This window comes from Bacillus sp. MM09(2025), assembly GCF_050496725.1.
Lineage (GTDB): Bacteria > Bacillota > Bacilli > Bacillales > Bacillaceae > Bacillus > Bacillus pumilus.
The window spans coordinates 346030-576715 of sequence record NZ_JBNWEN010000001.1; the positions used below are offsets into that span (position 1 = coordinate 346030).

The 230686-nt window shown below is 40.5% G+C and carries 235 protein-coding genes, 8 pseudogenes and 1 riboswitch (2 of these 244 running past the window's edge); of the genes and pseudogenes, 188 read left to right on the plus strand and 55 right to left on the minus strand.

What is annotated here, in order from left to right; all coding sequences use genetic code 11:
* From ffh to mutL, 117 genes are all read left to right on the plus strand, one after another.
* Window positions 1-623 carry the final stretch of a signal recognition particle protein gene (ffh, locus tag ACQYAC_RS01805; RefSeq protein WP_058014005.1) on the plus strand. 718 nt of this gene lie to the left of the window's left edge, so the window shows 623 of its 1341 coding nt (coding positions 719-1341); its start codon lies beyond the left edge, outside the window; it ends in the stop codon at window positions 621-623.
* Between the two features lie 105 nt (window positions 624-728).
* Window positions 729-1001, plus strand: a complete 273-nt coding sequence (gene rpsP, locus ACQYAC_RS01810) for a 30S ribosomal protein S16 (RefSeq protein ID WP_003212139.1) — start codon at window positions 729-731, stop codon at window positions 999-1001.
* The gene (locus ACQYAC_RS01815) at window positions 1001-1246 is read left to right on the plus strand and encodes a KH domain-containing protein (RefSeq protein WP_012009937.1); all 246 of its coding nucleotides are present in this window, start codon (window positions 1001-1003) and stop codon (window positions 1244-1246) included. The genes rpsP and ACQYAC_RS01815 overlap by 1 nt, the downstream gene beginning before the upstream one ends.
* A 103-nt stretch (window positions 1247-1349) precedes the next feature.
* Window positions 1350-1736: a YlqD family protein gene (locus tag ACQYAC_RS01820; protein ID WP_050945054.1), complete on the plus strand. Its 387-nt coding sequence runs from the start codon at window positions 1350-1352 to the stop codon at window positions 1734-1736.
* An 8-nt stretch (window positions 1737-1744) separates the two neighbouring features.
* A complete protein-coding gene (gene rimM, locus ACQYAC_RS01825; protein WP_050945053.1) occupies window positions 1745-2269 on the plus strand; it encodes a ribosome maturation factor RimM in 525 nt (174 codons plus the stop codon).
* Window positions 2266-3000: a tRNA (guanosine(37)-N1)-methyltransferase TrmD gene (gene trmD / locus ACQYAC_RS01830; protein ID WP_058014004.1), complete on the plus strand. Its 735-nt coding sequence runs from the start codon at window positions 2266-2268 to the stop codon at window positions 2998-3000. The genes rimM and trmD overlap by 4 nt, the downstream gene beginning before the upstream one ends.
* 137 nt (window positions 3001-3137) lie before the next feature.
* A complete protein-coding gene (gene rplS / locus ACQYAC_RS01835; RefSeq protein WP_003212364.1) occupies window positions 3138-3485 on the plus strand; it encodes a 50S ribosomal protein L19 in 348 nt (115 codons plus the stop codon).
* Between the two features lie 88 nt (window positions 3486-3573).
* A complete protein-coding gene (ylqF, locus tag ACQYAC_RS01840) occupies window positions 3574-4422 on the plus strand; it encodes a ribosome biogenesis GTPase YlqF (RefSeq protein WP_065097268.1) in 849 nt (282 codons plus the stop codon).
* Window positions 4423-4498: 76 nt separating this feature from the next.
* Window positions 4499-5263 carry a ribonuclease HII gene (locus ACQYAC_RS01845; RefSeq protein WP_058014003.1) on the plus strand — a complete coding sequence of 255 codons (765 nt, stop codon included), beginning with the start codon at window positions 4499-4501 and terminating at the stop codon, window positions 5261-5263.
* Between the two features lie 27 nt (window positions 5264-5290).
* Window positions 5291-7027: a glycosyltransferase gene (locus ACQYAC_RS01850; RefSeq protein ID WP_429942613.1), complete on the plus strand. Its 1737-nt coding sequence runs from the start codon at window positions 5291-5293 to the stop codon at window positions 7025-7027.
* The gene (locus ACQYAC_RS01855) at window positions 7024-7299 is read left to right on the plus strand and encodes a FlhB-like flagellar biosynthesis protein (protein ID WP_003211418.1); all 276 of its coding nucleotides are present in this window, start codon (window positions 7024-7026) and stop codon (window positions 7297-7299) included. The genes ACQYAC_RS01850 and ACQYAC_RS01855 overlap by 4 nt, the downstream gene beginning before the upstream one ends.
* 176 nt (window positions 7300-7475) lie before the next feature.
* The gene (gene sucC, locus ACQYAC_RS01860) at window positions 7476-8636 is read left to right on the plus strand and encodes an ADP-forming succinate--CoA ligase subunit beta (RefSeq protein WP_012009945.1); all 1161 of its coding nucleotides are present in this window, start codon (window positions 7476-7478) and stop codon (window positions 8634-8636) included.
* 22 nt (window positions 8637-8658) lie between these two features.
* Window positions 8659-9561, plus strand: coding sequence for a succinate--CoA ligase subunit alpha (gene sucD, locus ACQYAC_RS01865; RefSeq protein ID WP_003212080.1), 903 nt, complete (start codon window positions 8659-8661; stop codon window positions 9559-9561).
* A gap of 63 nt (window positions 9562-9624) precedes the next feature.
* Window positions 9625-10527 carry a DNA-processing protein DprA gene (dprA, locus tag ACQYAC_RS01870; RefSeq protein ID WP_058014001.1) on the plus strand — a complete coding sequence of 301 codons (903 nt, stop codon included), beginning with the start codon at window positions 9625-9627 and terminating at the stop codon, window positions 10525-10527.
* Between the two features lie 193 nt (window positions 10528-10720).
* Window positions 10721-12796 carry a type I DNA topoisomerase gene (gene topA, locus ACQYAC_RS01875; protein WP_058014000.1) on the plus strand — a complete coding sequence of 692 codons (2076 nt, stop codon included), beginning with the start codon at window positions 10721-10723 and terminating at the stop codon, window positions 12794-12796.
* Window positions 12797-12866: 70 nt separating this feature from the next.
* Entirely contained in the window at window positions 12867-14171 is a 1305-nt protein-coding gene (trmFO, locus tag ACQYAC_RS01880) for an FADH(2)-oxidizing methylenetetrahydrofolate--tRNA-(uracil(54)-C(5))-methyltransferase TrmFO (protein ID WP_034662383.1), read from the plus strand.
* Between the two features lie 62 nt (window positions 14172-14233).
* Window positions 14234-15151, plus strand: coding sequence for a tyrosine recombinase XerC (gene xerC, locus ACQYAC_RS01885; protein WP_058013999.1), 918 nt, complete (start codon window positions 14234-14236; stop codon window positions 15149-15151).
* A 14-nt stretch (window positions 15152-15165) separates the two neighbouring features.
* Window positions 15166-15711 carry an ATP-dependent protease subunit HslV gene (hslV, locus tag ACQYAC_RS01890; RefSeq protein ID WP_003211247.1) on the plus strand — a complete coding sequence of 182 codons (546 nt, stop codon included), beginning with the start codon at window positions 15166-15168 and terminating at the stop codon, window positions 15709-15711.
* A 16-nt stretch (window positions 15712-15727) separates the two neighbouring features.
* Window positions 15728-17128: an HslU--HslV peptidase ATPase subunit gene (hslU, locus tag ACQYAC_RS01895; protein WP_003211907.1), complete on the plus strand. Its 1401-nt coding sequence runs from the start codon at window positions 15728-15730 to the stop codon at window positions 17126-17128.
* Between the two features lie 34 nt (window positions 17129-17162).
* On the plus strand, window positions 17163-17942 hold the full coding sequence (gene codY, locus ACQYAC_RS01900; RefSeq protein WP_003210838.1) for a GTP-sensing pleiotropic transcriptional regulator CodY: 780 nt from the start codon (window positions 17163-17165) through the stop codon (window positions 17940-17942).
* A gap of 286 nt (window positions 17943-18228) precedes the next feature.
* Window positions 18229-18618 carry a flagellar basal body rod protein FlgB gene (gene flgB, locus ACQYAC_RS01905; RefSeq protein ID WP_012009952.1) on the plus strand — a complete coding sequence of 130 codons (390 nt, stop codon included), beginning with the start codon at window positions 18229-18231 and terminating at the stop codon, window positions 18616-18618.
* The gene (flgC, locus tag ACQYAC_RS01910; RefSeq protein WP_058013998.1) at window positions 18618-19070 is read left to right on the plus strand and encodes a flagellar basal body rod protein FlgC; all 453 of its coding nucleotides are present in this window, start codon (window positions 18618-18620) and stop codon (window positions 19068-19070) included. The genes flgB and flgC overlap by 1 nt, the downstream gene beginning before the upstream one ends.
* Before the next feature lie 11 nt (window positions 19071-19081).
* Window positions 19082-19399: a flagellar hook-basal body complex protein FliE gene (gene fliE / locus ACQYAC_RS01915; protein WP_058013997.1), complete on the plus strand. Its 318-nt coding sequence runs from the start codon at window positions 19082-19084 to the stop codon at window positions 19397-19399.
* Window positions 19400-19448: 49 nt separating this feature from the next.
* Window positions 19449-21041 (plus strand): flagellar basal-body MS-ring/collar protein FliF, encoded by a 1593-nt coding sequence (gene fliF, locus ACQYAC_RS01920; protein ID WP_058013996.1) that lies wholly within the window; start codon window positions 19449-19451, stop codon window positions 21039-21041.
* Window positions 21042-21052: 11 nt separating this feature from the next.
* Window positions 21053-22069 carry a flagellar motor switch protein FliG gene (fliG, locus tag ACQYAC_RS01925; RefSeq protein ID WP_012009955.1) on the plus strand — a complete coding sequence of 339 codons (1017 nt, stop codon included), beginning with the start codon at window positions 21053-21055 and terminating at the stop codon, window positions 22067-22069.
* Window positions 22062-22826, plus strand: a complete 765-nt coding sequence (fliH, locus tag ACQYAC_RS01930) for a flagellar assembly protein FliH (protein WP_429942614.1) — start codon at window positions 22062-22064, stop codon at window positions 22824-22826. Before fliG ends, fliH begins: the two co-directional genes overlap by 8 nt.
* Window positions 22823-24139, plus strand: coding sequence for a flagellar protein export ATPase FliI (gene fliI, locus ACQYAC_RS01935; protein WP_058013994.1), 1317 nt, complete (start codon window positions 22823-22825; stop codon window positions 24137-24139). Before fliH ends, fliI begins: the two co-directional genes overlap by 4 nt.
* A gap of 8 nt (window positions 24140-24147) precedes the next feature.
* Window positions 24148-24591, plus strand: a complete 444-nt coding sequence (gene fliJ, locus ACQYAC_RS01940; RefSeq protein WP_034620036.1) for a flagellar export protein FliJ — start codon at window positions 24148-24150, stop codon at window positions 24589-24591.
* 12 nt (window positions 24592-24603) lie between these two features.
* A complete protein-coding gene (locus ACQYAC_RS01945) occupies window positions 24604-25302 on the plus strand; it encodes a MotE family protein (RefSeq protein ID WP_058013993.1) in 699 nt (232 codons plus the stop codon).
* Window positions 25303-26625: a flagellar hook-length control protein FliK gene (locus tag ACQYAC_RS01950; protein ID WP_429942615.1), complete on the plus strand. Its 1323-nt coding sequence runs from the start codon at window positions 25303-25305 to the stop codon at window positions 26623-26625. It begins immediately after the preceding gene.
* On the plus strand, window positions 26625-27074 hold the full coding sequence (gene flgD, locus ACQYAC_RS01955; RefSeq protein ID WP_144462052.1) for a flagellar hook assembly protein FlgD: 450 nt from the start codon (window positions 26625-26627) through the stop codon (window positions 27072-27074). Before ACQYAC_RS01950 ends, flgD begins: the two co-directional genes overlap by 1 nt.
* Window positions 27075-27095: 21 nt before the next feature.
* On the plus strand, window positions 27096-27887 hold the full coding sequence (gene flgG, locus ACQYAC_RS01960; RefSeq protein ID WP_429942616.1) for a flagellar basal body rod protein FlgG: 792 nt from the start codon (window positions 27096-27098) through the stop codon (window positions 27885-27887).
* Window positions 27888-27924: 37 nt separating this feature from the next.
* Window positions 27925-28140 carry a flagellar FlbD family protein gene (locus ACQYAC_RS01965; RefSeq protein WP_034620035.1) on the plus strand — a complete coding sequence of 72 codons (216 nt, stop codon included), beginning with the start codon at window positions 27925-27927 and terminating at the stop codon, window positions 28138-28140.
* Window positions 28137-28565, plus strand: coding sequence for a flagellar basal body-associated protein FliL (gene fliL / locus ACQYAC_RS01970; RefSeq protein WP_012009964.1), 429 nt, complete (start codon window positions 28137-28139; stop codon window positions 28563-28565). Before ACQYAC_RS01965 ends, fliL begins: the two co-directional genes overlap by 4 nt.
* A gap of 32 nt (window positions 28566-28597) precedes the next feature.
* Window positions 28598-29596 (plus strand): flagellar motor switch protein FliM, encoded by a 999-nt coding sequence (gene fliM, locus ACQYAC_RS01975; RefSeq protein ID WP_003212239.1) that lies wholly within the window; start codon window positions 28598-28600, stop codon window positions 29594-29596.
* The gene (gene fliY, locus ACQYAC_RS01980) at window positions 29586-30710 is read left to right on the plus strand and encodes a flagellar motor switch phosphatase FliY (protein WP_429942617.1); all 1125 of its coding nucleotides are present in this window, start codon (window positions 29586-29588) and stop codon (window positions 30708-30710) included. Before fliM ends, fliY begins: the two co-directional genes overlap by 11 nt.
* A 27-nt stretch (window positions 30711-30737) precedes the next feature.
* A complete protein-coding gene (locus tag ACQYAC_RS01985; RefSeq protein ID WP_007499584.1) occupies window positions 30738-31100 on the plus strand; it encodes a response regulator in 363 nt (120 codons plus the stop codon).
* 18 nt (window positions 31101-31118) lie between these two features.
* Entirely contained in the window at window positions 31119-31778 is a 660-nt protein-coding gene (gene fliZ / locus ACQYAC_RS01990; protein ID WP_180309011.1) for a flagella biosynthesis regulatory protein FliZ, read from the plus strand.
* Complete coding sequence (gene fliP / locus ACQYAC_RS01995) at window positions 31771-32436, plus strand: flagellar type III secretion system pore protein FliP (protein ID WP_007499580.1); 666 nt, start codon at window positions 31771-31773, stop codon at window positions 32434-32436. Before fliZ ends, fliP begins: the two co-directional genes overlap by 8 nt.
* 16 nt (window positions 32437-32452) lie before the next feature.
* Window positions 32453-32722 (plus strand): flagellar biosynthesis protein FliQ, encoded by a 270-nt coding sequence (fliQ, locus tag ACQYAC_RS02000; RefSeq protein ID WP_003211206.1) that lies wholly within the window; start codon window positions 32453-32455, stop codon window positions 32720-32722.
* A 6-nt stretch (window positions 32723-32728) separates the two neighbouring features.
* Window positions 32729-33508, plus strand: a complete 780-nt coding sequence (fliR, locus tag ACQYAC_RS02005) for a flagellar biosynthetic protein FliR (protein ID WP_012009967.1) — start codon at window positions 32729-32731, stop codon at window positions 33506-33508.
* Window positions 33505-34593, plus strand: coding sequence for a flagellar biosynthesis protein FlhB (gene flhB / locus ACQYAC_RS02010; RefSeq protein WP_058013986.1), 1089 nt, complete (start codon window positions 33505-33507; stop codon window positions 34591-34593). Before fliR ends, flhB begins: the two co-directional genes overlap by 4 nt.
* Window positions 34594-34622: 29 nt before the next feature.
* Entirely contained in the window at window positions 34623-36656 is a 2034-nt protein-coding gene (gene flhA / locus ACQYAC_RS02015; protein WP_429942618.1) for a flagellar biosynthesis protein FlhA, read from the plus strand.
* Complete coding sequence (gene flhF / locus ACQYAC_RS02020) at window positions 36656-37771, plus strand: flagellar biosynthesis protein FlhF (RefSeq protein WP_429942619.1); 1116 nt, start codon at window positions 36656-36658, stop codon at window positions 37769-37771. Before flhA ends, flhF begins: the two co-directional genes overlap by 1 nt.
* Complete coding sequence (locus tag ACQYAC_RS02025; protein WP_012009971.1) at window positions 37768-38673, plus strand: MinD/ParA family protein; 906 nt, start codon at window positions 37768-37770, stop codon at window positions 38671-38673. The genes flhF and ACQYAC_RS02025 overlap by 4 nt, the downstream gene beginning before the upstream one ends.
* Entirely contained in the window at window positions 38670-39743 is a 1074-nt protein-coding gene (locus ACQYAC_RS02030; protein WP_429942620.1) for a protein-glutamate methylesterase/protein-glutamine glutaminase, read from the plus strand. The genes ACQYAC_RS02025 and ACQYAC_RS02030 overlap by 4 nt, the downstream gene beginning before the upstream one ends.
* A gap of 5 nt (window positions 39744-39748) precedes the next feature.
* Window positions 39749-41776, plus strand: a complete 2028-nt coding sequence (locus ACQYAC_RS02035; RefSeq protein ID WP_429942621.1) for a chemotaxis protein CheW — start codon at window positions 39749-39751, stop codon at window positions 41774-41776.
* A 24-nt stretch (window positions 41777-41800) separates the two neighbouring features.
* Window positions 41801-42262: a chemotaxis protein CheW gene (locus ACQYAC_RS02040; protein ID WP_003211606.1), complete on the plus strand. Its 462-nt coding sequence runs from the start codon at window positions 41801-41803 to the stop codon at window positions 42260-42262.
* 12 nt (window positions 42263-42274) lie between these two features.
* Window positions 42275-42901 (plus strand): chemotaxis protein CheC, encoded by a 627-nt coding sequence (locus ACQYAC_RS02045; RefSeq protein WP_169056520.1) that lies wholly within the window; start codon window positions 42275-42277, stop codon window positions 42899-42901.
* The gene (locus ACQYAC_RS02050; RefSeq protein WP_003212153.1) at window positions 42901-43401 is read left to right on the plus strand and encodes a chemotaxis protein CheD; all 501 of its coding nucleotides are present in this window, start codon (window positions 42901-42903) and stop codon (window positions 43399-43401) included. Before ACQYAC_RS02045 ends, ACQYAC_RS02050 begins: the two co-directional genes overlap by 1 nt.
* A gap of 24 nt (window positions 43402-43425) precedes the next feature.
* Window positions 43426-44193 (plus strand): FliA/WhiG family RNA polymerase sigma factor, encoded by a 768-nt coding sequence (locus tag ACQYAC_RS02055; RefSeq protein ID WP_012009976.1) that lies wholly within the window; start codon window positions 43426-43428, stop codon window positions 44191-44193.
* 21 nt (window positions 44194-44214) lie between these two features.
* Window positions 44215-44754 (plus strand): hypothetical protein, encoded by a 540-nt coding sequence (locus tag ACQYAC_RS02060; protein WP_058013979.1) that lies wholly within the window; start codon window positions 44215-44217, stop codon window positions 44752-44754.
* Window positions 44755-44909: 155 nt separating this feature from the next.
* Window positions 44910-45644 (plus strand): 30S ribosomal protein S2, encoded by a 735-nt coding sequence (rpsB, locus tag ACQYAC_RS02065; protein ID WP_003212093.1) that lies wholly within the window; start codon window positions 44910-44912, stop codon window positions 45642-45644.
* Between the two features lie 90 nt (window positions 45645-45734).
* Window positions 45735-46616 (plus strand): translation elongation factor Ts, encoded by an 882-nt coding sequence (tsf, locus tag ACQYAC_RS02070; RefSeq protein WP_058013978.1) that lies wholly within the window; start codon window positions 45735-45737, stop codon window positions 46614-46616.
* Window positions 46617-46750: 134 nt separating this feature from the next.
* Window positions 46751-47473, plus strand: coding sequence for a UMP kinase (pyrH, locus tag ACQYAC_RS02075; RefSeq protein WP_003210919.1), 723 nt, complete (start codon window positions 46751-46753; stop codon window positions 47471-47473).
* 1 nt (window position 47474) lies between these two features.
* Window positions 47475-48032: a ribosome recycling factor gene (frr, locus tag ACQYAC_RS02080; protein WP_003212469.1), complete on the plus strand. Its 558-nt coding sequence runs from the start codon at window positions 47475-47477 to the stop codon at window positions 48030-48032.
* Between the two features lie 129 nt (window positions 48033-48161).
* A complete protein-coding gene (locus ACQYAC_RS02085; protein WP_034662319.1) occupies window positions 48162-48944 on the plus strand; it encodes an isoprenyl transferase in 783 nt (260 codons plus the stop codon).
* A gap of 12 nt (window positions 48945-48956) precedes the next feature.
* The gene (locus ACQYAC_RS02090) at window positions 48957-49751 is read left to right on the plus strand and encodes a phosphatidate cytidylyltransferase (protein ID WP_058013977.1); all 795 of its coding nucleotides are present in this window, start codon (window positions 48957-48959) and stop codon (window positions 49749-49751) included.
* 39 nt (window positions 49752-49790) lie between these two features.
* Window positions 49791-50942, plus strand: coding sequence for a 1-deoxy-D-xylulose-5-phosphate reductoisomerase (gene dxr / locus ACQYAC_RS02095; protein WP_429942622.1), 1152 nt, complete (start codon window positions 49791-49793; stop codon window positions 50940-50942).
* Window positions 50943-50948: 6 nt separating this feature from the next.
* Window positions 50949-52214, plus strand: a complete 1266-nt coding sequence (gene rseP / locus ACQYAC_RS02100; protein ID WP_106055909.1) for an RIP metalloprotease RseP — start codon at window positions 50949-50951, stop codon at window positions 52212-52214.
* A 79-nt stretch (window positions 52215-52293) separates the two neighbouring features.
* On the plus strand, window positions 52294-53991 hold the full coding sequence (locus ACQYAC_RS02105) for a proline--tRNA ligase (RefSeq protein ID WP_429942623.1): 1698 nt from the start codon (window positions 52294-52296) through the stop codon (window positions 53989-53991).
* Between the two features lie 135 nt (window positions 53992-54126).
* Window positions 54127-58380, plus strand: coding sequence for a PolC-type DNA polymerase III (locus tag ACQYAC_RS02110; RefSeq protein ID WP_234034891.1), 4254 nt, complete (start codon window positions 54127-54129; stop codon window positions 58378-58380).
* A 421-nt stretch (window positions 58381-58801) separates the two neighbouring features.
* Window positions 58802-60652 (plus strand): glycoside hydrolase family 9 protein, encoded by a 1851-nt coding sequence (locus tag ACQYAC_RS02115; protein WP_429942624.1) that lies wholly within the window; start codon window positions 58802-58804, stop codon window positions 60650-60652.
* Between the two features lie 30 nt (window positions 60653-60682).
* Window positions 60683-62788 carry a glycoside hydrolase family 48 protein gene (locus tag ACQYAC_RS02120; protein ID WP_429942625.1) on the plus strand — a complete coding sequence of 702 codons (2106 nt, stop codon included), beginning with the start codon at window positions 60683-60685 and terminating at the stop codon, window positions 62786-62788.
* Window positions 62789-62872: 84 nt separating this feature from the next.
* Window positions 62873-64102, plus strand: a complete 1230-nt coding sequence (locus ACQYAC_RS02125; protein ID WP_429942626.1) for an endo-1,4-beta-xylanase — start codon at window positions 62873-62875, stop codon at window positions 64100-64102.
* Window positions 64103-64120: 18 nt separating this feature from the next.
* A complete protein-coding gene (locus ACQYAC_RS02130) occupies window positions 64121-65254 on the plus strand; it encodes a glycoside hydrolase 5 family protein (RefSeq protein ID WP_429942627.1) in 1134 nt (377 codons plus the stop codon).
* 238 nt (window positions 65255-65492) lie between these two features.
* Complete coding sequence (gene rimP, locus ACQYAC_RS02135; RefSeq protein WP_003211398.1) at window positions 65493-65966, plus strand: ribosome maturation factor RimP; 474 nt, start codon at window positions 65493-65495, stop codon at window positions 65964-65966.
* Window positions 65967-65998: 32 nt separating this feature from the next.
* Window positions 65999-67114, plus strand: a complete 1116-nt coding sequence (nusA, locus tag ACQYAC_RS02140) for a transcription termination factor NusA (RefSeq protein ID WP_003211013.1) — start codon at window positions 65999-66001, stop codon at window positions 67112-67114.
* Between the two features lie 15 nt (window positions 67115-67129).
* Complete coding sequence (rnpM, locus tag ACQYAC_RS02145; RefSeq protein ID WP_058013969.1) at window positions 67130-67420, plus strand: RNase P modulator RnpM; 291 nt, start codon at window positions 67130-67132, stop codon at window positions 67418-67420.
* The gene (locus ACQYAC_RS02150; protein WP_034662287.1) at window positions 67407-67709 is read left to right on the plus strand and encodes a YlxQ family RNA-binding protein; all 303 of its coding nucleotides are present in this window, start codon (window positions 67407-67409) and stop codon (window positions 67707-67709) included. Before rnpM ends, ACQYAC_RS02150 begins: the two co-directional genes overlap by 14 nt.
* 19 nt (window positions 67710-67728) lie before the next feature.
* On the plus strand, window positions 67729-69849 hold the full coding sequence (infB, locus tag ACQYAC_RS02155; protein WP_169056529.1) for a translation initiation factor IF-2: 2121 nt from the start codon (window positions 67729-67731) through the stop codon (window positions 69847-69849).
* On the plus strand, window positions 69846-70124 hold the full coding sequence (locus ACQYAC_RS02160) for a DUF503 domain-containing protein (RefSeq protein WP_012009994.1): 279 nt from the start codon (window positions 69846-69848) through the stop codon (window positions 70122-70124). The genes infB and ACQYAC_RS02160 overlap by 4 nt, the downstream gene beginning before the upstream one ends.
* A gap of 17 nt (window positions 70125-70141) precedes the next feature.
* Window positions 70142-70492, plus strand: a complete 351-nt coding sequence (rbfA, locus tag ACQYAC_RS02165; RefSeq protein WP_007499525.1) for a 30S ribosome-binding factor RbfA — start codon at window positions 70142-70144, stop codon at window positions 70490-70492.
* Between the two features lie 68 nt (window positions 70493-70560).
* Window positions 70561-71490: a tRNA pseudouridine(55) synthase TruB gene (gene truB, locus ACQYAC_RS02170; protein WP_429942628.1), complete on the plus strand. Its 930-nt coding sequence runs from the start codon at window positions 70561-70563 to the stop codon at window positions 71488-71490.
* A gap of 18 nt (window positions 71491-71508) precedes the next feature.
* Window positions 71509-72474: a bifunctional riboflavin kinase/FAD synthetase gene (gene ribF, locus ACQYAC_RS02175; RefSeq protein ID WP_429942629.1), complete on the plus strand. Its 966-nt coding sequence runs from the start codon at window positions 71509-71511 to the stop codon at window positions 72472-72474.
* A gap of 140 nt (window positions 72475-72614) precedes the next feature.
* Window positions 72615-72884, plus strand: a complete 270-nt coding sequence (rpsO, locus tag ACQYAC_RS02180) for a 30S ribosomal protein S15 (protein WP_012009997.1) — start codon at window positions 72615-72617, stop codon at window positions 72882-72884.
* Between the two features lie 181 nt (window positions 72885-73065).
* Window positions 73066-75183 carry a polyribonucleotide nucleotidyltransferase gene (gene pnp / locus ACQYAC_RS02185; RefSeq protein WP_003211098.1) on the plus strand — a complete coding sequence of 706 codons (2118 nt, stop codon included), beginning with the start codon at window positions 73066-73068 and terminating at the stop codon, window positions 75181-75183.
* Between the two features lie 174 nt (window positions 75184-75357).
* On the plus strand, window positions 75358-76251 hold the full coding sequence (locus tag ACQYAC_RS02190) for a polysaccharide deacetylase family protein (protein WP_429942781.1): 894 nt from the start codon (window positions 75358-75360) through the stop codon (window positions 76249-76251).
* Window positions 76252-76284: 33 nt separating this feature from the next.
* Window positions 76285-77514 (plus strand): M16 family metallopeptidase, encoded by a 1230-nt coding sequence (locus tag ACQYAC_RS02195; protein WP_061407824.1) that lies wholly within the window; start codon window positions 76285-76287, stop codon window positions 77512-77514.
* A 73-nt stretch (window positions 77515-77587) separates the two neighbouring features.
* Window positions 77588-78511 (plus strand): aminoglycoside phosphotransferase family protein, encoded by a 924-nt coding sequence (locus tag ACQYAC_RS02200; protein ID WP_429942630.1) that lies wholly within the window; start codon window positions 77588-77590, stop codon window positions 78509-78511.
* A 70-nt stretch (window positions 78512-78581) separates the two neighbouring features.
* On the plus strand, window positions 78582-78854 hold the full coding sequence (locus ACQYAC_RS02205; RefSeq protein ID WP_012010001.1) for a YlmC/YmxH family sporulation protein: 273 nt from the start codon (window positions 78582-78584) through the stop codon (window positions 78852-78854).
* Window positions 78855-78977: 123 nt separating this feature from the next.
* Window positions 78978-79880, plus strand: a complete 903-nt coding sequence (gene dpaA, locus ACQYAC_RS02210; protein ID WP_061407829.1) for a dipicolinic acid synthetase subunit A — start codon at window positions 78978-78980, stop codon at window positions 79878-79880.
* The gene (dpaB, locus tag ACQYAC_RS02215; protein WP_058013961.1) at window positions 79877-80470 is read left to right on the plus strand and encodes a dipicolinate synthase subunit B; all 594 of its coding nucleotides are present in this window, start codon (window positions 79877-79879) and stop codon (window positions 80468-80470) included. Before dpaA ends, dpaB begins: the two co-directional genes overlap by 4 nt.
* Window positions 80471-80609: 139 nt before the next feature.
* Window positions 80610-81629 carry an aspartate-semialdehyde dehydrogenase gene (gene asd / locus ACQYAC_RS02220; protein ID WP_429942631.1) on the plus strand — a complete coding sequence of 340 codons (1020 nt, stop codon included), beginning with the start codon at window positions 80610-80612 and terminating at the stop codon, window positions 81627-81629.
* A 92-nt stretch (window positions 81630-81721) separates the two neighbouring features.
* On the plus strand, window positions 81722-82936 hold the full coding sequence (dapG, locus tag ACQYAC_RS02225) for an aspartate kinase (RefSeq protein WP_012010005.1): 1215 nt from the start codon (window positions 81722-81724) through the stop codon (window positions 82934-82936).
* A 30-nt stretch (window positions 82937-82966) separates the two neighbouring features.
* The gene (gene dapA / locus ACQYAC_RS02230; RefSeq protein ID WP_144462034.1) at window positions 82967-83833 is read left to right on the plus strand and encodes a 4-hydroxy-tetrahydrodipicolinate synthase; all 867 of its coding nucleotides are present in this window, start codon (window positions 82967-82969) and stop codon (window positions 83831-83833) included.
* A gap of 171 nt (window positions 83834-84004) precedes the next feature.
* A complete protein-coding gene (gene rnjB / locus ACQYAC_RS02235; RefSeq protein ID WP_169056537.1) occupies window positions 84005-85672 on the plus strand; it encodes a ribonuclease J2 in 1668 nt (555 codons plus the stop codon).
* Window positions 85673-85791: 119 nt separating this feature from the next.
* Window positions 85792-86520, plus strand: a complete 729-nt coding sequence (locus ACQYAC_RS02240; protein WP_058013958.1) for a ClpP family protease — start codon at window positions 85792-85794, stop codon at window positions 86518-86520.
* Window positions 86517-86753, plus strand: coding sequence for a YlzJ-like family protein (locus ACQYAC_RS02245; protein ID WP_058013957.1), 237 nt, complete (start codon window positions 86517-86519; stop codon window positions 86751-86753). Before ACQYAC_RS02240 ends, ACQYAC_RS02245 begins: the two co-directional genes overlap by 4 nt.
* Before the next feature lie 110 nt (window positions 86754-86863).
* Entirely contained in the window at window positions 86864-89236 is a 2373-nt protein-coding gene (locus ACQYAC_RS02250) for a DNA translocase FtsK (protein WP_429942632.1), read from the plus strand.
* Between the two features lie 163 nt (window positions 89237-89399).
* Window positions 89400-90125 carry a GntR family transcriptional regulator gene (locus ACQYAC_RS02255; protein ID WP_429942633.1) on the plus strand — a complete coding sequence of 242 codons (726 nt, stop codon included), beginning with the start codon at window positions 89400-89402 and terminating at the stop codon, window positions 90123-90125.
* A gap of 102 nt (window positions 90126-90227) precedes the next feature.
* Complete coding sequence (locus tag ACQYAC_RS02260) at window positions 90228-91457, plus strand: MFS transporter (RefSeq protein WP_234034893.1); 1230 nt, start codon at window positions 90228-90230, stop codon at window positions 91455-91457.
* Window positions 91458-91773: 316 nt separating this feature from the next.
* A complete protein-coding gene (locus tag ACQYAC_RS02265; RefSeq protein ID WP_429942634.1) occupies window positions 91774-94890 on the plus strand; it encodes an MMPL family transporter in 3117 nt (1038 codons plus the stop codon).
* 145 nt (window positions 94891-95035) lie between these two features.
* Window positions 95036-96316 carry an EF-P 5-aminopentanol modification-associated protein YfmF gene (gene yfmF, locus ACQYAC_RS02270; RefSeq protein ID WP_339165719.1) on the plus strand — a complete coding sequence of 427 codons (1281 nt, stop codon included), beginning with the start codon at window positions 95036-95038 and terminating at the stop codon, window positions 96314-96316.
* A complete protein-coding gene (gene yfmH / locus ACQYAC_RS02275; protein WP_106028935.1) occupies window positions 96313-97605 on the plus strand; it encodes an EF-P 5-aminopentanol modification-associated protein YfmH in 1293 nt (430 codons plus the stop codon). Before yfmF ends, yfmH begins: the two co-directional genes overlap by 4 nt.
* Before the next feature lie 150 nt (window positions 97606-97755).
* Window positions 97756-98232: a MarR family winged helix-turn-helix transcriptional regulator gene (locus ACQYAC_RS02280; RefSeq protein WP_012010014.1), complete on the plus strand. Its 477-nt coding sequence runs from the start codon at window positions 97756-97758 to the stop codon at window positions 98230-98232.
* Window positions 98210-101329: an MMPL family transporter gene (locus ACQYAC_RS02285; protein WP_429942635.1), complete on the plus strand. Its 3120-nt coding sequence runs from the start codon at window positions 98210-98212 to the stop codon at window positions 101327-101329. The genes ACQYAC_RS02280 and ACQYAC_RS02285 overlap by 23 nt, the downstream gene beginning before the upstream one ends.
* Before the next feature lie 31 nt (window positions 101330-101360).
* Window positions 101361-102089: an elongation factor P 5-aminopentanone reductase gene (gene ymfI, locus ACQYAC_RS02290; protein WP_429942636.1), complete on the plus strand. Its 729-nt coding sequence runs from the start codon at window positions 101361-101363 to the stop codon at window positions 102087-102089.
* 73 nt (window positions 102090-102162) lie between these two features.
* Window positions 102163-102420: a DUF3243 domain-containing protein gene (locus ACQYAC_RS02295; RefSeq protein WP_003211590.1), complete on the plus strand. Its 258-nt coding sequence runs from the start codon at window positions 102163-102165 to the stop codon at window positions 102418-102420.
* Window positions 102421-102551: 131 nt separating this feature from the next.
* On the plus strand, window positions 102552-103343 hold the full coding sequence (locus ACQYAC_RS02300) for a DUF3388 domain-containing protein (protein ID WP_003211480.1): 792 nt from the start codon (window positions 102552-102554) through the stop codon (window positions 103341-103343).
* Window positions 103344-103366: 23 nt separating this feature from the next.
* Complete coding sequence (locus tag ACQYAC_RS02305) at window positions 103367-104278, plus strand: helix-turn-helix domain-containing protein (RefSeq protein ID WP_429942637.1); 912 nt, start codon at window positions 103367-103369, stop codon at window positions 104276-104278.
* A gap of 75 nt (window positions 104279-104353) precedes the next feature.
* Window positions 104354-104935 (plus strand): CDP-diacylglycerol--glycerol-3-phosphate 3-phosphatidyltransferase, encoded by a 582-nt coding sequence (gene pgsA, locus ACQYAC_RS02310; RefSeq protein ID WP_012010018.1) that lies wholly within the window; start codon window positions 104354-104356, stop codon window positions 104933-104935.
* Between the two features lie 16 nt (window positions 104936-104951).
* Entirely contained in the window at window positions 104952-106202 is a 1251-nt protein-coding gene (locus tag ACQYAC_RS02315; RefSeq protein ID WP_058013945.1) for a competence/damage-inducible protein A, read from the plus strand.
* 176 nt (window positions 106203-106378) lie between these two features.
* The gene (gene recA, locus ACQYAC_RS02320) at window positions 106379-107419 is read left to right on the plus strand and encodes a recombinase RecA (RefSeq protein ID WP_034662211.1); all 1041 of its coding nucleotides are present in this window, start codon (window positions 106379-106381) and stop codon (window positions 107417-107419) included.
* Between the two features lie 306 nt (window positions 107420-107725).
* A complete protein-coding gene (rny, locus tag ACQYAC_RS02325) occupies window positions 107726-109288 on the plus strand; it encodes a ribonuclease Y (RefSeq protein WP_003211958.1) in 1563 nt (520 codons plus the stop codon).
* Between the two features lie 88 nt (window positions 109289-109376).
* Complete coding sequence (locus ACQYAC_RS02330) at window positions 109377-110171, plus strand: TIGR00282 family metallophosphoesterase (RefSeq protein ID WP_058013943.1); 795 nt, start codon at window positions 109377-109379, stop codon at window positions 110169-110171.
* A gap of 201 nt (window positions 110172-110372) precedes the next feature.
* Window positions 110373-110633 carry a stage V sporulation protein SpoVS gene (spoVS, locus tag ACQYAC_RS02335; protein WP_003211281.1) on the plus strand — a complete coding sequence of 87 codons (261 nt, stop codon included), beginning with the start codon at window positions 110373-110375 and terminating at the stop codon, window positions 110631-110633.
* Window positions 110634-110835: 202 nt separating this feature from the next.
* On the plus strand, window positions 110836-113880 hold the full coding sequence (locus tag ACQYAC_RS02340) for an efflux RND transporter permease subunit (RefSeq protein ID WP_429942638.1): 3045 nt from the start codon (window positions 110836-110838) through the stop codon (window positions 113878-113880).
* A gap of 195 nt (window positions 113881-114075) precedes the next feature.
* Complete coding sequence (locus tag ACQYAC_RS02345) at window positions 114076-114951, plus strand: alpha/beta fold hydrolase (RefSeq protein ID WP_169056548.1); 876 nt, start codon at window positions 114076-114078, stop codon at window positions 114949-114951.
* Between the two features lie 191 nt (window positions 114952-115142).
* Window positions 115143-116207 carry an L-threonine 3-dehydrogenase gene (tdh, locus tag ACQYAC_RS02350; RefSeq protein ID WP_429942639.1) on the plus strand — a complete coding sequence of 355 codons (1065 nt, stop codon included), beginning with the start codon at window positions 115143-115145 and terminating at the stop codon, window positions 116205-116207.
* Entirely contained in the window at window positions 116204-117385 is a 1182-nt protein-coding gene (locus ACQYAC_RS02355) for a glycine C-acetyltransferase (RefSeq protein ID WP_151282351.1), read from the plus strand. Before tdh ends, ACQYAC_RS02355 begins: the two co-directional genes overlap by 4 nt.
* Before the next feature lie 111 nt (window positions 117386-117496).
* The gene (locus ACQYAC_RS02360) at window positions 117497-118603 is read left to right on the plus strand and encodes an MrcB family domain-containing protein (protein WP_429942640.1); all 1107 of its coding nucleotides are present in this window, start codon (window positions 117497-117499) and stop codon (window positions 118601-118603) included.
* 90 nt (window positions 118604-118693) lie between these two features.
* A complete protein-coding gene (gene miaB / locus ACQYAC_RS02365) occupies window positions 118694-120220 on the plus strand; it encodes a tRNA (N6-isopentenyl adenosine(37)-C2)-methylthiotransferase MiaB (RefSeq protein ID WP_429942641.1) in 1527 nt (508 codons plus the stop codon).
* A 1-nt stretch (window position 120221) separates the two neighbouring features.
* Window positions 120222-120656 (plus strand): RicAFT regulatory complex protein RicA family protein, encoded by a 435-nt coding sequence (locus ACQYAC_RS02370; RefSeq protein ID WP_003211238.1) that lies wholly within the window; start codon window positions 120222-120224, stop codon window positions 120654-120656.
* Window positions 120657-120920: 264 nt separating this feature from the next.
* Window positions 120921-121466: an outer spore coat protein CotE gene (gene cotE / locus ACQYAC_RS02375; protein ID WP_041084785.1), complete on the plus strand. Its 546-nt coding sequence runs from the start codon at window positions 120921-120923 to the stop codon at window positions 121464-121466.
* 124 nt (window positions 121467-121590) lie between these two features.
* Window positions 121591-124167 carry a DNA mismatch repair protein MutS gene (gene mutS, locus ACQYAC_RS02380; protein ID WP_429942642.1) on the plus strand — a complete coding sequence of 859 codons (2577 nt, stop codon included), beginning with the start codon at window positions 121591-121593 and terminating at the stop codon, window positions 124165-124167.
* Window positions 124168-124187: 20 nt separating this feature from the next.
* Window positions 124188-126089 carry a DNA mismatch repair endonuclease MutL gene (gene mutL / locus ACQYAC_RS02385; protein ID WP_429942643.1) on the plus strand — a complete coding sequence of 634 codons (1902 nt, stop codon included), beginning with the start codon at window positions 124188-124190 and terminating at the stop codon, window positions 126087-126089.
* 77 nt (window positions 126090-126166) lie between these two features.
* On the opposite strand, the gene bslA is transcribed toward mutL, so the two are convergent.
* Both bslA and ACQYAC_RS02395 read right to left on the minus strand, forming a co-directional pair.
* Complete coding sequence (gene bslA, locus ACQYAC_RS02390; protein WP_426972922.1) at window positions 126167-126703, minus strand: biofilm surface layer hydrophobin BslA; 537 nt, start codon at window positions 126701-126703, stop codon at window positions 126167-126169.
* A 125-nt stretch (window positions 126704-126828) separates the two neighbouring features.
* Window positions 126829-127224: a hypothetical protein gene (locus tag ACQYAC_RS02395; RefSeq protein ID WP_058013933.1), complete on the minus strand. Its 396-nt coding sequence runs from the start codon at window positions 127222-127224 to the stop codon at window positions 126829-126831.
* A 574-nt stretch (window positions 127225-127798) separates the two neighbouring features.
* Between ACQYAC_RS02395 and ACQYAC_RS02400 the strand changes: the two genes are divergently transcribed.
* The 3 genes from ACQYAC_RS02400 to ACQYAC_RS02410 all read left to right on the plus strand — a co-directional run bounded on the left by ACQYAC_RS02400 (window position 127799) and on the right by ACQYAC_RS02410 (window position 130649).
* Complete coding sequence (locus tag ACQYAC_RS02400; RefSeq protein WP_058013931.1) at window positions 127799-128272, plus strand: CarD family transcriptional regulator; 474 nt, start codon at window positions 127799-127801, stop codon at window positions 128270-128272.
* A gap of 313 nt (window positions 128273-128585) precedes the next feature.
* Window positions 128586-129335, plus strand: coding sequence for a poly-gamma-glutamate hydrolase family protein (locus ACQYAC_RS02405; RefSeq protein ID WP_429942644.1), 750 nt, complete (start codon window positions 128586-128588; stop codon window positions 129333-129335).
* A gap of 165 nt (window positions 129336-129500) precedes the next feature.
* Window positions 129501-130649: a Rap family tetratricopeptide repeat protein gene (locus tag ACQYAC_RS02410; RefSeq protein WP_061407867.1), complete on the plus strand. Its 1149-nt coding sequence runs from the start codon at window positions 129501-129503 to the stop codon at window positions 130647-130649.
* Window positions 130650-130740: 91 nt separating this feature from the next.
* Here ACQYAC_RS02410 and ACQYAC_RS02415 read toward each other — a convergent pair whose 3' ends face one another.
* Window positions 130741-132066: a S8 family peptidase gene (locus ACQYAC_RS02415; protein ID WP_429942645.1), complete on the minus strand. Its 1326-nt coding sequence runs from the start codon at window positions 132064-132066 to the stop codon at window positions 130741-130743.
* A gap of 586 nt (window positions 132067-132652) precedes the next feature.
* Here ACQYAC_RS02415 and ACQYAC_RS02420 point away from each other — a divergent pair.
* Both ACQYAC_RS02420 and ACQYAC_RS02425 read left to right on the plus strand, forming a co-directional pair.
* Entirely contained in the window at window positions 132653-133387 is a 735-nt protein-coding gene (locus tag ACQYAC_RS02420) for a poly-gamma-glutamate hydrolase family protein (RefSeq protein ID WP_058013927.1), read from the plus strand.
* Window positions 133388-133464: 77 nt separating this feature from the next.
* Window positions 133465-133914 (plus strand): OsmC family protein, encoded by a 450-nt coding sequence (locus ACQYAC_RS02425; RefSeq protein ID WP_058013926.1) that lies wholly within the window; start codon window positions 133465-133467, stop codon window positions 133912-133914.
* Window positions 133915-133961: 47 nt separating this feature from the next.
* Here ACQYAC_RS02425 and ACQYAC_RS02430 read toward each other — a convergent pair whose 3' ends face one another.
* From ACQYAC_RS02430 to ACQYAC_RS02445, 4 genes are all read right to left on the minus strand, one after another.
* On the minus strand, window positions 133962-134330 hold the full coding sequence (locus ACQYAC_RS02430) for a DMT family transporter (RefSeq protein ID WP_058013925.1): 369 nt from the start codon (window positions 134328-134330) through the stop codon (window positions 133962-133964).
* A 15-nt stretch (window positions 134331-134345) separates the two neighbouring features.
* Window positions 134346-134663, minus strand: a complete 318-nt coding sequence (locus ACQYAC_RS02435; protein ID WP_003211368.1) for a DMT family transporter — start codon at window positions 134661-134663, stop codon at window positions 134346-134348.
* The gene (locus tag ACQYAC_RS02440) at window positions 134663-135208 is read right to left on the minus strand and encodes a TetR/AcrR family transcriptional regulator (RefSeq protein WP_429942646.1); all 546 of its coding nucleotides are present in this window, start codon (window positions 135206-135208) and stop codon (window positions 134663-134665) included. Before ACQYAC_RS02440 ends, ACQYAC_RS02435 begins: the two co-directional genes overlap by 1 nt.
* Window positions 135209-135319: 111 nt before the next feature.
* Window positions 135320-135592: a hypothetical protein gene (locus ACQYAC_RS02445; protein WP_058013922.1), complete on the minus strand. Its 273-nt coding sequence runs from the start codon at window positions 135590-135592 to the stop codon at window positions 135320-135322.
* A 104-nt stretch (window positions 135593-135696) separates the two neighbouring features.
* On the opposite strand from ACQYAC_RS02445, the gene ACQYAC_RS02450 reads away from it, so the two are divergent.
* From ACQYAC_RS02450 to ACQYAC_RS02490, 9 genes are all read left to right on the plus strand, one after another.
* Complete coding sequence (locus ACQYAC_RS02450) at window positions 135697-136098, plus strand: YmaF family protein (RefSeq protein WP_169056557.1); 402 nt, start codon at window positions 135697-135699, stop codon at window positions 136096-136098.
* Window positions 136099-136167: 69 nt separating this feature from the next.
* Window positions 136168-137124 (plus strand): tRNA (adenosine(37)-N6)-dimethylallyltransferase MiaA, encoded by a 957-nt coding sequence (gene miaA, locus ACQYAC_RS02455; protein ID WP_268497875.1) that lies wholly within the window; start codon window positions 136168-136170, stop codon window positions 137122-137124.
* A gap of 25 nt (window positions 137125-137149) precedes the next feature.
* Window positions 137150-137371, plus strand: a complete 222-nt coding sequence (gene hfq / locus ACQYAC_RS02460; protein WP_003211269.1) for an RNA chaperone Hfq — start codon at window positions 137150-137152, stop codon at window positions 137369-137371.
* A 160-nt stretch (window positions 137372-137531) separates the two neighbouring features.
* Window positions 137532-137861, plus strand: a complete 330-nt coding sequence (locus ACQYAC_RS02465; protein ID WP_058013919.1) for a YmzC family protein — start codon at window positions 137532-137534, stop codon at window positions 137859-137861.
* Window positions 137862-137940: 79 nt separating this feature from the next.
* Window positions 137941-138153 carry a hypothetical protein gene (locus ACQYAC_RS02470; protein WP_003212415.1) on the plus strand — a complete coding sequence of 71 codons (213 nt, stop codon included), beginning with the start codon at window positions 137941-137943 and terminating at the stop codon, window positions 138151-138153.
* A 265-nt stretch (window positions 138154-138418) separates the two neighbouring features.
* Complete coding sequence (nrdI, locus tag ACQYAC_RS02475; protein WP_429942647.1) at window positions 138419-138811, plus strand: class Ib ribonucleoside-diphosphate reductase assembly flavoprotein NrdI; 393 nt, start codon at window positions 138419-138421, stop codon at window positions 138809-138811.
* On the plus strand, window positions 138771-140873 hold the full coding sequence (gene nrdE, locus ACQYAC_RS02480; protein ID WP_169056559.1) for a class 1b ribonucleoside-diphosphate reductase subunit alpha: 2103 nt from the start codon (window positions 138771-138773) through the stop codon (window positions 140871-140873). The genes nrdI and nrdE overlap by 41 nt, the downstream gene beginning before the upstream one ends.
* A gap of 17 nt (window positions 140874-140890) precedes the next feature.
* Complete coding sequence (nrdF, locus tag ACQYAC_RS02485) at window positions 140891-141871, plus strand: class 1b ribonucleoside-diphosphate reductase subunit beta (protein ID WP_061407887.1); 981 nt, start codon at window positions 140891-140893, stop codon at window positions 141869-141871.
* A gap of 84 nt (window positions 141872-141955) precedes the next feature.
* Window positions 141956-142573: a hypothetical protein gene (locus ACQYAC_RS02490; RefSeq protein ID WP_180308969.1), complete on the plus strand. Its 618-nt coding sequence runs from the start codon at window positions 141956-141958 to the stop codon at window positions 142571-142573.
* A gap of 66 nt (window positions 142574-142639) precedes the next feature.
* On the opposite strand, the gene ACQYAC_RS02495 is transcribed toward ACQYAC_RS02490, so the two are convergent.
* Window positions 142640-143398: an N-acetylmuramoyl-L-alanine amidase gene (locus ACQYAC_RS02495; RefSeq protein ID WP_268497879.1), complete on the minus strand. Its 759-nt coding sequence runs from the start codon at window positions 143396-143398 to the stop codon at window positions 142640-142642.
* Between the two features lie 320 nt (window positions 143399-143718).
* Here ACQYAC_RS02495 and spoVK point away from each other — a divergent pair, with 320 nt between their 5' ends.
* From spoVK to ACQYAC_RS02545, 10 genes are all read left to right on the plus strand, one after another.
* Window positions 143719-144678, plus strand: coding sequence for a stage V sporulation protein K (spoVK, locus tag ACQYAC_RS02500; protein ID WP_003211912.1), 960 nt, complete (start codon window positions 143719-143721; stop codon window positions 144676-144678).
* 121 nt (window positions 144679-144799) lie between these two features.
* Window positions 144800-146062 (plus strand): GTPase HflX, encoded by a 1263-nt coding sequence (hflX, locus tag ACQYAC_RS02505; RefSeq protein WP_426972903.1) that lies wholly within the window; start codon window positions 144800-144802, stop codon window positions 146060-146062.
* Between the two features lie 18 nt (window positions 146063-146080).
* A complete protein-coding gene (locus ACQYAC_RS02510; protein ID WP_426972901.1) occupies window positions 146081-147361 on the plus strand; it encodes an aminotransferase class I/II-fold pyridoxal phosphate-dependent enzyme in 1281 nt (426 codons plus the stop codon).
* 90 nt (window positions 147362-147451) lie between these two features.
* Complete coding sequence (locus tag ACQYAC_RS02515; RefSeq protein ID WP_003211674.1) at window positions 147452-147862, plus strand: MerR family transcriptional regulator; 411 nt, start codon at window positions 147452-147454, stop codon at window positions 147860-147862.
* A gap of 59 nt (window positions 147863-147921) precedes the next feature.
* Window positions 147922-149256 carry a type I glutamate--ammonia ligase gene (glnA, locus tag ACQYAC_RS02520; RefSeq protein WP_058013910.1) on the plus strand — a complete coding sequence of 445 codons (1335 nt, stop codon included), beginning with the start codon at window positions 147922-147924 and terminating at the stop codon, window positions 149254-149256.
* Between the two features lie 50 nt (window positions 149257-149306).
* Complete coding sequence (locus ACQYAC_RS02525) at window positions 149307-149456, plus strand: peptidoglycan-binding domain-containing protein (protein ID WP_081042300.1); 150 nt, start codon at window positions 149307-149309, stop codon at window positions 149454-149456.
* Window positions 149457-149802: 346 nt separating this feature from the next.
* A complete protein-coding gene (locus tag ACQYAC_RS02530) occupies window positions 149803-151680 on the plus strand; it encodes a ribonuclease YeeF family protein (RefSeq protein WP_427128372.1) in 1878 nt (625 codons plus the stop codon).
* Between the two features lie 12 nt (window positions 151681-151692).
* Entirely contained in the window at window positions 151693-152067 is a 375-nt protein-coding gene (locus ACQYAC_RS02535) for an immunity 22 family protein (protein ID WP_061407899.1), read from the plus strand.
* Window positions 152068-152230: 163 nt separating this feature from the next.
* Window positions 152231-152788 carry a DNA/RNA non-specific endonuclease gene (locus ACQYAC_RS02540; protein WP_429942648.1) on the plus strand — a complete coding sequence of 186 codons (558 nt, stop codon included), beginning with the start codon at window positions 152231-152233 and terminating at the stop codon, window positions 152786-152788.
* Window positions 152788-153261, plus strand: coding sequence for an antitoxin YezG family protein (locus tag ACQYAC_RS02545; protein ID WP_429942649.1), 474 nt, complete (start codon window positions 152788-152790; stop codon window positions 153259-153261). Before ACQYAC_RS02540 ends, ACQYAC_RS02545 begins: the two co-directional genes overlap by 1 nt.
* Before the next feature lie 269 nt (window positions 153262-153530).
* On the opposite strand, the gene ACQYAC_RS02550 is transcribed toward ACQYAC_RS02545, so the two are convergent.
* Window positions 153531-153992, minus strand: coding sequence for a macro domain-containing protein (locus ACQYAC_RS02550; protein WP_061407906.1), 462 nt, complete (start codon window positions 153990-153992; stop codon window positions 153531-153533).
* A gap of 202 nt (window positions 153993-154194) precedes the next feature.
* On the opposite strand from ACQYAC_RS02550, the gene ACQYAC_RS02555 reads away from it, so the two are divergent.
* Both ACQYAC_RS02555 and ACQYAC_RS02560 read left to right on the plus strand, forming a co-directional pair.
* Window positions 154195-154737 (plus strand): GNAT family N-acetyltransferase, encoded by a 543-nt coding sequence (locus ACQYAC_RS02555; protein ID WP_427128369.1) that lies wholly within the window; start codon window positions 154195-154197, stop codon window positions 154735-154737.
* Between the two features lie 140 nt (window positions 154738-154877).
* Window positions 154878-155459, plus strand: a complete 582-nt coding sequence (locus ACQYAC_RS02560) for an undecaprenyl-diphosphatase (protein WP_429942650.1) — start codon at window positions 154878-154880, stop codon at window positions 155457-155459.
* A 52-nt stretch (window positions 155460-155511) separates the two neighbouring features.
* On the opposite strand, the gene ACQYAC_RS02565 is transcribed toward ACQYAC_RS02560, so the two are convergent.
* Both ACQYAC_RS02565 and ACQYAC_RS02570 read right to left on the minus strand, forming a co-directional pair.
* Window positions 155512-155883, minus strand: coding sequence for an iron chaperone (locus ACQYAC_RS02565; RefSeq protein ID WP_058015688.1), 372 nt, complete (start codon window positions 155881-155883; stop codon window positions 155512-155514).
* Window positions 155884-156367: 484 nt separating this feature from the next.
* Window positions 156368-156613 carry a hypothetical protein gene (locus ACQYAC_RS02570; protein ID WP_034660753.1) on the minus strand — a complete coding sequence of 82 codons (246 nt, stop codon included), beginning with the start codon at window positions 156611-156613 and terminating at the stop codon, window positions 156368-156370.
* A 652-nt stretch (window positions 156614-157265) separates the two neighbouring features.
* Here ACQYAC_RS02570 and ACQYAC_RS02575 point away from each other — a divergent pair.
* The 3 genes and pseudogenes from ACQYAC_RS02575 (at window position 157266) to ACQYAC_RS02585 (ending at window position 159647) form a co-directional block, all read left to right on the plus strand.
* A pseudogene (locus ACQYAC_RS02575) lies at window positions 157266-157595 on the plus strand (BclA C-terminal domain-containing protein).
* A 256-nt stretch (window positions 157596-157851) separates the two neighbouring features.
* A complete protein-coding gene (locus ACQYAC_RS02580; RefSeq protein ID WP_058015687.1) occupies window positions 157852-158964 on the plus strand; it encodes a tetratricopeptide repeat protein in 1113 nt (370 codons plus the stop codon).
* 443 nt (window positions 158965-159407) lie between these two features.
* The gene (locus ACQYAC_RS02585) at window positions 159408-159647 is read left to right on the plus strand and encodes a hypothetical protein (RefSeq protein WP_234034881.1); all 240 of its coding nucleotides are present in this window, start codon (window positions 159408-159410) and stop codon (window positions 159645-159647) included.
* A gap of 40 nt (window positions 159648-159687) precedes the next feature.
* Here ACQYAC_RS02585 and ACQYAC_RS02590 read toward each other — a convergent pair whose 3' ends face one another.
* Together ACQYAC_RS02590 and ACQYAC_RS02595 are read right to left on the minus strand one after the other, a co-directional pair.
* Window positions 159688-160383 (minus strand): YoaK family protein, encoded by a 696-nt coding sequence (locus ACQYAC_RS02590; RefSeq protein ID WP_427128367.1) that lies wholly within the window; start codon window positions 160381-160383, stop codon window positions 159688-159690.
* 34 nt (window positions 160384-160417) lie between these two features.
* Entirely contained in the window at window positions 160418-162283 is a 1866-nt protein-coding gene (locus tag ACQYAC_RS02595; protein WP_427128366.1) for a DNA ligase D, read from the minus strand.
* 116 nt (window positions 162284-162399) lie between these two features.
* Here ACQYAC_RS02595 and ACQYAC_RS02600 point away from each other — a divergent pair, with 116 nt between their 5' ends.
* Entirely contained in the window at window positions 162400-163248 is an 849-nt protein-coding gene (locus ACQYAC_RS02600) for a Ku protein (protein ID WP_426972872.1), read from the plus strand.
* A 23-nt stretch (window positions 163249-163271) separates the two neighbouring features.
* On the opposite strand, the gene ACQYAC_RS02605 is transcribed toward ACQYAC_RS02600, so the two are convergent.
* Window positions 163272-163715: a DUF2188 domain-containing protein gene (locus ACQYAC_RS02605; RefSeq protein ID WP_429942651.1), complete on the minus strand. Its 444-nt coding sequence runs from the start codon at window positions 163713-163715 to the stop codon at window positions 163272-163274.
* Window positions 163716-163875: 160 nt separating this feature from the next.
* On the opposite strand from ACQYAC_RS02605, the gene ACQYAC_RS02610 reads away from it, so the two are divergent.
* The 7 genes from ACQYAC_RS02610 to ACQYAC_RS02640 all read left to right on the plus strand — a co-directional run bounded on the left by ACQYAC_RS02610 (window position 163876) and on the right by ACQYAC_RS02640 (window position 169867).
* Window positions 163876-164349, plus strand: coding sequence for a VOC family protein (locus ACQYAC_RS02610; protein WP_268497902.1), 474 nt, complete (start codon window positions 163876-163878; stop codon window positions 164347-164349).
* Between the two features lie 48 nt (window positions 164350-164397).
* Window positions 164398-164811: an Rrf2 family transcriptional regulator gene (locus ACQYAC_RS02615; protein WP_061407918.1), complete on the plus strand. Its 414-nt coding sequence runs from the start codon at window positions 164398-164400 to the stop codon at window positions 164809-164811.
* A gap of 101 nt (window positions 164812-164912) precedes the next feature.
* Complete coding sequence (locus ACQYAC_RS02620; protein WP_268497905.1) at window positions 164913-165764, plus strand: SDR family oxidoreductase; 852 nt, start codon at window positions 164913-164915, stop codon at window positions 165762-165764.
* Window positions 165765-165931: 167 nt separating this feature from the next.
* Window positions 165932-166648: a (Fe-S)-binding protein gene (locus ACQYAC_RS02625; protein WP_268497934.1), complete on the plus strand. Its 717-nt coding sequence runs from the start codon at window positions 165932-165934 to the stop codon at window positions 166646-166648.
* A gap of 21 nt (window positions 166649-166669) precedes the next feature.
* Window positions 166670-168091, plus strand: a complete 1422-nt coding sequence (locus tag ACQYAC_RS02630; protein ID WP_429942652.1) for a LutB/LldF family L-lactate oxidation iron-sulfur protein — start codon at window positions 166670-166672, stop codon at window positions 168089-168091.
* Window positions 168091-168813, plus strand: a complete 723-nt coding sequence (locus tag ACQYAC_RS02635; protein ID WP_429942653.1) for a LutC/YkgG family protein — start codon at window positions 168091-168093, stop codon at window positions 168811-168813. Before ACQYAC_RS02630 ends, ACQYAC_RS02635 begins: the two co-directional genes overlap by 1 nt.
* A gap of 145 nt (window positions 168814-168958) precedes the next feature.
* Entirely contained in the window at window positions 168959-169867 is a 909-nt protein-coding gene (locus ACQYAC_RS02640; protein WP_169056575.1) for a DMT family transporter, read from the plus strand.
* An 11-nt stretch (window positions 169868-169878) separates the two neighbouring features.
* Here ACQYAC_RS02640 and ACQYAC_RS02645 read toward each other — a convergent pair whose 3' ends face one another.
* A complete protein-coding gene (locus ACQYAC_RS02645; RefSeq protein WP_137054585.1) occupies window positions 169879-170070 on the minus strand; it encodes a TIGR00366 family protein in 192 nt (63 codons plus the stop codon).
* A gap of 110 nt (window positions 170071-170180) precedes the next feature.
* On the opposite strand from ACQYAC_RS02645, the gene ACQYAC_RS02650 reads away from it, so the two are divergent.
* The 7 genes from ACQYAC_RS02650 (at window position 170181) to ACQYAC_RS02680 (ending at window position 179877) form a co-directional block, all read left to right on the plus strand.
* A complete protein-coding gene (locus tag ACQYAC_RS02650) occupies window positions 170181-172397 on the plus strand; it encodes an RNA ligase (protein ID WP_429942654.1) in 2217 nt (738 codons plus the stop codon).
* A 64-nt stretch (window positions 172398-172461) separates the two neighbouring features.
* Complete coding sequence (locus tag ACQYAC_RS02655) at window positions 172462-173172, plus strand: DUF421 domain-containing protein (RefSeq protein ID WP_323640589.1); 711 nt, start codon at window positions 172462-172464, stop codon at window positions 173170-173172.
* Window positions 173173-173400: 228 nt separating this feature from the next.
* Window positions 173401-173982, plus strand: a complete 582-nt coding sequence (locus ACQYAC_RS02660) for a TetR/AcrR family transcriptional regulator (RefSeq protein ID WP_180308907.1) — start codon at window positions 173401-173403, stop codon at window positions 173980-173982.
* Window positions 173983-174003: 21 nt separating this feature from the next.
* Window positions 174004-177147 carry a bifunctional cytochrome P450/NADPH--P450 reductase gene (locus tag ACQYAC_RS02665; protein WP_427365838.1) on the plus strand — a complete coding sequence of 1048 codons (3144 nt, stop codon included), beginning with the start codon at window positions 174004-174006 and terminating at the stop codon, window positions 177145-177147.
* Window positions 177148-177343: 196 nt separating this feature from the next.
* On the plus strand, window positions 177344-178252 hold the full coding sequence (locus ACQYAC_RS02670; protein ID WP_268497912.1) for a trypsin-like serine peptidase: 909 nt from the start codon (window positions 177344-177346) through the stop codon (window positions 178250-178252).
* A gap of 261 nt (window positions 178253-178513) precedes the next feature.
* Entirely contained in the window at window positions 178514-178894 is a 381-nt protein-coding gene (locus ACQYAC_RS02675) for a NucA/NucB deoxyribonuclease domain-containing protein (protein ID WP_244270805.1), read from the plus strand.
* A gap of 134 nt (window positions 178895-179028) precedes the next feature.
* Window positions 179029-179877, plus strand: coding sequence for an STAS domain-containing protein (locus ACQYAC_RS02680; protein WP_061407940.1), 849 nt, complete (start codon window positions 179029-179031; stop codon window positions 179875-179877).
* 33 nt (window positions 179878-179910) lie between these two features.
* Here the strand turns inward: ACQYAC_RS02680 and ACQYAC_RS02685 are convergent, their stop codons facing one another.
* On the minus strand, window positions 179911-180453 hold the full coding sequence (locus ACQYAC_RS02685; protein WP_058015669.1) for an IseA DL-endopeptidase inhibitor family protein: 543 nt from the start codon (window positions 180451-180453) through the stop codon (window positions 179911-179913).
* Between the two features lie 294 nt (window positions 180454-180747).
* Between ACQYAC_RS02685 and ACQYAC_RS02690 the strand changes: the two genes are divergently transcribed.
* Window positions 180748-181182 carry a hypothetical protein gene (locus ACQYAC_RS02690; RefSeq protein ID WP_429942655.1) on the plus strand — a complete coding sequence of 145 codons (435 nt, stop codon included), beginning with the start codon at window positions 180748-180750 and terminating at the stop codon, window positions 181180-181182.
* Between the two features lie 45 nt (window positions 181183-181227).
* Here the strand turns inward: ACQYAC_RS02690 and lexA are convergent, their stop codons facing one another.
* The gene (lexA, locus tag ACQYAC_RS02695) at window positions 181228-181848 is read right to left on the minus strand and encodes a transcriptional repressor LexA (protein WP_003212311.1); all 621 of its coding nucleotides are present in this window, start codon (window positions 181846-181848) and stop codon (window positions 181228-181230) included.
* A 159-nt stretch (window positions 181849-182007) separates the two neighbouring features.
* Between lexA and yneA the strand changes: the two genes are divergently transcribed.
* The 6 genes from yneA to ACQYAC_RS02725 all read left to right on the plus strand — a co-directional run bounded on the left by yneA (window position 182008) and on the right by ACQYAC_RS02725 (window position 186425).
* Window positions 182008-182319 (plus strand): cell division suppressor protein YneA, encoded by a 312-nt coding sequence (gene yneA, locus ACQYAC_RS02700; protein ID WP_003211955.1) that lies wholly within the window; start codon window positions 182008-182010, stop codon window positions 182317-182319.
* 17 nt (window positions 182320-182336) lie between these two features.
* The gene (locus ACQYAC_RS02705) at window positions 182337-182984 is read left to right on the plus strand and encodes a YneB family resolvase-like protein (protein WP_429942656.1); all 648 of its coding nucleotides are present in this window, start codon (window positions 182337-182339) and stop codon (window positions 182982-182984) included.
* 69 nt (window positions 182985-183053) lie between these two features.
* A complete protein-coding gene (locus ACQYAC_RS02710) occupies window positions 183054-183284 on the plus strand; it encodes a DUF896 domain-containing protein (protein WP_003211509.1) in 231 nt (76 codons plus the stop codon).
* Window positions 183285-183474: 190 nt separating this feature from the next.
* On the plus strand, window positions 183475-185478 hold the full coding sequence (gene tkt, locus ACQYAC_RS02715; protein ID WP_058015665.1) for a transketolase: 2004 nt from the start codon (window positions 183475-183477) through the stop codon (window positions 185476-185478).
* A 197-nt stretch (window positions 185479-185675) separates the two neighbouring features.
* On the plus strand, window positions 185676-186122 hold the full coding sequence (sirA, locus tag ACQYAC_RS02720) for a sporulation inhibitor of replication protein SirA (RefSeq protein WP_012010100.1): 447 nt from the start codon (window positions 185676-185678) through the stop codon (window positions 186120-186122).
* 84 nt (window positions 186123-186206) lie between these two features.
* Window positions 186207-186425, plus strand: coding sequence for a YneF family protein (locus ACQYAC_RS02725; protein ID WP_003212379.1), 219 nt, complete (start codon window positions 186207-186209; stop codon window positions 186423-186425).
* Window positions 186426-186687: 262 nt separating this feature from the next.
* Here ACQYAC_RS02725 and ACQYAC_RS02730 read toward each other — a convergent pair whose 3' ends face one another.
* On the minus strand, window positions 186688-186861 hold the full coding sequence (locus tag ACQYAC_RS02730) for an aspartyl-phosphate phosphatase Spo0E family protein (RefSeq protein ID WP_369810454.1): 174 nt from the start codon (window positions 186859-186861) through the stop codon (window positions 186688-186690).
* A gap of 208 nt (window positions 186862-187069) precedes the next feature.
* On the opposite strand from ACQYAC_RS02730, the gene ACQYAC_RS02735 reads away from it, so the two are divergent.
* A complete protein-coding gene (locus tag ACQYAC_RS02735; protein WP_058015664.1) occupies window positions 187070-187777 on the plus strand; it encodes a cytochrome c biogenesis CcdA family protein in 708 nt (235 codons plus the stop codon).
* Window positions 187778-187871: 94 nt separating this feature from the next.
* Window positions 187872-188354, plus strand: a complete 483-nt coding sequence (locus ACQYAC_RS02740; protein ID WP_061407947.1) for a CcdC family protein — start codon at window positions 187872-187874, stop codon at window positions 188352-188354.
* Window positions 188355-188373: 19 nt separating this feature from the next.
* Here the strand turns inward: ACQYAC_RS02740 and ACQYAC_RS02745 are convergent, their stop codons facing one another.
* From ACQYAC_RS02745 to sspO, 4 genes are all read right to left on the minus strand, one after another.
* Window positions 188374-188802, minus strand: a complete 429-nt coding sequence (locus ACQYAC_RS02745) for a DUF2621 domain-containing protein (protein ID WP_429942657.1) — start codon at window positions 188800-188802, stop codon at window positions 188374-188376.
* Between the two features lie 261 nt (window positions 188803-189063).
* Window positions 189064-189465 carry an Hsp20/alpha crystallin family protein gene (locus ACQYAC_RS02750; protein WP_180308901.1) on the minus strand — a complete coding sequence of 134 codons (402 nt, stop codon included), beginning with the start codon at window positions 189463-189465 and terminating at the stop codon, window positions 189064-189066.
* Between the two features lie 102 nt (window positions 189466-189567).
* A complete protein-coding gene (locus ACQYAC_RS02755; RefSeq protein WP_012010105.1) occupies window positions 189568-189714 on the minus strand; it encodes a small acid-soluble spore protein P in 147 nt (48 codons plus the stop codon).
* Window positions 189715-189730: 16 nt separating this feature from the next.
* Window positions 189731-189877 (minus strand): small acid-soluble spore protein O, encoded by a 147-nt coding sequence (gene sspO, locus ACQYAC_RS02760; RefSeq protein WP_058015660.1) that lies wholly within the window; start codon window positions 189875-189877, stop codon window positions 189731-189733.
* Between the two features lie 220 nt (window positions 189878-190097).
* On the opposite strand from sspO, the gene acnA reads away from it, so the two are divergent.
* From acnA to ACQYAC_RS02795, 7 genes are all read left to right on the plus strand, one after another.
* Window positions 190098-192827, plus strand: coding sequence for an aconitate hydratase AcnA (gene acnA, locus ACQYAC_RS02765; RefSeq protein ID WP_429942658.1), 2730 nt, complete (start codon window positions 190098-190100; stop codon window positions 192825-192827).
* A gap of 72 nt (window positions 192828-192899) precedes the next feature.
* On the plus strand, window positions 192900-193403 hold the full coding sequence (locus ACQYAC_RS02770) for a TlpA family protein disulfide reductase (RefSeq protein WP_058015659.1): 504 nt from the start codon (window positions 192900-192902) through the stop codon (window positions 193401-193403).
* 71 nt (window positions 193404-193474) lie between these two features.
* A complete protein-coding gene (locus ACQYAC_RS02775) occupies window positions 193475-193600 on the plus strand; it encodes an FbpB family small basic protein (protein WP_003211002.1) in 126 nt (41 codons plus the stop codon).
* 51 nt (window positions 193601-193651) lie between these two features.
* Window positions 193652-193795: an acid-soluble spore protein N gene (locus tag ACQYAC_RS02780; protein WP_008357830.1), complete on the plus strand. Its 144-nt coding sequence runs from the start codon at window positions 193652-193654 to the stop codon at window positions 193793-193795.
* Between the two features lie 13 nt (window positions 193796-193808).
* A complete protein-coding gene (tlp, locus tag ACQYAC_RS02785; RefSeq protein WP_012010110.1) occupies window positions 193809-194051 on the plus strand; it encodes a small acid-soluble spore protein Tlp in 243 nt (80 codons plus the stop codon).
* A gap of 103 nt (window positions 194052-194154) precedes the next feature.
* A complete protein-coding gene (locus ACQYAC_RS02790) occupies window positions 194155-194577 on the plus strand; it encodes an acyl-CoA thioesterase (protein WP_339165747.1) in 423 nt (140 codons plus the stop codon).
* A 3-nt stretch (window positions 194578-194580) separates the two neighbouring features.
* Window positions 194581-194892 carry a hypothetical protein gene (locus ACQYAC_RS02795; RefSeq protein ID WP_058015657.1) on the plus strand — a complete coding sequence of 104 codons (312 nt, stop codon included), beginning with the start codon at window positions 194581-194583 and terminating at the stop codon, window positions 194890-194892.
* 39 nt (window positions 194893-194931) lie between these two features.
* On the opposite strand, the gene ACQYAC_RS02800 is transcribed toward ACQYAC_RS02795, so the two are convergent.
* The gene (locus ACQYAC_RS02800; protein ID WP_003210876.1) at window positions 194932-195219 is read right to left on the minus strand and encodes a HesB/YadR/YfhF family protein; all 288 of its coding nucleotides are present in this window, start codon (window positions 195217-195219) and stop codon (window positions 194932-194934) included.
* A 101-nt stretch (window positions 195220-195320) separates the two neighbouring features.
* Window positions 195321-195902: a glycerol-3-phosphate 1-O-acyltransferase PlsY gene (gene plsY / locus ACQYAC_RS02805; RefSeq protein WP_058015656.1), complete on the minus strand. Its 582-nt coding sequence runs from the start codon at window positions 195900-195902 to the stop codon at window positions 195321-195323.
* Window positions 195903-196056: 154 nt separating this feature from the next.
* Here plsY and ACQYAC_RS02810 point away from each other — a divergent pair, with 154 nt between their 5' ends.
* The 3 genes from ACQYAC_RS02810 to parC all read left to right on the plus strand — a co-directional run bounded on the left by ACQYAC_RS02810 (window position 196057) and on the right by parC (window position 201294).
* Complete coding sequence (locus tag ACQYAC_RS02810; RefSeq protein ID WP_429942659.1) at window positions 196057-196470, plus strand: CoA-binding protein; 414 nt, start codon at window positions 196057-196059, stop codon at window positions 196468-196470.
* Between the two features lie 415 nt (window positions 196471-196885).
* On the plus strand, window positions 196886-198853 hold the full coding sequence (gene parE / locus ACQYAC_RS02815; RefSeq protein WP_012010116.1) for a DNA topoisomerase IV subunit B: 1968 nt from the start codon (window positions 196886-196888) through the stop codon (window positions 198851-198853).
* 2 nt (window positions 198854-198855) lie between these two features.
* On the plus strand, window positions 198856-201294 hold the full coding sequence (parC, locus tag ACQYAC_RS02820) for a DNA topoisomerase IV subunit A (RefSeq protein ID WP_429942660.1): 2439 nt from the start codon (window positions 198856-198858) through the stop codon (window positions 201292-201294).
* Window positions 201295-201345: 51 nt separating this feature from the next.
* Here the strand turns inward: parC and ACQYAC_RS02825 are convergent, their stop codons facing one another.
* From ACQYAC_RS02825 to ACQYAC_RS02835, 3 genes are all read right to left on the minus strand, one after another.
* Entirely contained in the window at window positions 201346-201471 is a 126-nt protein-coding gene (locus ACQYAC_RS02825) for a hypothetical protein (protein WP_008343787.1), read from the minus strand.
* 43 nt (window positions 201472-201514) lie between these two features.
* Complete coding sequence (locus ACQYAC_RS02830; RefSeq protein ID WP_003210975.1) at window positions 201515-201850, minus strand: hypothetical protein; 336 nt, start codon at window positions 201848-201850, stop codon at window positions 201515-201517.
* A 194-nt stretch (window positions 201851-202044) separates the two neighbouring features.
* Window positions 202045-203223, minus strand: a complete 1179-nt coding sequence (locus tag ACQYAC_RS02835) for an MFS transporter (protein WP_429942661.1) — start codon at window positions 203221-203223, stop codon at window positions 202045-202047.
* Window positions 203224-203429: 206 nt separating this feature from the next.
* Here ACQYAC_RS02835 and ACQYAC_RS02840 point away from each other — a divergent pair, with 206 nt between their 5' ends.
* Complete coding sequence (locus ACQYAC_RS02840) at window positions 203430-203573, plus strand: hypothetical protein (protein ID WP_429942662.1); 144 nt, start codon at window positions 203430-203432, stop codon at window positions 203571-203573.
* 353 nt (window positions 203574-203926) lie between these two features.
* Here ACQYAC_RS02840 and thsA read toward each other — a convergent pair.
* The 4 genes and pseudogenes from thsA to ACQYAC_RS02860 all read right to left on the minus strand — a co-directional run.
* A pseudogene (thsA, locus tag ACQYAC_RS02845) lies at window positions 203927-204198 on the minus strand (Thoeris anti-phage system NAD(+) hydrolase ThsA); the annotation flags it as partial.
* A gap of 178 nt (window positions 204199-204376) precedes the next feature.
* Window positions 204377-205195 (minus strand): aldo/keto reductase, encoded by an 819-nt coding sequence (locus tag ACQYAC_RS02850; RefSeq protein ID WP_429942663.1) that lies wholly within the window; start codon window positions 205193-205195, stop codon window positions 204377-204379.
* Between the two features lie 48 nt (window positions 205196-205243).
* Window positions 205244-205984 carry an SDR family NAD(P)-dependent oxidoreductase gene (locus ACQYAC_RS02855; protein ID WP_429942664.1) on the minus strand — a complete coding sequence of 247 codons (741 nt, stop codon included), beginning with the start codon at window positions 205982-205984 and terminating at the stop codon, window positions 205244-205246.
* Window positions 205985-206094: 110 nt separating this feature from the next.
* Entirely contained in the window at window positions 206095-206676 is a 582-nt protein-coding gene (locus ACQYAC_RS02860; protein ID WP_429942665.1) for a TetR/AcrR family transcriptional regulator, read from the minus strand.
* 586 nt (window positions 206677-207262) lie between these two features.
* On the opposite strand from ACQYAC_RS02860, the gene ACQYAC_RS02865 reads away from it, so the two are divergent.
* Both ACQYAC_RS02865 and ACQYAC_RS02870 read left to right on the plus strand, forming a co-directional pair.
* Complete coding sequence (locus tag ACQYAC_RS02865) at window positions 207263-207577, plus strand: hypothetical protein (protein ID WP_429942666.1); 315 nt, start codon at window positions 207263-207265, stop codon at window positions 207575-207577.
* A pseudogene (locus ACQYAC_RS02870) lies at window positions 207577-208297 on the plus strand (DUF421 domain-containing protein). Before ACQYAC_RS02865 ends, ACQYAC_RS02870 begins: the two are co-directional and overlap by 1 nt.
* A 491-nt stretch (window positions 208298-208788) precedes the next feature.
* A riboswitch (Fluoride riboswitch) is annotated at window positions 208789-208848 on the minus strand.
* A gap of 79 nt (window positions 208849-208927) precedes the next feature.
* On the opposite strand, the gene ACQYAC_RS02875 reads toward ACQYAC_RS02870, so the two are convergent.
* Entirely contained in the window at window positions 208928-209347 is a 420-nt protein-coding gene (locus tag ACQYAC_RS02875; protein WP_429942667.1) for a universal stress protein, read from the minus strand.
* A 14-nt stretch (window positions 209348-209361) separates the two neighbouring features.
* Complete coding sequence (locus tag ACQYAC_RS02880) at window positions 209362-210837, minus strand: SulP family inorganic anion transporter (RefSeq protein ID WP_429942668.1); 1476 nt, start codon at window positions 210835-210837, stop codon at window positions 209362-209364.
* A gap of 211 nt (window positions 210838-211048) precedes the next feature.
* Here ACQYAC_RS02880 and ACQYAC_RS02885 point away from each other — a divergent pair, with 211 nt between their 5' ends.
* Window positions 211049-211597 carry a recombinase family protein gene (locus ACQYAC_RS02885; RefSeq protein ID WP_148960829.1) on the plus strand — a complete coding sequence of 183 codons (549 nt, stop codon included), beginning with the start codon at window positions 211049-211051 and terminating at the stop codon, window positions 211595-211597.
* Between the two features lie 66 nt (window positions 211598-211663).
* Here the strand turns inward: ACQYAC_RS02885 and ACQYAC_RS02890 are convergent, their stop codons facing one another.
* Window positions 211664-212332 (minus strand): potassium channel family protein, encoded by a 669-nt coding sequence (locus ACQYAC_RS02890; protein ID WP_429942669.1) that lies wholly within the window; start codon window positions 212330-212332, stop codon window positions 211664-211666.
* Window positions 212333-212471: 139 nt separating this feature from the next.
* Here ACQYAC_RS02890 and ACQYAC_RS02895 point away from each other — a divergent pair, with 139 nt between their 5' ends.
* On the plus strand, window positions 212472-213809 hold the full coding sequence (locus ACQYAC_RS02895) for a TrkH family potassium uptake protein (protein WP_429942670.1): 1338 nt from the start codon (window positions 212472-212474) through the stop codon (window positions 213807-213809).
* Window positions 213810-213890: 81 nt separating this feature from the next.
* Here the strand turns inward: ACQYAC_RS02895 and ACQYAC_RS02900 are convergent.
* From ACQYAC_RS02900 to ACQYAC_RS02920, 5 genes and pseudogenes are all read right to left on the minus strand, one after another.
* Window positions 213891-214106 (minus strand): annotated as a pseudogene (locus tag ACQYAC_RS02900) (chromate transporter); the annotation flags it as partial.
* A 5-nt stretch (window positions 214107-214111) separates the two neighbouring features.
* Window positions 214112-214210, minus strand: a pseudogene (locus ACQYAC_RS02905) (chromate transporter); the annotation flags it as partial.
* Between the two features lie 95 nt (window positions 214211-214305).
* Window positions 214306-214725, minus strand: coding sequence for an arsenate reductase (thioredoxin) (gene arsC / locus ACQYAC_RS02910; RefSeq protein WP_429942671.1), 420 nt, complete (start codon window positions 214723-214725; stop codon window positions 214306-214308).
* A gap of 13 nt (window positions 214726-214738) precedes the next feature.
* A complete protein-coding gene (locus ACQYAC_RS02915; RefSeq protein WP_429942672.1) occupies window positions 214739-216037 on the minus strand; it encodes an arsenic transporter in 1299 nt (432 codons plus the stop codon).
* A 12-nt stretch (window positions 216038-216049) separates the two neighbouring features.
* Window positions 216050-216397, minus strand: coding sequence for an ArsR/SmtB family transcription factor (locus tag ACQYAC_RS02920; protein ID WP_371869436.1), 348 nt, complete (start codon window positions 216395-216397; stop codon window positions 216050-216052).
* A 273-nt stretch (window positions 216398-216670) separates the two neighbouring features.
* On the opposite strand from ACQYAC_RS02920, the pseudogene ACQYAC_RS02925 reads away from it, so the two are divergent.
* Window positions 216671-216814: pseudogene (locus tag ACQYAC_RS02925) on the plus strand (flavoprotein); the annotation flags it as partial.
* 230 nt (window positions 216815-217044) lie between these two features.
* Here ACQYAC_RS02925 and ACQYAC_RS02930 read toward each other — a convergent pair.
* The 6 genes from ACQYAC_RS02930 to ACQYAC_RS02955 form a co-directional block, all read right to left on the minus strand.
* Complete coding sequence (locus tag ACQYAC_RS02930) at window positions 217045-217299, minus strand: hypothetical protein (RefSeq protein WP_429942673.1); 255 nt, start codon at window positions 217297-217299, stop codon at window positions 217045-217047.
* A 51-nt stretch (window positions 217300-217350) separates the two neighbouring features.
* Window positions 217351-218454 carry a threonine synthase gene (locus tag ACQYAC_RS02935; protein WP_429942674.1) on the minus strand — a complete coding sequence of 368 codons (1104 nt, stop codon included), beginning with the start codon at window positions 218452-218454 and terminating at the stop codon, window positions 217351-217353.
* 72 nt (window positions 218455-218526) lie between these two features.
* Window positions 218527-218901 (minus strand): RidA family protein, encoded by a 375-nt coding sequence (locus tag ACQYAC_RS02940; protein ID WP_429942675.1) that lies wholly within the window; start codon window positions 218899-218901, stop codon window positions 218527-218529.
* 11 nt (window positions 218902-218912) lie between these two features.
* Window positions 218913-219563 carry a helix-turn-helix transcriptional regulator gene (locus tag ACQYAC_RS02945; protein WP_429942676.1) on the minus strand — a complete coding sequence of 217 codons (651 nt, stop codon included), beginning with the start codon at window positions 219561-219563 and terminating at the stop codon, window positions 218913-218915.
* Window positions 219564-219731: 168 nt separating this feature from the next.
* On the minus strand, window positions 219732-220412 hold the full coding sequence (locus ACQYAC_RS02950) for a TetR/AcrR family transcriptional regulator (protein ID WP_429942677.1): 681 nt from the start codon (window positions 220410-220412) through the stop codon (window positions 219732-219734).
* 42 nt (window positions 220413-220454) lie between these two features.
* Window positions 220455-221624: an FAD-dependent oxidoreductase gene (locus ACQYAC_RS02955; RefSeq protein ID WP_429942678.1), complete on the minus strand. Its 1170-nt coding sequence runs from the start codon at window positions 221622-221624 to the stop codon at window positions 220455-220457.
* A 219-nt stretch (window positions 221625-221843) separates the two neighbouring features.
* Here ACQYAC_RS02955 and ACQYAC_RS02960 point away from each other — a divergent pair, with 219 nt between their 5' ends.
* Complete coding sequence (locus ACQYAC_RS02960; protein WP_429942679.1) at window positions 221844-222005, plus strand: hypothetical protein; 162 nt, start codon at window positions 221844-221846, stop codon at window positions 222003-222005.
* Window positions 222006-222106: 101 nt separating this feature from the next.
* Here ACQYAC_RS02960 and ACQYAC_RS02965 read toward each other — a convergent pair.
* The 6 genes and pseudogenes from ACQYAC_RS02965 to ACQYAC_RS02990 form a co-directional block, all read right to left on the minus strand.
* Window positions 222107-222226 (minus strand): annotated as a pseudogene (locus tag ACQYAC_RS02965) (DoxX family protein); the annotation flags it as partial.
* A gap of 108 nt (window positions 222227-222334) precedes the next feature.
* The gene (locus ACQYAC_RS02970) at window positions 222335-223480 is read right to left on the minus strand and encodes a choline esterase (RefSeq protein ID WP_429942680.1); all 1146 of its coding nucleotides are present in this window, start codon (window positions 223478-223480) and stop codon (window positions 222335-222337) included.
* Window positions 223481-224009: 529 nt separating this feature from the next.
* A pseudogene (locus tag ACQYAC_RS02975) lies at window positions 224010-224242 on the minus strand (cytidine deaminase); the annotation flags it as partial.
* A gap of 57 nt (window positions 224243-224299) precedes the next feature.
* Complete coding sequence (locus tag ACQYAC_RS02980; RefSeq protein WP_429942681.1) at window positions 224300-224575, minus strand: DUF2651 family protein; 276 nt, start codon at window positions 224573-224575, stop codon at window positions 224300-224302.
* Between the two features lie 192 nt (window positions 224576-224767).
* Window positions 224768-225694 carry an alpha/beta hydrolase fold domain-containing protein gene (locus tag ACQYAC_RS02985; protein WP_429942682.1) on the minus strand — a complete coding sequence of 309 codons (927 nt, stop codon included), beginning with the start codon at window positions 225692-225694 and terminating at the stop codon, window positions 224768-224770.
* A gap of 14 nt (window positions 225695-225708) precedes the next feature.
* Window positions 225709-226122, minus strand: coding sequence for a MerR family transcriptional regulator (locus ACQYAC_RS02990; RefSeq protein ID WP_429942683.1), 414 nt, complete (start codon window positions 226120-226122; stop codon window positions 225709-225711).
* 343 nt (window positions 226123-226465) lie between these two features.
* On the opposite strand from ACQYAC_RS02990, the gene ACQYAC_RS02995 reads away from it, so the two are divergent.
* Complete coding sequence (locus ACQYAC_RS02995) at window positions 226466-226774, plus strand: DUF4870 domain-containing protein (protein ID WP_169056608.1); 309 nt, start codon at window positions 226466-226468, stop codon at window positions 226772-226774.
* A 53-nt stretch (window positions 226775-226827) separates the two neighbouring features.
* On the opposite strand, the gene ACQYAC_RS03000 is transcribed toward ACQYAC_RS02995, so the two are convergent.
* The 4 genes from ACQYAC_RS03000 to ACQYAC_RS03015 form a co-directional block, all read right to left on the minus strand.
* Window positions 226828-228231 carry a HAMP domain-containing sensor histidine kinase gene (locus tag ACQYAC_RS03000; RefSeq protein WP_169056609.1) on the minus strand — a complete coding sequence of 468 codons (1404 nt, stop codon included), beginning with the start codon at window positions 228229-228231 and terminating at the stop codon, window positions 226828-226830.
* 2 nt (window positions 228232-228233) lie between these two features.
* Window positions 228234-228941: a response regulator transcription factor gene (locus ACQYAC_RS03005; protein WP_061408016.1), complete on the minus strand. Its 708-nt coding sequence runs from the start codon at window positions 228939-228941 to the stop codon at window positions 228234-228236.
* 130 nt (window positions 228942-229071) lie between these two features.
* A complete protein-coding gene (locus ACQYAC_RS03010; RefSeq protein WP_058015629.1) occupies window positions 229072-230337 on the minus strand; it encodes a glucuronoxylanase in 1266 nt (421 codons plus the stop codon).
* A 31-nt stretch (window positions 230338-230368) separates the two neighbouring features.
* Window positions 230369-230686: the 3' end of a glycoside hydrolase family 43 protein gene (locus tag ACQYAC_RS03015; RefSeq protein WP_429942684.1), read on the minus strand. It continues 1218 nt past the right edge of the window; only the last 318 of its 1536 coding nucleotides appear in the window; its start codon lies beyond the right edge, outside the window; the stop codon is at window positions 230369-230371.

The window sequence follows — 230686 nt, forward strand, 5'->3', positions numbered from 1 at the left end:
AGCTTGGTTTAACAGGTGTCGTTCTAACGAAACTAGACGGGGATACACGAGGCGGAGCAGCACTTTCCATTCGAGCTGTGACCAATACGCCGATTAAATTCGCCGCGCTAGGTGAAAAGCTTGACGCGATTGAACCATTCCACCCAGAACGGATGGCATCAAGAATTCTTGGCATGGGAGATGTGCTTACACTGATTGAAAAAGCACAGGCAAACGTGGACCAAGATAAAGCGAAAGAGCTTGAACAAAAAATGCGGACCATGAGCTTTACACTCGATGATTTCCTCGAGCAGCTTGGCCAAGTTCGTAACATGGGTCCACTTGATGAATTGATCCAAATGATGCCGGGTGCCGGTAAAATGAAAGGGCTCAAAAACGTCCAAGTAGACGAAAAGCAGCTCAATCACATCGAAGCGATCATTAAATCAATGACGACCGAGGAAAAAGAACAGCCAGAGGTCATCAATGCAAGTCGAAGAAAACGGATTGCAAAAGGAAGCGGAACATCTGTCCAGGAAGTCAATCGCCTTTTAAAGCAATTTGACGAAATGAAAAAGATGATGAAGCAAATGACCAACATGTCCAAAGGGAAGAAAAAAGGCTTTAAATTACCATTTATGTAATTGGTTATACATGATAAAACCGTTGTTAAGAAAAAACACTTTACAAACCCTTTTATCATTGTTAATATACTATCTTGTTGAAATATTTTCGGAGGTGCTAGTAAAATGGCAGTAAAAATTCGTTTAAAACGTATGGGATCAAAAAGATCTCCTTTCTATCGTATTGTTGTAGCAGATTCTCGTTCACCACGTGACGGTCGTTTCATCGAAACAGTTGGAACATACAATCCAGTTTTATCACCAGCTGAGGTGAAAATCAACGAAGAATTAGCTCTTAAATGGCTTCAAAATGGTGCGAAACCATCTGATACAGTTCGCAACCTTTTCTCAAGCCAAGGAATTCTTGAAAAATTTCATAATGCGAAAAACAGCAAATAATGAATGAGCTGTCCTTGGAAGAATTGATTGTGTCCATCGTCGAGCCACTTGTTGATTTCCCTGAAGATATTCACGTATCTTCATTAGAAAAAGATGAGCAAGTGATTTACACACTGTCTGTCAATGCTGAAGATACCGGAAAGGTGATCGGAAAGCAGGGACGTACAGCGAAAGCGATACGAACAGTCATGTTTGCAGCAAGTGCAGAGTCTTCTAAGAAAGTTCAACTTGAGATTGCTGACTAAAAAGGGAGAGGGCTTAGGACCTCCCCTTTTTTTACACGTTTAAATCTATTTTTCGTTATACTGTAGAGGACAAATGCCTTCGGATAGGGGGACAAAAAGGAAGATGCAGATCATTCAACATGTCACCGTCATGCAAGTATTAACTGAAAGCAGTAAGGACAAACTGTTAACGACTTTTTTGGAGAAAAAAGAAAGACTAGAACGTGAATGCAATCAACTATATTTTCAACTGAAAAAACATGAAAAAGAACCACATCAGCAAGAAGCCATCCCTCAATTTCAAAAAGCCATCGATAAACGGCAGGAGAAAATCCAGCAAATTGACTTTCAAGTAGAGCAGCTGCATATTTTGCCGCTTGGAAGCGAAATGAAAGAGACAGAAGTGGATGCGCTGGTTGAAGTGAAAATAGGTGATAAATGGGATGACAAGATGCAAGATAATGTCATCGTCGTGAAAGACGGCACCATTGTGGAAATACGTCAGGGGTGATTGAGAACATGGAACAGGAATGGTTGAATGTTGGAAAGATTGTCAATACACACGGAGTGCGCGGAGAAGTTCGTGTCGTGTCAAAGACAGATTTCCCAGAAGAGCGTTATAAAAAAGGAAGCGTCCTCTATATTTTTAAGCAAGGTCAAGGAGAGCCGCTAAAAGTCACTGTCGCATCACACCGGCAGCATAAACAGTTTGATTTGCTTACATTTGAAGAAATTAGCTCATTAAATGAAGCAGAGCTATTGAAAGAATCAATCTTAAAAGTAGAAAAAGAACATCTCGGCTCTTTAGATGAAGGAGAATTTTATTTCCACCAAATCATTGGCTGTGAAGTATACGATGAAGAGGATCAGCTTGTCGGCCAAATCAAGGAGATTTTAACACCAGGGGCAAATGATGTCTGGGTGGTCGGAAGAAAAGGCAAAAAAGATGCCTTGATTCCTTATATCCCATCTGTCGTCAAAAAGATCGATATCTCATCCAAAACCATACACATTGAAGTGATGGAAGGACTTATTGACGAATGAAAATCGACTTCTTAACACTTTTTCCTGAAATGTTCGAAGGTGTGCTCCACTCATCGATCTTAAAAAAGGCACAGGAGAAAGAAGCTGTCTCATTCAATGTTGTCAATTTTAGAGAGTATTCAGATCATAAGCACAAAACAGTAGATGATTACCCATATGGCGGCGGTGCTGGTATGGTACTGAAAGCACAGCCCGTATTCGATGCGGTAGAAGATTTAACGAAGAAAGCAAGCAAGAAGCCCCGAATCATTCTTGTCTGTCCTCAAGGGGAAAGATATACGCAAAAGAAGGCAGAGGAACTAGCAAAAGAAGAACACCTTATGTTCATTTGCGGCCATTATGAAGGCTACGATGAGCGCATCAGGGAGCATCTTGTCACAGATGAAATCTCAATCGGAGATTTCGTTCTCACAGGCGGAGAGCTGCCAGCGATGATGATTGCAGACAGTGTGGTCAGGCTTTTGCCTCATGTGCTTGGAAAAGAAGCGTCTCACATTGAAGATTCATTTAGTACAGGTTTGCTAGAGCATCCTCACTATACAAGGCCAGCCGATTATAAAGGACTAAAAGTGCCGGATGTGCTCCTCTCTGGAAATCATGCCAAAATAGAAGAGTGGCGGCGTAAAGAATCTTTGAAGCGAACCTATACAAGAAGGCCAGATTTGATCGATTCTTGCAAAACGTTAACAGAAGAAGAAAAAAGATGGCTTTGGCAGCTCCATAATGACTAGATTGTATTGCACACTGCATAGAGGTATGGTATGATACTACTTGTGACTTGGACGGCTTGCCGATTCAAGTTTGAAAACGATGTTCCGCTGCAATGAAGAAAGAGGACATGAGCATCTGTTGGAAGGAGTTGAAAACGATGCAACATTTGATTGAAGAAATCACAAAAGAACAATTACGCACTGATCTTCCTGCGTTCCGTCCTGGTGACACTTTACGTGTACACGTTAAAGTTGTCGAGGGTACTCGTGAGCGTATCCAGATCTTTGAAGGTGTTGTAATTAAGCGTCGTGGTGGTGGAATCAGCGAAACTTTCACAGTTCGTAAGATTTCTTACGGTGTAGGCGTTGAGCGTACATTCCCTGTACACACACCAAAAATCGCTAACATCGAAGTTGTACGTCACGGTAAGGTACGTCGTGCGAAACTTTACTACCTACGTGAACTTCGCGGTAAAGCGGCTCGTATCAAAGAAATCAGACGATAATGATATCAAAGGAAAGAGCTTGTTACCTGTAACAGGCTCTTTTTTTGTACAATGTATAGAGATAATAGATAGAAAAGAAGGTGCACATATGACGATTCAATGGTTTCCAGGCCATATGGCAAAAGCAAGACGTGAAGTCACAGAAAAATTAAAGCTCATCGACATCGTATTTGAATTAACTGATGCTAGAATTCCGATGTCCTCTAGAAACCCAATGATCGAAGAAATCCTTCAGAATAAACCCAAAATCATGCTATTAAACAAAGCAGATAAAGCGGATCCTCGTGTGACAAAGGAGTGGCAGACGCACTTTGAGCAGCAAGGCGTTCGGTCACTTGCTATTAACTCTGTCGATGGACAAGGGTTAAATCAGATCATCACAACTTCAAAGGAAATCTTAAAAGAAAAATTTGACCGCATGAAAGCGAAAGGTGTCAAACCACGTGCAATCCGGGCGCTCATTATCGGAATTCCAAACGTCGGGAAATCGACCTTAATCAATCGTTTAGCGAAAAAGAACATTGCCAAAACAGGAGACCGTCCTGGTATTACCACCTCACAGCAATGGGTGAAGGTAGGGAAAGAATTGGAACTTCTCGATACACCTGGAATCCTCTGGCCGAAGTTTGAAGATGAGAAAGTAGGACTCAGGCTAGCGGTAACTGGAGCGATCAAAGATTCTATCATCAACTTACAGGATGTCGCTGTATATGGACTTCGCTTTCTAGAAGAAAACTATCCAGAGCGATTAAAAAAACGCTATGACCTAACGGAGATCCCTGAAGATACGGCTGAGCTGTTTGATGCAATAGGTACAAAGCGAGGCTGTCTCATGAGCGGTGGATTTATTAATTACGACAAAACCACCGAAATCATTATTCGGGATATTCGAACAGAAAAATTTGGTCCCCTCACTTTTGAGAAGCCTGAAAGCTAAAAGACACGCAGCACATGCGGGTCTTTATTTTTTGCGGAAAACTGCCGATATAAAGAAGGAGGCTGACGAAAAGCTGATGTACACAGTGAAACAAATAAAAGAACTGATAGAAAAGCATTCGCAAGACGAGTCATACATTCATGAACTTGTAAAAGATGATACGAGAAAAAGTGTCCAAAAATTGATAGAGAAGTGGCGCAAAGAGAGAGAAAAGCAGCAGCAACTTCAAGCAGCATGGAATGAGATGCTGCAATTTGAAAACAGTGCGAAAGCGCAGGGATACACATGTATTGCTGGAATAGATGAAGCAGGAAGAGGTCCACTTGCAGGCCCCGTTGTCGCAGCAGCTGTCATATTAAAGGAAGATACAGTCCTGCTCGGTTTAAACGACTCAAAGCAATTATCTGAGAAAAAAAGATTGGCATATTATGACCTGATCCAAAAAGAAGCACTTGATATTGGAATCGGCATTGTGGATGCAGCTACGATTGATGAAATCAATATTTACGAGGCATCAAGACTGGCGATGGTGAGAGCGGTGGAGAAGTTAACTCATACACCCGATTATCTACTCATAGATGCCATGACGCTCCCGCTTCCTATTCAACAGGAGAATATCATCAAAGGAGATGCAAAAAGTGCGTCTATCGCAGCAGGTGCATGTATAGCAAAGGTGACAAGAGACCAGATGATGGAAGAATACGGGCGTAAGTACCCTGAGTATCAATTTGAAAAACATAAAGGGTACGGAACAAAAGAGCATTTGGCTGCCATTCAAACACATGGAGCTACCCCAATCCATCGATTATCATTTGCGCCAGTGAAATCCGTTATATCATAAATTTTTGACCTAAGGAGGCTGCCTGTGATGACAAGAGTTGAGGACATACATACAGCACTGAATAGCCGGCTAAATACGGCAGAATCTGTGCCATTAAACACCGAAGGAAAGGAAAATGTGCATCGGCTGATTCTTGGTAAAGTACTGAAAATGCTCGGAGATGATACAGCCCTTGTTCAAATAGGCTCAACAAAAATAAAAGCGCAGCTAGCGGCTCAGCTCAAAGCAGACGCATTTTATTGGTTTCAATTTGAACAAGAGGGTGGAGGCAGCCTCAATAAACTAAGGCCAGTCCAGCAATTTGATCAAGACCCTAAAACATTAAAGGATGCAGCTGCCAAACTATTAGAAGGTCTCTCTCTGAAAAACGGACTAGAAAACATTCTAACAGCTACTGCTTTTTTAAAAGAAAAATCCGTCATCAATGAAGCAGAATTAAAAACGGCAGTGAAATGGATCGAACAGCTTCAAGGAGCTGATGTGAAAAAAGGTCTCCAGTCACTTCTATTTGCTTTAAAGAAAGACTTGCCGATCCAGGAAGGAGTCCTTCAATCAATTTTAGCCGTGAAATCATCCTCTGCTCTTCATCAGGATATGACAGCACTGCTAGAACGCTTAACACAGCTCCCGAAGCACTCAGACGCCACACAGGCCCTTGCACAAGCCGTTCGATCAGTCATAGGTGCTGAGACGACTGTCCATGCAGAAAAGCTCTTATCGGTCCTTCTAGCAGCGAGAGAAGGGACGGCGAAACAAGGGGGGAATTTACCTGTAACGCCTCAGTCAAATCTGACTCAACCAAAAGAAAATAGTCAGAATCCAATAGCTCAAGAGCGTCAGACGACCCAAGTTCTTCAATCTAACGTGCAGCAATCAACAAGTCCAAAAGAGCTGCAAATCCCGCCTCAGCAAATCGAGCGGATACTAACAAGTTTGATAAAACAAGGTGCAGATGGGCAGCAAGAGCCTAGCTTAAAACAGCTTACGTCATTGTTGCAAGGACTTCAGCAGGCTGGATCTCAGCCTGACGCAAAAGCATCTGTGCTTCAAAAAGAATTTCCGTTCCTGTCAAAAACAGAAGCAAAAGTATTGGCTCAGGTCGTGCAGCAGACGGAACCCGCATTAAGCAATAAAACCGACGTGCTCGATTTACTCATGACGATGAAAAAGGCAATAGGTGTACGTGACGAAATCGGTATGCTGAAACTACTCGAAAAAGGCAACCAGGATGTAAAAAGTCAGGAGCTTCACCAATTAAAGCTCGTCTTAAATGATGTGAGACAGTCTGATTTACCAGAGCCCGTAAAAAAAGAAGTCGATCAATTGTTTCATAGATTGAACGGGCAGTTATTTGTGCAGCAGGAGAACCAAACTATCAGCCAAATGATGGTCTCTTATCCGCTCTTTTCAAAACATAGTGTTCAAGATTTAACCTTTATTCTAAAAGGACATAAGAAAAAAGATGGCTCTATTGATATTTCTCAGTGTCGCCTTATGTTTTACTTAAACATGGAAAACCTCGAAGAAACATTAATCGACTGTACGATTCAGCAAAAGGTCATGTCAATTACAGTTGAAACCGGTCATGAACTTCAAGGAACCATTAATCCGATGATTCCAGCTGTTCGGGAGAATTTAAATGCCTTAGGATACAGCCTCACGGGAATTACAGCAAAGAAGAGACAAGAGCCAGTAGATCCGTCTCACTTTCTAGATGAACACTTTCATAAAATCAGCGAGAAGGGGCTGGACTTACGAGTATGAAGGATTCAAAACCGCTTAGAAGAGCGGTCGCTCTACATTATGATGAAGAAAAACAAAAGGCGCCAAAAGTGGTCGCGACAGGGAGCGGCTATGTGGCAGACCATATTATTGAAGAAGCAAAAAAGTCGGGAGTTCCTATCCAAGAAGACCGTAATTTAGTCGAACTCATGCGCCATTTAACACTGGATGAGGAGATCCCTGAAGCGTTATACGATACTGTAGCAGAAATATTTTCGTTTATCTACAGGTTAGATCAAAAAATGAAAAAATAAGGTAAAATAAGTGATTTGGATGAAAAATTTATATTTTTAATAAAATAAAAGTTAGAATGTTTAGAAGGATTTTACGATTTTACATAGAACCCTAGACATTCTCTTTTTTATTCTTTAAAATGAAAGCGCAGTCTATTTTATATTTTTTGTTTCTACATATGTTGGGAGGATGGGAAATGAATATCCATGAGTACCAAGGAAAAGAAATCCTAAGAAAATATGGGGTTTCAGTTCCAAATGGTAAAGTAGCATTTACACCTGATGAAGCAGTGAAAGCATCAGAAGAGCTAGAAAGCTCTGTATATGTCGTAAAAGCACAGATTCATGCAGGCGGCCGTGGTAAAGCAGGCGGGGTAAAAATTGCAAAAACAAAAGATGAAGTGAAGGGGTTTGCAGAGGAATTGCTCGGCAAAACACTTGTCACACATCAAACTGGGCCAGAGGGGCGCGAAATAAAACGCTTACTTATTGAAGAAGGCTGCGATATTCAAAAGGAGTACTACGTTGGACTTGTTTTGGACAGAGCGACATCAAGAATTGTATTGATGGCTTCTGAAGAAGGCGGTACTGAAATTGAAGAAGTAGCAGAAAAAACGCCAGAAAAAATCGTCAAAGTGGTCATCGACCCAGCGATTGGATTGCAAGGCTATCAGGCGAGAGAAGTAGCGTTTAAAATTAATATTCCAACAAAATTAGTTGGCCAAGCTGTTAAGTTTATGACAAGTCTTTACAATGCATTCATTGAAAAAGATTGTTCAATTGCTGAGATTAATCCACTTGTTGTAACAGGCGATGGAAAAGTCATGGCGCTTGATGCGAAATTAAACTTTGATAGCAATGCCTTATATAGACAAAAAGATATATTAGAATACCGTGACCTTGATGAAGAGGATCCAAAAGAAATTGAAGCATCTAAATATGATCTGAGCTACATTTCTCTAGATGGAAATATTGGCTGTATGGTCAATGGTGCAGGTCTTGCGATGTCTACAATGGATATCATCAAGCATTACGGCGGGGACCCTGCAAACTTCCTGGATGTTGGCGGCGGTGCAACAGCTGAAAAAGTAACGGAAGCATTTAAAATCATCTTATCTGATCAAAATGTAAAAGGGATTTTCGTTAACATTTTTGGCGGCATCATGAAATGTGATGTCATTGCAGAAGGTGTCGTTGAAGCGACGAAACAAGTTGGCTTAACATTACCACTCGTTGTACGTCTTGAAGGAACAAACGTTGAATTAGGGAAGAAAATCCTGAGCGATTCAGGCTTAAATATCACTTCTGCTGAGTCTATGGCTGACGGGGCAGAAAAGATTGTATCTTTAGTCAAGTAGAGCAGAAAGGCAGGGAACCTAAATGAGTGTATTTATTAATAAAAATACGAGAGTAATTGTTCAGGGGATTACCGGTTCAACCGCATTGTTCCATACAAAACAAATGATTGAGTACGGAACAAATATTGTTGGCGGTGTCACACCTGGAAAAGGTGGAACTGAAGTAGAAGGAGTTCCTGTATTTAATACAGTATCTGAAGCTGTTCAAACAACTGGAGCAAATGCTTCTGTTATCTATGTACCAGCACCATTTGCAGCAGATGCCATTTTAGAGGCTGTTGATGCAGAAGTCGATCTAGTCATTTGTATTACTGAACATATTCCAGTACTTGACATGGTCAAAGTAAAACGGTATATGGAAGGGAAAAAGACAAGACTTGTTGGCCCTAACTGTCCAGGTGTCATTACACCTGAAGAATGTAAGATTGGGATCATGCCAGGCTACATTCATAAAAAAGGTCATGTGGGTGTTGTTTCTCGTTCTGGAACGCTTACATATGAAGCGGTACATCAGCTTTCAGAAGCTGGCGTTGGTCAATCGACAGCTGTAGGAATCGGCGGAGACCCTGTCAATGGGACAAACTTTATTGATGTATTAAAAGCATTCAATGAAGACCCTGATACACATGCTGTCATTATGATCGGTGAAATCGGCGGTACGGCTGAAGAAGAAGCAGCTGAATGGGTAAAAGCAAATATGACAAAGCCAGTTGTTGGCTTTATTGGCGGTAAAACGGCGCCTCCAGGAAAACGCATGGGACATGCTGGTGCCATTATTTCTGGTGGTAAAGGAACAGCTGATGAAAAAGTAAAAACAATGCGTGAATGTGGAATTGAAGTGGCAGAGACACCATCTGTCATGGGAGAAACATTGATTAAAGTACTAAAAGAGAAGAATCTTTTTGAAGCTTGTAAAACGCATTAATGACACAAGAAGACTTGTTCTTTGACAAGTCTTCTTCTTTCTATCTTAAACAGGAGGAATGGTATGTACAATGTGTCCGAAAGAATGATTTTTCACCGCTTAAAAGGCCTCATCTCACCCTCTTTGTTAACAAAATGGTGGAAAGTCGATCCTGAGCTATATATAAATGAAGAAACACATCATTTTAAACAGGATCGATCATTACAAACAATCGACTTTACCCGCTTAAAACAAGCCGAAGAAAAAGAATTCCCCATTTTTCAACACATCGTTCAAGCCTATTTAAAGCAAAACATTCACATGATTCCCATCACATCACCCTTATATCCCAGCACACTAAAACATATTTATGATCCTCCCCCTGTGTTATTCCTAAAAGGAAACATATCATATTTAAATGAAGAAAAAAGTTTAGGTGTAGTAGGCACACGAGTTCCATCGTCTTATGGAGAAGCATGTGTGAAGAAAATTGTTGGTGAGCTTGTAAAGGAAGATTGGACGATTGTCAGTGGCTTAGCAAAAGGCATTGATGGAATCGCACACAAAGAGTGCATTAGGAATAAAGGGAAAACGATTGGTATTATAGCAGGCGGATTTCAGCACTTATACCCAAAGGAGCATGTGCAAATGGCTGAATACATGGGCGAGCATCATTTGCTTTTGTCTGAGCATCCGCCTTATGTCAAACCAGAAAAATGGCATTTCCCTTTGAGGAATCGCTTAATTAGTGCGCTAACAAGTGGAACCATCGTGATTCAGTGCAAAGAAAAGAGCGGTTCACTCATTACTGCGTATCAAGCACTTGAGCAAGGCAAAGAGGTGTTTGCGGTTGCAGGATCAATCTTTGATCCTAATTCCACAGGTCCAGCCAAACTTATACAGCAGGGAGCAAAGCTTGTTCATTCAACGAAGGATATTTTAGAGGAATTCTCCTTCCGCGGTGTTCAATATACTGAACTCTCATAAAAATATCGTTTGACAAAAGACATAGGAATATTTAATAATAGTGAGGATTTAAGTTTACACTTTGTTTTTCGTGTTTATAATGATGTTCATCATAAAGAATTTTTCATGATTGCCTGTTAGATAGGTGCAATTAACATAAATATGAATTGTGAAATGTATAAAGAGAGAACACCTCTTAAGGGGGATTTTGAGTATGGCTGATTATTTAGTCATCGTTGAGTCGCCAGCCAAGGCGAAAACGATTGAGCGTTATTTAGGTAAAAAGTACAAAGTAAAGGCTTCAATGGGACACATAAGAGATTTACCGAAAAGTCAGCTTGGTGTTGACACTGAGCATGACTTCGAACCGAGGTATATTACGATTCGCGGGAAAGGCCCCGTATTAAAAGAATTAAAAACCGCAGCAAAAAAAGCAAAGAAAGTCTATCTCGCAGCTGACCCCGATAGAGAGGGAGAAGCGATTGCTTGGCATTTAGCGCATAGCCTTGACCTTGACCTCTCGTCTGACTGCCGAGTTGTCTTTAACGAGATTACAAAAGATGCTATTAAAGATTCCTTTAAGCATCCACGTATGATCAATATGGATTTAGTTGATGCACAGCAGGCAAGACGGATCTTAGATCGTCTCGTTGGGTATAAAATTAGTCCGATTTTATGGAAGAAAGTGAAAAAGGGCTTAAGTGCCGGTCGTGTTCAATCAGTTGCACTCCGCCTGATCATTGATCGCGAGAATGAAATCAATGAATTTAAACCAGAAGAATACTGGACAATTGACGGTACATTCCTAAAAGGAAAAGAAAGCTTCGAAGCGAGCTTCTTCGGCGTCAATGGCAAAAAGCATCCACTGAAAACAAAAGAAGATGTAAAAGAAATCCTTTCGAAACTAAAAGGGAGCAAATTCTCTGTAGAGAAAGTGACGAAAAAAGAGCGTAAACGAAACCCAGCTGTTCCGTTTACAACATCTACTTTACAGCAGGAGGCTGCAAGAAAATTAAACTTCCGTGCGAAAAAGACGATGATGATTGCACAGCAATTATATGAAGGAATCGATCTTGGTAAAGAAGGTACAGTCGGACTCATTACTTACATGAGAACAGACTCAACTCGTATTTCCAATACGGCAATTGAAGAAGTATCTGCTTTCATTGATCAGACGTACGGTAAGAATTTCTTGAATACAACAAAACGAACCGCTAAAAAGAATGAAAATGCACAAGATGCTCACGAAGCCATTAGGCCGACTTCTACGCTGAGAAAACCAGCAGATGTCAAACATGTCTTAAGCCGAGATCAGCTTCGTCTGTATAAATTGATTTGGGAACGATTCGTCGCAAGCCAAATGGCGCCGGCTGTTCTTGATACAATGAGTGTGGACCTTGATAATAACGGGCTTACATTCCGTGCTAACGGAAGCAAAGTGAAATTCCCTGGATTCATGAAGGTATATGTAGAAGGGAAAGACGACCAGCTAGAAGAAAAGGACAAAATGCTGCCTGATCTTAAAGAAGGTGATACGGTTCTTTCAAAAGATATCGAACCTGAACAGCATTTCACGCAGCCGCCTCCGCGCTATACTGAGGCAAGACTTGTCAAAACGCTTGAAGAGCTGGGTATAGGCCGTCCGTCTACGTATGCACCAACATTAGACACGATTCAAAAGCGCGGCTATGTCGCACTTGATAATAAACGGTTTATCCCAACAGAGCTTGGGGAAATTGTTCTCAACTTAATCATTGAATTCTTCCCTGAGATCATTAACGTGGAATTCACTGCGAAAATGGAAAAAGAACTTGATAGCGTTGAAGAAGGTACGATCGAATGGGTTCGCATTATCGACAGCTTCTATCAAGACTTTGCAAAACGGGTAGAAAAAGCGGAAGCAGAAATGCAAGAAGTTGAGATTGAGCCTGAATACGCCGGAGTTGACTGTGAAGAGTGCGGACATCCGATGGTGTACAAAATGGGTCGATACGGTAAGTTCATGGCTTGCTCTAACTTTCCTGACTGTCGTAACACAAAACCAATTGTGAAAGACATTGGTGTGAAATGCCCAACATGTCATGAAGGAAACATTGTTGAACGAAAATCTAAGAAGCGCCGCATTTTTTATGGCTGTGATCGTTTTCCAGAGTGCGAATTCGTCTCTTGGGACAAACCGATTGAAAGAAAGTGTCCAAAATGCGAAAATATGCTTGTAGAGAAAAAGCTGAAAAAAGGCATGCAAGTTCAATGTGTGAACTGTGATTATAAAGAGGAACAACAAAAATAGCGGTGAGCAACCTTGTTCACCTGCTTTTTTGTGTCATCAAACAGAACTTACGAAATAGGAGAGTTGTACAATGAGTCAATTTGTAAATGTGATCGGAGCAGGTTTAGCTGGAAGTGAAGCGGCATGGCAAATTGCTAAACGCGGAATTAAAGTCAACTTATATGAAATGAGACCTGTCAAACAAACGCCAGCTCACCACACAGATAAATTTGCAGAGCTTGTATGCAGCAATTCACTGCGTGCCAACGCTTTGACAAATGCGGTCGGTGTATTAAAGGAAGAAATGCGTCATTTAGATTCAGCGATTATCGCAGCCGCAGATGAAAGCTCAGTTCCTGCTGGCGGAGCGCTTGCAGTAGATCGTCATGAATTTGCAGCAAACGTTACTGATCGAGTAAAAAATCACCCGAATGTGACAGTCTTTCAAGAAGAAGTACAAAGCATTCCAGAAGGCCCAACAATTATTGCGACAGGCCCGCTTACTTCTGAAGCACTTTCAAAAGAATTAAAATCGTTAACTGGAGAAGAGTATCTATACTTCTACGATGCAGCGGCACCTATCCTAGAGAAAGATAGCATTGATATGGATAAGGTGTACTTGAAATCACGTTATGACAAAGGAGAAGCCGCTTATTTAAACTGTCCAATGACAGAAGAAGAATTCGATCGTTTTTATGAGGCGCTTATTTCTGCAGAAACAGTTCCATTAAAAGAGTTCGAAAAAGAAATCTTCTTTGAAGGCTGTATGCCAATTGAAGTCATGGCGAAAAGAGGAAAGAAAACGATGTTGTTTGGTCCGATGAAGCCAGTAGGACTTGAAGATCCGAAAACAGGAAAAAGACCTTACGCTGTTGTTCAATTAAGACAGGATGATGCAGCAGGTACTTTATATAACATCGTCGGCTTCCAGACACACCTGAAGTGGGGCGACCAAAAAGAAGTATTCCGCTTGATTCCAGGTCTTGAAGAAGCAGAGATTGTTCGTTATGGCGTGATGCACCGCAATACATTCATTAACTCACCGAGTCTTTTAAAACCAACGTATCAGTTTAAAAATAGAGAAGATCTATTCTTTGCCGGACAAATGACAGGCGTTGAAGGCTATGTCGAGTCCGCAGCTTCCGGACTAGTCGCTGGTATAAACGCCGCTCGTTTTGTCAAAGGAGAAGAACTTGTGACTCTTCCGGAGGAAACAGCGATTGGCAGCATGGCTTATTACATCACATCGACAAACAAGAAAAGCTTCCAGCCAATGAATGCAAATTTTGGCTTGTTGAAAGATCTTGGTGTTCGCATTAAAAACAAACAAGAGCGTTATGCAGAGTACGCTAAGCGCGCAATCGAAACTATTCAAACTATTTCGAAATCTCTGTAGTAAAACATTGCATGGAAAGCAAGATATGTGATACCATTTAAAAGCCTTAAAGAGGTGTAAAAATGACGAATAAACAGCGTCTTGTCCACTTATTCATTGAATATCTGCAAATTGAAAAAAACTATTCTGTTTTAACCATCTCAGGATATACAGAAGCGATTGAAGAGTTTGTCAGATTTATGAACGTTCAAGGAATAGACGGTTTTGAAGAGGTATCCTATCAAGATACGAGAATTTATTTAACAGAAGCTTATGAAAAAGGCCTGACAAGAAGAACGATTAGTAAGAAAGTCTCTGCGCTTCGCAGCTTTTATAAATTTCTATTAAGAGAACAGCTTGTGAAAGAAAATCCTTTTTTACTCGTTAGCTTACCAAAGCAGGATAAGCGAATTCCTTCATTTTTGTATGAAGAGGAACTGAAAGAGCTTTTTACTGTTTCTGATGTCAGCACACCGCTTGGGCAAAGAAACCAAGCGATTTTAGAACTTCTTTATGCAACAGGTATGAGGGTCAGTGAGTTATGTTCATTAAAAGAATCTGATCTTGATTTATCGATGGATACAGTGCTTGTTCATGGGAAAGGCAGCAAGCAGCGGTATGTTCCTTTTGGTTCATATGCTCATGAAGCACTCATCACTTATTTAGAGGATGGAAGGCTGAAGCTGAAAGCGAAGGGGAATGATCGTGCTGATGCATATGTATTTTTGAATCAGCGCGGGGCGCCTCTTACAGACAGAGGTGTTCGATTCATTCTCACTGAACTAATGAAAAAGGCGTCAGGCACATTACATATCCATCCTCACATGTTAAGGCACACCTTTGCCACACATCTCTTAAATGAGGGAGCAGATTTGAGAAGTGTTCAAGAACTTCTTGGTCATTCGAATTTATCATCAACTCAGGTGTACACGCATGTATCAAAAGATTCTTTAAGGAAAACGTACATGTCTCATCACCCAAGGGCTTTTAAACGATCCTAAAAGGAGGTTTTTTCATGTCATCATTTCATGCAACAACCATCTTTGCCGTTCAACATAAAGGAAAAAGTGCGATGGCTGGCGACGGTCAAGTCACTTTCGGGCAGGCTGTCGTGATGAAACACACGGCAAAAAAAGTGCGCCGTCTTTTCGGAGGTAAGGTGCTTGCAGGTTTTGCAGGTTCAGTAGCAGATGCATTTACACTCTTTGAAAAGTTTGAAACGAAGCTTGAAGAATATGGTGGTAACTTAAAGAGGGCAGCCGTAGAACTAGCAAAAGAGTGGCGTAGTGACAAGATGCTTAGGCAGCTTGAGGCCATGCTGATCGTTATGAACAAAGACAGCATCCTGCTTGTCTCTGGTACAGGAGAGGTCATCGAACCAGATGACGGTATTTTGGCCATCGGCTCAGGCGGCAATTATGCGCTTAGCGCCGGGAGAGCACTCAAAACACATGCAGGTGATCACCTCACAGCAAGAGATATTGCAAAGGCTGCTCTTGAAACCGCCGGAGAAATCTGTGTCTACACGAACGATCAAATCACTTTGGAAGAGCTTGAATAGAAAGGACATGAGACGTATGGAGAAAAAGCCGTTCACCCCAAGAGAGATAGTTGAAAAGCTTGATCAATACATTATTGGTCAGCTTGATGCGAAAAAAGCAGTGGCGGTGGCTTTAAGAAACCGTTACAGAAGAAGCCTTTTACATGATAAGCTAAAGGATGAAGTCGTTCCGAAAAACATCTTAATGATCGGCCCAACAGGAGTGGGGAAAACAGAGATTGCCCGCAGAATTGCAAAAATTTCTGGTGCGCCTTTTATTAAAGTGGAAGCGACGAAGTTTACTGAAGTTGGTTACGTCGGCCGTGATGTAGAATCGATGGTCAGAGATCTAGTTGAGACAGCGATCAGAATTGTCAAAGAAGAAAAGATGAAAGACGTTCAAGAAGAGGCAGAAAAACAAGCAAATAAACGTCTTGTTCATTTACTTGTTCCTGGCAAGAAAAAAAGCCAGTCTGTGAAAAATCCTTTTGAGATGCTGTTTGGTGGGTCTGATGAAGATGACCGTGATCGAGATCAATCAAGTGAAGAAGTAGAACTTGAATCGACAAGAAAGCGAATCGCTCATCAGCTGGCGATGGGCGAACTTGAAGATCATTACGTCACGATCGAAGTCGAAGAGCAGCAACCATCCATGTTTGATATGCTTCAGGGCTCGGGTATGGAGCAAATGGGCATGAACATGCAGGATGCGCTTGGCAATCTGATGCCTAAAAAGAAAAAACGCAGAAAGCTGACCGTCAGAGAAGCAAGAAAGGCGTTAACAGCTGAGGAAGCTTCAAAACTGATTGACATGGATGAAGTCAGTCAAGAAGCTGTCTATAAAGCAGAGCAGCAAGGGATTATTTTTATCGACGAAATCGACAAAATCGCCAAAAGCGGTGGTGCATCATCTGCAGATGTTTCTCGTGAAGGGGTTCAACGTGATATTTTACCGATTGTAGAAGGTTCAACTGTGATGACGAAATATGGGGCAGTGAAAACAGACCATGTGCTTTTTGTAGCAGCAGGTGCATTTCATATGGCGAAACCATCAGATTTGATTCCAGAGCTTCAAGGACGCTTCCCAATTCGTGTAGAATTAGATAAATTAAGTATCGAAGACTTTGTGAAAATCTTAACGGAACCAGATAATGCATTATTAAAGCAATATAAAGCTTTACTTGAAACAGAAGGTATATCTCTTGAATTTTCTGACGATGCTATTCATAAGATTGCAGAAGTGGCTTATCATGTCAATCAGGAGACAGATAACATCGGTGCAAGAAGGCTTCATACCATACTTGAGAAGCTCCTTGAAGAGCTTTCATTTGAGGCGCCTGATATTACACTAGGGACAGTGACCATTACCCCTCAGTATGTAGAAGAGAAGCTAGGAAAGATTGCAAATAACAAAGACTTAAGTCAATTTATACTTTAACAAATGAATAAAGTAATCTAGGAGGATCATTAACATGGCGTTACTACAAAAAACAAGGATTATTAACTCAATGCTGCAAGATGCAGCGGGGAAACCAGTTAATTTTAAGGAAATGGCAGAAACATTGAGAGATGTCATTGATTCAAACATTTTCGTATTAAGCAGAAGAGGGAAGCTTCTAGGCTACTCGATCAACCAGCAGATTGAAAATCCGCGTATGAAGAAAATGCTTGAAGACCGTCAATTCCCTGAAGAATATACAAAGAGTCTATTCAACATCCCTGAAACATCTTCAAATCTTGACATTAACAGTGAGTATACAGCTTTCCCGATTGAGAACCGTGATTTATTTGAATCAGGTTTGACAACCATTGTGCCAATTATTGGAGGAGGAGATCGTTTAGGAACGTTAATCCTGTCTCGTTTGCAAGATACATTTAAAGATGATGATTTAATTCTTGCTGAATACGGTGCAACAGTTGTTGGAATGGAGATCCTTCGTGAGAAGTCAGAGGAAATCGAAGAAGAAGCAAGAAGTAAAGCAGTTGTCCAAATGGCGATTAGTTCTCTTTCATATAGTGAGCTTGAAGCCATTGAACACATCTTTGAAGAACTTGATGGCAACGAAGGGCTTCTAGTGGCAAGTAAAATTGCTGACCGTGTAGGAATCACTCGTTCAGTGATCGTGAACGCCTTACGTAAGTTAGAAAGTGCTGGCGTCATCGAATCTCGCTCTCTTGGAATGAAGGGAACGTATATCAAAGTGTTAAACAACAAATTTTTAATTGAACTTGAAAATTTAAAATCTCATTAATCAAAACCCCTTTTTAGCAGAAATACAAGCTAAAAAGGGTTTTTTTTTATAAAAAAAGAGGATTTGTCCGAAAAATGACACTCTTTTTTCCAAGAAAACCCTTACAATTCTTAGTTCTTTGAATCTAGGTCTTTGTACCTACTCGTAAAATAGATATATATTACGAGTTTTTTTTACATATACATCATAGACTTTAATCCTATTATTTCTTACAATGAACATATGGTTTTACAAATCTCGACATGATTAAATGGAATGAAATACATATGATTGGAGGTATATGGTTTTGGATATATTTTCTGGAACGATAAGCAACCTTGAGAATGCCTTGGGCAGAGCGAATGTTAAGCAAAAAGTCATAAGCAATAATATCGCGAATATAGACACACCGAACTACAAGTCGAAAAACGTCGCATTTCATGATATGCTAAACGATGCGTCGATCAAGCTAGATGCTAAAAAAACATACCAAGGTCACATTGATTTTTCTAAAACAGGGTCTAATTATTCAGTTGTTTCGAGCAACCGTACTTCATATCAAGAAAACGGAAATAATGTCGATATTGATCAAGAGATGAGTGAACTCGCTAAAAACCAAATTCAGTATAATGCGTTGGTTGAAAGAATGAGTGGAAAATTCAATTCTCTTAAAACAGTTTTGACAGGAGGTAAGTGATGTCAATTTTTTCAGGCGTTAACGCTTCGGCCTCTGCACTAACAGCACAGAGGCTCAGAATGGACGTTGTATCCTCTAACCTTGCAAATATGGATACAACAAGAGCGAAACAGGTTGATGGCAACTGGGAGCCTTATAGACGTAAGCTCGTCACCTTACAGCCGTCAGGTGAATCGTTTTCATCTATATTAAACTCAAGTATGAATTCGAGCAGTAAATTAGGAAACGGCGTGAAAGCAACGAAGATTACAGAAGACGAAACTCCATTCAACCTTCAATATGATCCTACAAATCCCGATGCCAATGAAAATGGATATGTTCAAACACCTAATGTTGATCCATTAAAGGAAATGGTTGACCTCATCAGCAGCTCAAGGTCATATGAAGCAAACGTGACCGCACTAAATGCGAATAAAAGCATGTTGATGAAAGCTTTAGAAATAGGAAAGTAAGGTGAAAAGAATTGGTTAACGCAATATCTCCTTTCCAGCTTCAAACTGCTCAGCAAGCAAGTGAATTGACAAATGCATCGTCCGTTCATGCGGCTGCACCTAAAAGTCAAACGAATTTCTCTGATGTGCTGAAGAATTCCATTGAGGCATTAAATCAATCGCAGCTGAAATCAGACCAGTATACAAATGCACTTGCACAAGGAAAAGATGTCAATCTCGATGAAGTCATGATTGCCTCGCAAAAAGCGAGTGTGACACTCACAGCTGCAACGGAGTTTCGAAATAAAGCAGTCGAAGCGTACCAAGAGATTATGAGAATGCAGATGTAGGAGGTGCTGACGGACAAAAAAAGACTGAATGGAATGACCGGGGGTTAAGATGAATCGTACTTTAATGCAATTAAGAACAAAAACAGTTGAGTTTTGGCGAAATCGATCAAAATTACAAAAAATACTTATGATTGGCGGCGTTGCTGCCCTAGCAATCATTATTACGGTTGTTAGCATCTTTGCTTCTTCTGAAAAAATGGTTCCATTGTTTAGAGACTTGTCTGAGGCAGAAGCTGGACAAATCAAACAGGAACTAGATGGCAAAAACGTTAAATCGGAACTTGCGAATAATGGAACAACGATTCTCGTTCCAGAAAAGCAGGCCGACTCTTTAAAAGTAACACTCGCATCTGAGGGTCTCCCTAAGACAGGGAATATTGACTACTCATTTTTTGCGAATAATTCCGGCTTCGGTTTAACAGATAATGAATTTGATGTTCTGAAAGTAGACGCAACCCAGACAGAACTATCCAATCTAATCAACACGATTGATGGGATTAAAGATTCAAAAGTTATGATTAACCTGCCAAAAGATTCCGTTTTTGTTGGAGAAGAGCAAAGTAATGCATCAGCATCCATTGTGCTGCAAGTTGAACGTGGCTACACGCTCTCGCCGCAGCAAGTAAAAGGCCTTTATCATCTTATTTCAAAAAGTGTGCCGAATTTAAAGACAGAAAACATTGTCATTATGGACCAAGATTCCAACTACTACGACTTAAACAGCAGTTCTGATTCCTATGCAAGTGGAATGGATGCACAGCAGCAGAAGAAAGAAGAAATTGAGAAGAACCTTCAAAGAAAAATTCAACAGCTGCTCGGAACAATGATGGGTCAAGAAAAAGTCGCTGTATCGGTCACAACAGACATTGATTTTACTGAAGAGAAAAGAAAAGAAGATCTTGTAGAACCAGTTGATAAAGAAAACATGCAAGGCATCGCTGTCAGTGCTGAAAAGATTGCTGAAACTTATTCAGGAAATGGTGCAGCAGCTGGTGGAACCGCTGGAACAGGCGACGATGATGTCACAAACTATCAAGGCGCCGATGGAGCGAATGGTAGCGGAGATTACGAAAAGAGCGAAGATCGTATCAACTATGAAGTCAACCGCATTCATAAAGATATCAAAGAGAGTCCTTATAAAATTAGAGATGTTGGCATTCAAGCATTGGTCGAACCACCAACTGCAAACGATGTGAACTCTTTAACAGCTGAAAGGCAAGATGATATTAAAAAGATTCTTTCAACGATCATTAGCACGTCAATTGATAAAGAATACACAAATGGTCAAGCGCTCACTCAAGCAGACTTAGATAACAAAATTGTTTTATCTGTATCAAAATTAGACGGTAAACAGCAAACTGCAGCAGAAAACCCATCAAACAATATTCCAATCTGGGTTTATATTGTAGGCGGTGTGCTACTACTTGCAATTATCGCTCTCATTGTTCTTCTTGTGCGTAAACGCAGAAAAGAAGAGGAAGAAGAGTTTGAGTTTGATGAACGTACACCAATCCATGTTCCTGATATTGACACTGAACCAGAAACAGAGGAAATGGTGAGGAAAAATCAGCTTGAGAAAATGGCAAAAGATAAACCAGAAGACTTTGCTAAATTGCTACGCAGCTGGCTGTCCGAGGATTAGGAGGAATACACATGTCGAGAAAAGATCCAAATCGACTAACAGGCAGACAAAAAGCAGCAATCCTAATGATTTCCTTAGGGCTAGACGTGTCAGCATCTGTATACAAACATCTGTCTGAAGACGAAATAGAAAAATTAACACTTGAAATTTCCAATGTACGAAGTGTAGATACTGCTAAAAAAGATGAAATCATCGAAGAGTTTCACAGCATCGCCATCGCGCAGGACTACATATCACAAGGCGGTCTTATGTACGCAAGACAAGTACTTGAAAAAGCACTTGGTGAGGACAAAGCGGACAGCATCTTAAACCGGTTAACATCCTCGCTTCAAGTGAAACCGTTTGATTTTGCCCGGAAGGCTGACCCAGAACAAATCTTAAACTTTATCCAGCATGAGCATCCGCAAACCATTGCGCTCATTCTTTCCTACTTAGATCCAGTCCAAGCAGGGCAGATATTATCTGAATTAGGTGAGGATGTACAAACAGAGGTTGCGAGACGTATTGCTTTAATGGACCGCACATCTCCAGAGATCATCAATGAAGTGGAACGCATTCTTGAGCAAAAGCTTTCTTCAACCTTTACGCAAGACTATACGCAAACGGGCGGAGTCGAAGCGGTTGTAGAAGTACTAAATGGTGTAGACCGTGCGACCGAGAAGACCATTTTAGACACTCTTGAAATTCAAGATCCTGAGCTTGCTGATGAGATTAAGAAACGTATGTTTGTCTTTGAAGATATTGTCACTCTTGACAGCAGAGCAATTCAGCGCGTGATCAGAGATGTTGAAAATGATGACTTATTGCTCGCACTCAAAGTGGCAAGCGAAGAGGTCAAAGAAATTGTCTTCCGCAACATGTCACAGAGAATGGTCGAAACGTTCAAAGAAGAAATGGAGTTTATGGGACCTGTCCGGCTTAGAGATGTCGAGGAAGCACAAACCCGTATTGTCAGCATCGTAAGACGACTCGAGGAAGCTGGAGAAATCGTCATAGCTAGGGGCGGAGGAGACGATATCATTGTCTAGGATTATCAAACATGAAACATCTGTTATTCCTGAGCAAGGCCGGCAAACGATTCCTTTGCAGCAAGTGGAGTTCAAAAAAGAACATCATGAAGAAGAGCTTGTCAATGAAACAGAAGCATCGCAGCTTGTACTAAGTGATGCTGAAGATCAAGCAAGCCGTATAGTAGAACAAGCAAATAATGAGCTTGAAAAAACAATGGCTGAAATCAATCAGCGCCGTGCTGATTTTGAAGAAGAAAGAATGCAGCTGATTGAAGAAACGAAACAAGCTGGTTACCAAGATGGCTTCCAAAAGGGTGAAGCAGATGCGATGAGTCAGTATCGATCAATTCTTGATCAAGCAAATGACATTGTCAGTCTTGCCAAGCAGGATTACGAAGAAAAAATTGAAAGCTCCGCAGAAAAAATTGTGGAACTGGCTTTTGAACTCGCTAAACGCGTTTGGTACTCGGCTGAGGACACGAAAGATCAATTTTTGGCTCTCGTGAAGCAGGTCATTTCTGAAGTGAAAGAATATGACGATATTTCCATCTATGTGGACCCTAAACATTACGATCATGTGATGGAGTATAAAGACGAATTAATCAGAATCCTTCAAAAGGATACACACCTTGCGATTTACTCGGATGAAAAAGCGCCAAAAGGGACTTGTTACGTAGAAACAAGCTTTGGAAAAGTGGAAGCGAGTGTTGATACCCAAATGAATCAGTTGAAAGAAAAGCTACTAGAAGTCATTGATTCAGGTGATCACAAATGAACATCGATGTGTTAAGAGAAACGATCGAAACTGCCGATCCTTATAAACGATTTGGTAAAGTCAATCGAGTTGTTGGACTGATGATTGAATCTAAGGGGCCGGAAAGTTCTATCGGAGATGTGTGTCTCATTCATAAAAAGGGGCGTAAGCACGATCCGATAAAAGCAGAGGTTGTAGGGTTTAGAGATGAACATATTCTGCTCATGCCTTATGTAGAAGCATCCAATATTTCACCAGGAAGTCTAGTTGAAGCGACAGGTGAGTCGCTGAAGGTCAAAGTTGGAACTGGCTTAATTGGCGAAGTGGTTGATGCTTTCGGTGAACCGCTGGACGGCAGTATGCTTCCAAAGGGACTTGCACCTGTTTCGACAGATCAGTCACCTCCAAACCCGATGGACAGGCCGCCTATTCGTGAAAAAATGGGCGTTGGCGTCAGAGTGATCGACAGTCTGCTTACAGTCGGCACTGGTCAGAGGATCGGTATTTTTGCCGGAAGTGGTGTTGGGAAAAGTACCTTAATGGGGATGATTGCTAAGCAGACAGAAGCAGACCTGAATGTCATTGCTCTTGTTGGAGAGCGTGGCCGTGAAGTTCGTGAGTTTATTGAAAAGGATTTAGGTACCGAGGGACTAAAGCGATCGATTGTTGTCGTCGCAACTTCTGACCAGCCTGCACTGACAAGAATGAAGGCTGCTTATACAGCAACAGCTATTGCGGAATATTTTAGAGACAGAGGAAAAAATGTCATGTTCATGATGGACTCTGTTACACGGGTCGCTATGGCACAAAGGGAAATCGGTCTTGCAACTGGTGAACCGCCAACGACAAAAGGATATACGCCTTCGGTGTTCGCTATACTGCCAAAATTACTTGAACGAACTGGAACGAATCAGCTTGGTTCCATCACAGCGTTTTATACAGTGCTTGTTGATGGGGACGATATGAATGAGCCAATCGCTGATACAGTTAGGGGAATCTTAGATGGTCACATTGTACTTGATCGTGCTTTAGCCAACAAAGGACAATTTCCCGCTGTCAATATTCTGAAAAGTATCAGCCGCGTGATGAGCAATATCGCAAGTCATGATCACAAGGAGGCGGCCAACCGGTTCCGCCAGCTTTTATCCACTTATCAAAACGCTGAAGACCTCATTAACATTGGAGCATATAAAAAAGGCTCCTCGAAAGACATTGATGATGCTATGCAGGCTTATCCTCATCTGATTTCATTTTTGAAGCAGGATGTAGAAGAGGCTGTATCTATTGAAGACAGTGTGAATGTATTGCTCGGTTTGATGAATAGAGAGGATTGACGAAAACAGTGAGATATCAATACAAATTTCAAAAGCTCTTAGAACTGAAAGAAAGTGAAAAAGACAAGTCACTCGCAGCGTACCAACAATCCGTTTCGGCATTTGAGCAAGTCGCTGAAAAGCTCTATGAAAATATGAGTAAAAAAGAATTAATGGAAAAAAGCAAAGAAGAAAAGCTGAGAAGTGGTATGAGTGTCCAAGAAATGCGTCATTATCAGCAATTTGTGACCAATTTAGATAACACGATTCAGCATTATCAGCAGCTTGTGATCATGAAACGCCATCAAATGAATGAAAAACAATCTGATTTAACTGAAAAAAACATTGAGTTTAAAAAGTTTGAAAAAATGAAAGAAAAGCAGTATGAAAAGTTTTCCCTTGAACATAAGGCCATTGAAATGAAAGAAATGGATGATATCTCTATCAGCCAATTCATGTTTCAAGGACATTAGGAGTCGAGATGAATGCCTAAGAAGGAAAAAACGAAGGAATCAAGCGGCGGTAAATTTCAATGGATCTTGTTTATTGTCATCATCCCATTGATTGTGCTTGTGTTAGTGACTGGCACAATCCTTTATATGGCAGGTTTTGATCTAAAGAAACCGCTCCAACACATTCCGGGCGTCAGCAGTTTGGTTGGTTCAGATGACACGTCAAAAACGTCATCTTCACATAATAATCAAAGCGATGCAGAATTGAAGGAACTGAAAAAGACCATTAAAGAGCAAAAAAATGAACTTGAAATTGCGCAAAAAGACTTAAAAACAAGTGATGAAGAGATTAAAAGACTGAATCAAAAAATCAGTTCACTTGAAAAAACAACTGAAAATGATGCGAATAATACGTCAGCGAGTGACAGTTCATCAAACAACAGCTCATCGAGCGATACATCAGGTAATAATGCGTCAGGAACAACTTCTGATGAGGCAGCAGCCTCTAACCAGAAACCTAAAGGGAAGATTGCCAGTATCTATGAAAGCATGGACGCAGGGAAATCCGCCAAAATTTTATCAGAATTAAGTGATAAAGAGGCCTTGAAGATCCTCGAAGAGCTGAGCAAAAATAAACTAACAGACATATTAGCAAAACTAACACCTCAGAAGGCAGCTACGTTTACGAAAGAGCTTTCTAAAAAAGAAAGTGAAAATGGGGGTGGACAATAAGTGAAGCTATTAGATATTGGAGCCTTACAGCAATCATCTCAAGGTCTCGCGGGACCAAAGGGGAGCGGAGTGGCCTCTGCAAGCGGGTTGTTTAAACAATTACTTAGCGGGGCAGGTGCACAAAGCGGTCTTGTGAATGCTGAGACAACGGGTGCCACTCTTTCCATCAATGATGCGATGCAAATCATTGAAAAATGGATGCAATCACCTGAAGAAGGTATCAACGGAGACCTTCTTAGCGCACTTCAAACACTTCAAGGTCAAACGCTTGATTCGTCTGATCTCAAGTCACTAGAAGAGCTATTTCAAAAAATGGAATCATCCATTTACGGTGATCAAGCTGATAAGCCAGCTTCTGAACATAGTGAGCAGCTCATACAAGTCCACTTTTTCATATATCAACTGCTCAATCAACAGCCGCTCAGCTTTGATGCAAAGTTAGTGCAAGATATTGAAGCAAAGGGTCAAGACTTCATTCACTTTCTTTCAAAAAATGGGGTAGATGAGAAACTGATTCAGCAAGTAAAAGAGCAGTTTTTCTCGCAGGGTTCAGCTCCAAAGCTGAATTCGATGTCTCAAAGTGAGCTGAAACACTTTAATCAGTTAATCGACCATATGATGGCGAATGCAAAAGGGACAGACAAAGAGTTGAAGATTGCTTTAGGAGAGTTAAAAGAATTGGTCTCTCCAAGACAAGAATCTACTCTTGCTACTCCTGCTAAAGGGGCTGCCTCTCTTGAATGGCTCATCAAAAAGGAAGTGGTCAAAGGGCAAAGCACTGCTGCACCTGCTTCTGAAAAAACGATCACTCATACGCTTTTGCCAGGTCATAAGCAGTTTTTTCAACTGCAATCAGCAGCCCCTGTTCAGCAGACACAAACAACTGATGAAAAGCCGGGAACGGTTGATCAGCAAATTCTAAATACGTGGAAGCAAATGAAATTCACACCATTTGGCAACTCAAGCGGACGCTTTACAGTTCGATTAAATCCAGAAAATCTCGGATTTATCACGATTCAGCTGACGAAGCAAAATGGTATGTATGCGAGTAAGATTACTGCTTCGACACAAGCAGCAAAAGAGCTGCTAGAGCATCACCTGCCGCAGCTCAAACAGGCGCTTCCGAATATGTCGGTTCAAGTGGACCGTTTCCATATACCGCTTCAATCAAATGAACAGTCGTTATTTGGCCAATTTAACGAAGAAAACAAGCAGCAACAGTCAAAAGGGCATCATTTCCAGAATCCTGATGAACAGGAAGCAGAATTCCAAGATGTACTGGATGCTCTTATTGGATCAGATGAAGAAGAGGAGGAAATCTAATGGCAACAGTAGATGCTACGAATAGAACAGTCGCACAAACACAAACAGACACTTCTTCAAAAGCAGAAAAGAAAACAGATACGCTTGGCCGAGATCAGTTCTTGAAAATTTTGCTTACGCAGCTTCAAAACCAAGATCCGACAAACCCGATTGATGACCGTGAGTTTGTCACACAGCTTGCAACATTTTCTTCTTTAGAACAGCAAATGAATATGAATGAATCAATCACTCAAATGAATCAGATCATGTCTACATTTGTTGCACACCAAGATCCGTTTACGACATATGTAGGCTGGATTGGTAAAGAAGTAGCGGGCAAACAAGATGATAAAGACATATCTGGCACTGTCAAGTCTGTTAAAAACATAAACAATGAATACTTCCTATATTTAGAAGATGGAACGAAAATCAGCCCTTGGGACGTTACAACTGTTGGAGAAAAATCGTAAGCAAATCGAGGAGGAAAATAAATGTTACGCTCACTTTACTCAGGAATTAGCGGAATGAAAAACTTCCAAACAAAATTAGATGTTGTAGCCAATAACGTGGCCAACGTCAATACACACGGTTACAAAAAAAGCCGTATCACTTTTAAAGATATGGTCAGTCAAACCCTTGCAAGTTCTGGTGGACCTACGAACAACTCTGGTTCAATCAACTCGAAACAAGTTGGTTTAGGATCATCTTTATCTTCTATTGATAAAATCATGTCATCCGGGGCTTCTCAAAATACAGATGATCCATGGGACTTCTATATCAATGGAGATGGATTTTTCCAGATACAAAAGCAAGGTGAGACCCTATATATGAGAGCAGGGAACTTCAAGCCTGATTCTGAAGGGGACCTGGTAACACCTGATGGAAACTACCTTTTGGGAATGGATGGACAAAAGATAACGATTCCAGCGGGTATTTCAAGTGTAAGTGTTGGTCCAGATGGGACGATTTCGGTTGTTGAAAACAATGTATCAAGAACCGTTGGCCAGGTTTCACTCGTTTCGTTCCGTAACGCAGGAGGGTTAGACAAAGTTGGTGACAACCTTTACCGCCAAACGTTAAGTTCAGGTGCACCAAGTAACCCTATTGCACCTGGTGAACAAGGAACTGGTGTCATCCAAACAGGTAAACTTGAAATGTCAAACGTTGATTTAACAGATGAGTTTACTGAAATGATTATCGCACAGCGTGGATTCCAATCGAATGCAAAGACGATCACAACATCTGATGAAATTCTGCAAGAGCTTGTGAATCTGAAACGATAGGAGGTAGGGGGAGCGGATGAACGCTTCTCTGCTTAATATGATTGAAGTGACAAGATTGAATGGCAAAGGATTTATGCTGAACGCTCTCCATATCGAGCAAATCGAAAGCTTTCCAGACACAACCATTACATTAGCCAATGGAAAGAAATTCGTTGTGAAAGAAAATGAAGAGCAGCTTCAAGAAAAAATCATTTCTTTCTACAGAAAAATCCAAGTCATTTCATTGAATCAAGGAATAGAGGAATTTGAATGAAGAAGAAATTAGTCGTAGTAATGCTAATCATGATTATTGCCATCGGCGGAATAGGAGCAGGCATCATTTTTCTGCTGAATGGTTCAGATGAAGCAAAAGCTGAAAAAGAGCCAACAGCAGATGAAGTCGTAAAAGCTTCTGTTGAAATTCCTGAGATTATCACCAATTTAAAGTCTGAAGGAAATGCGGTCAAACTTGTATTGAATATTGAAACAGACTCTGAAAAAGCAAAAGAAGAGCTTGAGAAAAGAAGTTTTCAAGTGAAAGACGCCGTAATTGACATTTTATCAGACACGAATGCAGATGAACTTGATGGCAAAAAAGGCAGAGAACATTTTAAAACACTAGTCAAAAACAAAGTGAATAACTATTTGCAAGATGGCAAGGTGAAAGAAGTATATATAACCTCCTTTAATCTGCAATAGAGGCGATTAATTGACACGATGGAGGTGAAGAAATGTCAGGAGAAGTGCTTTCCCAGAATGAGATCGATGCATTATTATCCGCTATATCAACAGGCGAAATGGATGCAGAAGAGCTGAAAAAAGAAGAAACGACGAAAAAAGTAAAGGTGTATGATTTTAAACGTGCACTTCGCTTCTCGAAAGACCAGATTCGAAGTTTAACAAGGATTCATGATAACTTCGCTAGACTGCTCACCACACACTTTTCAGCTCAGCTAAGATCATATATTCAAATTACTGTCAGCTCGGTTGACCAAGTACCATACGAAGAATTTATTCGTTCGATTCCTAATATGACATTATTAAACTTATTTTATGTCAGTCCGCTTGAAGGAAGAATCATGCTTGAAGTGAACCCAACAATCGGCTATGCCATGATGGACAGGCTGATGGGCGGGATTGGCATTAGTCATAATAAGACAGAATCACTTACAGAAATCGAAACAAAGATTATCTCAAACATGTTTGAGGGAGCTTTGGAAAATTACAGAGAAGCGTGGCAGTCCATAACCGACATCGAGCCTGAAATGGCAGATTTCGAGGTAAATCCCCAGTTTGTTCAAATGGTGTCACCAAACGAAACCGTTGTCGTCATTTCTCTTAATACACAAATTGGCGAGGTAAGCGGGGTTATTAACCTATGTATTCCTCATGTTGTATTAGAGCCTATTATTCCGAAGCTGTCTGTACACTACTGGATGCAGTCTGAACGAAATGAACCAAAACAACAAGAAACAAAGGCCATTGAAAAACGAATTATGACGGCAAAGATACCGGTAGTCGCAGAGCTAGGGGAATCGGAAATGACGGTGGAAGAGTTTTTGAATTTGGAAATTGGTGATTGTATTGCCTTGGACAAACCAGTAAATGCGCCTCTTACTGTTATGGTCGGAAATAAACCGAAATTCTTGGGACAGGCCGGCCGCGTGAATCGGAAACAGGCGATTCAAATTCTAGATCACGACATAAGAGGTGAAGAAGATGGAGAATAACGGAAGTAAATTATCACAAGACGAAATCGATGCGCTCCTTAAAGGAGGTAGCACTGACGATATAGAGCCTGATACAGTCCTTTCTGCAATGGAGCAAGATGCCATTGGAGAAATTGGAAATATTTCATTCGGCAGTTCTGCTACAGCACTTTCAACCCTATTAAATCAAAAAGTGGAGATTACCACTCCAACTGTGACAGTGATTCAAAAAAGTATGCTGAATGAGGAGTTTCCTCATCCGTATGTCGCGATTGAAGTGAATTATACGGAAGGCTTCAGCGCGAGTAACCTGCTTGTCGTCCAGCAAACAGATGCAGCAGTCATTGCGGACTTAATGATGGGCGGAGACGGGACAAATGCTGACCCTTCTTTAAGCGAGATTCACTTAAGTGCGGTGCAAGAAGCAATGAACCAAATGATGGGTTCTGCTGCGACATCCATGTCGACTGTCTTTAATAAAAAGATTGATATTTCTCCGCCTCGCGTCGAATTACTTGATGTGAAAGAAGGAGAAGGAACAGACCGGATCCCAGCTGAAGAAATGCTTGTCAAGGTGTCCTTCAGATTAAAAATAGGTGAACTCATTGATTCAAATATTATGCAGCTTTATCCTATTACATTTGCGAAGGATTTAATTGCAGAATTAACAGACCCTGCGCAAGAGGAAGAGCCGGTTCAAGAAGCTCAAGTGACTACACCTGAACCTCAGCAGGCAGCGCCGCAAGCGCAATCTGCACCAGCGCAGCAAACAGCTCCGCCGAAAAGACAGGCGAAGCCAAAGCCGGCAGCACCTGTAAATGTGGCACCAGTTGAATTTGAAGCATTCAGTGAGCCTCAGCATACAACAAGCCAGCTTGGAAATCTTGATATGCTGATGGATATCCCGCTCTCCATTACGGTGGAACTTGGAAGAACTCAGCGAAGTGTCAAAGAAGTTCTTGAGCTTTCAGCAGGAAGTATCATTGAACTGGACAAACTTGCTGGTGAGCCAGTAGACATTCTAGTTAACAAACGAATCGTCGCCAAAGGGGAAGTCGTTGTCATTGATGAGAACTTTGGTGTTCGTGTAACTGATATTTTAAGTCAGTCGGAAAGACTTTCTAATTTAAAATAAACAAACATACAGGGAGAGAATAAGTAAATGGCTACTAAGGTATTAATCGTAGATGATGCAGCATTCATGAGAATGATGATAAAGGATATTCTTGTGAAAAACGGATTTGATGTAGTAGGAGAAGCAGAAAACGGCGCTCAAGCAGTTGAAAAATACAAAGAAACGTCTCCAGATCTTGTCACAATGGATATTACAATGCCAGAAATGGACGGGATCACAGCGCTAAAAGAAATTAAACAAATTGACGCTTCTGCAAAAATCATCATGTGTTCTGCAATGGGGCAGCAGTCAATGGTTATTGACGCGATCCAAGCAGGTGCAAAAGACTTTATCGTGAAGCCGTTCCAGGCAGACCGTGTACTTGAAGCAATTAATAAAACGTTAGGCTAAAAAAGGGTGTAAGACTTGTTGAAAAAACGTTTGATATGTATAGCAATGATCAGTTTTATGCTTTTCTTAACGATGCAGCCTGCCTCACTGTTTGCTGAAACGAAAGATCCTGAAAATGGCACAGTGGATGACTGGATCAAAGAAGAGAAGAGCAGCAAAAAGGATACAGAAAAGACAACCACTGACAATCAAACGACTCCGGCAGAAGAAGTTCCCTCTTCTTCTGTCTCCATTATGGATTTTGTCAAAATGATTGGTGCCTTACTTTTTGTCATCCTGCTTATATATGGATTGGTGAGATTTGTTGGTAAGCAAAACCGCTTACTTAAACCATTTCGCTATGTTGAAAATATTGGCGGAACGACGGTTGGCCAAAACCGTTCAGTCCAGCTTATCAAAGTGGGAAAACGAGTATTAGTTGTCGGAGTAGCGGACTCAATCCAGCTACTAAAAGAAATTGACGATGAACAAGAATGTGAAGCGATCGTGCAACAATACGAAGAAGCGATGGAAAGCAAAACAGATTTACCAAAAATCGTTCAAAAATTCACATCTCAGATAAAGAAACAGGATCAGCCAACCACTTCTTCTTTTTCAGCCAATTTGAAGGCGCAGCTAGCCGAATTGAAAAAGACCCAATCAGAAGTCAGAAAGAAAGGCCCGAAACAAAATGAATGAGTTTATCGATTTATTTAATTCCAGCGGTGCAGGGAATATTAGCACGTCTGTCCGTCTTCTTTTACTTTTAACCGTATTTTCGGTTGCACCAGGCATTCTCATTTTAATGACGTGTTTTACACGAATTGTGATTGTACTTTCATTCGTTAGAACGTCCCTTGCAACCAACTCAATGCCGCCAAACCAAGTGCTTGTAGGGCTTGCTTTGTTTCTTACATTCTTTATCATGGCACCTACGTTCTCAGAGATTAATAAAGAGGCACTGACGCCGCTTTTAAATGATGACATTACGCTCAATCAGGCATATGAAAAAGCCGAAGTGCCCATTAAAGAGTTTATGAGTAAACATACGAGACAGAAGGATTTGGCTTTATTTCTTAGTTACGCAAAAATGGATACACCTGAATCGATAAAAGATATTCCGTTAACGGCGATGGTACCTGCTTTTGCGATTTCAGAATTAAAGACGGCATTTCAAATTGGTTTCATGATCTTTATTCCATTTTTAATTATTGATATGGTCGTCGCAAGTGTCCTGATGTCAATGGGGATGATGATGCTTCCGCCGGTTATGATATCGCTCCCTTTTAAAATATTGTTATTTGTTTTAGTCGATGGATGGTATTTGATTGTTAAATCTTTGCTGCAAAGCTTTTAGAGTAGGTGCTTAAAACATGAGTTCAGAATTTGTCATTACGATGGCTGAAAGATCAGTGTATGTGGTATTGCTTGTCAGTGGGCCGCTTCTAGCGCTCGCTCTTATTGTGGGACTGATTGTCAGTGTGTTTCAGGCAACAACCCAAATTCAAGAACAGACGCTTGCGTTCATTCCTAAAATTGTTGCAGTTCTTATTGGGCTTGTTGTGTTTGGTCCATGGATGCTGTCAACCATTGTGTCCTTTACGACAGAGCTGTTCTCGAATTTAGATCGATTTGCAGGTTAACGAGCGATGTCAATCATAGAATTATTCCCTGCTTTTCTATTAGTTTTTATTCGAATCACCGCTTTTTTTGTGACAGTACCGCTTTTAGCGCATAGAACGATCCCGGCTGTACACAGAGTTGGATTCTCACTGTTTTTAGCCGTAATTAGTTTTAGCACGATTAAGGAACCGCCAGCACTCGATATAGACGGTCTTTATATGATGCTTGCGGTGAAAGAAGCAATGGTCGGGCTTCTACTTGGTTTGATTGCATATATCATGGTGTCTGCTGTTCAAATTGCCGGCTCATTTATTGATTTTCAAATGGGCTTTGCGATCGCCAATGTAATTGATCCGCAAACAGGGGCACAAACGCCGTTGATGGGGCAGTTTTTTTATACGGTCACATTGCTATTGATGCTGGCAACCAATGCACACCACCTGCTGCTTGATGGAATCTATTACAGCTTTCAGTATATTGCAGTTGATCAGTACGCACTGAATTTCGGCAGTGAATCCTTTGCTTATTTTATTGCAAAGAGCTTCAACCAAATGTTCATCATTGCCTTTCAAATCTCAGCACCGGTTGTCGCCAGCTTGTTTTTGGTCGACTTGGCACTGGGCATTGTGGCACGAACAGTTCCGCAGATGAACGTTTTTGTTGTCGGACTTCCTATTAAAATGGGTGTGAGTTTTATTATGATCATCATCTGTATGGGCGTCATCTTCGGAGTTGTCCAAAATACATTTGATACGATTGTACTCACCATGAGGAATTTCTTAGCATTGGTCGGTGGTTCGTCATGATGACAAGGCTTAGACTAGACTTGCAATTTTTCGCAGGTGAAAAAACAGAAAAAGCAACGCCGAAAAAGAGACAAGATTCACGTAAAAAAGGTCAGGTTGCCAAAAGTACCGACGTCAATACAGCCATCTCATTTCTATTAATCTTTTTATCATTCTTTTTTATTGGGCCTTTTATGAAAGAGCGTATTATTGCGCTCATTGAACGTTTTTATTCAACAACCATGCTAATGAAGGTTAGCACATCTAATATTCATCAACTATTTGTGGAATTGCTTCAGGAAACAGGACTCCTCCTCATGCCAATCCTTGGTGTTGGTATGCTGGCAGGGATCATCAGTAACTATTTGCAAGTTGGCTTTCTCTTTTCGACAGAAGTAATCAAACCGAAATTAGAAAAACTCGATCCAATCAAAGGGTTTAAACGAATATACAGTATTCGAGCCCTCGTTGAGCTATTAAAATCCATTTTGAAAATTGGTTTAATTGGTTTTGCGACATTTATTGCACTTTGGATGCACTTTGACGAAATCCTGAGGCTTCCTTTATTAACAGCAGAGGAAACCCTTCATTTCGTTGCAAATATGACCTTGATTATGGGGTTATATGCAGCAGGTGCTCTCATGATCTTAGCAGGGCTTGATTATATGTATCAGAAATTTGATTATGAAAAAAACTTACGGATGTCCAAACAAGACATCAAAGATGAGTATAAAAAATCTGAGGGTGACCCGCTCATAAAATCAAAGATTAAACAGCGTCAGCGGGAAATGGCCATGAGACGGATGATGCAGGAAGTCCCAAAAGCGGACGTCATCATTACAAACCCAACTCACTATGCAATTGCTTTGAAATATGACGAAGAAAAGATGGACGCGCCCTTTGTTGTGGCAAAGGGAACAGATATTTTGGCTTTGAAAATTAGAACGATTGCGAAAGAGCACGATATTATGACCGTAGAAAACCGGCCGCTCGCTCGTGCACTCTATGATCAGGTCGACATCGACCAAGCGGTGCCAGAGGAATACTTTAAGGCGATCGCAGAAATTTTAGCTTATGTTTATAAAACGAAACAAAAGATTTTATGAATTTTTGGTTTTAAAAGGAGAGAACAGGCATGTCAGCAAGAGATTTATCTGTTTTATTCAGTGTTATTTTAATTGTGGCGATGCTGGTCATACCGTTTCCGCCAATGCTATTAAGTATTTTAATCATTATTAATATTTCTCTTGCGCTTATCGTGCTTCTCACCACAATGAACATGCAAGAACCACTGCAATTTTCAATATTTCCATCATTGCTTTTGCTCTTAACGCTCTTTCGCTTAGGGCTTAACATCTCTACAACACGATCTATCCTATCAACTGGAGATGCTGGAAAGGTTGTAGAAACGTTTGGTTCATTTGTTGTTGGAGGAAATGTACTCGTGGGTCTGGTGGTCTTCCTTATTCTGATCATCATTCAATTTGTTGTAATCACCAAAGGGGCTGAGCGTGTGTCAGAGGTTGCGGCAAGATTTACCCTTGATGCGATGCCAGGGAAACAAATGAGTATTGATGCAGATTTAAATGCAGGGATGCTGACAGAAAGTGAAGCGAGAAATCGCCGTGAAAAAGTAGCGAGAGAAGCAGACTTTTATGGTGCGATGGATGGGGCAAGTAAGTTCGTCAAAGGGGATGCCATCGCAGGTATTATCATCGTCATTATTAATATTATTTTTGGGATTATCATTGGGATGCTTCAGCAAGGAATGTCGATTCAAGAGTCAGCTTCCCACTTTACATTATTAACGGTAGGAGATGGGATTGTTTCACAAATTCCTGCACTTCTCATTTCAACAGCGACAGGGATTGTCGTCACAAGGGCTGCTTCTAATGGGAACCTTGGTTCAGATATCACTGAACAGCTGTTTGCATTCCCAGCTATGCTTTATGTCACAGCAGGTACGATCTTCCTTCTTGGGTTGTTTACTCCAATCGGCGTACTTTTGACAGGACCGATCGCAGGTTTACTTGCCCTCGGCGCATACTTGATGTCAAAAAACAAACAGGATCAAGAAGAAATAGAAGAGGTACTAGAGGAGCAGGCAGAGGTAGAAGAGATGAAAAGTCCAGAAAGCGTCATTCACCTTCTCCAAATGGATGCCATTGAATTTGAGTTTGGCTACGGTCTGATTCCGCTAGCCGATGCAAATCAAGGCGGTGACCTGTTAGACCGAATTGTGATGATCCGAAGGCAGCTTGCCCTTGAACTCGGTCTTGTGATTCCAGTGGTCCGGATCCGGGACAACATTGCACTTAACCCAAATGAGTACCGACTCAAAATAAAAGGGAACGAAGTGGCAAAAGGCGAGCTCCTGCTTGATCACTACTTAGCGATGTCGCCTACGCCTGATGATGATCCGATTGAAGGAATCGAAACAATCGAGCCATCCTTTGGTCTTCCGGCTAAATGGATCTCAGAAGCAGAAAAAGATCAGGCTGAGATGCTCGGCTATACGGTTGTAGATCCTGCATCTGTTGTGTCTACTCACATCACAGAGAAGATTAGACAAAACACACACGAACTGCTCGGACGCCAGGAAACGAAGCAATTAATCGATCATCTGAAAGAAAGTTATCCTGTCTTAGTGGATGAAGTGACCCCGAATCCACTAGCAGTTGGTGATATTCAAAAAGTGCTTGCAAAACTGCTGAAAGAAAAAGTTTCTATTCGAAATCTTGTCACCATTTTTGAGACGCTTGCAGACTACGGAAAATTAACGACGGATACAGATTTGTTAACAGAGTATGTCAGACAGGCACTGGCAAGACAGATTACTGCACAATATGCGAGAGAAAATGAATCGCTCAAAGTTGTGACATGCTCAGGCCGAGTGGAAAAGGTGATTGCTGACAGTGTACAGCAGACAGAGCATGGCAACTACTTATCGTTAGATCCAGAATCCTCTGAAAGTGTGATTCAATCAGTGGCGAGAGAAATTGAACAGCTTTCGCTTCGTCAGGAAACGCCGATTCTATTGTGCTCACCTCCTATAAGAATGTACGTCAAGCAGCTGTTAGAAAGATATTTCCCGGACTTACCGGTATTATCTTATAACGAACTAGAAGCAAATGTGGAAGTACAGAGCATCGGAGTGGTGGATATCTAATGAAAATGAAAAAAATCATAGCGAATTCAATGCAGGAGGCAACGATTCAAATTAGGCAGCAGCTTGGGAAGGATGCCGTCATTTTAAATTCCAAAACCGTTGTGAAACGAAAGCTATTCGGTTTAAAAAAACAGCAAATGGTTGAAGTGATTGCAGTGCTGGATCAAGATTTTGAAGAAAGAGCGGGTAAAGGTGGACATCCTGCGCCTCCTCTTCCAGTATTTCCGAAAAAGGAGCACGTTCAACACCGGCCTGAAGAGCCGCCTTTTGCTCCTGAGGCAGTGAAACCAGCACCTTTTCAACCTCAGCCTTTAGAATATGAGAGAAATGAGCGGCATGCTGGTATTCTGCCAGACTCTCTCATGGCAATCGATCAAAAGCTGAAGGATCAAGGTCTTGATGATGCCATTCGAGACGAATGCCTAAAAGGTCTTTTAACGAAGGGTGCTGTCAAGGAAGATCAAATTCATAAAGAACTTGAACAACTGCTGACAGATATGCTGCCGGCTCACACCTCTGATGAGCCGATGATTCGTTCAAAATACATTGTGCTGTTTGGTTCAACTGGCGCTGGTAAAACAACAACGATTGCAAAGCTCGCTGCCAAAACGGCCATTCAGAAGCAAAAGAAAATCGCTTTTATTACAACAGATACGTACCGAATTGCAGCGATCGAACAACTGAAAACATATGCGGAACTGCTCAATGCACCGCTTGAGGTTTGTTATTCTAGAGAGGATTTTGTGAAAGCTCAAGAGACCTTTAAAGAGTATGATCATATTTTCGTAGACACAGCGGGTCGTAACTTTAAAGAAGAAGCGTATATCAAAGAGCTGACAGACATCATTCCATTTAATGAAAGCATTCAAAGTTTCCTAGTGATGAGTGCGACCTCGAAGTATCAGGACATGAAAGCCATGGTTAAACGCTTTGAACACGTTCCAATCGATCAATTCATTTTTACAAAGGTAGATGAAACAGACACGATGGGAACCATCTTTCAAATCATTGCAAACTCTCAAATTGGACTTGGCTTTTTAACAAATGGTCAAAATGTTCCTGAGGATATTCTTGAGGGCTCTCCTCTTGAATTAACAAGGATGGTCTTACAATGATGAAGCCCGACCAAGCAGAAGGTTTAAGAAAGCTCGTTCAGCAGAATCAAACGATCACACCAGCTCCTCTTGGTATAAGCGGACAGGCAAAAACCATTGCTGTCATGAGTGGTAAAGGCGGGGTTGGAAAATCGAATTTGACGCTGAATATGGCACTGTCTATCGCAAATGCAGGTAAGCGAGTGTTAGTCATCGACCTTGATTTTGGTATGGGGAATATTGATATTTTACTAGGGAAAACATCGACCAGCTCTATATTAGATGTTCTTGTCAGGAAGAAATCCTTCCAAGCGGCTATGACTCAAGGAACGAACAACCTATATTACATTTCTGGCGGAAGCGGACTTGAACAGCTGTTTTCTTTAGATAAAGATCAATGGTCGTTCTTTCTTGAGGAAATGGAAAGAATGATGCACGACTTTGATTGTATCTTCTTTGATATGGGGGCTGGCCTTTCAAAAGATCAACTGCCATTTGTTTTATCAGCAGGGGAAGTAGTAGTTGTGACAACGCCAGAACCAACATCGATCATGGATGCTTACAGCGCAATTAAACACTTAGCGATTCATCAGTTCGAACAATCTGTGCAAATCATTGTCAACCGGTGTAAAACCCCGTCAGAAGGGTCTGAAACCTACAGAAAATTAGCAGGAGTGGTCACATCATTTCTACACAGAAAACTGGTATTTGCTGGCGCTGTGCCGGATGATCCTGCAGTTCCAAAAGCAGTGGCCGAACAAATTCCATTTTATATGAAGCAGCCTCATTCAAGGCTGAGTAAAACGATCAAGATGCTGGCAGAAACACTTTATCAACAGCAGATAAGAGAGGCACAGAGAGAGCAGCATACGTTTATAGATAAGTTGTCCTCTTTTTTTAAAAGGAGGAAGGTGGACTCGTGATTAGAGTGCTTGTAGTAGATGACTCGGCCTTTATGCGAAAGCTCATTAGTGATTTCCTAAGTGCCGAGCAAGAAATAGAAGTCGTCGGAACGGCGCGAAATGGGGAAGATGCCTTAAAACGGATCAAGGAACTGAATCCAGATGTCGTCACATTAGATGTGGAAATGCCTGTTTTAAATGGAACAGAAGCATTAAAACAAATTCTGGCTGAACACGACCTGGCCGTAATTATGGTGTCAAGCCAGACAAAGCAAGGGAAGGATTTAACCATCCATTGCTTAGAACTTGGTGCTTTTGACTTTGTGACAAAGCCTTCAGGAAGTATTTCGCTCGATTTACACAAAGTAAGAGGCCAAATTGTAGAACGGGTGCTTGCGGCAGGGCTGTCAAGGAAACGTACTGAAATGCAGGTTTCTCCTAAGCCTGTGATGAAGCCGCCGATTCCAGTGGCTGCACCTCGCCCGCAAGCAGTAAAAAGCGGCTCACTCCGAAAGATTATTTCAATCGGAACATCAACGGGTGGGCCAAGAGCACTTCAACGAGTCGTCACGAAGCTGCCCAAGGACATAGAAGCACCCATTTTGATTGTGCAGCATATGCCGGCAGGATTTACGGCATCACTTGCTACTAGGTTAGACCATTTATCTCAAATTTCGATTAAAGAAGCACAAGATGGAGACATCGCTAAAAATGGAGTGGCTTACATAGCACCTGGTGGAATGAATATGTCACTTCATGAACAAGGGGCATCCTTAGTCATCAGGCTGTCTCCAGAGGACACAGAAAGCCGGCACAAACCTTCTGTTAACTATTTATTTGAATCCATCAGTCGTATAAAGGGTTACGAGAAAATCGCTGTCATTATGACAGGCATGGGTAGTGACGGCACAGAAGGTGTCAAAAAAATGGTCGCAAGCGGTCATACAAAAGTCATTGCAGAAAAAGAAGAATCATGTGTTGTTTTCGGAATGCCTAAATCAGTCATTAAAGCAGGCCTTGCACATGAAACAAGGCATGTGGATGACATCGCACATGCAATTATAAGCTCCATGAATAAAGAGAGGGCGTGAACACGTTGGATGTAAACCAATACTTAGATATCTTTTTAGATGAAAGCAGAGAACACTTACAAACTTGTAATGAAAAACTTCTTGATTTAGAAAAGAACCCAACCGACTTGCAGCTAGTGAATGATATATTCAGAGCGGCTCACACATTGAAAGGCATGAGTGCAACGATGGGCTATGCTGATATGGCTCAGCTAACACATCACTTAGAAAACATGTTTGATGCCATTCGAAATGAACAAATGATTGTCACACCTGAGTCAATGGACACAATGTTTGAAGCGCTTGATCACCTTGAAGCAATGGTTCAATCAATTGCAGAAGGCGGCGATGGGAAACGCGATGTCACAGAGATTAGTAAAAAGTTAGATGTGACAGGAAGCCATGCTGAGGCAGCTCCTAGTGTTGAAACAGCTGATGTATCAGCGGCTGCTAACGATTTAGACTATAACGAATTTGAACGAACAGTGCTTGATGAAGCGAGAGAACAAGGCTTTAAATGTTATGAACTCAATGTAACATTAAGCGACGCATGCTTATTAAAAGCCGTTCGTGTTTATATGATCTTTGAAAGACTGAACGAAGCAGGCGAAGTCGTTAAAACAGTTCCAAATGCAGAACTTTTAGAATCAGAAGATTTCGAATCTGAATTCAGTATTTCTTATTTATCTAAACAACCAATGGACGAAGTGAAGAAAATCGTGATGACGATCTCAGAAGTTGAACAAGTTGAGATCTCAGAAGTTTCTGCATTTGAAGAAGCGGCTCCAGCTGAAAAACAAGAAGCAAAACCTGAACAGGAAAAAGAAGAAGTCTCTGTGCCTGCTGCGAAAGCACCAGCAAACGATACGCCAAAAGCAAATGGCAATAACGGTGCAGCTGCCGGCGGAACAAAAACGATTCGTGTCAACATTGACCGTCTCGATTCTCTCATGAATCTATTTGAAGAACTGGTGATTGACAGAGGCCGTTTAGAACAGATTGCCAAAGAATTAGAAAATAATGAACTCACAGACACAGTTGAAAGAATGACACGTATTTCTGGAGATCTGCAATCGATCATCCTGAACATGAGAATGGTTCCTGTTGAAACGGTGTTTAACCGATTCCCTCGTATGATCCGTCAATTGACAAAAGAGCTGAATAAGAAAATTGAACTGATCATTGAAGGTGCTGAGACAGAGCTTGACCGAACGGTTATCGACGAGATTGGAGATCCGCTCTTACACTTACTTAGAAACAGTCTAGATCACGGAATTGAATCGCCAGAAGAACGTGTGAAAAAAGGCAAGCCAGAAAAAGGCACCGTTCTATTAAAGGCGTATCATAGCGGAAACCACGTCTTCATTGAAGTAGAAGATGATGGCGGCGGAATTAACCGTAAGAAAGTGCTTGAAAAAGCATTAGAGCGCGGCGTTATTACAGAAAGAGAAGCAGAGACACTTGAAGATCATCAAATTGATTCATTGATCTTTGCAGCAGGATTCTCTACAGCTGATACGATTTCTGACATCTCTGGCCGCGGTGTAGGCCTTGACGTTGTGAAAAACAAGCTGGAATCACTGGGCGGATCTGTGAGCATCAACTCAACAGAAGGACAGGGCTCACTATTCTCGATTCAGCTTCCGCTTACATTATCGATTATTTCTGTACTTCTTGTGAAACTGGAAGAGGAAACATTTGCGATTCCGATTTCTTCTATTATTGAAACGGCTGTCATTAAGAAAAGCGACATCCTTCAAACGCATGATCGTGAAGTGATTGATTTCCGAGGATTTATCGTACCGGTCGTGTACTTGAAGAAACAATTCCACGTACCAAATGCGAATGAATTAGAGGAAGAACTGCACATCATCGTTGTTCGTAAAGGAGATAAGCTGACAGCATTTGTGGTCGATTCATTTATTGGTCAGCAAGAGGTTGTATTGAAATCACTAGGAGATTACCTGCCAAACGTGTTTGCGATTTCAGGCGCAACAATCCTAGGCGACGGTCAAGTTGCACTCATCGTTGACTGTAATGCACTGATCAAGTAAAAAACAATAGAGGAGCGGTCTGAAATGAGTACAGATATCAAAACTGGCGAAAAGATGATTGTGTTTATCGTAAACAAAAAAGAATACGCCATTTCAGTATCAGAAGTAAAGTCCATTGAAAAATGGCAGCAGCCGACAAGAGTCCCTGGCGTTGCCCCTTATATATGCGGTGTTATTAATCTGCGCGGTGTCGTGACACCTGTCATCGATCTTAGAGTGAGACTTGGATCAAGTGACAACGAAATTACAGATGAAACAAGAATGATTATTGTACAAGTTGGTGACATTGAAGTCGGCTGGATTGTTGATGAAGCAAATGACGTCATTACAGTTCATCAAGAAGAAGTAGAATCTTCTCCTGAATCAGCTGAAAAAGAAGGACAATCATGGGTGACAGGTATCATTAAGCATGATCAGCGTCTATTTAATATCATTCATCCTGGTGCTGTCCTCGACAAGAGCGTTCAAGATGCACCTGTTCATTAAGGAGGATGTGAAATGAGCATTTTCAATGAAATAAAAGATGAACAGCTGGATGTATTAAGAGAGGTTGGGAATATTGGAGCAGGCCACGCCGCGTCTGCTCTTGCCAGCCTATTGGATCGCAAAATAGATATGGCTGTTCCGTTTGTCAAGGTTCTCTCGTTTGAAGAATTAATGGATTTCTTTGGCGGTGCAGACCTCCCAGTTGCAAGCATTTTCCTGCGAATGGAAGGAGATTTATCCGGCTCAATCTTTTTCATTATGCCCTTTGAGCAAGCCGAGCAATTCGTAAGAGAGCTTGTACGAGATCCGTCATTTGATATTGATACTATTCACGAGCATGTGATGGGGACGTCAGCACTACATGAGCTGGGAAATATTTTAGCAGGCTCTTATTTATCAGCCCTTGCCGATTTAACAAAATTGCAGCTTCACCCAAGTGTTCCAGATGTTACGCTCGATATGTTCGGGGCTGTCATTAGCGAAGGGTTAATGCAATTCAGCCCTCTAGGTGATCAGGCAATTGTGATTGATACATCGATTTTTGATGATCAAAACAAGCAAGAGCTGAAAGGAAATATGTTTCTATTACCAGACTTTGAATCGTTTGAAAAACTATTCAAAGCATTAGGTAACCTGTAATGAACGTTCAGATTCCGGCAGTTGTAAAGGTTGGTATAGCGGATGTTCAGCTTGTGAAAACACCGGACCGCATTCGGACATCCGGACTTGGTTCCTGTGTAGGGCTTGTTCTGTTTGATCAAGAAAAAAAACTGGCAGGTCTTGTCCATGTCATGCTTCCAGACTCATCCCTTGCAAAAGGGGCAGTGGAGAACTTGGCTAAATATGCGGATACAGGTGTCAAGCATACAATTGATCTGCTCCTTAAAGAAGGAGCGCGCAAACATGCGCTAAAGGCAAAACTTGCTGGTGGGGCAGAAATGTTTAAGTTTAAGTCAACCAATGATCTAATGAGAATTGGACCTAGAAACGTATCAGCTGTTAAAGAACATCTGTCTCTTTATCGCATCCCGATCATTAGTGAGGATACGGGCGGGAACAATGGCCGTACGATTGAATTTGATCCGCTTACGACAGAGCTTGAGATCCGCACTGTGAAGCAAGGCATTATGAAGATATAACTAAGGAAGTATAGGGGGAGAAAGATGCAATCCTTAAATTACGAAGATCAGGCGCTATGGGCTAGATGGAAAGAGTGGAAAGACCCAGCTGCTGGAGATGATCTTATGCGCCGCTATATGCCGCTCGTCACATATCATGTTGGAAGAATTTCCATCGGTCTCCCGAAGTCAGTGCATAAAGAAGACTTGATCAGTCTAGGGATGCTCGGTTTATATGATGCCCTTGAAAAATTCGACCCCGGAAGAGATCTGAAGTTTGATACATATGCATCCTTCAGAATCCGCGGGGCCATCATCGACGGTCTTCGTAAAGAGGACTGGCTGCCTCGTACATCAAGAGAAAAAACAAAAAAAGTAGAAGCGGCTATTGAAAAGCTTGAACAACGTTATTTACGAAATGTGACGCCGACAGAAGTAGCAGAGGAACTTGGCATGAGTGAACAGGATGTTGTCACAACAATGAATGAAGGTTTCTTTGCAAATCTGCTTTCAATCGACGAGAAGCTGCATGATCAAGAAGACGGTGAAAACGTCCAAGTCATGATTCGCGACGAGAAAACTGTGACACCTGAAGAAAAGATGCTGAAAGATGAATTAATAGAACAGCTCGCTGAAAAAATGACCGAGCTTTCGGAAAAAGAAAAGCTCGTGATCAGTCTATTCTATAAAGAGGAACTGACGTTAACGGAAATCGGTCACGTGCTTAATTTATCGACCTCACGCATTTCGCAAATTCATTCAAAGGCATTGTTCAAGCTTAAGCATCTGCTTGATAAAGCCATTCAATCTTAAAGAGTTAGTGAGTGAAAAAATATGTTATGGCTGATTAGCTTCATGCTTCATGCTGCACTTATTTATTTTGTGATCATTTTATATACGAGAATGAATTCGCTGAAGGCAACTGAACAAAAGCAGCGAGAACTTCTAGAAGAAACGGAAAATACCCTGGCTGCATTTTTGATGGAAGTCAAAGAAGAGAATGACAAACTATCAAAAGTGGCAGCCGCTTCCCCTGATTTTTCTGCTGAAGAGCTGAAATCGGATTTTCAGACACCAAAGCAGCCACAAACACCAATTGAATCCCAGCAATCGGTAGAAAGTGAAGATCCAGTCCCAGAGCACTTGTCGGCTCTCCTTAGCGAGGTAGAAGTGCAGGAAGAGAAGGTAAACGAACCCGTTCCACATTTTGAATCAGAAGCTTCTGTGCCTTCTGAAAGTGAAATAGAAGAAACATTCGAGGATCAAGTGAAGACCTTATATGACAAAGGGCATTCGCTAGAAGAAATAGCGAAAGAACTGAAAACTGGCAAGACAGAAATCGAGCTTTTATTAAAATTTAGCGGAAAGCTGTAAAGGATTCTTGATTGTCAGTCCATCATGTGTTATATTATTTCTTGGTGTTAAATACACACGCTTAATGATTCGTATGAAGGTGCTGCCGTGGCGCAGTTTTATGTGAACATGACTTAAGCGGAGGAAAAAAAACCATTATATTAGGAGGCAACAACATGTCAGTTATTTCTATGAAACAATTGCTAGAAGCTGGTGTACACTTCGGTCACCAAACACGCCGTTGGAACCCAAAAATGAAGCGTTACATCTTTACAGAGCGTAACGGTATCTACATCATCGATCTTCAAAAAACGGTGAAAAAAGTAGAGGAAGCTTACAACTTCACGAAAAACCTTGCTGCTGACGGAGGAAAAATCCTTTTCGTTGGTACGAAAAAGCAAGCACAAGATTCAGTGAAAGAAGAAGCAATCCGTTCTGGTATGTTCTATGTGAACCAACGCTGGCTTGGTGGAACTTTAACAAACTTTGAAACAATCCAAAAACGTATCAAACGTTTAAAAGATATTGAAAAAATGCAAGAAAACGGTACATTCGATGTTCTTCCTAAGAAAGAAGTCGTTCAACTGAAAAAAGAATTAGAACGTCTTGAAAAATTCCTAGGCGGAATCAAAGACATGAAAGGTCTTCCGGATGCACTTTTCATTATCGACCCTCGTAAAGAGCGTATTGCAGTTGCAGAAGCTCGTAAATTGAATATCCCAATCATCGGTATCGTTGACACAAACTGTGATCCAGACGAAATTGATGTTGTGATCCCTGCAAACGATGATGCAATCCGTGCTGTAAAACTTCTAACTGCTAAAATGGCAGATGCGATTCTTGAGTCTAAACAAGGCGAAGAAGAAGCTGTTGTAGAAGAAACGACAGAAACTGAAACAACAACTGCGTAACCTATTCAAAAGGTGATAAGAGGGAAATGCCTTTTATCACCTTTTTTCACCTAGTAATCCGTGTTTTAACATAGAAGGAGGAAATGTAAAATGGCTATTACTGCTCAATTAGTTAAAGAACTGCGTCAAAAAACTGGTGCAGGTATGATGGACTGTAAAAAAGCGTTAACAGAAACTGATGGTGACATCGACAAAGCAATCGATCTTCTAAGAGAAAAAGGAATTGCAAAAGCTGCGAAAAAAGCAGACCGTATTGCTGCAGAAGGATTAACTCTTATCAAAACTGACGGCAACACAGGCGTGATCCTAGAAGTGAACTCTGAGACTGATTTCGTTTCGAAAAACGAAGGGTTCCAATCACTTCTTAACGAACTTGCTGATCATTTGCTTGCTGTTAAACCTGCAACAATTGAAGAAGCTCATGCTTCTAAAATGGAAAACGGTTCAACAGTTGAAGAGCATATCACATCTGCAATTGCGAAAATCGGAGAGAAAATCACTCTACGTCGTTTCTCTGTTATCACGAAAGAAGATAACGCAGCATTCGGTTCTTACTTACACATGGGCGGACGCATCGGTGTGTTAGCTGTTCTTAACGGAACAACTGACGAAGAGCTTGCAAGAGACATCGCAATGCACGTTGCTGCTGTAAACCCTAAATACATTTCTCGTGACCAAGTGTCAGAAGAAGAAGCAAACCGTGAGCGCGAAGTATTAACGCAGCAAGCGCTTCAAGAAGGAAAGCCTGAAAACATCGTAGCTAAAATGGTAGAAGGCCGTCTAAACAAATTCTTCGAAGAAATTTGCTTACTCGACCAAGCTTTCGTTAAAAACCCAGATGAAAAAGTGAAACAAGTAGTAGCTGCGAAAAACGCAAGCATTCAAACTTATGTTCGCTATGAAGTGGGCGAAGGCATCGAGAAGCGTCAAGACAACTTTGCTGAAGAAGTAATGAGCCAAGTGAAAAAATAATGTTTGAAAAGCTCTCTGGGGCTTTTTTAGGGAGCACAAGCACTGTGTTCCCTATTTTTTAGAGGATATTGATTTACAAAAGGCAGTTTCTTACGCATAATAAGAGACGGTATAGTTTACACTTGGAGGTTATCATGAGCAAACCGAAATATAATCGCATTGTACTGAAGCTAAGTGGCGAAGCACTAGCAGGTGATGCTGGAAATGGAATTAACCCAACTGTCATTCATTCAATTGCAAAGCAAGTAAAAGAAATTGCAGAGCTAGATGTAGAGGTTGCAGTTGTTGTAGGCGGAGGAAACCTTTGGCGCGGTAAGACAGGTAGTGACTTAGGAATGGACCGTGCAACAGCAGACTATATGGGCATGCTGGCAACAGTGATGAATTCACTCGCGCTACAGGACAGCCTAGAAACGCTTGGCATTCAGTCTAGGGTACAAACTTCTATCGAAATGAGACAGGTTGCAGAACCATACATAAGAAGAAAAGCGATCCGTCATCTTGAGAAGAAACGTGTCGTGATTTTTGCTGCAGGTACTGGTAACCCTTATTTCTCTACAGATACAACGGCAGCACTTCGTGCAGCAGAAATTGAAGCAGATGTCATTTTAATGGCGAAAAATAATGTAGACGGTGTCTACAGTGCTGATCCTCGTACAGATGCGGATGCAGTAAAATATGACAAGCTTTCATATCTTGATGTGCTAAAAGAAGGGCTTGCAGTAATGGATTCTACTGCGTCCTCATTATGTATGGACAATGACATTCCATTAATCGTATTCTCTATTATGGAAGAAGGAAATATTAAACGTGCCGTAAATGGCGAATCAATTGGAACGATTGTGAGGGGGAAATAACGTGTCGAAAGAAGTATTGAACCAAACGAAAGAAAAAATGGAAAAAGCCGTTCAAGCATACGGACGTGAACTTGCAACTGTTCGTGCGGGCAGAGCAAATGCTTCATTGCTTGATAAAGTGACGGTTGATTATTACGGTGCACAAACACCACTTAACCAAATTGCGTCAATCACAGTGCCAGAAGCACGTATGCTGATTATCACACCTTATGATAAAACAGCTATCGGTGATATCGAAAAATCGATTCAAAAGTCTGATCTTGGTATCACGCCAACAAGTGACGGAAATGTGATCCGTATTGCGATTCCTGCACTAACAGAAGAAAGACGTAAAGAGCTTGTGAAAGTGGTAAGAAAATATTCAGAAGAAGCAAAAGTAGCTGTTCGTAATGTTCGTCGTGATGCAAACGATGAGTTGAAAAAGCTCGAGAAAAATGGTGAGATCACTGAAGATGAATTAAGATCATCAACAGAGGATGTTCAAAAATTGACAGATGAATATGTCGCTAAAATTGATGACGTGACGAAAGATAAAGAAAAAGAAATCATGGAAGTTTAAGAAAAAACTATGTACAATAGATAATAGTGAAAAGACCCTCTTCATGTTTACAGGGGGTTTTTTTGTTAATACTGTTGGTGACTATATTATTAGCGGAAACGCAACCTTTTTGGGTGATGGAGGAATCTCATGCTCAATATACTCAAAAATTGGAAGAATCAGCAAACTGCAGCTTCCAACTTAGAAAGTCTGACAAAAGAAGACATATTAAATGGAGAAATTCCTGAACATATCGCCATTATCATGGATGGGAACGGAAGATGGGCGAAAAAACGTGCTCTTCCACGGGTAGCAGGACATCATGAAGGAATGAAAGTCGTCAAGCGCATGACAAAGCTTGCAAATGAGCTGAATGTCAAAGTGCTAACTTTGTATGCTTTCTCTACGGAAAATTGGAAACGTCCAAAATTAGAAGTAGACTTTTTAATGAAACTTCCTGAGGAATTTTTGAACATCTACCTGCCCGAGCTCATCGAGGAAAATGTCCGTGTGCGCTTAACAGGTGATCCAGACGGCCTCCCGCAGCATACGAAAAGAGCGGTAGAGAACGCAGTAAAGAGTACGGCGAATAATGACGGACTCGTTTTGAATTTTGCGCTCAACTATGGAGGGCGCACAGAAATCGTCTCCGCGTGCAGACAAATTTCTGAAAAAGTCAAAGAAGGTAAGCTTCAAGCAGAAGACATCACAGAAGAGATGTTTTCAGCTTATTTAATGACAGAATCTCTTCAAGATCCGGATTTGCTTATTCGCACAAGTGGAGAAATTAGATTAAGCAATTTTATGCTTTGGCAAATTGCGTACAGCGAGTTTGTCTTTACGGATGTGCTTTGGCCTGACTTTTCTGATGAGCATCTTATAGGCGCTATCGGAGAATACCAGCGCCGCGGCCGGAGGTTCGGTGGAATTTAGAGGGTGGTGCAGATGAAACAAAGAATTTTGACGGGTGTGTTGGCAGCTGCAGTCTTTTTACTTGCAGTTATATATGGACAGATGCCATTTACCCTGCTGATTTACTTAATGGGAAGTGTCGCTCTCTTTGAGCTTCTAAGAATGAAAAAGATATCGATTTTCAGCTTTCCTGGTATTGTCAGCTTAATATTGCTTTGGCTTTTAATGGGCGGAGAGAACAGCTTCTTTCCGAACGCAGACGCATCAAAAATGCAGATTGCTTTATTTGCAGTCTTAATTCTTTTAACTTATACAGTGTTGAGCAAAAACTCTTTCACATTCGATGAGGTTGCTTTTGTGATCTTAGCGACATTATATATTGGCGTTAGTTTCTATTATTTTATCCAAATTAGAGGCTTATATGGCATGAGTGCGATCTTCTTCGCAGCAGTGATTATTTGGTCCACTGACTCAGGTGCCTATTTTATTGGGAAATCGATGGGGAAACGAAAGCTCTGGCCAGAGATCAGCCCAAACAAAACAGTAGAAGGATTTATCGGCGGAATCGTCACAGCGGTCGTGTTGTCATTTGTGTTTCAGGCGGTTACAGGATTTTTGCCATCATATCTGCTTGTTATGTTTATTACGCTTTTGCTCAGTATCTTTGGGCAGCTTGGCGACCTTGTGGAATCTGCTTTAAAGCGTCATTACGACGTGAAGGATTCAGGGACAATTCTCCCTGGACATGGCGGGATTTTGGACAGGTTTGACAGCTTTTTATTCGTTCTGCCGTTTTTATATTTATTGCTCGCAACGTTTGCCAGCTAACCTCATAGAAACTTATTGAACGAGAGAAGGAGTGGCAATTTGAGATATATTTCGCTATTAGGCGCAACAGGATCAATTGGAGAACAAACATTAGATGTGATTAGGCAGCACCCAGACAAATTTAAGCTAAAAGCCATGACGTTTGGCCGAAATGTAGACAAGGCCATACCAATCATTGAACAGTTTCAGCCTGAATTTGTCGGATGCTTAAGTGAAGAGGCTTATCACACGCTAAAAGGTCATTCATTTGAATACGATGTCAAAATGGCTGCTGGTGATGAAGCCAACATCGAAGCAGCGACCTATGATGCAGTAGACGTTGTGGTCAATGCCCTTGTCGGAAGTGTCGGGCTTGTTCCAACATTAAAGGCCATTGAACAAAAAAAGACGATTGCACTCGCAAATAAGGAAACACTTGTGACAGCTGGTCATATAGTAAAAGAGTACGCGAAAAGATATGATGTACCTTTACTCCCTGTCGATAGTGAGCATTCCGCTATTTTTCAATGCCTGCAAGGTGAACAAGCTAAAAACATTGAACGCTTAATCGTGACAGCTTCAGGTGGTAGTTTCCGAGATAAAAAACGAACTGAACTTGAAGGTGTTACGGTTGAAGAAGCGCTGAACCACCCAAACTGGTCAATGGGGGCGAAAATCACCATTGATTCAGCGACGATGATGAATAAAGGGCTCGAGGTGATTGAGGCACATTGGTTGTTTGATATACCTTATGAAAAAATTGATGTGCTGTTACATAAAGAGAGCATTATCCATTCGATGGTGGAATTTCACGACAAAAGCGTCATGGCTCAGTTAGGGACACCTGACATGAGAGTGCCTATTCAATATGCACTCACATACCCTGACAGGGCGCCATTACCAGAAGCGAAATCATTGAACCTTTGGGAGATTGGACAATTGAATTTCCAAAAAGCGGATTTTGACAGGTATCGCTGCTTACATTTTGCTTATGAATCAGGTAAAATAGGAGGGACAATGCCTGCTGTGCTCAATGCAGCAAATGAAATGGCAGTCGATGCATTTCTGAAAGGCAAAGTAACGTTCCTGCAAATTGAAGAATTGATTGAAAAGGCACTGAACAGACATCATGTGATTTCAACGCCTAGTTTGCAAGATATCCATGAAGTGGACAAAGATACACGAGACTTTGTTCAATCAATCCTCACATAAGGTGGTATGTTCGTGAATACAGTGATTGCGTTTATTATTATTTTTGGAACGCTCGTTTTTTTCCACGAGCTTGGCCATTTAATTATGGCGCAGCGAGCGGGGATTTTATGCCGTGAGTTCGCAATTGGTTTTGGACCGAAGATTTTCTCTTTTAAACGAAAGGAAACCGTTTATACCATTAGACTTCTCCCTATTGGCGGATTTGTTAAAATGGCAGGAGAGGACCCTGAAGTCATTGAAATTAAACCAGGTCATACAGTGGGGCTCTTATTCAATGAGCAAAATGAAGTAGAAAAAATTATTTTAAATGATAAAGAAAAATATCCTGATGCTCTTGTCATCGAAGTGGAGCAGATTGATTTAGATCATGCCATGAGAATCTCAGGATATGAAGCTGGAAATGAAGATATTTTGACTGGCTACAATGTGAGTCAAACAAGCTTTTATATTGCAGATGGTGAAGAGATTCAGATCGCACCATACAATCGCCAATTTGGATCAAAAACGGTATGGCAGCGTATTAAAGCGATCGCAGCTGGACCGATTATGAACTTTATCTTGGCGTATGTGATTTTAGTTGCTTTAGGGTTTATTCAAGGGGTCACTGTTGATGACCCTGTACTCGGCAAGCTGACGAAAGACGGCCGCGCAGCAGAAGCTGGACTCATGCAGGGAGACCACATCGTGTCCATTAACGGGGATAAAATGAATTCTTGGACAGACGTTGTTCAAACCGTTCAAAAGAACCCTGAGAAAAAAATGAATGTCGTCATTGACCGAGATGGCAAAGAAAGCACTGTACAGGTTGTACCAGAAGCTGTGAAAGCAGACGGAAAAAACATTGGCCGTTTTGGCTCTTATCCGCCAACGGAAAATGGATTTCTGAAGGTTATTTCATCCTCAGGAACAACTGTGATTTCAACAGCAGGTTTGATTTTAACGAACTTGCAAAAGATTGTAACAGGACAATTTTCATTAGATATGTTAGCAGGTCCTGTTGGAATCTATGACATGACAGGAGAAGTAGCCAAGCAAGGTGTGTTAACATTAATGCAGTTTGCGGCGTTCCTTAGTATTAACTTAGGTATCGTGAATTTATTGCCGATTCCTGCACTAGACGGAGGACGTTTACTATTCTTGTTTGTTGAAGCCATTCGCGGTAAACCAATTAATCGTGAGAAAGAAGCACTTGTTGTCTTTATCGGTGTTGCATTCCTCATGCTGTTAATGCTAGTGGTTACGTGGAATGACATCCAGCGATTATTTTTATAAAACCAATGTCTCTTGTTTCTCATTACGGGAAACAAGAGTTTTTGTGAGAAGTCCTATTTCATAAATGAGGTGTAACGACATGAGACAATCCCTGACTTTCATACCAACTCTTCGAGAGGTGCCGGCAGATGCTGAGGCAAAAAGTCACCAGCTCTTAGTAAGAGCTGGGTTCATTAGACAAAATACAAGCGGAATCTATCATTATCTCCCGCTTGCTCATAAAGTCATCCAGCATATTCAATCCATCGTTCGCAAAGAGATGGAAAAGGCGGGAGCAGCTGAGCTGTTAATGCCAGTGCTGCAGCAGGCAGAAATGTGGCAAGAGTCAGGAAGATGGTATACATACGGTCCAGAATTGATGCGTATGAAAGATCGTCATGGCCGTGAGTTCGCACTTGGCCCAACGCACGAAGAAGTGATTACATCACTCGTACGCAGCGAAGTAAAATCGTATAAGAAGCTTCCTTTAACTCTTTATCAAATTCAATCAAAATTCCGCGACGAACAGAGACCGCGTTTTGGGCTGCTGCGCGGACGTGAATTTATTATGAAGGATGCGTACTCATTCCATTCTTCACCAGAAAGCCTTGATGACACATACAACAAGATGTTTACAGCTTACTCCAATGTATTCTCAAAAGTAGGTCTTAATTTTAGACCAGTTATTGCAGATTCTGGTGCAATGGGAGGAAAAGATACACATGAGTTTATGGCACTGTCAGAAGTAGGAGAAGATACAATCGCATACTCTGACACATCTTCCTATGCTGCGAACATCGAAATGGCTGAAGCTGTATATCAAGGAGAAGAAGCAAATCCTGCGGACTTCAAAGAACTTGAAAAAGTCCATACACCGCAAGCAAAAACGATTCAAGACATCGCTGAATTTTTAGAAGTTGATCCTTCTCTTTGTATCAAGTCTGTTTTGTTTAAAGCAGATGATGCGTATGTTCTCATCCTGACGAGAGGCGACCATGAAGTAAATGATGTGAAAGTGAAAAACTTGGTAGGAGCACAGCTTGTAGAGCTTGCTACTTGCGAAGAAGTACTAGAAGTCATTGGAACAGAGCCTGGATTTGTTGGTCCAGTGAAGCTGGAAGCAGAAGTCGATATTTATGCCGACCTTGCGGTTAAAGGCATGACAAATGCTGTCGCAGGTGCAAACGAAGCGGATTATCACTATGTCAATGTCAATCCTGCGCGTGATGTGTCAGTGAAAGAATTCACAGATCTTCGTTTGATTCAAGAAGGAGACGTGTCTCCAGATGGAGAAGGCACAATCCAGTTTGCTAAGGGGATTGAAGTAGGACAAGTCTTTAAACTAGGCACTCGTTATTCTGAGTCAATGGATGCGACGTACCTTGATGAGAATGGTCGAGCGCAGCCAATGATTATGGGCTGCTATGGTATTGGTATTTCTAGAACTCTTTCAGCGGTTGTTGAACAGCATCACGATGAGAAAGGAATCATTTGGCCAGAAGCTGTTGCGCCATATGACCTTCACCTCCTTGCATTAAATATGAAAAACGATGCTCAAAAAGAGCTCGCTGAAACGTTATACGAGCGCTTAGAAGATGAGGGCTTTGACGTACTTTTCGATGACCGCCAGGAGCGGGCTGGAGTGAAATTTACAGACAGTGATTTAATTGGGCTGCCAATTCGCATTAGCTGCGGAAAACGTTCAGAAGAAGGCATTGTTGAAGTGAAGTTTAGAAAATCAGGTGAATCACATGAAGTATCTGTTGATGAGCTGATTTCGTTTATACGCCAAGCATAAAAAACGAACAAAAAAATGAAGGTACCTCCTGTAGAAAAGAGGTACCTTTCTGATTGACAAAAGGAGGGTCCTGTCTTGGATGAACAATTACCGATCACACGGCGGCAATTTCATATATTACTCAATCAGATTCAAATGACAGATGATGACCTCAGTCGTTACTTTGAAGAAGGAGAAATCGTCAAATTGACGGTGCATAAGGCGACGAAAACGTGGCATTTCCTTTTTAAATTTAAGGCGCTTCTGCCTTACAAGGTGTATGCGATGTTTCTCAGCAGGCTGACGAATGCATTTTCTCATATTGCACAAGTCACTTGTACGATTGAAGTCAATGATCCGAGCATCTCTGAAGAGCTCGTTCAATCGTATTGGTCACATTGTGTGGAAGAGCTTCAAGGAATTTCTCCTCCAATTATCAGCTTGCTTCAGCAGCAAAAACCATCGCTGTCTGGACATAAAATCATCATCAAAACAAAAAGCGAAACAGAGGCTTTGGCCATCAAGAAGAAGTACAGTCCAATGCTCCAGGCTGCTTTTAAACAAGTAGGCTTTCCAGAACTCCAATTTGATACAGAAATTTTTGTATCAGATCAAGAGATTCAGAAGTTCAGAGAACAAAAGCTTGCTGAAGATCAAGAAAGAGCGATGCAAGCCCTCACTGAGATGGAGAAGAAGGAAAGTGAGGAGCAGGAGGAAGGTCCGTCTGGCCCTCTCATGATTGGCTATCAAATTAAAGACAATGAAGAAATTCGTACGCTTGATAGTATTATGGACGAGGAAAGAAGAATCACCGTCCAGGGCTACGTATTCGATGCAGAAACGCGTGAGCTGAAAAGCGGCAGAACGCTTTGTATCTTTAAAATTACAGATTATACAAACAGTATTTTAATCAAAATGTTTGCAAGAGAAAAAGAAGATGCACAGCTGATGAAATCATTGAAAAAAGGCATGTGGGTCAAAGCAAGAGGAAGCATTCAAAACGATACGTTTGTTAGAGACCTTGTCATGATTGCCAATGACGTCAATGAAATGAAACCTCAGCTGAAGGAAGATACGGCACCTGAGGGTGAAAAGCGAGTCGAGCTTCATTTGCATTCCCCAATGAGCCAAATGGATGCTGTTACTGGCATCGGCAGGCTGGTGGAACAAGCAAAAAAATGGGGGCATGAAGCGATTGCCCTGACGGATCATGCGGTGGTACAATCCTTCCCAGATGCGTATGCAGCAAGTAAAAAGCATGACATCAAAATGATGTATGGTGTGGAAATCAACTTGGTCGATGACGGAGTACCTATTGCCTATAATCCAGAGCACCGTTTGTTGGAGGATGCAACGTATGTCGTATTTGACGTAGAGACAACTGGACTTTCAGCTGTTTATGACACGATCATTGAGCTGGCAGCAGTGAAAATAAAGGGCGGAGAAATCATTGACCGTTTTGAGGCATTTGCAAATCCTCATCACCCATTATCAGCGACAACGATCGAATTAACAGGTATCACGGATGATATGGTCAGAGATGCTCCGGATGTCGTCGATGTCGTACGGGATTTCAAAGAATGGATTGGACAAGATATCCTTGTTGCGCACAATGCAAGCTTTGATATGGGCTTTTTAAATACAGCGTACAAACGCCTGTTAAAAACAGATAAAGCGTCAAACCCTGTGATTGATACACTTGAACTTGGCCGGTTCCTTTACCCTGAATTTAAGAATCACCGGCTGAACACACTTTGTAAAAAGTTCGATATAGAACTGACGCAGCATCACCGCGCCATTTACGATGCAGAGGCGACAGGCTATCTCATGCTAAAAATGCTAAAAGATGCGGCTGAAAAGGATATTGCCTATCACGATCAATTGAATGAAAACATGGGTCAGTCTAATGCTTACCAGCGCTCACGTCCTTACCATGCCATTCTAATCGCACAAAATGAGACAGGGCTGAAAAATTTATTCAAGCTTGTTTCTCTTTCTCATATTCATTATTTCTACCGGGTGCCCCGCATACCGCGCTCACAGCTTGAGAAATATCGAGAAGGACTAATTATCGGGTCTGCCTGTGATAAGGGTGAAGTGTTTGAAGGGATGATGCAAAAATCACCTGATGAGGTGGAAGACATTGCAGCATTTTACGACTATTTAGAAGTTCATCCGCCAGAAGTGTATCAGCATCTGCTGCAGCTGGAGCTTGTTCGAGATGAACGTGCGTTAAAAGAAATCATCACAAACATTGTGAAGCTTGGCGAAAAGCTGAATAAACCAGTCGTGGCAACTGGAAATGTGCATTATCTGCATCCAGAAGACAAAATTTATCGTAAAATCTTAATTTCATCACAAGGCGGAGCAAATCCGCTGAACCGTCATGAACTGCCAAAAGTTCATTTTAGAACGACAGATGAAATGCTTGAAGCATTCTCCTTTCTAGGAGAGGAAAAAGCGAAAGAGATCGTCGTGACGAATACTAAAAAAGTCTCTGAGATGGTCGAAAGCATTAAACCAATCAAAGACGACCTATACACACCAAAAATTGAAGGTGCAGATGAAGAAATACGGGAAATGAGCTATCAAATGGCGCGCAGCATCTATGGAGATGACCTGCCGAAAATCGTAGAAGACCGCATTGAGAAAGAGTTAAAAAGTATTATCGGTCATGGCTTCGCCGTTATTTACTTAATCTCTCATAAACTCGTAAAGAAATCACTTGATGATGGATATCTTGTTGGTTCAAGAGGATCTGTCGGCTCATCTCTTGTTGCCACTTTAACAGAGATTACCGAAGTGAACCCGCTTGCGCCGCATTATGTATGTCCAAGCTGTAAGCATTCCGAATTCTTTAACGACGGATCTGTTGGTTCAGGCTTTGACCTTCCTGACAAGGACTGCCCGGAATGCGGCACGCCGTACAAAAAAGATGGGCACGATATTCCGTTTGAAACGTTCTTAGGTTTTAAAGGAGACAAAGTCCCTGATATCGACTTGAACTTCTCAGGTGAATATCAGCCGATTGCCCATAACTATACGAAAGAGCTGTTCGGTGAAGAGTACGTATACCGAGCAGGTACGATTGGTACTGTTGCAGAAAAAACAGCATACGGTTACGTGAAAGGCTACGCTGGAGATCATAATCTTCATATGAGGGGCGCAGAAATCGACCGGCTTGTACAAGGCTGTACAGGGGTAAAACGGACAACGGGCCAGCATCCAGGCGGTATTATTGTAGTACCGGATTATATGGACATTTACGATTTCTCACCTATTCAATTTCCAGCAGATGCGACAGGTTCTGATTGGAAAACGACGCATTTTGACTTCCATTCAATCCATGACAACTTGCTCAAGCTTGATATACTAGGGCACGATGATCCTACGGTTATTCGTATGCTTCAGGATTTAAGCGGAATTGATCCAAAAACGATTCCAACAGATGATCCTGAAGTGATGAAAATTTTCCAAGGAACAGAGCCTCTTGGTGTAACAGAGGAGCAAATTGGCTGTAAAACAGGTACACTCGGTATTCCGGAGTTTGGGACAAGGTTCGTTCGGCAAATGCTTGAGGATACAAAACCAACAACCTTCTCAGAGCTCGTTCAGATCTCTGGATTATCACACGGAACAGATGTATGGCTCGGGAACGCGCAAGAGCTCATTCACAATAAAACGTGTGAACTAAGTGAAGTGATTGGGTGCCGTGACGATATTATGGTCTATCTCATCTATCAGGGCTTAGAGCCGTCACTTGCCTTTAAAATCATGGAGTCTGTTCGTAAAGGCAAAGGACTTCCTCCTGAATGGGAAGAAGAAATGAAGAATAATAATGTTCCGAACTGGTATATTGATTCTTGTAAAAAGATCAAATACATGTTCCCTAAGGCCCACGCAGCTGCTTATGTATTAATGGCTGTACGAATTGCCTACTTTAAGGTGCATCATGCACTTTTATACTATGCGGCTTACTTTACCGTTCGTGCAGATGACTTTGATATTGAAACAATGACAAAAGGATCAAATGCGATTCGAGCAGTCATGGATGATATTAACTCAAAAGGTTTAGATGCATCACCGAAAGAAAAGAACCTATTAACTGTACTAGAGCTTGCCCTTGAAATGTGTGAAAGAGGCTATCATTTCAAAAAAGTGGACCTCTACCGATCAAGTGCAACAGAGTTTATCATTGATGGTGACGGATTGATTCCGCCATTCAACTCAATCCCTGGTCTCGGAACGAACGTTGCGTTAAATATTGTGCGCGCACGTCAAGATGGGGAGTTCCTTTCAAAAGAGGATTTACAAAAACGCGGAAAAGTGTCGAAAACGATCCTAGAATATTTAGATCGTCAAGGCTGCTTAGAAGCACTTCCTGATCAAAACCAACTTTCTTTGTTTTAATGTGATCAATGAAGAGCGCCCTAATAAAGGGCGTTCTTTTTTATATACACAATAATATTATTATGTTAACTAATAAGGAATTTCCGTCAATTGGAATCATTTTCTAATTCATTCATATACCTTGATTTAGCGTGATGTTTTAAGAGAAGAGATTGTATGTCATTCTTTCTACCCAAATAGAGCAAAAAAGAGAATTTCGCCGTCTGAAATGTTCTCATGCGACATATGATCATTCTGGGTACAGTCACAGAAAGAATCAAGAGAAAACAACTTCGATGAGCACAAAGCTGATTGCTGTTTACTATGCTTATTTTTGAAACATATTTGATTCTTTTCAAAGCTGTTCAAATCACGTTCTGAATAAAAGGAGGTGGCTTGTCTATTCATGTTTGACTAAAAAGAAGGGGTGAGTCATACGGAAATGGCATCTTATAACTATGTAGAGGTTCTTCAAAAATCCTTGTTGTTTTATGAAGCGCAGCGGTCTGGAAAGCTGCCTAAAAGCAGCCGTCTCAACTGGCGGGGAGATTCCGGACTAGAGGATGGGAAGGATGTAGGGCATGACTTAACTGGCGGCTGGTATGACGCAGGTGATCATGTGAAATTTGGTCTTCCAATGGCCTACTCAGCAGCTGTACTTGCTTGGACAGTATATGAATACCGAGAAGCCTATGAAGAGGCAGAACTGCTTGATGACATCTTAGATCAGATCAGGTGGGCAACAGATTATTTTTTGAAAGCTCATACAGGTCCGAACGAGTTTTGGGCGCAGGTAGGTGATGGGAACGCTGATCATGCTTGGTGGGGACCGGCAGAAGTGATGCCGATGAGCCGGCCAGCTTTTAAAATTGATGAAAATTGCCCTGGAACAGAAGTGGCCGCCCAAACTGCGGCAGCTTTAGCAGCGGGTTCTATCATTTTTAAAGAGACAGATGCCCCTTATGCAGCAAAGCTGCTGACGCACGCGAAACAGCTTTATGCATTTGCTGACCGGTATCGCGGCGAATATACAGATTGTGTCACAAATGCTCAGCCGTTTTACAATTCATGGAGCGGCTATATTGATGAACTTATATGGGGCGGAATCTGGCTGTACTTGGCAACAAATGAAGAAACCTATTTAAATCAAGCACTAAAAGCAGTGGAGGAATGGCCGAAGGATTGGGATTATACGTTTACCATGTCGTGGGACAATACTTTTTTTGCTTCGCAAATCTTACTCGCCAGAATCACGAAAGAGAACCGATTCATAGAATCGACAGAGCGTAATCTCGATTACTGGACGACGGGTTTTGTTCAAAATGGAAAAGTCGAAAGAATCACTTATACGCCTGGCGGTTTGGCATGGCTTGATCAATGGGGCTCGCTTCGTTATACAGCAAATGCAGCATTTTTAGCCTTTGTCTACGCTGATTGGGTGTCAGATGAAGAAAAAAAGAATCGATACCAAACGTTTGCGATCAACCAAACTCACTATATGCTTGGTGATAATCCGCTTAATAGAAGCTATGTCGTTGGGTTTGGCCAGAACCCGCCGAAGCATCCGCACCACCGAACTGCACATGGCTCATGGTCTAACCAGCTGACAAATCCTTCGAATCATCGTCACACTCTTTATGGGGCGCTTGTTGGCGGACCTAATGCACAGGATCAATATGATGACGACATCTCTGATTATGTATCAAACGAGGTGGCGACGGACTATAATGCCGCTTTTACAGGAAATATAGCCAAAATGGTGCAGCTGTTTGGAAAAGGGCAATCAAAGCTGCCCAATTTCCCGCCTAAAGAACAACCAGAGGATGAGTTTTTTGTAGAGGCAGCAGTGATGAATAACGATGCAACTTCTACTCAAGTCAAGGCGGTCCTATACAACCGGTCTGGATGGCCGGCGAGAAGTAGTCAAACGCTCTCCTTTAGATATTACGTCAATCTGAGTGAGGTCTTTGCAAAGGGATTCACTGAAAAAGATATTCAAGTGACAGCCGCCTACAATGAAGGCGCTTCCTTATCTCCGCTCAAGGTATATGACGCATCAGCTCACGTCTATTATGCAGAAATAGATTTTACCGGCGTAGCGATTTTTCCTGGGGGAGAATCAGAGCATAAAAAGGAAATCCAATTTCGATTATCTGCAACAAATGGATCGAATATATGGAATGCCTCAAATGATTATTCCTTTCAAGGCTTAACATCCAATATGCAAAAAACACCGAGAATACCTGTTTTTGATGATGGTTCTTTAGTATTTGGTACACTTCCAGACAAATAAAAATCAAGATTTATTGAAAGGGTGAAGGATTTGTCAAACAAAGAACGGTTTTTAACGCTTTATCATCAAATTAAAAGTGATGCGAATGGATATTTTTCACCAGAAGGAATTCCGTATCATTCAATTGAGACGCTCATTTGCGAAGCGCCTGATTATGGGCATATGACAACGTCAGAAGCATATAGTTATTGGCTGTGGCTAGAGGTGTTGTACGGACATTACACAGGGGATTGGAGCAAATTAGAGGCAGCATGGGACAATATGGAGAAATACATCATCCCAGTAAATGAAGATGGAAATGATGAACAGCCGCATATGAGCGCCTACAACCCTTCTAGTCCAGCCACCTACGCAGCAGAAAAACCATATCCGGATCAATATCCTAGTCAGCTGAGCGGAGCTCGTCCTGCTGGTCAAGATCCGATTGATGGTGAATTGAAATCAACCTATGGAACAAATGAAACGTATTTAATGCACTGGCTGCTTGATGTCGATAACTGGTATAAATATGGGAACTTGCTCAATCCATCACATAAAGCTGCATATGTGAACACGTTCCAGCGTGGTCCGCAGGAATCAGTATGGGAGGCGATCCCGCATCCATCACAAGATGATAAATCTTTTGGGAAGCCAAATGAAGGCTTTATGAGCTTGTTCACAAAAGAAAATCAAGAACCAGCTGCCCAGTGGCGCTACACCAATGCGACGGATGCTGATGCGCGTGCAATACAAGCAATCTATTGGGCAAAGGAACTCGGCTACAATAATTCAACCTATCTTGATAAAGCGAAAAAAATGGGTGATTTTCTCCGTTACGGTATGTATGATAAGTATTTTCAAACGATTGGAAGCGGTAAGCAAGGGAATCCATACCCTGGAAATGGAAAGGGTGCCTGTCATTACTTAATGGCGTGGTATACCTCTTGGGGCGGAGGACTTGGCGACTATGCAAACTGGTCATGGCGTATCGGAGCAAGCCATTGTCACCAAGGGTATCAAAACCCTGTCGCCGCTTATGCTTTGTCCTCAGACAAAGGTGGTTTAAAGCCATCTTCCTCTACTGGTGCAAGCGATTGGGAAAAAACATTAAAAAGGCAGCTTGAATTTTATGTATGGCTTCAATCAAAAGAGGGAGCGATAGCAGGAGGTGCAACCAATAGCTGGAATGGAGACTATAGTGCATATCCGGCGGGAAGAAGTACTTTTTACGATATGGCATACGAGGATGCACCTGTTTATCATGATCCGCCTTCTAATAACTGGTTTGGGATGCAGGCATGGCCGATTGAGCGCGTAGCAGAGCTTTATTATATTTTAGTGAAAGATGGAGATAAAACTTCTGAAAATGTCCAAATGGCTAAATCCTGTATCACAAAATGGGTTAACTATGCACTCGATTACATTTTTATCGGCAGCCGTCCTGTGTCGGATGAAGAGGGTTATTTCTTAAATGACCAAGGACAAAGAATTCTAGGGGGAACAAATGTTTCTGTGGCTACAACGAGTGCACCAGGCGAGTTTTGGCTTCCTGGAAATATTGCTTGGAGCGGACAGCCTGACACGTGGAATGGATTCCAGTCTGCAACAGGAAATCCAAACCTAACAGCTGTCACAAAAGATCCAACTCAGGATACGGGCGTATTAGGGAGCCTAGTCAAGGCATTAACTTTCTTTGCTGCTGCTACAAAGCTTGAAACAGGGGATTATACAGCGCTTGGTGTCAGAGCGAAAGATGCAGCCGCACAGCTCCTTGAGGTGGCGTGGAATTACAATGATGGCGTGGGCATTGTAACAGAAGAAGAAAGAGAGGACTATGACCGCTTCTTTAAAAAAGAAGTGTATTTCCCAAATGGTTGGAACGGGACATTTGGTCAAGGGAATCAGATTCCTGGAAGCAGCACCACTCCTTCTGATCCGCAGCGAGGAGGAAATGGAGTCTATACGAGTTTTGCTGATCTTCGTCCGAACATTAAACAAGATCCAGCATGGCCTTCACTTGAGAGTAAGTATCAGTCTTCATTTAATGAAGCAACAGGCAAATGGGAGAACGGGGCACCGGTTTTCACTTATCACCGTTTCTGGTCACAAGTGGATATGGCCACTGCCTACGCAGAATATCATCGTCTGATCAACTAACAGTCGAAATTTAAGCTGCCGGTTTCTTTGAGCCGGCAGTTTGATTAAGAAATATAAATCCAATGAAGATAGGGGGATTTTTACATGGTCAAAGAAAGAAGCTTTCTTCATCAATCATTCAACAAGGGCGAAAATGAGCAAATCAATCTGATGTGGAAAAAAGAGGCGAATGATCGAATCGCAGAGCATAGACAAAGAGACCTTGTGATAAACGTGACAAACGGCGATAAAAAGCCAATAGCAGGTATAGAGGTTGAAATTAAGCAAATCAGGCATGAATTCGCATTTGGTTCAGCAATGAATGACCAAGTGTTATTTAATCAACGATATGCTGATTTTTTCGTGAAGTATTTTAATTGGGGTGTTTTTGAAAATGAGGCAAAATGGTATGCGAATGAGCCACAAAGAGGGAAAATCACCTATGAAAAAGCAGATGCGATGCTGAATTTTGCAGATCGACATCAACTTCCAGTGAGGGGGCACGCTTTATTTTGGGAGGTAGAGGATGCGAATCCAAGCTGGCTGAGGTCACTGCCGAATCACGAAGTATATGAAGCCATGAAAAACCGGCTTGAGCATGCGGGCAATCATTTTAAGGGAAGATTCCGCCATTGGGATGTAAACAATGAAATGATGCACGGTTCATTTTTTAAAGATCGCTTTGGGAAAAATATTTGGAAGTGGATGTATGAAGAAACGAAAAAAATTGACCCGAAAGCACTTTTGTTTGTGAATGATTATAATGTGATCTCATATGGTGAGCACCATGCGTATAAAGCGCATATCAATGAACTGCGTCAGTTAGGCGCACCTATTGAGGCGATTGGGGTTCAAGGCCATTTTGAAGAACGGGTCGATCCAGTCATTGTCAAAGAGAGGCTCGATGTGCTTGCTGAGCTTGGTCTTCCTATATGGGTCACAGAGTATGACTCTGTTCACCCTGACGCTAATAGAAGAGCGGATAACCTAGAGGCTTTATATCGCGTCGCATTTAGTCATCCAGCCGTAAAAGGAGTGCTAATGTGGGGATTTTGGGCAGGTGCCCATTGGAGAGGTGAGCATGCGGCTATCGTGAATTATGATTGGTCTTTAAATGAAGCAGGACGACGTTATGAAAAACTTCTAAATGAGTGGACGACTCAAAGAGTTGAAACAACAGATGCTAATGGCCATGTGATATGTCCAGCATTTCATGGAACATATGAGATTCGAATCGGCAAAGAAAATAAAATGTTGAAACAGCAGACAATTGAACTTGATTCAAATGAACAAGCACCGCTTCAGCTAGATGTGATCGTACCAGAAGAAGGATAGATTGCGAGGAGAATGTAAATGAAAAAGTGGACTCAAAGAGTGTCCTGCTTCATACTTGTGGTCGCTATATGGGCCGGCTGGTTTTCACTTACGATTAAAGCCGCCGCTTACGTGCAGACATCTGGTACACAATTTACGCTGAACAATCAACCATTTTACTTTGCTGGTACAAATAATTACTATTTCCATTACAAATCTAAAAAGATGGTAGATGCAGTGTTCGATGATATGAAAGCAATGAATTTAAAGGTCATACGTATTTGGGGATTTCACGACGGAGCCCCTCAAGAAAACTCCGTTTTACAATCTAGTCCAGGGGTCTATGAAGAATCAGGTTTTCAAAAACTAGATTATGCGATTTATAAAGCAGGACAGGAAGGGATAAAGCTTGTCATTCCACTAGTGAACAATTGGGATGACTTTGGCGGGATGAATCAATACGTAAAGTGGTTCTGGGCAGGAACGCACGATGCCTTTTATACAGATCCTCGTATTCAACATGCTTACAAAAATTATGTGCGCTACGTATTAGAAAGAACCAATACGTATACAGGTGTTCAATATAAAGACGATCCAGCTATTATGACTTGGGAATTGGCCAATGAGCCGCGTGTGCAGTCAGATCCAACGGGAAATGTACTAGTCAAATGGGCAGATGAAATGAGTAAATGGATCAAATCGCTGGATCGTCACCATCTTGTTGCAGTAGGAGATGAAGGGTTCTTTCGCATACCAGCGCATGAAGATTGGTTGTACGGAGGCGGAGAAGGCGTCGATTGGGACCGTTTGACGGCTCTACCTAATATTGATTATGGAACCTATCACCTGTACCCAGATCATTGGAGCAAATCTGCTGCCTGGGGAGTGAAATGGATTGAAGACCATATCACCCGCGGGAAGTCAATCGGAAAACCGGTTGTGTTAGAGGAGTTTGGCTATCAAAATCAATCAGCACGTCCTGACGTATACGAAAGCTGGCTGTCAGCGATTGAGCGGCTCGGAGGGGCAGGCAGTCAATTTTGGATTTTAACAAGCATTCAGGACGATGATTCGCTCTATCCGGATTATGACGGTTTCCGCATCATAAAAGGTAGCAGGGAGGCAGCACTTATCAGTGAACATGCGAAAAGAATGAACGAAAAGAACCGATGACGAATGCCTGCAGAATAAGGAACTTCATTTGCATAAAAAAATTGGATATGGTATAGTTTTTATGGAAATGCTAACGATTACCGAGACAAGAGTGGGGAAACCCGCTCTTTTGTATTGAACAGGCAATTTTTGTCTCGACATTATTCATCCGTTTTCTGCTCCCCCTGCTCACATAAAGCAGGGTTTTTATGCAGAATGATTGATAAGAGCGTTTATCGAAAGCACAAGGAGGAAGAGAATGAGCAAAAAAGTAGTGGATGTCGTAAGCGAAATGGTGCAGCCAATTTTAGATGGCTTACAGCTTGAACTCGTTGATGTTGAATTTGTCAAAGAGGGTCAAAACTGGTTCCTTCGCGTGTTTATTGACTCTGATAAAGGCGTCGATATCGAAGAATGTGCCAAAGTGAGCGAAGCCTTGAGCGAAAAGCTTGATGAGGCAGATCCGATTAGCCAAAACTACTTTCTTGAAGTGTCCTCTCCTGGAGCGGAGCGCCCATTAAAGAAAAAAGCTGATTTTGAAAAAGCACTTGGAAAAAATGTTTTCATGAAAACATATGAACCAATTGATGGTGAAAAAGCATTTGAAGGTGAGCTTACAAGCTTTGATGGTGAGATTGCAACAGTGACAGTGAAGATCAAGACAAGAAAGAAAGAGATCAATATTCCATACGAAAAAATAGCTAACGCAAGATTAGCAGTTTCGTTCAATTAACCTTTTCATTGATATAAGGGGGAACCATAAAAATGAGTAGTGAGTTGTTAGATGCCCTGACTGTTCTCGAGAAAGAGAAGGGTATTAGTAAAGAAATTATTATTGAAGCGATAGAAGCTGCACTCATTTCTGCATATAAGCGTAACTTTAATCAAGCGCAAAATGTTCGTGTTGATTTAAACCGCGAAACGGGAACAATTCGCGTATTTGCAAGAAAAGATGTTGTCGATGAAGTGTATGATTCTCGCCTTGAAATCTCTGTAGATGATGCAGCCAATATGAACCCGAATTACATGGTAGGTGACGTCGTTGAAATTGAAGTCACGCCAAAAGATTTCGGACGCATTGCAGCTCAGACTGCGAAACAAGTGGTGACGCAGCGAGTGAGAGAAGCAGAGCGAGGTGTGATCTACACTGAGTTTATCGATCGCGAGGAAGACATTATGACGGGAATCGTTCAGCGAATTGACAGTAAATTCATTTACGTGTCACTTGGCAAAATCGAAGCCCTTCTTCCGGTCAACGAACAGATGCCAAATGAGGACTACAAACCACATGACCGCATTAAGGTGTTTATTACAAAAGTCGAAAAAACAACAAAAGGACCACAAATTTATGTGTCTAGAACACATCCAGGTCTTTTAAAGCGTTTATTTGAAATTGAAGTGCCAGAAATTTATGATGGTACTGTAGAGCTTAAGTCGGTTGCTAGAGAAGCTGGGGACCGTTCTAAAATCTCTGTTCGTACTGATGATCCTGATGTTGACCCAGTTGGTTCTTGTGTTGGACCAAAAGGTCAGCGTGTACAAGCAATTGTCAACGAGCTAAAAGGCGAAAAAATTGACATTGTCCATTGGTCTAATGACCCGGTTGAATTTGTTGCCAATGCATTAAGTCCATCAAAAGTACTTGATGTTATTGTGAATGAAGAAGATAAGGCGACAACAGTGATTGTCCCTGATTATCAGCTGTCGTTAGCGATTGGTAAAAGAGGTCAAAATGCTCGTCTTGCAGCAAAGCTGACTAGCTGGAAAATTGACATTAAAAGTGAAACAGATGCAAGGGAACTCGGTATTTTCCCAAGAACTGAAGACTCTGAATCTCTTTTCTTAGAGGCTGAACCAGTAGCTGAGGAATCTGACGAATAAGAGGTGATGTAAAAGGTGAATAGCCGAAAAAAAATCCCGCTTAGAAAATGTGTCGTGACGGGAGAAATGAAACCAAAGAAAGAACTGATCCGTGTTGTTCGTTCTAAAGAAGGTGAAGTGTCTGTTGACGCAACCGGAAAAAAGAACGGACGCGGAGCTTACCTTTCTCTCGATAAAGAAACCATTCTTGCGGCAAAGAACAAACGCAGTTTACAGCAGCAATTTCAGACACAGATTGACGAACACATATTTGAAGAATTACTAGAACTAGCTGAAAAGGTGAAAAAACCAAATGACTCAATCTGAATGGTATCCTTTGCTTGGTCTAGCAAATCGAGCTCGTAAAGTCGTGTCAGGAGAAGATCTTGTGATCAAAGAAATTAGACATGCGCGTGCTAAGCTGGTTCTTCTTGCAGCAGATGCCTCATCGAACACAGAGAAAAAGGTATCTGACAAATGCAAATTTTATAATGTTCCGGTTAGAAAAGTTGAAGACCGTTCCGTTCTCGGACGTTCTATTGGGAAAGAAGCTCGCGTAGTTGTCGCTGTCACTGACCAAGGCTTCGCAAAGAAGCTTATAAGCTTGCTCGATTAATTTATTTGGGGGTGAACGAATGGCTAAAGTGAGAGTATATGAATACGCAAAAGCCATAGATGTTTCAAGTAAAGATATTATAGCAGCGCTTAAGGATATGAACGTGGAAGTGAACAACCACATGGCGACGCTTGAAGACGACACTGTGAAAAAGCTAGACGCGATCTATAAAAAAGCCAAAGCAAAAGAGACAGCTAACGAGAAACCCGCAGAACAAAAAAAACAATCATCTAACAAAAACAATGATAGAAAGAAGAATGACGTGCAGAATAATCAATTTAATAAAAACAAAAAAAACAACAACCAAAACAAAAACAAAAATAAACGCGGTGGAAATAACAAATCGCAGCATCAACAAGCTAGACCTGTAAAACCTAAAAAAGAGCTTCCTGAAAAAATTGAATTTACAAATTCAATGACAGTCGGCCAGCTGGCTGAAGAGCTTGGAAAAGAAACAGCTGAAATTATCAAAAAGCTGATGATGCTTGGTGTTATGGCAACCATTAACCAAGAGCTGGATAAAGATACAGTTGAATTAATCGCTTCTGAATATGGTGTTCCAGTAGAGGAAGTCATTATTTTAGAAGAAACTGAACTTGAAAAGTATGAAGTTGAAGATAAAGAAGAAGATATGCAAGTACGCCCTCCAGTTGTGACGATCATGGGACACGTTGACCACGGGAAAACAACGCTTCTTGACAGCATTCGTAAGACGAAAGTCGTTGAAGGCGAAGCTGGTGGAATCACGCAGCATATCGGTGCATACCAAATTGAAGAAAACGGCAAGAAAATCACGTTCCTTGATACACCTGGACACGCAGCCTTTACAACGATGCGTGCACGTGGTGCTGAGGTAACGGATACAACCATTCTAGTCGTTGCAGCAGATGATGGCGTTATGCCGCAAACGGTTGAAGCGATTAACCATGCGAAAGCAGCAGAAGTGCCAATCATTGTTGCTGTCAATAAAATTGACAAACCAACAGCGAACCCTGACCGTGTGATGCAGGAATTAACGGAGCATGGTCTAGTACCAGAAGCTTGGGGCGGCGAAACAATCTTCGTTCCTCTATCTGCAAAAACAGGTGAAGGCATTGATGAGTTGATTGAAATGATCCTTCTTGTCAGCGAAGTTGGAGAACTGAAAGCCAACCCAAATCGTGCGGCAAAAGGGACTGTCATCGAGGCTGAGCTTGATAAAGGAAGAGGATCTGTTGCAACCCTTCTTGTTCAAACTGGTACACTTCATGTAGGTGACCCAATCGTTGTCGGAAATACATTTGGCCGTGTACGTGCAATGGTTAATGACATCGGACGCCGCGTGAAAACAGCAGGACCATCTACACCTGTTGAAATCACTGGTTTAAACGATGTACCGAATGCAGGGGATCAGTTCCTAGTGTTCAAAGATGAAAAAACAGCTCGTCAAGTAGGTGAGGCGCGTGCTTCGAAACAGCTTGATGAACAGCGTTCAGACAAAGCGAAATTATCTCTAGATGACCTATTTGAGCAAATCAAACAAGGTGAAGTGAAAGATATCAACTTGATCGTGAAAGCAGACGTACAAGGTTCTGCTGAAGCACTGACGGCTGCTCTTCAAAAAATTGAAGTAGAAGGCGTAAAAGTGAAAATCATCCATACGGGTGTTGGAGCGATTACAGAATCTGATATTATTTTAGCAAGTGCTTCTAATGCGATCGTGATCGGATTTAACGTACGTCCTGATGGAAATGCGAAGAGCACAGCTGAAACAGAAAACGTAGATATCCGCTTACACCGCATTATTTATAAAGTCATCGATGAAATTGAAGCGGCGATGAAAGGAATGCTTGACCCTGAATATGAAGAAAAAGTCATCGGTCAAGTTGAAGTTCGTCAAACGTTCAAAGTATCTAAAATCGGTACAATTGCTGGTGGTTATGTCACTGAAGGAACCATCACAAGAGATAGTGGTATCCGCTTAATTCGTGACGGCGTCGTTATTTTTGAAGGCGAAGTCGACGTATTAAAACGATTCAAAGATGACGTGAAAGAAGTTTCACAAGGCTATGAGTGTGGTATTACCATTAAGAAGTACAATGATATCCGTGAAGGTGATGTCATGGAATCATTCGTTATGCAAGAAATCGAAAGAAAATGATCGGTTATACCGAATGTGAGTGCATCATTTATGATGCCTCCTCACTGAAGGAAAAACGTGCGGTTCTTCAGCGTATACTGACAAGAACGCGCCATAAATTCAATGTAACCATGGCTGAAATGGATTACCAGGACACATGGCAGCGTACATCAATTGGAATCGCCGTAATTTCCTCATCCCGGGTTCAAGTGGAAAAGGAATTGCAGCGTGTTTTAAGCTTTATTGATTCTTTTCCTGAAATTGAACGAACGATCACGAAAACTGAGTGGTTTTAATTAGAGGTGATAAGATCATGAGTATGAGAGCAACCCGCGTGGGTGAGCAGATGAAAAAGGAATTAGGCGACATCCTAGGCAGAAAGCTAAAAGATCCAAGAATCGGCTTTTTGACTGTAACTGATGTCGAAGTATCCGGTGATTTGCAAATTGCGAAAGTTTACATTTCTGTTCTCGGTGACGAGAAAAAAAGAGAGGAAACCTTAAAAGGCCTTGCAAAGGCTAAAGGGTATATCCGTTCTGAAATTGGCAATCGAATTAGACTTCGCAAAACACCAGAACTGCACTTTGAATTCGATGAATCCGTGGATTACGGAAACCGAATTGAAAGCCTAATTGCTGAACTAAACACAAAAGATCACGAATAAGACGTTGAAATAAGGATAGGCGATGATCGTCTGTCCTTTTTCATCGTTTACGAAAGGAGAGAGCGCAGATGATAAATGGTGTTCTTTTATTACATAAAGAAAGAGGGATGACCTCTCACGACTGTGTGTTCAAAGTCAGAAAGATCCTGCATACAAAAAAAGTGGGACATACAGGTACCCTCGACCCCGAGGTATCAGGTGTTCTGCCCATTTGTATCGGAAGAGCAACGAAGATTGTCGAATACTTAACAGATAAATCAAAAACGTATGACGCAGAAATCACGATTGGTTTTTCTACAACAACAGAAGACCAAACAGGTGAGATCGTAGAAGAAGAAAAGGTGCAAAATCCCATCTCAGAAGAAGAAATTGATGCTGTGCTGAAACAGTTTCAAGGAACCATTGAACAAATTCCACCTATGTTTTCGGCAGTGAAAATTGGCGGGAAAAAGCTCTATGAATATGCAAGAGAAGGCATTGAAATTGAGCGACCGAGCCGTGAAATTACGATTCACCGTATCGAGCGGACAACACCTGCTTTATTTGAAAATGGAAAAGTATCATTTAGATTCACCGTTTTATGTTCAAAAGGAACATATGTCAGAACCTTAGCGGTTGATATTGGAAAGAAACTAGGATTCCCAGCTCATATGTCACACCTCATTCGCACAGGATCAGGTGATTTTACACTAGATGAGTGCATCACCCTTGATGAGCTGCGAGATATAAGCGAAGAAGGTACAGTAGATGAGCACCTTGTCCCGATCGAGCGTGCGCTCAATCATTTGCCGAAATGGGAGATAAATGATACATTAGCAAGTAAAGTGGAAAACGGTGCAGTCCTGCCAATGCCTGATGAATTCGCTCATTTCGCAGAGGAAGATCGTGTCGCTGTCTTTGCTCCTTCAGGCCGGTGTATGGCGATATATATGAAGCACCCGACCAAACAGAATCTAATGAAGCCGGCGAAGATCTTATCTCAGGACAAGCAATCTTAAAGAAAAGGTGACCATCTCGTGAAGACTATACATATTTCACACCCACATACATTGAATCAAAAGGATCAAGCCCCGTCTGTTATGGCTTTAGGGTATTTTGACGGTGTTCACCTCGGACATCAAAAAGTGATTGACGCAGCAAAAAGCATTGCGAGAAAAGAAGGTTTGGCTTTAGCAGTCATGACCTTTCATCCGCACCCATCACATGTTTTGCAAAAAGCACGTGAACCGAAGGACTTAATTACGCCGCTTGAGGATAAAATTGATTTCATCGAACAGCTGGGCGCTGACTATTTATACATTGTGCAGTTCAGCGAAAGCTTTGCAGCGCTATCGCCTCAAGAGTTTGTCGATCAATATTTAGATGAGCTGAATGTAAAGCATGCAGTAGCTGGTTTTGATTTTACGTTTGGTCGTTTTGGTGCAGGCACAATGGAAACCTTCGATGAGTACGGAAAAGGGCGTATTTCGGCCACCATCGTTCCTAAGTTGTCCAATCAAGACCGAAAAGTCAGCTCAACACTCATACGCTCTGCATTGAAAAATGGAGATGTTGAATATGTAAGTGAGCTTTTAGGTAAACCTTATCAGCTGCGCGGTATTGTCATTCATGGAGATAAGCGAGGACGGACGATCGGCTTTCCGACTGCCAATGTCGGTTTATCTGCTGAATATATCATTCCGCCAACAGGAGTTTATGCAGTAAGAGCAGAAGTGAAAGGCAAAGTGTATGACGGTGTTTGTAACATTGGCTATAAACCAACCTTTTATGAAAAACGCCCTGATCAGCCTGCTATTGAAGTAAACCTCTTTGATTTTAACGAAGAAATATATGGTGAGCCGATTAAATTACAGTGGTTCAAGCGCATTCGCAGTGAGCAAAAATTTAACGGAATCCAGGAGTTAACGGCTCAAATCAGTCAAGATAAAGAAGAAGCGATTCAGTTTTTTCAACATCAGCGAAAGCAAACAAAAAATTCATAGAAAAACAGCTCTACCATTTGCAAATTCAGCATATTTTTAGTATGATTATTCCTGTAGCTTTAAAACCACTTACTTGGCAGGCCGACTTCACCGACGGTTGCGAGGTAGATGGGGCTAACATGATTTGGAGGTGAAACAGGATGGCTATTACTCAAGAGCGTAAAACTCAATTAATTAGTGAGTTCAAAACACACGAATCTGATACTGGATCTCCAGAAGTTCAGATCGCTGTCCTAACAGAATCAATTAACAACTTGAACGAGCATTTACGTACTCATAAGAAAGATCACCACTCACGTCGCGGTCTTTTGAAAATGGTAGGTAGACGTCGTAATCTTCTTACGTATCTACGTAATAAAGACGTAACTCGTTACCGTGAGTTAATTAACAAACTAGGCTTACGTCGATAATCGTAAAAAGCGGGAGAATTCCCGCTTTTTTATCGTATAATCACTAATATTTTATGGTTAAAATGTTGAAAGAATGGCAAAAACCCTTCTACATACACCTTTCACATTGATATGTGAAAATCATTTTGTTCATAATAAGAATTAACTAAAATTTCAAGATAAGAGAGGAGTTTTTCTCAGAATGGGACAAGAGAAACATGTCTTCACCATAGACTGGGCTGGACGTCAACTGACAGTTGAAACTGGCCAGCTTGCAAAGCAAGCAAACGGAGCGGTCCTCGTACGCTACGGAGATACAGCTGTGCTTAGCTCAGCAACAGCTTCTAAAGAACCAAAACCACTTGATTTCTTCCCGCTTACTGTGAACTATGAAGAAAGATTATACGCAGTAGGTAAAATTCCTGGTGGCTTCATTAAAAGAGAAGGCCGTCCAAGTGAAAAAGCGATCCTTGCGAGCCGCTTAATTGATAGACCAATCCGTCCATTATTTGCAGATGGATTTAGAAACGAAGTACAAGTGATTAGTATCGTCATGAGTGTGGATCAAGATTGTTCATCTGAAATGGCTGCAATGTTTGGCTCATCATTAGCATTATGTGTGTCTGACATTCCATTTGAGGGACCAATCGCCGGCGTTACAGTAGGACGAGTTGATGGAAAGTTTATCATCAATCCCAATGTAGAACAGCTTGAACAAAGTGACATCAACCTTGTAGTCGCTGGAACAAAAGATGCGATCAACATGGTCGAAGCTGGTGCTGATGAAGTGCCAGAAGAAACAATGCTTGAAGCTATCATGTATGGCCACCAAGAGATCAAACGTTTAATCGAATTCCAAGAGGAAATTGTCAAGGCAGTCGGTAAAGCAAAGATCGATATTCCTTTATATGAAGTAGATCAAACGTTAGCAGACGAAGTAAAGGCACTTGCTGAAACAGACCTGCTGAAAGCGATTCAAGTACATGAGAAGCATGCACGTGAAGATGCAATCAGTGCTGTGAAAAAAGCTGTGGTTGAGAAATTTGAAGAAGAAGACCGCGACGAAGCGACAATTAAACAAGCGAAAGACGTATTAAACAAGCTTGTCAAAAATGAAGTTCGTCGTCTGATCACTGAAGAGAAAGTACGTCCAGATGGACGCGGTGTAGATCAAATCCGACCACTTTCTTCAGAAGTAGGACTTCTGCCAAGAACGCACGGTTCAGGTCTATTTACAAGAGGACAAACACAGGCGCTCAGTATTTGTACATTAGGTGCACTTGGCGATGTGCAAATTCTTGACGGTCTAGGCGTTGAAGAATCAAAACGCTTCATGCACCATTACAACTTCCCGCAATTTAGTGTTGGTGAGACAGGTCCAATGCGTGGTCCAGGCCGCCGTGAAATCGGACATGGAGCGCTAGGTGAACGGGCATTAGAACCAGTGATCCCATCTGAAAAAGATTTCCCTTATACGGTTCGCCTTGTGTCTGAGGTACTAGAATCAAACGGTTCTACTTCACAAGCAAGTATTTGCGCAAGCACACTTGCGATGATGGATGCAGGTGTTCCAATTAAAGCACCAGTTGCAGGCATTGCAATGGGACTTGTGAAATCTGGGGAATACTACACAGTGCTGACAGACATTCAAGGAATGGAAGATGCACTTGGAGATATGGACTTTAAAGTTGCAGGTACATCAAAAGGTGTAACAGCACTTCAAATGGATATCAAAATCGATGGTCTATCAAAAGACATTTTGGAAGAAGCTCTCCAACAAGCGAAAAAAGGAAGAATGGAAATCTTAGATAGCATGCTGTCAACGATTCCTGCTTCTAGAGGAGAATTGTCTCGTTATGCACCAAAAATCTTAACGATGAAAATTAATCCTGATAAAATTCGCGATGTCATTGGACCAAGCGGTAAACAAATTAACAAAATTATTGAAGATACCGGTGTGAAGATCGATATTGAACAAGATGGTACAATCTTTATCTCTTCTACAGAAGAAGACATGAACCAAAAAGCGAAGAAAATCATTGAAGATCTTGTGAGAGAAGTTGAAGTAGGACAACTTTACTTAGGTAAAGTAAAACGCATTGAAAAATTCGGTGCTTTCCTTGAAATCTTCAGCGGCAAAGATGGACTTGTTCATATTTCTGAGCTTGCGCTTGATCGTGTAGGCAAAGTAGAAGATGTCGTGAAAATTGGCGATGAATTACTTGTCAAAGTCACTGAAATCGATAAACAGGGCCGTGTGAACCTTTCTCGCAAAGCTGTTTTACGTGAAGAAAAGGAAAAAGAAGAAAAACAGTCTTAATGAAATATGTTAGAAGCCAGGTATCCGTACCAGGCTTCTTTCTTTTCTTGTGCTAACAATAGTTCTAGCTTGTTTCTCCCTATCATAATTTGTGGTAAAGGGGAGGGACAACCATTGAAAAAAACGTTACCGTTCATTGTGTTTGTATTTTTACTGCTCGTGTCATATCAAACGATGAAGCAGCCGGCCGCTGTTACATATATTGAATCAATGAAAGAGCATGCTGAGGTTGCATCTGTTTCAAAAGATATTTTATATCAAGAGATTGAATCGAAGTCTTCTGACTATGAAGTGAAGGCGCAAAATGCTAAGATTGATAAAGTGTGGAAAAAGATGCCTGGTCTAAATGGACAGACGGTCAATATCGATGCCTCTTATGAAAAAATGAAAAAACGAGGGTCATTTGATGAAAAGCTGCTTGTTTTCAATGAAACAAAACCTTCTATTCATTTACATGAACTTGGTGCTGAACCCATTTACAAGGGACATCCAGATAAAAAAATGACTGCTTTCCTCATCAACGTGGCTTGGGGTGACGAGCATTTAATCAAGATGTTAAAGACACTGGAAAAGCATCAGGTCAAGGCGACCTTTTTCTTAGAAGGCAAATGGGTGAAAAAAAGCACGGATCTTGCTAAAAAGATCGTGGCAGATGGTCATGAAATTGGAAACCATTCATACAATCACCCGGATATGCGCACACTGACAAGAGAACGAGCATTAGAGCAGATTACCAAAACGAATCGTCAAATTAAAGACTCCCTTGGAACAAAACCGAAATGGTTCGCCCCTCCAAGCGGCAGTTTCAAAGAAGAAACAGTGAAGCTGGCTGCAGAAGAAGGAATGGAAACCATTATGTGGACGGTAGACACCATTGACTGGCAAAAACCGTCACCAAACATACTACAAAAACGGGTGCTTGGGAAAATTCACAATGGGGCGATGATATTAATGCATCCAACAGATTCGACGGCGAAAAGTCTTGACGCACTTATCACTCAAATCAAGGAAAGAGGATATGAATTAGGAACGGTTTCTGACCTCCTAAGTGAAAAAAGACATCCGTGATTCGATCTGTTTGTTGAATAGGAGGAGCAAAACTTGGTCAAAACGTATACTTGCCAAAATGGAGTAAGAATTGTACTTGAAAACAATCCCACTGTAAGATCTGTCGCAATTGGCGTCTGGATTGGAACTGGTTCTAGACATGAGACACCAGAAATTAACGGGATCTCACACTTTCTAGAGCATATGTTCTTTAAAGGAACAAAGACGAGATCTGCACGTGATATCGCAGAATCCTTTGACCGCATTGGTGGTCAAGTGAATGCCTTTACGTCAAAAGAATACACTTGCTACTATGCAAAGGTGCTTGATTCACATGCTGGCTACGCCCTCGATGTATTAAGCGACATGTTCTTCCACTCTGCTTTTGATGAAGAAGAGTTGAAAAAAGAAAAAAATGTAGTATATGAAGAAATCAAAATGTATGAGGATACACCTGATGATATCGTTCATGATCTGTTGAGCAAAGCGATTTATGGTGATCATTCTTTAGGTTTCCCGATTTTAGGAACAGAAGAAACACTTTCTACCTTTAACGGTGACTCTCTTAGAGCTTATATGGATGAATTCTACACGCCGGACCGCGTCGTCATCTCTGTTGCAGGGAATGTGGATGACACATTCATTAGTGAAGTTGAAAAGTTGTTCGGTTCGTATGAAACGAAAGGAAAAAAACAGCCTGTAGAAGCGCCGCAATTTCACTATGACAAGCTCACACGCAAAAAGGAAACAGAGCAAGCGCATCTATGCTTGGGCTTTAATGGCCTCCCAGCTGGAGACAAAGGCATCTATGACTTAATCGTCTTAAATAATGTTCTTGGCGGAAGCATGAGCAGCCGCTTGTTCCAGGATGTAAGAGAAGACAAAGGACTCGCTTATTCTGTTTTCAGCTATCACAGTTCATTTGCAGATAACGGCATGCTGACGATTTATGGCGGGACTGGAGCGAAGCAGTTAAACCTACTCTCTGAAACCATCTTACAAACGCTAGACGTCTTAAAGCGTGAGGGAATCACGCAAAAAGAGCTTGAAAACTCTAAGGAGCAAATGAAAGGGAACCTGATGCTCAGCCTTGAAAGCACAAACAGCAAGATGAGCCGAAACGGTAAAAACGAACTGCTCCTTGGCAAACATCGCACACTTGATGAAATTATTGACGAAATCAACAAAGTCACATTAGAAGGTGTGAATAACTTATCCAAACGAATCTTTACAGAGGATTATGCGCTCTCGCTTATTAGTCCTACGGGTGATCAGCCATCATAATGTAAACAACACGGCAGGCTTCTTAAGAGGTCTGCCGTTTATTATATATCAAGAAGAAAGGGGCGCTGCTTACATGGAACGTGAAAAACTGAAAATCCTTTCTCCGCTTCTGACACAAGCCATCTCCTTTGAGCCGATGACATCTGGCCTTTCTGGAAACCGTACTTATCTCGTCACAACATCCTCAAGTGAAAAGCTAGTGCTCAAGCTATCAAACCTCAAAACGTATTCCAATTTTAAAAGAAAAGCGTCAGTTCAGCAAAAGTTTAAAGATCGAGGCCTTCTATGTTCTGAAGTGATGGAGATTGGGATGAATACTGAACTCAACTGTACCTATCGTATTTTCACATTTATTGAAGGAGAGAATGCTAGAGCATCCATCCATCTGCTTACAAATGAAGAGCAGTATGAAATCGGGAGACGGGCAGGCAAAGAACTTAGTTTCATGCATACATGTCCCGCACCTTCTCATATCGCGACATGGGAAGAGAGGGTCATGACGAAACATGAACGGTATGTACATGCCTATCAATCAAGTGGAGTGACCTTTGCTCAGGATCAATTCGTATTAGATTTTATTAAATCACATGTTGATGCAGTAAAGGCGAGGCCTAATCAATTCCAGCATGATGATTTTCATTTGGGGAATATCATCATACAAGAAGGTGAGTATTCAGGAGTCATTGATTTTGATCAATCTGACTGGGGTGACCCAGTTCATGATTTTTATAAATTGTCCTTATTTAGCCGAGAAAATAGTATTCCGTTTTCAGCAGGGCAACTGGATTACTATGTAAGTACGCAGGCCACAGACGATTTTTGGCTTCTTTTTTCTATCTATACAGCAATGAGCTGCTTTTCTTCTATTGTCTGGACGCTTTCTTATGACACTGAACATGTAAAAGACATGGTGAACAGAGTGGAAAGAATGCTCGCAGACCATGATCACTTTCATCTACTGAAACCAGCTTGGTATTCAAATTGGCATCATTCATAACTTGAAAAAGCGGGACGGTCTATTTCTTCTTGTGGCTGCATATATGATACGGAAGGGAAGTGATGCGATTTTGAGGCTAAGTGAGCTGTCAGGAAAAGAGATCGTCGATATTAAAAGAGCGGAGCGGCTTGGCGTGCTTGGACAAACCGACCTTGAAATCAATGAACAGGACGGTCAAATCACAGCACTCATCATACCTTCGGTGAAGTGGTTTGGTTTTCGAAAGCAAGGAAATGACATCCGCGTCCCGTGGAATCACATTCAAAAAATAGGATCAGATATGATCATTCTCGATGTGCCTGAAGCACTTCAGCCGCCCGGGGAAAAAGAGCATCCATCATAAATGGGTGCTCTTTTTCTTTTCTCTCTTCGATTTGTTCACAGGCTGAATCCTCTCCTCATATGCTAAAAGGGAGATTCAGAAAATATTACAGACTTTTTTAAATAAAGAAGGTGAACGGTCAGTATGTTGAGCGGTTTAACGGTTGCGGTGATCGGGGGAGATGCAAGGCAGCTTGAAATTATTCGCAAGCTGTCACAGCAGCATGCCAAAGTGTTTTTGGTTGGATTTGATCAGCTGGATCACGGATTTATAGGGGCTGAAAAGCTAAAAATGTCAGAACTACCATTCGAACAGGTAGACAGTATGATCCTGCCAGTATCAGGCGCAACGGATGAAGGTGTTGTCGCGACAGTTTTCTCAAATGAACAGGTGTTACTAGAAGCAACATATTTAGAAAGAACCCCTGCCCATTGTACCTTGTACTCAGGTATTTCTAATACGTACTTAGACAATCTGGCAAAGCAGGTGAACCGAAAACTTGTGAAGCTGTTTGAGCGAGATGATATTGCCATATATAACTCTATTCCTACAGTTGAAGGGATTATCATGATGGCCATTCAGCAAACGGATTATACCATTCATGGATCACGTGTTGCTGTTCTCGGGCTCGGAAGAACAGGACTCACCATTGCCCGCACATTTCGGGCACTCGGTGCGGACGTAAAAGTAGGGGCAGCAGATACAGCTCACTTGGCGCGGTCCTTTGAAATGGGACTCGATCCATTTTCAATGGACCAGTTAAAAGAAGAAGTAACGGATGTAGATATCATCATCAATACCATTCCAAGCCTTGTATTAGATTCATCTGTCATCGTCAGCATGACACCAAAGACACTCATTTTGGATATCGCCTCCCGCCCAGGAGGAACAGACTTTGACTTTGCACAAAAACACGGAGTGAAGGCGCTTCTTGCACCTGGACTTCCGGGAATTGTTGCGCCAAAGACAGCAGGGCAAATCATTGCAAAAGTGCTTTCTGGGCTCTTATGTGAACTTGCAGAGGAAAAAAGGGGGATGGAATCATGACAACATTAAAAGGGAAAAGAATCGGCTTTGGCTTAACTGGTTCCCACTGTACGTACGAAGCGGTTTATCCGCAAATCGAAGCACTTGTAAAAGAAGGAGCAGAAGTGCGTCCAGTGGTGTCATATACGGTCCAGAACACGAATACAAGATTCGGAGATGGGGCGGACTGGATTGAGCGGATTGAGAAGCTGACTGGCTTTAAGGCAATTGACTCAATCGTGAAAGCAGAGCCGCTCGGGCCTAAGCTGCCACTTGATTGTATGGTCATTGCTCCATTAACTGGGAACTCGATGGCGAAATTCGCAAATGCCATGACAGACAGCCCTGTTTTAATGGCTGCAAAAGCAACCATTCGAAATCATCGTCCTGTCGTTTTAGGAATTTCAACAAATGATGCGCTAGGCTTAAATGGTACAAATCTGATGAGGTTGATGTCGACAAAGAATATTTTCTTTATTCCATTTGGTCAAGATGATCCATTTAAAAAACCGACCTCCATGGTCGCGAACATGAATCTGCTTTCTCAAACAGTGGAAGAGGCACTTCAGCATAGACAAATTCAGCCGATTTTAATTGGACCAAACGAATAATAGATTCACTAGAAAATCATGAAAGATTCAAAAAAGATGCTTCAAGCCTTGCTTTTCTATGGTAAAATAAAATGTAAAAAGTCATAGGATGGCCATCCGAAAGAAAAGAATCATGGATGGGTCGGAAGGAGTTTTACTGATGGGAAGAGGATTGCATGTAGCTGTAGTTGGAGCGACTGGAGCTGTCGGTCAACAAATGTTAAGAACACTAGCTGACAGAGATTTTGAAATGGATACACTGACTCTACTATCCTCAAAACGTTCTGCTGGAACAAAAGTGACATTCAGAGGTCAAGAGTATACCGTACAGGAAGCAACACCTGAAAGCTTTGAAGGAGTAAACATTGCATTATTCAGTGCTGGAGGAAATGTTTCCAAGGCGCTAGCTCCTGAAGCGGTCAAACGAGGTGCGATTGTTGTAGACAACACAAGTGCTTTCCGTATGGACGAAAACATCCCTCTTGTCGTACCAGAGGTAAACGAAAAAGACTTGCATGACCATAAAGGAATCATTGCAAACCCTAACTGTTCAACGATTCAAATGGTAGCGGCATTAGAACCGCTTCGTCAGGCGTATGGCATGAAAAAAGTCATCGTGTCCACTTACCAAGCCGTATCAGGTGCAGGACATGAAGCCATTGACGAGCTATACAGCCAATCACAAGCCATTTTAAATAAAGAAGATGTGAAGCCGGAAGTCATGCCTTATCAAATTGCATTTAATGCGATTCCGCAAATTGATAAATTCCAAGACAATGGATACACATTTGAAGAAATGAAAATGATCAACGAAACGAAAAAAATCATGCATATGCCAGAGCTGGAAGTAGCGGCAACATGTGTGAGACTTCCAATTGAAACAGGACATTCAGAATCTGTTTACGTCGAACTAGAATCAAACGACGCAACAGTTGACGACATCAAGTCCGTTCTAAAAGATGCTCCAGGCATTACATTGCAAGATGATCCGTCTCAGCAAATTTATCCAATGCCTGCAGATGCTGTTGGGAAAAACGACGTATTTGTCGGCCGCATTCGGAAAGATTTGGACCGTCCAAACGGGTTCCATATGTGGATTGTATCTGATAACCTGCTAAAAGGCGCTGCATGGAACTCCGTTCAAATTGCAGAAAGCTTAAAAGCATTAAAATTAGTTTAACATTCAATGGATGATGAGGACGAACAGAAGAGAGTTAGGCATCTTTCGCCTGCTCTCTTCTGTTACGTCAGAATGAACTTGGAGTGAAGACAGTGAAAATAATTGTCCAAAAATTTGGCGGTACATCTGTCAAAGATGATCAAGGTAGAAAAAGGGCACTTGCACATATCTTATCGGCAAAAGAGAAAGGCTATAAGTCGGTTGTCGTCGTTTCCGCAATGGGACGAAAAGGTGATCCTTATGCGACAGATACGCTGCTTGGTCTGCTTTATGGCAGCGCGCAGCACATGACAAATCGAGAAAAAGACTTGCTCGTTTCCTGCGGAGAGAATATTTCAGCTGTTGTGTTTTCAAGTATGCTGAATGAAAACGGGCTAAAAGCTGTAGCGATGACAGGCGCACAGGCTGGCTTTGTGACAGATAAGGAGCATACGAGTGCGAAAATTATTGATATGAAGTGTGAGCGTCTCGAGGCGGCACTGTCTGAACATGATGTTGTCGTTGTTGCTGGGTTCCAAGGAGCTGCGAAAAATGGGGACGTGACCACAATCGGACGAGGCGGCAGTGATACGTCCGCAGCTGCTTTAGGTGCTGCATTGCAGGCAGACTTTATTGATATTTTTACAGATGTAGAAGGCGTGATGACGGCAGATCCCCGCATTGTTGAAAATGCAAAGCCGCTCAGAGTCGTGACTTATACAGAAATTTGCAACCTTGCATATCAAGGAGCAAAAGTCATTCACCCGAGAGCTGTCGAAATTGCGATGCAAGCAAAAGTACCAATGAGGGTCCGTTCAACATACTCTGATGAAGAGGGCACACTCGTCACATCACACTACTCAGATAAAATGAGCCATGATGTGTATGACCGCCTCATTACGGGTATTGCACATGTCAATGATGTGACGCAAATCAAAGTCCCAGCAAAAGAAGGGCAGTACAGCGTCCAAACAGAGGTCTTTAAAGCAATGGCTAATGCACAAATCAGTGTCGATTTCTTCAACATTACGCCGAGTGAGATTGTGTATACCGTGACAGGTGCAATGACTGAAAAGGCAACCTCGATCCTAAAAGATCTTGGCTATACGCCAATTGTCACAACAAATTGTGCGAAAGTATCAGCTGTTGGCGCAGGCATCATGGGTGTACCAGGTGTCACATCTAAAATTGTATCGGCTCTATCCGAGCAAAACATTCCGATTTTACAATCGGCTGACAGCCATACGACCATTTGGGTGCTAGTGAACGAAGAAAACATGAGAGCGGCTGTCAATGCCCTGCACGAAGTGTTTGAACTTTCAAGATAAATGTGATTGAATCATGATGAGGTGAAAAAAATGAATTTCGGAAATATCGCAACAGCTATGATTACACCTTTTGATAAAAAGGGCAACATTGATTTCCAAAAGCTATCAATTCTCATTGATTACTTGTTAAAAAACGGCAGTGACTCGTTAGTCGTTGCAGGGACAACAGGCGAATCGCCAACTTTATCGACTGAAGAAAAAGTCGCTCTTTTTCAGCAATCGGTAAAATTAGCAAATGGTCGTTGTAAAATCATTGCAGGAACAGGCAGTAATAATACAAATGCGTCTATCAAACTAACGAAAAAAGCAGAAGAAGCGGGCGTTGATGCAGTGATGCTTGTCGTACCTTACTACAACAAGCCATCACAGGAAGGCATGTATGCACACTTTAAAGCCATTGCCGAGTCTACATCTCTTCCTGTCATGCTTTACAATGTACCAGGGAGAACGGTTGCGTCATTAGCCCCAGAAACAACCATTAAGCTTGCGCAAATACCTAACATTGTCGCTATCAAAGAAGCAAGTGGTGATCTTGATGCTATGACAAAAATCATTGCAGAGACACCAGAAGATTTCGATGTTTATTCTGGTGACGACAGCTTAACACTTCCTGCTGTATCTGTTGGTGCAAAAGGAGTAGTCTCTGTTGCGTCTCATATCGTAGGGCTTGATATGCAGGAAATGTTGAAAAGCTATGCTTCAGGTCAAACGGCCAATGCCGCATTGATCCATCAAAAGCTGCTCCCAATTATGAAACAGCTATTCTCAGCGCCAAATCCAACGCCCGTTAAGACGGCTCTTCAGCTAAAAGGACTAGATGTCGGATCGGTTCGTCTTCCGCTTCTACCTTTGTCAGAAGAAGAGAGACTGGATTTAAGCAGCGTCTTAAACAGCTGACCAAAACAAAAGATTTCGTAAGCGGTCATTCTCAGATGTCCCTGAGTATGACCGTTTTTTATACATAAACACTTTCTTAAAATGTGACTTCATCTTGTTTTCTAAAATTAGATTCAGTTATAATAGCATTAAGCGATGATGGACGGGCTTGAGACTAGGAGGATAAGAATTTTGAAAAAGAAAAATACAGAGAACGTAAGAATTATTGCACTTGGAGGCGTTGGAGAAATCGGGAAAAACTTATATGTCATTGAAATTGATTCCGACATATATGTGGTGGATGCAGGCTTGATGCATCCAGAAAACGAAATGCTAGGCATTGACGTCGTCATTCCTGATATCTCTTATTTAACAGAACGTGCTGATCGGGTGAAAGCAATTTTTCTTACCCACGGACATGATGAAGCAATCGGAGGCGTATTCCATTGCTTAAGCAAATTGTCTGTACCAGTTTACGGAACGAAGCTGACCCTTGCGTTACTTCGAGAAAAATTAAAACAGTATGGCTTCAATCAAAAAGCTGATTTGCGTGAGGTTCATGCAAAATCAGTCATTACGTTTGAAACAACAAAGGTATCATTCTTTAGAACGAATCACAGCATCCCTGATTCAGTTGGGATCAGCTTCAAAACCTCTCTTGGTTCAATCGTATGCACAGGTGATTTTAAATTTGATCAAACCCCAGCGCTTAACCAAGCCTGTGACATCGGAGAGATTGCGAAAATTGGAAACAATGGCGTGCTAGCACTTCTTTCAGACAGTGCCAATGCTGAAAAACCAGGTTATACACCTTCTGAGGCGCTCGTCCAAGACGAAATCTCAAATGCGATGTACAATGCTGAAAATCGTGTCATTGTGGCTGTATCTTCATCTAACATTAACCGAGTGCAGCAGATCATTAATGCAACAAATCAAAATGGCCGTAAGCTTGCCGTTGCAGGAAAGAATATGATGACAACTCTTCAGCTGGCGATCAAACTTGGTTATGTCACAGCAGACGAAGAATTATTTGTACCAGTTCAAGAAGTGAAGAAAATGGCGAAAAACGATGTGGTCATCCTGACAGCTGGAAGCCACGGAGAGCCTCTTGCTGCGTTAACAAAAATGGCGAAACAAAATCACAAACAGCTTCATATTGAAAAAGATGACACGGTTGTGATTGCATCTACACCTCTTCCTGGACAAGAACTCACCTATTCAAAAACAGTTGATTTCCTTACAAGAAGCGGCGCACAAGTCATTTTTGCGCAAAAACGTGTACATGTCTCTGGACACGGCTGCCAAGAAGAGTTAAAGCTCATGCTGAACTTACTCAAGCCGAAGTATTTAATTCCGGTGAATGGCGAATATCGTATGCAAAAAGCACATTCTCGTATTGCTGAAGAAGTGGGAATGAAACGAAGTGACATTTTCTTGATTGATAAAGGAGATGTTGTGGAGTTTAGAGGGCAGAACGTCAAGATCGGTGAAAAAGTTCACCAAGGCAATATTTTGATCGATGGTCTGGGCGTTGGTGATATTGGTAACATTGTGTTACGCGATAGACGCTTATTGTCTCAAGACGGTATCTTAATTGTCGTCATTACGCTCGATAAACAAAAGAAACAATTAATTTCTGGACCTGAAATCATCACAAGAGGATTTGTGTATGTCAGAGAGTCTGAAGAGCTGATTGAGAAAGCGACAGAAATGGTCAAAGGTATTGTCAAAGAGCAAACGGAAAACTCAATTGTTGAATGGTCAACGTTGAAACAATCCATGCGTGACGTACTTAATCAATTCCTATATGAAAAAACAAAACGTAAGCCGATGATCATTCCAATTATTATGGAAGTGTGATGAGAAAGCCCAAGGAGTATAAGCTCTTTGGGCTTTTTTGATGTGGTGCGAGGAATGCGGATTGAATACGGTCTTCTTGTTCATAATAGGAGGAGAGTTTGAGGAAAGGATGGAGACAAATGGACGAAAAAAATGAACAGCAGCCTGAGCGAAAGCCAGAAGAAAAAGACAGCATAATGAGCAAAATACAGCAGCTTGGTGAAACAGCCATACCACAGCTGCCGCAAGATACAAATATCCATTGCCTTACCATTATTGGACAAATTGAAGGCCACATGCAGCTTCCACCACAAAATAAAACCACCAAATACGAACATGTCATTCCGCAAATCGTAGCAGTAGAGCAAAACCCAAAAATTGAAGGGCTTTTGATCATCTTAAATACAGTAGGCGGCGATGTTGAAGCGGGGCTAGCGATTGCAGAAATGCTTGCGTCTCTATCAAAACCGACTGTATCGATTGTACTTGGCGGCGGCCACTCCATTGGTGTCCCGATTGCTGTATCGTGTGACTATTCCTATATTGCGGAAACAGCCACGATGACCATTCATCCTGTGCGCTTAACTGGTCTTGTCATTGGTGTCCCGCAAACATTTGAATACTTAGATAAAATGCAGGAAAGAGTCATTAACTTTGTGACAAGCCACTCCAATATTACAGAAGAGAAGTTCAAAGAGCTCATGTTCTCAAAAGGCAATTTGACAAGAGACATTGGAACAAATGTTGTTGGTCATGAGGCAGCAGCATACGGACTCATGAATGAAGTAGGCGGTGTAGGACAAGCAATTAAAAAGTTGAATGAGCTGATTGGAGAAAGGGCATCTCAAAACGAGGGGATGATCCAATGATTTTATACACACCTATGCCATATGAAGCCATTTACGCGGAGGAGCAAGGAGACCGCAAACTTCAGCAGGTATCCATCCAAGGCGTGCCAGTTATGGTTGAAATGAAAGAGGATGAAGCAGAAATCGTTCAAGTCATGAGTACCAATCCAATGGATTTTCTGAACCAAGAGCTTGCACCAGGCAAGCGATTGAAGTTACAATTAGGCTCCAATCAAACCGACTCATATGAATGATTCTATGCTATAATAAAGGGAAAACTTACAACAAGATGCAGCCAAAACCAGGCTGCTTTCTTTCTGATCTTTCGGTAGGTTATATTTTCTTTCGTAGTAAGGTGATGAGTATGGCTAAAAAGAGAAAACGGAAAACGAGAAAAAAACAAAATAAACAGCTAAAACTGAAATATGAATTAAATGGGTTAGTCTGTATTGCCATAGCGATCATTGCCATTTTACAGCTAGGCGTCGTTGGACAAACCTTCGTATATTTATTCCGATTTTTTGCAGGCGAATGGTTCATTCTCTGCCTTATCGGATTATTTCTTTTTGGCGTGACCATCTTCTGGAAAAAACAAATCCCAGATATGTTGACAAGGAGAAAGGCAGGGCTATACTGCATCATTGCGAGTATCTTGCTTTTGTCTCATGTGAAGCTCTTTCAGCACCTCTCATCTGCAGGTGTGATAGGCTCTCAAAGTGTGATCAGAAATACATTTGAGCTTTTCTTGATGGACATGAAAGGTGAGACAGGATCGCCTGATTTAGGAGGCGGCATGATCGGTGCCGTATTATTTGCTGCTTCTTATTTCTTATTTGCACAAGCAGGCTCTCAAATCATGGCAATCGTTCTGATGCTGATTGGAATTGTGCTGATTACAAATCGATCTCTTCAAGAAATGGTGAAAAAAGTGACGCTGCCTGTCTCGCAATTTATGGTGAAGCAGTGGAAAGCGTTTGTTGAAGATATGAAAGGAATCCGGCAGGCGAAAAAGAGCGTGTCCTCTCAGAAAACGGCCGAAAAGAAAAAACGGTCTCGTATTCAGGAAGAGGACGAAGATGATCAGATCTTAGTTGAAGAGGAAGCAGCGGTGCCTGACAATAGTCAGCCGATTATCTCAAGCTTTGCAGATAGAGATGACATTCTCACCCCGCTCGTTCAAAAAGAGCAGGCGGCAAAAGAGACTTCGCCTCTTCAAGAATCTGTGCAAAGTGCGCCTGCTCCATCAGATTCAGCTGATGAACCAAAAGAGGCGCCGCCGATGACGTTTACGGAACTTGAAAACAAAGATTACGAATTGCCGTCACTGGATATTTTGGCAGAGCCGCAGCACTCAGGACAGCAAACAGACAAGAAGAATATATATGAAAATGCAAGAAAGCTTGAAAAAACGTTTCAAAGCTTCGGCGTAAAAGCAAAAGTCACACAGGTTCACTTAGGACCAGCCGTCACCAAATATGAAGTCTATCCCGATGTTGGCGTGAAGGTAAGTAAAATCGTCAATTTAAGTGATGACTTAGCCCTTGCTCTTGCAGCAAAAGATATTCGGATTGAGGCGCCGATTCCTGGGAAATCAGCCATTGGGATTGAGGTTCCTAATGCAGAAATTGCGATGGTTTCTTTAAAAGAGGTATTAGAATCGAAGCAAAATGACCGTCCAAATGCGAAGCTGCTGATTGGACTCGGCCGCAATATTTCGGGTGAAGCCGTGCTCGCTGAAATGAACAAAATGCCGCATTTACTTGTAGCAGGATCGACAGGAAGCGGAAAAAGTGTGTGCATTAATGGTATTATCACGAGTATTCTCATGAGAGCGAAACCTCATGAAGTAAAAATGATGATGATTGATCCGAAAATGGTTGAACTAAATGTGTATAATGGCATTCCGCATCTACTCGCTCCCGTTGTAACGGACCCTAAGAAAGCCTCACAGGCACTGAAAAAAGTCGTCAGTGAAATGGAACGCCGATATGAATTATTTTCTCATACGGGGACAAGAAACATTGAAGGATACAATGATTACATTAAACGAATGAATCAATCAGAAGAGGCGAAACAGCCAGAACTTCCTTATATTGTCGTCATTGTAGACGAGCTTGCAGATTTAATGATGGTCGCTTCCTCAGATGTGGAGGATTCCATTACAAGACTTTCGCAAATGGCTCGTGCAGCTGGGATTCATTTAATTATCGCCACACAAAGACCTTCTGTCGATGTCATTACAGGTGTCATTAAAGCCAACATCCCATCTCGCATCGCCTTTAGCGTGTCCTCGCAAACTGATTCAAGGACGATCCTTGATATGGGGGGCGCAGAAAAACTGCTCGGCAGAGGGGACATGCTGTTTCTGCCAGTTGGTGCAAACAAACCGGTTCGTGTGCAGGGCGCCTTTCTATCAGATGAAGAAGTGGAGCATGTCGTTGATCATGTGATCACTCAGCAAAAAGCGCAATATCAAGAAGAAATGATCCCAACTGAAGAAACGCAGGATCAGCTTACGGCTGTGGATGACGATTTATATGATGAAGCAGTGGAACTCATCATCGGCATGCAGACGGCTTCTGTCTCTATGCTTCAAAGAAGATTCCGTATCGGCTATACCCGGGCTGCCCGCCTGATTGACGCAATGGAAGAGCGGGGTGTTGTCGGTCCTTATGAAGGAAGTAAACCGAGAGAAGTCCTGCTTTCAAAAGAACAATATGACGAGCTCTCTTCATAAATCGAAGAGAGCTTTCTAAAAAAAAGTGAACGATAGTATGATTATGTTAACTGGAAGTCAGACTATTTATTTATTTGCAAAAACATGATATAGTTATGTTCAACTTATCTCGGAATAGAGATTTCTCATCTTATCATTTGCATTGATTAGACGGAGGGAAAACATGTCGACCAAAACAGACAATCGCCATTTATATTTGAAAGTGATTGACCGTATTAAAGAAGATATACAAACAGGCGTATATGCCGAAAAAGAGAAACTGCCTTCTGAATTTGAGCTCTCAAAGCTTTTAGGCGTGAGCAGAGCGACACTGCGTGAAGCCCTTCGTATATTAGAAGAAGAGAAATATTTAATTAGAAGGCATGGTGTGGGTACGTTCGTCAACACAAGACCACTCTTTTCAACAGGCATAGAACAGCTGGCAAGTGTCACGAAAATGATAGAGCAGGTCAATATGACGCCTGGTACCATCTTTTTATCCTCCCAAGAAGGGGAGCCAACAGAGAATGATGTGATTCGTTTTCAGTGTGATGAATCTGATGAGGTTTTTTCAATGGAGCGCGTTCGAACGGCAGATGGACAGCCAGTGGTTTACTGTTTAGATAAAATTCCGGTTAAGCATCTTCCTGCTTCTTTTACACATGAAGAAGAGTCTCTTTTTGAGCTGTTTGGAAGAGAACCACACAGCGGGATTAAATATGCAGTTGCTGACATTGAACCAATCGGCTACCACGATCAGGTTTCACCGATACTAGAATGTGATCCTGAAACAGCATTATTATTATTGAAACAAATGCACTATGATCAGGATGATCAGCCGGTCTTATACTCACTAAATTATTTTCGAGCGGATAAATTCAGCTTTCATGTGATACGTAAACGATTTTAACGAGCAGTCGCTTTCATAAGCGGTTGCTTTTTGTTTGCCCATACATAATACCCGTAAAACTTGCCACACTAATACGTAACAGTATATAGAATTGGGTGAATGATGTTGGGCGAGAAAACAGTTAGTAAAAAGAATATTATTGCATTATCATCAGTGCCTTTAATCATGACACTTGGGAACTCGATGCTCATTCCCGTATTGCCACAGATAGAAAAGACACTTTCCATTACTTCCTTTCAAGTCTCCCTCATTATTACGGTATACTCCGTTGTCGCGATCTTATGTATTCCGATCGCCGGCTATTTATCAGACCGAATCGGGCGAAAAAAGGTACTCCTGCCGTGTCTGTTAATCGCAGGACTTGGAGGGGCTGTGGCAGCAGTTGCCTCAACGATCATGAAAGAGCCGTACATGTGGATTCTATTTGGCAGGGTCCTACAAGGTGTTGGGTCAGCCGGGGCAGCACCTGTCGTAATGCCGTTTATTGGAGATTTGTTTCATGATGATGAAGAAGTTAGTGCGGGACTAGGCGCCATTGAAACCTCTAACACAGCTGGAAAGGTATTGAGCCCGATTATTGGGGCGCTTTTGGCTTCATGGTTTTGGTTTGTGCCGTTTTGGTTTATTCCGTTCTTCTCAATCATCAGCTTTCTCATGGTACTGTTCATGGTAGAGTCCGCGGAAAAAGAGGAGGACCCGCCTTCATTTAAAGAATTTTTAAAATCAACAAAGACCATATTTAAGCATGAGGGACGCTGGCTGTATGCTATTTTTGCAATTGGCGGTTTTATTATGTTTCTTCTTTTTGGTGTGCTTTTTTACTTATCTGATAACCTAGAGGCAGCTTATCAAATTAAGGGTGTCAAAAAAGGGCTCCTGCTTAGCATTCCGCTCCTTTTTCTATCCATCAGCTCATACGTTGCTGGGAAAACGATTGGAGAAGAAAAAGGGAAAATGAGAATCTTTTTAATCGTAGGAATGGCCTTGTTATCACTTTCTTATATGTTTTTATGGTGGAATCACAGCTTTTACGTATTGTTTATCTGCTTAAGCATTGGCGGTGTTGGCATCGGTATTGTACTGCCTGCACTAGATGCCCTGATCACAGAAGGAATTGAAAAAGAGCAGTGCGGAACCATTACGTCGTTTTACAGCAGTATGCGTTTTATCGGTGTCGCTTTAGGGCCACCGATTTACGCTTATCTCATGGATAAAGGGGACTCCATTGTTTTTATCCTCTCGACCATTTGCAGTCTTATTTCTCTATTTTTGGTCCTCTTCTTCATCCAGCCAGATGAAGAGGATGAAAGTGAACAATTAAAAACGGTTTAATCTAGAAAAAGACGGTATTTTGCCATCTTTTTTCTTTTTTATAAATTGACATGTAAAATTTTGATAGTTAAACTAATGTATAGTAATATCTTTTAAATTATTCCAAACAGGAGGTGTTCAAAAATATTCATTTTCTGTCTTTCTTTAGGCAGAAATTGAGTTTGCGTGGTGATGATGAATGTGTGTTTCTTCAACACGAAAAGACAATTGAATAGGTCATCCTGCCATTAGCACGTTGAAGGAGACGCAGTCAGCACTTCAGACACGCTCAAAAACAGCAAATTGATTGATGAACTAGAAGGAGCTTGAAGCAGCTATGTTGCAAATAATTAAAGCAAGATGGATTGTATTAGTGGTGTGGGTGATAACAGCTGTGATTCTGTTTATTACTGCGCCCAATTTAGAGGAATTAACAAGAGAAAAAGGGCAATTAAAGGTTCCGGAGGGGACACCAACAGCTGAGGCACTTCAATTATTGGATAAGCTCACAGATCAAAACGGGAAAAAAGATACGGGTGTCATTGTATTCTCCGAACAACATCTGTTCCCTAAGAAAGAGCAGGAACTAAAAAAGGCTTTATCTGCACTCATGACACATGCTCCAGACCTCCACATTGACGGAATTACTTCGTATTTTCATGTAGATCCGGACATTCAAAAACAACTTTTATCAAAGGATAAAAGTATACTTCTTGTTCCATTCAAATTCGACCACTACGAAACAAAAGCTGTGAAGATTAAAGAACAAATTGAGGAAGTTTTAAAGCCCTATCAAGTCTCTTATGAAATGACGGGACAAAAATTTGTGGATTCAGATGTCATTCAAAGCTCTCAACAAGGTCTGAAGAAAACTGAACTTATCACGATTATTTTTATTTTCTTTATTTTAATCATTGTTTTCAGATCGATTTTGGCACCTGTTGTTCCACTCATTACGATCGGCATTTCTTATGCCGTCAGTCGTTGTATTGTGGCTTTTCTAGTAGAATATATGCAATTTCCTCTATCTAATTTTACTCAGATTTTTATGGTAGCGATTATGTTCGGTATAGGAACAGATTATTGTATTTTGCTGTTAAGCCGTTTTAAAGAAGAAATTGGTCAAGGTCGTGATGTCAAAGAGTCGATTATCATCACATATAAATGTGCAGGGAAAACGGTCCTTTTCAGCGGTTTAGCCGTATTAGTCGGTTTCTCAAGCATTGGTTTTGCCAAATTTCAATTGTATCAATCAGCTGTTAGTGTTGCTGTAGGAGTTGGCATCCTGCTGATAGCTCTTGTCACCATCGTACCCTTTTTTATGTCTGTTTTCGGAAAATCCCTTTTCTGGCCGTCTAAAAGAGAAAACATTCGCCACCCGCAAAGTAAAATGTGGGAATGGGCTGGGCGTTTTTCATTTAAAAGGCCGCTGATCAGCCTAGGTTTAGTTGCACTCATTACGGTGCCTCCTATTTTGATGTACGACGGGACTCTTTCTTATAACAGCTTAAATGAGATTGGGACAAAGTATGAATCAGTGTCTGCATTTAATACGATATCAGAGCAATTTGGCTTTGGAGAAGCGCTGCCTCTGAATGTACTTGTTGAAAGTGACAACAAGTTAGATAACCAAGAAAAGATTGTCATGATTGAAAAGCTAACCCGTAAATTAAATGACATTGACGAAGTAAAGACGGTCCGCAGTGTCACTCGTCCTGTTGGTGATGGGTTAAGTCAGCTTTACGTCACCTCTCAAGCAAAAGAGCTGGGAGGAGAACTTGGTAAAGGCCATGAAGGAATCGGAAAAATTTCAGATGGTTTGACCGAAACAAATCTTGCCCTCCTTAAACAAAAACCAAAAATTCAAGAATCCGCTAAAGGCATTGACCAGCTGATTGATGGAACAAAAGCGATCAAAAGCGGCATTGGAGAAGTAAGGGAGTCCCTGATCTCTTTAGAAGATGGGGTGAGGCGCAGTAAAGATGGTGTCGGGACCATCCGAAGTAAAATCAAAAAAGCAAAAAAGGAATTAGAGCAAGAATATCGCAGCAGTGAAGCGATGATTCAAGAGCTTAAACGAATGGTGAGTACGCTAGAGCGTCATGCGAAATCAAATCAGCAGCTGATAACCACCATTAAAAAAGTAAAAAGTTCGTATGAAAGTGTATCGTTTGAAGCACTTGAAAAACGGCTTCCTGAAGTAAAAGATATGGATGAATATAAAGAAATCAAGGAAGTATTCAAAGACACAAAAGGAATGCTTGATCAAGCAGGGGATCAAATGAGTCTGTATGAAGAGGAAGCCTCTCTGTTTAAAGAAAAGATCAAAAAAGCAGATTCAGTGATTCAAAGCTTTTCAAGCAAGCAAAAAGAAGTAAAACATCAAGTGCGAGCGCTCATGGAGGGGCTGGACCAAATTTATGCCGGTCTTGATCAAACAAATGAAGGACAAAAACAATTGATCAAAGAAATGCCTAAAATTGAAGACGGCGCAGATCAACTGACAGGCGGACAAAAAGCCATCAAAAAAGGATTTAACCAGCTTTCATCAAAACTGACATTATTAACAGATGGATTAGGTGAAAGTATTGAAGGGCTTGAGCAGGTCAAAAGCGGCTTCACAGAGGCGGACGGCTATTTAAAGCAGCTTCAGCAAGCGCCAGATGAAGAAATAACGGGCTGGTTTATTCCAGAAGAAGTGCTGAAACGCCATGAATTTAAACAAATCTTTCAAACGTATATGTCTCCAGATCGTAAATTAACAACATTAGAAGTTATTTTAAATGTGAATCCATACAGCAATGAGGCGATGAAAGGCGTTGCAAAAATTGAGGAAACCCTTGATCAATATTTACCTGTCAGCGGGTTAAAGAATGCAAATTACGGTGTGTCTGGTATCTCAAGTTTAAATGTAGATTTAAAAGAAACATCTGACGGTGACTTTATTCGAACGGTCATTTTCATGTTAGTTGGCATCTTTATCATTTTAATTATATTATTACGGTCAATCGTCATGCCGATATACTTAACACTTTCACTCATTTTAACGTATTTTACATCCGTCGGTTTAACAGAATGGATCTTTAAAACATTTTTTGGCTACGACGGTCTCAGCTGGGCTGTCCCATTTTTCAGCTTTGTCATTCTTGTCACCCTTGGCATTGATTATTCGATCTTCCTAATGGATCGCTTTAATGAATGGAAGGGAGAACATGTGCAAGCATCCATGATATCAGCGATGAGAAATATGGGTTCTGTCATTATTTCAGCAGTCGCGATATTAGCGGGAACCTTCGCCGCTATGCTGCCGTCCGGTGTATTATCACTTGTTGAAATTGCAACGGTCATACTCATTGGGCTTTTATTATATGCTTTTGTTGTATTACCGCTCTTTATCCCAGTTATGGTTCGTATTTTCGGTAAATGGAATTGGTGGCCTTTTAGAATGAAATAACGGCCGGCGTCTCTGCTGATAGCAGAGGCGTTTTTATTTCCTATCCTTTCCTCTGATTGATATAATGTCTATTAAATGGCTGTTTTACGTATATATCAGCTATGTTCTAATACATAATAAATAGGATGAACAAAGGAGGTTTCTCATGACGTACTTACAAGAGAAGACACTAGACACACCTGGTCTTCATACTCATATTGTTAAAACAGAAAAATTTAAAACGGTCACAATCCTTTTTAAAATGCTTGCGCCTCTATCGAAAGATGACGTCACCATGCGTTCACTTTTCCCGCATGTGCTGTTAAGAGGAACAGAGAAAATGCCGAAAACAGGAGAATTACGTGCTTATTTTGATGAGCTTTATGGTGCAACTGTTTCGGCAGACATGGCGAAAAAAGGGGAGAATCACATCATTACCTTCCGCCTGGAAATGGCGAATGAAAAATATTTAAAGGATCAAACCCCTTTACTAGAAAAAGGGATTGCCTTACTATCTGATCTACTATTCCATCCTTATGTTGAAGATGGAGCCTTTAGTCAATTATATGTAGATCAAGAAAAGCGCACTTTAAAACAGCGAATTCAAGCAGTGTATGATGATAAAATGCGTTACTCGAACTTAAGGCTTGTGCAGGAAATGTGCAAAGGTGAACCGTATGCGCTGCACGTTAATGGAGAAATGGAAGATATCGAAACGATCACAGCTCATTCGCTGTTTGAAGCATATAAGCATGCGCTTCAAACAAATCAGCTTGATCTTTATGTTGTGGGAGATGTAGACGAACAAGACATCAGCCGAATGGTCTCTCAATACTTCAAAACAAGTGATAGAGAACCGGTCAAACAACATGCTGAATCGGCAAGCACGCAAAGAGAAGCAAAAGAAGTCATCGACGAAGAGGACGTGAAACAAGGCAAGCTGAATATCGGCTTTCGCACGCATACGACGATTGCAGATGACGATTATCCGGCTTTGCATTTGTTTAATGGCATATTCGGCGGCTTCTCGCATTCGAAGCTATTCATCAATGTTCGGGAAAAAGCAAGTCTTGCGTACTATGCTGTGTCTAGACTTGAGAGCTTTAAAGGCTTGATGATGGTCATGTCAGGGATTGAAGTCGGCAACTATCAGCAGGCAGTAGACATCATTAAAGAACAATTTGAAGCGATGCAAAAAGGTGATTTTTCAGATGAAGCGATTGACCAAACTAAAGCTGTGGTCAAAAATCAGCTGCTTGAAACGATCGATACATCTTATGGGACAGCAGAATACCTGTATCAGCATGCCGTTGTGCCAACAGGGGAAACGCTTGATTCCTTTTTAGAAGCACTTGACCGAGTGACAAAAGAGGACATCATCAAAGTGGGTCAGAAAATCGAATGGGATACGACCTATTTTCTTAAAGGAACGGAGGGTGCTTCATGACAGTGAAAACAATTCAATTCGACCAGCTCCAAGAAACGGTCTATCACGAAAAAATGGAGAGCGGACTTGACGTCTATGTGCTCCCAAAGCAAGGGTTTAACAAAACCTATGCAACCTTTACAACAAAATACGGCTCTGTCGACAATGAATTTGTGCCGCTTGGCAAAGAAGACATGATCCGAGTGCCTGATGGAATTGCCCATTTCTTAGAGCATAAACTGTTTGAAAAAGAAGATGGAGACGTATTTCATACATTTAGTAAACAAGGAGCATCCGCAAATGCTTTTACGACATTTACGAGAACAGCTTACTTATTCTCAAGCACCTCAAATGTTGAACAAAACCTTGAGACACTCATTGATTTTGTGCAAGAACCTTATTTTACTGAAAAAACGGTCGAAAAAGAAAAGGGAATCATTGGTCAAGAGATTAACATGTATGATGACAATCCCGACTGGCGTTTATTCTTTGGTCTGATTGAAAATCTATATCAAGAGCATCCTGTGAGAATTGATATAGCTGGAACAGTAGAAAGCATCGCTCCGATTACAAAAGATCATTTGTATGAATGCTATGAAACGTTCTATCACCCAAGCAATATGCTTCTATTTGTTGTCGGTCCCGTTGATCCGAAGCAAATATTAGATCAAGTTCGAGCGAATCAGGCGAAAAAGCCATTTACAGACCAGCCAGAGATCAAACGAAAAGACATCAATGAGCCTGAAGGTGTGTACCGAAAAGAATACGAACTTCCAATGAACGTACAAGGCTCGAAATGTATGTTTGGATTAAAAACAAAGAATCCTCATAAAAAAGGCAATGAACTGTTAAAACATGAGCTCGGAATGAATCTCATTTTAGAGACATTGTTTGGTAAAAGCTCCTTACAATATGAACAGATGTATGAAAAAGGCTTAATTGATGAGACCTTCAGCTACGATTATACGGAAGAAGGCGGCTTTGGCTTCACGTCAGTTGGCGGAGACACAAATGATCCAGATCAACTGGCGAAAGTATTAAAAGAAACCCTTCTTCAAGCAAAGAACTTAATCTCAGAAGAGAAAATTGAGCTCGCGCGCAAGAAGAAAATAGGCAGCTTTTTAAAAGCCATGAATTCTCCTGAATACATTGCGAACCAATTCACCCGATATGCATTTTTAGACATGAGCTTATTTGATGTCGTGACTATGCTGGAACAGATCCAATTAACCGACATTCAGCAAATTTTAGAAGAAGAAATTGATGAAGAACGGATGTCCGTTTTCAAAGTTGTCCCTAAAACAAAATAATTAAAAAAGGCAAACTCAGATAAAAGAGTTTGTCTTTTTTATGTCTAATAAATAAAAGCCTGTGATTTGTGAGGATTTTCATTGACAATCATTTTGTTCATTAGTTAAACTCTTTAATAGTTAAACACTTAAACTAAAAAGGAGCAACGTATGGAACAAAATAAAATTGCACAGCTCATTCAGAGATATGCAGACGTCTATCTCATGATGGAAAAAAAAGTATCTAGTATGATCACGGAAAAGCTTGATAAAGAGCTGACACTTGATCAGTATTACTCACTTCGATACATCAATTTACATCCTGGATGTACGTCAACTGACCTTGCAAATGTATGCAATGTGAACAAAAGTGCGGTAACTTCCATGACCAATCGTCTTTTTACAAAAAACTATATTGTCCGCGAGCATGATCAAGCCGATCGAAGAAATGTTCACCTGTACGTTACGCCAGAGGGCAAAGATGTGGTCAGCCGAATGGAAAAACAGCTTCAGGATTTAGTTCGATCTTATTTTGAAAAACTGGAAGAAAAAGAAATGGAATCATTTATTCAAACATATGAAAAGATCTATCAAGTAATCATCGAAGAGGAGGCACAAAGTACTAATGAGAGCAATCATAAAGGGTAGATGGCTGATCACGATTTTATGGGTCGTATTAGCAGCAGTGTTACTCATCACCGCTCCTAATATGGCGCAATTAACAAAAGAAAAAGGACAAATTTCAGTACCTGACGGCTATCCGTCCTCATATGCAAATCAGTTATTAAAGAAAATGTCTGAAAACGGTGATACAGAAAAATCAATTGTCATTGTCTTTCAAGAAAAGAACATCGTCAAAGAAAGAGAAACAACTTTAAAAAAAGCAATGGAGATTTTAGAAAAGGATCAAGATCTACATGTCGAGGACATCACTTCGTATTTTGACGCCAATAAAGATATCAAAAAACAGATGCTCTCTAAAGATCGAACGACGCTTCTTGTTCCAGTTACATATGACTCAAACAAAATCAAAGCTTCTGATTTTAAAGAAAGAGTCAGTGAAAAACTGAAGAGCTTAAATCTGACATATGAAATGACAGGACAGCCGTTAATTGATGATGACGTGATCACAAGCTCACAAGAGGGTCTAAAGAAAACAGAGTTCATTACGATTGGGTTTATTCTCATCGTCCTAGTCCTTGTCTTTAGATCAGCTGTGGCACCTTTCGTTCCGTTAGTCGCAGTAGCTCTATCTTACTTGGTGAGTCAATCCATCGTGGCTTATTTAGTTAAATATCTCGACTTCCCGCTCTCGACCTTTACTCAAATCTTCATGGTCGCGATCATGTTTGGTATAGGAACGGACTACTGCATTCTGCTTCTCAGCCGCTTTAAAGAAGAGATCGCACACGGTAAAGATAAAATTGAGGCGATTCTCATTACGTATAAAACAGCAGGAAAGACTGTTTTATTCAGCGGGATCGCTGTGCTCATCGGTTTTACATGTATTGGCCTGGCACAATTCCAGCTCTATAAATCAGCTGTTGCAGTAGCAGTTGGTGTCGCTGTGCTCATTGTGGCGCTTCTCACAATTGTTCCTTTCTTTATGGCGGTTTTAGGAAAAGTGCTATTTTGGCCGATTAAAGGTGATATTGCTCATCCGCAGTCAAAAATGTGGGAAACAGCAGGTCGCTTTTCATTTAAAAAACCACTTTTTAGTTTATTAATCGTAGGAATCATTACGCTTCCGCCCATTCTTATGTATAAAGGATCGCTTTCTTATAACAGCTTAGATGAAATTGGTAATAAATATGTATCAGTCAATGCATTCAATACGATTTCTGACAAATTTGGACCAGGAGAAGCTCTACCTGCAACGATTGTTGTGAAATCAGCTGATCTGTTAGACAACAATAAAGGACTGATTGCTGTTGAAAAACTCAGCCGTGCAATTGAACAAACAGATGGCGTAAGTAAAGTAAGAAGTGCGACACGTCCTGTCGGTAAAGGGCTGAGTGATCTATACGTGAAATCACAAGCAAAAGAACTGAATACCGGACTTGATAAAAGTAATGAAGGCTTGAAAAAAATCCAAGATGCACTGACGACAATGAGCCAATCCATTGAGGATCAAACGCCGCAAATCAAATCATCTGGAAAAGGCATTAACAAATTGATTTCTGGTACAGAATCAGTGCAAACAGGCATTCAAAACGTCGAAAAATCGTTAAGAGATTTACAAAGCGGAATCGATCAAAACAAAAACGGTGTTGCACAGATTAAAGAGAAAATTAAAGGTGCGAAAAAGGAATTAACGGCTCAAGTCGCACAAGTGAATCAGCAAGTGTCGCTGTATAAAAGCATCTCCAAAGAATTAAAAGCAGCATTGGCGCAGGTGGATACGTCATCCTCTGCCGCAGCAGACGTAAAAGCATTAATCACACAAGCAAATAAACAATTTAGTACACTTGAAAAACAAATTCCGCAGGTGAAAGAAAATCAATCGTATCAAGCCATCAAAGCTTCATATAATGAACTTTCTACGACCTTGCAAGAAGGGGCGAAGCAGGCAGACAGCTATGCCAAACAAGCGAAAGAAGCTAGAAAACAGCTTGAAGCAGCGGATGCCTTCATCGCAAAAGCTTCAGAGCAGCAAAAAGTTTTGACGAGTCAAATCGATGAACTCATTGCTGGCTTAGATGCAATTGAAACAGGATTGGATAAAACGTCTAAAGGTCAAGGGCAAATAGCTGATAATATGCCAAAGCTTGCAAATGGTGCCGGGCAAGTGATTGATGGTCAAAAACAAATGAAAGAAAAGATTGGCGGCTTTGGTGATGACCTAACCAAACTGACAGATGGACTGAACAAAAGCGTCGATGGCTTGGAGAAGATTTCAAGCGGATTAATGGGCGCAGGAGACTACTTAGACGAACTAAAAAATGCACCAGATCAAGACATGGCTGGTTGGTTTATTCCAAAAGATGTCCTGAAAAATAAAGCATTCAAGCAAGTGTTCGATTCCTATATGTCGGATGACCGCAAGATGACAAAGATTGACGTCATTTTAGAAAACAATCCATATGGGAACGACGCCATGAAAACGATTAAACAAGTAGAAGCTTCGGTAAAACGTGCACTTCCTGAAACAAATCTAAAAGATGTTTCATTTGGCGTATCTGGTGTATCAAGTATGAACGCTGATTTAAAACAGCTGTCAGACCAAGACTTCAATAAGACAGTTCTTTACATGATGATCGGTATTTTCCTGATACTCGTGATTCTGTTCCGTTCTCTTGTTATGCCGCTTTACTTAGTTGGATCGTTGATTTTGACGTACTTCACTGCGATTGGTGTAACAGAATTTATTTTCACCCATTTCTTTGGATATCCGGGCATTAACTGGGCGGTTCCATTCTTTGGATTTGTCATATTAATGGCGCTCGGAGTCGATTATTCGATTTTCTTAATGGAGCGGTTCAATGAATACAAAACAAAAGACATTCAGTTTGCGATGACTGAATCAATGAAGAATATGGGCTCTGTCATTATGTCTGCTGCTGTTATTTTGGCAGGAACATTTGCAGCCATGCTTCCTTCAGGAGTGCTGTCTCTCTTGCAGATTGCAACACTTGTCCTCACAGGGCTTTTGCTGTACGCACTCGTTGTGCTACCATTGTTCGTACCTGTGATGGTGAAATTGTTCGGATCAGCGAACTGGTTCCCATTTAAACGGAAAGAATAGATATTTTAAATAGAAAGTAGGAATCCATGTGATGAGTCGTTGGGCGCTGATAACAGGTGCCAGTGGCGGGATTGGGCAGGCTGCAGCCAAAAGGCTTGCCCAGGAAGGCTGCCACGTGATGCTCCATTATCACAAAAATGAACAGGCAGCCGTGCAGCTTGCTGCTCAACTGAAAGAAACATGTCATATTCAGACGCATGTCGTTCAAGCGGATTTAGCTAAAACGGGCGGAGCAGATGAGCTCGTCAGCCGTCTGCCCGTATCTCCAGATATTCTTGTATTAAATAGCGGTAAGAGTCATGTCGGATTAGTGACAGATACAGAAAAAGACGTATTAGCCAGTATGGTGCAGCTTCATGTCACAAGTCCATATGAGCTCACCCAACACCTATTGCCAGCCATGATTCAAAAAAAAGCAGGTCATATTGTTGCGGTAAGCTCGATATGGGGAGAAACAGGGGCATCGTGTGAAGTGCTGTACAGCATGGTGAAGGGCGCGCAAAATGCGTTTATTAAAGGTCTGGCAAAAGAGCTTGCCCCAAGTGGAATTAGAGCAAATGCTGTTTCACCAGGTGCCGTCCATACAGACATGATGAAAAGCTTCACACAAGAAGATATTGACATGCTGGAGGAAGAAATCCCGCTTGGCCGGCTTGCATCACCTGAGGAGATTGCTGATGTCATTTGGTTTCTCGCCTCAAAGCAGTCAAGTTATATGACAGGTCAAGTTTTATCCGTTAATGGCGGCTGGTACTGTTAAAAAACGTGTATAATTCATCACTCCATGACAAAAGCTATGGCTGTAATTCATCTTTTCGAATGGAGGAATCGACATGTCAGTACTTGAGAACTGGGACCATTGGAAAAACTTTTTAGGTGACCGTTTAAATCATGCGCAGGATAAAGGCTTAAAAGATGATACCATCAATAACCTTGCGTATGAAATTGGCGGATATTTAGCTAACGAAGTTGAAGCAAAGAACGAGCAAGAAAGAGTACTTGCTGACCTTTGGAGCGTTGCATCAGAAGATGAGCAGCGCGCAATTGCCAATATGATGGTCAAATTGGTTGAAAATAATAGCTCGCACTAAACAAAAAGAGGGGTCGTTTGTGCCTCTCTTTTTATTTTAACTGTTTCACAACATTGTGCTTTCTAAAAATGTGAAAATGCTTTATGATATAGGAAGGTAAAAATTTGCCACAATGAAGGGGGTAATATCATTTGGCAAAGCTCGAATGGTATTTTGAATATGAGATACAGGTAAACCGTCCCGGACTTTTAGGAGACATTTCATCTCTAATGGGGATGCTTTCAATTAATATTGTGACAATTAATGGTGTTGATGTATCAAGACGCGGAATGCTTCTGCGCTGTGACCATACAGATCAAATTAAGCGCCTTGAATCAATTTTAAATACAATGGAAACGATAAAAGTAACGAAATTAAGACAGCCAAAACTACGTGACCGCTTAGCGGTTCGTCACGGCAGATATATTCAGCGTGATGCAGATGACAAAAAGACGTTCCGCTTTGAAAGGGACGAGCTTGGTCTTCTTGTTGATTTTATGGCAGAACTATTTAAAAAAGAAGGACATAAATTGATTGGGATTCGCGGGATGCCGCGTGTCGGAAAAACAGAATCAATTGTGGCTTCAAGTGTATGTGCCAGCAAGAGATGGCTTTTTGTATCGTCCACTCTTTTGAAACAGACGATCCGAAGTCAGCTGATTGCGGATGAATACAGCCCAGATAACGTCTTTATTATTGATGGGATTGTGTCGACGCGAAGAGGTTCTGAGAAACACTTGCAGCTTTTAAGAGAAATTATGAGACTGCCGGCAACAAAAGTAGTTGAGCATCCAGACATTTTTATTCAAAATTCAGAATATACAATGGATGATTTCGACTATATCATTGAATTGCGTAATAGTGCAGACGAAGAGATTACATATGAACACGCTGAAGAACCACAAGTGTTTGATCATTCTGGTTTTTCTGGCTTCGATTTTTAATATGGTAATGGTAGGTGTTTGTTTTGACTGAATTGGGAAAACGGCTCATTGAGACCAGAGAGGAAAAAGGGATGTCGCTGGAGGATCTTCAGACGGTGACCAAAATCCAAAAGCGCTACTTGCTAGCAATCGAACAAGGAAACTATGATATTATTCCAGGTAAATTTTACGTCAGAGCGTTTATTAAACAATATGCCGAAGCCGTTGGACTAAATCCTGAACAATTGTTCGAAGAATTTCGTAAAGATGTGCCGAGCACGTATAACGATGAAGTATCTGATAAATTATCAAATATTAAGCCACAAAGAGAGCTGCCAAAGCCTGCCTCGAAGGTGCTTGAGCTGCTGCCGACCATTTTGATTATTGGAGGCGTCCTTGTGGTCATCGCGATCATTTATGTCATCGTGCAGGCGGTCAATCATGATAGCGGACAGAAGAACAACCAGACGGCTCCTCAGAAGTCAGAATCTAAGTATGAAGTATCTGAGGATTCATCTCTTGCAAAAGATCAAAAGAAAAAAGAAAAAGCTCCGTCAGATGATCAAGAAAAATCATCTAAAAAAGATGACTCATCAAAGGATTCATCCAAAGACGATGAAACGGTCTCTTTGAAGGCAGTGAATACAGAAGGCTCAACGACAACGTATGAAGCGTCAGGCGCAGATGAGATGGAGTTAACCATTTCTGCTACAAAAGCTTCATGGCTGCGCGTCAGAGACGAATCTGGAAAAGTGCTGAAAATGGGTGAACTAAAAGATGGTGAATCGTTTAAAACAGACCTGTCTGAGCTCTCTCAGGTCGATATCCGTCTAGGCAATGCGACTGGAATTGATATTAAGGTGAATGACGAGACGCTAAAGTACGAATTAGACCCTAAGAACACCATGACACAAAACATTGTGATTGTGAATAAAGGAAAGGAAAAGTCATCTTAAGCAAGTAGATGACTTTTCTTTTGTTCCTACTATTATATATACATAAAAAAATGGCTTATTGGAGGATTGAAATTCATGTTTAACTTACCGAATAAAATAACTCTTTCTAGGATCGCCTTGATCCCTGTTTTTATGATTATTATGCTTGCACCTTTAGATTGGGGCGTTGCGCGTTTTGGTCACGTCAGCATCGAAGTGACGCATCTTGTTGGAGCAATCCTGTTTATTGTCGCTTCGACAACGGACTGGATTGATGGGTACTATGCGCGTAAACTGAACTTAGTGACGAATTTTGGTAAATTTTTAGATCCGCTTGCAGATAAATTGCTTGTTTCAGCTGCTTTAATTATACTTGTTCAGTACAACCTCACGCCGGCATGGATGGCGATTGTGATCATTAGCCGTGAATTTGCTGTAACTGGACTAAGGCTTGTACTAGCCGGAGGCGGTGAAGTGGTAGCAGCTAATATGCTTGGTAAAGTGAAAACATGGGCGCAAATCATTGCGATTTCAGCCCTTCTCTTGCATAACCTTCCGTTTGAACTTGTATCATTCCCGTTTGGTGACCTTGCGATGTGGGTAGCAGTGTTCTTCACTGTTGTGTCAGGCTGGGATTACTTTGTGAAAAACTGGGAAGCTTTAAAGAATTCTAACTAAAAAGGACGTGTACGCTTTGAAGTCAGAGAGAAAAGCAGAAATTATTGCAGTCGGTTCCGAACTTTTGCTAGGGCAAATTACGAATACGAATGCACAATTCATCAGCAAACAGCTAGCTGAAATTGGTGTGAATGTTTATTACCATACAGCAGTTGGTGACAATCCAGAGCGTTTAAAAAGCGCCATTCAAGTGGCGCAGGAAAGATCGAATTTTATTATCTTCTCAGGTGGTCTTGGACCAACGAAAGATGATTTAACAAAAGAAACCATTGCGAGTACGCTCGGAAAAGAGCTCGTGCTAAATGAAGAAGCGTTTGAATCCATTCAAGAATACTTTCGAAAGACTGGACGAGACATGTCACCGAATAACCGGAAGCAGGCGCTCGTTCTAGAAGGTTCTGATGTGCTCGTGAATCGGTTTGGGATGGCCCCAGGTATGTTTATTCAAGAAAACGATACGTTTTATATGCTGCTTCCTGGCCCGCCAAGTGAACTGCATCCGATGTTTGAGAACGAGGCGAAACCGCTGATATCTGAGAAACTGGGTTTAAAGGAAAAAATCGTGTCTGTTGTTCTTCGCTTCTTCGGAATCGGTGAATCACAGCTTGAAACAGACCTAGAAGATTTAATTGATGCTCAAACAAACCCAACGATTGCACCTCTTGCATCTGACGGTGAAGTAACACTTAGGCTCACGGCCAAGCATGAGGATGAAAAAGAAACGGAGCGTCTGTTAAAAGAAACAGAAGCGAAAATTTTAGCACGGGTAGGAGAGTACTTCTACGGTTATGGTGATACCTCACTTGTCCGTGAAGCTTCAAAGGCCTTGCACGAACACGGGAAAACAGTGGCAGCGGCTGAGAGCCTGACAGGCGGAATGTTTTCTGAATGGCTGACAGATCTTGAAGGTGCATCGTCGATTTTAAGCGGCAGTATCGTTTGTTATACAAACAAAGTCAAACAGCAGGTACTTGGCTGCCGGGAAGAAACATTGTCTTCTCATGGTGCTGTCAGCAAAGAGTGTGCTTTAGAGCTTGCTGAAGGTGCTAGAAAGCTTACGGGAAGTGATATTGGCATTAGCTTTACGGGTGTAGCAGGCCCTGATACCCACGAGGGACAGCCTGTCGGGAAAGTGTTCATCGGGCTATCTACGAAAGACCATACTGACGTGTTTGAATGGATGTTTACAGGAAGCCGGTCGGGCATTCGCAAGCGCGCTGTGAAATACGGTCTGCATCACTTGCTCAATTTATTAAAAGAAAGTTAATTTTGTTTTTTGTTAGGTTTACTCCTTTATAAAAGAGTGTTTTTTCTACTAGAAATCACTCTTTTCTTAAAAATCTGCCAAGAAAAAATCGAATATGTGTTCGTTTTTTTCTTGGCAAATGACGTAAAACAAGGTATAGTATAGATAGTGGAATTGATAAAGGAGGAAACAATAGAATGAGTGATCGTCAAGCAGCCTTAGATATGGCTCTTAAACAAATAGAAAAGCAGTTTGGTAAAGGCTCTATTATGAAACTAGGAGAGCAAACAGATACACGTATTTCAACAGTACCGAGTGGTTCGTTAGCACTTGATACTGCACTAGGAATAGGTGGATATCCTCGCGGTCGTATTATTGAAGTATATGGTCCAGAGAGTTCTGGTAAAACGACAGTAGCACTTCATGCCATTGCTGAGGTTCAGCAGCAGGGAGGACAAGCTGCATTTATCGATGCAGAGCATGCGCTCGATCCAGTTTACGCTCAAAAACTAGGTGTCAATATTGATGAGCTGTTACTTTCTCAGCCTGATACAGGAGAACAAGCACTTGAAATTGCAGAAGCTCTTGTCCGTAGTGGTGCAGTTGATATTGTTGTTATTGACTCAGTAGCTGCTCTTGTACCAAAAGCAGAGATTGAAGGAGACATGGGTGATTCACACGTTGGTCTACAAGCACGCTTGATGTCCCAAGCACTTCGTAAACTATCTGGTGCCATTAATAAATCAAAAACCATTGCCATCTTTATTAACCAAATTCGTGAAAAAGTTGGGGTCATGTTCGGTAACCCTGAAACAACGCCAGGTGGACGTGCGCTGAAGTTCTATTCATCTGTTCGTTTAGAAGTGCGCCGTGCTGAACAGCTGAAGCAGGGCAATGACATTATGGGGAATAAAACGAGAATTAAAGTAGTGAAAAACAAAGTAGCACCGCCATTCCGTATTGCAGAAGTAGACATTATGTACGGTGAAGGAATCTCAAAAGAGGGCGAAATCATCGACCTTGGAAGCGAACTAGATATCGTACAAAAGAGCGGTGCTTGGTATTCTTACCAAGAGGAACGTCTTGGACAAGGCCGTGAAAATGCGAAACAGTTCCTTAAAGAAAACAAAGATATTCTTCTCATGATTCAAGAACAAATTAGAGAGCACTATGGTTTGGATACAAACGGAGTGAAAGCAGCTGAAGAAGAAGAAGGTCAAGAGGAATTGGAAATTTAAAGACTAAAAGACGCTGAAAAGCGTCTTTTTTTTACATTTACATGACAGCTAGCAGGTCAAAAGTTCTGACTTTGCTTGAAATAACGACTTACGCCTCAGTCTGACTAGCTTGACAAGTATTTCCGACACAATTACAATGGAAATGTATCACTTGTTTTTCTTAACATGATTGATAACTAATTTAAACTTGACAAGGGCAGTGAGGATCTCATTCCCTGTGAAGGCCCTGTATGTTGAGACTCAAAACAATGTACATGCCGACACTTTATTTGTAAAACCAAGTTCATAGCAAGAGGAGGTGAAAATATGTCGCCTACGATGTTTACGATCATCTCCATTTTGCTGAGCCTAATCTGTTTAGTTGTTGGCTACTTTGTTCGTAAAACCATTGCAGAAGCAAAAATATCCGGCGCAAGAAACATGGCCGAACAAATTGTTGAGGATGCAAAGCGTGATGCGGAAGCATTGAAGAAAGAAGCGCTCTTGGAAGCGAAAGATGAAATTCATTCCTTTCGAGTAGAGGCGGAGCAAGAAGTTCGTGAAAGACGTAATGAGCTTCAAAGACAAGAAAACCGTTTACTTCAAAAAGAGGAAAATCTTGATCGCAAAGATGAATCTTTAGATAAACGGGAGTCCCTGTTGGAGAAGAGAGATCATTCTCTGAATGAACGACAACAACATATTGAAGAGATGGAAAGCAAAGTGGATGATATGATTCGTTTGCAGAAAGCCGAGTTGGAACGTATTTCAAGTTTAACTCGAGATGAAGCGAAACAAATCATTCTGGATCAAGTTGAAAATGAGCTTTCCCACGACATTGCAGTCATGACGAAAGAATCTGAAAACCGAGCGAAAGAAGAGGCTGATAAAAAGGCGAAAAACATTCTTTCACTTGCGTTACAGCGTTGTGCAGCTGATCATGTAGCTGAAACGACGGTATCTGTAGTCAATCTTCCAAATGATGAGATGAAAGGTCGTATTATCGGACGTGAAGGACGAAATATCCGTACGTTAGAAACGTTAACAGGTATTGACTTGATCATAGATGATACACCTGAAGCTGTTATTCTATCGGGCTTTGATCCGATTAGACGTGAAACAGCGAGGATAGCTCTGGACAAGCTAGTCCAGGATGGCCGCATTCATCCTGCACGAATTGAAGAAATGGTGGAAAAATCACGCCGTGAAGTCGATGATTATATCCGTGAGATGGGTGAGCAAACGACATTCGAAGTCGGAGTTCACGGTCTGCATCCGGATCTCATCAAAATTCTCGGTCGCTTAAAATTCCGTACAAGTTATGGACAAAATGTCCTGAAGCATTCAATTGAGGTTGCACATCTTGCAGGTCTCATGGCTTCAGAGCTTGGAGAAGATGCAAAGCTTGCAAAACGAGCAGGTCTTCTGCATGACATTGGAAAAGCCATTGATCATGAAGTAGAAGGAAGCCACGTAGAAATTGGCGTTGAGCTTGCGACGAAATATAAAGAGCATCCTGTTGTCATCAACAGTATTGCCTCTCACCACGGTGACCAAGAACCGACATCTATTATCGCTGTTCTTGTTGCGGCAGCAGATGCATTATCTGCAGCACGCCCTGGTGCAAGAAGTGAGACGCTTGAAAATTACATTCGGAGACTTGAGAAATTAGAAGATATCTCTGAATCTTATGAAGGTGTTGAAAAATCGTTTGCGATACAGGCTGGACGTGAAGTACGTATTATGGTGAAGCCGGATTCAATTAATGATCTTGAAGCTCACCGTCTAGCAAGGGATATTCGTAAGCGGATTGAGGACGAGCTCGATTACCCTGGTCACATTAAAGTGACGGTCATTCGGGAAACTCGCGCAGTAGAGTATGCAAAATAGAGCGGTGCGCTTAGCGCCGCTTTATTTTTTTGTGTAAATATGCAACACTGATAAGAAGTCAATTTATAAGAGGAAGGGTTCAAAGCGCATGAAAATATTATTTGTTGGAGATATTGTCGGTTCACCTGGACGAGACACACTGAAAGAATACTTACCAAAACTAAAGAAAAAATATCAGCCCCACTTTACCATTGTCAATGGAGAAAATGCTGCTCATGGAAAAGGAATAACTGAAAAAATCTATCATGAGCTGCTCCAAGCGGGAGCTGACGTACTCACAATGGGCAACCATACATGGGATAAAAGAGACATTTTTGATTTCATCGATGACGCTGCCCACATGGTTCGTCCAGCGAACTTCCCAGAAGGCACACCTGGTAAAGGTTTGACGTTTATAAAAAAACAAGGAAAAGAATTAGCCGTCATCAACCTGCAAGGACGTACGTTTTTACCCCCACTTGACTGCCCATTTCAAAAAGCAGACGAGTTAATTGCAGAAGCATCCAAACGTACACCGTTCATTTTTATTGATTTTCATGGTGAAGCCACAAGTGAAAAACTAGCGATGGGCTGGTATACAGACGGCCGTGCATCATGTGTCGTTGGAACGCATACACATGTGCAAACAGCAGATAACCGCGTTTTGCCAAAAGGAACTGCTTATATTTCAGATGTAGGAATGACAGGACCTTATGATGGCATTTTAGGTGTTGATCGGGAGACGATTATTAAACGATTTAAGACAAGTCTTCCCGTCCGTTTTGAGATTGCAGAAGGACGTACGACATTAAGTGCAGTCATCGTAGAAATTGACGAACAGTCGAAAAAAGCTGTCAAAATTGATCGAATTTTGATAAATGATGACCATATTTTCTTTGAATAAATATTCACAAATTTATTTCAGAAAAATATTAATCAGAAAGAAGGAATATGCGCCCTCTATCGTGAATATAGTAAAAATGGTAGGTAGCCTGCTATTTTTGAAAAACATTTTGGGGATGGATTTTCAAAAAATAGCATCATCTAACAAAGATTGTTCTAATGAACACTCACTTATCCATTGTAAATTTAAGGGGGAGCAGAAATGGAAATTTTAAAAGTTTCAGCAAAGTCAAATCCGAATTCAGTAGCAGGAGCATTAGCAGGCGTTTTACGTGAACGCGGTGCAGCGGAAATACAAGCAATCGGCGCTGGAGCGCTGAATCAGGCGGTCAAGGCTGTAGCCATAGCAAGGGGATTTGTTGCACCAAGCGGAGTGGATTTGATATGCATTCCAGCCTTTACTGACATTCTTATCGATGGAGAAGAAAGAACAGCCATCAAATTGATTGTTGAGCCACGATAATTCTAATTTTATTATTTTCAACCTGCTTACATCATGTAAGCAGGTTGTTTTTGTTTACCACTATACATTTCTTATATAACATATTCAGTTCATGAAATAGATAAAAATTACATATTAGAGCTTGCATTTTTTCACCATGATGATAAATTAAGATTAAGTTAAAAGTACTTCATCAAAAATAAATATTTAAGTAGGTGAAATAATGGTTGAAGCTTTTTTGAAAAGAGGAAAGCTTGTTTTTATTTTATTTTTTATTGTTCTCATTGCTGGTGGCTATTTATTTACGCAGCTTCCTAAGCGAGAACTGCCAGAATTTCAAGCGAATATCGTCACAATTTCCACCGTTTTCCCGGGTGCGGATGCAAAACAGGTAGAAAGTGATGTAACCAATAAGCTCGAATCAGCCATATCTGATATCAATGGAGTAGAGAAAACGAGCTCTGTTTCTGCCATTGGTTTTTCAAATATTGTGCTTGAAATTGATGATCAAGCCGACTTTCAAAAGGTGGCAAGTCAAATTAAGAACGAAACCACAAGTACTGCGTCGTCCTTTCCTGATGGAGTGATGGAGCCTGATGTAAAGGATGAGTTTGGCAACGTGCCGGTTGGTTCTTATATGGTTGTGGCAAGTCAATCAGCAGACTTAGCAAAAAGTCAGGAATCGCTGCGTGCGTTGAAGGAAAAGGTTGAGGACATCAAAGGGGTAGACAGTGTCGTCATCAAAGGATTCAATGACAAGCAAGCGGTATTAAATTTAGATTCAAGCAAACTAGAGGATGAAGGGTTAAATGTAACGGATGTCACAAATGCCATCAATCAGGAGTTTGACACATCCCCACTAGGTGATATTCGGACAGGCGGTGAGAAGGTTAAGCTGTCCATAGGTACCTACGACCGTTTGGAACAAGTGAAAAAGCTTGAGCTCTTCTCCAAAACAAACCGGGAGCCGGTCACAATCAGTCAGCTTGGCAGCTTAAAAGAAGTAGAAAAAGAGAAAAGTGACATTGTGTCGTATAACGGAAAGCCTGCCTATTCATTTACAGTCAATATCAAACCAGGGCTTGATATCCCTAAAATGTATGACAAAGTCAGTGATGTTATTGAGAAAGAGAAAGAGCTTCCAAATGGCGTCGAGTGGGTAAACTACTATTCACAAAAAAGTGAAGTGGATGCCATTTTTAATGATTTGATAAAAGAAGCCATTGTTGCGGTCATCGCTGTTATTGTTGTCACCACACTTGGTCTTACCATTGGCGGTGCGTTTATCGTTTCACTTGCCATCCCGTTATCAATCACAATCGGAACGATTCCACTGCCATTTTTACAAGTGGACCTCAATCAGATTTCGATTATCGGCTTTATCATTGCCCTAGGAATACTTGTCGATGATGCCATTGTCGTCAACGATAATATTTTAAGGCAGATGAAAAAATATGAAAGTCCGCTGAAAGGAACGATTGCAGGGGTCAAAGAAGTTGCAGGATCTATTTTGACTTCCACACTTGCAGTTGTGTTTGCTTTCTTGCCGCTTGTTTTCCTATCAGGTGCAAACGGTTCATTTATACGAGCATTACCGTCTGTCCTCGTAACGACTGTACTTGCGTCTATGGTGATTTCTCTGACTCTAGTGCCAGTCTATCAATATACCGTGAACCGAAAAAGACAGAACAAGAAAATTCAAAAAGAGCCAGGATTCCTAGGCAAACCGTTAAAAAAATTAGCTAATTTTTATGCAGACCGCGTGCTGACGAACATTGTGAAGCGTCCGCTGCTTATTGGCTTAAGTGGTTTGCTTGTTGCAACGCTTGCCTTTTTACTAATTTTCATCACACCATTTGAATTTTTCCCTGCAGCGAATAAGAAAGAAGTGGTTGTCACTGTCACACTTCCGAGTGAAACAACATTAGACAAAACAAATGAAACATTAGAGAAAATAGAACAAGAGATGAAACAGCAGAAAGGTATTGAAGAGACGGCGATCTTTGCAGGCGGCGGTGTACCGAATCTGTTTAATGAAAGTATCTCAAATGCAAGTGATCATACTGGTCAGGTTGTCGTGAGAGTAGACAATGATCAGATGACGAGTAAACAATTGATCGATCGTATGACAGAGCCGTTGCGTAAGAAATTTAAAGATGCTGATATCTTTATGAAAACCATTGTTCAAGGACCCCCAACTGGTGCGCCTGTGACAGTAACCATTGCGGGTGACTCTTTTGCAAAGCTCATTGATGTCAAAGAAACGCTCACAAGTGAAATGAAAGAAAAAGGAGCAAGCTTGATTACTGACGATGTCAATCAGCCGGTAAAAACGATCTCCTTTGAACTAAACCGTGACCGAATGGCAGAGGATGGCCTCAGCGCTCAGTTTGTCAGCAGACAGCTCGGTCTTGTGACAGAAGGCATGCCATTAGGCAGCTTTAAACAAGGAACAAAAGATATCGACTTAGTGGTCAAACAGGATGTAGGTACACATCAAAATGGATTAAAGCTAAACAAAATAAAAGTGCCTGTCAATTCAAATGAAGGCGGTATGCCTTCACTAGAGCCACTTAGCCGATATGTAAAAGAAAAAGAAACAGAGCAGTATGAAAGCATTCCACATGAAAATGGAATCCCGACCATTACGCTGAAGGCGTACCCTGGCACGTCAGAGTCGTTTAAAGGCGACATGAAAGAAGTCGTCGATCAAATAGGAAAAACGGATGCAGCGAAGGATCTAGCTATTTCTCAAGGCGGAGAAAATGAAAATCAATCCCAGTTCTTTATTGAAATTAGTCTCTTGTTTGGAGTTGTCTTGCTGCTCATTTATGTAACCATCGCTTTCCAGTTCAATTCATTGATGCTGCCACTATTAGTTCTAGGAACGGTTTACTTAGCGATATCTGGAGCTGTTATCGGACTATTTGTCACACAAACGCCGTTCAGCTTTATGGCAACAATGGGAATTGTCTCATTAGCTGGTATCGTGGTCCGAAATGCCGTTGTCTTGTTCGAATTTATTGAGCAGCGGCGTAAACAAGGATTCGATCAACAGACAGCTGTCATTGAAGCAGGAAGAGCAAGGATCAGGCCAATTTTACTAACCGCATTTACGGCACTTGTCGCCCTTATGCCTGTAGCATTAAGTAATGATCCGCTCTTTAAGCCATTGGCAATCTGCATTGTATCAGGCGTATTTTTCTCTACAATTTTGACACTACTCATTGTGCCAGCCTTATATATTACCGTTTCAAAAAGACGGTGACGAAAAAAGTAAATCTCCTTTTGTTAGGGGATTTGCTTTTTTATGTGAAGTAACTCTGTTATGATGTGAATAAAAAAATAAATTTGAGCTCGTTCCAATGATTAGACCCATTTGTCACTTCGGTAAACGGAACTACGTTTGAACAATTGATCATTCAATTCATAATACTTTATTTCTATAAGGGAGGGGCTTTTTTTGGGCAAGCGGAGCATTTATAAAAGTGAAGGAAAAAAGCTTATTACTCAACATTATGATGATTATCTAAAGTCTTTTGATTTTGATGTTGAGCAGATTGATGTTGATACAAGTTATGGGAAAACGCATGTACTTATAGCAGGACCACCGGAAGGGAAACCTATTTTTATATTTCAGGGTGGTAATTGTATAAACCCGATGACTTTATCATGGTTTTTACCCCTCATAGACAAATACAGAATATATGCTCCAGATACAATTGGACATCCCGGATATAGCAGTGAAAATAGAATGTCAGCGAAGGATAATAGTTTTGCCCAATGGATCAAAGAACTAATGGATTACTTTAAGATCGATCGAAGTGCATTTGTTGGTCCGTCATACGGGGCAGGTATTATTTTGAGATTAGCTGCATTTATGCCGGACAAAATTGACTGTTCTGTTTTGGTCTCACCTGCAGGCATAAGTTTAGGCTCTAAGTTTAAAATGATACAACGTATTTTAATTCCCTTAGTCTTTTTTAAAGTAACTTCTTCACAAAAATATCTCAATAAAATCACTGATATAATGTCAGATCATAGCATGAGGGAAATGGATAAAAAACTTATTGGTGATATATTTAAATATATTAGACTTGAACAAGAAATGCCCAAGTTAACTACGAAAGAAGAATTAACATCGTATCGTTCTCCCACTTTCATCATAGCAGGAAAAAAGGATATCTTTTTTCCTGAAAGTTCATTAAATAAAGTAGCTAGTGACATCATTCCAAATTTGATTGCATTTAAGACGTACGATATGGGACATTTCCCATCTGAAGAACATCTGTTACACATGAACCGTGATATTGTAGAATTTTTAAAGAAGTACTACTAAATCTTTAATCTAGGGAACTTCATATTCATATGAGGTTCCCTTTCGTTTTTAACATCTTTTTTAAAAAAATATCTAAAAAAATATGTGGAGTGTTCATTTGTGTTTTTCCAGTAGACAGTGGTATTTACGAAGAAAATAAGACGTGTTAAAATCTCATTGGGAGAAGTTTTTTAACAAAGGGGTTGTACGTCATGTGTGGAACGATGAAAGCGATTGTTAAAAAAGAAAGCGCTTACGGAGCGGTGTTGATGGAGATGCCGATTCCAGAAATCAATGATCATGAAGTATTGATACAGGTGAAAGCCACTTCAATATGCGGAACAGACGTGCATATTTATAACTGGGATGATTGGGCAAAGGGAAGAGTTAAAGCGCCCTACATTTTTGGACATGAATTTACAGGGGAAGTTGTCAAGGCGGGGAGGCAAGTCTCTCGAGCAAAAGTAGGGGATTTTGTATCGGCAGAGACACATGTTGTATGTAATCAGTGCTCTATGTGTTTAACTGGGCAGCAGCATTTGTGTAGTGAAACGAAAATTTTAGGGGTAGACATTGACGGCTGTTTTGCTGAATATGTCAAAGTACCTGAACAAAATGTGTGGCACAATCCAGCTCAAATGCCAGTGGAGCTTGCGTCTATTCAAGAGCCGCTTGGAAATGCGGTTCATACAGTGCTGCACACACCTGTTTCAGGTAAGTCAGTGGCGATTTTTGGCTGCGGACCAATCGGTTTAATGGCGATCGCCGTCGCGAAAGCTTCCGGTGCTGTTCAAGTGTTTGCTGTCGATCAAAATGAATACAGGCTGGATCTTGCCCGAAAAATGGGGGCAGACCATATCGTGGATATTGGAAAAGATGATCCTGTTGAGGTGATTAAGCAGTTCACGCAGATGGAGGGGGCAGATGTGATATGCGAGATGTCAGGACATCCAGTTGCCATTAATCAAGCACTCGAAGCTTGTGTAAATGGAGGGAAACTCAATATACTAAGCTTGCCAGAACGACCAGTGACAATTGACATTACGAATCAAATTGTTTTTAGGGGATTAACCGTGCAAGGGATCACGGGAAGAAAAATGTTTGAGACGTGGCGTCAAGTATCTGAGTTATTAAGAACGAAGACCATCGATGTCCAGCCAGTTGTCACTCATACACTGCCATTTGATCAGTTCGAAAAGGGATTTGAACTCATGAGAAATGGGATGTGTGGAAAGGTCGTACTGATGATGCCATCAAATCAAAGGGGGAAGAAATGATGAAAGAATTCACGTATTTACAAGATGAACTGGAAACAATGAAGCAGCAAGGCACTCACCAAACATTGAAAGAGATTGACTCAAAACAATCATCTACTGTGACATTAAATGAACAATCTGTCATACAGCTCTCCTCAAATAACTACTTAGGCCTCACCTCACATCCAAGGCTGATGAAAGCGGCAAAAGAGGCCATTGATGAATTCGGTGCTGGTACAGGATCTGTACGAACGATCGCTGGCACAATGACGATGCACGAGCGTCTTGAAAAAAAGCTTGCTGCATTTAAAAAGACAGAGGCAGCCCTTGTGTTCCAATCAGGCTTTACGACCAATCAAGGGGTCTTATCAAGTATCTTGACGAAAGATGATATTGTGATTTCAGATGAACTGAATCATGCCTCAATCATTGACGGCATCCGGTTAACAAAAGCAGATAAAAAGGTATACGGGCATTCCAATATGGAAGAGCTTGAGAAAATTTTAAAGAAATCTATGAATTACCGCGTTCGTCTCATCGTCACAGACGGTGTATTCTCAATGGATGGAGATATTGCACCGCTTCCTGAGATTGTCAGGCTCGCAGAAGCATATGATGCATTTGTGATGGTAGACGATGCACATGCCTCGGGCGTGCTTGGTGAAAATGGCCGCGGGACAGTCAACCATTTTAAACTCGACGGCAGAGTGCACATTCAGGTTGGGACACTTAGTAAGGCTGTCGGAGTGCTCGGCGGCTATGTAGCGGGATCAGCCGTTTTAATTGATTATTTAAAGCATAAAGCAAGACCGTTTTTATTCAGCACCTCACATCCGCCAGCTGTGACTAGAGCGTGTGAAGAAGCGATCGAAGTGCTGTTAGACGAACCAGAGCGAATTAGCACGCTCTGGGAAAACGCCGCCTATTTCAAAGAAAAAGTCGTCAGCCTTGGGTTTCAAGTTGCTCCGACAGAAACACCGATTATTCCAATTATGATTGGAGACGAAGCTCTTACGTTCCGCTTTTCCAAGGCTTTAATAGACCGAGGTGTGTTTGCCCAAGGCATCGCTTTCCCAACTGTAGCAAAAGGAAAAGCGAGAATTAGAGCCATCATCACAGCAGAGCACACAAAAGAAGAACTAGACCGTGCACTGACGATCATCGAAGAAGAAGCAAAAAAACTGAACATACTTGATTGAGAGAGCGAAGGCTCTCTTTTTTTTGCACTATTCTTTCCATATTTCATCAAATCTACCGTTTGTTATGTATAATGTATGTAAAAAGATCTATTGAGGTAAGTGGTGAGGCAAATGTTATTTAATAAAAAAAATTTTTGTGAGCAATTTTTAGATTATAAGAACAAAGGGAGAACAGATAAGAATCACCCTTTTCACAACATGTTTAATAAAGAGATCCCAAACAACATTCGTTATGAATTAGAAAAACGTCATATGAGGAATTTGGACAGGATCGATATTAAAGCATCTACAGGAAATGGAAAAGTTGCAGAATGTTTTTGGATTGCACTGTTAGACAAGAGATTAACGACAAGTCCTAATTCCCAAAAAACAACGACACAAAAAGGTATATTTATTGTTATTTTATTCGCTGAGAACGGGGAAGATTTTTATTTAACAATTGAAACTGGAACTGAAAATTTATCTTTATCTGAAATTAAGGAAGAGGCAGCCATTTGGAGGCAAAGGCTACAGCTGGAATTAAAGCAACATAAAAGACTAGAGGGCTTTCATATAGGTGATTTTCATTTGGGTAAATCATTAAGACCTAAAAAATATGCAGCAAGCTCATTGGTCTTTAAAAAGTATAATATTGATCATTTTGACTATTACCAATTAATACAAGATATCAATTCTTTAAATGAGTTTTTTTATGATTTTGTTTACGAAATATATTTGGATCAGGACCTTACCCCAAAATTGGAAGATCAGAACAAGTATAAAAGAAAAAGAATCATTCATAGAGATGTTTATAAACAATTAAGAGAAGAAAGAGCAAAGCAAAACGAAGAGACAGGTAGAATAGCAGAGAAATTTGTTTATCATAAGGAAGTAGAGCAATTAAAAGCAGTGGGACGGGAACAATTAGCGGAAGCTGTCGATTGGGTAGCTGAAACGGAAGATGGTCATGGATTTGATATTAAATCTTATTACCCCGATGGAAAAGAGAAGCTTATAGAAGTAAAAGGATCTAAACTGACTCACCATGACTTTCCATTCTTCTTATCTGAACAAGAAAGAATGGTAGCAGAAGAGGAAAAAGAATCATATGTAATTACTTTAGTTGAGAGTGTCGGTACACAGCAGATGAAGATTGTCAAAGAAATACAAAACCCTTTAGGTAAAGACGATCTACATCTGAAACCTACTCAATATTCATGCAAAATTCGTGTGGATTGAAATGTGGTGGCACGTATGAATTTATTTTCAATTCACGACAAAATAGTCTATACTGTAGGGTGGAGCTTGGTTTGAAAGGAGTACAAATTCATGAATGAAGAGCAGAGAAAAGCGAGCGGACAAGTAAGTTCATCGGACAAAAAATCCGAGAAGGACTACAGCCAGTATTTTGAAGCTGTGTACATTCCGCCTTCCTTAAAAGATGCAAAAAAACGGGGTAAAGAAGAAGTCGAATACAATCAATTTCAAATTGACGAGCGTTTTCAAGGGTTAGGAAACGGGCGCAAGTTTTATATTCGCACATATGGCTGTCAAATGAATGAGCATGACACAGAAGTGATGGCTGGTATTTTTATGGCGCTTGGTTATGAACCGACAAACTCAACGGAAGATGCAAATGTTATCTTATTAAACACTTGTGCAATTCGTGAGAATGCGGAAAACAAAGTGTTCGGAGAGCTTGGTCATTTAAAAGCATTAAAGCGTGAAAAGCCAGATTTAATTTTAGGTGTCTGCGGATGTATGTCGCAAGAGGAATCTGTCGTCAACCGTATTTTGAAGAAACATTCATTTGTTGATTTGATTTTCGGTACACATAACATTCACCGCCTGCCAGAGCTGTTATCTGAATGCTATCTTTCAAAAGAAATGGTCATTGAGGTTTGGTCAAAAGAAGGCGATGTCATTGAAAACCTTCCGAGAGCCCGCCAAGGAAAAATTAAGGGCTGGGTGAATATTATGTACGGTTGTGATAAATTCTGTACATACTGTATCGTCCCTTACACACGCGGTAAAGAAAGAAGCCGCCGTCCTGATGAAATTATTCAAGAGGTCAGACGTTTAGCGGCAGAAGGATATAAGGAAATTACCCTTCTGGGTCAAAACGTGAATGCGTATGGAAAAGATTTTGAAGACATGGAATATGGTCTTGGACACTTGATGGATGAGCTGCGTAAAATCGATATTCCGCGTATCCGTTTTACAACAAGCCACCCGCGTGACTTCGACGATCACTTAATTGAAGTGCTTGCTAAGGGCGGGAACCTTCTCGATCATATTCATTTGCCAGTTCAATCCGGCAGTTCTTCTGTCTTGAAACTTATGGCGAGAAAATATGACCGTGAGCGTTACCTTGATCTTGTGCGCAAAATCAAAGAAGCGATGCCAAATGCTTCATTAACAACGGATATTATTGTTGGGTTCCCAAATGAGACAGATGAGCAGTTTGAAGAAACACTTTCCCTCTATCGCGAGGTTGAGTTTGATGCGGCATATACGTTCATTTACTCTCCAAGAGAAGGAACACCAGCAGCGAAAATGCAAGACAACGTGCCAATGCATGTGAAAAAAGAACGCCTTCAGCGCCTGAATGCACTAGTGAATGAAATTTCTGCGAAAAAAATGAAGGAATACGAAGGGCAGACTGTCGAAGTATTAGTAGAGGGTGAAAGTAAAAACAACCCTGAAATCCTAGCCGGATATACAAGTAAAAGCAAGCTTGTGAATTTTAAAGCACCAAAAGAAGCGATTGGCAACATCGTCAAAGTGAAAATCACACAAGCCAAAACTTGGTCTCTTGACGGAGAAATGGTTGGAGAAGCTATCGAGGTGAATTAAAATGACACTTTATTCAAAAAAAGAGATTGTCGAGCGCGCAAGAGAGCTCGCTAAAATGATTTCTGAAACAGAAGAAGTTGATTTCTTCAAGAAAGCAGAAGCGCAAATCAATGAAAATACAAAAATTTCAACGATTATTAACCAAATTAAGGCGCTTCAAAAACAAGCTGTAAATTTAAAGCATTACGGCAAACATGAAGCATTAAAGCAAGTGGAAGAAAAAATTGATGCCCTGCAAGAAGAACTGGATGAAATCCCGGTGATTCAAGAATTCAAAGAATCACAAGTGGAAGTCAATTCCCTATTGCAGCTCGTAGCGCATACGATTTCTAATCAAGTAACAGATGAAATCATTCTTTCAACCGGAGGAGACCTCTTGTTAGGAGAAACCGGTTCAAAAGTGAAAAACTCATCACCAAGTTGCTCCATTAAATGAGAAACCCCCGCAGATGCGGGGGTTTTTGTTTTGCTATCATCATTTTTGAAAGAACAAAAATCACACTCCCCGTTCTACTTCTTGCTTCGACAACCCAAAATCTCTCACTCTCCAACTTTTCCAATTTTCAAGGCAAGTTTATGGGCGACCATGCATACACTGAAACAGAAATGAATTTAATTGATCATGAAGTTCAAAATCGTGACACACTAGACGAATGCCCAGCATAAGATAAAACGATCAAGAACAAGGAGGCATGCCGGAATGTCTGAATACAGAGAGATTATTACAAAAGCGGTGGTTGCAAAAGGGAGGAAATTCACCCAAAGCACACACACCATTTCTCCATCGCAAAAACCAACCAGCATCCTAGGTGGTTGGATCATTAATCATAAGTATGATGCTGAAAAGGTCGGTAAAACTGTTGAGATTGAAGGAACCTTTGATATTAACGTATGGTATTCTTACGCTGATAACACAAAAACAGAAGTCGTCACCGAACGAGTGAAATATGTAGACATCATCAAACTGAGATATAAAGACAAAAATTTCCTTGATGATGAGCATGAAGTGATTGCAAAAGTGCTCCAGCAGCCGAATTGCTTAGAAGTGACCATTTCTCCAAACGGCAATAAAATTATCGTTCAAGCAGAGCGGGAATTCATTGCTGAAGTGGTAGGGGAAACAAAAATTGTTGTAGAGGTCGATTCAAGCTGGAAAGAAAAAGATGATCATGAGTGGGAAGAAGAGGTGGATGAGGAGTTAGAAGATATTCATCCAGAATTCCTAGCGGGTGATCCAGAAGAGTAATTCATGACTAGGGCGCATATCCCCCTAGTTTTTTTGTGTCTTATCTAGGAGAAAAAAGGGGTTTTTTTATGCTATAATGAAAGATGGTATGAATTCGAATGTAATATAGTGAGGGATTAGAAATATGGCAAGTTATACGCCCATGATACAGCAATATTTAAAAATCAAGGCAGAGTATCAAGATGCCTTTTTATTTTTTCGCTTAGGCGATTTTTATGAAATGTTTTTTGATGACGCAAAAGAAGCGTCACAAGAATTAGAAATTACGCTAACAAGTAGAGATGGCGGGACTATACCAATGTGTGGTGTTCCTTATCATTCTGCTTCTGCATACATAGAACAATTGATTTCAAAAGGCTATAAGGTCGCGATTTGTGAGCAGGTGGAAGATCCTAAAACGGCAAAAGGTGTAGTCAAAAGAGAAGTCGTTCAACTCATTACACCAGGTACGGTGATGGATGGGAAAGGCTTAAGTGAAAATGAAAACAACTTCATTGCCTCTGTGACAAAGTTTGAAAATGGATATGGACTTGCACTTTCCGATTTATCGACTGGTGAAAACATGGCGGCTTTCATCGATCGATTAGATGAAGTCGTGTCTGAAATTTATTCTGTCGGTGCAAAAGAAATTGTGGTGTCAAAGCAGCTGGATGAGGAAACAGTCAAGACCTTAAAGGAACGGTGCCAAGCGACCATTTCATACGAAGATAGTGATGAATTAATCGATGAAGCTGAGCGACTCGTGTCCCGCCTGAGCGAGCAACTAAGATCGGCATTTTTGACATTATATGCTTATTTAAGAAGAACGCAAAAAAGAAGTCTTGATCACCTTCAGCAAGTGCAAGTGTTTGAGCTCGAACAAACAATGAAAATTGACCTTTACTCAAAACGAAATCTTGAATTAACAGAGACGATCCGCTCAAAAAGCAAAAAGGGCTCTTTGTTATGGCTGTTAGATGAAACAAAAACAGCGATGGGCGGAAGGCTGCTCAAGCAATGGATCGACAGGCCGTTAATTCGTCTTTCGCACATTAAAGAACGCCAGGAAATGGTGCAAATTCTCATGGACCATCTCTTTGAACGAGAGGATCTGCGTGAACGGTTGAAGCAAGTATATGATCTTGAACGTCTAGCGGGCCGCGTCGCGTTTGGCAACGTCAATGCCCGTGATCTCATTCAGTTAAAGGAATCCTTAAAGCAAGTGCCAGCCATTAAAGAACTTGTGCACTCACTGCCAGAGGAAATGGCGAAATCAAGAGCGAATGATATTGATCCTTGTGATGATTTACTGGATTTATTAGAAGATGCGCTATATGAAAATCCGCCAATGACGTTAAAAGAAGGCAATTTGATTAAAGACGGCTACAATACAAAATTAGATGAATACCGTGATGCCAGCCGAAATGGGAAGGACTGGATTGCACGGCTTGAGCAGCAAGAAAGAGAATATACAGGCATTCGCTCTTTAAAAGTCGGGTTTAATAAAGTATTTGGTTATTATATTGAAGTGACACGAGCGAATACGCATTTGCTGGAGGAAGGGCGTTATGAAAGAAAACAAACGCTCGCCAATGCAGAGCGGTATATTACACCTGAATTGAAAGAAAAAGAAGCGCTTATTCTTGAGGCCGAATCAAATATTAGCGAACTGGAATATGAACTATTCGCAGCTCTCAGAGAACAAGTGAAAGTCTATATTCCGAGATTACAGCTGCTCGCAAAACAAATGAGTGAGCTGGACGCCCTCCAATGCTTTGCGACTGTCAGTGAAAAACGCCGTTATATCCGTCCAGAATTCTCAGAGGATGATGTAGATGTCATAGATGGCCGTCATCCAGTCGTTGAAAAAGTGATGGATCACCAGGAGTATGTGCCGAATGACTGCCATATGGGAAATGGCCGGCAAACCTTGCTCATTACTGGACCGAATATGTCAGGGAAAAGTACGTACATGAGGCAAATGGCGCTTATCTCCATTCTTGCGCAAATTGGATGTTTTGTACCGGCATCGAAGGCAACTCTTCCGATCTTTGACCAAATCTTTACACGTATTGGGGCAGCAGATGATTTGATTTCTGGTCAGAGTACTTTTATGGTAGAGATGCTCGAAGCAAAAAATGCGATGGTGCATGCAACGAAAAACAGCTTGATTTTATTTGATGAAATTGGACGCGGGACAAGCACCTATGATGGAATGGCTCTTGCGCAGGCGATCATTGAATTTGTTCACGATCATATTGGTGCCAAAACGCTATTTTCTACACATTACCATGAGCTCACCGTTCTTGAATCTCAATTAAGCGAGCTGAAAAATGTTCATGTACGTGCTGAAGAGCATGAAGGCACGGTCGTTTTCTTACATCAAATCAAAGAGGGTGCAGCTGATAAAAGCTATGGTATTCATGTAGCGCAGCTTGCTGAATTACCTGATGCGATCATTGATAGGGCCCAGACCATTTTGACGGAGCTTGAGAGCGGATCACATGAGGTGACCCCGCACGTATCTGCAGCTCCAAAAACAGAAAAAGCTGAGGAAAAACAGCAGCTTTCTTTCTTTGAAGTAGAAGAAAAACCGCAAACCAAACCAGTTCTAAAACAGAAAGATCAAGCGGTGATCGAGGAATTAAAGTCATTCAATCTAATGGATATGACTCCGCTCGAAGCGATGACTAAACTATATGAATTGCAAAAGAAATTATAATGTAAGATGAGGTGAGCAAAATGGCAAAGATTATTCAGTTATCCGATGACCTATCCAATAAAATTGCTGCAGGTGAAGTAGTCGAACGTCCGGCTTCTGTCGTAAAAGAGCTTATGGAAAATGCAATCGATGCAAGCAGTACAGTGATTGAAATCGATGTAGAAGAAGCAGGTCTTTCCTCTATTAGAATGATTGATAATGGTGTTGGAATCGATGCTGAAGATTGTAAGCTCGCCTTTCAGCGCCATGCAACGAGTAAAATCAAAGATGAAAATGACCTGTTCCGTGTTAGAACGCTTGGATTCAGGGGAGAGGCGCTGCCAAGTATCGCATCTGTCTCTCATCTGGAAATGAAAACAAGTACTGGTGAAGGAGCTGGAACGCACCTTGTGCTGCAAGGCGGAAAGATCATTTCGGAGAAAAAAACCTCTGGCCGCCGAGGTACCGAAATTGTCGTTACCAACTTATTTTACAATACGCCTGCCAGACTAAAATACATGAAAACTGTTCATACGGAGCTTGGCAATATATCAGATGTCGTCAATCGAATTGCACTGGCTCACCCAGAAGTATCGATTCGCTTGCGTCACCAAGGAAAGGTCCTGCTTCAGACGAATGGAAACGGGGATGTGCGGCATGTGCTTGCGGCCATTTATGGGACAGCTGTTGCGAAAAAAATGGTGCCACTTCACGTGCAATCACTTGATTTTGAAGTGAAAGGATATATCTCCTTACCAGAAGTGACAAGGGCATCACGTAATTATATGTCTTCTGTAGTAAATGGCAGATATGTTAAGCATTTTCCGCTCGTAAAAGCGGTCCATGAAGGGTATCACACGTTGCTGCCGATTGGCCGCCATCCGATTACATTTATTGAAATGAAGATGGACCCCATTTTAGTGGATGTGAACGTGCATCCTTCGAAGCTTGAAGTGAGACTTAGTAAAGAGCAGGAACTTCATGAGCTAATCAAACAAGGAATTAAGGACGTATTTCAAAAACAGCAGCTCATTCCAAGTGCTTCGGTGCCAAAGAAAGCACCAATGCCAGCGATCAAAAATGAGCAGCAATCCTTAACCTTTGATGCGAAAAAAACAAATACAAACGAGGCGAGAACATCGCTACCCTATCAGCCGGAGTCTCTCGAATCGGTTGTATACGAGACAAATCAGATGGACACATACGGGACGCCTACGCAGGAAATGACAGGAGCATCATCACCCGTATTTAATGAAGATACTCCATCCGAGCATATCTATGTAGAAGAATCCGCCGCTTCTCTTGAATATGAAGAATCAGTACTGAGAGAGGATGCTGCAGAAACCATTTCAGAAAACGAACGAGTTCCTGTCATTTATCCCATCGGGCAAATGCACGGCACATATATTTTGGCTCAAAATGAACGAGGGCTTTATATTATTGATCAGCACGCGGCTCAGGAGCGAATCAAGTATGAGTATTATCGTGAGAAAGTGGGAGAGATCGAACAGGAAGTGCAAGAAATGCTCGTCCCATTAACATTCCACTACTCGAAAAACGACATGCTGATTATTGAAGAGCATAAAGAGATACTAACGAAAGTGGGTGTCTTCTTAGAGCCTTTCGGTTCAGGAAGCTACATTGTTCGGTCACATCCACAGTGGTTCCCAAAAGGGGAAGAGGCTGAACTGATCGAAGAAATTATTGAGCAAGTGCTGGATGAGAAGCGTGTAGATATCAAAAAATTAAGAGAAGAAGCGGCGATCATGATGAGCTGCAAAGGCTCTATCAAAGCAAATCGTCATTTGCGAAATGATGAAATCAAAGCTTTATTAGATGAATTGCGGCAAACCAATGACCCTTTCACCTGTCCGCACGGCCGGCCGATCATCATTCATCACTCGACATATGAAATGGAGAAAATGTTTAAACGGGTGATGTGATCAAATAAAAAAAAGACAAAGGGCCAAATTAGCCCTTTGTCACAGTCTGAAGCGCTCATATTTGAGTGCTTTTTTATTTAGCATCCACACGGATTTGGCGGTGTAACCACTACTGGTCGTTTTTGAATATCCAGCGTATCTTCTGCATAAAAGGTGGAACCAATGCTAAGCGCACGGTTTTCTGCACGGAACGTATATGTACCTGCAGCAGGAAGTACTTTATGTGAAAGTTGTAATTTATATTGTGAGATTCCTAATAAATCGATTCTAGCTGGAATGCGGACAGTTTTTCCACTGTTCAAAATGTAGCTGTCTTTTAATGCTTTTCCGTTGAAGATGTCTTTTGTTGTCGCTTGAAAGCCTGCAGGTAATGTGAACTCAATGGCACCGATACTTAAAACAGAATTTGGGCGGTATGTTAGCTCAATGTCTGAAAAAGACCATTCCTGCTTACTTGTACCTGTAATTTTCGCATAAAGCTCAGCTGGTCTGGCATTTGTTGATGCTTTGCCTTCCTCTGTTTTGGCTCCTTCAGCGGATGCGGCAATCGGTACCGATAGTGCCATGACCACTGTCAGCATCCCCATCATGATCATTGTCCATATTTTTTTCATTTCTTCATTCCCCCTTGTTGATTATAGGTAAATAATAGATGATTAAATCCATTATTTACCTATAATGTTACCATATCCCTACAAGGTGTTGAATGGTATATTATACCCTTATTTTGTCATTTTGTTTAGTAATAACGGGAGAAATGCGTATTTGGTTGGTTCATTCCGTAACCAAAGCCTGGCATTTGCTGATTCGGCATCATCATATGCATATCTTGATATCCGTATGGATGATATGGCATCATTCCATATCCACCATAGTGGCCATGATGATGGTGATCCTTCATTGGAACATGTGAAAAGGGATCATGCTGATTTGGAAAAGGCAGATAGGCTGAATGATGATGCGGATAATGTCCGCTGTACTTATCTTTTTTACCATGATAATGGTTTGGCATATTCATATGATCATGCATGTTTGGCGCGACCACATGTTCATGGTTGGCTGTATACACATTCTCAAACGTATGGTACGGGTTTCCTTCGTGATGATGATTCATTGGGCTATTCATATTGTTCATTTGATATCTCATCCTTTATGTCAGGTTGCCATATCCTATGAGCATGATCCGTTTCATGAGCCTATCCATATGAAAAAAAACCGGCTTTTCAGCCGGGAAAACAAAAAGCAGGTGAAAGCGTCAATTGCTAATATGAGAAGCCGTGTCTTCTTCTGCGACGCTTCTTACAGCTGCTGCAGACACTTTTAGGACAGTAATAGGGATCGTAGCTTCTAGAAGTATCCCAGAAATCGCTCTCAAACCATTTATCTTTTTTGTGATGAAACTTTTTTTCTTTACATGGATCCTCATGGCGATGATCGTCATGCTTTTTATAACAGTTTGAGTGGGAATGTTTGCACTTGCACTTGCATTTGCACATTGTCATCCCTCCTAAATGTGACTCAATGCTAGTATATGCAAGAATAAGACAAGGGGACTGGATGGTGGCGCATTTTCTGCAAAAAAAGGCTTTTTTAAAAAACTCAAATAAAAAGAATTGACTAGTGCTAAAATAACATGATAAAATATTAATTTTTATCCAACGATGAAATGTGTTATAATCATATTGTGAATACTTTCGGAGGTGGCGGATTTGTTTCAAATAGGTGATAAAATTGTTTATCCTATGCATGGTGCCGGTGTGATTGAAGGAATGGAAGAAAAAGAGATTTTAGGTAAGACGGAGGAATATTTTCTGATTCAAATGCCGAATATGCAGATGATGATCCCAAGAGGCAGAATCAATCAACTAGGTATACGTCCGGTAGCAGATCAAGCAACGCTGAAAGTTGTGATGAACAATTTTGCAGAAGAAACAAACGACGACACGCTTACTTGGAAGCAAAGATATGATGAAAATCTGAAAAAGCTAAAAACAGGTGCGATCGAAGACGGTGCAGACGTTGTCAAAGATCTGATGAGACGAAATCAGAAGAAAGCATTAAATTCAAGTGAAAAGAAGATGCTTGAAGATGCGCGAGGCATGTTAGTGAGTGAAATTTCTCTTGCACAAGGGCTGTCACAAGATGAAGTCCTTTCAGCTTTAGAGGATGAACTAAGAGTTTAATGATGGATATACAATAATTGGCTGTAAACAGGAGGGCATCCCTTTTGTTTACGGCTTTTTTTGTTTGAAATCAGAAAAACATCTTCATTTTTGTAGGTGATTTTAACTAAAGCGAAAATGAGGTCATACGATGCAGTTTTTATGCAAGCAGCGAATGATTCAAAGAAGTCGGAAATACCTAGAGCGGCATAAAAAAACAGGAAAGTTCTCCTGATTCATTTAAATGAGCCGGACAACCTTTGAATTCTGTTAGCCATTGATAGTAAAATAATGCGATAAGATGACACCTAAGAGAATGAAAAGGAGCGGTGAAATGAAAAGGCTACTGATATGTGGATTCATCTTTCTGATCCTGTGTGCTCTTTTAATGGTGAAATGCAGCCATTCTGTTCAAGAAAAAAAAGAGCAAAAGCAACATCAAGAAGAGGTAGAAAAGTATCAAAAAGAGCGGAAAAAAGGGGATCAATATGACAGCTTTAAACAGCTTATCCGGCATGAAAGAGAAGGCTATGAAATAGAATTTCACGAAAAGGGCGGAAGTGATTTACTTGTCTTTTCACCTCATGGAGGGGAAATTGAACCAGGAACAAGTGAAATTGTAGAAGCATTTCAACAAAAATACTCGACGTATTTGTTTGAGGGAACGAAACAAGAGAATAATCGTGATTTGCATATTACAAGCACCAAGTTTGATGAACCGATATTGGTCCAAATGATTAAAACGTACCCCTTCTCCATTTCCATCCACGGCTACAAAAGTGATAAAAGGCACACGCTAGTTGGCGGGACAAACGAAAAAATGCAAAGAGCAGTTGTACGAGAATTAAAAGATCGAGGGTTTTCTGCAGAAATGGTGCAAGAAGGCGAACGGCTCTCAGGGACAGATCCTAAAAATATTAATAATCGAAATGCAAGTGGTGAAAGCGTTCAGTTAGAAATTAGTACGGCACAGAGAGAGGCCTTTTTCGACAATTTTGATACGAGAAAAGGAAAGAAAAAAGCATTCAGACGTTATATCCGTGCTTTAAAAGAAGTATTAAAAGAATTTGACCCATCATCGTAGAAAAAACGTTTTGATGGGTAAAAGTACTCTATTTGAACTTGGTAAAAAAGATAGAAATATGCGAAATGAACATAAAATATGCAATAAATTACAATTTGCCTTAAAAACATAAATTATGTAAAATAATAGTTATCAGTTTGATATGATAGAATGGGGCTGAAGTGGATGGCACATAAAATACCATCTTCCGAAGTAGGTGTAAAGATCAATCAATGGTACACGCATATTTGCAAATTTGAAGTCGAACAAGCAAACGATATGAAGCGCCTTGTTGAAGAAGAAATTCATGAGATGGAAGAGGATCAAGATTTACTTTTATATTATTCTCTAATGGATTTTCGCCATCAACTGATGCTTCAGCATTCAACGCCAGTCCATGCAGGGAGTGAAACACTTCAAGCCGTGTCTTTTCCAAAAGAAATGGAAGATGGAGAAGATGAGATGACAGGCTTACTCGGCTATTACTTTCATTTTTTCCATGGAATGTATGCGTTTATCCAACGCCGGTACATCGAGGCCATTTCCTATTACAAGCATGCGGAACATCAACTGATCTTAGTGACAGATGAGATTGAAAAAGCGGAATTTTACTATAAAATTGCTGAAGTATACTATCATATGAAACAAACTTATTTCTCCATGCATTATGCTAAAAAAGCAAGAGACATTTATAAGAAACATCAGCTTTATGGAAAAAGAAGCATTCAATGTGATTTTGTCATGGCAGGTAATTGGATTGATGTGAGTCAGCACCAGAAAGCGCTTCCTTACTTAGAAAAAGCGTTAAAGGTCTGTGAAGCGATGGAGCAGAAAAAGTGCACATCTTATTTTAAAGCGATGGCTCTTAATAACTTAGGAGCTTGTCATTATAGTATGGGAACGTACCATACAGCGACTGTCTTTTTTGAACAAGCCATTTCCCTTTATCAAAAAGATCAAGCATCCACGATGATCAAATCATTATTTTCACTTGCTCTCACCTGGTTTAAGCTCGGAGATATCGAGCGGGCGGGCGAAGCTATACGTAAAGGGATGAACGAGGCTTGTTTATTGGAAGATGAAATTTATCAGTTGAAATTCCAATTTTTGCAGGCGCTTTATATAGAAAAAGACAGCTGTGAGCAATTAAGATCGGCACTTTTTGGACTGCGAAGCAAAAAAATGTTTGCTGATTTAGAGGAATTAGCACTTGATGCGGCTAATTATTATAAGGAACGCGACATGTACAAGGAATCCTCCACTTTTTTTGAGATTGTGATCGAAGCGCGTACGCACATTCAAAAAGGAGATGAGATGTATGAGAACGAAGCATAACATGTCAGCTGATCAAGTAGATGAAAGACTTCACACATAATAACAGACAAAAACAACACCCTTTACGAATCAACGTAAAGGGCTTTTTTACTTATTCTTTGATGGCTTTTTCTGCGTCAATGGCACCTGCCCCGTAAATCATCGGGTCATCCCCAGACCACTTGCTTGTATTTTCTTTTAACAGGGTTTTGACCTCATCGGGCGTTAAATCTGGTGAATGCTCTATTAAAAGAGCACAAATACCAGCGCAAATCGGTGTTGCCATAGATGTGCCAGATAACGTCGTGTAATCATCATCGACTCTGCTTGATTTATCGAGTTTATCTAGAAAGGATCTTGGTGATCTGAGGGAGACAATGTTTACTCCCGGTGCAAGGATATCAGGCTTTGTCTCCCCATAAACAGTAGGACCTCTGCTTGAAAATGGTGCCACAATATCATCGTTCGATTCTGGTGTATTCCGGTCATCAAAAGCGCCAACCGTAATCACTTTTTGACTGACGGCAGGACTCGCAATCGTTTGGCTGTTAGGACCAGAGTTTCCGGCTGCGACGCATACAACAATGCCTTTATCCCAAGCGGCATTGACAGCACGCACCATCGGATCGTCCTGTTCGTCATCATAACGCTGAGCATCTGCGCCTAGTGACATACTCATAATATGAATCGGATCATCAGGGTGATCTTCATTGAACTGGATGCACCATTCAACCCCTTCTATTATAGTAGAAAGTGATCCAGCCCCTTGTTTATTTAATACTTTTACGCCAATTAAATGAGCTTTTGGAGCAGGTCCTTTGTACAAGCCATCTGAGGCCGCTCCGTCTCCAGCTACATCTCCAGCGCAATGAGTGCCATGCCCGTTATCATCATAAGGCTTTGTTTTCTGCTTGACTAAGTCCACAAAATCGCGAATTCTTCCTTCTAGATCTTCATGCGGATAAATCCCTGTATCAATGACAGCGACCGTAATGCCTTCCCCTGTTAAGGCTGTACCGTTTCGGATGACTTCATCCGCGTGACTGGCTTGTGTGGCCACATCCAGAAGTGCATGAACTTTCCGGTCTAAATAAATTTTACGAATATGCTCACCATTTGCTAACAGCTCCTCTAAAGCAGCTGGTGTTAGGTCTGCAGCGCAGCAGTCGATATGTGAAAAGTGCCGTTTGATATTTGTTTTTCTACTTTTTTTCATGAGCTGTTTTGTGCTTTGAATTCCTGCTTCGACCGCGCCTTCCTTAAATTCAATAATCACACGAAGCTTCTTTCTCTTCTTTAATCTCCCTTCAAAGAAACGATGAAGAAAGCATGGCGTCCATTTAAAAGGCTTATAAAGGTGAAGGACGGTCTCTCTTAAAGGTTGATCCAGTTTACTGGCATGTGTTCTGACCATTTGCACCATAGAAAATCCAAACATGTGATGCCCTCCATTCTAGCTATCCATTCTTGTACACTCTTACGTTATGAGAATGAGAGGTGCTTGGTTCGGATTCTTGTCCCTTCTTTTCTTCATATTGGCGACTTACTCATTTCTGATGAAAAAGAAAAACGCTTACATTTTGTAAAATAATAGAAAAAAGGTGGAAAACATGTAGAATCAGCCGATGATAGGTGGGAGAGTTCTTCTTAGAGAACCGGTGAAACAAACGATTTTGCAGAAAAAAAGGAGGGGATAGACAGGGTCAATGCTCATACAAATGTGACTTGTCACAGAGAGGAAAAATCAAATCCATATAAAAAGTAGCCAAATTAAAGAAAACAGACTGGATAGAACTAGGTCATTTTAAACATAACTTCATTTGTCTGTCATACTATTCTAACTCTGTTTTCAAAGAGGAGAGGCGTTTCTGTGTATATAAATGCAATTATCTTATTTTTGAGGAATCTCATCAACTAGAGTGTTATGATCAAATTTGAAGAGAAAAAGTGGAAAAAATGAAAAGAAATGATGATTCAATATAAATCATAGAAACGGCTTAGAAATCTGTTAAAGGAGAACGGGAATGAAGAAGTTTTTTGCTTTGCTTCTCCTGCTTGCGATCGGATGGGGCGTTTATTATACAATGCAAGCACAGGAACATGATGAGCCAGTGTCATCAGGTGGGGAAGACGAAAGCGGTTCAAATGATATTTATCGCAATTTTAAAGAACTAGAAGAAAACGAATCAACAAGCAGCTATCAGATTACATCCAACCCAGTGCCTGGAAGCCGTCTTCTTGTGATGTCACCCCATGGGGGGAGAATTGAAGGCGGCGTGAGCGAGATCGTCCATTTTTTTGATAATGATTTCTCTACGTATTTGTTTGAAGGTTTAAGAGAGAATGCGTCAGAACTTCATGTGACAAGTACAAATTTTGATGAGCCAGTCGGCGTCGCGCAGGCAAAAGCACACGATTATATCTTAGCAGTGCATGGCTACAAAGGTGAGGAAGGCATTGACCATACACTCGTTGGCGGAACAGATTACGACCGTGCAGAGAAAATAGTGAACTCATTAGAGCGGAATGGATTTTCTGCTGAACTGGCTGTCGCACACGCAACCCTGAGCGGAACAAGCAATCATAATATTAATAATCTTACAAAAACAGGGCAAAGTGTACAGCTAGAGATTAGTAGAAGTCAGCGTGAAGCTTTATTTGACAGTTTTGACTTTCGGCGGCGGTCGAGTACAAAAAACGAGACGTTCTACCGGTATGTCAGGGCGATTCGGACAGTGCTTGATGAGGAATATACATAAAAATGGTGCACATGTTAAGACAAGCAGCGTGAATTCTTGTTACACTATAAAAAGTGATAACAAAAGGAGAGACGAATATGGCGCGTCATCATTTTCATCTTCAGGCGAGCTGGCCTGGCCTGCGTAACGGTGTGGGTACAATCTCATGCGAACAGTTAAAAACGAACATTTCAATTCCAAAAGAAATGGATGGTCCCGGCATTGGGACAAATCCAGATGAGATGCTCTTAGGTGCAGCGGCTACGTGTTATATTATTACACTTGCCGCTATGATGGAGCGGAGCCAATTAGAAAAAGAGGATCTCACGATGAGCTCTGAGGCTGTCGTCGATGTGACAAATGGTGTGTTTACATATGAAAAAATCATACATCGGCCTGTCATCATCCTCAAAGCCTCTGCTTCTCCGCAAGATATTGAGCTTGCCCGCAAGCTTGCTCACAAAGCCGAAAGCTCATGTATGATCTCAAGAGCTGTTCAAGGAAATGTGGACATTTCCTTAGAAGAAACCATTCAAGTCGGCGGGTGAAAACAAAAAGTCATTTTCTCTTAATGAAATGGAGAAAATGACTTTTTTTATGACGTCCATTCGGTTTGATTGATATGTTCTTTGTTTTCTTCCTTTTGTTTTTTTGACAGGTTCAAGACAATCACACCGCATATCACTAATGCAAGACCAATGAAGCCTTTGATGTGAATGGTTTCGTTAAATAGCACGAGTCCGATAAGAGCAGTGAGTGCTGTTCCAACGCCAGACCATGTCGCATAAGCAGACGAAAGGTCAATCGTTTTAAGTGCTAGACTGAGGAAGGTAAAGGCACACCCAAATCCAATCAGGACCCCAATACTCGGTAATAGTTGCGAAAAACCTTGTGAAAGCTTCAGCATCGTACTGCCAAAAACCTCCGTTAAAATAGCCCCTGTTAAATAGAGCATTCCTTTCATGATCTCTCACATCCTTTATGACATATTTAAAAGTACGACCCCTGAGACAAGCATTGCCATCCCAATGATTGCTCTTTGGTTCAAGGTTTCTTTGAAAAAAAGCACGCCAAAAATAGCCGTGAGGACTGTACCAACCCCAGACCATGTTGCGTAAGACATGCTAAGTGGAATGATATTTAGTGTCAATGACAGCATATAAAAGGCAAGTGTATACCCAGCAACAACGACAGCGCTAGGCTTAAAGCGAGTAAAGCCATTTGAGAATTTTAACATCACGGCGCCAATGGCTTCTGAAAAAATGGCCACAGCTAGAAAAAGATATCCGAGGATCATCATGTTCCCTCCTCTAATAGGTGTAAAATCCGGTGAAGTAAAAGGGTTTTTTCCTCTCGGTTCAGCGGTTCAAGCTGAAACATTTCTGAAAACCATATTCCATCACATGCAAGACGGATCAGCTGGCTCAATGCAGGGTCATTAATTTCCTCAGCTGCTTTCGCTTTGAACTCTGCATAAAAATCACGCCAAGGGTTCAATAACGCTTCATCAAATGACATAGTAGCCAGCATACTTGTACATAGCTGAATCGTATTTTGATGATCAAGATCATGTAATGTTGCCGATATATATGCACGGACATAAGGCGCTTTTTCATGTTTGTAAGTTTCTAGATACGTTTCGAGCTGCTGACGAAAGCAAAGAATCGCGTGCTCATTCATTTTTTGGATGAGCTCTTCCTTGCTTGCGAAATGATAAAGCAGGCCGGCTTTGGTCATATGTGCATGCTCTGCCACTTGCTGAAGGGTAAGCTGGCTTAATCCTTCTACTAAAATTGTGCGGGCAGCTGCATCAAAGATTTGCTCTTTTTTGGTTTTAGACATAAAAAAAACACCTACTTTACTGAACGGTCGGTAAAGTAAATGTTAACCCATCAAAAACGAGTGTGTCAATCGATTCATTTGATGAACAGATTTTTCGCTAAATCGTCATATTTAATAATAAGGGTATGGTCCATATGGCGGGTACGGGGGCGGATAAGGGTACCCATAGCCATAGCCTGGTGCAAGCAGAGACCCAGCAAGCAGACCTCCAGCAAAACCACCTAAAAATGGAGGTCCGAAGAATCCAGGTCTACCATAACCGAATCCAGGTCTCCCAAAGCCAAATCCGGGTCTCCCAAACCCAAAACCCGGGCGTCCAAAGCCAAAACCAAAAGGTCTTCTCATGTCTTCTTGCATAAATGGCTGTGCATCAAAATAATTCATAAAAAAAGGCTCCTCTCACATAAAATCACTGTAACTGACATCAGTGTATTCGATTGGCCTATATGTGTTTGGGTGAACGCCTATTATAAGGAGGAATGTTAAAAATGGGCCTGTATCCGTCTGATTGGGCTAAATGCCCGCCGCATGCTCATGCCTATAAAGCACGAACGGATGTAACAGAAGAGCATTATCATTTAATAGAAGGTATTTCTCAGCCTGTCAATGGAAGCAGTACCGATCAGCATACTCATTACTATCGCGGGGTCACCTCTTTTGAGAGAGGGCATTTCCACAGATACTACGGCGTCACAGGACCTGCAATACCGAGATTGGATGGTACGCACTATCACGAGATTGAGGAAGTCACGTTTTCTGCCTATAACGATTCTGTCCCTATTCCATACGGAGGAGTCGTCTATAGTCCGGACGAGGAGCGGCCGACGCATACGCATCGCTTAAAAGGAAAGACGTACGAAGTGGTCGGAAATGAACCACTCGGCTGGTGATAGACCGTATATAGGAGAGAAAGAGAAGTTATGCTATACTGTAGGCAGTTTGTAAAAGAGAGTGATGTTATGAAAAAAACGAAACAACCAGTGATTGTATTAGTAGGACCGACGGCTGTCGGCAAAACAAAACTGAGCATTCATATAGCCAAAGCATTTAATGGAGAAATTATCAGTGGTGATTCTATGCAGATTTATAAAGGAATGGACATTGGAACAGCTAAAATCACCCCTGAAGAAATGGATGATGTCCCTCACCACTTAATTGATATTAAAGAGCCAGATGAATCCTTTTCTACAGCTGAATTTCAGCAGCTGGTCCGTATGAAAATCAAAGAGATTGCCGCTAGAGGGAAAACACCCATGATCGTCGGCGGAACAGGTTTGTATATCCAATCTGTTTTATATGATTACACATTTACCGATGAGAAAAGTGACCCTGCTTTTAGAGAAGAAATGGCGCTGTTTGAACAGCAGCATGGCTCCCTTCAGCTGCACGAAAAACTAAAGGCAGTAGACCCTGATGCTGCAAAAGCCATTCATCCGAATAATGTCCGCCGCGTCATCCGGGCGCTTGAAGTGATCCATACAACAGGTCAGAAAATATCGGAAATGCAAAATGGTCATCAAGAAGTTCCTCTTTATGATACAGCCTTCATTGGGCTGAAAATGGATCGAGAGCTTTTGTACGAGCGCATTCATAAAAGAATTGATATGATGATAGATGAAGGCTTAATTGAGGAAGTGAGCGCACTTTATCAATCTGGCTTGAAGGATTGTCAATCAGTTCAAGCGATTGGTTATAAAGAGCTGTATGCGTATTTTCAAGGTGACTACTCACTTGATGAAGCTATCCAGCAATTAAAGCAAAATTCCCGTAGATATGCGAAGCGTCAGTTCACGTGGTTCCGTAATAAAATGGATGTCACGTGGTTCGACATGACACCGCCTTGCCACTTTTCAGACAAAAAGGAGGAAATTTTCGCATATATAGCAGGAAAGCTTGGACTTAAAGCGAAACTGTAGTTATCAGAATCAAGGAGGACGAAACATGAAACCGATTAATATTCAGGACCAATTTTTGAATCAAATTCGTAAAGACAATACATTTGTCACAGTATTCTTACTGAATGGCTTTCAGCTTCGCGGTCAAGTGAAAGGATTTGACAATTTCACGGTGCTGCTTGAAACAGAAGGGAAGCAGCAGCTTATTTATAAACATGCTATTTCTACATTTGCACCTCAAAAGAATGTAAATCTAGAATTAGAATAGGATATGTTCGACCTAATAGCCCCATGTATCTGCGAATAAACCGGCCGGAACCCGCTACGTTTTTGTCAGTGCAGAGGGGCTATTTTGCATGCCGTGAAACCTTTCTGTCTATTTTGCGTATAATCCCTTATTGGATATGAAGAAAGGTGAGGGGAACGATATGGAAAATGCAGAGCTTGAATTAAGAAGGATTAGAGTGATCCTTCTACTAATTGGGATTGTTGTCTTATTTGGATCGTGCGCCATTTCAAACATTGAATCTAGGCAGGAAAGCTGGCATAACTATTCTAATCAAGATGATCATGGAGATATAGAAGGTCTGTTACAATCAGCTGTTGCACTAAAAAATAATCACTTTGCTGTTGTGAAAGATGATGAAGTACATGTGTACCGGTTTGATGAAAAAGAGGGAGAACTGACCCTTATTAAAACAAAATACATAGATGAGTGGGACGAAGATTATGATGATGACGATTCTGTGGAAGAGTAAGCACGTAAATTTACAAATGAATGTGAAGTCGCTACACTATAATCATGCATTAGACATCTAGACAGAAAAGGATGAGTTCATGACACACAAAATTAAAATTAATCATTGGGAACAAACTTGTGAAGACGACTCCTGCTTCGAATATGGAACAAGTGTTTCTGTAAATGGGAAAGAATTAGTCAGAGAAGCTTCAATCGTCTCTGCGCTTGAAGCGGTGCTAAAAGAATTAGGTGTTGAAGTGGAAATTACAGAAGTGTCAGAAGATTTACAGTGCGATGCCTACAAAAAATAAAACAAAAAGTCTAGTCTACTAAGCGATTTTTTTTCGTGTTATGATAGATTTCGGTTTCAGTTGAATAGAGAGTAGAGCAGTCTATTTTTAGATCCTGTTCTGCTCTATTTATTTGAACGTACGAGTTCGGCTATGAACTTTCGGCCGGGTTGGTTGATTTTTTTCGTTTCGAATATCTATATGTTGTGTTTTGAAAAAACATAGTATACTATATATAGTGAATAACGAAATGATCAACAATACTAAAAACTAGGTCGTGATGGAATTGATTCAAATCGTATTTGATTCAAAAACAGGAAATGTTCAACGCTTTTTGGACAAGACCCCCTTTACAGACAAACGAAAATTGACTGGAGAAGAGTTTTTGGATACGTCGTTTATTCTCGTCACCTTTACGACAGGGTTTGGACAAGTCCCTAGTACCACTCAATCTTTTTTAGAGAAAAATGCTCACCTTTTACTAGGTGTAGCGGTGAGTGGAAACAAAGTGTGGGGAGATAATTTTGCCAAAAGCGCCGATACGATTTCTAAACAATATCAAGTTCCTATTTTGCACACCTTTGAACTAAGCGGAACAAAAAGGGATGTTGAATTGTTTACACAGGAGGTAGAAAGAATTGTCACAAAATCAGGTTCCAAAGTGGATACAATTAAATAACGAGATTATGATTCAAAAAGAAGGAAAGTTTCAGTTCGATAAGGACAAAGAAGCTGTACATAGTTATTTCGTAGATTATATTAATCAAAACACAGTCTTCTTTCACAACTTAGAAGAGAAGATTGATTACTTAATAGAAAACGACTACTATGAAGAAGAATTTTTAAGACAATACAGCATGGCAGATATTAAAGAAGTATTCGAAGCTGCATATGCGAAGAAATTTAGATTCCCATCATTCATGAGTGCGTTTAAGTTTTACAACGACTATGCACTGAAAACAAATGATAAAAAGAAAATCCTTGAACGCTATGAAGACCGCATTTCAGTTGTAGCGCTTTTCTTTGCGGGCGGAGATAAAGAAAAAGCCCTTGAGTTTGTAGAACTGATGATCAATCAGGAATACCAGCCAAGTACACCAACATTCTTAAACGCTGGGCGTAAAAGACGCGGTGAGCTTGTGAGCTGCTTCTTGCTTGAAGTGAATGACTCATTAAACGATATTTCAAGAGCGATTGATATTTCAATGCAGCTTTCAAAATTAGGCGGCGGCGTCAGCTTGAACTTGTCAAAACTTCGTGCAAAAGGTGAAGCAATCAAAGATGTTGAAAACGCGACAAAAGGTGTCGTTGGCGTGATGAAGCTTCTTGATAATGCATTCAGATATGCAGATCAAATGGGACAAAGACAAGGATCAGGCAGTGCGTACCTCAATATTTTCCACAGAGATATTAATGATTTCTTAGATACAAAAAAAATCTCTGCAGATGAAGATGTTCGCGTGAAAACATTGTCCATCGGTGTCGTCATCCCCGATAAATTTATCGAGCTTGCAAGAGAAGATAAAACAGCTTACACCTTCTATCCGCACACAGTCTTTAAAGAATATGGACAGCATCTTGATGAGATGGACATGGAAGAAATGTATGATGAGCTTGTAGAAAACCCGAAAGTCAAAAAAGAAAAGGTCAATCCGAGAAAGCTTCTTGAAAAATTGGCTGTTCTTCGTTCAGAATCAGGCTATCCATATATCATGTTCCAAGATAACGTGAATAGAGAGCATGCATTAAACCATATTTCACGAGTGAAATTCTCAAACCTTTGCTCAGAAGTGCTTCAAGCTTCAGAGGTCTCTTCTTACGCGGACTATGATCAAGAAGATGAAATTGGTCTTGATATTTCTTGTAACCTTGGCTCATTAAATATCATGAATGTCATGAAAAACAAATCGATCGAAAAAACGGTCAAACTAGCAACAGATTCATTAACGCTTGTATCTGAAACAACAGATATTCGCAATGCACCAGCTGTTCGAAAAGCGAACAAAGCGATGAAATCAATCGGACTTGGCGCGATGAACCTTCACGGGTATTTAGCTCAAAACCAAATCGCCTATGAAAGTGAAGAAGCAAGAGACTTCGCGAATACATTCTTTATGATGGTGAACTACTATTCAATTAAACGCTCAAGTGAGCTTGCAAAAGAAAAAGGAGAAACATTCCATCGTTATGAAGGCTCTGGCTACGCAACGGGCGAGTACTTCAATAAATACGTGGAGAATGATTTCACACCAAAAACAGAAAAAGCAGCAGCATTATTTGAAGGCATGCACATTCCAACAAAAGAAGACTGGGCAGCACTCAAAGACTTTGTAGCGGAAAATGGCATGTACCATAGCTACCGCTTATGTATTGCACCAACAGGTTCCATTTCTTATGTGCAATCGGCAACAGCTTCAGTTATGCCAATTATGGAACGTATCGAAGAAAGAACATACGGCAACAGCAAAACGTATTACCCAATGCCAGGTCTTTCAGCGCAAAACTGGTTCTTCTATAAAGAAGCGTACGATATGGATATGTTTAAAGTGGTCGATATGATCGCAACGATTCAGCAGCACGTTGATCAAGGAATCAGCTTTACACTATTCTTGAAAGATACGATGACAACGCGTGACTTAAACCGCATCGATCTGTATGCACACCATAAAGGCATTAAGACACTTTATTATGCAAGAACGAAGGATACAGGGCAGGAAGGCTGTCTTTCTTGTGTTGTTTGATTAAAGGAGAGTTTAACGTGACAAAAATTTATGATGCAGCCAACTGGTCAAAACACGAAGACGATTTTACACAAATGTTTTACAACCAAAATGTGAAGCAGTTCTGGCTTCCGGAAGAGATTTCCTTAAACGGGGATCTCTTGACATGGAAATATTTAGGTGAAAAAGAGCAAGATACGTACATGAAGGTACTTGCTGGACTGACTTTACTTGATACAGAACAAGGAAACACAGGGATGCCGATAGTGGCTGAACATGTAGAAGGTCACCAGCGTAAAGCGGTATTAAACTTTATGGCGATGATGGAAAATGCGGTACATGCGAAATCATACTCAAATATCTTCATGACACTCGCACCAACTGAAACGATCAGTGAAGTGTTTGAATGGGTGAAGAAGAATAAATTCTTGCAAAAGAAAGCAGATATGATTGTCAGTTTATACCGTTCAATTCAAAAGGACGATCCGATTTCCCTCTTTAAAGCAATGGTTGCTTCTGTTTATTTAGAAAGTTTCCTATTTTACAGTGGTTTTTACTACCCGCTTTATTTCTATGGACAAGGTAAGCTCATGCAAAGTGGTGAAATCATCAACTTGATTTTGCGTGATGAAGCGATTCATGGTGTATACGTTGGATTATTAGCACAAGAAATTTACAACAAACAAACACCTGACGTGCAAAAAGAGCTATATGATTTCTCAATTGAACTATTGAACGAGCTTTATGAAAATGAACTTCATTACACGGAAGATATATATGACCAAGTCAATTTATCGCATGATGTGAAAAAGTTCATTCGTTACAATGCCAATAAAGCGTTAATGAACCTTGGATTTGCCCCTTACTTTGAAGAAGAAGAGATCAATCCAATTGTATTGAACGGACTTAATACAAAAACAAAATCGCATGACTTCTTCTCAATGAAAGGGAACGGCTACAAAAAAGCGACAGTTGAGCCGTTAAAAGATGACGACTTCTTCTTTGGAGATGAATCATAAGCAAGGCGTAAAAGTCAAAACGCATCACTCGTTTTGGCTTTTTGCCATTTCATACAATGCGTTACATACTGGAGGTTACCGAACATGGGAAAAATGGATGAAATCATACTAGTTGCACCGCGCACACGCGTATTCCAAAACGAAACGCTTGCGTTTAATGGTGTGAATAGTGAAGAGAAAACAATCAATACAATGATGAAAGAAATCGAAGAGCACTTCGAGCAGATGCGCAGAGGCGATGCGGAAGAAAATCCTGACTTCAAGCAGCCGATTCCTTATGTCGTGATTAAGCGTGAAGACGAAGTGTATGTATATGAAAGGCTTCAAGGCGGGGGAGAGACTCGATTGCATCATAAGTTATCTCTTGGCTTTGGTGGTCACATGAATTTCATCGAAGGCAAAAACTTTGCTGAAATTCTAAAAGAAAATACGGATCGTGAGCTAGACGAGGAACTTTCTATTCAAGAAGAAGACAAACTTGAGATGAAAACCCTTGGATTAATTAATGATGATGACAACAGTGTCGGTCGTGTGCACATTGGACTGTTATCAGCGCTTGAATTATCTCCAGGTGCTCATGTAGAAGTGAAAGAAACAGATCAAATATCAGGAAAATGGATGAAAGCATCTGATTTGAAAAAGCCTGAATACTTCGATCGACTTGAAACGTGGTCTCAATTTGTCGTGAACATTTTAGCATAAATGAACCAATCAAAAACCGGCTCAGCAGCAGACTTGAGCCGGTTTATTTCGTTAAAACAGCTTCAGTTATTGGAAAACGAATGCGTCATGACCGGCCTGTTTCAATCTTGCGACGAGGTCATCCGCATTTTGCTTTGTACGAAAAGCTCCGGCTTGTACTCGGAACATACCGCCCTCTAATACAACGAAGGCGTCAAAGCCTTTGGATTTCAGTGTGGCTGCTAACTCATCTGCATTGGCTTTCACCTTGAAAGCTCCAGCCTGTACTTTATAAAGATTACTTGCTTTTTTTTTCAGCTGAAAGGCTTTCTCTAATCCAGTGGCATGAGCGCGAGCGATGCCTTGAAGGAAGGTCGCGTTACGAAGCTTATTTGCATCAGCTGCCGTGTCAATGAAACCATTCTCTGTTAAAATAGCGGGCATAGAAGTTTCTCGAAGAACGTGGAAGTTCGCTGTTTTCTTGCCGCGGTTGGCAAAATCCACTGAGCGAACAATCTCATCATGAAGGGCATTGCGATACGTGGTGGTCGGTGCTGAAACGCCAGGATACACATAGCTTTCAAAACCTGTGCCCCCGCCTGCATTAATATGAATAGATACGAAATAGTCAGCTCCCCAGCTGTTTGCTGCATTTGTACGCTGGGTCAAAGTGACGGATTGGTCAATTGAACGACTTAAGCGGACGGAAACATCATCATAATCACTAATCAACATATCTCTCAATAAAATCGCGATTTGCAGGGTGATATTTTTCTCCAAAAGTCCATTCGCTGCAGCTCCAGAATCTGTTCCTCCATGGCCAGGATCAATAAAAATTTTCACCATCTATTCATCACCTCGTCTTTATTTTATGAGAAATTAGAAAAATTGCCTGTACAAAATGCGGAAATCATTGAGACTCTTTTCTGCACAATTTGTGATGAGAAAGCTACATTTTTCTAAGAAAAAACAAATTGTTGGTTTGTCCGCCTAAATGGGATGAATACAATGGAAATAGCACATCATTTCCTGGGAAACCGCAGAAATCCCTACAATATTCGGTATCTCGGGTCATTTTGACAGCAAACTTGGGCTTAAGCGGGCGATTGTCACGATTACAGCTCCACCCGAATAGAATAAAGAGAGAAGAGCGAGAGGTGAATACGTTGGAGCGAGCTGTCACATATAAAAACAACGGCCAAATCAATATTATACTTAACGGACAAAAGCAAGTATTGGTTGATGCAGATTCAGAGGCAGAATACCTAGAAGCCTTGCAGAAAAATGAGGCAAAACACAGCATCTTACGGGAAATAGAACGTGAAATGAACAGCCTTGTCGGTATGGATGAAATGAAACGAAACATAAAAGAAATTTATGCTTGGATCTTTGTCAATCAAAAAAGGCAGGAACAAGGGTTAAAGGTAGGTAAACAAGCGCTTCATATGATGTTCAAAGGGAATCCAGGCACAGGGAAAACAACGGTTGCAAGGCTTGTCGGGAAACTTTTCTTTGAAATGAATGTCCTTTCAAAGGGTCACTTAATTGAAGCGGAACGCGGAGATCTAGTCGGGGAGTACATCGGTCATACTGCTCAAAAAACAAGAGACTTAATTAAAAAATCACTAGGCGGCATTTTGTTCATCGACGAAGCCTATTCTCTTGCCCGTGGAGGCGAAAAGGATTTTGGGAAAGAAGCGATTGATACCCTAGTAAAGCATATGGAGGACAAACAGCACGAATTCATTCTTATTCTTGCTGGCTACTCCAAGGAAATGGATCATTTTCTATCATTAAACCCCGGGCTGCAATCCAGATTTCCAATCAATATCAGCTTTCCTGATTATACCGTCGATCAGCTCATGGACATTGCCAAACGAATGATGGCTGACAGAGAATATATATTTACTCAAGAAGCTGAATGGAAACTGCGAGATTACTTAATGCACATTAAAAGCACCACGAGTCCTGCAAAATTCAGCAACGGCCGCTTTGTGCGAAACACGATTGAAAAGGCCATTCGGACCCAAGCCATGAGACTCCTGCTTGTGGATCATTATGATAAAAAAGATTTGCTGACGATTAAAAGTCACGATCTCCAAATGAAAGAGGATACGCCTACTTAAAATGGCGTATCCTTTTTATAAAGAGATACTAAAATAAACCATCCGAATAGTGGTATACGTGTGATGTGTTTGGTATGATGGTACTACTGAAAACTTAAGTACAGAAAGGAAACAACTGACGTTGAATGAACATGAAATGACAGAAAAAGCGATCCTTGTCGGCTGTCAATTGCCGCATGTCACGGATGAACGCTTTCAATACTCAATGGAAGAATTAGCTTCCTTAACCAAAACGGCTGGCGGTGAAGCTGTCAGCGTAATGACGCAGAAGAGAAATAGACAAGACAGCGCAACATATATAGGTAAAGGGAAAGTGGAAGAGCTTGAAATGCTTTGTGAGGAATTCGAATGTGATGTCATTATTTTTAACGACGAACTGTCTCCAAGTCAGCTAAAAGCTTTGGCAACTGCCTTAGATGTGAAAATTATCGATCGGACACAATTGATATTAGACATCTTTGCAAAAAGAGCCCGGACAAGAGAGGGGAAGCTGCAAATAGAGCTTGCCCAGCTTCAGTATGCCTTGCCGAGACTAAGCGGACAAGGGATCAGCCTCTCAAGACAAGGTGGCGGAATTGGCGCAAGAGGTCCAGGTGAAACAAAACTTGAAACAGATAGACGCCATATTCGAAACCGTATTCACGAAATTAACGGGCAATTATCTACAGTCAAAGAACACCGGACAAGATACCGGGAACGCCGGAAGAAAAATGGTGTGTTCCAAATTGCCATTGTTGGGTATACGAATGCCGGAAAATCTACTTTGTTTAACCAATTAACAGATGCAGATAGTCATGAAGAGGATCTGCTGTTTGCGACCCTTGACCCAATGACACGTAAGATGACATTAGCATCTGGCTATAGTGTGCTGATTTCAGACACCGTTGGTTTTATCCAAGACCTCCCAACAACACTCATTGCGGCATTTCGTTCCACTCTTGAAGAAGTGAAGGAAGCTGATTATTTGCTTCACGTCATTGATTCTTCTAATGAGGATTACGAAGGACACGAACGAACGGTTCATGAGTTATTAGAAGAACTAGAAGCAGACCGTATACCGATGCTGACGGTTTATAACAAAGAAGATCAAATCAGACCGGATTTCATCCCATCTTCAAAGCATCGTCATCTTTTAATCAGTGCGAGACGCGAAGAAGATATAAAGCGATTAAAAGCGGATATTATGGCAGAACTGAAACAAAACTTTTTAAAACCATATCATGTGAAGATTCCAGCGTATGAAGGAAAGCTCATCTCCGCATTAAAATCAGAAACGCTCGTGGAATCACTAGAATTTCAAAAAGAAGCAGAACTTTATGACATCACCGGGTTTAGCGGTGAGGAGCAGACCATATTAGGTCAAATCAAGAAGTATATGTTGTAAGAAAGGAATTAAATCAAGATGTTTCATACATTAAAACACGGCAGTATTTTAGAAAAAGTAGCAGCAGAAACAGAACAAGAGATTTTACACATGCATCAACAAATTGATCAAAAGAGTGAACAAAATGAGTGGCGGGTGCTTGAAAGCTACCGAAAGCATAGAGTCAGTGACTCTCACTTTAACCCGACAACTGGATATGGCTACGATGATATGGGAAGAGACACGCTAGAAAAAATTTATGCGGATGTCTTCGGAGGAGAAAGCGGCCTTGTGCGTCCACAGATCATTTCCGGCACACATGCGATTTCCATTGCATTATTCGGTGTGCTGAGACCTGGCGATGAATTGATCTATATGACGGGAAAACCATACGATACGCTAGAAGAAATTGTAGGAATTCGCGGCAAAGAAGGGACAGGCTCATTAAAAGACTTCCAGATTGATTACAAGGCCATTGATTTAAGGCAAGATGGATCCGTTGATTATGACAAAGTAAAAGAGTCGATCTCCTCTAAAACAAAAATGATCGGCATTCAGCGTTCGAAAGGCTATGCGTCAAGACCTTCCTTTACAATAGAAGAAATCGAGCGAATGATTTCATTTGTAAAAGAGATCAATGAAGAAATTATTGTGTTTGTGGACAACTGTTATGGTGAATTTACTGAATTGCAAGAGCCGTGTCATGTGGGAGCGGATCTTATGGCGGGTTCCCTTATTAAAAACCCAGGCGGCGGGCTTGCCAAAACAGGCGGTTACATCGTTGGAAAAGAAAAATGGGTAGAAGCTTGCTCTTATCGAATGACATCTCCGGGCATCGGCAGTGAAGCGGGTGCCTCGCTTTATGCGCTTCAGGAGATGTATCAAGGATTTTTCTTAGCACCGCATGTTGTGGCGCAAAGCTTAAAAGGTGCAGTGTTCACGGCTCGTTTTCTTGAGAAGCTCGGATTCCAAACGAACCCAGCGTGGAATGCGAAAAGAACGGATTTAATTCAATCTGTCGAATTTGGAGATCCTAAAAAGATGATTGCATTCTGCCAAGCGATTCAATATGCATCTCCGATCAACAGTCACGTCACGCCGCATGCAAGCTATATGCCGGGATACGAGGATGATGTCATTATGGCAGCGGGCACCTTCGTCCAAGGAGCTAGTATCGAATTGTCAGCCGATGGACCGATCAGACCGCCTTATACAGCCTACGTTCAAGGCGGACTCACATATGCCCATGTGAAAAATGCGATTTGTAGTGCTGTAGATGCCTTATTGGAACAAGGTTTCATCGACATACCTGCTCAATAAAAAAACCATGTTAATATTCCTAACATGTTGTTGACACATAATATAACATGACATATAATAAATTTAAGCAAAGAGGAGGAGACAGTTGAGATGAGTGATAACATTCGCCGCTCAATGCCTTTATTCCCAATTGGGATTGTCATGCAGCTAACAGAATTATCTGCAAGGCAAATTCGCTATTATGAGGAAAATGGATTAGTATTTCCAGCAAGAAGTGATGGGAATCGCCGATTATTTTCTTTTCATGATGTTGATAAATTACTAGAAATTAAAAACCTCATCGAACAAGGTGTAAACATGGCAGGAATCAAAAAACTTTTTGCCAAAGCTGAGGCAGAACATCCAGCGTCTGATGCAAAGACCGAGGAGAAAACCACAGCGAAGCACAACTTGACAGATGATGAACTCAGGAAGCTACTGAAGAAGGAACTCATTCAGGCTGGACGTTTCCAACAAGGAACGACCTTTAGGCAGGGGGATATGTCAAGGTTCTTCCGTTAACCAATTAGCAAAAGCATTGCTATACAATTTTACCTTTTGTAGGGGAGGAGTTTTACGAAATGGCAAAATACACAAGAGAAGATATCGTAAAATTAGTAAATGAGGAAAACGTAAAGTACATCCGTCTGCAATTTACAGACATTCTCGGAACGATTAAAAATGTTGAGATTCCTGTGAGCCAGTTAGAAAAAGCTCTCGATAACAAATGTATGTTTGACGGTTCATCTATTGAAGGCTTCGTACGTATCGAAGAATCAGATATGTATCTATACCCAGATCTCAACACATTTGTTATTTTCCCTTGGACAGCTGAAAAAGGTAAAGTTGCACGCTTTATTTGTGACATTTACAAGCCGGACGGGACGCCATTTGATGGAGACCCGCGTAATAACTTAAAGCGTGTTTTAAAGGAAATGGAAGACCTAGGATTTAGTGATTTCAACCTTGGACCTGAGCCAGAATTCTTCTTATTTAAATTAGATGAAAAAGGCGAGCCAACGCTTGAACTAAACGATAAAGGTGGATACTTTGACCTTGCACCAACAGATCTAGGTGAAAACTGCCGCCGTGATATCGTGCTTGAGCTTGAAGAAATGGGCTTTGAAATTGAAGCGTCTCACCACGAAGTAGCACCTGGACAGCATGAAATTGACTTCAAATATGCAGGAGCCATCCGTTCTTGTGATGATATTCAAACATTCAAACTTGTTGTTAAAACGATTGCGAGAAAACACGGACTTCATGCGACATTCATGCCAAAACCATTGTTCGGTGTAAACGGATCTGGTATGCACTGTAACCTATCATTATTCAAAAATGGCAAAAACGCATTCTTTGATGAAAAAGCAGATTTACAATTAAGCGAGACGGCTAGACACTTTATCGCAGGTATCGTTAAGCATGCAACTAGCTTTACAGCAGTCACAAACCCAACGGTAAACTCTTACAAGCGTCTTGTACCTGGTTATGAAGCACCTTGCTACGTGGCATGGAGTGCACAAAACCGTAGCCCATTAATCCGTATCCCTGCATCACGCGGCATCAGCACACGTGTAGAAGTGCGCAGCGTAGACCCATCTGCAAACCCATACCTTGCACTAAGCGTATTACTTGCAGCAGGTCTTGACGGAATCAAAAACAAACTAGACGCACCAGCACCAATCGACAGAAACATCTATGTCATGGACAAAGAAGAGCGTCTTGAAAACGGCATCTCTGATCTGCCTGCAACACTTGCAGAAGCACTTGAGCTGCTCAAGTCAAACGAAGTTATGGTCAACGCACTAGGCGATCACTTATTCGAGCACTTCATCGAATCAAAAGAAATCGAATGGGATATGTTCCGCACCCAAGTACACCCATGGGAACGCGATCAATATATGTCTCAGTATTAATCAAGAAATCCCTTGGAGCCATTGGCTTCAGGGGGTTTTTATTTTTGTGGGTGTTTCCTTTGACAAAGGGCGCTGGAGTAAAAGAATTGCAGGAAGCCCTGACTACTGTGTATTACTACCTAGATAAAGGCACAAAAAATAACGGTATTGACGGCTACTATGGTCCAGTGACAAAAGCAGCTCTTCAAAACGCATTGTGATAAAAATGAAGCAGACCTCTCTTTCAAGAGAGGTCTGTTTCTATAAGCAAGTTGATGTGGCGAAATATTTAGAGGAGAGAGCCTTACTCGCAAGCCAGTTTGTAGGAAAAGGAGTGAATTAATTGAAGAAGTCGGTTTTTATTACATTTTCACTAGCTGTGATAGCTCTAGGTACACTTTTCTTTACAAACGGTTTGACTCAACCTCTACATGATGATGTCCAAACAGTTGCATCAAGAGGTAGCTCTGGAGGATAATTGGTTAAATAACGATAAAGTGGATTAAAGTGTCAAGCTCCTTATGGTATTCTAGTAAAAGAATATTCCATAAAAGGAGTCTTTTTTATATGAAAATATTAGATGCTCCATCTTTACTTTCAGCTGTCGAACAGAGGTCAAAGGCCTATCATGAGCTTCAAGAAGAGATGAAACTTGTGAAAAAAGCATTAAAAGGTGTATCGGGATTAGGTGATGGGTTTACTGGAAAAGGTGCAGATAATATCAAAGCTTTTTATAATGATCTTGCACTATACACAGACACTTATCTTGATTTTATCGATATGCAAAAGGCTTTTTTAGATGGAGTGAAAGGAAAGCTGGATGATGAATCATTAGGCGGGAGTACATTTATTGATGAACACTTCCTAGATGCTCAATTGAAGCAAGGCATTCAGAACAATAAAGATATGGTCAAGGAACAAAAAGAAGCTCTATCAACGATTTTTGACGATATTAGTGATTTGATTGAATTACAGACATTTTCCAGCAAAAAAGTAGACGAGCATTTAGATGATGCGAACAAAAAAAGAAAAGATGCAATTGAGGCTATACATACATTAGATCATGTTCTAAAAACAGAGTACGAAAAATCAGAAGCCATTGAGAAACATCTTGCTACTTTTTATACAAAAATGATGGCTGCTACAGGAAAAGGTAAGAACGCTCAGCCCATGTATTATGATGCAAAAGCATTTCACGAGACAGATGTGTACAAGAATCATGATAAAATTGATGCACAGGTGAAAGCTTACATAAAAGTGAAAAAAGAAGAAAAAGAGAAACGAAGAATCAAAGAATTGAAAGAAAAGCTCAATGATCCTTCGTGTATATCAGTAGAGAAATACTTTGAGATTGTAGACGAAATTGGATATGAAAATCTTTCTTACGATCAAAAATTGTATTACAGCCAGCTTCTCCAGATCAAAGCGCAGGAAGAAGCATCAGAGGTATTCGTTGACAGTGTAAAAGGTGCTGCAGTTGGTCTATATGATGTGGCAAAAGATACAGTGGTTGGCATCTATGATCTTGTAACAGACCCTGGGGGTGCCGTTGAATCGGTCGTAACAGCTGTTTCACACCCAATTGAAACATCGAAGGCGATTGGAAAAGCCATTTCAGACTCATTCGAAAAAGAAGTCATAGATGGTGATGCGTATTCACGGTCACACTGGTTCGCCTATGCGACTGGTTCACTAGCAGAAATTGTCTTTGGTTCTAAAGGGACAGGAGCCATCACAAAAACGGGAACAACAGCGGCGAAAACTACAGTGAAGAAAGGGCTTGAACAAGGAGCAAAATCAATCGATAACGTCACCATTCCAAATCTATTGCCATATTCACCAAAGTTTCAACTAGCAGGTGGAGGGAAACTGCCTTATAATGTGTTTGATGGTGAGAATATCAAAAATAAGCTTCTCTCCATGGCGAAGCGACTAGACAATTCAGAAGGTAATGGAGGTCATTTGACCTCATCTAATAAAGGATATAAGGGTATAGACAATGCTAATGATATAACCAAATTAACTGTCGATGATATACCAACTGCAAAAAGTGGGAACTTTAATAAATTTTTCAATTCCCTTACAAGTAAAGAACTAGACGAACTTTGGAAAGATAAAAGAATTAGAAAGAAAATTGAACGTCAGCTTAGAGAACCTGGAGGTTTACATGAGTGGCACTTAGTTTCAAGAGCGCCGCAATTTAAGCATTGGAATATTAGTGCTGAAGAGATTAAAGATTTACGAACAGCAATAACTGATGTTAAATTCGTCAATCCAAACGGTGTTCATGGTGGATTAGGCTCAACTAAGGCACATAATGAATTGTTAGCAATAATAGATACTTCTAGCGACTATGATACATTTGTAAGACGACTTAATAATTGGGCTAATTATAGACTAGAGGGTGGGGTTTCATCTTTACCGGAAGGTCTTAAATTAAAGTAGGAGGATATTAAAATGGAAAAAAAAGGATGGGTTTCTATTTGGCTAGGTACTATTAAAGAAGGGGACTCTATAGAAGAGTATGTAGATTTAAAGTATGATGAGGATGGCGAGTCTGTACCTTCCAAATTTTTCATTGATTTTAATATTGATATGGATGAAACAGATGAGGATACAATAGAAAAAGCAGTCTATAAGAATAGTAGTAGTGATATTTCATCATTATTAGATGGGTGTTCGTATGAAGAGATTGTCATCCCAAAAATCCAGAAAAGTATAAACCTAAAGAAATCATATAACGCAGTAATTTTAATATATAATTTTGAATATAACAATGAAATTAGTTCAACTGGTGCTTTTGATTTTATTGCTACTACAAATTATGAATAAGAGAACCCTTAAAGGTTCTGATTAGCAAGACTACAGGCAAAGAGATTGATATAATGTAATTTATGTGAAACCTTGATTGGCAAAGTGCCTTTCAAGGTTTTTTTATTGAAGAGATACCTAGTGACGAATGAACTATTTATTACTTACAGAATAGAGATAATCTTTGCAATCCCAATCTGATGTTTTAACAAAATACTTATTACGTACAACACCTTTAAATTGTATGCCCTATTTAATGAATTTCTTAAAATTGTCATATACTACCATTTTTGTTCCCGAATATTTTACCATCCCTTTCTCCCTGCCTTTTAAATTTTTCTCAACTTTTACGAACGATCACTATGGACGGATTGCTAAATTCGAAGCAAGTGATTTAAAATACGGAGAGATCAAAAGAAACCAGTACGCTCAGTCAAATTCAGGAAATCCGGATCGATTACTAGATGATGACGGAGGTCATTTAATCGCGACTATTTTTAAAGGTTCCGGGGATATTGATAATCTAGTTCCGATGAATGGAAATTTAAATAAAGGTGAATGGAAAAAGCTTGAGAATGCATGGGCTGATGCTCTTCAAAATGGTGATCAGGTTAAAGTAAAGATAACACCTAACTATAAAGCTGATTCTCTACGTCCAGAAACTTTTGATATTAAGTATAAAATTGGTGAGGATGAATGGGAAATCAGACGATTCGATAATGTGTATGGAGGGAAAAAATAATGAATGAAGAAGAACTAGAATATGTATACAAACAGATAGTTGATATTGTAGTTAAGACAATACCTGTCAATTGGATAAAGGTGTATTTATATGGTGAGGTAGTTGAAGGTTCACAGATTGCTTACTTTTATTTTTTACCTGAGGAAAATGATGATCAGCCGATATATAGTCATGAGATCACTGAATTGTTTGAAGTGAGTGAACATGAATACAGAGAAAGATGGCATCAATTAGTTGACTGTATCCAAGAACTTAGGAGAGCGTTTGAACAAAGTGGTCAAGAGCCTTGGACAAATTTCACAATGATATTTAATGAAACCGGACATTTCAATATAGAATTTAATTATGATGATCTTTCGAATACAAAACCTCATGAAAGAAAAACCATTTGGAAATATAATCATCTAGGTATTATACCTAAAAGTAATTCTGGTAAAAAACATTTAGAAAAATACCTTTCTACATTGGAGTAACTTTTGAATTTTTAAGATGTTATAAAATTTCACTTTGATAGATTATAGAAAAAAAACTAGAGAACTATTGAGAGCACTATTCCATGCGGAAATGGTGCTCTAATAACTCCTTTTATTCAATAGCAAAAAAGACACATGTTACGACAAAATAAAAATATTGATTGTGATTGGAATCAATTGTTATTGATTAGCATGTCAAAGAAACCGATCAACGAAAGCAAAAAGATCGAAAAACAAATTTCCCTTCTAATTACATTTTTCATTTCCCTCTATCTAAACCGATAAACCGTCACTTCACAATCACCTAGTACCTCTTCAATCATCTCTTCAACAATCATCCAATCGCCGCCAGCCAATCCGCAGCCGATTCCATATGGAATGGCGATGGACGTTTGGTTTTTCTCCTCAGGTGATTGTGTCACTGTATCCTTTAAGTGTTGAAAGCAGCTGCGTAAGGCATCGTAGTCTGTTTGCTGTCTTGTTCTTCCGTATCTAGCTTGGGCAAATAAGTTGGCAATTGTTTTTCCGTCTTTTGTTGGGATGAGTTGAACGGAGCTTAACAAGTCATCTCCTTGTTCTGTACATAATTGTTTATAATCTTTGTACACATTCGGATATTTGCTTTTGATCTGTTTCGCTAATCCAGCGCCCATGACTCCTTTACAGTTCACCTGGTGACAGATGATGTCTTCGCTTGCCTCTAAAATGTTGCCATCCACCGTTTTGATCATATGATGTAACCCCTTTTTGATAAAATGCAAACCTATGTTCTATTATAACAGTTGTGATCATGATATTTAAGAGCCAAAATGCTTTTGATGGGTTTATTTAAAGACACTTCAACATGATCTGATTGTCAAAGTTGATACATGTCATCTAGAATATGGAGAGACTGCAAACGCGAAATCAAGCAGAAACAGTGAGGGGTACAATATGAATCTATTAGAAACGAACCGGTTAATGATTAGACCGTTTTGCGATGAAGATGCGGCAGGAATGCTAGAGTACTTGGCTCATCCAAGAGTCAATTGTTTTCTTGATGATCGAATCTCTACATTGGAGGAAGCGGCTGCTAAGGTGCAAAAGAGAAAAGAAGATTATTCATATGTAGCAGTTTGTTTAAAAGAAAGTGGGCAGGTTATTGGTGAATTGTTTCATTTAAAAGAAGAGCCTGATACGTATTCAATTGGATGGAATTTTAATGCAGCGTATGAAGGAAAGGGATATGCACGAGAGAGTGCTGAGGCATTATTGTCCTATTTATTTGTAGAAAAGGCAGCAAGGCGGCTTTATGCCTATGTAGAAGATGATAATGTCCGTTCACAGGCATTATGTGAGCGACTAGGCATGCGGAGAGAAGGGCTTTTTCTTGAGTTTATTTCATTTACTACATATGAGGATGGCACCCCTAAATATGAAAACACGTACCAATATGCTTTACTAAAAAAGGAATGGGAGCAGCATCACTCTCTATAGAGCAGTAAGTGAATAATCTTCAGTGACAGCAAAGTGACAAACATGTCATATGATTCCATGGTTTGTTCGTTCAATCGATGGAGGAGTCATCTTATTTCATTTATCCTTGTCATAAATCGAGGAAAAAGGGATGAAATGAGATGCAGGGATATAATGAAGATTTATTTAGGTGGGTGAATCAGCTCAGTATCGATCATGGTTATTTGAATCCGATATTCATTGGACTAGCTGAATATACTGTGCTGTTAGCAGCACTCACGTGTCTGTTCATATGGTTTCAAAATCGAAGTAGAACCAATAGGGGCATGGTTGTATCTGCTGGACTTACTTTCATATTGGCAGAGTTAATGGGAAAAATTGCAGGTATTTTTTATTCCAACCAGCAGCCCTTTGCCGAAATGAGTCATGTCAATCTTTTGATTCAAAAGGAAGTGAATAACTCTTTTCCGAGTGATCATACCATCTTTATTTTTTCTGTTTGTCTGATCTTTTGGCTTTTTCACAAACGCCATGTTTATTGGCTGTTCATAGCGTGCGCCGTTGGTTTTTCAAGAATTTGGGTAGGTGTCCATTATCCATTTGATGTCTTAGCAGGTGCTGTCATAGCGTGTTTAACAGCGGTCGCTGTTGTCTATTTGCCGATATGCCAAAGGAGCGTGAATGCCATTTTGGCATGTTATGAGTGGCTTGAACAGAACGTTGTAAGGAAGAGAACAAAATAACATGTTGCAGCAAAATGCCCCGATCTGTTTATGGCTCAGATCGGGGTGCTTTTTATTTTCGCCAAAACGTTGAACAATCCGCTTTGTCTTCGATATTAAATTCAATGATTTTCTTTAGGAGAGGATAATCAACTGGCAAGCTTTCCTTCATGCGAAACATCTTTTTTCCATGATCGTAACCCGCTTGTACAATGTCAGCTGAAAAGTGATCAATTCCTTTACCTTCTGGTGCGACAGAAATGTGATGTTTTGCCACGCTAAACCCAATAATAAATGTGCCATGGTCTGTGAACATCGGCTGATTCCAAGCAATTCTTGGCTCTAGTTGAGGGAATGTGTCTAAAATCCATTGTAAAATGTCTTGCGTGCGCTGCTTCAGCTCTGGATTACCAATGTTGCTTACATACTCTTCAAACACATGCATGATATTTTATCCTCCCATTCCATCTACCTCATAAGCCTCAGACGGGATTCGAACCCGCACTCCTTTCGTAAGCATAGGCTAGGGGCAACACGCTTCCCTACGGAATTTCACCTGCCTCAGCTCGTGTGCTTTTCGGTGCTTCTGAAACCCTTGCCTTGCGACCCGCCAGCTACAATTTGTTTTACGGCGCTCTTCCCTTCTAGAGCTACTGAGGCGCGGAAGTTATCGTTCATATGATATATAGTAAAATGCTAATAGGGTTATTGTAAAGAAAAATCTAAAGGAAGAGATGATCCTCAAAATAACCATTAAAAGATAAATAATGAATTCAGTATGAGTGAATGATTGCATACATGTTTAAAAAAGACTTACCTAAACCTAGCTTACCCTCTCAATGAGGTTTTATATAAAGCTCCAGTTTAGAAGAATTTTTTACTTTATAGTAAAAAACGACCCCAAAATTGGAAGTCGTTTTGTGAATGTTTTATTTTGAAACAAAGCATTTTCCGTTAGATAATACTTCGCATTTCACAAGGAAATAACTGTTGCTACTTGTCCAAACTTGAGTGTAACTGACCCCATTTTGTTTAATTAATACATAGTCCCACTGATCAGGATAAGCATCTCTGACCCACTCTAACGGAGCAGCACTTGCAGTATTCATAGAAAATAACATTGTGGCTGAAAAGGCGATAGATAATACAGCTTTTTTTAATGTTGATTTTTTCAAACAAAACAACTCCTTAATACGAATTAACCTATTATTTGTAAATAGGTTAATTCAATAGTATCAAAGAGAAAGAGTATTTTGTGTCGAAATTTGTAAAAACACCTTAAATTTACCTATTTTATAAGGTGATTATTTTCATCATTTATGAATAACCTGTTAACTCCTTTATAGGCGTCTTGATTTGGCGTTGTTTTTCGCGGAACATGACGGAAAACAGATTTTAATATCGTATAATGCAATAGACTGTTAACAATTTCTAAATGTGACTTTTCGTTCAGTACATTTTGTGATTAGTTCCATGGTGTCTCTTCCAGCTCCTGCTCTTAGACGAATCGCACAAAATAGTCATAGGCTCATATGATAAAAGACCATATGGTTTGTATACAGCATTGAATTGGGCTGATGGAAAGTGACAAACCTGTTGATGAGTAAACTGAAAGAGATCAATATTCATACAAAAAATGAAGGCTTTACTCACAAATGTCCAATAAGTTCTCCTTTATTTGCCCATCATGGAAGATGGGGAACCTTTCTACTCATGGGTGTTCTTTGATAGAAGTGTCCAACAGGAATAACCGATCCTGCACAATTGTAACCGCTAACTCAATGTACGCCTCCAGTACTTGTTGTCTTAGGCGGGACAGCGGTTTCTTTGCCTAATAATCAGAGCTTAGATGGTTTTACGGCAAGTGGTGGAAATACGATTTTTACAGTGCCAGTATCGGGTTGCTATTTCATCGCATATTAAGTGAACACAAACGCAGCGCTGCTTGCTGGAACAAGGCTGATTAACAGCGGATCTGCCGTTGCTGGTTCTATATTAACACCCGCTTTATCGGCATCTACCTACAATGTATCACTCATTACAACACTTGTAGCAGGTAACCAAATTTCTCTCCAAATTTTCGGTTTAGTCGCAACAGTGGTGTTACTTGGTGGAGGGTCTGTTGGAGCGGCACTTACCATCATACGATTGGAATAAGAACTAAAAGCCCCAAAAAGGGCTTTTTTTATTTCATCACGAGGGTGACTGGTTACTTTAAAATCGAAAAAAGGCGGAATTTTTACGCAAACTTCATTGACTAGAAGAAAGAAACGCATTTTCAAAGGAAACGGTTATTGAAGATTGAAGTGATTCATATTAAAATGATCTCAAATGGACTAATTAGCAATTGCTAATAGAAGTTCCATATTTAGTGAAATCATGTGTTGCAGCTGAAGGTGATTGGGGGTGTAGAATGAGCAAGATTCCTGTTGCGGAATTGGCATCATTATTAAATGACTGGAACATGGAAATTAAAAAGGATCATGCAGATGAGGCAGAACGGCTATTTGCTAAAGCGAAACAAGCAGTAGAGGAAATTGATGATGCGGACATCCTTATGTACTATTCTCTTCTTGAGAAGAGACATCACATTCTCATGTACAATTTAAGAGGTCAAAAGGGCAGTGTTTCAACCAAAAGTATAGAAGGTCTTCACGGGAAAAAAGAGGAGGACTTATCTAATCGACTTGCCTACTATTTTGATTTTTATGAGGGGGTGTATGAGCAGCATCAAGGGAATTACGAGGTTGCATTGCAAATGTATCAAAGTGCTGAAAAGCTCTTAGATAAAATTCCAAGTGAGATCGAACGTGCTGATTTTGATTTTAAGGTGGCCTGGCTTTACTACCGGCTTAGTCATATCATGCTCTCATTAAGCTATATCCGCAGAGCTCTTCACGTTTATAAACGGCACAAGCATTATGAAAGAAGAACCGCACTTTCGTATTCTCTCATAGCGGCGAATCAAACTGAGATCGGCCGGTATGAAGAGGCACTTGAAAATTACCGTCTGGCGGAAGAGGTTTTGACAAAAGAGCAGGATGATTTTATGCTGGCTCAGCTTCATCACAATGTGGCCATTTTATATTCATTTTGGAATAAACCGAAAGAATCAGTACATCATCTTGAAAAAGCATTGTCCCATCAAGAATATTACGAGTCGGATTTCTTTTTCCATTCTACGTATCTGATGAGCCGGGAACTCTGTGTGATTGGTGAAAAGCAGCGTGCAAGCCAATATATAGAGGCTGCGTATGCGCGAATAAAAGATGCTTCTCATGAAGTGTTTCAGCTGAAAATAGGCATCGTCCATGACCTTTACTTAACGAATGCACCACAAAGATTTCAGCAAATTGATGAGAAATTAAGAAAGTTAGAAGAGAAGAATGAATATCATGAAGTAAAAGAGCTTTCACATTTTGCGGCTAAGTATTGTGAAAAGCAAACACTTTATGAGCAGTCTGTTTTTTACTTCAATAAAAGTTTAGAAGCGGATTTACATATGAAAAGAATGGGGTTGATTTAAGATGAAAACAGGATTAAAAGTATTATTCGTTGTGGGTTTAGCGGTTGCTGCGGCAGTTTTAACTGAAAACGTAGCGGGTTCTTTCGAAGTAGCAGAAAAAATTATTGGTGGTTAATTCACCATTTATCTCTTGCCCTTGTTGATGATCGTCAGCAAGGGTTTTTTGTATGTGATTAATAGGCTCTTCTTATTAAACGCTACAAGAACGTTTAATAAGAAGAATTCGCAACAAAGGGGGTGTGCAAATTTGTTACCTGCTCCATTATTCTAAATAATCATATGGCAGAGCAACAAGTTAAAAAGGTCACCTTTCTTTGCTTAATTTAATTTTTTGCAGGACTTTTCATTCAAATTTTATCAAATTGGTCTATTGTACATAGAATTTGTTACAAAAGAGGGAACACCGCTCCATTTGTCACGCATATGATGAGATGAGGTGTAACTTGAAGGCAGGTGATTGTATGTATCCACGGGTATATGGAGGTTTTCATGGAGGCGGTTTTAGCGGAGGAGCAGTGGGGCCACATATTGGCTTTGGCGGGTATTATGTGAGCCCTGGCGTGTTCTCTGGCTTAGGAGGTTATCCTGGATATGGTGGATTCGGGACATTTTCTGGATATTCTCCATATGGCTCCACGTTCATTATGGGGCGTCCTCCTGGTTTTTATGTAAGAAGTTATTAGTGTTTTATCACAGTGATTGAAATAGCCTTCTAGAGAATGGCTATTTCAATTGGTGAAAGTGCTTAATTGCAGCAGTTATCACAATGACTCCAAGGATAGAGATAGGCAGCCAAATGATGATAAACGGATTGTATGCATCTGTGTATGCCGCTAAAGCAGCACCTAGGCAGTAAAAAACAATAGAGCCTATTCGCATGAAACTGACATGCTGAATGGGAGCTTTTCTTTTTTCCTGATGTGAAATGCGCTGAGCCAAATCCTCAAATAGGTTAGCGAGTGTACTCGTTAGAACCGTTGTGGAAATACCAGCCACATTTAATTTGCGGGCGGCCGCTGTTTGCAGGCCCATGGCCATACTTAAAAGGATAATCAGCATAAAATAAGCACCTTGTGTATAAGGGAAAATGGTCATAAGAGCAAATAGAAGCAGTATGAGGACTTCTATGATAAAGATACGTGTAACGGCTTTTGGCCAAAACGTTTTCTCATGCTTTCCGCCTATCACAACAGCTAGTAAAACCCCTAAAACAAATCCACTCAGTGCAATGATGGAATGAAGGGCCGTAAGCTGCAAGGAGCTTCCTGCTGCAATGCCAAGCAGCACAATATTACCTGTCATATTGGCTGTAAACACATGCCCTAAGCTCAAATAGCCAATCACATCCACAATACCTGCTGCAAGGCACAAGAAAATAAGTGCTATATTTCGAAATGAATGTGCGGTCAAAATGGTCATCCCTTTCTTGCTCTCTAATGAATAAGTGTAACGCTTAATGACCGCGTATGTCCATCTTATGTGCCGGGATAATGTCCTCAAGCCGGTGCAAAACTTGTCTGAAAGTGTCATCATTTACAAGGTGTCTCATGCGGCGGAATGGATCGCCTTTTTCCTTTAGACGCTCTATCACAGCTGGCATGGTAAACAAAGAAGGATGAAAGCCATCTTGATGGAGTTCGTCCCATTCAAGCGGTGTCGCTACAAGCCCAAGCTCATTTCCTCTTGGTGAATAGGGCGCAATGATTGTTTTTCCAGCATCGTGCTGAATATAGTCTAAATACAAGCGATTGCCGCGTTTTTTCTTAAGACGTTCCAGAGTAAATAGCTCAGGTTCTTGTTCACATAAAAATTGGCATATAAACGCGGTAAATGTTCTCGTTTCTTCGTATGTGAAGGCATTTTTCTTTAATGGAATATAAACTTGCAGTCCTTTACCACCGCTTGTTTTAATAAAGGCTGTAAGAAAGAGACCGTCTAAAAGCGTTTTGATTCGCTTAGCAGCTTCTATGGCTAGATGAAACTCGTTAACAGAAGGCGGGTCTAAATCAAAGACGATTTCGATCGGCCGGTTTGTATCCCTTGTTTCAAAAGGAATATGAAATTCCATTGCAAGCTGGTTACCGAGCCAAAGAAGCGTCTGAGGGTCATTACAGACAGTGTATGAAATATCATCAGCTTGATCGGTCAATACATAATCTGGGGCATAATCAGGTGTCGATTTTTGATAAAAGAATTCGTCCCCGGCGCCATGAGGAAACCGAATTAAAGTCAGCCGTCTTTCACGTAAAAAGGGCAAGAGATAGGGAGCGGCTTGTCTTAAATAAAGCAAGTAATCTGCCTTGTTCAGATGAAGAGACGGCACAATCGGTTTTTCAGAATGAGTGACGTCAATCACAGCAGGGAGCGGATACAGCTGTTTGAGCATTTGCTGAAACGTACACGCCGCTGGGTCAGTATCTAGTAAAAAGGAAGAAAAACGCGGCTCTCTTAAGGCGGACCCATCAAAGGAGATACAAGCAATGCTCGCGACGATAGAAGGTGGGATTTCATATCCTGATGTCCCTATTTGATTGCCTTTTGTTTGAAAGAGCGTACGCAGCGTTTGTTCTTCTTCTTTAGAAAATCCATGCTTGAATTGGACAACCTCGGTGAGATGATGATCTTGATAAATACAGCCTTGGAAGTAGCCATTTTCTTTATCAAAACGAGTCACAATGACAGAGATATATCGCCAGTTTTTGACTTTCAGCCATTCTTTTGACCGTGTATTCTCGTGCCATGTACTCGTCCCTTTTTTCGCAACGAGTCCTTCTGCTAAATACGTCGTCATCAGCTTTTTCATATGTTCAGGATTTGTGTCTGTATGAATGAGTTGAAGAAGGGAAGGGTGCTCAAGCTGAACAGATGGCGGAAGTTTTGCTGCTTTGAAAACTTGCTGTACCTGTTTTTTCCTTTCCATCAACGGCAAATCAATTAGAGATTGCCCTTTGCATCTTAATAGATCAAATACGATCAAATGACATGGAAACCGCTCAGCCTGTTGCTTAATCGCCTCTTTGTTTTTTAATCTGCCTCTTTGCTGAACCCTCGCAAAATCGCTTTGCTGTTCATCCAGTAAAAAGACCAATTCTCCATCAAACGTCAGAGGTAAAAAAAGAGCAAACTGATCCCTTAATTGTTCGCACTGTTCAATCACCTCAGGAAACTGTTCGTTTAATCGTTTTCCGGCTCTGCTTTCTAAATGAATCTTGTTTTGCTCCCACGTCAGAATGACTCGAAAGCCGTCATATTTTAATTCATACACCCAGTCTGCACCGGTAGGAACATCATGTGCAGCCGTTAATCGCATAGGTTTCATTTGTGCATGTCACTTCCTCATATGATGTGTTCTTAGAGTGGGATGAAATTTTCATTCACATACATAAGTCTAACGAAAACATTGCATAGTAAAGAGAAAAGAACGGAGGCGACGCGATGCATACAGTTTGGAAAGGCGGCATTAGCTTTGGATTAGTCAATATTCCAGTGAAGCTGTTTACTGCTACAGAGAACAAAGATATTAAGTTAAGACAGCTGCATAAAGAGTGTCACACACCCATTAACTATAAAAAGGTTTGTGCCAACTGCGGGGAAGAGGTGGCACCAGAACAAATTGTAAAAGCGTACGAGTATGCAAAAAATAAATTCATTGAGTTAGACGAGGAAGAGCTTGAAAAACTGCGAAAAGAAAATGAAGAAAAAGCCGTTGAAATTATTGATTTTGTGAAGATAGAAGAGATTGATCCAATCTATTATGAAAGAAGTTACTTTTTATCACCAGATACCGGCGGAGCGAAGGCTTACTCATTATTAAGAAAAGCTTTAGAGGAATCGGGGAAAATTGGTGTGGCAAAGATTATGATCCGCTCAAAGGAACAATTAGCGATCGTTAGGTGCTATGAACATATTTTGCTGATGGAAACTATTCATTTTCCTGATGAAATTAGACAGGTATCAGATGTACCAAATATCCCGCAAGAGGAAAACATTGTGAAAAAAGAGTTAGATACAGCGCTTCTTTTAATCGAACAATTAACCACAACTTTTGATCCAGCTGCCTATCAGGATGAATACAGAGAACAGCTGATGAATTTAATCGGAGATAAAATATCTGGAGAACATACCGTTCAGCCAGAAACGACAGGCAAAAAAGATCCTGTATCCAATGTAACTGATTTAATGGCAGCGCTACAGGCTTCAATCGACCGATCAAAACCAGCCAAAGCGAAAAAAACAGCACCTAAAAAAAGAAAAGCACCAGCGAAAAAAGAAAAGAATGCATAAAAATAGACCGCTCCTGGGCGGTCTTATTGCGGTTTTAACACGTCCTGAATGTTCCCATCTTTTCTATGGATAACAACTGAAGTCCCTTTATTAGAGGAAATGCCCTTAGCCCGGTCAATTGCTTCTTGTTTCGTTTGTTTGACCTCACTTGCTCGTTTTGCTTTCTCTGTTTGAATCGCCCAGCCATCTTCGTGTTTGACGACATGCTGGGCATGATCCATAAGCTCTGGTCTTGCGGAGCTGCTGTCTTTAGATGGCGTGACAGAACCACGGGCTGAGAAATTCTCGATCTCTTTTTCCGTTGCGTTCTTTTTCCATTCTTTCGCTTGACTGATCGCAATTGGGATGGCTCTACTTTCGTCATAGCCTTCCTGTATCATTTTGTTCGCAATCTCAAGCGCTTTTTTTCGAATAATGTGATCTAACGATTGAAATGAAGCCGGATAATCATTCATCGTCCAAGGCATATAAAACGCTCCTTTCTTTTATTTGAACACCTTCCCCCATCTGCAATGGATCAAACATATCATTCTTCTCAAACTAATGAAGGGGATAAAATACATCGTTTTGCTGAGGTGTCATTTCATTAAATCCCGCAGAATAGAAAGTAGAAAAGGAGTGGTTTTGATGATGATAAAGGGTTTGTATGAAGCTCATTTACCTGTGAATGATTTGAAGGCGTCTATTGCGTTTTATGAAAAATTGGAATTGACACTTGCTCACCAAAATGAACGAGTTGCTTTTTTATGGATTGAGAAAGGAAAGAGCTGGCTTGGTTTGTGGAAAGTAGATATCAATGACTTCCCATACCATCCCTCGACTCGGCACGTTGCCTTTCAAATTACAACGTCCAGTATTGAACAGATCAAGTCTTGGCTGGTTGAAAAGGGCATCGGCATTCACCCAATGTTTGGCTTTTCAGAAGAGAGGCAGCCTTTAGTTCTGGATAATCCACCGCAATTTCATGCAGCGATCTATTTTCTTGACCCAGATGGAAATCTGCTTGAATGCATTGCGCCGCTTGAGCTTGATACAGAAGAAGACTACGATAGCATGACTTATGAAGACTGGGATCGAAAGAAAAATCCATTTATTGATTGACAAAACCACTCATTGTAACTATATTGATTACAACGGTGGTGAAAGATTGTGAAGCAAATTAGCAGCAGGTATCCGATTGCTGTTCATATTGTGTCATTTATTGCAGGTGTTCCAAAAGAGTGTACAGGTGATTTTATTGCAGAGAGCGTGAATTCAAATCCAGCCATTGTTCGAAAAATGATGGCAATGCTCAAACGGGCGGATCTTATTGAGATCCGCCGCGGAGTAGGCGGTGCTTATTTAAAAAGACCGGCAGAGGAAATCACGCTATTAGATGTGTACCGCGCTGTCGATGTAAGCGAGGATGAAGAATTATTTAACTTTCATCAGCCCGTCATCGCATGCCCGATTGGTCAAGCGATGGATACGAGATTGCGGCATGAACTAAAAGAAGCACAAGCTGCACTTGAGAATCACCTAAAGCAAGTGACAATTCAGCAATTATTGACAGAGGCGGAATAAAAAAGCTCATACATTGGAGCTTTTTTTACACCTTTGTTGTAACCATTTTGATTATAACGTATGCACATCACCGTTGAACGAAAAATGAGGAGGTCAAACAAATGAAATTATTAGTAACAGGCGCAACAGGACAGCTTGGATCGCTCGTCGTCCAGCATTTACTTACAAAGGTACCAGCTGAACAAATTGCGGTGAGTGTTCGAGATCCGCAAAAGGCAGCACATTTGAAGGAAGCTGGGGTGGATGTACGCCACGGAGACTTTACTCAGCCAGACACTCTTAAGGCAGCCTTTCAAGGCATTGACCGCCTTTTGATCATTTCAACTGCGGATGGAGACCGCGTGCAGCAGCATACGGCTGCCATCCAAGCGGCGAAAGCAGCTGGTGTATCTTTTATTGCTTATACAAGCGTTGTGAATGCAAGAGAGAGTCAGCTTGTCCTTGCACACGACCATGCAAAAACTGAAGAAGCCATTGTCGCCTCTGGTATTCCTCATGTGTTTCTAAGAAACAACTGGTATGTAGAAAATGAAAAAGATACGATACTAGCAGCCGTTAGCGGCGCACCATTTTTAAGTCCAATTGGTGATGGCAAGGTTGGCTGGGCAACAAGAAATGACTACGCAGAAGCGGCCGCAAATGCGTTAACACTTTCTGAACATAGCAAAGAGAAATATGAACTGTCAGGACCTCTTCGGACGCATACTGAACTTGCGCGCATTGTCAGTGAAGTGAGCGGAAAGGAGATCAAGGTGGAGCAAATTACTGTCGACACATTTGGAGAATTTTTAGCTTCTAATGGGGTACCAAAAGAAGCTGTGCCATTTGTCAAAGCCATTCAAAGCGGAATTCGCGATGGTGCTTTAGCCATTGAAAGCCATGATTTCAAAACCTTATTAGGCCGGCCGTTAACGCCTATCGACGAAAAAATTCGTGAAATGATTTCCAAATAAATATCAAAAAACGCCCAATTAAAAGGGCGTTTTTTTGTCCAAATTTAGACAAATCACTTCATTGAAATTTCAGAAATTTGGGATTAAAATGAAAATATAGGCTGTTATTTCGTCATCAGATGACCAAATTGATGAATCAAATTGCAGCAAAGAAGGGAAGTTCGCCGATGAAAGTCCATTTATTCGTTACTTGTTTAATTGACACCATGCAGCCAAATGTAGGAAAGGCCACAGTGGAAGTATTAGAAAGGCTCGGTGTAGAAGTGGAATTTCCAGTGGCACAAGTGTGCTGCGGGCAGCCAGCCTTTAACAGCGGCTATACAAAAGAAACCATTAAAGCAGCAAAAAACATGATTAAAGCCTTTGAATCAGCTGAATATGTCGTGACGCCGTCAGGCTCTTGTAAGGCGATGTTTTTAGAATATCCTCAACTTTTAAAAGAAGATCCAGTGTGGTCAGCAAAAGCTGAAGCACTTGCTGAGAAAACATATGAATTAACCGAGTTTATTGTTGATATATTACACGTCACAGATGTAGGGGCAAGCCTGAAAGGAAACGCAGCCTATCACACATCCTGTCATATGACGAGACTGCTGCGAATTAAGGAAGCCCCTTTCACTCTATTGTCAAATGTCAAGGATTTGACGATGACACCATTGCCACGCGCAGAAAATTGCTGCGGATTTGGAGGAACCTTTTCAGTAAAAATGACACCTATATCTGAGCAAATGGTCGATGAAAAAGTCCAAAGCATAGAGGAGACAGGCGCTGAATATATCATTGGTGCTGACTGCGGCTGCCTGCTCAATATTGGCGGGAGACTGAATCGTCTTGATAAATCCATTCAAGTGATGCATATCGCAGAGGTATTAAATAGCCGCTGACTTTAAGAGGGGGAACGGCACATGAGTATGAAAATTGGAGCGAAGGCCTTTAAAGAACGAATCGGGGAAGGATTAGAAGATAGGGTCATGAGAGGAGCTGTTTCCTCAGCGCAGGAACGCCTGTATGAAAGGCGGCTATCTGCGAGCGAAGAACTTGGCAACTGGGAAAAGTGGCGAGAACTTGGCGAGGAAATCCGGCAGCATACGCTGACGCATCTTGATGACTACTTATACCAGTTAAGTGAAAGCGTTAGTGCACGCGGAGGACATGTCTTTTTTGCAAAAACAAAGGAAGAGGCATCGGCGTATATTCAACATGTGGCACAGAAAAAAGCGGCCAAAAAGATCGTTAAATCAAAATCAATGGTCACAGAAGAAATTGAAATGAATCAAGCCCTTGAAGAGATCGGCTGTGACGTGGTGGAAAGTGACCTTGGCGAGTATATTCTGCAAGTAGATGATCATGAACCTCCTTCACATATTGTGGCACCTGCTCTTCATATGACGAAAGAACAAATAAGAGAAGTCTTTCACGAAAAGCTCGGGTATGAGATGTCAGAGACACCTGAAGATATGACGAGTTTTGTGAGAGCCATATTACGTGAAAAGTTCCTCGAAGCAGATATTGGTGTCACCGGCTGTAATTTTGCTGTCGCCAATACAGGTTCCATTTGCCTTGTGACAAATGAAGGGAATGCGGATCTTGTTACGGCTATCCCGAAGACACATATCGCCGTTATGGGCATGGAACGGATTGTTCCAACGATGGAGGAGCTGGATGTCCTCGTTGGTCTTTTGTGCAGAAGTGCAGTCGGTCAGAAATTAACGAGTTATATTTCTGTCGTCGGACCAAAAGGAGAAGAAGAAGTGGATGGACCAGAAGAATTTCACCTGGTTATTGTGGACAATGGGCGGTCCAATATATTAGGTACTCCCTTTCAGCCTGTTCTCCAATGTATCCGGTGCGCAGCCTGCATCAATGTGTGCCCAGTTTACCGGCATGTGGGCGGACATTCATACGGATCGATTTATCCGGGGCCAATTGGCGCTGTTTTATCGCCGCTTCTTGGCGGCTATGATGACTACCAAGAGCTCCCCTTTGCATCCAGCCTTTGCGCGGCCTGCACAGATGCTTGTCCAGTAAAGATCCCGCTTCACGAATTATTAATAAAACATCGACAAGTCATTGTTGAAAAAGAGGGGAGAGCGCCTAAAGCTGAAATGATGGCGATGAAAATGTTCGGAATGGGTGCATCGACTCCCGGTATGTATCAATTCGGAACAAAAGCAGCTCCTGTATTGATGAATCGTATGGCTTCAAACGGACAGATTTCAAAAGGAATAGGTCCTTTAAAGAATTGGACAGATATTCGTGACCTGCCAGCTCCAAGTAAAGAAAGATTCAGGGATTGGTTTAAAAAGAGACAGAAGGAGGAGCAGTGATGAAGGGAACCATTTTTCACCGAGAATCGTTTTTAGCGCATATTCGTCAGCAATTAGGGAAGGATTCCTCCTCGTCTGCATCTATTCAGCGTCCGGCTTGGAAGCATCAAGTTCAGTGGGAAACAAACGGACTTTTGTCTAATGAAGAGCTAGTTGAGCAACTGAAGGTGCAATGTCAACGAATTCACACAAGAGTGGTCGAAACAAAACCAGAGGAAGCGCCCTCTGTATTACGATCATTAATGACAGAGTATGGAGAGGGTTCTGTGATGACATCGGGCGATCATCGTTTTGAACAATATGGATTTTATCCGATGTTTGACAGCTTGCAGCACGAAGGGTTCGCAGTCACCAGCTGGAATGCTGAAGCATCAAGGGAAGAAAATATCAGGCTGGCAGAACAAGCGGCTTATTCGGTTGTATTTAGTGATTATACTCTTGCAGAATCAGGGACAGTCGTCCTTTCATCCCATCAGGGCCAAGGAAGAGCGCTGCATTTTTTACCGATGATGTATATCGTGTGTGTCGAAAAAAGCACGGTGGTTCCGCGGATGATTCAGGCAGTTTCGGCTCTTAATCGCTCGGTAGAGGAGGGGGAAGAGGCGAAAGGTGCGATTCATTTCATATCAGGTCCGAGTAACTCTGCGGATATTGAGATGAATTTAGTAGTAGGTGTTCATGGTCCAGTTCGGGCGGTTTATCTATTGATAGATGATGAATAGGGCTTTCGAGATGAAAGCCTTTTTTCATACAAAAAAAGCTTACATAAGTTTTAAAATCATCTTGCCTCTAGCGGATTGGACATAGTAAGATGACGACATACAAGGATGAACTTCTCATCTACTGCTGATGTAAAGGAAGCTGCTCATGGACATGAAGTCAACTGCTCAAAAGAAATCAATTGCACTACCGCTTGTGATTTCAATTATTGCCATTTCGTTTTCTGCTATTATTGTGAAATGGTCAAATGCACCTGCTGCTATTTTAAGTATGTATCGAATGATCTTTGCCGCGGTTTTTATGCTGCCGTTTATTCTGCCACGAAAAAAAGAATTTCTCTCGATTCAGAGAAGAGACTGGTTTTTCTTATGTATGTCAGGCTTCTTTTTAGGACTCCATTTTGTGTTGTGGTTTGGCTCACTGAAGCTGACGACTGTGGCAAGCTCTACTATTATCATCGCCCTTCAGCCGATGGTCTCCTTATTAGGCGGCTTTCTCATTTTTCGTGAACGAACCACGCTCCCTGCACTTTTGACAATGTGTGCCGCAATTGTTGGTGCACTCATGATTGGGTGGGGAGACATAGGTCATAGCCAGGAAGCCATCCTAGGAGACATTTTATCCTTTTTAAGTGTGATCGCCGTTGTTTGTTATTTATTAATAGGTCAACAGGCTGTCAGAAAGATATCTCATTGGATTTATAGTTTTTGTGTGTTTGGTTTTGCCGGTCTTTTTTTAATTTTATTTAATTTGATGCAGCAAACTCCTTTTACAGGCTATCCAGGTAAAGAGTGGGGAATCTTTTTATTGCTTGCGATCATTCCCACCATGTCTCATGTCATTAATAATTGGCTTTTAACCTATGTCAATGCCACGACCATTTCAATGAGTATCCTTGGCGAACCTGTTGGAGCCACGATTCTTGCTGTATGGCTGCTTGGAGAAAAAGTCACGCTGCTTCAAATGTGTGGCGGTTTTCTTGTCCTTTTAGGCGTCTTTTTCTTTTTGATGCAGCAGCGGCAAGGGATTGTGATGAAACAAAAAAAATCCGGTTAAATCCCGGATTTTTACTCTTTTAAATCGTTTTTTTCAATCACTTTGTTCAATCTTTCCTCGACCTTCTTCAATTCCATTCGTTTTCTTCTGATCATTCGAAAAGCGATGACAATGATCGTCACGATAGCAGCAATGAATAGAAGAGAGAACACTTGAAATAGAAGATCACCTATGTTAAATGCCATATTCTCTCCGTTAGACATACGTAAAACCTCCCTTTCTATCTATATATTACCATAATCAATAAAAGATTGAGATTTATCCATTATTTATCTATAATAGGTAAAATATCACTTGTTAAAGGAGAACCAATATGAGAACTTTAGTCCTTTTACGAGGTCTCCCAGGCGCAGGGAAATCAACTTGGATCAAAGCCCAAGGCTTAGAGCCTTACACGTTATCAGCGGATCAGATCCGTCTTTTGACCCGCCCTCCACAGTTATCTGTCAATGGGAAACCAGAAATTTCAAGCAAACATGACCACAAAGTCTGGTCTTTATTATTTGAATTGCTTACAGCTCGTATGGAACGTGGAGATTTTACTGTGATTGATGCCACGCATATTTCAAGCAAATCGATATCTCAATATAAATCGCTGGCCACATCATATCGTTACAGGGTGTATGTCGTCGATTTCACGCAGGTGCCGCTTGAAACAGCTCTCCTGCAAAATCGCTCACGGGAAGCTCACAAAGTTGTTCGGGAGTCTGTTTTATATCAAATGAACGAGCGTTTAAAAATAGAAAAGGTTCCATCATGGGTGACGGTCTTGCAGCCTGAGGAATATTCGCAAGTGATGACCTATCAGCCTCGATCCTTTGATCAATATGAGGCCATTCATGTCTTTGGAGATATTCACGGCTGTCATACTGCTCTGACCACCTATTTGCAAGGAGATATTAAAGAAAATGAACTTTATATCTTTGCAGGTGATTTACTTGATAGAGGGATAGAAAACAAGGAAGTATTAGAATGGATGCTCGCACATAGAGAATGCCGGAATGTCATCGTGATTGAGGGCAATCATGATCAGCATTTATACCGGTTTGCACATGGTGAAAAAGTAAGAAGCAATATGTTTAACCGGCATACTGCACCTGAAATCGAAGCAGCAGACTTTGATTTAAAAGAAGTACGGAAGTTTGTCAGAACATTTCATCAGCTCACTTATTTTACGTACCATGGCAAGACATTTCTTGTTACTCACGGGGGGCTTGCTCATTTGCCAGAAGAGCTTCTGCATGTCTCAACACAGCAGCTCATTCACGGTGTAGGTGAATATTCAGATGACATTGACCATTTGTTTGTTCAAAACACTGCTGGATTAGATGTCATTCAAATTCACGGGCATCGCAATTTATACAGGCTGCCTACTCAAGCAGCGGAAAGGTCTTATAATCTAGAAGGCCAGGTTGAATTCGGGGGACAGCTGAGGGTGTTGAAAATCACAGCTGACGGGATTGAGACACATGAAATTGACAACCCAGTCTATAGAGCTTCTGAAAAAAAACCATCGGTTGCTATTCAACCAGATATCTCACTAGATGACTTTTTAGCTCACTTAGATCAGCATGAATATGTACAGGAATTAAAGCTTCCGCACCATATTTCATCTTTTAATTTTACGAAAAAAGCGTTTAGTGAACGGCAGTGGGATGATGTGAATGTGAAGGCAAGAGGTTTGTTTGTCAATATGGTGTCAAAGCAGATTGTTTCAAGAAGCTACAACAAATTTTTTAACATTGATGAGCGTCCGGAGACAAAAATGCATCATCTAGTGAACCACCTTCAATTTCCTGTTACCGTCTATGATAAAGCAAATGGATATTTAGGGACGGTTGGGTATAACGAAATGGAAGATGAATTGGTGTTTACGTCCAAATCGTATACATCTCATGTGAAGCAAAACCAGCATGCTTCTTGGATCGAAGAGTTATTCTATCAGACCTTCGGAGACGTGCAGGTCGACTACATCAAATCATACGTACGTGACCACAATGTATCTCTTGTGTTCGAAGTCATTTTGCCAGAGAAAGACCCGCATATTATCACATATGATCATGATCAACTTATTTTACTTGATATTGTGAAGCGTCAGCTGAGCTATGAAAAGGCACCATTTACTGAAGTGAAAAGAGTAAGCGAACAGCTTGGAATGTCCTGTAAGCAGGAAGTGGCTGTGTTCCATGATTGGACCTCTTTTTATAAATGGTATCAGGCCGTCTCTCATGACGACACGATCAAAGAAGAGGGATATGTCATTGAGGATGATCGCGGCTTTATGACCAAGCTCAAGCTTCCTTATTATCAATTCTGGAAGCAGATGCGTTCGATCAAACAGCGCGTTGCAGAGAAGCGTTCCACGCAAAAATATATGCAGGCATTGCAAACAGCGGAGCAAGCTAGATTTTATACGTGGCTTCTTGAGCAAGATGCCAATGCTGTCAGAAATAGCTCCATTATTGAGCTGCGTTCACAATTTGAGCAAAGCGATGCTGTCCAATTGAATAATGATGGAATAAATGCATAGTCTAAAAAGGGAGTCTTTTCTAAGGAAAAGGCTTTTTTGATGCAATTGAAAGGTGGCCCCTTGCATGCCAGACCATATTGAAGTCATTTTACGGACGATGTTTGCTTTTGCGATTTTATTTGTCGGAGCACGTCTTCTTGGAAAACAAACCATTGCGCAAATGAATATTTTTGATTTTATAGCAGCCATCAGCTTAGGTTCAATTGCGGCGAGTCTCGCGTTTAATACTACGTTGCCGTTTCATCACACGACGATTTCCTTTGTCACGCTTGTCATGATCATTTATGTGATTTCTCTCATTGCTTTAAGGAGCCGAAAATTGAGAGGATTTATGGCCGGTAAACCAACCCTTGTCATACAAAATGGCAAAATTCTTGAAGAGAATATGAAGGGAATGAGGTATACCCTTGATTATTTAAATCAGCAGCTGAGAGAAAAAGACATTTTTGATATTAGCGAAGTTGAATTTGCCATGATTGAAACAGATGGGCATATGTCAGTGAAAAAATATCCTTCGTTTGAAAATGTCACTCGAAAGGATCTTCAATTGTATATGAAGGCAGACGGCTACATGCCTATCGAAGTGATCATGGACGGAAAGCTCATTTTGAAAAACATTTATGAAAATCAATTAACTGTGGAGTGGATAGATGAAGAGCTTAAGAAAAGGCAGCTCTCCTTAAAGGACATTGTATACGCAGTCCGTTCAAGTAATGGCAGCTTATATATTGATACATATGACGACCACATTCACTCTCCGATTGATCAAGAATGAAGGTATAGTGCAGAGGTCACCCTCCTGACACATATCTGTCGATGTTTCTAAGTCGTTTGGAGGCTGTCTGACTAGGCACCATTTCTCAATTATTATTATTTTCAGAAAATGTGGTGACGGAGAAAAATAAGTATGTTTAAGTATAAATAGAAGAATTTAAAATATTAATATAATATACATCAAGCGGAATGAACATTCATTCCTAGTAAAACGAAAGGAGAGGATGAAATGTCTGCAGCGACTAGTGATAAACAGGAGCAGATTATGAAGGCTTCATTGGACTTATTTATTGAACGTGGCTTTGATGGCACAACGATGCCGATGATTTCAAAAAAAGCCAACGTTGGAGCGGGAACCATTTATCGGTATTTCGATAGTAAAGAAGCACTCGTCAACATTTTATACCAGCGAAGCCTCACTGCGTTTATCGACAAAATCAGCACAAACAGTCCAGACCCAAAAGCAAGTATCAGAGCCTATTTTAAGCATGTCTTTTATTGCTTGGTTTTGTTTACAAAGGAGAACCCGAGTGGTCTGTACTTCTTAGAAATTGATAAACGGTCACATTATTTAGATGAGACAAGTAAAGAGAAAATGCAGCAATTGTTAAATGAGCTATTCCTCATCTTTGAAGAAGGGAAGAAGGATGGGATTCATCCGAATCTATCAGGGAGAACCATTTTATCCATTGTATTTGGCGCTTTCGTCCAGCTTCACAAGCAGATTCTTGCAGAAGAAATAGAGCCAACGATTGAATTTTTAGAGGATATTGAGCAATGTTTATGGCGCGCCATTAGCGTTGCATCATAAAGAAATAAAGGGAGTGGGCATATGCATCAATCATCAATCATTCCAAAACCAAAAACATACGGACCTTTTAAAAATATTCCCCATATAAAAAAGGGAGAGCTTTCTCAAACCTTTTGGCGGCTGGCAGATGAATTAGGACCGATTTTTCAGTTTGAATTTTCAAATGCAACAAGTATTTTTGTTTCCAGCCATGAACTTGTCAAAGAAGTATGTGACGAAAGCCGTTTTGATAAATTTATTGGGACTAGTCTCAATAAAGTAAGAGCATTTGCAGGAGATGGACTATTTACAAGCTGGACAGAAGAACCGAACTGGAGAAAGGCTCATCAAATTTTGATGCCTGCATTTAGCCAGCAGGCCATGAAGGGCTATCATGAGATGATGCTCGATATTGCCACACAGCTTGTGCAAAAATGGCAAAGAACAGGCCGCGATGAAGAAATTGAAGTAGCTGAGGATATGACAAAGCTGACTTTAGATACGATCGGCCTTTGCGGTTTTGATTTTCGCTTTAACAGCTTTTATAAAGAAAATCAGCATCCGTTCATCGAAAGCATGCTGAAAGGCTTAAATGAAGCAATGGAGCAGTCGAGCCGATTGCCGATTGCAGATAAACTCATGATCAAAAGAAGAAAAGAATTTGACCAGCATGTCGATTTTATGTCGCAATTAGTAGATGACATTATTCAGGAACGAAAAAAACAAGATAAAACGGGCGATGATTTACTGTCACTTATGTTGCATGCAGAGGACCCTGAAACAGGTGAACGTTTATCCGATGAAAATATCCGTTATCAAATCATTACCTTCTTAATTGCAGGGCACGAAACAACAAGCGGACTGCTATCATTTGCGATTTATTTCTTACTAAAGAATCCAGAGAAATTAAAGAAAGCCGTCCAGGAAGCAGATGAGGTGCTGCAGGGCGGGCTTCCGACATTTAAACAGGTGCAAAAGCTAAGCTACACTCGTATGGTGTTAAATGAAGCCCTTCGCCTCTGGCCAACAGCGCCTACGTTCTCTCTTTATGCGAAAGAGGACACAGTAATCGGGGGGAAATACCCGATTCAAAAGAATCAAAGTGTCTCTGTTCTGCTCCCTAAATTACACCGTGATCCAGCAGTATGGGGAGAGGATTCAGAAGACTTTAAACCAGAGCGGTTTATGCACCCTGAGAAAATCCCACAGCATGCCTACAAGCCTTTTGGGAATGGACAGCGTGCATGTATCGGTATGCAGTTCGCCCTGCATGAAGCTACGATGGTTCTCGCGATGGTCCTGCACAATTTAGAGTTAATTGATCACACATCTTATGAGCTTGATTTAAAAGAGTCTCTCACAATTAAACCTAACGATTTTAAAATCAAAGTGCGGCCAAGGAAGCAGCAATTCTTTATGGCTCCACCGAAAGAAGAACCGAAGAAAAGCACCAAATCTAGTGATTCAAAAGTGGCGAGTCACGGTACTCCGCTGCTAGTTTTGTACGGATCAAATCTTGGCACAGCAAAGCAAATAGCGAACGAATTGGTTGAAGACGGGAAAGCAAAAGGGTTCGATGTGACCACTGCGCCGCTTGATGACTTTACACGCCGATTGCCAGATACAGGTGCTGTCCTCATCGTGACCGCTTCATACAACGGACATCCACCTGACAATGCGAAGCAATTCGTGGATTGGTTGACGCAGGATGAAGAGCAGGATCTATCAAACGTGACATTTGCAGTCTTTGGGTGTGGGGATCGAAATTGGGCGAGTACGTATCAGCGTATTCCTCGTCTGATTGATGAAGCACTTGAAAGAAAAGGGGCGAAGCGTGTAACGGATATAGGTGAAGGCGATGCAGGCGGTGATATGGATGAAGATAAAGAAACATTCCAGAAGACGGTCTTCGAACAGCTTGCAAAAGAATTTAAGATCACTTTCCAAGAAAAGGGGAAGGAAAAACCAAACCTATCAGTTGCTTTTACGAATGAGCTAGTTGAGCGTCCTGTAGCTAAAATATATGATGCCTTTTCAGCTGTTGTATTGAAAAATGAAGAATTACAATCAGAAAAAAGCACACGGCAGACAAGACATATTGAACTGAAATTGCCTGCTGGAAAAGCATACAAAGAAGGGGATCATATCGGGATTGTGCCGAAAAATAGTGATGCACTCGTTCAGCGTGTGACCCACCGCTTTAAACTAGATCCAGAGCAACACATTAAGCTTTCATCTGAGAAAGAGGCAAGTCATTTACCATTAGATCAGCCGATTCCAATCAAAGAATTACTCGCCTCGCATGTTGAGCTTCAAGAGCCTGCGACACGTACACAGCTAAGAGAGCTCGCAACACATACTGTATGTCCGCCTCACCGCGTGGAGCTTGAACAAATGGCTGGTGAAGCATATCAAGAAGCCATCTTAAAGAAACGAGTAACCATGCTGGATTTATTAGATCAATATGAAGCGTGTGAGCTGCCGTTTGTGCACTTTTTGGCACTTTTACCAGGTTTAAAGCCGCGTTATTACTCGATTTCTAGCTCGCCAAAGGTAGATGAAGAAAAAGTCAGTATCACAGTGGCAGTTGTAAAAGGCAAAGCATGGAACGGACGCGGAGAATATGCCGGAGTCGCATCAACCTATTTATGTGGTCTGAAAGAAGGTGAAGAAGTCGCCTGCTTCCTTCACGAAGCGCAGGCAGGATTCCAGCTACCACCTTCATCTGAATTACCGATGATCATGATCGGGCCGGGTACAGGAATCGCTCCATTTAGAGGGTTTGTTCAGGCAAGAGAAGTGTGGCAGAAGGAAGGCAAACCACTAGGCGAAGCTCACCTGTATTTTGGCTGCCGTCACCCTCATGAAGATGATCTGTATTTTGAGGAAATGCAGCTTGCAGCGCAAAAAGGAGTTGTTCACATCCACCGAGCTTATTCTCGTCAGAAAGAGCAAAAAGTATATGTCCAGCATTTGTTGAAAGAAGACGGCGGCACGCTGATCAAGTTACTTGATCAAGGTGCGTATCTTTACGTGTGCGGGGACGGAAAAGTCATGGCACCAGACGTAGAGGCTACATTGATCGACCTCTATCAACACGAGAAACAATGCTCGAAGGAAGTAGCTGAAAATTGGCTGACAACCCTTGCAAATAATAATAGATATGTAAAAGATGTATGGAGCTGACAAAAGGAAAGACCGCCAATTAGGCGGTTTTTTCTGTTTCATCAAGAGAGGTGAGATCGATAGAATGAAAGTTTGAAAGTTACAAAACACCTAATTTAGAAATGAAATATTTTGTAAAAAATAAGAATATTCTCTCATTTACTCCAATATGAAACAATCGTATCATTTTTGATATAGGACATAAAGGAGGAATATGATGAAAAAGGTGAAAATGTTACTCCCTTCTCTACTTGTTTTTGGTGCTTTAAGTGTGCCTAGTTTTGCCCATGCCGCATCTGATTCAGTGCTAACGTCTGATTATGACATGGTGACTTCTGATGGAAAGGTGATCTCTTCAAGTGATTTCCACAATGATACGAAATCCCCCTCATCCTTTGATAAAGTGGATGATCTATCTTCAACTGTTGGTGAAAAAGTAAAACCACTATCAAAATATTTAAAAGACTTTCAAACAAAAGTCGTCATTGGAGACGATGGTAGAACAAAAGTAGCAAATACAAGAGTGGCACCATATAATTCAATTGCTTATATTACGTTTGGCGGCTCCAGCTGCACGGGGACCCTGATTGCCCCTAACAAAATTTTGACAAACGGACACTGCGTGTACAATACAGCATCCAGAAGTTATAGTGCAAAAGGATCGGTGTATCCAGGCATGAATGATAGTACTGCGGTGAATGGCTCAGCAAATATGACAGAGTTCTATGTACCAAGCGGGTATATCAATACAGGTGCGAGCCAATATGATTTTGCCGTGATCAAAACAGATACGAACATTGGCAATACAGTTGGTTACCGTTCCATCCGTCAGGTGACAAACTTAACTGGGACAACGATTAAAATTTCTGGATATCCAGGTGATAAAATGAGATCAACTGGCAAGATCTCGCAGTGGGAGATGTCAGGTCCTGTGACAAGAGAAGATACGAATCTCGCATACTATATGATTGATACATTTAGTGGAAATTCAGGCTCAGCGATGCTAGATCAAAATCAGCAAATTGTTGGGGTTCATAACGCAGGGTATTCAAACGGTACGATTAATGGCGGTCCAAAAGCGACAGCTGCCTTTGTTGAATTTATCAACTATGCAAAAGCGCAATAAAAGCTAAATCATAAAGCTTGTTTCCTTCATAGGGGACAAGCTTTTTTATGTGGATACAAGTGTCTATCTGTCTATGCTTGAAAAATCCATTGACACTTAGCCTCTTCATTTTTTTCACATGTCAATCGTGAACGACTCATACATTAAAATGACACATTCCCTTTAAGTCAAGATTCTGCTTGAGAAAAATGAGGAGGTCTCACGCTTTTGAAGATGAGAAGAGGCTGCATTACTGCTGTCGCCTTATGTTTTGTGATATGGATGGGCACGCTGTTAGGTGGATTTGGAGAGGAACATGCGGCAAAAGGTGCGGATCGATATGATCATGTTATTCAATTTCCAAAGGAACGGTACCCTGAAACAGGAAGTCATATTCAAGAAGCTATTCGAAAAGGGCATTCAGATGTGTGTACGATAGACCGAAATGGAGCAGATGCCCGCAGGCAAGAATCATTAAAAGGCATTCCGACTAAGCCTGGATTCGACCGAGATGAGTGGCCGATGGCAGTTTGTCTTGAAGGAGGAAAAGGGGCGAGTGTTCAATATGTCAGCCCGTCTGATAATAGGGGAGCAGGCTCATGGGTCGGACACCAGATAAGTGGGTATCCTGATGGGAAAAGAATTTTATTTATTGTGAAATAAAACTAAAAGAGAGGCGCCTGTGAGTAGGTGTCTTTTTTTGTTCGATCAGAGCGTATTGGAGTTAGCAGGGACAAAAGATTCAGTGTACAATTGATCTATAAGATACAGAAGAAAATCCGAAGGGACATATGCTTATGGATAAGAACCGTGCATTATACGATTATTTCATACAACATGCAGAGAAACTGACTGAAACTTGGTACGATTCAATTGAGGATGATGATCCAGAATCAATTTATCGTTCAACAGATTCCAGCATCATATCAGAGCTGAAACGGCAAAATCAAGATTATTACCAGCATTTTATACGTGCTCTTATTGAAGACAAGACATATTTACATACTGAGTTTAAAAAGTGGTCTGAAGATTTAGCCAGTGACCCGAAGCATTTAAACACACCATTAGATTATGTTGTGAGAGAATACATGTCCAATCAAAGAGTGGTCCTTCATTACTTAAAAGAATTTATTAAGCAGCGTCAAGATGAAATTGATATTGACCGCATCTTTTATTGGTATGATTTAATTTCAGAGGCGTTTAATATTTCCATTCATGTGTTCATCCAGCAATATGTAAAAAATACAACGAGGAAGCTCGTGGCACAAAGAGACATGATTTACGAGCTGAGCTCACCTGTCATTGTCTTAAAAAGTCATATTGCGTTATTGCCGTTAGTAGGTGATATTGATACAGCGAGAGCGAAGATTATTTTAGAAAATACGCTGAAACAGTGCTCACAAAAAGGAGTCCAGCATTTATGTATTGATTTATCGGGGGTTGTCATTATTGATACAATGGTGGCTCAGCAGATCTTTGATCTTGTCACATCACTTCGGTTAATTGGAGTAGAGACAACCATTTCAGGAATCAGACCTGAAATTGCCCAAACGGCTGTACAGCTCGGGCTTCCTTTTAATGAATTTCGCACCGCAGCATCACTTGCTCACGCCCTAGATCGCATGACTGAATTTACTTCAATATAAAAACCAGGCCATTCAATCGGCCTGGTTTTTTATTTAGATAACAGCGTCAATTTTTGTGACTTTCCAATCTTTTTGTCCTTTTTCGAACGTAACCGTTCTTTTTACTTTGCGTCCATCAAGTGTTGGGACAGTGAATTCATATGTTCGGACTGTTTGTTTTTTAGAGACAAGTTTAGGTGTCGCTTTATCCCAATTAAGCATATTGTCACCGTCGCCGACTGGGACAGCCATTTTGCCTTTATGAACAATGAACTGATAGTCTTTTAAACCTTGATTAATGGCTTCTTTTGTGAAAACTTGAGATAGGTAGCTGTTTAGTTTTTTCTTTGTATCAAATGTTTTAGAAAGATAGTTGTAAGTCATGTCTTTATAGCTAAATGATTTTAATTTGTAATCGGAATGTTCATTAATTTTGTAGCCTGACATTGCACTCCAAAAGTGTTCCCGTGCATCAAGGGCAATATGTAACGCTTCTTTATTTGTCAAAGTGGCTGGTTTTTTAGAAGCGGCCAATGTTGTAGATTGTAATGAGATCATAAGCATAATAGCAGTTAATAAAACGAATAATTTTTTCAAGGCGATTGCCTCCTTTTCTCAATGAAAACTTCTTATGTTACAAATGTTACAATAATTACAGTGATATTACAAGTATTAAATTGAAATGTTTTTTATTTCTTTTCTTTCTATATATATAACGTTTGAGGGTGGCAAAAAGTTTTCATTTTTTTATTTTTTCTTTATATCTACTATTTAACCGTTCTAAAGAAGAACAAAACGTTTTTTGGAAAAATTTCTGTTTGGATGTTCAACACGCTTTGTCATTGATGACATATACTATCGTGATGAATGTCTAGGAAAGTGGTGTTGAATATGTATTATCCGTATGAAGGTGTGTGGAATGGGTACTCATATGACAGGCAGATGCAAGGTTGGCCGTCGTTCCCTTCTCAAGTTGGAGGATTTCCAGGGTTTCCAATCGGAGGAGGAGGCACTGGGCCCGGATCTAGTGGATCAGCCCCACTAGCTCCACCACAGCATATCATTTCGCAATATCAGCAAGCGTTATCGCAGCCTCAAAGCATGCAGTCTCTTATTTCAGGGCAGACAGGTGGAGGACAGCAATCGGTTCAGTTTGCTGCGGGATGTAATAGAAGATGGACGATTGTGTTTATGAGAAACGGTCAAGTGTTTTTAATGTATGTTCTATCTTCACAGCCTTTCGGGAGAACAACTGGCTTTATATGGCCGAACTTTACATTTGGCTCCTTCCCAAGCTCGAGTATTCTTGCCTATTCTTGTTCATAAAAAAAAGCCGGTTCTCATCATTAGCTGATGAAATACCGGCTTTTTTTAGTGAATATTTCTAAATACGCCAATCACTTTACCTAGTATACTTACATTCTGTAAAATAATCGGTTCCATAGATGGGTTTTCTGGCTGTAATCTAAAGTGTGTATCTTCTTTATAGAAACGCTTCACTGTCGCTTCATCTTCCTCTGTCATGGCGACGACAATATCTCCATTGTTAGCAGTGCTTTGCTGACGCACAATGACATAGTCCTTGTCCAAAATTCCTGCGTCAATCATACTTTCTCCCATAATTTCAAGCATAAATACTTGTTCATCTGGTGCTGCAAAAGTCTCTGGAAGAGGGAAGTATTCTTCTACATTCTCAACAGCCGTAATAGGCAGGCCTGCTGTTACTTTTCCGATGACTGGTACGTTCATTACAGCACTCTTTGGGATATTCATTTCCTCTTCATCTAATACTTCGATCGCTCTAGGTTTTGTCGGGTCTCTTCTAATTAAGCCCTTCGTTTCTAGTCTAGCTAAATGTCCATGAACCGTTGAACTTGATGCTAGACCGACAGCTTCTCCAATTTCACGAACAGATGGGGGATAGCCCTTACTTTTTACTTCTTCTTTGATGAATGTCAGGATATCGAGTTGTCTTTTTGATAGCTTCGTCATCTTTTGCACCTCAAAACGTCAATTTTAAAGAAATTATAGCATGTTTTTCCTAACAGTACAAACATAGGTTCGAAAAAAAGGTTTGACAGAAACGTTTGTTCGTATTTATAATAAGTGACAGAAAGAACGAACACACATTCTATTAGGAGAGATGACATTATGAGGTTAAAAGAATCTATTATTTTTATTGGGGTATTCTCATTCATCGTTGGCATATTTCTCTCACTTATTGCAGTCACAAGCCATAATGATCCAAATCAATATGTTAAAATAGAAGTTCAATCAGGTGATACTCTTTGGGGGTTAGCTGATCAAGTAAACGACAGCAAATCAATCGATAAAAATGCGTTTATTGACTGGGTCACCCAGCACAATGATCTTGCTTCAACAGAAATCCAGCCTGGTGACATCCTTGTTATACCAGTCAAAAAAGAGCATCCAGTCGTATATCAACTTGCAACAGTACAGTAGAAAGGTCGATTGAAGACATGAATGCAATCATCTATGCGAGAGTAAGCACTGTTAAAGAAGAGCAGGAAACCTCGCTGAAGAGACAAGAAGAAGAATTGCTAGCTTTAGCTGCTATGCACAAGATGAATGTGGTTAAAGTCATTAAAGAAAAAGCAAGCGGGTATGATCTAGATCGTGATGGTGTGTTTGATATGCTAGCTACACTAAAAGAAGAGTCAATTGAGGCTGTTCTTATCCAGGATGAAACACGTCTCGGAAGAGGACAAGCAAAAATTGCGCTTCTCCATTGTCTTTTTAAAGAGAATGTGATGGTGTACAGTACGTTTCATAGAGGCGAGCTTGAGCTTTCAGAAGCAGATGAAATGGTGATTGAGATCGTAGGAGTCGTTGAAGAATATCAACGAAAAATTCATAATCTGAAAATCAAGCGGGGAATGAGGAGAGCTTTAGAACGCGGGTTCCAGCCCGAACTGAATTTAAAACAGCAGGATCATGCGCCTGGCCGTGAACGTATTGAAGTGCCGATTTCAGAAATTGTTCGATTAAGAAAAAACAACATGACCTTCGCCGAAATTGCAGCAACTCTTCAGGCACTAGGTTTTGACATTTCAAAAGCAACGGTCCATAGAAGGTATCAAGAATATGAAAAAGGTCTGACCACCTAAAGCTTGATTTGTTGTCAAAATGATTGATATTTAGTAGTATGTAGAGAAAATGTTTTAAAGGAGTTAGTCATGATTTCTAAAAATCAGCTTGCAAGAATCAATGAGCTTTCAAAAAAGTCAAAAGAGACCGGTTTGTCAGACGCTGAAAAAACAGAACAAAAGCAATTAAGAGAAGAGTATTTAAAAGCTTTTCGTTCTTCTATGAAAAATACACTTAAAACCGTGAAAATCGTTGATCCTGAAGGAAACGATGTCACACCAGAAAAATTAAAAAGAGAAAGAGATCAAAACCTTCATTAATAGTTGTATGATTTCTTAAATTTTGAAAAGATGGGAAGGATATTCTCATCTTTTTTCATATTTGCATAACTTTTTAGGTGATCGATAAACTAAATGTGACAAAATCCTTCTTTTTCAGCGTGAAATAGTTGTGAAAAAAGGACAGTAGATTTATGATAATGGTGTACACAAGATACGGAAGGGGATTTATATGGAAACGATTGAATTGAAATCTATTGCAACAATACGTACTCTCTCCATAGACGCAATTGAAAAAGCGAATTCCGGTCACCCTGGAATGCCGATGGGTGCTGCACCAATGGCATACGCTTTATGGACGAATCACTTAAACGTAAGTCCGCAAAACCCAAGTTGGTTTAACAGAGACCGTTTTGTATTATCTGCGGGACATGGTTCTATGCTTCTATATAGCATGCTTCATTTAAGCGGATACAACCTGAGCATCGATGATCTAAAACAATTCCGCCAATGGGGCAGTAAAACACCTGGACATCCTGAATTTGGACATACAGAGGGCGTAGATGCCACAACAGGTCCTTTAGGGCAGGGGATTGCCATGGCAGTTGGTATGGCGCTTGCAGAAAGACATCTTGCGGAAACGTATAACAAAGACAACTTTAATGTTGTAGATCACTATACATACAGCATTTGCGGAGATGGAGACTTAATGGAGGGTATTTCCTCTGAAGCTGCTTCACTTGCTGGTCATTTAGGCTTAGGCCGTTTAATTGTTCTTTATGATTCAAATGATATTTCTTTAGATGGCGACCTAGATCGTTCATTCTCTGAAAATGTGAAGAATCGTTTTGAAGCGATGAACTGGGAAGTTCTTTATGTGAAAGACGGCAACAACATTGAAGAAGTGACGGCTGCTATTGAAAAGGCAAAACAAAGCACAGACAGACCTACACTGATTGAAGTGAAAACAACAATCGGTTTTGGATCGCCAAACCGTGCAGGAACGTCTGGTGTGCATGGTGCACCACTTGGGAGCGATGAAGCCAAGCTGACGAAGGAAGCTTACTCTTGGACGTTTGAAGAAGATTTCCATGTACCTTCTGAAGTGTACGATCATTTCAAAGAAGCTGTAAAAGATGCAGGTCAGAAAAAAGAAGCAGCTTGGAATGAACGATTTGCGCAATATGAAAAAGAATACCCTGAGCTTGCAGCTCAATTGAAGCTTGCGATTGAAGGAAAGCTTCCTGAGAATTGGGATCAAGAGGTTCCTGTTTATGAAGCAGGTTCAAGTCTTGCCTCCCGCGCTTCTTCAGGCGAAGTATTAAATGGCATTGCAAAGCAAGTACCTTTCTTCATTGGCGGGTCAGCAGACCTTGCAGGTTCAAACAAAACAACGATTAAAAACACTGACGATTTTGGTAAAGAGAATTATGCCGGCAAGAACATTTGGTTCGGTGTTAGAGAATTTGCAATGGGTGCCGCGTTAAACGGTATGGCGCTTCACGGCGGTCTTCGTGTATTCGGCGGAACGTTCTTTGTTTTCTCAGATTACTTAAGACCAGCGATTCGTCTTGCTGCCTTAATGGGACTTCCAGTCACTTATGTCTTTACTCATGACAGTATCGCTGTTGGTGAAGATGGTCCGACGCATGAGCCGGTTGAACAGCTTGCTTCATTACGTGCGATGCCGAACCTTTCTGTTATTCGCCCTGCGGATGGAAACGAGACAGCTGCAGCGTGGAAACTTGCTGTATCTTCAACGGATAAACCGACAGCACTAGTTCTGACTCGTCAAAACCTTCCAACGATTGATCAAGCACCTGAGAAGGCATATGAGGGAGTAGAAAAGGGTGGATACGTCGTTGTTGAAGCTGCTGATGCACAGCCTGAAGCACTTCTACTTGCTTCCGGATCTGAAGTCGGCTTAGCGATTGAAGCGCAAAAAGCACTTGAAAAAGAAGGGATTCGCGCGTCTGTTGTCAGTCTTCCTGCATGGGATCGTTTCGATCAGCAGTCAGACGAATACAAAGAATCAGTCCTTCCTACAGCAGTACGGGCTCGTATTGCGATTGAAATGGGGGCTTCACTTGGCTGGGAGCGTTACACTGGTCTTGATGGTGACGTAATTGCCATTGATAAATTTGGCGCTTCTGCACCTGGTGAAACCATTATTGAGAAATACGGTTTTACGGTCAGCAATGTCGTCAGCCGTGTGAAAGCGAAGCTGAACAAATAACCAGTCTCCAAGCATCATGCTTTTTTTCATCTGTTTGCAGAGCATTTTCATCCGCTCTGCAAACTTTTTTCTTTTTTCTTGTTTTTTTGACAAAACTAGTTTCTTCTTGCTTCATATATAGACAATTCTTTCTTTCACATTTTTGTATAATACAAGCAATATACGAGATTGACGAAATGTGAAAGGAAGGGATAGACATGGAACGCCATTATTATATTTATTGGATTGAGGATGAATTTGCGCATCACTATTTTGGCAGAGAATCAATTTTGTTTCATTTGTTTGAGTCGTTACACTGGACGAACCGCACGGAAGATGAATTGGTGATGCTTGTGAAACAAGTGGATTACGTGACGAAACGAATCCCTGCTTTTCATATGCACCAGCGATTAATGAACAACTTAACGAACATTCACTATACACAAATTGGCTCGATATATAGCGCTTCCTTACCTGATGGAAAAGGAACGGCTGCATTTATCATAAAAGATCGTTATATCCAAATGTCTGCCACCGGCAGTTATGAAGCAGAAGCAGTGTTTTTTGAAGTGCTGAGAAAAATTAGTCCTTGCTTCCTTGCGATGGACTTCGGTTCAAAGAAGCACGGGTGGCTCAATCCGGTAAAAGTGAGGAATTTTGTTTAAAAAAATAAAATTGAACGTGAAATGTTGTATAATAGCCTTTTGTTTAGTACACTTTATACGAGACAACATGAAGGAGGAAGAATTATGGATTTATGGGTTGTCATCCTTGTAGGCGTTGTTGCACTGCTTGCAGGAGTTGCACTCGGATTCTTTATTGCTCGTAAGTATATGATGAGCTACTTGAAAAAGAATCCACCAATTAATGAACAAATGCTTCGAATGATGATGATGCAAATGGGCATGAAACCGTCCCAGAAGAAAATCAATCAAATGATGAAAGCCATGAACAACCAAGCGAAATAATACGTACGATATTATGATCATAGATGGAACATGGTTATAAAGAATGGACAAGCGTTGTCCTTTCTTTATTGAATTCACCTTCATCAGACGCTTTAAAACCACTGTACTTGCCTAAATGAAGCAGGGAAGGTGGTTTTTTATTTTACTTCAGCCTCTTGCTAAAAAACAAAAACCCCTGTTATCAGAGGTTTTTGTTTCGTTTATGGTCACACATATCAACTGTTCTAAAAATCGTGCAGCATGATAATATCATGAGATATGATTAGTTGGCTGAGTTTGAGTGTAAGTGTCGTTGATATTGTAAGAGGAGATGATCTAGCTGCTGGCTATGTTCGATGGTCACTGTGGATGTCATGCCATTGTGCAAGACAACTTTCATCAGCTCTTCTCTTTTTTCTTCAATTTGAGTTAATAATGATGTTTTTACCAAAGTCATGTTCCTTTCATGCAAATCTTGATAAAAAGAATCGGTTCTATTATATCCATTTTAAGGTTTATTTTCAAATTTAAAGGATTCGTTATCTTGATGTCAAATTAAATTATATAAGGTTTTAAGAGAATAGACCATCTTTATTGAGAGGATGTAAAAAAAATGAAATGATTTTGTCATCTCTTATTGTATATTGTAAGAAGGGGGTGTTCTTTTGACAGATTTGAATTTCTTTTTAGCTTTTGGAGCAGGGTTTCTTTCTTTTATCTCACCATGCTGTCTGCCGCTTTATCCAGCCTTTTTATCGTATATTACGGGCGTTAGTATGGATGAAGTGAAATCTGAGAAGGTGATGCTGAGAAGAAGAAGTCTACTTCATACCTTATTCTTTTTAGTTGGGTTCTCTATTATCTTTATTGCGATTGGCTTTGGGACATCGTTTGTTGGGAAGTTTTTTGATGATTACCATCAAGCGATTCGCCAGGTTGGAGCCATTCTCATTATTTTCTTTGGCTTTATGACACTTGGCGTATTTCAGCCTTCTTTCCTCATGGGCGAAAAGAGAATGCAGTTCAAAAACCGACCAGCTGGTTTTTTTGGGTCAATTCTCATCGGAATGGGCTTTGCCGCTGGATGGACACCTTGTACAGGACCTATTTTATCTGCCGTTATCGCGCTTGCTAGTAACAATCCAGAGTCGGCTGTGCCTTATATGATTACATATGTCCTTGGATTTGCCGTCCCATTTTTTATTCTATCTTTCTTCATTACGAAAATGGCATGGATCAGAAAGCGTCAGCAGCTTATCATGAAAATTGGCGGGATCATTATGATTGTGGTAGGGATATTGCTGTTCTTTGATCTTCTCACATGGATTATCATCATGTTCTCATCCTTGTTTGGCGGATTTACAGGCTTTTGAAATCGTTTTCTACAGTCGAGGCGAATGGTTTTTTTTCGTCAATTGGAGTATATTATACATAGGCTGACCTTAAAGAATAAAGGAATGATTAGATATGATGGTCATAATCTCTTCTATAATTGCGGTATGTATGGCGGTAGCCGTCATGTTTATTCGCATTAAGTCATCTGCAAAACCGGCAACTGCGAAAAAAATTATATTGCCTCCTATTTTCATGAGCACGGGTGCATTGATGTTTTTTGTTCCTATGTTTCGAGTAACTGGGGCTGAATTTCTCGAGGCAATCACAGTGGGGATGTTTTTCTCCATCTTTTTAATCAAAACATCGAAGTTTGAAATTAGAGGGAATGAGATTTACTTAAAGCGGTCAAAAGCATTTGTGTTTATTCTCATTGGACTTCTTGTTCTTCGTATCGGAATGAAGACGATCCTGAGTTCATCTATTGATTATGGTTCTCTAAGCGGAATGTTTTGGATACTTGCCTTTGGCATGATTGTGCCTTGGCGTGTTGCCATGTATTTGTCGTTTAGAAAGATGTCTAAGCAATTAGATCCGCAGCAGGTTCAAATGAATTAAACCTCCTTTTATAAGGAGGTTATTTTAATAATGCTTCATATGGCGTATAATCGATGTTTTTTTCTTGAAGGCGCTTCAATAAAAACTTATGATCACGCTTTGGTGTAGCGATAATATAGCCGCGAATGATTAAGTCTAAATTAATGCTGGCAGCTTGTTCTTTTAAAGCCAGCTCGCCAATTTTTCCTGCAATTTTTTCTTTGGCGACATCTCTAAACAGCTCTGGAACAGGTAATACAAGTTCATTTAAAAGCTGTTTGTCTTCTTCCCGCCATAGGTGGAGGCTCTTTTGAATATATTCATCCTGCCAATCGAGCTCTGATTTCCCATCTTCCTTTGGCAATCGTTTTAAAAATTTGCGAAACATAAAAAAGCCACCGATTGCGAGTAATCCGATCATCACTGTACCCCAAAATAAAATGAACCACAAAAACCAGCCGCTTAACATGTTCTCACTCCTTATACCCCTTGTCTCTCTATCTTATTTTACATGAAGAAGTGATAGAAGAAAATAACAAAAATGTATGTCTCTTATCTCTATGAACGCCTTTTTTCATTCATAACTGCCCATTTACTAGAAAGACCCAAACCATCTAGTAGAAAAAGAATACATTATCATATAGCGACTCTACTATTTGGCCATGGTGGTTCGCAAAAGGTATTGACTTGACACGAACGGAAGAGAGCCCACCTATATGAAGGTGGGCTCTTAATGTTTGAAGTGCGGGACTTGAAAGGAAAATGCACCGTTTGGATGGTCAGAACTTTTTTTAATCCTTATCGAAATGATTCGGTTTTCGTATTCTGTTTCAATCTCTTTGTCGTTCAAATAAAAAGGGAGCATGACACTTTTTTCAATTGGCTGTTCGCCTTTATCATTTGGCTGTTGTACTGTGTAAGCGAGAGTGAGCTCATGTCCAGCGAAGGTCAGTTTTACATCAGTAATCGATAGGGTGGAGACATCGATTTCAATAATATAATCACGGCTTGTTTCATAAAGATCAATTGGGAGGTGTTCATCATACCAGGCAAATGGATCATCCATTAAAACATTGAGCCAATCGTCTATTTCAAGAAAATCAGAGGAATTCGATTGCTTTTCATTCTCCATAAACACTCCTCCATCACATCTCATAATAAATCATATGATGAAAATGGAAATGTGTGAAAGACCTAAAACATCCCGTTTTGCTACGGGATGAGAGGAGAATGTTTACATATCGTGATGAGAATTGTGTTTTTGTCTTGTATGGTTGCGGTTTTTTACTTTTTTACTGCCTGATAATGGCTCAGGCTGTCCGCTCTGATGTTCCTTAGGCGAGTTTTGACGGATGTCTTTTCCTGTGTTTTTATTCGTCATGATGCTTGCTCCTTTCTTATTGGTTTTTTTTGCGTTTTTTATTGTTTTGTCTTTGTTCTTCTGTTAAAACGAGTTGATCATCTTCAATATAGCCTGCACCATTTCCTTGGCTTTTGGCTGCGTTCATGCCATTAATGACATGATTTGCTTTGCGTTTTGTCATGTTCTATCACCTCATTTGTAGTATGAGCCCGCCCCGCTCCGTTTATGAAGAGTAATCATTTCCTAATGATAAGTTAAACTTATTGAATTTAATAAAAGCATTGTTATTTACTTATGTATAAATTTGTTTTAAGATGAAATTGTGAGAAAATTGTGGTGAAATACGACGATTTTTCTGAGAATTGAAATTGATCTTGATCATCAAAAGGGGGATTTTGGACATGTCGAAACAGCAGCAAGTCGCTAAACAAGACGCTTTTCAATCTAGAAAAACGTTTTCGACAAATGGGAAAACGTATCACTATTATTCGTTAGAAGCACTAGAGAAACAAGGAATTGGAAATGTTTCTAAGCTGCCTTATTCCATTAAGGTACTTTTAGAATCAGTGCTTCGCCAAGTAGACGGTAGAGTGATCAAGAAGGAACACGTTGAAAACTTGGCAAAATGGGGAACTGCCGAGGTAAAAGAAATTGATGTTCCATTTAAACCTTCTCGTGTTATTTTACAAGACTTCACGGGTGTACCAGCCGTCGTTGACCTTGCTTCTTTAAGAAAAGCAATGGCAGATGTAGGTGGGGATCCGGATAAAATCAACCCTGAAATTCCAGTTGACCTTGTCATTGACCACTCAGTACAAGTTGATAAAGCTGGAACTGAAGATGCATTAAACATTAACATGGATTTAGAATTCGAACGTAACGCAGAGCGTTATAACTTCCTTAGCTGGGCAAAGAAAGCGTTTAATAATTATCAAGCTGTTCCGCCTGCAACAGGGATTGTTCACCAAGTAAACTTAGAGTACCTTGCAAGTGTTGTTCATGCGATTGAAGAAGATGGCGAGATCATCACTTACCCAGATACATTGGTTGGTACTGACTCTCATACAACCATGATCAACGGGATCGGCGTACTTGGATGGGGCGTTGGCGGTATTGAAGCGGAAGCTGGAATGCTCGGTCAGCCTTCATACTTCCCAGTACCAGAAGTCATTGGTGCTAAATTAGTTGGAGAGCTTCCAAACGGAACGACTGCAACTGACCTCGCACTAAAAGTGACACAAGTTCTGCGTGAAAAAGGCGTAGTGAACAAATTCGTTGAATTCTTCGGACCTGGAGTTGCACAGCTGCCGTTAGCGGATCGTGCAACGATTGCAAACATGGCACCTGAATACGGTGCTACTTGCGGATTCTTCCCAGTAGATGAGGAAGCTCTTGCTTACCTTCGCCTTACTGGACGTGATGAAGAGCAAATTAATATCGTTGAAGAATATTCTCGCGCAAATGGCTTATTCTATACGCCAGATGCAGAAGAGCCAATTTTTACGGATGTTGTGGAAATTGATCTTTCTCAAATTGAATCAAACTTATCTGGTCCAAAGCGTCCACAAGATTTGATTCCACTTTCTGAAATGAAAGAAACGTTCCATCAGCACATTGAAAGCCCAGCTGGTAACCAAGGGTTTGGCTTAGAAAAATCAGAGCTGGATAAACAAATTGAATTTGATCTAGCAAATGGTGAAAAAGCTGTGATGAAGACAGGTGCGATTGCGATTGCAGCGATTACGAGCTGTACGAATACATCGAACCCATACGTCTTAATCGGAGCAGGTCTTGTTGCGAAGAAAGCAAGTGAGCTTGGCATGAAGGTGCCAAACTACGTGAAAACGTCACTAGCGCCAGGTTCTAAGGTTGTAACAGGATACCTCGTGAACTCAGGACTTCTTCCATACTTAAGAGACCTCGGATTTAACATCGTTGGGTATGGCTGTACAACTTGTATCGGAAACTCAGGACCGCTTGCACAAGAAATTGAGGATGCTGTCTCTGAAAATGATCTGCTGATCACTTCTGTTTTATCAGGTAACCGTAACTTTGAAGGACGTATCCATCCACTTGTGAAAGGAAACTACCTTGCATCTCCACCATTAGTTGTGGCGTATGCACTTGCTGGTACGGTGAATATCGATTTAACAAAAGACCCTATCGGTGTCGATAAAAATGGTGAGAACGTTTATTTCAATGACATTTGGCCATCAATGGACGAAATCAACAGCGTCGTCAAAAGCACTGTCACACCTGAACTCTTCCGTTCAGAGTATGAAACTGTTTTTGACAACAATGACCGCTGGAATGAAATTAAAACGACGGATGATGCATTGTACAAATGGGATGAAAATTCCACATACATTGATAACCCGCCATTCTTTGAAAACCTATCAGTTGAACCTGGTAAGGTTGAACCGCTTAAAGGCTTGCGTGTCGTTGCGAAGTTTGGTGACTCTGTCACAACGGACCATATTTCTCCTGCTGGAGCGATTGGTAAGGACACACCGGCGGGCAAATATTTGCAAGAAAGAGGCGTGTCGCCTAGAGACTTTAACTCATACGGATCTCGCCGTGGTAACCACCATGTCATGATGAGAGGTACTTTTGCAAACATCCGTATTAAGAACCAAATTGCACCAGGAACAGAAGGCGGATATACAACCTACTGGCCAACTGGTGAAGTGACATCCATTTATGATGCATGCATGCGTTATAAAGAAGATGGAACAGGTCTTGCGATCTTAGCAGGTAAAGACTACGGAATGGGTTCTTCACGTGACTGGGCTGCAAAAGGAACAAATCTTCTTGGAATTAAATTTGTTCTAGCTGAAAGCTTTGAGCGTATCCATAGAAGTAACCTTGTCTTCATGGGCGTACTTCCTTTACAGTTTAAAGACGGAGAAAGTGCAGAAACTCATGGTCTAACAGGAACAGAAACATTTGAAGTTCATGTTGACGAAACAGTTCGTCCGCGTGATCTCGTCACTGTGAAAGCAATTGACACAGATGGCAATGAGAAAACATTTGAAGTGGTTGTTCGTTTTGATAGTGAAGTCGAAATTGACTACTATCGTCATGGCGGTATCCTTCAAATGGTACTTCGTGAAAAATTGGCAAGCAACTAATACTCATACAGCAAAGAAGAGAAGGCGCCTAGACAGCTTTCTCTTCTTTTTTAAAATAGTGGAGGATCAATCATGTGGAAAAAAGGAATGGCAAGCGCTGTTTTACTTGTGTTGATTGGTTTACTTGTGTGGAATTTACTTGAACCAAAAGAGCCCGCAATCGGTCTTGAAAAAGGGGATCAAGCCCCTGATTTTGAACTTAAAACCCTAGATGGTCAAACGGCTTCATTATCTGATTACCAAGGGAAAAAGGTGCTCGTCAATTTTTGGGCGACATGGTGTAAGCCATGCAGGACAGAAATGCCGGATCTAGACGCAATTAGAAGCGAATACGATCAGGTCGAAGTACTTGCAGTGAATTTAACGACCACTGAAAAAAGTGAAGATCATGTTGCAGCTTTTGCAGATGAATTAAAGCTGAGCTTTCCTATTTTATTGGATCAAAAAGGCATTCAAGCACGATATCAGGTGCTTTCATACCCCACGACATACATATTAGATGAAAAAGGACGTATCATGTCTGTGAAGCATCAAATGCTGACAAAAAAAGAAATTGAGCAAGAGCTGGATCTATAATGATTCAGCTTTTTTGCTTATTTTCTAAATGTTTTGGCGAAAATGAAATACAAACACTGGAGGTGAGTACAATGAGAAGAAGAAAACGCCGTACATTTGAAGAGCTTGTACTTGAAAATAAAAAAGAATTATTAAGCAATGAGGAATTTTTAAACCAGCTTGAAGAAAAGTTGGAAGAGCGTTTTAGACAGAAATAAGTTATGAATTATCCTTTTTCGTTCATCCTAAAGAAGAGGGAGGGATGAATGATGGGTAGAGAGCATGATAAACAAGCGCAGTTTACACCAGACCATTTAGGGACAAAACCTGTAGCATACAAACGCAATAAAGGTAAAAAGATGCATAATAAATCAAATGAACAGCCTGATGTGATCCAGACGAAAGGCGAATAAGGAGGGTATTAAGATGAATGAAAAGTCATATCAATCCAATCCAGATGATCGTTCTGATAATGTTGAAAAGCTGCAAGATATGATCGAAAACACCCTTGACAATATCGATGAATCTGAAGCAGCGATGGCCCTTTCGACAGATCAAGAAAAACAGATGATCAAGCAAAAAAATGAAAATCGAAAAATGAGCATTGATGCCATGCGTTCTGAGATCAAGGACGAAGAAGCAGCAAGAAAAAATGGCTATACTGAATAAACCAGGGATTCCTGGTTTATTTTATTGCCTCCTTTTAGAAGAACCATTTCGATTGTGGTAAAATGGCAGAGACCTTAGGTTTTGATAGGAGAGCGATGAAAACGTGTATGTATCTAAAAAAGAAATAGAAGTCCGTTATGCAGAAACAGACCAAATGGGCATCGTGTATCATGCGAATTATTTAATCTGGATGGAAGTCGGCAGAACAGCCCTGATTAAAGAATTAGGATTTTCCTATGCGCAGTTAGAAGCAGATGGTGCTCTTGCACCCGTTATAGATTTGCAGGTGAAATATAAAAAACCACTCCTGTATGGTGAAACAGCGACCGTGTATACTTGGATTGAAGAATACAATGGACTCAAAACGGTGTATGGCTACGAAATTCAAAAGCCTGATGGGCAAACAGCGATTACAGGGACAACCTCGCATATTTGCGTAGATAAAGACACCTTTAGACCTATTCAATTTAGAAAAGCATTTCCTGCCTGGCACAAAGTATATGAACAGTCGAAGAAGCAGGTTTAATTCATGGCGTTTGGTATTAAAAGAAGCGATTTAAATGCGTGGAAATCAGCTGTTCAGCAAGGAGAAATGGCCTTTTTAACCCATTATTGGCTTGATGACCGTTTCCCGCATGCTAATACAGTCACTAAAGCAGCCTGTCAGGATATGAAGCAATTAATTGAGTGGGGAGAAAAACATGGACTCAAAAAAGAATGGATTCACGACCGCGCAGGGTTTCCTCACTTTGACTTGATCGGTGAACCGCAAAAAAGAATCCTTCAAAAGGAGCGGTCTTTAGGAAACATTCAGGAGTATGGGCTATATATTGAAGGATAAAACAAAAAAGATACCCGAGGGATGAGGTATCTTTTTTGTTTATTCATAATGGAATTCTGGTTCTTTTACAGACTCGTTATAATCAATATGCAGATCATGGTTGTCAAAATACCAAATATCACTTTCTTCTACAAAGAAAGTAATACCTTCTATTTCAGCGGTTGCGCCGGCATTTTGAGGTTCATCTTTTGCGACGCCGAGAGAAAAGCCTTTTTGTACATTACTGCACCCGCCATATCTCACAAAAAAGCGAACTTGATCACCTTTTTCTAAATCTAATTCATCCTTGTACCAATTGAGTGCATCTTCTTTAATCGTTAATTTCAATGTGATCGCCCCTTTTTTGAAGTCATGCTGTTTTTTAAAAATGCAGGATGCAAAAAACAGCTTTTCTTTACTTTTACCACAGAATGAAACTTATGAAACGGCTAGAGCCATTTGATTTTCGGTTCAGTTTTGTTGAGGATTCGTTTGAGGTTAGCGATGTGTCTGTAGATCACAAAACCAGCAAGAACGGCAACAACAATGATTAAGAATACGTCTTTGGTGAATATGCTGTAAATGAATGTATAGATGCCGGTCAGCATAGATGATAATGAAACATACTTACTAATGTATAAAAATAAGAAAAAAGCAGCGATCATCGTGATAAATAAGAACGGGGCATAAAATAATAACACGCCGCCAGATGTAGCGACTGCTTTTCCCCCTTTAAATTTTGCAAAGATCGGAAAGCTGTGACCGATAACAGCAGCAACCCCCGCTAATAAGGGATGAATGTCCAGTTGCATGAAAAACGGTAAAGCAGAAGCGAGAGTCCCTTTTAAAATATCAGCAGAAATAACAATAGACCCTGCTTTTACGCCAAGCGTACGAAATGCATTCGTTGCACCTAGGTTTCCGCTGCCATGTTCACGGATATCAATACCCTTTGCAGCTTTCCCGACAATGAGACCGGATGGAATACTGCCGAGAAGATAAGCCAAAATAAACATCAAAGCAATTAACATCTGCATAACTCCTTTATATTCTCCCTCTTGTCTTACATTTTAACATGATCTTATGAAAAACATGGGGATCTTTTTTTGAAAAAATCAAATGCAGATGGATTCAGCTTTGTTTTTAAGCAGAAGTTCGCTAAAATAGAGGAAAAGGGGTGTTTGGATGAATCATCCTTCGAAACAAGAAATTGGTCGTATTTTAAAGAGCAGTAAACGAATTGCTGTTGTTGGATTATCAGATCAGCCGCACCGAACGTCATATATGGTGTCTAAAGCAATGCAGGATGCCGGTTATGAGATCATTCCGGTGAATCCAACGATTGATGAAGCACTTGGTATAAAAGCAGTCGCTTCACTAAAAGAGATCAAAGAGCCTGTTGATATCGTCAATGTGTTTAGACGTTCAGAGTTTTTACCTGAGGTGGCAGAAGAATTTCTTGAAATAGACGCACCTGTTTTTTGGGCGCAGCAAGGCATTTATCACGAAGAAGCGAAAAGGCTGATTGAGGAAAATGGCAAGGTTGCCATCATGGATTTATGTATCAAGGTGGCTCATGCAATGACAAAAACTCATTAAATCGTCAAAAATCCTTGGTTTTCAAGGATTTTTGCTTTTTTGTTGCAGAAATATATTTGCGATTCTAGAAGAAAGCGATAAAATAAGGCGACAGGGACATATCGGTGATCTTGCATATCAAGAAAAAGAGCGATAAGATAAAGATAGAACATTTGTTCTGTTTTGTGAAAATCATCATATGATTGCATTTGGCTTATCAAACAGTCTTGTTTATAATGGACTTCTAGTTCTCATTGCAGAATGTAGAACATTCTCATAGCCGTGCAATGGAGCATGTTTTTTTGAACCACACATGCATGGTGATGATGCAGCTTATTAAAGTGGACAGTAATGAGCAGCATGATCATCATTAAAATCTAAAGAGATCATTTGATGGTTTGCCGGTTATGTTTGTTAGTGAAAGGGGATTAAGCATTTGGTTAAAAAGCAGCAAGTAGATTATAACGATGATTCTATTCAGGTGCTAGAGGGACTTGAAGCGGTCCGTAAACGTCCAGGGATGTATATTGGGTCAACGGATTCACGCGGTCTTCATCACCTTGTCTATGAGATTGTAGACAACTCTGTCGATGAAGTACTCGCTGGCCATGGAGATCATATCGTTGTCAAAATACATAAAGATAACAGCATTTCCGTTCAGGATAAAGGACGCGGGATGCCTACTGGTATGCATAAGCTTGGAAAACCGACACCTGAGATCATTTTAACGGTCCTTCACGCAGGCGGAAAATTTGGTCAAGGCGGATATAAAACAAGTGGTGGTCTTCACGGAGTTGGGGCATCTGTTGTAAACGCGCTGTCAGAGTGGCTCACTGTCACAATTGAACGTGATGGCTATATATATCATCAGCGGTTTGAAAACGGCGGAAAACCTGTGACATCACTTGAAAAAGTCGGAAAAACGAAAAAAACGGGAACACTGATTCATTTTAAACCAGATCGATCGATGTTCAGCGTTACAACCTATAATTTTGATACGTTATCAGAACGTTTAAGAGAATCTGCCTTTTTATTAAAAGGATTAAAAATAGAGCTGATTGATGAACGACATGATGTACAAGAAACCTTTTATTATGAGACGGGCATTGAAGCCTTCGTTGCTTATTTAAATGAAGAAAAAGATGTTCTGAGTGAAGTGGTCTCATTTGAAGGAGAGCATCAATCCATCGAAGTAGACTTTGCTTTTCAATTCAATGACGGCTACTCAGAAAATATTCTTTCTTTCGTCAATAACGTGAGAACAAAAGATGGCGGTACGCATGAGTCTGGTGCCAAAACGGCGATGACGAGAGCCTTTAATGAATATGCGCGCAAAGTAGCTCTTTTAAAAGAAAAAGACAAAAATTTAGAAGGCACTGATATTCGCGAAGGGCTGTCTGCTATTATTTCTGTCAGAATTCCTGAAGAACTGCTTCAATTTGAAGGCCAGACAAAAGGAAAGCTTGGGACAAGTGAGGCTCGCTCCGCTGTTGATGCTGTTATTTCTGAAAAGCTGGCTTATTTCCTTGAAGAAAACCGGGAAACAGCCACTCTTCTTGTGAGAAAAGCGATTAAAGCGCAGCAGGCAAGAGAAGCTGCTAGAAGAGCACGTGAAGAAGCAAGGAGCGGCAAGAAACGGAAAAAGTCCGAAGCAACACTGAGCGGAAAATTAACACCTGCTCAATCTAGAAACCCGGCAAGAAACGAATTGTACCTAGTGGAGGGCGACTCAGCGGGCGGGTCAGCAAAACAAGGACGTGACCGTAAATTCCAAGCGGTGCTGCCGCTTCGTGGAAAGGTCATTAACACAGAAAAAGCAAAACTTGCTGATATTTTCAAAAATGAAGAAATCAACACCATTATTCATGCGATCGGTGGAGGCGTCGGTGTCGATTTTAATGTAGAAGACATCAATTATGACAAAATTGTGATCATGACAGATGCTGACACAGATGGAGCCCATATTCAAGTGCTTCTGCTAACGTTCTTCTACCGCTATATGAAACCGCTGATTGAGCATGGCAAAGTGTTTATTGCACTACCGCCTTTATATAAAGTCAGCAAAGGCTCAGGGAAAAAAGAAGTGATTGAGTACGCATGGTCTGATGAAGAAATGGATGACGTACTGAAGAAAGTTGGAAAAGGGTACACGATTCAGCGTTATAAAGGTTTAGGTGAAATGAACGCCGACCAGCTATGGGAAACGACAATGAATCCAGAATCGAGAACACTTGTCAGAGTCAAAATCGACGATGCTGCACGAGTGGAACGCCGCGTCACGACATTAATGGGTGACAAAGTAGAGCCACGCCGTAAATGGATTGAAAAGAATGTCGCCTTTGGACTTGATGAGGAAAGTAACATTCTTGAAAATGAAAACTTGTCGCTAGCTGAGGAGGTTTAAACATGGCACAACAAGAACGATTTCATGATTTACCATTAGAAGAAGTAATCGGAGACCGGTTTGGTCGCTATAGTAAATATATTATCCAAGACCGTGCGCTTCCAGATGCGCGAGATGGACTAAAGCCTGTACAACGAAGAATCTTATATGCGATGTACGCAGAAGGAAACACGCAAGATAAAAACTTCCGTAAAGCAGCGAAAACAGTCGGAAACGTGATTGGTAACTATCATCCGCACGGTGACTCATCTGTTTATGAAGCGATGGTGAGAATGAGTCAGGATTGGAAAGTACGGAATGTGCTCATTGAGATGCATGGAAATAACGGGAGTATCGATGGTGATCCGCCTGCTGCTATGCGTTATACGGAAGCAAGGCTATCTGCGATTGCTTCAGAGCTCTTAAAGGACTTAGACAAGGAAACCGTCGAATTTGTCGCAAACTTTGATGATACAAGCAAGGAGCCCGTTGTTTTACCAGCGATGTTCCCAAACCTTCTCGTGAATGGGTCAACAGGTATTTCTGCTGGTTATGCTACTGATATCCCGCCGCATCATCTAGGAGAAGTGATTGATGGTGTCATTAAACGAATCGAACAGCCGCATTGTACGGTTGAGGACTTGATGACGGTCATCAAAGGTCCAGATTTCCCAACAGGCGGTATCATTCAAGGGGTAGACGGCATTAAGAAGGCCTATGAAACAGGCAAAGGAAAGATCATGATTCGCGGAAAAGCGGAGATCGAGACCATCCGCGGCGGGCGCCAGCAAATCGTGATCACAGAAATTCCTTATGAAGTGAATAAAGCCAACCTTGTCAAAAAGATGGACGAGTTCCGAATTGAAAGAAAAGTGGAAGGAATTTCAGAGGTTCGAGACGAGACTGACCGGACTGGGCTTCGAATCGTAGTAGAGCTGAAAAAAGAAGCAGATGCAAATGGTGTTTTGAATTTCTTATATAAAAACTCAGATCTGCAAATTCCATATAACTTTAATATGGTGGCGATACATAATCGTAGACCAACCTTAATGACGCTGACAACTATACTTGATGCATATATTGCCCATCAAAAAGAAGTGGTGACGAACCGCTCAGCATATGAGCTTCGAAAAGCGAAGGAACGCCACCATATTGTAGATGGATTAATTAAGGCGCTGTCCATCTTAGATGAAGTCATTGCCACAATCCGCTCCTCTAATGATAAGCGAGATGCGAAAAACAACTTGATGGAGAAATATGACTTTACAGAAGCACAATCAGAAGCGATTGTTTCCCTCCAGTTATATCGTTTAACGAATACGGATATTACGCAATTAAGAGACGAAGCGAGTGAGCTTGATGTGCGTATAGCAGAACTTGAAGACATTTTAGGTAATGAGAAAAAGCTGCTTAAGGTCATTACAAACAGTTTGAAAAAGCTCAAAAAGACATATGCTGATGAGAGACGATCTGTCATTGAGGAAAAAATCGAAGAAATTAAGATTAACCTAGAAGTGATGATTGCCTCAGAGGATGTTTACGTCACGGTGACGAAGGATGGATACATCAAACGGACAAGCCAGCGCTCCTATGCTGCTTCTAACGGTAAGGACTTTGGCATGAAGGATACAGACCGCCTGATTCATCAGTTTGAAATGAATACAACGGATGTCCTCCTATTGTTCACGAATAAAGGGAGCTACATTTATTGTCCTGTGCATCAGCTGCCAGATATACGCTGGAAAGACATGGGGCAGCATATTACGAATATCATTTCGATTGATCGTGATGAATCCATCCAAAAAGCCATTCCAATTAAAGAATTTGATGAAACATCGTATCTGCTGTTCTTTACAAAGGGCGGAATGGTGAAGAAAACAGAGCTTCTTCAATATAAAGCACAGCGCTATTCAAAACCACTTGTCGCCTTGAATCTAAAAGGGGACGATGAACTTGTGGATGTCCATGTGACAACAGGACAGCAGGAATTGTTTATTGCGACGAAAAATGGTTATGGATTGTGGTTTGATGAAGAAGAAGTAAGTGTTGTTGGTCCGAGAGCGGCTGGTGTTAAAGGCATCAATTTGAAGGATGGGGACGAAGTAGTCTCTGGTCAGATCATTGATCCGAAAAACGATGTCCTCGTGCTGACGACGCAAAGAGGGGCTGTGAAGCGAATGAACCTCTCTGAATTTGATAAAACATCTAGAGCCAAACGCGGAGTTCTAATGCTTAGAGAATTAAAGAAAAACCCGCATCGTATTGTGTCTGTCATCGCTGCATCACTGCACGATACACTTGAGATTGATACAGAGAAGGGTGCAACGATTCCGCTTGATATCTCTACTCTGAGAGCGAATGACCGCTATAGCAATGGATCATTTATTGTAGATGAGGAAGAGCAGGGAGAAGTAACGCATGTCCTTGTCACACCTCAAACTGCATCAGATGACAATAAATAAGCAAACGAAAACCCCCTGCGATGAGCAGGGGGTTTCTTTTATATACAGGTCTTAGCTCTCGTGGTTGCCAAACATGCTTGTAATGGCGTGCACTACTTCAATTCCTTGGTAGACGAAAAGAGAAAGTGAAGTGACAGAGAACAGACCTAGAATGAATACTCTTAAGAAAAATAACATCGTGTAAAACCTCCCAATTTTTGTTTTGATTTAGATGGTTGGGTTAAACACGAGATAGTCGGAAATAAGAAGATTGATAGAACACTGCAAGTAAATGCTTCTTTTTCCGGTCATATTGATCAGTATGAGTGATGCGTGCAAATCCAGCTGTCATACTGCCAATCATCAGCAGTACTGTAAATGCGGCAAATACTGCGCTCACATGTTTTTGTTTCTTTTCATCGCCCATTGTCTGAGCGATTTTCATCTCATGTGATTCTTGATCGGCAACCACCTTTGCATGATGGTATACCTGAACGGAATGAGGCATTGAGAACAAATGAAAACTTGCGAGTGCTATGAATAAGACAGCTAATTTTAGCAGCATATTTTTTTTCATTTATCTCACCCCTTCCTGTTTATTTTCATGATCTTACCACGTTTTCTGTTATTTGAAAAGTCTTATTTTTTTACTTTCCCTCTTTAAAAAAGTGATAAACATCAGGACATTTATAGGACTGTTTCACTTCATGAAAGGTTTCAATTTTATTTTTTTAATTTAAAAAAAGTGCCATGATCGAGGATCAGACACTTTTAGTGAACTTGTGATGTATGCGGTTTTGCGACAGCTTTTGTAAAGATTCCCGCAATACATATGGCGAATAAAACAAAAATAAAGGCATGAAGCAGTCCTACTTGATTGGCAAGCAGCCCTAATATAGGCGGACCAGAAAGAGAGGCGGTGTAACCTGATAAGGTCACAATGCTGACGCGTTTCACGGCGTACCGGCTATCATCACCAGCTGCAGAAATAGTTAACGGGAAGCCTAAAGAAGCCCCAAGTCCCCATAAAAAGATCGATATCATACATACCACAAGTGAAATCTTTAAAATGACCAAAAATAGTCCAGCAGCAGCTGATACAATCGCAACTCTTAGCAATAACACCCTGCCGAAACGGTCGATCAAACGTCCGCTGATTAATCTGCCACTAATCATCCCGCATAAAAATAATGCATAGATGACTGTACTCATGGAATGTGAAACCTGGTAGCCATCTACCATTGCAAGTGGAATCCAATCATTAGCAGACCCTTCGACAAACGCAAGACATAAGGCGATCATGGCAAGAGAGACCGTTCGTTTATTCAGCCACGGCGTTTGAGTATCATCTATTGTATCTGACTGCGACTGCTTCTCATGCTGATCCATTCCAGTCCCGTGCGGAATAAACCGGGTACAAATGAAGATGCTGAGAAAGAAAAGAAGGGCAATGACAAGTAAGTGATTCAACACAGAGACCCCTAGATGGATAAAAAGAATGCCAGCTCCTGCTCCAATTAAAGTACCAATGCTAAAGGAAGCGTGCAATATAGGCAAAATGGTTTTCTTGATTCTGTATTCAATTTCTGTCCCTTCTAGGTTCATCGCCACATTGCACATACCTGAACCTGCTCCAAAAAGAAATAGCCCGGCCGTGACGACAAAGATAGAAGAGAGGGTTGAACCAATAGCAAGAGTGGTGAATCCAAGAAACATCAAAAAAGCACTAATCACAATCGCCACTCGTCCGCCTTTTTTTCGAACAAATACATTTGAAAGAACAAGCCCAACAATTGAACCAACGGATAAGCCGAGTAAAATGAGTCCCATTGTTCCTGTATTGGCTTGTAATAAATCTCTCACTTCTGGTGTCCGTGAAAACCATGTAGAGATGGAAATACCAGACATCGTGAAAATGATGATGATTGCTCTATACCATTTTAATTCCATATAATCCCTCACATTTAAAGATGTATCTGTTACTGAACAAATCTACTCGATTATAAATGAGACGGGCCTATTCGTAAATAACCTGAGGCAGGGACAGGGGCAGTTTTAGGCAAAAGAAATCATACTTTCCCAATTCTTCTGAGGAGAAGGTAAAATAAACATAAAGGGGATGTATCAGGATAAATAGAAGGAGAGAGGACTAAAATATGAAAAGTGAAAAGGAAAAAATGATCCAAGGAGAACATTATGTATCTAGCGGCCAAACCTTGATCGCAGATCGAGAAAGACCAAGACAATTGCCTTTGCATACCAGCAAACCAATCAGCCAGAAAAATGAACATCCATTTTAAAGGAATTATTAGACGCTTGAGGAAATGATGTCGTTTTCGAAGGAAAGCTTCAGTGCGATTACGAATACAATATCGAGGTTGGCGAGCATTTTTTTCGAATTTTGATGAGGTGTTATTAGACGTATGCAAAATTACCACGTATGGATTGATATTGATTTTTTCTTTTTTTGTCTCAAAAAGATAAGTATACTTAGATTTGAGACAAAAGAATTGTATTCGCTGTATAACTTCCTAGAATATATATTATGTAAACTAAGAAATAAAGATTTACAGGCTGAACCCCCAAAGCTTTGCTGTTCTTGTTGTGTTCTCACTTCCGTCCCGTACATTATCCTTTGTTGCATTAGCCCCTAAACTTTCGCTGGTTCACTAAACTTAACTTTACTGATTTGAAATGTCCACAACATAATATGAAGTATTTCATTGACTCCAACATTAGAATCCACATGTTTTGTTATCCCAGAACCTAATAAGGTAATAAGGGAATAAATACTTCTTTGCTTGCATGTAGTGTATTGACTTCATTCCATACATTAAGCATGCAGCTTGCATATTCATTTAGCTTTAATTGGGCACGATTCTCTCTATCAAACTTTGAAAAAGCAACGAGAAAAAAATCCTCATCAAATCTCATATGTTATCAAATCTCATATGTTGGTTATGTTTTGTCTATTAATTAATACAAAAAAGAGGGCCTTCGACAATTTATAGTAGTATTATGTCTAGGCCCTCTCCTGCAAACTTTTAACATGAGGAGAAGAAAATCTATTGAAATTTATTAAAATAAACTCGAATAACCCTTATTAACGTACATTCATTTCATTGGGATGAGGACCAGTTCTACGCCCGCAATCTAAATTATTAATTGCTTCCATATCATTTTCAAGAAGTTCAAAATCAAATATTTGCATATTTTCTTCCATACGTGAAGGTGTGACTGTTTTTGGGATTACAATCGTATTATTTTGCAAATGCCACCGTAAAATAACTTGTGCAGGAGTTTTACCATATTTTTCTGAAATGGAAACAATTGTTTTATCATTTAATACATTACCCCCTCTTTCAAGAGGACTCCACGCTTCAATAAATATATCATGATCTTGGCAAAAATCCTTTAGTTCTTTTTGGACCAAGTAAGGATGACACTCAATTTGATTAAGTACAGGTTTAATTTCTGTTTCTGCTAAAAGATGTTTTAAATGTTCAATTTCAAAATTACATACTCCAATTGCTTTAACGCGCCCATCTTTATAGAGCTTTTCTAAAGCTTTATATGTTTCAACATACTCACCAAATTCAGGAGTTGGCCAGTGTATTAAATATAAATCAATATATTCCAGTCCCAATCGTTCTAAACTGCTTTCAAATGCAGCAAGCGTCTTTTCAAACCCATGATCTGAGTTCCACACTTTTGTTGTGATAAACAATTCGTCTCTATTCATGTTTCTTATAGCATCTTTTACCCCCTTTTCATTTTTATAGATCGCTGCTGTATCAATACTTGTATATCCAAGCTTAATAGCTTGAGACACGGCATGAGCTGTTTCCTCGTTACCAACTTGAAATACACCATAGCCTAATTGAGGCATTTTCAATCCGTTATTTAAAGTCACATAATTCATGTTTAACTTCCTTTCTGAAGAAAAAATAAAGTTTCGATTTAGAAAAATTTAATTGGAAGCAGTAATTCCACCATCAATAACAAATTCTGAACCTGTTGAATAACTTGCATCATCTGAAGCAACAAACAAGACTAGTTTAGATACTTCTTCCGGCTCACCAACTCTATTTAATGGCACTGTTAAATCATCTATAAAACCAGCAATCTCGTCTTGTGAATCAATCATTGGCGTTCTAATTGGCCCTGGATGTACAGAATTCACACGAATATTATACTCTGCAAATTCCTGTGCAGCTGTTTTTGTCATTCCAGTAAGAGCAAATTTTGATGAATCATAGGCCACAAAACCATATTCACCACGAATACCATTTATAGAAGAAATATTTACAATAGAACCCTTTCCAGCTTTCTTCATCGAATGCAATACAGCTTTCATGCCAAGAAAAGGTCCAACCTGATTGATTTTAATTACTCTGTTATACTCTTCTTCTGTAATTTCTTCAATTTTACGGAATAAATCGACACCAGCATTGTTTATAAGAATATTTACAGGTCCGAATTCAGCTTCTGCGAAATCAATTACACGCTTCCAATCACCTGCATTTGAGATATCGTGTTTAATGAATCGTGCATTATCTCCTAATTCTTTCGCCAGTTCTTCTCCTTCTTCTTCAAGAATATCTGAGAAAATGACTTTAGCTCCTTCTTCAACAAACAAACGTGCATGCGCCTCTCCTTGACCTCTTGCCGCACCAGTAATAATAGCAACTTTACCTTCTAATTTCCCCATTGATAATCCTCCTAGTGATTTTCCCTATAAAATTCTTAATAATTTCCGTACGAACGTTCGTAAGTTTTAGAAGAAAAATATAACCCGTCATATTAAACGGGTGTATATTATTAAATTGAACTCGTTATGCCTTTCCAATAAATCTCCCATGATACCGCCAATTTTTCTTCAAATTTTTCTGCATTCGAATCTGAATAGATTAACTCAACGAGAATCCCATCCAAAAGGTTTGAGAATGAAATCATTCCCTCCTTAGGAGAAACGCTGATACTTTCTTCTTTTTCAAATATTTGAATTAATATCCGTTCTAATTCGTGGTTATATAAATGAAATTGACTCATCACAGTATTCCTTAATTGGAAAGGGGGCATAAATGCCATTCTTAAAACAAATTTTAATTCTAAATCTTCTTGTATCATATACCTATCTTTATACTTCATTAACAGCTTGTTCAGGATAAATTTTGATGATTGATCTGAATTTTCTTCGAAGAAATTTCTAATGAAATATATCTCATTATTAATTGTATCTTCCATGACTTTAAGGAAAATTTCTTCTTTCGTTTTAAAATATGAATAAACAGATTGCTTTTTCAATCCTATATCTTTAACAATATCATCTAATGTTGTTGCTTCAAAACCCTTCATGACAAACTGTGCTAATGCACTTTGCTTTATTTCTTGAGCTTTCATCACAATCTCCTTACGAACGTTTGTAAGTTCAGTCTAACTAGTATAGATTTCTCTGTCAACTTATATTTATTTTTCGCCTAAAAAAAACCAAATGTCCTTAAAAATGGACTCAGAGGCCTTTTAAGAATACATATTTTAGTTGACTATTTTGGTATCTCTCCAACTAAGTGAACATGAGGATGGAACGGCAGTACAGTTTATAAAGTACTTATTTAACTAGTGTTGACAACGCATATAATGGATCTATGTTTACTTCGTTGTACACATTTTAACACCTTATCTGTTGTTGCTGTAGCATAGAGACTTTGATATATCCCCCACCATTCTGGAGTGATTTCAGCTCGATTTAGATCTGTTTGGAGTCTTCTGCTTCGAATACAGGAGTTACTCATGGGTCGGATAAGTATTCTAATTGACATATGACCTCTCCATAATAGTCAGGTCTGGTTTCGTCCGTGTACCTTCTAATATCAAAGTGTATTTACTTGAAAAACTGTATCAATTTACCGTGATAAAAAAAACAATCTAACCATAAAATAAGAACTCTTCCCCTATCATCCAAAAATAAAGTAAGGTGGTTGAGTGAATGAAGGCGAAAAACATATTGATAATTCCGATTATCACCTCTTCTATAGCAAGAGCAATGGAAATATTAAAAACAAAAGACGATGTAAATCTTCATATTGAACCGATCTTTGATTTTAAGGAATCCTTTGCAGGACCTTTTGCGTCCATTAGAGATGATGAGGGTTTTAAAAATCAAATCGGTAATGACTTCAACGTTCAGGATAATGTTGTTACTCATAGAATGAAGAATGTTGAATATGGAAGTATTATTGCTATGAAACAAGAGGGTGCAGATAGAGAACTTGCGCTTGGATACCATGGAGATAATAAATAATGGAAACGTTTATAGAAATTTTAAAGGTATATGGAAGGATCATCACTATCATCCCTTGTCTTTTAATTATGACATTGTTCATGGGAAAACGGGCAATAGGAGAAGTGCCTGTATTTGATTTCTTGATCATTATTGTACTAGGTGCCGTGGCAGGGGCAGATATCGCTGATCCGGATATTCCTCATATATATACATTTTTATCAATAATAGCTATTGGATTATTACAAATCATTGTGTCGAAATTTAAATTAAAAAATCGTTTTTTTTGGACGACTGATTACATTTGAACCAACTATTGTCATCCGAAACGGTGATTTTATTGTAGGAAATTTACAAAAAATCCGATATTCCTTAGATAATGTCTTACAAATGTTAAGAGAAAAAGATATTTTTGATGTAAATGATGTAGAATTAGCCTTAATCGAACCAAATGGGAAACTAACTGCTTTTAAAAAACCTCATAAATCTACTGTTACGGCAGAGGATGTAGGAATTAAAAAAGTATCTGGAAACATTGCTTATCCTGTTATTATTGAAGGTAACATAGAAAATCAGGTTCTCACTCAGTTACATTTAACCGAACAGTGGCTTGTTCAGGAGTTACAGAAAAAAGACCTGAAAATGGTTGATATTTTTTTTGCATCAGTTAATGCGAACCATGAATTGCATGTATCATTAAATAGTAACTACAAAAATTTTAATCAGGAGATAAATCATTAGTTTGTGACTTTTTCGTATAATAAAGCCGAGAAAAGACAATAGAAAATATGACCCAGCTAAAAGTTTCAAAAAAGCTGCGCTTAGATCAACGCAACAGATATTGTAGGCAGGCTGGTGCAACAACCAAAAAAGGGTTCATCCCATACGAAGTATAAAAGTCTATGGTATCGGAGTACGAACATGCACTAAGTGTATCATCTACCTCTTTCGCCAGCCTGCGAATGCTAATGACTTCCTATCAATACACCAATAAAAGCTAAAATAATTCCACCAACATAATTTAAATGTAGAGAAGGTTGTAAACGCCCCCATGAATCCAATCCCCAAAAAGGCATATAAGTCTGAATGTAGCCCCTTACCAACCATCCAGCATCAAAAGTCCCCCAAATAAACTAAGTAATACATAAAGCCTGTCCCCACTAAGAAATAAATCAATTCATATCATCTCCTTTAATTACTTAAGTAAAAAAATAGACTCCTACCCATTTATAAAGTGGGTAGGAGTCATTAGCACGATGGCAATTACGGCGAACTCCATCGCCTATATATATTTTTAATGCTTTAATATTTTATTATTTTAAGTTTATTTCAAGTATTTTAGAACATGCAACTCTACTTTCTATCTCTGCCTTATTTCACAATTAAAACTGGACAGTCCACTCTTTTGGCTACTTTATGACTGACGCTTCCTAGAACCATTTCTTGAAAGGAGTTTAATCCTCTGCTCCCTATAATAACTAGATCAAAATGATTGTCATTGGCATAAGAAACGATTGTTGGACCGGGATCACCATGTTTCATCGTTAGTTTATAAAGGAATTCTTCAGTTTTAAATTTTTCCTCTATTTTTTTCAGCTTCTGTCTTCTAGCTTGCTCTAGTGCCTCTGCGCTTCCACTATGCAACACTTCACTTTTAGATTTAGCATAATCCAAAATATAAATGATCTCTACTTCTGTATCAGTCGTTAATTTTCCTAATTGGATCGCATGGTCAGTTGATCTTTCAGAATGGACTGAACCATCCACAGCCAAAAGTATTTTTTTATACATTTCCATCCCCCTCATTAATGACTTGATGCTTTTGCATTTGGTTGATCATAGGTAGCTAATTTCTTTATTAATTTTTTGCTGGCGTCGTTTAATCCTGTTAGAAGAACGTCTTTATTGTTTTCTTTCAATTTTAATACAACTTTATCGATCGCTGCTACAGCTGAATCATCCCAAATATGGGCTTCAGCAAAGTTTAATGTGACTTTTTCTTTTTTTTGATCACTGAAAGAAAATGATTTAACAAAATCCTGAACTGATGCAAAGAATAGTTGACCTTTAATATCGTATACTGTTTCTCGATTTGAAGAGTTTGAAGAGATTTTCACATGAACCTTTGATATTTTGGCTACAAAAAAGATAGCACTTAAAATGATTCCCGCAAAAACACCTTTAGACAAATCGTGAGTTGCTACAACTGTAACTACAGTTACAACCATTACAATAGAGTCAGATAAAGGAACTTTAGTAATTGTTCGTAATGATGACCAATCAAATGTACCAATAGAAACCATAATCATCACACCAACTAGAGCAGCCATAGGAATTTTCACGACCCAATCACCAAGGACGATAATGAGAAACATTAAGAAAACACCTGCAACAAATGTGGATAAGCGTCCCCTACCTCCTGATTTCACATTAATCACTGATTGACCAATCATGGCGCATCCTGCCATTCCTCCGAAGAATCCGGCAACAATATTAGCAATACCTTGACCACGACTTTCCTTATTTTTATCACTTTCTGTATCTGTCATATCATCTACGATAGATGCGGTTAATAAAGACTCTAGAAGCCCAACAATAGAAAGTGCTAATGCTGTTGGAAAGATGATCATCAATGTGTCAATGTTTAAAGGAATATTAGGAATCATAAAGCTCGGTAAAGAACTTGTGATTTTACCTAAATCGCCTACAGTTCGTAATTCGAGATGACCAAAAATAGCTAAAACAGTCATTGCAACAATGGCGACAAGTGGAGCAGGTACCACTTTAGTGAACCGTGGAAGTAAATAAATAATGAGTAACGTAACCGCAACCACGATATAAGTGAGGTTCGATATTCCAACAAAATGGGGCACCTGTGCCATAAAGATTAGAATGGCAAGTGCATTTACGAAACCTACCATAACCGATCTAGGTATAAATTTCATAAAGCGAGCAATTTTAAGTGCACCAAATATGAATTGGATGATCCCGGTTAAAATTGTCGTAGCAAATAAATACTCAATACCGTGCTCTTTCACTAAGGTTACCATTAACAAGGCCATAGCACCCGTAGCAGCAGAAATCATTGCAGGACGACCGCCTACAAAAGAAATGACAACGGCGATACAAAAAGATGCATAAAGTCCAACCATTGGATCTACACCTGCTATTACTGAAAAAGCAATAGCCTCTGGTATTAGAGCAAGGGCAACAACGATCCCTGCTAAAATATCTCCTTTTACATTGGGAAACCATTCATTATGAAGTTTTTGTATGAACAAAATAAAGAACACTCCTTCTTTTTTTATTGACTTCTAACTCTCATAGAAGTCAGGTCCGTTGATAACATCTTCAAATTTAACAGACCAAGATTTAAATGTCCATCATTTTTTGTACCAAAAACGAGCTTTTTTGGTACTGTATATCATTGAGAAAGAATCGTATTGATTTTTTGTTATAATAACAATAAGCAAATTCTTTGGAGATGATAAAGTGATTTTCGGTTATGCACGTCCATTTAGCCAGGATATAGATATGACTTTACAAACAAAAGCTCTTGAAAATAAAGGGTGTGATAGGATTTATTATGAACAAACAATATCTCCTAAAGATAGACCTGAATTAAATCATTTATTACATTCTATAAATACGGGAGATCAAATATTTGTTTATAAATTTTATAGTATTGCTGATTCTACACGACACCTAATTGAATTAGTTCAATTACTACAGCAGAAGCATGTCCAATTAATATCTATCATTGATCAAGTAGATACATCAACAAATGAAGGTAAAGTGTTTTTTAAGCTTATGAAGAGTGTTGGAGATTTTCAATATGATGTTTTAAGCGAGAGTACTAAGGCAGGTATTTATGAAGCTAAACGAAAAGGAAAAAATACAGGTCGCCCTAGAAAGCCTGATGCTAATGTCAGGCGAGCATTAGATATGTATCAAAGTAAAAAATATAACATCGCTCAAATTACACTCGAGACGGGTATAAGTAAAACAACTCTATACAGATATTTAGAGGATGAAGGGTGATCTTACTCATATTATGAAAGACGAGGGTTCTTTGTCTCGACCCCTCTCTCCTCTTTATAATTAAAGTTATTGGTTTTGCAATTCATTTCTTTCAAAACGTGCTATATCTTTCATTGCTCCAATGACAATTAGTATATCGTTTTTGTGAATTTGTTCATGAGCAAGTGGGGAAATAATCACTTCTTTCCCTCGTTTGATAGCGACAATATTGATTTGATATCTCGCTCGAATGTCAAGATCATATAGTGACTGATTTTCTAAATGTCCGTTTGCTTCAACCTCAATTAATCCATATTCATCAGATAACTCCAAGTATTCGATGACATTATTTGTAATGATTTTATGCGCGATTCTTTTCCCCATATCTCTTTCTGGATGGACAACTCGATCGGCACCAATTTTATTTAGTAACTTTTCATGGTAATCATTATGTGCTTTTGCCGTTACCAGCTTCACTCCAAGTTCTTTTAATATAATCGTTGTTAAAATACTAGCCTGAATGTTTTCACCTATAGCAACAATTACATGATCAAAGTTTCGCATTCCTAAGTTTTTCAATACTGCTTCATCTGTAGAATCGCCAATGACCGCATGAGAAGCGATTTGTGCATACTCGTTTACACGATCTTCATTTAGGTCCATCGCTAGCACTTCAAGTCCCTCTTCGCTTAATGCTTTACATATACTCCCGCCGAAGCGACCTAACCCGATAACAGCAAATTCTTTTTTTGGCATTTTAATGACTCCTTTTTGTGTATATCAAATCTTGATCAATTCTTTTCTATTTAAACAAATTGATCATCGATAAACATTCTTATCCCTATTCGTTATATAATAACATTAAAATTTCAAGTGATTGAAAGTAGGCTAGAAAATGTTTAAATATGATCATTTTTTAAAAAAACCAGTAAAATTAACGCCTCCTCAAATTTTGTTGTTTGGATTTTTGACGGTCATTGTCATAGGGGCATTTTTTTTAACTCTACCATTCTCTACTGTTGAACCCATCTCAATCATTGATGCTTTTTTTACAGCTGTATCAGCAACAACTGTTACAGGTTTAGCTGTGGTTGATACAGGAACAACCTTTACTTTATTCGGGCAAATTGTCATTATGCTGATGATACAAATTGGTGGGCTTGGTTTTTTAACTTTAGCCGTCATGGTTATCCTGTTATTTGGTAAAAAGGTAGGTTTACGAGAGCGGTTATTGGTTCAAGAGGCTTTTAATTTGACAAATATAGGCGGAATTGTACGCCTTATCAAGGTTTTGTTTATCTTTTCGATGACATTCGAGTTAATGGCTACGTGTATATTATCATTTCGGTGGATACCGGAATATGGTTTTTTTAAAGGGGTATACATCAGCTTATTTCATGCCATTTCAGCTTTTAATAACGCAGGTTTTTCTCTTTTTTCAAATAGTTTGATGGACTATGTAAATGATCCACTGATTAACCTGACCATCACCTTCCTGTTTATGATCGGTGGCCTTGGATTTACAGTGATTTTTGACATTTGGAATAAACGGCGATTTAAATTATTGTCAATCCATTCAAAGCTTATGATCATAGGAACCCTCATAACAAATGTTGTTGCGCTGTTACTTATATTTTTAATGGAATTTGGTAATCCCCATACTTTAGGTCCAATGAACCTTCTTGATAAATTCTGGGCCTCTTATTTTCAAGCTGTGACACCAAGAACCGCGGGTTTTAATTCAATTGATATCGCACATATGCATGAAAGTTCTTTAACTCTGATGATGCTTCTTATGTTTATTGGTGCTGGAAGTGCGTCCACAGGAAGCGGGATTAAGTTAACAACGATGATGATCATTTTGATCTCTGTCCTGCATTTTCTGAAAGGGAATAAAGAACCCGTTATCTATAGACGTACAATAAAACATGATGTAGTTATTAAAGCATTATCTATTAGTTTTATCAGTTTATGTTTTGTGTTTATCACTATTTTTTTATTGACGATGACTGAAAAAGCTCCTTTTATTGATATTGTCTTTGAAACTTTTTCAGCATTTGGTACGGTAGGCCTTTCAATGGGATTAACACCGGATTTAACGTTTTTAGGTAAGGTTATTCTTTCGATTCTGATGTTTATTGGTAGAGTAGGTTCTCTAACGATCGTATTTATCTTTATGAAACGAACGAAAAGCCCAATACGTTATCCAGAGGGAGAAGTGTTTGTCGGTTAAAATAAACATTCATGGATTCACCTATAACATGGTGAATCCATTTTTTTGTCCGAAATATTTAATTCATTATCAACGTCTTACTTAGAGAAAAGCTAGCAATGAACTACCAACTGTACCAACTACTACAATAAACCAAGGCGGTAACTTCCAAAAAGCCAACATGCTGAATAAAATAGACACCAAGGCAAAGTCAATCGGCTTTAAAATAGCGCTTGTCCAAATAGGCTGATAAAATGCAGAAATCAAGAGGCCCACTACTGCTGCATTTACGCCCATCATAGCTCCTCTTACTTTTGGATAACATCCAACCATTTTCTTCTTCGTACATACTCTTCGTGGAAATATCCTAAGTGAGCAATTGGGCCACCAAATGAGGTGAGCCCAAGTTTTGTTGAAACCATGAATATGTCGAATACAGTTCGGATTGAGGTTCTCTCTTTATGTGTGCTGAACGATGGTTCTTTCATATTATTTCTCCCTTCACATATGAAAGATGTTATTTTCCAGTCTCAGCAAACTGCTTCAAGCGATCTCCAATTTCATCTCTTACTCTTTGGAAAAATGCCCACTTCTCTTCTTCTGTTCCTTCTGCTTTTGCTGGATCATCAAACCCCCAATGGACACGTTTGACATGAGTAGGAGTCATCGGGCATTTATCAGCTGCGTCACCGCATAGTGTTACGACTAAGTCAGCGTGATGCAATATCTTCTGATCAATCAGATCAGACGTTTGATTAGATATATCAATCCCTAACTCTTTCATTGCTTTTACAGCATTCGGATTTAATCCATGAGCTTCAATACCAGCGCTATAGACCTTCCACTCATCTCCAAGATGTTTTTTAGCCCAACCTTCAGCCATTTGACTGCGGCAAGAATTACCGGTACATAAAAAGTATATTGTTTTCTTTGACATTTGATCGTCTCCTTTAATGTATAATCATTAACCAGAAATACAACGCTAAAAGTGTGATGAATAGTGTTGGTACAGTTAAAATGACCCCTATTTTGAAATATGTGCCCCAGGAAATCTTCACCCCTTTTTGAGAAAGGACGTGGAGCCACAGCAGTGTTGCTAAGGAGCCAATGGGCGTAATTTTTGGTCCTAAATCAGAACCAATGACATTTGCGTATATTAACGCTTCTCTCATCATTCCTTGTGTATCGGTGCCGGATATGGCTAATGCATCGATCATGACCGTCGGCATATTATTCATGACAGATGAAAGAATTGCTGCGATAAATCCCATACCAAGAGTCCCTGCCAATAAACCTTGATCTGCTACAGCTTGAATCACGCTTGAAAGAGCATCAGTAAGCCCTGCATTTCGCATGCCATAGACAACAACATACATACCTATGGAAAAGAAAACGATCGCCCAGGGAGCTTCTTGTAGAACGCTTTTTGTTTGAACAGCAGGGCTTTTTTGTGCAATGACCAAGAATAAAATGGCAATCACTCCAGCTATGACCGATACAGGTATAGATAAAAATTCGCTTGCAAAATAACCAATCAATAAAAAAGCTAATATATACCAAGATAATCTAAACATCTTTGGATCTTTTATTGCTTCACTAGGTTGCTTTAACTCAGTCATATCATAGCGTTTAGGTATACTCCTTCTAAAGAAAAGGTACAGCACAGTGATACTCGCTAGCAATGAAAAAAGGTTTGGAACAACCATTCTGGATGCATATTCAATAAACGTAATGTTGAAATAGTCGGCTGTTACAATGTTCACCAAATTACTTACGACAAGAGGAAGCGACGTTGTATCTGCAATAAACCCACTCGCGATAATAAAAGGGAATACAATTTTTTCATTGAAGTGTAATGCTCTCACCATGGCTAAAACAATGGGTGTCAAAATAAGTGCTGCCCCATCGTTTGCAAATAAAGCAGCGACGATTGCACCAAGGATGGTCACATACACAAACATACGTAGCCCACTGCCTTTTGCAGCCTTTGCCATATGCAATGCTGCCCATTCAAAAAAGCCGATTCGATCAAGTATGAGTGAAATGACGATAATGGCGACAAAAGCTAAAGTCGCATTCCAAACGATGCCTGTCACGGTGATCACATCGTCAACATTCACAACACCTACGATTAAAGCTAAAATGGCCCCTCCACATGCGGACCACCCTATTGATAAATTTTTTGGCTGCCAGATAACCAATACCAAAGTGAACAAAAATATGAGTAATGATAAAACGGCAAAACTCAAACTCATCCCTCCTTACGAACAAGAAATGTTTGTTACGTTATGTTGTATGTTTTTTAAAAGGTCATCTTCTTTATCAATTTGATTTAAGATGATACGAATCGTCTCAAATTCTGGAGACAGTGTATTGATTGAATAATAACGCCACTGCCCTTTTCTGTTCTCCTGAACAAATCCAGCTTTTTTTAATTTTCGTAAATGCTGACTAATAGCTGGCTGACTCATTTCGAACATATCTACCAGTTCACAAACACAATATTCTTTCTCCAAAAACAATTTCATCATGATCAGTCTTGTTTGATCACTGAGTGTTTTTAAACAATTCGACATATGTGTCACACCAATTGAAACATCTGTAGTCACAATGATTCCCCCCTCTTAAAGATAGGTGACGGTTCCTGTTATCAACTCTTCCAATAGTATATAACCAAAAGATTATATAATCAATCGATTATATGAATTTAAACAAAAATTTATTCTCATGAAAATTACAGAAATTATACGGATTTTAAGAAAGCAGATTATTAGTGAGGTATTTGGAGGAGAAACCAATGATCGATTGCCTGCAAGAGGTCAATTAGATATTAGATTAAGCCATTTAGTAAGGGAATTCTCTTCAATAGAGTGCGTTCTGGAATAATTAATCCTAACATGCACCGCTGTGGTACTGTACGACCACATGGTGAAAAAGAACTGAGACAACCAGATACAAACTTTCATATCATTGGTTCCAAAAGTTATGGAAGCGCACTTACTTTTTTATTAGCCACCGGTTATGAGTAGGCTCTATCTGTTGTGAAAATGTCTTGTTGTATTAATGATTAAAAAAAGCAAGTCTCGTTTTGGGACCTGCTTAATTAGGTAGTATTTTTTCCATAGCCTTTACATCAACATATTAGTGAATTCATTTTTAATCCCGCTGTTAATAAAAAAGCGTTGAATAGCATTAGCATTTCCAGCTTCAGGTTCTATATAATGTTCATCTGTTGTAGAATTGGATAAATTTAATTTTATATCAATCCTATTGGCTCATTTTGTTGATGCGCTAGTTCCATTCCTTCTGCCAAATAAAGAGCGTTCTTTTTATCTATATCATCATCTGGCCAATTGCGGGTCAGTTGACGTAATCTAACTGCAACGGTCCTACAAACATCTGGCATTAAGTAACTATCAGAATCCGAAAGATCCAGCAAAGGAATGATGTCATCTGTAAAGTTTTCAAATGGTATGTCCCCGCCAAAACCCTCCATATCATCTAAATTCATATCGATACATGCTGCTAGCTTGCATCTGAAAGCATGGAAGTCGGTGTAGAGTTATTTTGATTTAATCCCTGCACCACAAAGAGGTATGACAATGGTTTCTTCTGGTTCCTTTTGATATTTCATGTAGCCAGCCAAATTGACTGCAGATGTCACTTCGACATAAAATCCTTTCTCACTCAGTGTAGAGCGTGCATGTAAGATCTCATCTTCTTCAATATCAATAAACGTACCATTGGTATCTAGTACAGCTTCTAAAATTTGTTTGGAGCGTGCTGGAGCAGCAATGGCAATCCCTTCTGCTAAGGTCCCTTTATTCGTCACAGGTGATGCTGATTCCTCTTCATTTTGATATGCTTTCACAAGGGGTGCACAGTTTTTCGCTTGTATGGCAACGATTTTCGGTATTTTATGAATGAAACCATTTTCAAATAACTCTTTAAAGCCATAATACGCACCTAGGAGGAGAGTACCGTTTCCAACCGGAATGATTAAAGCATCAGGTGCTCCTTTTAGCTGCTCATAGATTTCATAGGCGTATGTTTTAGTCCCTTCAAAAAAGTAAGGATTATAGACATGGCTTGCATAAAACACGTTTTCATTGTCTACAGCCTTTTGTGCCGCAGCTGCAATGTCCTCTCGCGTCCCGTGAATTTCTTTAATCGTTGCACCATGTGCTTTTATTTGAGCAACCTTTTTAGGTGAAGTGTCATCGCTTAGATAGATGTCACAGGCAATCTCGCAGCGTGCTGCATAAGCTGCAATCGCCGTTCCTGCATTCCCGCTACTATCAGCAATCACCTTTGATACCCCTAATTCTTTAGCCTTTGTCATTAGAACAGCGGCTCCTCGGTCTTTAAAGGATAATGTTGGCATCATGTAATCAACTTTGACATAAGTGTTTGGCTCATTAGGATCTAGAACGATTAAAGGGGATTGACCCTCCCCCATTGTTACAGTTTCCCACGTCTTAGAACCTTTTGAAAATGGCATGGTTTCAACATAACGCCATAATGAATTTGGATAGTGATCCCAAGCTGCGATATCTATTTTCGGGGTATCTTTCACCAAATTTAATACTCCACCACAATCACATTTCCATAGAGTTGGTGTCAACTCATATTTGTTCCCGCAATGGTTACAAATCAATTGATTCATCAATCATCCACCCCTTCGAATATTTTTTTATACGAAATATAATTTTTTATATAGAGTAGGCAAAAAAATATCTTAAATATATGCAATGGCATCCATTTCAATTTTGAAACCAAAATGTAATTCATTCGTTGGTACAATAGTACGTGCTGGTTTATGTTCACCGAAAAATTCAGTATAAACAGCATCGACTTTGTCCCATAAATGAATATTTGAAATGTATAATGTCATGCGCAAAATATTCTCTTTTTTACTACCAGCAGCTTCTACAATCATCTCTACATTTTTTAGCGCTTGTAATGTCTCTTTTTCAATGGGGCCGAATTCTTTTTCTCTCGTTTCGGGATTGATGGCAAATTGCCCTGAAACATAGACCGTGTTTTGATGAATGGTTGCGAATGCATAGTGTCCGTTTGCTTTTAGATTTCCTACCTCGAGTATGCTTTCCATTTTGACACTCCTTACCTTGATTTATTTTTGATTTCATCCAAATAGCTATAGACGGTTACTTTGGAAATGCCTAACATAGAAGCGACCTTCTCAACAGATCCTTTCATTAAAAAAATGCCCTTTTCATCCATGAATTTAATTAGTTCAATTTTTTCATGACGTTTCATGACTGGATGAACACTGTTTTGAATGATCTGTTGAATCAACTGATCTACTATTTCTTCCACATTTTCAAGATCATCATTTGATGTTGTTTCTTTCTCATGAGCTTCCACTTGTGTAGTAAGAAAAGTATCCATAAATTGCTGCATTTGATTCAGTGCTTCAACATCAAAGTTGATACAGAAAGCACCGATCACTTTTTGCTTTGAATCACGTATTAATGAAGTCGAAGAACGAATCGTACGTTTATCTTCTGTTACAAATGTATAACCAGCAAGATAATCTTCTTTAAAATCTTCTGATTGTAATACTGTCTTTACTAAATGATCAAATGATTGACCGATTTCTCTTCCTGTCACATGGTTATTTACTGTAAACATGACAGATGCTTGAGGGTTCGTTAAATCATGAATCACCACTTCACAATTTGGTCCAAACATTTTTGCAGTAGATTTTGCTAAAGGAATATAAGTTTCTAATAACTTTTTAATATGTTCCATGCCTAAGCACCTCATTTTTTTATTCCACTAGATTATATAATTTTTTATATATAAAAACAATATATAGATTTATTTATATATGTATCATGATGCTCACAAGATCAAAATGTGAAAAAAACATATAAAAAAAGCAGCCATTCATTGACTGCTTTTTGCTTGTGCTCCTTTCTAATTGATTTCTTTCTGGATTCCATACAAAATGACGTCAATTCCCCATCGGAACCGTTCCATTGAAACGGTATCACCTGCAAACATTTCTTCTTTTACACGATGAATGAAAGGAAAACGCGTTTTGTCTGCATCATCAAATGTTTTTTTAATGTCTGAAATCTGCGAAGAGCCTTGTTTCTTCCAAGATACCTTTTCGTATGCTACGGAAGATACGTATAACAGCAATAGGTCTACTCCCCATGCTGCGGATGTAGATTTGATCCCGCCTTCATGCAATGCAGCGAGAATATGTTCGGTCAACTGAAGAAAGTTCGTTCCTTGTGGAATGGTGGAAAGAGAAATTTCAGCGAGACCAGGTTTTTCGAATAGCAGTAGGAAATAAGTATGCAATATGTCAAATAACTGTTCTTTCCATGTGCCATCCTCTGCATTTGGATAAACCATTTGGCCGAGACCATAATCCAATACGTAAGCACTGAGTTCTTGAACATTGTTCACGTAGACATACAAGGATGCAGGTCCCGTATCCAATGCTTTAGCCACCTTACGCATACTCATGCCCTCTATCCCTTGCTCCTTAAGAAGCTCATAGGCCGTTTGCACAATCAGCTCACGGCTTAAGGGTTCTTTAGCCGGCCGAGACCGGCGACTTATAATACGACGATTTGAATTGTTCATACTCTCTTTATAACATGTCAAAGTAAAATAGTAAATTGAGCATCAATCACCGTTTTCTTGAAAAGAATTCATCATATCTGCAAGCTTGACCGCAGCGTCTTTTGAAAAACACAGCTTTAAACTATTCTCCGATTCACGAGCCTTTTCCGATGAATATTCGTACATCATGTCTTCGTATTCTTCAATAGCCTTTTCAATATGATGAGGATGTCGGACAATAGCAAGTGCTAGCTCCCTTGCATCAAACATCGCCATGTTGACACCCTCGCCTGCGAATGGCGACATGACGTGAGCTGCATCACCGATAAGCGTTACTCCTTTATGACGATTCCATTTAAAACCGGTAGGAAGCGTATAAATCCGTCTTGGAATGATGGCATCTTCTGCATAACGAATATAATTTTTCAGCTGATCATCCCAATCACTAAATAACTCTAATAATTGTTCTTTTGCTTCTTTCGCTTGATGAAACGGTATACCACAAGTCTCGATCCAGTTGCGTTCGACCATAAGGCTTGCATACACTTTGATTCGTCCATCTCCGTTTAATTGACCAATCAGCCCTTTGTGGTCTGCTAAAGCAAACATCTTACCACGTTTATTAAATTCAGCTAAATCAGGGTGGTTCTCCTCTACGCTTAAGACATTCAGTTCCAGCATCGTGAGCCCAGAGTATTCAATCTCAATATCTGTTAACAGAGGACGCACACGAGAGAAAGCACCATCAGCCCCAATCAAAAGGTCAACTGTCTCGACAACCCCGTTTTCAAAATGAAGCTCCGTCATGCCGCTTTCTAATGAAACACATCTTTCTAATTTGTATCCATATTTGATGTTTTCAGCATCAATTTGATCCAGCAGCAGTTCGCACAACACACCACGATCAATTTCTGGACGAGTGCCTTTTTGATCTGATTCCGTTTCTTCATCTAAATAAATTTTTCCTGATTTATCAAGTAATCGGAAATCTTCTCCTTCATAACGGGCATTTCTTTGAAATTTCTCATAAACTCCTGCTTCTTTTAAGGCTTTTTGACCTGTTTCTTCGTGAATATCCAGTGAGCCTCCTCGTTCAAGACTCTTGTCATGAATCTCCCGTTCATAGATGGTTGTTTGTATACCGTAATTTTGCAGAATTAAGGCGAGTGTTAGTCCCCCAGGTCCTCCTCCAATGATAGCGATTTGCTTTTGATCCTTAGATAATGCCGTCATCGTATGCATCTCCTCTTCCTTTATGGAAATTGTTTAAAACTACATCTCATTTGTATTATAACGAACATCGTTCGTAAAGAACAGTGTTCGTTTGAAATTGTTTGTTTCACGATTGTGTTTTAATGAAAAGAAACCAATCGCCCGCCATCATGTGATACACTCCATCTAGGAATCTTAAAGGTTTCCATTGTTCAAACTCTGAGTGTAAGAGGTGTTTCTATGAATAAATTATTGGCAATGTTGATATTAGGATTGGGCTTTAGTGGTGCCGCGCTTATTCTTTCTGTCCCTTTGTTATTCAAAGCCAAACCAGAACAAGCTGAGCTGTTATTTGCTGCTGGATCAGCGGCGCTTTCGCAGTATTTGCTGTCTCATGCCTAATTCTTCGAAAACGATTCAATCGCTAAAAAACCTAAACACACAATCCACCATTAGAACAATGGGGATGTGTTTAGGTTATTGTGGCTTACCTTGATATAAATTTAAAGAATGTGATATAAGCTGACCCCAATACTGAGAGCGAATAAAACAAGTGCAGGGATTGCTTTTTTAAAGGGATCTTTGACCAATACGATCAGAGTAAATGCAGCTGCCAGCATCGTTATTACTTATTCAAGATGATTGATCCACCTTGCATTTTCTCTTCATTTACAAGCTAAGAGAGTCAACTTGAAGAATACTCTTAAAAAATGTCAGCAGCTTACCCTATCTCACTTGTTACTGGTTTTTTTGATTAAGTCTACACCTTCATATGACAGGTTTTCCACACGTACAGCCTTTTGCAGGATATAATGATCAAAAAAAGTCTTCGTATAGTCCGTCACAAGATTTCGCATCTCTAATGCCTCCCTCGTGCCTCTGAGCTCTTCATCTACACCGCTAAACACGATGTCACAGTAATCTAAATGTGCAGCACCATCAACAGAGAAATAATAGGTTTCCATGCTGTTGTTAGCTCCAATGATTGCATTCATATCATAATTCGGTTCAGAAAACAGCAGCAAAAAAGGTTTGTTGAGGTCACTGTCGAGAAGGCCGAATGCACCACTATCTAAGCCAACCCCGCAGGCAAACCGGTCGTCATCCCGGCAAACAAAAGCCGCTGTAGGTCCGCCATAAGAATGTCCGGCGATACCCATGCCGATGCCGAGCAGCAGTCTGTTATGAAAGATGGACTTCGATTCTCCAGAGTCTAGTTTGTGAAGATAATCGGCTGCGTACTTTACATCTTCAGCCTGTTGTTCACTATATCTTGTTAACTCGTTAATGATTGGTAAGGAAAGGACGTTACGGCACATCTCAATAGCCGTTTCATCGTCAGAACGCATCTTCATCTTACCAGCTAGCGTCATCATCTCTGGATCTTCAGAAAACGCCATAATGACATTCGAAAAATCCTTTGATACATTCAACAGCTGCCCATCTTTGCGTTTGTACATGGTGCTATTCTGATGGCCGATACTGACGACAACAAATCCCATGCTTGCTAGGTCTGAGCAGAGTACTGTCCCCCATTCTGGTGAACCGCCCCCGCCGCAAACATAAAATAGTACTGGATAGCGCTCTTTCTTCCGAGAAAGAGCCACATCGTCATAACAATGCGTTTTCATATCGATAGAGAAGAAGTTTATTTTCTTCAAATGCTCAGTGACAAGCGGCTGGTCATGAAGCATTTCGTAGACTTCAGGAAACATGTACGTGGATGGAGTCTTCCCTTCGCTGCTATCAGATGGATAGTACATAAATGCGGTCAGTTCTCTTTTCGAGTGATCTGATGCCGTATACTCAAAATCCATCTGGATTCGGCCGGCTATATAGCTACCGATTGGTTTTGGAAATGTGTCATACCTTTTCATTCTTTTATGCCCCTTTCATCTTGAAAATGGATATCTGTTCTTTGCAGGGTGAGTATCGTTTTGTGATATAATCTTGAGTCAAAGACAAGTGCTAAGAGAAATGAACTTGCTGAATGGAATTCTTGATTGTGAAACATTCTGAAGAAATGATAGGGTGATAGCGATGAGAAGACTTGAGTCTGGTATATCAATAGACAACGAAATGTTCTCTGATGTTGCCAGGTATGAAAACGAAACAATCAGTAGAACGACAATCATTAACTCAAACCTTCGTTCTCCTATATTTTGGAGCTGTCACCTGCATCATCTTGTATTTGATACGTGTGATCTCACGAATGCGAGATTTTTTGCTGGTAGTACGATTGATGATTGTACTTTTAAATGGAACAGTATATGTTTAACACGAAACATATGGAGAAAATACATGGGGCTGCTTTTGTGGAGCGATTTTTCAGTCATCTTGGATGGAGCAAGGATTACATTTAACGTTTGCTGCATCCCTTTTCCTACTTTATCTTTATGTGGTACATCAGCTTCGAGTATATTTGAGCGGAATGAGTTCTTCGATTTTCACCTTGACCAGCTCCCCATCCATCTTAAGGATGACAAAACATGCTGGTCCATGAGCTCCCGGCAGATGCCGTAAGGGCTTACTCCCCTAATTCTTCTATCGTCTTCATCTGAATAAGGGTGTCTCACTGCAACAATTGTATCAAAATCCTTATATCCATTCGATAAAGCGCTGCCAATCGCAATGGCTTCTGGATAGATCTAAAGTTTTCATGGAAACAAAAAATTATGTTTACATATATCATCTTCTTATCTTTTTTTATAGCGATGAATCATATAGCAGATCATTTTTGTGATGACAGAGGTACACATGCATAGAAAGGTCATAGTGATGACCCAATACATATTCGACATATCAAACCCCGTATAGGCAAAGATAAAAACGGTTGAAGCTGCAAAGGTGATTATTAGAACGATGTAGACCCGCTTAAAAATGATATAGCCTACAATCCCCCATATTAAAAATAACAAAGGTAATGTAAATAAGATCAGAGCCATAGGTTGAAGAAAAGAAACACTCATCATTCACTCTCCTATACTAACCAGCCATTTTTCATCCCAATGAAAAAGCGAACAATCATTATATTAATGGGGAATACGCTCATTGTAAACAAAAATTGGAATTTAAGGAAGTGGAATCTGTATTGAATGGACATTGTGATTGTATTTAAAAAGACTGCTTAAAAGGAAGCAGTCTTTTTGGTGTGAACGGAATCCCTAACGATTGATCACCTGAATGATTTTCTCCTGAGCATCTTGTGCCTCAGGGATTGGCATGACAACAAACACATGCAGCATTTCAGGATAAACAAAGGTTTTGATGTCCATTCCTTGTTCTGTTAGGTTTTCATCGAGCTTTATGGCATCTGGATATAACATATCATGTGTTCCAATGAAATGAGTAATCTTCGCAAGTCCTTTGAAGTCACCGTAAATGGGACTAATCAATGGGTCAGTTACATGTTGATCAGCTATCCAAATCTTTGCAATGACTTCCATTCCTTCATGACCTAGAATCGGGTCCTTTTTTGCATATTCAAACATGAGAGGATTGCTTAAGCTCATGTCGACACATGCAGATAATAAAATAATATCCTTCGGCTGTGGTAGATTCTCCTTCTTTAAAAGGTGCGCCAGACCAAGTGAGATGTTTCCACCAGCTGAATCTCCCATGATCGTCAATTGATTGGCACTTCCGGCAGTTTTCAGAAGGTCTTTATATAGGTTAAGAATTTTCGGATACGTATCCTGATAGCTATAATGAGGCACTTTTGGATAAATAGGAGCGACCACTTTCGCACCTAGTGATTGCGCCATTTTATCCATGAACCACCAGTGGACATTCAAAGGCTGATTTGTCCATGCACCGCCATGTAGATAGAGAATGACTTTTTGATTTTGTGATGCTTGTTCATTTAATGTGAAAACTTGCATACCTTCGAATGTTTGCTCTTGTACCTCACTCATTAACTTCACATCATCTCCAATGGCATAAGGCTGCGTATTTTCAATTCCTTTTTGCTCAAGAAATTTTTTTGTGTGTTCGATACTAGAAAAACTCTCTTTATTACTTTGCGAAGCGAATAATGTTTCAAATTGAATACTTTCTTCAGAACGCTCACCATGATAAATTTCTACACTCATTTTTTTCTCTCCTTTCACTCAAATGATGATTGATCATCCTCATTTGGTACACGAAATGATTCCAGGTAGACTTGTACTTTTTTTTCAGGGGTCTTTAATAAGTTAGATAAAAGGTCTTGAATGAGACGAAGGCTTTTAATTTTCTTTTCAATTTCTTCATGTTTAAGATGGACAATTTTTCTTAGTGTATCAAGTTCTATGTCTTGACTTAGCATGTCCATAATTTCAGCTATTTCCTTTAATGAATAACCCAGCGTTTTCGCATCTTTGATCAATTGAATCTTCACAACATAGTCTTCTGTGTAGAATCTGTAACCGTTTGAACGTCGTCTTGGAGCAGGTAATATGTTGTGCTCTTCATAGTAACGAATTGCGGCAGGACTTACTCCTGTTTTTTTGGCAAGTTCTCCTCTAGTCATCAACTCCATCGTTACTCCTTTTTTATTATTTTGTCTTACTATATGTACATTATAAAGGTTGAACTATACTTCAAGGTCAAGGTGAAACATTCATTTTATGTTAGGGGAAAAATGACGAAGCCAGAGGATCAGAGAGATGAACAAAGTCAACGTTTTTTTCTAATAGATTAAATTGAAAAACCTTGTTTGTATTTTATTTTTCATTGATCATTCTACTGTTTAACATTTTTAAGGTTGCTGTAAGGTTCGGATTAATACAAGTTAAGGTTGAGGTTGTACAATGGGTTTGTAAGGAAGTGAGGGATGAGTCAAATGGTCCTCTCTTCTAAATCAATCATAGAGGTGAAAAGGTTTGAGAGAAAATAAAATTTTGTCTTCATTATGTTACTTCAGTATCTTTTTTGCACCGTTTCTGTTTCCGATTATCGTCTACTTCTTAGGAAAGGATGAAGTAAAATATCATGCGAAAAAGTCACTATGGACGCATGTTATTCCTTATTTGATTTTCGGTATTGGGATTGCCAGTTCAGGTTTACTTGGTATGAACGATATCAGCCATGCTGGTCCGTTCTTAATTGCAACGTATGCTGTGACATTCCTTGTGGCGATCTACTTCTTCATTTGGAACATTGTGAAAGGCATTAAAGTGTTTTCAGAATAATAGATGGAAAAACGGTTCTGTGATGAAGCAGAACCGTTTCTTTGTGTGTCCGTTCAAGCGGGTAATTGGATATCAATCGTTGTTCCTTCCCCTATCATACTTTGTATCGTAATATCTCCGCCGTGTTTTTGGATGATATCTTTTGCAATCGCCATTCCAAGACCAGAGCCTGCATGTGTCCCTCCTGTATTCGTCCCTCGATAGTAGCGGTCAAACACTTTTTCTAGCTCTGCCTCTTCAATTCCTTTGCCGCTGTCTTGAATTGTGATGTGGGTATGTTCTTTTTGTTCAAGGTGTACAATGATTTTCACATCAGCATCATTGTGAACAAGGGCATTTAAAATGAGATTGGTGACCGCTCTTCGTATGAGGATCGTATCAATATTCAGCATAAGCTTGTCTACATTCGTTTGCAGCTCGATGGTCTGATCTGCATATCTAGAATCGTTGAGGATATCAATTAACGTTTCACGCAGCAATGGCACAATGTTCACCAGTTCTTTATGCAGCATCACATCGTTATTTTTCAGCCTTGTGGTTAAATTTAGATCCTCCATGACATCTTTGATGTACAGTGATTTATTCTCTATGATGCTGGCATAATGTTTGATGTCTTGATCTGAAAGAGGATAATTAGGATCTTTCATGATTTCTGCATAGCCTTGAATAGAGGATAATGGTGTTTTAATATCATGAGAAATATGACTGATCCACTCCTCCCGCATTTGCTCTAATTTGTCTTTTTCTTTTTGACTTGAAGCGAGCTGCTCTGATAAGTGATTGACATTATAGAAAACATCTTTATATATCCCCTTAGTTGGCAGCTTTGTCGTATAATCTCCGTTTGCGAGCCGCTGGATGCCATAAATGGCACGACCGAGCGGTTTGATGAGCTGACGGCTGAATAAGTATCCAATGAATAAGGCAATGATGGCATCAATCGATAATAAAATCATCGTCCCGATATTGAATTGTGCTATTAAGTCTTTCGTATCAAAAGAAAATAAATATTTTCCGATGGAAGGGTCCTTAAATCCGATAAAGTAGCTGTATTCCTTGCCCTTTCCATTTTTCCCCCCAGCATAGATCGTCGACATCAATTGCTTATCTTTATATTTATGTAAGTTTACGATTTCTATAGGTGTGTATTTGCTTTTTAAGCCTTTAGGTGCTTGTGCATGATAAACATCTTGTCCATTTTCGTCTAATATTTGAATCCATGCATTTTGTTGTTTTAAGGCTTGCTGTCCTTCTTTACTCACAGTGATATCTTGATCGGACAAGGTGATGTATTGTTCAAATGTTCTTGTGAAGGTTTCGGGCGTATTTTCTTCGTTTTGCTGGCTGCTTGCTTGTAGTATAAGCCAAATCATGAATCCAAATAAGTTAATAAAGACCGTGATAATGGTCACGATAATGACAGAGACCATATATCTGCCTGTTAATCGCCATTTCATCTTTACGCATCCTTTACAACAAATTTATAGCCTAGCCCTTTAACCGTCACGAGAAATTCTGGTGTAGATGGGGAATTTTCTATTTTCTCTCGAAGTCTTCGTATATGAACCATCACCGTATTATCAGAACCGAAGAAATCCTCTCCCCAAACCGTTTGATAAAGCGTTTCTTTACTGATCACGCGATTCGGGTGCTGCAAAAAATAGGTCATGAGCATAAGTTCTTTCGGAGTGAGCTCAATCGCCGCTCCGTTTTTCGTCAGTTCCGCTTGCTGCTCGTTTAACTCAAATGGCCCTTTTTTGATGATGGGATCTGGTTGAGAAGGCTGTAAGTATGACGACCGTCTAAGCTGGGCTTTTACCCGGTAGGCGACTTCTTTTGGACTGAACGGCTTTGTAATATAATCATCACCGCCAATGGCAAGTCCTACAATTTTGTCTGATTCCTCTCCCTTTGCTGATAAAAAGATAATCGGAACATGCGAGACGTCTCTGATTTGTTTGCAAATATCGTAGCCTTCACCGTCTGGCAGCATAATATCCAGTATGACGAGATCGGGTTGTTCTTGATGGAATTGCGAGAGCCCGTCACGGGCAGTTGAAGCTGTTATCACCCGGTCAATGCCTTCTCTTGTTAATACGGTATGGATTAATTCTAAGATTTCTTTTTCGTCATCTATAATCAAGACTTTGCTTTGAAGTTTTGGCATTATGATCACTCTCCTGAAGTCATTGTTATTATTATACCCAAAGTGGAGACGTCGTGAAAAATCAACTTTCTATTTACACAGAAAAAAGCCAATTTTCTTTTTTAATGAGAAAATTGGCTTTTGTTGTTTTTTAGCGTTTGACCACAAATGTTGTCACACTTTGAGCTGGGAGATGTGCCCAAAATTGATTTCCTGATATGTTTAGGTCAGTTCCAGGCTGAAGGTTACTGTTGCTGCTCGTAATCCATCTTGACGCTTGTGAAGCGGTTCCGTTTTGCATGACAAAGTGTTGATTGACTCCTGCATTGTTTTTGTTAATCGCGACAATGACGACCTGGTTGTTTCCTTTATAGGCTGAGACGAAAACATTTGGTTCAGGGCTTTTCGTTGCATCAATTCTGACGAACCCTGGTCGCACAAACTTGGAGAAATGCGCCATGTTGTATCCACGCTTGCTAATCATTCCATCTTCTTTCATAGGACCGTATGATCTCCGGATGTACCACCATACATACGCTTGAAAGTCCCCTTCCACCATTGAATGGTGAATATGCTCTGATACCCCTAATGCCTCTGGCCAGCGGTCCGCTGAATTGTTATCACTATTCGGGTAGTAGACCTCTGTCATCCACAGCTCTTTTCCTCCTCCTTTTTGTTTGAAAAGAGGATACGGAAGCTGGCTGATTTGGGTTCCGTACAAATGGGCACCGAGAATGTCCATATTACTAAGCGCCTGCGGATCGTTTAAGATAGGATCTGAGATATTTTTAAGGTATTGAAAAGATTCTGGTGCAATCACACGTGCATTAATGGAGCCAGCATTTTCTCTCATGAATCGCAGGATTTCCTGAGGTGTCCACCATGTCCATTCATGTGCATAATCAGGCTCGTTCTGTACAGAAATGGCATAGAGATTGACGCCATTATTTTTCATGAATGTCACAAAATCATTCAAATGCTGAGCATATGCGGCGTATTGATTGTATCTCAGCCGCTTTGCAGACGCACCATTACGGTTGAAAGTCTCTACCATATGGCTTGGAGGATTCCAAGGCGAAGCGATCACCAAAGCGCCGTGCTCTATCGCTCTTTTGGCGGTGGCGACTTCTCTCTGCCAATTATTTCTGTTCTCGTCTACATAAATCCGTAAAATGGAGAATCCTAACTGATTCTGTCCATTGCCAAAGGCGGTATCCCTTTGAGGGCCGGTCAAATCACCAATCCAAGCCGGGTGGTTCATTCCGCCAAAGCCGCGGATCACTTGTCTTTCCGCATTGACATTAATATTCGCATCTGCCGCTGACACCTCAGTTACCCCAGGCCCTAAAAACATGACAGACAACATAGTGAAGCAGACCAATAAAGTGCAAATTGGTTTTTTGATTATGGACATCAAATTTTCCCACTCTCCCATCAACCAGTTTTGTTTACCTTTGAGTAAACTGCCAGGAATCAAATTGGAATAGGCTGGAACCATTTCCTTTGAAGACAAAAAATACATTGTGTACTCCCGTTGCCCCGTTGACTGCTGTTTCTATTTCTCGCCAGTTTCCACCTGTGGAAGGGACATTGAGTGTTCCGGCAATTCTGCCGTCTGGACTGCCAAGACGTACTTCAATTTGTCCGCCTGAAGCGGCTGCTACATTGGCTTTAAAGGTTCTGGCACCCATCGATCCGAAATCGACATTACTGACAGCTACCCAATCGCCGTTTTGAATATTTGTGACATGCTGATTATTGACTGG

Coding starts and splice junctions, on each gene's coding strand:
- ACQYAC_RS02055 (WP_012009976.1), top strand. CDS start 43,426: ATGCAATCCTTAAATTACGAAGATCAGGCGCTATGGGCTAGATGGAAA.
- ACQYAC_RS02410 (WP_061407867.1), top strand. CDS start 129,501: ATGGCACATAAAATACCATCTTCCGAAGTAGGTGTAAAGATCAATCAA.
- ACQYAC_RS02985 (WP_429942682.1), bottom strand. CDS start 225,694: ATGAGTGTAGAAATTTATCATGGTGAGCGTTCTGAAGAAAGTATTCAA.
- ACQYAC_RS02090 (WP_058013977.1), top strand. CDS start 48,957: ATGAAACAAAGAATTTTGACGGGTGTGTTGGCAGCTGCAGTCTTTTTA.
- truB (WP_429942628.1), top strand. CDS start 70,561: ATGATAAATGGTGTTCTTTTATTACATAAAGAAAGAGGGATGACCTCT.
- mutS (WP_429942642.1), top strand. CDS start 121,591: ATGGCAAGTTATACGCCCATGATACAGCAATATTTAAAAATCAAGGCA.
- pyrH (WP_003210919.1), top strand. CDS start 46,751: ATGAGCAAACCGAAATATAATCGCATTGTACTGAAGCTAAGTGGCGAA.
- ACQYAC_RS02630 (WP_429942652.1), top strand. CDS start 166,670: ATGAGTATGAAAATTGGAGCGAAGGCCTTTAAAGAACGAATCGGGGAA.
- recA (WP_034662211.1), top strand. CDS start 106,379: ATGAGTGATCGTCAAGCAGCCTTAGATATGGCTCTTAAACAAATAGAA.
- ACQYAC_RS02750 (WP_180308901.1), bottom strand. CDS start 189,465: ATGGAGAATGAAAAGCAATCGAATTCCTCTGATTTTCTTGAAATAGAC.
- miaA (WP_268497875.1), top strand. CDS start 136,168: ATGAAAAAAACGAAACAACCAGTGATTGTATTAGTAGGACCGACGGCT.
- hslU (WP_003211907.1), top strand. CDS start 15,728: ATGGAGAAAAAGCCGTTCACCCCAAGAGAGATAGTTGAAAAGCTTGAT.
- sucD (WP_003212080.1), top strand. CDS start 8,659: ATGAGTGTATTTATTAATAAAAATACGAGAGTAATTGTTCAGGGGATT.
- rpsP (WP_003212139.1), top strand. CDS start 729: ATGGCAGTAAAAATTCGTTTAAAACGTATGGGATCAAAAAGATCTCCT.
- ACQYAC_RS02810 (WP_429942659.1), top strand. CDS start 196,057: ATGAATCATCCTTCGAAACAAGAAATTGGTCGTATTTTAAAGAGCAGT.
- fliF (WP_058013996.1), top strand. CDS start 19,449: ATGAATCGTACTTTAATGCAATTAAGAACAAAAACAGTTGAGTTTTGG.
- ACQYAC_RS02440 (WP_429942646.1), bottom strand. CDS start 135,208: ATGTCTAAAACCAAAAAAGAGCAAATCTTTGATGCAGCTGCCCGCACA.
- ACQYAC_RS02255 (WP_429942633.1), top strand. CDS start 89,400: ATGTCGACCAAAACAGACAATCGCCATTTATATTTGAAAGTGATTGAC.
- trmD (WP_058014004.1), top strand. CDS start 2,266: ATGAAAATCGACTTCTTAACACTTTTTCCTGAAATGTTCGAAGGTGTG.
- ACQYAC_RS02260 (WP_234034893.1), top strand. CDS start 90,228: ATGTTGGGCGAGAAAACAGTTAGTAAAAAGAATATTATTGCATTATCA.
- ACQYAC_RS02600 (WP_426972872.1), top strand. CDS start 162,400: ATGCATACAGTTTGGAAAGGCGGCATTAGCTTTGGATTAGTCAATATT.
- ACQYAC_RS03000 (WP_169056609.1), bottom strand. CDS start 228,231: ATGAAATGGCGATTAACAGGCAGATATATGGTCTCTGTCATTATCGTG.
- ACQYAC_RS02240 (WP_058013958.1), top strand. CDS start 85,792: ATGGACGAAAAAAATGAACAGCAGCCTGAGCGAAAGCCAGAAGAAAAA.
- ACQYAC_RS02250 (WP_429942632.1), top strand. CDS start 86,864: ATGGCTAAAAAGAGAAAACGGAAAACGAGAAAAAAACAAAATAAACAG.
- ACQYAC_RS02710 (WP_003211509.1), top strand. CDS start 183,054: ATGATTTCTAAAAATCAGCTTGCAAGAATCAATGAGCTTTCAAAAAAG.
- ACQYAC_RS02865 (WP_429942666.1), top strand. CDS start 207,263: ATGAAGGCGAAAAACATATTGATAATTCCGATTATCACCTCTTCTATA.
- ACQYAC_RS02755 (WP_012010105.1), bottom strand. CDS start 189,714: ATGACGAATAAAAACACAGGAAAAGACATCCGTCAAAACTCGCCTAAG.
- ACQYAC_RS01850 (WP_429942613.1), top strand. CDS start 5,291: ATGACAAGAGTTGAGGACATACATACAGCACTGAATAGCCGGCTAAAT.
- ACQYAC_RS02650 (WP_429942654.1), top strand. CDS start 170,181: ATGAGAACTTTAGTCCTTTTACGAGGTCTCCCAGGCGCAGGGAAATCA.
- ACQYAC_RS02620 (WP_268497905.1), top strand. CDS start 164,913: ATGAAATTATTAGTAACAGGCGCAACAGGACAGCTTGGATCGCTCGTC.
- flhF (WP_429942619.1), top strand. CDS start 36,656: ATGAAAATGAAAAAAATCATAGCGAATTCAATGCAGGAGGCAACGATT.
- ACQYAC_RS02560 (WP_429942650.1), top strand. CDS start 154,878: ATGCAGGGATATAATGAAGATTTATTTAGGTGGGTGAATCAGCTCAGT.
- ACQYAC_RS01945 (WP_058013993.1), top strand. CDS start 24,604: ATGCCTAAGAAGGAAAAAACGAAGGAATCAAGCGGCGGTAAATTTCAA.
- ACQYAC_RS02190 (WP_429942781.1), top strand. CDS start 75,358: ATGAAGCAGCCGGCCGCTGTTACATATATTGAATCAATGAAAGAGCAT.
- ACQYAC_RS02245 (WP_058013957.1), top strand. CDS start 86,517: ATGATTTTATACACACCTATGCCATATGAAGCCATTTACGCGGAGGAG.
- rpsO (WP_012009997.1), top strand. CDS start 72,615: ATGGCTATTACTCAAGAGCGTAAAACTCAATTAATTAGTGAGTTCAAA.
- sspO (WP_058015660.1), bottom strand. CDS start 189,877: ATGACAAAACGCAAAGCAAATCATGTCATTAATGGCATGAACGCAGCC.
- ACQYAC_RS02740 (WP_061407947.1), top strand. CDS start 187,872: ATGATGGTCATAATCTCTTCTATAATTGCGGTATGTATGGCGGTAGCC.
- fliI (WP_058013994.1), top strand. CDS start 22,823: ATGAACATCGATGTGTTAAGAGAAACGATCGAAACTGCCGATCCTTAT.
- ACQYAC_RS02795 (WP_058015657.1), top strand. CDS start 194,581: ATGGCGTTTGGTATTAAAAGAAGCGATTTAAATGCGTGGAAATCAGCT.
- ACQYAC_RS01985 (WP_007499584.1), top strand. CDS start 30,738: ATGGCTACTAAGGTATTAATCGTAGATGATGCAGCATTCATGAGAATG.
- rny (WP_003211958.1), top strand. CDS start 107,726: ATGTCGCCTACGATGTTTACGATCATCTCCATTTTGCTGAGCCTAATC.
- ACQYAC_RS02470 (WP_003212415.1), top strand. CDS start 137,941: ATGACACACAAAATTAAAATTAATCATTGGGAACAAACTTGTGAAGAC.
- cotE (WP_041084785.1), top strand. CDS start 120,921: ATGTCTGAATACAGAGAGATTATTACAAAAGCGGTGGTTGCAAAAGGG.
- spoVS (WP_003211281.1), top strand. CDS start 110,373: ATGGAAATTTTAAAAGTTTCAGCAAAGTCAAATCCGAATTCAGTAGCA.
- ACQYAC_RS02295 (WP_003211590.1), top strand. CDS start 102,163: ATGTCAGTACTTGAGAACTGGGACCATTGGAAAAACTTTTTAGGTGAC.
- ACQYAC_RS02555 (WP_427128369.1), top strand. CDS start 154,195: ATGAATCTATTAGAAACGAACCGGTTAATGATTAGACCGTTTTGCGAT.
- ACQYAC_RS02680 (WP_061407940.1), top strand. CDS start 179,029: ATGGATAAGAACCGTGCATTATACGATTATTTCATACAACATGCAGAG.
- ACQYAC_RS02770 (WP_058015659.1), top strand. CDS start 192,900: ATGTGGAAAAAAGGAATGGCAAGCGCTGTTTTACTTGTGTTGATTGGT.
- tkt (WP_058015665.1), top strand. CDS start 183,475: ATGGAAACGATTGAATTGAAATCTATTGCAACAATACGTACTCTCTCC.
- ACQYAC_RS02420 (WP_058013927.1), top strand. CDS start 132,653: ATGAAGAAGTTTTTTGCTTTGCTTCTCCTGCTTGCGATCGGATGGGGC.
- fliM (WP_003212239.1), top strand. CDS start 28,598: ATGTCAGGAGAAGTGCTTTCCCAGAATGAGATCGATGCATTATTATCC.
- ACQYAC_RS02050 (WP_003212153.1), top strand. CDS start 42,901: ATGAACGTTCAGATTCCGGCAGTTGTAAAGGTTGGTATAGCGGATGTT.
- ACQYAC_RS02580 (WP_058015687.1), top strand. CDS start 157,852: ATGAGCAAGATTCCTGTTGCGGAATTGGCATCATTATTAAATGACTGG.
- ACQYAC_RS02405 (WP_429942644.1), top strand. CDS start 128,586: ATGAAAAGGCTACTGATATGTGGATTCATCTTTCTGATCCTGTGTGCT.
- ACQYAC_RS02835 (WP_429942661.1), bottom strand. CDS start 203,223: ATGGAATTAAAATGGTATAGAGCAATCATCATCATTTTCACGATGTCT.
- ACQYAC_RS02940 (WP_429942675.1), bottom strand. CDS start 218,901: ATGGAAAGCATACTCGAGGTAGGAAATCTAAAAGCAAACGGACACTAT.
- ACQYAC_RS02025 (WP_012009971.1), top strand. CDS start 37,768: ATGATGAAGCCCGACCAAGCAGAAGGTTTAAGAAAGCTCGTTCAGCAG.
- rpsB (WP_003212093.1), top strand. CDS start 44,910: ATGTCAGTTATTTCTATGAAACAATTGCTAGAAGCTGGTGTACACTTC.
- ACQYAC_RS02265 (WP_429942634.1), top strand. CDS start 91,774: ATGTTGCAAATAATTAAAGCAAGATGGATTGTATTAGTGGTGTGGGTG.
- yneA (WP_003211955.1), top strand. CDS start 182,008: ATGAGGTTAAAAGAATCTATTATTTTTATTGGGGTATTCTCATTCATC.
- infB (WP_169056529.1), top strand. CDS start 67,729: ATGGCTAAAGTGAGAGTATATGAATACGCAAAAGCCATAGATGTTTCA.
- ACQYAC_RS02655 (WP_323640589.1), top strand. CDS start 172,462: ATGCCAGACCATATTGAAGTCATTTTACGGACGATGTTTGCTTTTGCG.
- rseP (WP_106055909.1), top strand. CDS start 50,949: ATGTTCGTGAATACAGTGATTGCGTTTATTATTATTTTTGGAACGCTC.
- fliP (WP_007499580.1), top strand. CDS start 31,771: ATGAATGAGTTTATCGATTTATTTAATTCCAGCGGTGCAGGGAATATT.
- ACQYAC_RS02645 (WP_137054585.1), bottom strand. CDS start 170,070: ATGTCTAACGGAGAGAATATGGCATTTAACATAGGTGATCTTCTATTT.
- dapA (WP_144462034.1), top strand. CDS start 82,967: ATGAATTTCGGAAATATCGCAACAGCTATGATTACACCTTTTGATAAA.
- hfq (WP_003211269.1), top strand. CDS start 137,150: ATGAAACCGATTAATATTCAGGACCAATTTTTGAATCAAATTCGTAAA.
- ACQYAC_RS02435 (WP_003211368.1), bottom strand. CDS start 134,663: ATGATCCTCGGATATCTTTTTCTAGCTGTGGCCATTTTTTCAGAAGCC.
- ACQYAC_RS02515 (WP_003211674.1), top strand. CDS start 147,452: ATGAGTGATAACATTCGCCGCTCAATGCCTTTATTCCCAATTGGGATT.
- flgC (WP_058013998.1), top strand. CDS start 18,618: ATGTCAATTTTTTCAGGCGTTAACGCTTCGGCCTCTGCACTAACAGCA.
- ACQYAC_RS01845 (WP_058014003.1), top strand. CDS start 4,499: ATGTACACAGTGAAACAAATAAAAGAACTGATAGAAAAGCATTCGCAA.
- ACQYAC_RS01965 (WP_034620035.1), top strand. CDS start 27,925: ATGATTGAAGTGACAAGATTGAATGGCAAAGGATTTATGCTGAACGCT.
- rimM (WP_050945053.1), top strand. CDS start 1,745: ATGGAACAGGAATGGTTGAATGTTGGAAAGATTGTCAATACACACGGA.
- ACQYAC_RS02640 (WP_169056575.1), top strand. CDS start 168,959: ATGGACATGAAGTCAACTGCTCAAAAGAAATCAATTGCACTACCGCTT.
- ACQYAC_RS02725 (WP_003212379.1), top strand. CDS start 186,207: ATGGATTTATGGGTTGTCATCCTTGTAGGCGTTGTTGCACTGCTTGCA.
- ACQYAC_RS02960 (WP_429942679.1), top strand. CDS start 221,844: ATGAATAAATTATTGGCAATGTTGATATTAGGATTGGGCTTTAGTGGT.
- flgD (WP_144462052.1), top strand. CDS start 26,625: ATGGCAACAGTAGATGCTACGAATAGAACAGTCGCACAAACACAAACA.
- ACQYAC_RS02955 (WP_429942678.1), bottom strand. CDS start 221,624: ATGACGGCATTATCTAAGGATCAAAAGCAAATCGCTATCATTGGAGGA.
- fliG (WP_012009955.1), top strand. CDS start 21,053: ATGTCGAGAAAAGATCCAAATCGACTAACAGGCAGACAAAAAGCAGCA.
- ymfI (WP_429942636.1), top strand. CDS start 101,361: ATGAGTCGTTGGGCGCTGATAACAGGTGCCAGTGGCGGGATTGGGCAG.
- plsY (WP_058015656.1), bottom strand. CDS start 195,902: ATGTTAATTGCTTTGATGTTTATTTTGGCTTATCTTCTCGGCAGTATT.
- ACQYAC_RS02595 (WP_427128366.1), bottom strand. CDS start 162,283: ATGAAACCTATGCGATTAACGGCTGCACATGATGTTCCTACCGGTGCA.
- ACQYAC_RS02040 (WP_003211606.1), top strand. CDS start 41,801: ATGAGTACAGATATCAAAACTGGCGAAAAGATGATTGTGTTTATCGTA.
- glnA (WP_058013910.1), top strand. CDS start 147,922: ATGGCAAAATACACAAGAGAAGATATCGTAAAATTAGTAAATGAGGAA.
- asd (WP_429942631.1), top strand. CDS start 80,610: ATGGGAAGAGGATTGCATGTAGCTGTAGTTGGAGCGACTGGAGCTGTC.
- lexA (WP_003212311.1), bottom strand. CDS start 181,848: ATGACGAAGCTATCAAAAAGACAACTCGATATCCTGACATTCATCAAA.
- pgsA (WP_012010018.1), top strand. CDS start 104,354: ATGTTTAACTTACCGAATAAAATAACTCTTTCTAGGATCGCCTTGATC.
- ACQYAC_RS02115 (WP_429942624.1), top strand. CDS start 58,802: ATGGCATCTTATAACTATGTAGAGGTTCTTCAAAAATCCTTGTTGTTT.
- ACQYAC_RS02285 (WP_429942635.1), top strand. CDS start 98,210: ATGAGAGCAATCATAAAGGGTAGATGGCTGATCACGATTTTATGGGTC.
- sucC (WP_012009945.1), top strand. CDS start 7,476: ATGAATATCCATGAGTACCAAGGAAAAGAAATCCTAAGAAAATATGGG.
- ACQYAC_RS02495 (WP_268497879.1), bottom strand. CDS start 143,398: ATGGTGAAAATTTTTATTGATCCTGGCCATGGAGGAACAGATTCTGGA.
- ACQYAC_RS01815 (WP_012009937.1), top strand. CDS start 1,001: ATGAATGAGCTGTCCTTGGAAGAATTGATTGTGTCCATCGTCGAGCCA.
- ACQYAC_RS02450 (WP_169056557.1), top strand. CDS start 135,697: ATGGGCCTGTATCCGTCTGATTGGGCTAAATGCCCGCCGCATGCTCAT.
- ACQYAC_RS02855 (WP_429942664.1), bottom strand. CDS start 205,984: ATGGGGAAATTAGAAGGTAAAGTTGCTATTATTACTGGTGCGGCAAGA.
- ACQYAC_RS02360 (WP_429942640.1), top strand. CDS start 117,497: ATGTTATTTAATAAAAAAAATTTTTGTGAGCAATTTTTAGATTATAAG.
- codY (WP_003210838.1), top strand. CDS start 17,163: ATGGCGTTACTACAAAAAACAAGGATTATTAACTCAATGCTGCAAGAT.
- ACQYAC_RS02130 (WP_429942627.1), top strand. CDS start 64,121: ATGAAAAAGTGGACTCAAAGAGTGTCCTGCTTCATACTTGTGGTCGCT.
- ACQYAC_RS02430 (WP_058013925.1), bottom strand. CDS start 134,330: ATGAAAGGAATGCTCTATTTAACAGGGGCTATTTTAACGGAGGTTTTT.
- ACQYAC_RS02705 (WP_429942656.1), top strand. CDS start 182,337: ATGAATGCAATCATCTATGCGAGAGTAAGCACTGTTAAAGAAGAGCAG.
- dpaA (WP_061407829.1), top strand. CDS start 78,978: ATGTTGAGCGGTTTAACGGTTGCGGTGATCGGGGGAGATGCAAGGCAG.
- ACQYAC_RS02690 (WP_429942655.1), top strand. CDS start 180,748: ATGTATTATCCGTATGAAGGTGTGTGGAATGGGTACTCATATGACAGG.
- rbfA (WP_007499525.1), top strand. CDS start 70,142: ATGAGTATGAGAGCAACCCGCGTGGGTGAGCAGATGAAAAAGGAATTA.
- ACQYAC_RS02370 (WP_003211238.1), top strand. CDS start 120,222: ATGACACTTTATTCAAAAAAAGAGATTGTCGAGCGCGCAAGAGAGCTC.
- hslV (WP_003211247.1), top strand. CDS start 15,166: ATGTCATCATTTCATGCAACAACCATCTTTGCCGTTCAACATAAAGGA.
- ACQYAC_RS02670 (WP_268497912.1), top strand. CDS start 177,344: ATGAAAAAGGTGAAAATGTTACTCCCTTCTCTACTTGTTTTTGGTGCT.
- fliR (WP_012009967.1), top strand. CDS start 32,729: ATGTCAATCATAGAATTATTCCCTGCTTTTCTATTAGTTTTTATTCGA.
- arsC (WP_429942671.1), bottom strand. CDS start 214,725: ATGTCAAAGAAAACAATATACTTTTTATGTACCGGTAATTCTTGCCGC.
- fliL (WP_012009964.1), top strand. CDS start 28,137: ATGAAGAAGAAATTAGTCGTAGTAATGCTAATCATGATTATTGCCATC.
- fliQ (WP_003211206.1), top strand. CDS start 32,453: ATGAGTTCAGAATTTGTCATTACGATGGCTGAAAGATCAGTGTATGTG.
- ACQYAC_RS02110 (WP_234034891.1), top strand. CDS start 54,127: ATGACAGATGATGACCTCAGTCGTTACTTTGAAGAAGGAGAAATCGTC.
- yfmH (WP_106028935.1), top strand. CDS start 96,313: ATGACAGTGAAAACAATTCAATTCGACCAGCTCCAAGAAACGGTCTAT.
- ACQYAC_RS02565 (WP_058015688.1), bottom strand. CDS start 155,883: ATGCATGTGTTTGAAGAGTATGTAAGCAACATTGGTAATCCAGAGCTG.
- ACQYAC_RS02045 (WP_169056520.1), top strand. CDS start 42,275: ATGAGCATTTTCAATGAAATAAAAGATGAACAGCTGGATGTATTAAGA.
- ACQYAC_RS02550 (WP_061407906.1), bottom strand. CDS start 153,992: ATGATCAAAACGGTGGATGGCAACATTTTAGAGGCAAGCGAAGACATC.
- ACQYAC_RS02160 (WP_012009994.1), top strand. CDS start 69,846: ATGATCGGTTATACCGAATGTGAGTGCATCATTTATGATGCCTCCTCA.
- pnp (WP_003211098.1), top strand. CDS start 73,066: ATGGGACAAGAGAAACATGTCTTCACCATAGACTGGGCTGGACGTCAA.
- ACQYAC_RS02875 (WP_429942667.1), bottom strand. CDS start 209,347: ATGTATAAAAAAATACTTTTGGCTGTGGATGGTTCAGTCCATTCTGAA.
- ACQYAC_RS02825 (WP_008343787.1), bottom strand. CDS start 201,471: ATGTTATTTTTCTTAAGAGTATTCATTCTAGGTCTGTTCTCTGTCACT.
- ACQYAC_RS02625 (WP_268497934.1), top strand. CDS start 165,932: ATGAAAGTCCATTTATTCGTTACTTGTTTAATTGACACCATGCAGCCA.
- ACQYAC_RS02085 (WP_034662319.1), top strand. CDS start 48,162: ATGCTCAATATACTCAAAAATTGGAAGAATCAGCAAACTGCAGCTTCC.
- flhB (WP_058013986.1), top strand. CDS start 33,505: ATGATGACAAGGCTTAGACTAGACTTGCAATTTTTCGCAGGTGAAAAA.
- flhA (WP_429942618.1), top strand. CDS start 34,623: ATGTCAGCAAGAGATTTATCTGTTTTATTCAGTGTTATTTTAATTGTG.
- ACQYAC_RS02660 (WP_180308907.1), top strand. CDS start 173,401: ATGTCTGCAGCGACTAGTGATAAACAGGAGCAGATTATGAAGGCTTCA.
- ACQYAC_RS02980 (WP_429942681.1), bottom strand. CDS start 224,575: ATGATGAGTGTTTCTTTTCTTCAACCTATGGCTCTGATCTTATTTACA.
- ACQYAC_RS02425 (WP_058013926.1), top strand. CDS start 133,465: ATGGCGCGTCATCATTTTCATCTTCAGGCGAGCTGGCCTGGCCTGCGT.
- rplS (WP_003212364.1), top strand. CDS start 3,138: ATGCAACATTTGATTGAAGAAATCACAAAAGAACAATTACGCACTGAT.
- nusA (WP_003211013.1), top strand. CDS start 65,999: ATGAGTAGTGAGTTGTTAGATGCCCTGACTGTTCTCGAGAAAGAGAAG.
- ACQYAC_RS02665 (WP_427365838.1), top strand. CDS start 174,004: ATGCATCAATCATCAATCATTCCAAAACCAAAAACATACGGACCTTTT.
- acnA (WP_429942658.1), top strand. CDS start 190,098: ATGTCGAAACAGCAGCAAGTCGCTAAACAAGACGCTTTTCAATCTAGA.
- mutL (WP_429942643.1), top strand. CDS start 124,188: ATGGCAAAGATTATTCAGTTATCCGATGACCTATCCAATAAAATTGCT.
- ACQYAC_RS02675 (WP_244270805.1), top strand. CDS start 178,514: ATGGGCACGCTGTTAGGTGGATTTGGAGAGGAACATGCGGCAAAAGGT.
- dpaB (WP_058013961.1), top strand. CDS start 79,877: ATGACAACATTAAAAGGGAAAAGAATCGGCTTTGGCTTAACTGGTTCC.
- ACQYAC_RS02415 (WP_429942645.1), bottom strand. CDS start 132,066: ATGTTTGGATTTTCTATGGTGCAAATGGTCAGAACACATGCCAGTAAA.
- ACQYAC_RS02530 (WP_427128372.1), top strand. CDS start 149,803: ATGAAAATATTAGATGCTCCATCTTTACTTTCAGCTGTCGAACAGAGG.
- ACQYAC_RS02775 (WP_003211002.1), top strand. CDS start 193,475: ATGAGAAGAAGAAAACGCCGTACATTTGAAGAGCTTGTACTTGAAAAT.
- rimP (WP_003211398.1), top strand. CDS start 65,493: ATGAGCAAAAAAGTAGTGGATGTCGTAAGCGAAATGGTGCAGCCAATT.
- ACQYAC_RS02950 (WP_429942677.1), bottom strand. CDS start 220,412: ATGAACAATTCAAATCGTCGTATTATAAGTCGCCGGTCTCGGCCGGCT.
- flgG (WP_429942616.1), top strand. CDS start 27,096: ATGTTACGCTCACTTTACTCAGGAATTAGCGGAATGAAAAACTTCCAA.
- ACQYAC_RS02465 (WP_058013919.1), top strand. CDS start 137,532: ATGGAAAATGCAGAGCTTGAATTAAGAAGGATTAGAGTGATCCTTCTA.
- topA (WP_058014000.1), top strand. CDS start 10,721: ATGGCTGATTATTTAGTCATCGTTGAGTCGCCAGCCAAGGCGAAAACG.
- ACQYAC_RS02150 (WP_034662287.1), top strand. CDS start 67,407: ATGACTCAATCTGAATGGTATCCTTTGCTTGGTCTAGCAAATCGAGCT.
- ACQYAC_RS02200 (WP_429942630.1), top strand. CDS start 77,588: ATGGAACGTGAAAAACTGAAAATCCTTTCTCCGCTTCTGACACAAGCC.
- parC (WP_429942660.1), top strand. CDS start 198,856: ATGGCACAACAAGAACGATTTCATGATTTACCATTAGAAGAAGTAATC.
- ACQYAC_RS01855 (WP_003211418.1), top strand. CDS start 7,024: ATGAAGGATTCAAAACCGCTTAGAAGAGCGGTCGCTCTACATTATGAT.
- ACQYAC_RS02605 (WP_429942651.1), bottom strand. CDS start 163,715: ATGCCTTGGACGATGAATGATTATCCGGCTTCATTTCAATCGTTAGAT.
- miaB (WP_429942641.1), top strand. CDS start 118,694: ATGAATGAAGAGCAGAGAAAAGCGAGCGGACAAGTAAGTTCATCGGAC.
- ACQYAC_RS02545 (WP_429942649.1), top strand. CDS start 152,788: ATGAATGAAGAAGAACTAGAATATGTATACAAACAGATAGTTGATATT.
- ACQYAC_RS02935 (WP_429942674.1), bottom strand. CDS start 218,454: ATGAATCAATTGATTTGTAACCATTGCGGGAACAAATATGAGTTGACA.
- ACQYAC_RS02355 (WP_151282351.1), top strand. CDS start 116,204: ATGATGAAAGAATTCACGTATTTACAAGATGAACTGGAAACAATGAAG.
- ACQYAC_RS02945 (WP_429942676.1), bottom strand. CDS start 219,563: ATGGAACATATTAAAAAGTTATTAGAAACTTATATTCCTTTAGCAAAA.
- ACQYAC_RS02445 (WP_058013922.1), bottom strand. CDS start 135,592: ATGAATTATTTTGATGCACAGCCATTTATGCAAGAAGACATGAGAAGA.
- ACQYAC_RS02970 (WP_429942680.1), bottom strand. CDS start 223,480: ATGAAAAGGTATGACACATTTCCAAAACCAATCGGTAGCTATATAGCC.
- yfmF (WP_339165719.1), top strand. CDS start 95,036: ATGACGTACTTACAAGAGAAGACACTAGACACACCTGGTCTTCATACT.
- ACQYAC_RS01820 (WP_050945054.1), top strand. CDS start 1,350: ATGCAGATCATTCAACATGTCACCGTCATGCAAGTATTAACTGAAAGC.
- dprA (WP_058014001.1), top strand. CDS start 9,625: ATGTACAATGTGTCCGAAAGAATGATTTTTCACCGCTTAAAAGGCCTC.
- ACQYAC_RS02890 (WP_429942669.1), bottom strand. CDS start 212,332: ATGCCAAAAAAAGAATTTGCTGTTATCGGGTTAGGTCGCTTCGGCGGG.
- ACQYAC_RS02840 (WP_429942662.1), top strand. CDS start 203,430: ATGAAAAGTGAAAAGGAAAAAATGATCCAAGGAGAACATTATGTATCT.
- ACQYAC_RS02125 (WP_429942626.1), top strand. CDS start 62,873: ATGGTCAAAGAAAGAAGCTTTCTTCATCAATCATTCAACAAGGGCGAA.
- ACQYAC_RS02780 (WP_008357830.1), top strand. CDS start 193,652: ATGGGTAGAGAGCATGATAAACAAGCGCAGTTTACACCAGACCATTTA.
- ACQYAC_RS02060 (WP_058013979.1), top strand. CDS start 44,215: ATGTTATGGCTGATTAGCTTCATGCTTCATGCTGCACTTATTTATTTT.
- bslA (WP_426972922.1), bottom strand. CDS start 126,703: ATGAAAAAAATATGGACAATGATCATGATGGGGATGCTGACAGTGGTC.
- ACQYAC_RS02590 (WP_427128367.1), bottom strand. CDS start 160,383: ATGACCATTTTGACCGCACATTCATTTCGAAATATAGCACTTATTTTC.
- ACQYAC_RS02610 (WP_268497902.1), top strand. CDS start 163,876: ATGATGATAAAGGGTTTGTATGAAGCTCATTTACCTGTGAATGATTTG.
- tlp (WP_012010110.1), top strand. CDS start 193,809: ATGAATGAAAAGTCATATCAATCCAATCCAGATGATCGTTCTGATAAT.
- ACQYAC_RS02280 (WP_012010014.1), top strand. CDS start 97,756: ATGGAACAAAATAAAATTGCACAGCTCATTCAGAGATATGCAGACGTC.
- ACQYAC_RS02930 (WP_429942673.1), bottom strand. CDS start 217,299: ATGAATTTAGATGATATGGAGGGTTTTGGCGGGGACATACCATTTGAA.
- ACQYAC_RS02635 (WP_429942653.1), top strand. CDS start 168,091: ATGAAGGGAACCATTTTTCACCGAGAATCGTTTTTAGCGCATATTCGT.
- ACQYAC_RS02895 (WP_429942670.1), top strand. CDS start 212,472: ATGTTTAAATATGATCATTTTTTAAAAAAACCAGTAAAATTAACGCCT.
- trmFO (WP_034662383.1), top strand. CDS start 12,867: ATGAGTCAATTTGTAAATGTGATCGGAGCAGGTTTAGCTGGAAGTGAA.
- ACQYAC_RS02395 (WP_058013933.1), bottom strand. CDS start 127,224: ATGAACAATATGAATAGCCCAATGAATCATCATCACGAAGGAAACCCG.
- ylqF (WP_065097268.1), top strand. CDS start 3,574: ATGACGATTCAATGGTTTCCAGGCCATATGGCAAAAGCAAGACGTGAA.
- sirA (WP_012010100.1), top strand. CDS start 185,676: ATGGAACGCCATTATTATATTTATTGGATTGAGGATGAATTTGCGCAT.
- ACQYAC_RS02510 (WP_426972901.1), top strand. CDS start 146,081: ATGTTTCATACATTAAAACACGGCAGTATTTTAGAAAAAGTAGCAGCA.
- ACQYAC_RS02730 (WP_369810454.1), bottom strand. CDS start 186,861: ATGACTTTGGTAAAAACATCATTATTAACTCAAATTGAAGAAAAAAGA.
- xerC (WP_058013999.1), top strand. CDS start 14,234: ATGACGAATAAACAGCGTCTTGTCCACTTATTCATTGAATATCTGCAA.
- ACQYAC_RS02850 (WP_429942663.1), bottom strand. CDS start 205,195: ATGAATTATGTGACTTTAAATAACGGATTGAAAATGCCTCAATTAGGC.
- ACQYAC_RS02860 (WP_429942665.1), bottom strand. CDS start 206,676: ATGAAAGCTCAAGAAATAAAGCAAAGTGCATTAGCACAGTTTGTCATG.
- ACQYAC_RS02535 (WP_061407899.1), top strand. CDS start 151,693: ATGGAAAAAAAAGGATGGGTTTCTATTTGGCTAGGTACTATTAAAGAA.
- fliY (WP_429942617.1), top strand. CDS start 29,586: ATGGAGAATAACGGAAGTAAATTATCACAAGACGAAATCGATGCGCTC.
- tsf (WP_058013978.1), top strand. CDS start 45,735: ATGGCTATTACTGCTCAATTAGTTAAAGAACTGCGTCAAAAAACTGGT.
- ACQYAC_RS03005 (WP_061408016.1), bottom strand. CDS start 228,941: ATGCCAAAACTTCAAAGCAAAGTCTTGATTATAGATGACGAAAAAGAA.
- ACQYAC_RS02490 (WP_180308969.1), top strand. CDS start 141,956: ATGGGAAAAATGGATGAAATCATACTAGTTGCACCGCGCACACGCGTA.
- ACQYAC_RS02830 (WP_003210975.1), bottom strand. CDS start 201,850: ATGAAAAAAAATATGCTGCTAAAATTAGCTGTCTTATTCATAGCACTC.
- ACQYAC_RS02745 (WP_429942657.1), bottom strand. CDS start 188,802: ATGTTAAGCGGCTGGTTTTTGTGGTTCATTTTATTTTGGGGTACAGTG.
- ACQYAC_RS02990 (WP_429942683.1), bottom strand. CDS start 226,122: ATGGAGTTGATGACTAGAGGAGAACTTGCCAAAAAAACAGGAGTAAGT.
- ACQYAC_RS02340 (WP_429942638.1), top strand. CDS start 110,836: ATGGTTGAAGCTTTTTTGAAAAGAGGAAAGCTTGTTTTTATTTTATTT.
- ACQYAC_RS02330 (WP_058013943.1), top strand. CDS start 109,377: ATGAAAATATTATTTGTTGGAGATATTGTCGGTTCACCTGGACGAGAC.
- ACQYAC_RS02105 (WP_429942623.1), top strand. CDS start 52,294: ATGAGACAATCCCTGACTTTCATACCAACTCTTCGAGAGGTGCCGGCA.
- tdh (WP_429942639.1), top strand. CDS start 115,143: ATGTGTGGAACGATGAAAGCGATTGTTAAAAAAGAAAGCGCTTACGGA.